Origin of the sequence: Desulfosarcina variabilis str. Montpellier, assembly GCF_048565275.1 — a bacterium.
GTDB classification, from domain to species: Bacteria; Desulfobacterota; Desulfobacteria; order Desulfobacterales; family Desulfosarcinaceae; genus Desulfosarcina; species Desulfosarcina variabilis.
Map to the genome: position 1 here is coordinate 288,162 of NZ_CP159846.1, position 230,686 is coordinate 518,847.

The following is a 230,686-nucleotide window of genomic DNA, read 5'->3' on the forward strand; positions in this document are numbered from 1 at the left end:
CTGTTGTATTTCTCGGAAAAGGATAATACATACGGGAGCAGCTTCGATGAATTTTCCGTTAAATCCACCGGGAATAGGATCTTATGGATCTCTATCGTTGTTTTTTCCATTGGTTGCCTCCTGTTTGTCGGCGTGGGTGAATTAAAATGGGTTTCGCCTGCAGGCACCCGTTACGGATGATAAAAACAGTTTAATACCATTATGGGAATTAAGCAAAAAAAAACGCCAACCGAATGATTAAGGTTGATTGGGTCGGCGTTGTCGCGGTTGCCAGGTGCCTTTAAAGCTGTAACACCGTCCCCGCACCACCGGCTAAATATTTTTCAGGAAAGCGCTGTTTGATTTCTGTAATGTGTTGCGTGCAATGGGTTGGACAAACGCCATCCAGGGTCTCGATCAGGGGAAAATCGTTGAATCCGTGCAGCCCGCCAACCAGCGTGTTCACCCGTCCAAAGCCCGAGGCGGCTTCCAAAATACGACCGACCCCCGGATGAGAACAGCCGACAACCACGACCATGCGATCATCCTGCCGAATGACCAGTGATTGTTCGAAATCGTCGAGCGCACCGGTGGAGTATAAGCCATCACCAATTTGCATCGGTTGGTTGATGCCGATAACGTCCGTGGCGGTGGGGGGAACCCTACAGCCTGCCGGTGCCACGACTTTTGTTGGCTGAACGGACAAAAAATCCTGAAGCCCGCCGGTATGATCAAAGTGGTCGTGGGACAAAAAGACCATATCGATAGCGTGGGGCGAGATGCCAAGGGTTTTCATGTTGTTCAGCAACAGCCGCCCCCTAGCGCCGGTGTCGAAAAGCAGTGTGTGATTGCCTGTTTCCACCAGACAGGCAAATCCCCAGTCTGGTATCAGGTCCGGATGACAAACCGTATTGTCGTAGATGATGGTGATTTTCATATGCGAATGATTTCAGGCGTTGCCCATAAGGGATGTTAATCGTCGATGGGGGGTACCGGTATGGCGGTCCAATGCGCTTGGATTGGCTTCCCGTCAATCGGGTGCTCGTCAGGCCGGTACCCCTTCCGCTGCTATTCGGATGCGTCCTTTTCAAGTTCTGCGATCCGGTTCTGGATGGATTCCAGAGAGGCTTGCATGGCATTGGCCTCGGCTTTGAGCATTGCCATTTCATCGGCACTGCTGACTGGATAGGCAGGACCAAAGGCGGGTGGTGCTGGATATCCGCCATAGGCGGGGTATCCGAACCCACGGCCTCGTCCATAGCCACGCCTGAAGCCCATACCCATGCCTCTGCCGCCACCGTAGCCGTAGCCATAACCATAGCCCATGGTACCGGGCCTATTGTAGTTGCCGCCACACAGTCCTCGGCGGCCGCCGGTCATGGGGCCGGCTCCCATTGGTCCACTTCTGTCAAATCCTGGCATGATATTACCTCCTTGTTTATGGGTTGAGTGATCGTTTATCGTTGCCTTATGCAACGCTTTTGGTTGGTGGTGTTAACGGTTCTGACCGCGTCCTGCACCACCGCCACTGCGACCTTGGCCCTGGCCCTGTCCGCGACCCCCGCCGCGGCCTTTACCCTGGCCACGCCCGCCGCGTTTTCCACCTTGTCCCTGCACCGGGCGGTTCTGTCCGCAAGGACCTTGTCCGCGTCCGGATTGTTGGCCCTTACCGTCTGGGCCGGTTCCATCTCTTTGAGGCATCGCACTCACCTCCTTTCTTCGTGTACTTTTTTAATCAATGGCTGTCATGTTTCCTGTTGATTATTCATCCATTCTGCCCCGCCGGCGACGGCAGCGTCTGCCGCCACCCCGCATGGCATAATTTCCACCGGCAACCTTAAGGGCCTTGCCGGTAACCAATGCCTCACCAACGATATGGCGCGCCGAGGCCAGAATTCTGCCATAAGTCTGCCGGGACACCTGCATGAGGTTGGCTGCCGATTCCTGGTCCAAGCGCTCGAAATCGCTCAATCGGATTGCCTCCAGTTCTTCGACGGACAGCATCACTTCGCCGGAAATCGGTATGCCCTGGGGGACAAATGCGGCGATGCTCGGATAGCTGGAAACAAACCTGGGTTTTTTCGGTCTCGGCACGATTGGGCCTCCTATAATGATCGTTTGACTATAATATAATCGTCGGTATTATAGTTGTCAATGAAAATAAAGGTCGTTTGACCAAAAAAATAATCCCCGGTTTGGCCGGGGATTATCTTTTTGGTTTGGCGGATCAATAGATGGGGTGCGAAATGGAAAACCGTGCTGAAAAATGCCGATTGGCGTCAGTGTTACATTGTGAAACTTTTTGTTAGGTAACGTTATGGTAACATCTATGCCTTGCCCTGCCGATTTATTTTTCAACGATGAGCGAAGCCATTTGTGGATGAGTGATAGTTCGTGTCCGTCCAGAAATAGGCAAATTTGGTCGAGATCAAGGCGCCCGACCAATCTTATCTCGGGTTTAACCACAGGTATATATTTGATATTCCGAGGATTAAATTTTTCGGGCAACGCCGATATCGGGCAAATTGGTCATTTCTGGATTAACATTAGGTAACAATGAAGGGCGTTTTGGGCGCCTCACCGGAAAGGGTCTGATTGATCGCGTTTTCCAGCGCATTCTGGGAGACCAGACCGGTAATCGTATTCACCACACCGCCGTCTTTAAAGACCATTAAGGTCGGAATTGCCTTGATGCCCAAACGATTGGCAACATCTTGATTTTCATCCACATTGCATTTGGCAAAAATCATTTTGGACCCATAGGTTTCGGCCAGGGACACAAACAATGGCGTCATGGCTTTACATGGACCGCACCAGGGTGCCCAGAAATCAATGATCACTGGTTTTTCCTGCTGAAGGACTTGCTGCTCGAACTGATCCTGTGAAATCTCCTGAACTAAATCGGACATGGAACGATCCCTCCCTGTCGGTTCCCGCCGGATGATTCGCCCGCGGGATGGTTAAAGAGTGTCTGAAACATAAATTGTTTCAGGTTCGTTTAAACAGCATAACAACATTTATGCCAAAAGGAGAGGTCCCGGCTTGGGGAGCAAGCATACCACCAAACCGGGACCCTTAGGAAGTGAGAGTAAGGTTGAGTGAATCAAAATGGAGGTATTGATGTCTTACTCACCTGTCCTATAAGCGAATATTATGCCATTTAAAGCAGTGTCGCGGCTTTTTCCACAAGCAATGATTTGAAACGGTCAAGGGTGACGGCATGCGGTGTGATCGGAATCCCCATCCAGTCCGCGTAGTCAAGATAGTCTTCTGGATGTTCGGCCATGTAAGTGTCCATATAGCCCACACCATCCAAAACAATGGCACCACCGCTGTGTCGGGGAAAGTTTTCGTTGGCCAGGCCCTTGTCCCATCCTTTGAACACCTTGTGGCGAAATTTGATCCAGCCCGGCGTCATCCACCAGACTTTTTCACCACCGGCCAGCTCGGCGGCAATTTGCTGCCTTTCGTCTTCGCTGACGATCATGTCCATGCAGTGGGTGGCGTCGATGCGAGCCACGCCGGCGCCCTGTTCCGATATAATGGTTTGCATGGTGCGGGTGGGCTCATCGGCATTGACGTAACAAAACTTGCCGCCATAAACGACCAATACCTTGTCCGTTTTTTCCCGGGCCTTGGCAATTCGGTCGAGGAGCTGTCGCTCCAGTTCATGAATGTCTTCATGAAGTCCCGGCGTGGTGAAAAACAGATGCGGTGTATCCAAAAACCCTTGTGCGCGCAGATGGTTTAATTCCAGGGACAGGGTACCGCAGGAAACAATGGCGATATTGGCAAACGATACCGATTGATCCATGAGAGCCTCCTTCAATATTTTAATGCCAGTTCATAACCGGCATGAACCGCTGTATAGATGTCCATGACCTGATTGGCGTCGCCGATCACCTCGATGGTTGCCACCGATTTTTCGATTTCTGGATCGGGACCGGGGGCCGAAAGCATGCCCGACGCCAGGATGACCGTGTCAAAGGGATCGAGATAAAGGGTTTCCCCGTCTTTTTCCACCACGACCCGGTCGGATTCAAAGGCCTTGACCGCGGTGTGGGGCATCAGGGTCACGTTTTGCATCTGGTCGATGCGCATCAGCGTCAGCTTTTTGGTAATCATTTCCATCATGCTGCCGATGGGATCGGTGCGTTTGGTGGCGGTCACATCAAGACCCTGGACCCCCAGGCGTTCGGCAATCTCTATACCGGTGCGGCCGGCGCCGATCACCAGTACCCGGGGGCCGTTGACCGATTTTTTTTCACTAAAATAGTCCACCGCGGTCATGCTGGATTGGCTGTCCAGTCCCTGGATCTCGGGAATATTTTGTTTGGCGCCCGTGGCCCATACCAACAGATCCGGTTTATTCTCGGCGACCCGTGCGGCATCCACGGCCTGATCGGTCAGTACGGCTGCCGAGCTGGCCTTCACCGCTTTCGTCAGATGATTCAAGCCGGCCCGCATCTTTTCTTTTCCAGGTGCTTGCCATGCCAGGTTGAACTGCCCGCCCAACTGATCGTCTTTTTCAGCCAGTGTCACTCGGTGGCCGCGACGGGACAGGTAAAGGGCGGCACTCATACCTGCCGGTCCACCACCAGCCACCAGCACAGTCAGGGGCTGATCCGTTTTTTCGAGTGGCGGCCGGCCAATTTCCGGATTGACATTGCAACCGATAGGCTGACCGTTTTTCACCCGGTGCAGGCAGCCCTGCAGACAGTAAGCGCATTGATTCACCTGATCGACGGTTCCCGAGCGCCACTTGTCGATTAGATCTGGGTCGGCAATCAGCGGCCGGCCCAGGGCAATAAAATCGGCCAATTGTTCACCTATCAGCTGAATGGCCCGGTTCCCATGACCCATGCGCCCGGCCGCGATCAACGGCAAATCGGTTTGTTTGCGTACCCAGGCCAGGGCATCCATTTGCGGTTTCTCGGGAAGGCTGGCGTGATGAAAATACCAGGGCGGGCTGAAGCATGCCGATCCCATGCCCACGTGAACGGCATGGATACCCAACTCACCGGCTGTCTTTAATAAAGGTGCTAAGTCATCCGGTGCGATGCCGAACTCGGGAGACATCTCACTTCCGGAGATGCGCATGATCAGCGTCAACTGCGGTGCGCCCGCTTTGACCGCCTCGATGACCCGTTGGGCGAACAGCAGCCGGTTTTGTCCGTATGCGTCCGATCGCTGGTTGATTTTCCCATTGAGGAACTGTGATACCAGGTAGCCGTGTCCACACTGAATTTCGATGGCATCAAAACCAGCATAAACGGCCTTTCCGGCGGCGGATCGATATCCTTCCACGATGGCATCGATTTCCGGCTCGGTCAGCGGTTCGGATGATGCGCCGGTGGTCGGGCAGGTGATGGCCGCCGGCGCTTTGGGGGGACCGCCCGTTGCTTTGGGGTTGGCTGCCGCCCCGGCATGGTTGAGATGCAAACAGGCCAGCCGGTCCTGGGAGTGAATCACGGTGGTGATTTTTTTCAACTCATCAGCACTTTCAGGTAGATGGACGCACACCTGTTTGGGATGTTCCTTGCCCTGTGCCGTAACCGATACCGGCTCAATGATCAACAAGCCCGGCCCGTTTTGGGCTATCTGTCGGTAAAAGGTCAAGTGCTGTTCGGTCACATCGCCTTTAGGGGTACCGTAGGCGGTTTTGATCGGCGGAAAGACAAGCCGGTTGGCCGGGGTCAACTTACCCAGCGGCTGGGGGGCAAACAATCGTTGCATCGAGATCTCCTTTGGTTGGCGATTGATAGCGTCTCAAGGATGCTGACGGATGGTTTTTGGGGAGGGGTGCGCTTTGAACGATTTTTCCATCTGCCAAAAAAACTTGAAACAGGAAATGGGCTTACCCACTGGAGAGTCAATTCTCATGCCAGATATGCTGGTGGCCGATAATCGCCCCGCAAACGGGTGCTGAACCGCCGGAATTCATGGATTGGGTTGGCAATCGGAAGATTTGGACAAGTCGTCGATGGTGTTACTTAAACAATTAAGTAACAGATGGAAACGTTACTATAACATGGCGAGGTCGTCCAGCAAAGGCGTTTTGGCTTCATCCGGCATTGTCGGGTGGGATACGGATCGGAAAATGGCTGAGTCATCCTGGATGACGACGGTGCCATCCAGGATGAATAATGATTGGCTAATTGTTGAGAAGATCCTTGATATAGGGGATCAGCCGTTCACGCAGGTCCGGGCGCTCCAGGGAAAAGGCCAGATTGGCCATTTGAAAACCAGCCTTGTTTCCACAGTCAAAGCGGGTGCCGGTGTATCGGTAGCCATAAATATCCTGGGTCTTGAGCAGTCGGGCCATGGCATCGGTAATCTGGATTTCTCCACCGGCGCCCACCTCCTTGCCCTCCAGGATCTCGAAGATTTCCGGTGTCAGAATATAGCGGCCGATAATGGCCAGATTGGAAGGCGCGTTTTCGGGGGCGGGTTTTTCCACCAACCCACGGATCTTGGTGACACCGTCGACCAATGCATCCGCATCCAGGATACCGTATTTGCTGGTGTCCGCTTTTGGCACCTCAACCACCGAGACAATGGATGCGTTAAGGGCTTCGAACTTTTCGATCATCTGTTTGAGCACCGGTTTTTCAGCCTTTATCAGGTCGTCGGCCAAAAGTACGGCAAAGGGTTCATTGCCCACGATATTGCGGGCGCACCAGATGGCATGACCCAGTCCCAGCGGTTGGTTCTGGCGGGTGTAGATGATCGATCCCGATGTTGGTATCAGATCGTGAAGTTCCTTCAGCTGCGCATCTTTGCCCCTGGCCATGAGGGTCTGTTCCAGTTCGCAGGAATGATCGAAATGATTTTCAATGGCACTTTTGCCGGCGCCGGTAACGAAAATGATCTGCTTGATACCCGAGGCATAGGCCTCTTCAACGGCATACTGGATTAACGGCTTGTCCACTACGGGAAGCATTTCTTTGGCCATGGCCTTGGTTGCCGGTAAAAACCGTGTGCCCAAACCGGCAACCGGAAAGACCGCTTTTCTGACTTTCATGAATCCTCCGTATTAATGAATTTAAAGCTTTTCTATCCAGCCTTGGGGACCATCGATGATGCCGTATTGAATATCCTGGATGGCTTGAAAGAATTTATGGGCCAGGGGACCGACCTTGCCGTCTCCGACGGTGATGACCGTATCGCCGTATTTCAATTCGCCCACCGGTGAGATGACGGCGGCCGTACCGGAACCGAAAATTTCTTTCAAATGGCCGGATTGGTGAGCATCAATCACTGCGTCGATGCTGATTTTACGTTCTGACACCTTGAGTCCCCAGGATTTGCCCAGAGCCAGCACCGAATCCCGGGTAATGCCGGGAAGGATGCTGCCGGAAAGCATGGGGGTAATGATTTCGTCATCGATCACGAAAAAAATGTTCATCGAGCCGACTTCTTCCACATACTTCAGTTCGACCGCATCAAGCCATAAAACCTGGGTGTAGCCGGCCTTGTGGGCCTGTTCACCGGCCAACAGGCTGGCCGCGTAGTTGCCCATGGTTTTGGTGTCGCCCACACCACCGCGGACGGCCCTTACATGATCTTTGGAGACCATGATTTTGACCGGATTGAATCCTTCTGCATAATAGGCGCCCACCGGACTGAGAATGATGAAAAAGCGATAGGTGTGCGATGCCCTCACGCCAAGGAAAGGATCGGTGGCAATGATGGTCGGGCGGATGTACAATGAGGTTCCCGGTTCACTGGGCACCCAGTCTTTTTCAACATTCAGCAGTTGTTTTAGCGCATCCAGGCAAAAGGCCTCGTCGATTTCAGGGATACAAAGCTTGCGGTTGGATGCATTGATTCGTTTAAAATTCTCCTGGGGGCGAAACAACTGAATCCCCCCTTGCTGGTTACGGTAGGCTTTCATGCCTTCGAAAACGCCCTGGCCGTAATGCAGAACCATGGTTGAAGGATCCATCGTCAAGGGAGCGTAGGGCTCGATGCGCGGGTTATGCCACCCTTTTTCCACGCTGTAGTCCATGTTAAACATGTGATCTGTAAAAATCGTACCGAACCCTAGTTTGGTTTCATCTGGCTTGGTTTTCAGCTGTTCGGCGTTGTTGATTGTAACGTTCATTATGGATCCTCCTGGATGAGTGCTGCGCTATGGTATCGGTGACCGGATATAAAATGATTGCAATCAGTTCAGTAAAATTAAATAAAAATAGAATAACCTGTTACCAGTACACCGTTTTTATCTTTGAATCAAGACTGACAATATAATCATCATTTACTTTACGCCCCATCCTTTAGGATTCGCAAGTCTTGAAATGGACTTTTTTTGCCTATTGACCCTTGGCGCATCCGAAACCATCGCCTGAAAATGAATCAAAAATTCCTTGACTCGTTGGTGACTGGCAATTAAATTATCTCGGTTCCAGCCTAAAAATTTTTTCTCCTTTTTTTCAGCGTGCCAAAATTGAGCGGAGAATTTAACCATGATGGAAAGCGTATGTTTTTGATGGTTACGGCAACGCCAGCAATATTTTTTACCAATCAGATAATCGCCGGACCGATTGCAATCCATATTGTACCTCAAGCGGGTGATGGGGACGACCGTTTTTTTACGGGCAACCATCCGCTTTCCATCCAGATCGGTCCCAACATTGGAGCAGACCATGCCAGGCTATAAAGAACATATCCTCGGCAGTATGGTTGCTGGCGGCGCGGCCATCACGGCGACGATTTTCTCGGGCTATTATCAGCTTGACACCAGCCCTCTGGGATTGGCCAAATTGCTCGGCGTCTGTTTTCTCGGAGGATTATTTCCGGATGTGGACACCGATTCCAAAGGACAGAATATTTTATACACCCTGCTGATCATCGCGGATGGGGTGTTGATTTACCATCACCATTATCACTGGGCAGCCTGGGTGGGGTGGTTTGCCATGCTACCGGCGCTTGGCCATCATCGGGGATGGACCCATACCTGGTGGGCAATGCTCATTGTGGGGGCGCCCATCATTATCATTCCCGTCTCCATTCTTGGAAAAGATGTGTGGTATTCTTTTCTGCCGTTTTATATTGCCTTTACGATCGGATACTTTTCTCATCTTCTGCTTGACCGGAAATTCATTTAGCGCCTGTTTGAGAAGTCTGGGTCAGGTGAGGACCAACAAAGATCGGCATCATTGATCGTTCTGGAGATCTGATCGACTCTTTTCAAAAGGGAGGGGATTCGGTAGGGGCCATGCATGGACACGATAAAGGCTTTTGCCGATGCCAGGGAGATTCCTACGCTGGTCACAAAAAGTGGCGTTTTGCTCTGGCCTCTATATATCTTAACGGCATCGGGTGTTTGAGCAAGTTTACGCTTCGCCACCCCAATGACTGCCGCTTGGCCGTTCAGGGCGTCGAATAAATGTTTGCCCAAGCCTGGCAAGCAGAAACCATCGAGATACACGAACCCGTCAACAACAATCGTATCCGGTGCGAGTTTGTGCGCATTAAGAAGATGGAGAATGCAGGGCAGCTCCCGGCGATAAAATTGGCCTGGAACATAATCCTCGATCACTTGAAGCGTGCTTTGGTAAGCGGCGTCTTCCTGCTCGGCGGTCCAGTCGGAAAAGGTCACCCCGCCTATTGTTGCAAGGCCGTTGTGATAGTAAACATCGACAGCAAGAATCATCTCAGATTTTTCATGGCACGATCAATGTTCAATCTTGCCTGATTTTCATACTTTTCGTAAAAATATTCCGTCAATTAATTGGGCTTTTTTTTCTGGTGTTACCCCTTCATTTGTTATTTTGATATTCACGAATGGCATTTTTTTACCTTTCTGGGATTAGCTGCGTTTCTTGTTTCAGGATCATATCAACAATACGATCATTTTACATGCGATTACCCTGGCCTATTCCTTGGCTGCCAGCCCAGATCGTTGACGATTTCCTGTAGAGCGTCCTCGCGGCAGGCCAGAAAAACACATTTCCCGGTTTCACCGGGGGGGCAATAGTCGAGCGGTGTGAACAACTCAAAAGCATCCTTTGACATGCACATAATTTTTTCTAAATTCACTCCGCAAGCCTTTTAAAAAAAGGTCAAGAGCAAACTTGACCTTATTTTATTGACAGTTCCACGATGAAAAAAAACAGCGCCATCAGCAAGCTTAAGGTTTGATTTTTCACCAGACCCCATGAGCAAAGGCCGATATTTCTTGATAACTGCCTTAACTTCGTGAATTTTTCCTGGAGCAATGCGTTGTCAACTTTTATTTCACTGCGAGATAAAGCAAACTGATCATAGGACCTGAAGACGATCCATAAACTTTTGATGTTTTCCAATATAGTATTGGTTGAAAGGTCTTCATCATTGATGGCCACGCTATTTTTAAGCGCTTGTTTTCTTGTGAGCAGAATATTGGATGTGATCCTCAAGTCATAGAGTCTTGAAACAGCCTGAAAAAGTCCTGTGGCGATTGAATATGAAAGTAAAATGATTCCGATATTGAAAAAAACATTTCCCAAATCCGCAGACAGACTGGCATCGGCACTCAACTCGATAAAAATGCCATTACGTTCTTTCCAAAAGAATCCCAATATTGATATGCCAATGATAAGAAAAATATTGTTTTGAAATGAGAGCTGAGAAATTTTCTTATCAGTCCAGAAATGATATCTTTGCTGGTATTCGTTTAGTTTCTCTTTTTGTTTCTGCTCGTCGTGTTCCTGTTTGTCGTGTTTCTGTTCGTCAGTCATAGCCTTCCTTTTTGCCGTTACCGTATTGCATGCGTGATCAGATATATTATCAGTTCAGGGGGCGTGTTTAGCCTGGACCAGATTTTTTTTCATAAAGAACCGGGAAAATCCAACCGGGTAGTCGGATAATTCTCCAAAACATTCATAGCCCATGCGCTCATAGAACCCCCGGGCTTGAAACTCAAATGTATTCAGCCAGGCACTGTGACAACCGCGCAAGCGCGCTTCCTTTTCCGCCTGCATGATCAGGGATCTGCCGATTCCCCGGCCGCGCAGCGGTTCTGGCACAAACAACAATTCCGTATACAACCAATTGAATGCGGTACGGCCCAACAAGCCGCCGATGACGGCCCCGGCTTCATCGTTGACCAGTATCGCCAGCGGGCGATGGTCGCTATGCCCGGTTTTTGAGTTGTTATAAGCGACAAGTCGCTTAAGGATGGCCTGTCTTGCTTCAGGAGCGTCGGTTTCGATTTGATGGGTATTGAAATTCATTGTTGACTCGCCAATCAACGGTGATGAAACAGATTATTGAGGTAGGATTGGGAGCTTTTGAGCAGACGCACTATAGTTGATTTTTATCGATGGTTCAAGTGGCTATAAGGCGAATTTATGGATCTGCATAGAAAATCAACGGTTTGAATGCGGAAATCAGAAGTCCTGCGCCATTGCCGCCATGCATCTTCTTCATAGTTGCGCGATCAATACCGCCTAATTCAATTCCAAAAGGCATCTGATACTTTCGGCCATTCGCCGTTCCATGACCGGTTTTGTCAGATATTTTCGAATACCGATTGCTTTTGCCTTTTCTTCATCCAGATTGTCGCTGAAGCCTGTACAGATGATGATGGGCAACTCCGGGTAAAGCGCAAGGACTTGCCGGGACAATTCATCGCCACATATCCTCGGCATGTTCATATCAGTAACCAGCAGATCCACAGGATCAGCCCCGTCTTTGAGAAAGGAAAGCGCAGCTTCGCTCGAGGTAAACGGCGTCACGCGATAACCAATCCCCGTCAGAAATTCCGCCATCATTGCCGCAATGGGTTGTTCGTCGTCGACAACCACGATATGTTCAGTTCCACCGACGATCGGTGCGTCGTTTTCGGGGGCGTCGGTGGCACATAAGGATGCGGAGCAGGGCAGAAAGATATGAAAAGCGGTTCCGTGACCCGGCATACTGTTGACGGCAATCTGGCCGAGGTGTTTTTTGATGATGCCGTGTACCACGGCCAGTCCCAAACCGGTTCCTTCGCCTCTTTTTTTGGTTGAAAAATAAGGGTCGAAAATCTTGTCGAGGGTTTGCCTGTCCATGCCCTGGCCCGTATCTTTGAACTCCAGGTGGACATGGGCGCCGGGGCTGGCGTCAAACCCCGCCTGAATATCATCCGTCCCTAAGTTGACCTCCGCCATGTTGACCGTGATTTTTCCGCCGGCTGCACCAATGGCGTGATAAGCGTTCGTGCACAGATTCATCACGACCTGATGAATTTGGACAGGATTGGCCAGTACGGCGCCACATACAGGCGCAAGGTTATAGGTTATCTCGATGTTGGCCGGGATCGATGCCCGTAGCAATTTGATGGATTCCTTGACAATGGGGCCGATCTGGATCGGTTTAAGCGTCTCTTCCGACTCCCTGCTGAAAGCAAGAATGTTCATCACCAGATCCCGCGCCCGCATGCCGCCCTGCAACACGATTTCGAGTTTTTGGGCTGTCTGGCTGTCCGGGGGGAGTTCGTGAAGGGACAGTTCGGTAAACCCGATTATTGAGCTCAAGATATTGTTGAAATCGTGGGCAATGCCGCCCGCCAGGGTCCCGATTGCCTCCAATTTTTGAGCCTGAAGGAGTCTGTGTTCTGTTTTTTCTTTTTCGATTTCGGCCAGTTTGAGTAGCGTGACATCCTGGCTGGTTCCAATCAGCCGAACAGGCTTGTCATTGATCCCATATTCAGCGTGGGCCATTGTCTGAATGTATTTTTCACGCCCATCCGGGAACTGTAACCGGTGGACAAAGCTGACTTTAAAGCCATTTTTCATTGCACCCTTGATTTTTGAATTCACCGCTACCCGATCATCGGGATGGATTCTCTTATAGTACACATCCGGTGATCCTTCGGATTTGTCCTTATCGACTTCAAGGATTCTGTACATTTCCTCGGAAAATACCAGATCCCGGCTGTCTGCAAAGATTTGCCAGTGTCCCAGTTTGGCGATGCGCTGCGCCTGTCTGTGGAGCTGTTCTCGTTCCTGCAAGGCCAATTCGGCTTTCTTACGCGCCGTAATATCTTCAATGGTGCACTCAATCTCTATGGGGGTTCCATCATCACTACGAATCAGACGCATGGTCATGGAAAAGAACACCTTTGTTCCATCACGCTTTTTGCTATTCACCTCCAGACAGTTTATCCGTTCATCTTTGATCAGTCTGTCAAGCAAGCGGTTTCGGTCTTCGGGATGGTTGTATAGTGTTACAACCGTCGATTCCATCAAGTGCTCGGCGGATTCATATCCCAACATTTTGGCCATGGCTGTATTAGCTACGATAAATCGTCCGCCATCTTCAATGGTTGTCCGGCATAGCCCCATCGGCTGATTTTCAATAAACTGACAGTGACGCAGTTCTCTTTGCTTCAGATCAGACTTCCGCTTCTCCTGCTGGATGCCGTAAAACGCAAATCCCCAGAAGACGGGGAGCAGGACAGATACAAAATCCTCTGTTTTTGAGAAAATCGATTGTCGGCATAGACCTTCCATCGCCAACGACAAATAGAAGAGCATCGATGCAAGGAGCAAAACGAGTATAAGAAACGCTTTGTGTCCCAGCGATTGACGTCTCCACATTATTTTGATGCCAAAAACAACGATGGCCCCGAATACTGCAAGAAAGGCCGCTATATCGATTAAGGCAACGGTGTTCATTTTTCCGATCCTTCAGGAGGAGATGGTAGCCTCAGAATCCATACAAGAAGGCATAGTGCACTGAAAAAATATAAAATATGCTCTAAACAATTGATATATGATTCCCAAAAAAAGGCCTCAAGGATGCTCAACACCCATGCCGAAAAAAGCAGACAGAATGCCGGTACGAGCAGCCCGATCGAGGGGTTATCTTTCAATTCTGTGTACGTTATAATGATAAAATGAAGGACACCTGCACCCAAAATAGCAGATAGGATTTCATTTTCCTGAATCATCAGAACTTTCACTCCTTTGGATCCATAGAATGAAGTGGCTTGCGATCAGAACGAAAACATATTGTTACCCAAGGAGAGCGGTTGGTTTTTGGCAATTCGTTATTCGCCCATATCTGTTGGGCATTGATCAATAATCCATCAATTCGATGGACACGGATTGGGTTGAAAGTAAAAGCTTTAGCAATGCTGTGAAATCATGCTGCTACCAGCTATCGGCTAACAGACCAATATAGTTAAGACTTTTACAGTAGACAGATCTCGAATCGGTCAGAATTGATAGTGTGTAAACCATACGCAACAGTGTCATCCGCTGACCAACACGAGTGATCCAATGCGATGTCTGGCATTCATATGTAAAGGCAGGAGGAAACAGCCCGCTTCGATCATAAGGTCGGCTATTTGCAGAACGTCAGGCCAAGTCAGACATTCACACCAAATATAACTTTTCTCATTTTTTTTTAAAAAATGCAATATAATCTTCTGGTTTAATAACAACGTGTTCTCAACGGTCACTGTCTTTTAAATCCTGGCCTCGGTTGATCCAGCACCGCCAATCAGGTGTTGATTGATTTCATTGAATTCTAAATGCTGGTAAGGTATTTTAGACCGATGAATATCGACAATTTGCCAACACCTTTGTATATTGCTCATCGAGGGCTCAGTGCCCGCTTTCCGGAAAACACCCTGGCCGCATTTGCAGGCGCCGCCGATGCCGGTGCCCAGATGATCGAGTTGGATGTTACGCTGACTAATGATCGCAAGCTGGTGGTTATTCACGATGATACCGTTGATCGCACCACCAACGGCAGTGGGGCGGTGAGGGGGCTGACCATGAAAACGCTTGGCCAACTGGATGCCGGCAGCTGGTTTGATCCGCGGTTCAAAACACAGCGATTGCCCACCCTGACCCAGGTGCTGGACATGGCCAAGGGCCGTCTTTTGGTCAATATCGAGATCAAACCTGAGGCCGTTGACCCCCACAGCCCGGATGATGCCGTCGAGCGGCAAATACTGGCATTGGTTCGCGAGAAAAAAATGGTCGAGGATGTGCTGGTGTCGAGTTTTGACTGGCGGGTTCTTAAAAAATTGCGCCGGTTGGATCCGACTATCGCCATCGGATTGCTTGCCGATGTTCCTGCTGATGATCGTCTGTTCGACTGGATCGAGCAGGTGACGGCCTTTTCCTGGCATCCGGATTACCGGGTGCTGACCCGCGTGCAGGTGGAAAAAGTGCATGGGGTTGGGGCAAGGGTTTTCCCATATGCGGTGAACGGACAGATCGATACCGGCGGCATGCTGGCCATGGGGGTGGATGGAATGATGGTGGATGATTCAAGACAGATGACAATCCAATAGCGTTCCTTCAGGAAGGGCATCATTCACCTGATTTTTCATAAAAAAATAGCATCGCACCGAAGGAGAAAACCATGGCACCACCTGTGCTTTTGGAAGTAGAGAACCAAATTGCCGTGATTACGCTCAATCGTCCCGAGCGGCGCAACGCCATCAATCAGCACTTGCTTGTGGATCTTTACGGTATGCTGGAAACCGTGGCTGCCAATGATGATGTCCGTGTGGTGATCATTACCGGCAACGGTCCATCTTTTTGCGCCGGCCTTGATCTGGACGCCATTGGCAAGGAGGATCTGTTCGATCCCCGTGGGGACGGGAAGGACCTGCCGGACCTGATGCGGGCCTGCGACAAACCCATCATCGCCGCGGTGAACGGGCATGCCATGACTGGAGGATTTGAACTCGCACTGAATTGCGATTTCATCATTGCCGCGGAGAACGCGCAGTTTTCCGATACCCATGCCCGGGTGGGTATTCATCCGGGGTGGGGCATGACCCAGCTGCTGCAGCAGACTGTAGGCCAGCGGCGGGCCAAGCAGATTTCTTTTGCCTGCCAGCCCATTTATGCCCATACGGCACTGGCCTGGGGCCTGGTTAACGAAGTCCTGCCTCGTGAGCATTTGCTGGATCGCGCCAAAACCATCGCGGCCCAGATTGTGCAGGCCGACCCCCAGCTTCTGGGGACCATAAAGCAGTTGATCGAAAACCGCAACCGCGCTCCGCTGGAAACGGCACTGGACACCGAACGGAACGGCTTCAGGCAGTTTATCCGCGATCAAATCAATAAATTCAAATCATCACCAAAGGAATAAAGATCATGGGACGCTACTTGATGCTGGACATTGGGGCCGGCACACTGGACATGCTCTACTACGACACCGACCACGACCTGCATTATAAAGCCGTTGTGCGTTCACCGGTTCGGGTGCTGGCCGACGAGATTCGCAATATGGGAAACAAAACCAACCTGGTGGTGACCGGGGGAGAAATGGGGGGCGGTCCGGTTTCCCAGGCCCTGATCGATCGCGCCGCCACCGCCCAGGTGATGATGACCGCACCGGCGGCGGCCACCATTCATCACGACCGGGAACGGGTGACCCGCCACGGCATTCGGGTGATAGACCGTGCTGAGGCCGAGCAGAAGAAAAATGATCCCGCGTTCGGGCATGTCAGGGTTGGGGATCTTCAGCCCGACCGGTTGCAACGCATCGTCGAGGGCATGGGCGTTCCCTTTGCGTTTGACGCGGTGGCCATATGCGCTCAGGATCATGGCGTGGCGCCGCCCGGTGTTTCGCATCTGGATTTCCGGCACCAGTTGTTCACGGCGGCCTTGGAGCGCGACCCGGTTCCCCAGGCCCTGATGTACCGGTCCGATGAAGTACCCGAATCCATGAACCGTCTGCTGACCATCGCCCATGATGCGCTTCATCTGCCGACCGATCGGGTCTATGTGATGGACTCGGGCATGGCCGCCATTCTCGGTGCATCAATGGATCGATTGGCGGCTGACAAAGAGACGATTCTCGTTCTTGACATCGCCACCTCGCATACCGTGGGCGCTGCCATGCAAAATGGGCAGTTATACGGGTTTTTCGAGTATCATACCAAAGATATCACCGTGGAGCGCCTGGACCAACTTCTCAAGGCCTTGCCCGAAGGCCGGCTGTCCCATCGCCAGATTCTTGATAAGGGCGGGCATGGGGCATACAGCCGCAAGGCCGTGGGATTTGCCGATGTACAGCTGATTTTGTCTACCGGTCCCCGGCGTGGCCTGATCGCCACCTCCACCCTGCCGATCACGCTCGGCGCGCCGTGGGGCGACAACATGATGACCGGCACGGTGGGGCTTTTGGAGGCGTTGCGCCAGCGTGAGGGGCTGGCACCGATTCCTTATCTATAAGCGTCTTTTTTTTTTAATCCAGTTCTCCGGAAAGCTCCAGCGGACAACTGTTCCAGTATAGTAGCATGCTTTAACTGGTCTATGGGCCAGTGTTAAGTGTTAAGTTTAAAGTGTTAAGAAAAGGTATCCTATCGATTCCGATATAAAATTAGATCCGATCCTCCTCTTAACACTTTTCCGAAACAACCTTGTCGGGAGCTTTTCGTCTCCAACTTGAGCTTTCTGGAGAACCGCGTTTTTTAATTCCTGCCAGGAGAAAAAGCGATGACCGAGCAAAGCAGGGAAGCAGCCATCAATGCCCATATTCAAAACGATGCCTTTGCGCGGCTGTTGGGCGCCGAGGTGACCATTGTCGCGCCTGGACACAGCCGGGTCTGCCTGACGGTTACCGACCAGATGACCAATTTTCACGGCATGACCCACGGCGGCGTTATCTTCGCCCTGGGTGACCTGGCCTTTGCCGCGGCCGGCAATTCACGCGGACAGACAGCCGTCGCCCTCAACGTCAGCATCTTTTTTCTCAACCCATCCAAGGTCGGCGACCGCCTGGTGGCCGAAGCCAAGGAGTGTCATCTGGGGGGCCGGACCGGATTATACGAAATCACCGTCACCGAAGAGACCAGCGGCACCATCATTGCTCGCAGTCAGGATCTGGTGTATCGCAAAAAATCGTGGTTTGTGCCGCAGGCGCGCTAAGCGATAAACCCACCATTGGCGCATATATTCTGGCCCGAAATCCAACCGGCTTTTTCTTCCACCAACAGGGCAACGGCGTTGGCGATGTCCTCCGGTGTGCCGATGCGGCCCAGGGCGGTATCCTGGGCAAATCCATCGATTTGTTCGCGGGTTTTGCCTTTCCTGAACAGCTCCGTATCCGTCGGACCCGGTGAAACGGCGTTGACCGTGATCCCCCGCGGACCCAGTTCCTTGGCCAACACGCGGGTAATCTGATCAACGGCACCTTTGGTGGCGGCATAGCCACCATAGTTGGGAAGCAACACACGCGTTACCGAAGAAGATATGTTGATGATCCGACCGTTGTCGGCCATTTTTTTAGCCGCCAGTTGGCAGGCAAAAAAGACGCCTTTAACATTGGTGGCGAAGATTCGGTCGAACTCCGCCTCGGTGATGTCGGCGATGGGTTTGAAAAGCCGGACCCCGGCATTGTTGACAAGAATGTCCACCTTGCCGAAAGCGGTGATGGTCTGATCAAACAAATTTGTTATCTCTTCCACCCGGCCCATATCCGCCTGAATGGCAATGGCCCTGCCGCCGGCTTTTTCCACCCGTTTGACGGTCTGTTCAGCCGCTGTTGCATCGTTGATATAATTGACGGCTACCGACGCTTTAAGGGCGCCCAGCCTGGCAGCGATGGCCCTGCCGATACCGCGGGACGCACCAGTGACGATGGCCGTTTTTCCGTTTAATTCAATGCTCACGGTAAGCTCCTTTTTTTGCTGTTGTATCGTTTAGAATAACGATAAAATTTTATTGAAACAAAAGATTAGAAGAAAGGGCGCATTCGCCGTCTCTCATCCCATATTTGCGTGAACGTCTATTGGGTATTGCAACGACTTTAGGGTGCAGGCAAAAAATAAGATTCCGTTTTTGGATATCAATGCTTTTTAACCGATTACGAGCACATGCACGAAAAACGCCAATGCCCGTCGTGCTCGTGCTTAAGCTATGCGGTGCTCATAATCGGAATCGGAATGTTCGAAATGGCATAATTACAATTGCTGGATGGCAATAAATAGGGTGGACAGTGACATGCCGAAAAGGGTATAATAAAGTAAAGATAATGATCCAAAGTCGTTTGTGGATTAGTTCCGTCCTATAGCAAGCCTCTCGTTGAAAATGATCAATTTGTGATTGTCCCATGTAAAATATTGATGCAGCCTTTCTAAATTCTACACAGCAATACGATAGTGCTTTTCACAACATCAGATGTACGTTGGTCCATCTTTAATGTCAGCCCCTAAAACAAAGGAGGTCACAATGAAAGAGCACGAAATGTATTATGAAAAACTCATTGAATTAACGGGTGCAATTTCCCAGTGCAAGGATCCGGAAGAGGTCGCGCTTTTAACTGCGGCAAGTGTAAAAAACGCCTTTAATGTTAAAGGTTGCTCCGTGTTTCTAATTGAAAAAGGGACCCGTGATTTGGGTTTGGCTGCCTCTTTCGGGCTAAGCGATGAGTATTTGAAAAAAGGGCCGGTCAAATATATGCAAGAAATAACGGAAGCAAAGGACCAGGTGCCGATTGCGATTTACGACGTACAAGATGACCCGCGGATTCAATATCCTGAAGCAGCGAAAAAAGAAGGCATTTCATCTTTGTTGGGTGTCCCCATTATTGCCGGCAACAATGTCGTTGGTGCACTGCGTGTGTATACGTCCGAACCCTGGGAATTTTCAATCCAAGACATTACCATACTGCAGGCAGTCGCTCAGATATGTGGGATGGCGATGGACATGTGCCGTATGCACAAAGGATATAAAACAAGCATTGAAGTTCTTAAAAATCTTAGAGGCAAAGAGTACTACGAATCACGAGGGTGGACTCCCTATGAAGGCGTTCCCAAAAGCTTCGCCAAGGCAGGTTGAAATTCTACCGGGAAGAAAGCGTAATTAAGAACATTGAAATTAGGTACGTTTAGGATGCAAAACGATTCAGAATAGCGGCATCCGGGCGGATGCCGCTATTTCGTGCCCATCCAGAAATGACCCATTGGCCTATTTCTGGACGAATGCTACTTATCATTTCAGTATGTCTCCTTGCAGATTTTGCGGTCATTCAAATATGCCAGGGTGGATATCCCTGAGACGTTGATCCTCAACGTGGAGGATATAAACAAGGAAACGTTTTTCCCATTAGCGGTCAGCACTGGACGATTTAATTAAATCGGAGATGAATGGTTTGACAACCAGCTTTCCCCCGTGCTGCGGGTACCCAGTGTGGTTATACCGATAAAATACAACTACGTGATCAACCCCTCCCATCCGGATTACCCTCAATTGAAAATTGGCGAATCGCAAAGCCTTGGATTCGACAAGCGTCTGTATTAAAATGTTTTGGAGGAACAATGAAAATTGTAAAACTGGGTCAACAAGGACTGAAGGTTCCTGCTGTTGGCCTCGGCTGCATGGGGATGTCGGAATTTTACGGCCAATCCGATGATACAAAAAGCCTGAAACTACTCGATGAAGCCTTGGAAATCGGCTGTAAATTCTGGGATACCGCCGACATGTACGGCCCATTTACCAACGAAGCATTAATTGGTAAAGTGCTGGCGGATCACCGTCAAAAAGTCATTCTGGCCACGAAGTTTGGCGTAAAACGCGGACAAGATGGTGCCTGGCTTGGTATTAGCGGCGCACCAGAATATGTTAAAGCCTGCTGCGATGCTTCGCTGAAGCGCCTGAACACCGATTATATTGACCTTTACTACCAGCATCGACCCGACCCGGAAGTCCCCATTGAAGAAACCGTCGGCGCGATGGCAGAGCTGGTCAAACAAGGTAAGATTCGTTACATTGGCCTATCAGAAGCCAGTGCCCAAGACCTGGAAAAAGCACACCATACCCACCCCATTTCCGCGCTGCAGACGGAGTTTTCACTCTGGACCCGAGACGTTGAAGAGCGTATTTTGCCAAAAGCGCGTGAACTTGGAATCGGCTTTGTCGCCTACAGCCCGCTGGGTCGCGGTTTTTTAACCGGCGCCATTAAACATCGCGATGATCTTGAACAAAACGACTGGCGATTAAGCAACCCTCGTTTCAGTGAAGAAGCGATTGCCAATAACCAGAAACTTGTCGAAAAAGTCAAAGCAATCGCGGCTGAAAAAGACGTTACCCCTTCACAGGTGGCATTGGCATGGGTGCTTGCAAACGGTGATGATATCGCTGCTATACCGGGGACACGCCACTCGAAATACTTGGATTTAAATTGGGCGACTCAGGTAATTGTTTTGAGTGAAAAGGAGAAAGCGGAGTTAGACGATTTTTCTCAGACTTTTAAAGTCGTGGGTGAGCGCTATTGAAAATTAAAAAACTCGCCAAATTAACGGTGACGTTTTTCGTTCTATAGGAAAATGTGTTGATAACAAGCGGATCATTTCCCATTGAAACGAGCCGCTCTGGAAATCTCATTGCGTTTCCAGTCGTTTTTTCTTGCGGTTTCAGCATTTGAGGAATATATATTTACAAGTCTTGATTTCGGCTTCTTTTTGAAATTGAGTGAATTGGTGTTTGCAAAATTTTCAACCCATTTTAATTCAATTATATTCAAAATAATCTAATTTTTTGCGTATCTCTTCTTAGCGCTTATTGAAACCGGGCGACCTACCTGTACCTGCTCCTGTGGCTGACATCGAAAACTGAGGGAAAACTTGATGGAGATCACGATATCCTAATATTCAATGTATTATCATGTTTTAACCATCATCAATTCGAGGGGGTTAGACATAGTGGATACTCCTGTATTGTATATCGTTTTCAATCGGCCTTCTTGTGTCCGAAAGGTTTTAAGAAAAATAAAAGAGGCAAAGCCAACTGAACTATTTGTTGCTGCAGATGGACCGAGAAATGCAGTCCCTAAAGATGATGAAAATTGTGAAAAAGTCAGGGATTTGGTGTCAACTGTCGACTGGAAATGCCATACTGAAAAATTATTCAGGAATGAAAATGTAGGCTGTGCAGAAGCCATTGGGGGTGCCATCAGTTGGTTTTTCGAAAATGTAGACCAAGGTATTATCATTGAAGAAGATTGTTTGCCTGATACAAGCTTTTTTAAATACTCAGAATTTTTGCTAAAAAAGTATCGAAAAAATGAAAGGATTATGCATATTGCCGGAACCAATTTACTACCATTCCCGAATGCGCAGCATAGCTATTCTTTTTCAAGAGTAGTTCAGGTTGGTGCCTCTGCGACATGGAAAAGAGCTTGGTCTTGCTATGATAAAACTTTATGCAATTGGCCTACGGTAAAGACCCGTTTGGATCAGGACATTTACGGAAGATATACGCAACGATTTTTCCGCGCAATTGAAGTCGCCTATTCGAACCCAGGACGTGCTTATGGCCCAATTTGGGCATATTCGTGTTTGGCCAACAACGGACTCAGTATTGTTCCCAAAGTCAACCTGATCAAAAATATCGGTTTCGGCAAAGGCGCGACGCATACGAAAAATAAAAAAGACATCCAAGCGAAAATTAAAGCTATGCATCTTTCTTTGCCATTGGAAAGTCCTTCAATAATAGAAGCCGATAAAAAGTATGATGAAGATTATATCGATGTCATCTATTCGCAGAATTTAAGGAAAAGGAGAAATACTTCATTTCATATCAAAGAGACCCTTTTTAAAATTAAAACAAAAATAGAGGCCATCAGGTTAAACAAGGGACAGACTGAAGGCGCCGAGATAAACCGGCATCGGAGAATGGGGGGGAACCATCCTTAATATCTTTACCCGTTGGGGTAAAAAAGAGGCCTCCAATCGTTATAACGATTGAAGGCCGAAAGTTGAAAAGAAAACAGCATTACAAACGGGATTGATTCAATTAGAACGGAATATCATCTTCCTGGTCATTGGGATAGGGCGGGGGGGGATAGCCCTGATCCTGGTAACCACCGCCGCCGCCGCCACCACCAGTAGCAGCAGCATTGTTGCCGGCGTACGATCCTGAGGGCCTGGCCGGACCGTTATCTCGGGTGCCGAGCATTTGCATCGTCCCGCGGATGTCGACGACGACCTCGGTCGTATACCGGTCCTGTCCGTCCTGCCCCTGCCATTTACGGGTCTGCAGCTTTCCTTCGATGTACACCTGACGCCCCTTGGATAGATATTCGCCGCAGATTTCCGCCAGTTTTCCGAATACCACCACCCGGTGCCACTCGGTTTTTTCCCGACGCTCGCCGCTGTTTTTATCTCTCCAGGTTTCCGACGTGGCAATTGAAAAATTGGCGATCGGTCTGCCGTCGGCGGTATAGCGGATTTCGGGATCCTGGCCCAAATTCCCCACCAAAATAACTTTATTGATACCTCCTGCCATAAGCTTACCTTCCTTTCATTCATGGTTGCCGTCTGGCAACCCATTGTTTTATATCAGTGTACGTTGCGCAGCCACTCGATCACCCGCCCAGCCAATGGCTTGCTGGCCCGAATGGCGGCATGCGGGCAAATTTCCAGGCAGCAGTAGCAACGGATGCAGGTATCGGTGTTAAACGTGATGCCGCGATCCGTATAGGTGATGGCCTGGACCGGGCAATATTTCCAACACTCGCCGCATAGTTTGCAGGCTTCATTATCCACTCTGGGTTGTTGAATGACAAACCGTCGCATAAAGCGGCCCAGGATGTCAGGCCCCATGGTGAGCGTGCCCAGCTCAGGAAATTGAAAGTCATCTAATATGTTCAGCGCCCCGTTGATATGCACTGTACCATCGTACACACCCATTTCCCGGGCGTTCAGATGTGTTTCCAGCCGTTCCAGGTCCAGGCCCACCAGAAGACAGGTGGCATGATCCACGGCGTGGGCATTGGCACCGCCGATCAAAAGCCCCAGCTCCCGCGGTGTGCCGCTTTTTCCCGGACCCTGCCCCTGCATGGCCAGGATGCCGTCCACGATGGTATAGGCCGGTTTGATGGCCTCGTAAATACTGACGATCAGGTGCCCGAACATGTGCCGGTCAACACCGGCGCGCATGTGCCATTCAGGCTTTTTAAGCACCACGATACAGCCAAAAAGATTCTTCACCCCCAGGGTCAACATCATCTGGGTATGGGTTTTGAGTTTGGCCAGATTGATCACCACATCGGCGTCCATGGCGTCCTTGGCCACATCGATGGTGCCAAAGGGGTCTCCCACATCCACAGCCGTGGTGGCTTCAAAGGGTTTGAGGGTCACGTCAAGGTCGCTCAGGGTTTCCGTGTAGCCCCCTTTTTTTAGAAGGGTTGAAAAGCTGCCGGTAGCCGGGCTGTCGGAAATCTGAACCTGCGCGCCTTTTTCCAGGGCAAATTCAGCCACGGCCTTGATGATCAGTGGATGGGTTGTTATGGCTTTCTCGGGCGCGGCCGGACTGAGAAAATTGGGTTTGATCAGCACCCGGGTGCCGATGTCGATCACCGGGCCTTCATCAGATGACAGCATTTCGAAAACAATTGAGCGAATCGCCGGGTAGGTGTAATCTGCTTGTCGAATGAAAACAGTGGACATGATTATGGGGATATTCCGCTTAAACTTCGGTTCCGGTTTGCCGTGGACCCTCTATTACCATTGGTAATTGCTGATTGATCGTTTACAGATGCGGAGGGGGACTGATAAAATGTGTTTTTTCAATGACTATTTGGTGCCTCTCCATAAAATAGGCCAATTAGGCATTTATAAATAGACACTAGGGCAACTTATTATCGATTTGAATCTTAATCAAGTCCTTTCCCGTCCATTGAATGACGAATCCAATGACCAACCAGGTTCCTGAAACCACCAGTCAACCCACATCTGCCGATCGCGCATTGGACAAACGCCTGCGCCGCCATGTCATCGGTCGCATCCGTGACTATTATGTGGTCACGGTCCCCGGCTTTGAAGCGCTTTGCCGCCGGGAACTGGTCGACCTCGGCCTGTCCGAGGCAGACATGCGTCTTGAGCGCGGTGGTGTTGGCTTTCGCGCACGCTTCGTGGATTGCCAGCGGGCCAACCTGAACCTGCATACGGCCACGCGGGTGCTCATGCGTGTGGAAACATTTCCGGCCACCAATTTACGCCGCCTGGCAAAAAACGCCGATCGTATTGCCTGGGAACTTTTTTTCTCTACGGCCAAGGGGCTCAGCGTCAAGGTGAAAAGCCACCGATCCCGGCTTTATCATACCGGGGCGATCGCCCAGACCCTTGAATCCAGCATCGCCCGCCGACTGACCCAGGCAGACCGCGCTGAACAGCCTGTTACTGTGCCGCAAACCCTGTATGTCCGGGTGGTGGACGATCAGGTTGCCCTTTCCGTGGACAGCAGCGGAGAGTCGCTTTACAAACGCGGGTTCAAATCCGGCCCGGCGCATGCCCCCATCCGTGAGACACTGGCCGCGGTCATTCTTTTAAGCGCCGGCTATGATGGCCTGATGCCGTTGGTGGATCCCATGTGCGGCTCAGGAACCTTTTCCCTGGAAGCGGCCATGCTAGCCAAACAGATGGCACCTGGAATCGGTCGTGCGTTTGCCTTCATGGGGTGGCCGGCCTATACCGAAAAAAAGTGGGCGTTTTTAAAGCGCGAAGCGCAGTCCCGAATTGACGTATTGGATCGCCCGCGGATCTTTGCTTCAGATGTGGATCCGGCGACCTGCGCGCGCCTTTCGGCGACCATTGGCCAACATGGGGTGACCGATGCCGTCATGGTGGAGCAAAAGGACTTTTTCCATAGCCGGGGCGACCACTATGGCCGCACACCCGGCCTGGTGACCATCAATCCTCCCTATGGCATCCGACTGGGGTCACAGCGGCAGGCCGACGACCTGTTCAGGGCCATTTGCCGTCACCTGAAGGCGTATTATCGTGGATGGCGCATCGCCCTGGTCACCCCCAACCGGGAACTGGCCCGCCGCGTGCCTTTTCCGGCCAGGCAGATGCCGCTTTTCCACGGCGGGTTGACACTGTCGCTGGTGATCGGCACTATTTAGTGCCCATCCAGAAATGGCCAATTTGGCCGATATCGGCGTTGTCCGAAAAATTTTATCCTCGAAATATCAGCCATATGCCTGTGGTAAAATTTTTAGGACGCCTTGATCTCGACCAAATTCTCCTATTTCTGGACGGACACTATTTAGTTTGGACGGCCATATTCGTGAAGGGTGAAACCGCATCAACCCTTTTTCTGCAGCTTGGCCCAGGCATCGCGCAGGGTCACGGTGCGGTTGAACACCAGGGCGCCGGGGGCGGAGTCCTTGCTATCCACGCAAAAGTATCCCAACCGTTCAAACTGGCAGAAGTAACCGGGACCCACATCGGCCAGGCAAGGTTCCAGCTTGCAGCCTGTGCGAATCTCCAGCGCGCCCGGATTCATAAAATCCTTGAACGTCTTGCCTTCTTCCTTTTCGTCTGGATTGGGCTTGTTGAACAAACGGTCGTAAAGCCGTACTTCCGCTTCCACGGCATGGGCCGCCGATACCCAGTGCAAGGTGGCTTTCACCTTGCGGCCATCCGGGGCGTCTCCCCCGCGAGTGGCTGGATCGTAGGTGCAGCGCAGTTCAACGATCTCTCCGCTGGTTTCATCCTTGATCACATCTGTGCAGGTGACAAAGAAGGCATAGCGCAGGCGCACCTCCCGCCCCGGGCCCAGCCGGAAGAATTTTTTGGGCGGGTTTTCCATGAAGTCGTCCCGTTCGATGTAGATTTCACGGGAAAATGGCACCTTGCGGACACCGGCGCTGGGATCCTCGGGGTTGTTGACCGCTTCCAGTTCGTCCACCTGGCCTTCGGGATAATTCTCGATGACCACCTTCAGCGGGTTGAGCACGCCCATGACCCGCGGGGCACGCTTGTTCAGGTCCTCTCGGATACTGTATTCCAAAAGCGCCACATCCACCACACTGTCACGCTTGGCCAAACCGATGCGGTCACAGAAATTACGGATCGATTCAGGGGTGTAACCGCGGCGCCGCAGGCCGCAAATGGTGGGCATGCGCGGATCGTCCCATGCGCTTACGTACCCTTCTTCGACCAGCTGAATCAGCTTGCGCTTGCTCAGTACGGTAAAGGTCAGATTCAGCCGGGCAAATTCGATCTGCTGGGGGTGGCAGGGGGGCGTGACATTGTCCAGCACCCAGTCGTACAGGGGACGGTTGTTTTCAAACTCCAGGGTGCACAGGCTATGGGTGATGCCTTCCAGGCTATCTGACAGACAGTGGGTGAAATCATACATGGGGTAGATGCACCAGGCATCACCGGTGCGGTGATGACTGGTCTTGCGGATCCGGTACAAGGTGGGATCACGCATGATCAGGTTGGGATGGGCCATGTCGATCTTGGCCCTCAGCACCCGGGAGCCGTCGGCGAATTCACCGGCCCGCATGCGCTTGAACAGATCGAGATTTTCTTCGGCGCTGCGGTTGCGAAAGGGGCTGTCCACGCCGGCTTCCGTAAGCGTGCCGCGATTTTCCCGGATCTGATCCGCGGTCTGATCATCCACATAGGCTTTGCCGGCGTTGATCAATTCAACTGCAAATTCATAGAGCCGTTCAAAGTAATCCGATGCATAGTAGAGTCGATCCTGCCAATCGAACCCCAACCAGTGCACATCTTCCATGATGGCATCCACATATTCCACGTCTTCCTTGGTGGGATTGGTGTCGTCAAAACGCAGGTTGCAGGTTCCGTTGTAAGTTTGGGCAATTCCGAAATTCAGGCAGATGGATTTGGCATGGCCGATGTGCAGATAGCCGTTGGGCTCCGGAGGAAAGCGGGTGGCCACTTTTCCGTCGTTTTTATTGGCGGCAAGGTCTTCCTCGATAATCGCTTTGATAAAATGGGTTGTAGACGCGGTTTCGTTTTCGGTCATGGTATTGTCCTTTTGGCAATAATCGGATTGCCTGAAATGGTTTTCTTTTATTAACGGTGCTGAACGCCAGCGCCGAGCGGACCTTTATATGGCAAAAACCAAATGGCGTGTCAAACCGATACAATCAAAGGAAATATCAGATTCATGAATCAATACTAAATATTGATTTTTTCCGCTGATGGGCTACGCTGTCAAGTCGAAAAGACAAGATGAAACGTGTGCTTTTCATGGGGACCACATAACTCAGAACGGAAACATAAACCTTTTTTATGATTGCTATGTAAAAACGTTAAGATTTAAGTCTACGGATCGTTTACAATCTCTGTAGAAATCGACAAATACCTTCACTTAACACTTAACACTTAACACTGGCCCGTTGACCAGTTACACATGCAGAAATAGCTTATAACTACCGCTTTCCAAAGGGCGGGTGATTTACCATTGAATATTTTTAACCATACCCACGATGAATTTGTCGATGCGTTTCAGCGTCGATATGGAAAAAGCGCTTATTACAGCTCGCCCATCTACCGGCAGGTGATGAAACAGGGAACGCTGGCGCTTGATCAGTGCGGTGCGTTTGACCGATTGCCGGCGCTGAAAAGACAATTGGAAACCGAGCTGGTGCTTGCGTCAGGCCGGTTGGTCAAAAAAGAGATCGATGATGGGGTGATCAAGTTCGTTACCGGCCTTGCCGACGACCTGACGGTTGAATCCGTAGTGATCCCCATGTACAGGCGCCACACGGTGTGTGTATCCAGTCAGGTGGGCTGCCGCATGGGCTGTCGGTTCTGTCGAACCGGTAAAATCGGGTTGATCCGCAACCTGACCGCCTCGGAAATCGTTGAGCAGGTTTTTGTTGCGCGCCACCTTTTAGGGGCCAACATCCGCAATGTGGTGTTCATGGGCATGGGGGAGCCGCTTGACAACCTGGATCATGTGATTCAGGCCGTGCGGGTGCTGGGAGACCAACGGGGGCTGGACATTGCCCGGCGATATATCACCATTTCCACGGTTGGCCTGATTGACGGGATTGACCGGTTGGCCCGGATAGATGGCGGTCCGCTGAATCTGGCGGTTTCCCTGAACGCGCCTACGGACACCATCCGATCAAGACTCATGCCGATCAATCGAACCCACCCCATGGCGGCTTTGAAAGACGCCCTGCAACGCTACCCACTGCCCAAAAAATCGTCCATATTCGTGGAGTATGTCCTGATCCGGGGGGTGAATGACCAACCCGCACACGCCCGGGCCTTGTCCCGATACCTGAGTCCACTGCGGGTGAAGCTGAATTTGATTCCCTACAACCCCGCCCCTGGATCTGAATTTGCGCCGCCATCGAACGAGGAATTCCAATATTTTCGCAGTCTGTTGGAGGATGAAAATATTTTTGTCAGAAAAAGGCATAGAAAAGGCGAGCGTATCATGGCTGCTTGCGGTCAATTGGGTGGCCGGTCAACGGCCTCACGATGACTTTGCGCATTGACGTTTTCGTAACCGATCAAGGCTCAGGGCGAAAGATTTTGTGCCACCCGAATGATATCGAAACACAAAAAATGTACCTCCATTGCGCAATTATTTTCACAATTTTCCAATGGCTGTGAAAAGATAACCACATTTTTCGGCAGGCTCCGTCAATGGGATAAATGGCAGCAACCCTTGGCCGTTTTTATTAAAATGAGCTCATCTATATGATATCTAAGATTTATCGTTCGACCTCAATCCACCATTCACTTCACATCTGGCCAGTTGGCACTTCCATTGCACAGCAACGCTATATGCACTGGTAGTACTCAGTTAGGAAAAAAAATACTTAAATATATAGTCTGGAGTGGGACAGTGAAAAAAACGGCTGCGATGATTTCGTTAATTCTTCTTTTAGTGATTTTTCCTTTTCTTGGTTCAGGAGCCTTTGCCGATCTTCTAGACAAAGGCTCTTTCACGATAGATTCACTATTGGATCCCGTCAATCTTTTCCTTTTGGGGATTGGCTTGACATTCGTTGGATCCAGAGCCTGACAAAAGCAAACCATCAGGCTGCTTAGCAGGGACGGCGTTTTCATTGGTCCGACAAAAAAGCAGCCTAAAAAAAGGACGGCATGAATCAACGATCATGCCGTCCTTTTTTTATTGGTTCCAATAGGTTGGCTAATCTAATGCCTTTTGAAAAGGCGTTAGCCCCACCCGATCGATCATTTTTCCCAGCCGTTCCCCTTTTTTTGCATTGTCTGAATAGCATTGGATGGTTTTTTCGATCGCCTCCAGGACCTGTTTGTCATCCAGTCCTTTGACCAGTTCCTGAGCGATACGGGGCTCGGCTCCCACATTACCGCCGATAACCAACTGCCAGCCATCTTTTTGACCGATCAGACCAATATCACGGACCCAGGATTCGGCGCAGGCCAGGTGGCAGCCGGATACCGCCATCTTGAATTTTCCCGGCAACTGCATGCTATGATATTTTTTATCCAGGGTCATGCCCATCCCCAGTGCATCCTGTTTGCCCAAACGGCAAAAGGTGGTTCCCGGACAGGCCCGCACGCTGCGTACACACAGGCCGACGGCGGCCCCTTTATCCAGCTGTAAATCATTCCAGGCCGCATCAACGTCTTCCTCTTTTATTCCGACAATGGCCATCCGTGTCGCGCCCGTGAGCTTGATTGCCTGGGCTTCGTATTTTTCTGCAACATCGGCAATCGTGCGCAGCAGCGCCGGTGTGACCACACCACAGGGGATGTGGGGCGCAATGGCATAGGTCTGTTTGTCGCGTTGTAAAATTGCACCTTTTTCTCCCAATTTTAACATTCTCAACCTCCTGATTTAATTTTCCTATTTCTGGATGGGCACTATTTATTATCAACGGGTACCAACAAAACACTTATCCATACGGCAAAGCGCAACTGAATGCAAATCGATTGGTGGGCAATTCGTGATTTTCAAAGCAATAATTGGACCACATGACCGTTCATGGATCCGCGTGGCCAACGTTGATGAACTGGCAAAAAAAGCCGGATTCGTCCTGCCGGGCTTGATCCGGAAGCCAGGAAACAGTGAGACGATTGGATTCCGGCCTGTGCCGGAATGATGCTGAAGCGGTTATCACGGTCGTAATCGAAAAACAAAATAGCCGATTAAGGCGATTGGCGGAAAAGAATGTCCCCATATTGCGCAGGATTTTTTTTCGTCTTCAAGGCGGCGTCAAGGTTGCATGCTTTACGTATTCGGCCTTGGCGCCAACGCAGAAGACGGGAAAAAAGACAAGCAAGATGGGATATTCTTTGACAGAAATCGCCTAAAACAACGATTCGCTGATGCAGTGAGCCATTGTCTTGCCGGGGATAGGTTCCCTTTGTTGTCAGGCCTGTTTTGCCCGGCGGCGGTGTTGGATAAACCCGGCCTAACGCACGGAATACAGCAGCGGCGATTCTGTCATCTGCTGGTGATCTGCGGCCGATGTATCCAGGGTGCGGTGCTCGATGCCACCCCCACTAAAAAGAAAACACATTAAAATAATAAGAAAAACTGCTGTCAGTAGCCCGTTCGGCGAAAAAAAACGCAGAACTTTGTCTTCCAGCCTGCCGGCGACTGGCGTATTATTGGTGCCCATTGCCCACCCCCTGTTAGTGACGATTGAACTTTAATCGGTCCGACTTGTAACCCATATCGTGTGAAAAACACGGTCTTTGCCCTACCACCATGGTTGGCGCTGTGATGACATTGCCCGGGAGATTTTTCACATGGCCCCGATATAAGATTACTGATGGTTGTTTTAATCCGATCTGATTTTACTATAGATCATGACAGGAAATATTGAAATAATATTTTTTGAATTACATTTATCAATTTATATATCGTATGATTATAGTCCTTTATGTTGATGTTGAGCAGGGAGGGAGTTTTCTGGATGGGCAACCGTTGACGAATCCGTCAACGGTTAATTGGTAGAAAAAGAAAAAACCGGCAGCCACGTTACCCCACGTGCTGCCGGTCAATGAAAAAAATCTTTTTGTATCAGTCCGTTGATGTGCGTTCCTGGGCCTGTCGAATCAGGTCCACCAGGCTTGCCACCTTGTTCGGTGGCGGGCGACGGGCGGACAGTTTTTCAAACGCTTCAGGCGACAGGCGCGCCTTCATGTAAGCAACCACGTCAAAACGCTCCCACCAGCAGTCAAGCACCTTGAAACACGGGCGCTTGTCCGCCTCGCATGTGCAGCAATAGGCAAACGACACATCTCCGCCCAATCGGGGGCATCGTCTTTCCAGGCGTTCGGGCTTCATCAGACACTCTTGATGTTTTCGGGTTTGGGATAATTTTCAAGGATTTTGGTCGACTCTTCGATATCGGCATCCGCCAGCGAAAAGTCGGAAAGCTCACCGGCAAAATACTTCTCATACGCGCCCAGGTCCAGAAGACCGTGGCCACTGAAAGTGAACACAATGGTTTTTTCTTTTCCTTCTTGCTTGGCTTTCTCGGCTTCCGCCACAACCTGGGCCAGGGCATTGTTGGTTTCCGGAGCCGGGATAAAGCCTTCTGTGCGCGCCCAGAGAACCCCGGCTTTGTAAGACTCCATCTGTCCCACGGATTTGGGCGAGATCAAGCCTTCGTTGATCAATTGGCTGACCGTGGGGGCCATGCCGTGATATCGCAGGCCGCCGGCATGGATAGGCGCCGGTACAAAATTGTGCCCCAGGCTGTGCATGGGTAACAGCGGTGTATAGCCGGCCGTGTCTCCATGATCATAGGCAAACGGTGCGCGGGTCATGGACGGACAGGCCTTGGGCTCTACCGGATAAATGTCGATGGCCTTGCCATTGATCTTGTCCAGGACAAACGGAAATGCCAGGCCGGCAAAGTTGCTGCCACCACCTGCGCAGCCGATCACAATATCCGGATATTCACCGGCGATTTCAAGCTGCCGTTTGGCTTCCAGACCGATGATGGTCTGGTGCAGCATGACATGGTTCAGCACGCTACCCAGGGAATAGCGCGTTTTGCCCGAGGTGTCGCCCACAGCCGCTTCCACGGCTTCGGAAATGGCGATTCCCAGGCTTCCCGGGGTGTTCGGGTCCCTGGCCAGCGCATCCCGACCCGCCTTGGTTTCATTGCTGGGGCTGGCGATGCATTTACCTCCCCAGGCCTGCATCATGGACTTGCGGTACGGTTTTTGGTCGAAACTGATGCGCACCATGAATACCTTACAGGTCAAGCCATATTGGGAACAGGCAAAGGACAGGGCGCTGCCCCATTGGCCGGCACCCGTTTCCGTGGTGATGTTTTCGATGCCGAACACTTTGTTGTAATAGGCCTGGGGCACGGCGGTGTTGGGCTTATGGCTTCCCGGAGGGCTCATGCCCTCATTTTTGTAGTAGATTTTGGCCGGTGTCCCCAGTGCTTTTTCAAATGCCGTGGCACGGGTAAGCGGTGCCGGGCGCCATATGGACAGAACGTCCAGGACGGGGTCGGGAATCTCAATCCAGCGCTCACTGCTCACCTCTTGTTCGATCAGGTTCATGGGAAAGACCGGTGCCAGCATGTCCGGGCTGACCGGGTTGCCATCTGGCCCCAAGGGCGGATTCATTTTGATGTCAGCCAAAATATTATACCATTTTCTGGGGATTTCGTCCTTGGGCAGAATGATGCTTTTAGGTTTCATTTACGTGCCTCCTAAAAAAAAGTGGTAATAGCGTTGGAGCGGCAGATTGAGAACCGAAACAATATGGAACCATGCCACGTATCTTCAACGAATCGGTTGTAGGACGGAGCCCGTGTTTCTGTCAATAGAAATGCGAGTGTGTTGTGGTTCGCAATGCCATTACGCGGTTCTCCAGAAGGCTCAAGTTGGAGACGAAAAGCTCCCGACAAGGTTGTTTTGTAAAAGTGTTAAGTTCCAAGTGTTAAGTGTTAAGTGGCAGATCGGATCTTATTTTATACAGAAATCGATAGGATGCCTTTCCTTAACCCTTTAAACTTAACACTTAACACTGGCCCATCGATCAGTTAAAGTCATGCTACTATATTGGAACAGATATCAGCTGGAGCTTTCCGGATAACCGAATGCCAAAAATACAAACCCGTGGCGCTGAAAATGCCATTGACCGTTCGTTTAATCCCCTGATAAGGTCACAAAAACCATGTTGACAAGAAGGAGGACGCGATGAATCGACGGGGCTTTTTAAAACGCCTGATGTCCGGCATTGTGGGAGCCGGCTCACTGCTTTTCGTTAACAGTTGTATGGCGCCGCTGATCAGCGCCACGGCACGGGACAAAAACGCCGGGGATCCATGGCAATGCATGAACTGCGGGCATTTAACCCGCTCCAAGGAAGATCTCGCGGGTACGCGCTGTCCGCGCTGTACCCAACGCATGCTCAAAAAGATCACCGAGGCGGAAATGGCCGAGGCACTCAAGAAACTGGGAACCTGAGATCTTTTTGTCTGTAAAATACCATGCGTAAATCCAGCCCGATGATAACGATGGGCACCTTGCATCCACCGCTGCTGCTCAGGCCGGCCGGTGTTCAGACCATGCTGGCCAGTGCCGGGTTGCGGGCGTGGGGCAGTAACCCAATGGCCGGTGCCGCCCGGGAAACGATTCTCACCACCCGGGAAGGGATCCGGCTGCTGGGGTACCACAGCAGCCAGCCGCGGCCCCATTCCAAGGGACTTGTAATCTTGCTGCATGGGTGGGAGGGAAGCTCGGATTCCACCTATATCCGCACCACGGGCAGGTACCTTTATCAAAGCGGGTTTGATGTTTTCCGTCTCAATTTTCGCGACCATGGCCCCAGCCACCATTTGAATACGGGGATCTTTTACGCCGTATTGCTGGACGAAGTCTTCGATGCTGTCAGCCAGATCTGCGCGGCGGCATCTCCGGCGCCTTGCTTTTTGGTTGGTTTTTCCCTGGGGGGGAATTTTGCCTTGCGCATTGCCCGCAAGTGCGCCGGCCAGCCGATTGCCGGCTTGCGTCAGGTGGTTGCCATCAGCCCGGTACTGGATCCGGACAAGGCCACCGACCGCATCGACAACAGCTCGTTTATCCTGAAATACTTTTTAAAAAAGTGGCGGCGGTCGCTGTCCATCAAACAGACGCTTTACCCTGAGCATTATGATTTTTCCAGTCTGCTCACAATCGACAATATCCGAGAAATGACCGAGTGCCTCCTGGACCGTTACAGTTCCTATGACGGTGCCCAGGCCTATTTCCAAAAGTATACGCTTGTCGACGGCCAATTAAGTGGCATCACCATTCCCACGACCATTATCACGGCCCAGGATGATCCGATCATTCCCGTGGAAGATTTTTATGGACTGCACACCAGCCCAAGTACCCGCCTGATCATCCAACCGTATGGGGGACACAATGGTTTTCTGGAAAGTTGGCGGCTCAATGGATGGTATGAGCATATGGTCCGTGACCTGTTTACCCAAGGCACGGTTTGAGAAGACCGGCTGCTGTGAATACGAAAAGAAACGGTCTTTTTAGGAGAGTCTCAACCGTTTGATGATAAAAAAAAGCCAACACGGATTCCCCAATCCGTACCGGCTTTTTCCATAAATTGGCGATTAGCCTTTAGCGGTTAGCGATTAGTAAATCAATTACAACAGAGAAGGGCTAACGGCTAATTGCTAAAGGCTAATCGCTTACATTGGGTTATTGATAAATTCCTGAGCCAACGAAGTAGGGCGTGTTGGGAACGCGAAGAATGTAGGCGCTTTTGGGCGCTGGTTGATCCCGACCCGGCTTGGGCCACATATAGTTTACCCAGCCTTTGCCAGAGCCGATCGCCACTTTAATGAACGCAACTGTTATTTTTTTGCCGTTTGTATCGGCCACCTGGAGAATGTTGTCTTCTTTGACCATTTCGGGGCTCATGGGGTGGGCGATCATTTTGCCGTCAATGTCCATAAGAAATACATAGGCGTCCTTCCAGACAAAGGGGCCGGATTTATCACCAATCACTCCAGCCGCATTATCCACTCCTACTTCTTGGATCAGTCTGACGGCGGCTTCACATTTGATCGTAACTTCTTTCTTTGTTGCCGATTCAGCCCATGTGACAGCCGTAAAGCAAGTGAAAAACATTGAAATGACAACTACCGAACAAATTAACCGCTTCATCTATTCTCCTCACTAATGATCGTTTTGTGGTGCTTGGTAAAAACTAGTTGGTGCAAGGCCGCTATCACAGAGATACATCAACTACGAGAGTAAAAAGCCTGATGAAAAACGACACCAACTGAAGGACAAATGAGAAATTAAGCACCTTGCTTAACTGGAACAAAAACGGTAAGTCCCTTTTTACGGGGACTAAAATCAAGTATACAAGCAATTATCCTGCTTGCTTGATAACTAATTAAATTCTTGAAGTATTCACGTTATCTCTCATTTGTCTGGTGCGTATCCGTTACAAAAATTGCTCACCGCACTGATCATCCGGTCATTTTCTTAACACTTAAGGTGCAGATAAATGGTGCTACTGTACTGGAACAGATGCGAGCGGGCGTTTTCTGGAGAATTGTTTGTCTGGCAGGTCGGTCTTTGATAGAAAAGCAAAGGGGTCATCGTTTTAAACGACAGCCCCTTTATGTTGTTCTCACTTAGGCCAAAATCTGGATGGCTTTTTATGGCGCCAGGCAGGTTTATTTTTTGGTTGCAGTTTTTGTTGATCCGGTATTTTTATCCGCGGGTTTATTGTTTTTTGACATATCCCTGGCATCGGCATTTTTTTTCTTGACCGTCGCAGCGCTCTTGTTCTTCCCTGGTTTGGCGCGGCAATAGCCATTCACGGTTTTTCCTGTTTTCGTTTTGTAACTCTTTACCCAGGAGCATTCCGGACTGCCGTCACACTTTCCTTTGGACAATCCCTTACAGTCAATGGCAAAGGCTAACGGCGAGAACGTCAAGGCCAGGCCGACAACAACTACGAATGTGATCAAGAGAATGTTCCTTTTCATCTCTCCTCCTCTTTTTTTTATTGTTTGGGACGGGGGTAATCAGGCTACGTGCAAATGCCTTGATGGGGGTTGTAGTCGCTAATTAAGCTTTTCCGGAGCCGACTATAGCGGGTTCGTATTTGAGTGTCAATGTCTTCGTTGGGACGGCCTACTGCTGAAAAATGGTATGCCCAATGTGTTTTCCTCTCCGCTTTTTGCAACATTGGGGGAATAAAAGCGAACGGGCGGTTCTCAGGGAACCGCCCGTTCTTCCGGTAGCTAAAAATAAGCATTCAGGTTTGCCAGATGCTTATTTGAAGGTTTCTGCACACACATCACCAAGATACGCTAAGTTCTCACATACATTGATGCCGTTGGCTTTCATGGCCGCCACTTTGCTCTGACCGGTGCCGCTGCTGCCGCTGATGATGGCGCCGGCGTGGCCCATGCGTCGTCCTGGAGGGGCTGTTAGGCCGGCGATGAAGCCGACCACCGGCTTGTTGACTTTCTCTTTGATGAACTCGGCGGCTTTCTCTTCCGCATCACCGCCGATTTCACCGATCATGACGATGCCTTCGGTGGCGTCGTCGGCCTGAAAGCGTTCCAGGCAGTCGATGAAGTTGGTGCCGTTGACCGGGTCGCCACCAATGCCGATGCAGGTGGTCTGGCCCAGGCCGGTCAGGGTCAGGGCATGCACAGCCTCATAGGTCAGGGTGCCGGAGCGGGAGACCACACCGATTTTGCCGGGCACGTGGATCGGGCCGGGCATAATGCCGATCTTGCACTCACCGGGCGTAATAATGCCGGGGCAGTTGGGGCCGATCAAGCGCACGGGTTTGTCCTTGATATAGTTTTTGACCCGCATCATGTCCATCACTGGAATGCCTTCGGTGATGCAGACGATCAGGGGCACGCCGGCATCCGTGGCTTCCATGATGGCATCCGCGGCAAAGGGCGGGGGCACGAAAATCATGCTGGCCGTGGCACCGGTGGTCTGGGCGGCATCGGCAACCGTATTGAAAACAGGGATGTCATCCATTTTCTGGCCACCCTTGCCGGGGGTCACGCCGGCCACGACCTGGGTGCCGTATTCAACGCATGCGCGGGCATGGAACTGGCCTTCTTTACCAGTAATACCCTGCACCAACAGTTTGGTTTCTTTATTGACTATTATGCTCAATTTTAAATCCTCGCTTGTTTGTGAGAGTTACTGGATGGCGGATTTAAGTTTTTCGGCCGCGTCCTTGAGATCCTTGGCGTTGACCAATTCCAGGCCTGATTCCGCCAGAATCTTGCGCCCCGCTTCCAGGTTGGTGCCTTCCATACGGATAATCACCGGGACACGCATCCCCACTTTCTGGGCGGCCTGGACAACACCCTTGGCCAGGCGGTCACAGCGCAGGATGCCGCCGAAGATATTGATCAGGATCGCTTTCACATTCTCATCACTTTGCAGGATGCGGAAGCCGTTCTCAATCTGTTCGGCACTGGCACCGCCACCCACATCGAGGAAATTGACCGGCTTGCCGCCGGCGTACTTGATACAGTCCATCGTGGCCATGGCCAGACCGGCGCCATTGACCATGTTGCCCACGTTACCGCCTTCACCCAGGTGGATGTAGTTCAGGCCAAATCCGCCGGCCTCTACTTCGGTGGGATCTTCTTCGTCCAGATCGCGGTATTCTTTTACATCCGGATGACGGTACAAGGCGTTATCATCAAAATCCATTTTGGCGTCCAGGGCAATGACATCGTCTTCGGCGGTGATGATCAGCGGATTGATTTCCACCAGTGAGCAGTCATAGCCAACGGCCAGGTTGAACAGGTTTTTCAACAGTGCCGTAAAGGGTTTCATGCAGGCGCTGGGCATATTGAGTCCGAACGCCGCAGCCCGCAAGTGGTAGGGCTGGATGCCAACATTGGGGTCCACGTAGACCTTGATAATCTTCTCGGGTGTTTTCTCAGCCACATCTTCTATGTCCATGCCGCCGGCTTCGGATGCCATGATGATCATTTTGGCGGTGGCGCGGTCCGGCAGAATGCTTAAGTATAGCTCCTTGGCGATATTCAGGCCCTGCTCGATGAGCAGTTTCTTGACCAGTTTGCCGCCAGGGCCGGTCTGTTTGGTCACCAGATTCATCCCCAGAATACTGTTTGCATAGGTGTCGAATTCTTCGGCTGTCTTGGCAACTTTCACACCGCCGCCCAGGCCACGGCCACCGGCGTGGATTTGTGCTTTGACCACCACCGGGTACGCACCCAGTTTATCGGCGACTGCCTTGGCTTCGTCGACGCTAAACGCCACACTGCCGTCGGGTACGGCGACGCCGTTTTTACGAAACAGCTCTTTTGCCTGGTATTCATGGATCTTCATGATACCGATCTCCTTTGTGTTTGTGGAATCAGCCGGTTGGAACCTGGTTGTCTGATTCCGATGGTCAACATCGAGGTGTAATGCCTAAAGGTGAGAAGAGGGGGAGCACCGCCCCTGTGGTTATCGTGCCGTGCTCCCCATAGGTGGATCAAATATTATTGTTGAAGGGAAAACAGACCTTATCCGATTACGCAGAGAACATCTCCCTTGGCCACGGAGTCACCGGATCCGAAGTTGATGGATTTGATCGTACCGTTGGTCGGTGCGGCAAGGGCGTTTTCCATTTTCATGGCTTCCAGGATGACAACGGTTTCACCTTCATTCACCGCATCACCCACGTTTTTCTCGTATTTAACGATCATGCCGGGCATGGGCGCGGACAGCGGGGTGCCGTCGGCAGCCGCCGGAGCCGGGGCCGCTTCTTCCTTGGGTGCCGGTGCGGGAGCAGCAGCTGGAGCCGGTGCAGCCGGAGCGGCCGGAGCAGCAGCTGGGGCGGCCGGGGCCGGTGCGGCGGCAGGCGCCGGTGCCGGCGCAGCGGCGGGAGCGGCTGCCGGAAATCCACCGGTCAGCTGAATCTGCTGGGCCAGGCGGATCATCGGGCTGCCGCCGACTTCGTCCACGGCCACTTCAAAGTACTCGTTGTCCACGAAGACGTTGAAGGTACGCGAATTTTCACCCTTGGCCGGGGCGTCCGTCTTCTTCTCGATCAGTTCGCCGGCCAGCGCTTTCTTGACCAGTGCTTCACGTTTCTTGACTTCGTCCATGGTAATCGGTTTGACTGAATCGGGTGCCTCTTCCTTGCCGTATTTCCACTGCAAAAACTTCTTGCCGGTAACCGGGTAGATGGCGTAGAGCACCAGATCGTCCATATCCACGGCCAGGTCGCCGATTTCGGCCTTGGCTTTTTCCAGCTCGGGCTCGAGGACTTCGGCTGGCCGGCAGGTGATGGGCTCCTCACCACGCTCGTAACCCTTGAGGGCTTTTTTCTGAACTTCCGCGTCGATGGGCACGGCGGTCTTGCCGTACAGGCCGTAACACAGATCCTTGACCTGGGCGGTGATCATCTTGTAGCGTTCATCCGGCGTATCGAAGAGCACGTTGTTGACGGTCTGAATACCCACGATCTGGCTGGTGGGGGTGACCAGCGGAATCTGACCCAGTTCTTTGCGGACCCGCGGCAGTTCCTTGTAGACTTCGCCGATTTTGTCCAGGGCGTCCATTTCGCGCAGCTGATTGACCAGGTTGGACAGCATGCCGCCCGGGGTCTGGTGCAAGAGCACGTTGATGTCGATGACGGACATCTTGGAATCGTCGAGCAGATGCTTGTATTTGGGCATGACCTCTTTTTCGAAGATCTCATTGATCTCGGCCAGCAGCTTGATGTTGAAACCGGTGTCGCGGTTGGTGCCCAGAAGCGCCATGACCAGGGGCTCTACGGCGGCGTGAGAGGTCCGGTAGGCGTAGGGGCTCATGCAGGTGTCGATGATATCCACGCCGGCTTCGATGGCCTTGAGGTGGCTCATGGGGCTCATGCCCGAGGTGAAGTGGCTGTGCAGGTGGATGGGGGGCTTGACGGCGGCCTTGAGGGCCTTGACGATGTCATAGGCGTCATAGGGGGCGATCAGGCCGGCCATGTCCTTGATGCAGATACTGTCGGCACCCATGGCCTCTAGGTCTTTGGCCTTGTTGACATAGTAATCCAGGTTGTAGACCTCACCGCCCAGGCGGGGTTCGGTCATGGAGTAGCAGATGCAGCCCTGAAAGTGCTTGCCGTACTCCTTGATCTTGGGCACGACGGTCTGGAAGTTACGGTAGTCGTTGAGGGCATCGAACGTACGGAAGACGTCCATGCCGTTTTCGCAGGCGCGATCCATGAATGCGTTGGCCACGTCGTCGGCGTAGTTGCGGTAGCCGACCAGGTTCTGGGCGCGCAGCAGCATGGAGAAGGGGGTTTTCTTGAAATAGCGTTTCAGGGTCCGGATACGTTCCCAGGGATCTTCATTGAGAAAGCGGTGCATGGTGTCAAAGGTTGCCCCGCCCCAGGTCTCAACGGCCCAGTAACCCACCTGGTCCATCAGTTCGGCCACCGGGATCATATCCTCGGTGCGGCCGCGGGTGGCAAACAGGCTCTGGTGGCCGTCACGGAGGCTCAAATCCATGATCTTTACCGGATTCTCCGCTGCCGGCCGGTCCACATCGTAATTCATGGCTGTCATTTTGACTTGATCGTGATCACTCATCGTATGGGTCTCCTCATAAAAAAATTTGGATGTTTATTGGCGTTTATGCTTGCCGCCATGGGTTCCGGCACTAGCGGAGGCGGTTAAAAGTTTTCATTTGCATGAGACCTCGCATCTGCATCATGCCCTGTCTGCCGGACAGGCTCCACAGGTTGCCCTGATCAAAACGGCGCGGTGCGGGCCGTTTGGGGGGCGGGGAGAGCAGTGCTTCCTCTTCGGTCTGAATATAGGCCGTTACCGCGGCAAGCGCAGCAGCCAGTCTTTTTTCATTTGCTTCCATTGATCAACCCTTTATCGGTTTGGTTAATGGTCAGGACCCGATTAGGTCGGGATGTTGCCATGTTTTTTGGGTGGCCGCAGTTCACGCTTGCTGCACATGATCTCCAGGGCTTCGATGAGTCTCGGCCGGGTCTCGGCCGGTTCGATAACCGCATCGATGTAGCCGCGTTCGGCAGCACAATAGGGATTGGAGAAGAGATCTTCGTATTCAGCGATCTTCTCAGCCCGTTTGGCCTTGGGATCGGCGGCCCCTTTGATTTCCTTACGATGGATGATGTTGGCTGCACCGGAGGCGCCCATGACGGCGATTTCAGCTGTGGGCCAGGCCATGGCATAGTCTGCGCCCAGGTCCTTGGAGCACATGGCCAGATAAGATCCGCCGTAATCCTTGCGGGTGACCAGCAGCATTTTGGGCACCGTGGCTTCGCTGTAGCACCACAGCAGCTTGGCGCCGTGACGGATGATGCCGCCCCATTCCTGCTGGCTGCCGGGCAGGTAGCCGGGCACGTCGGCGATGGTGAGCAAAGGAATGTTGAATGCGTCGCAGAAGCGGATGAAACGCGTGGCCTTGTCCGATGCATTGATATCCAGGCATCCGGCCATGACCGTGGGCTGGTTGGCGATGATGCCGATGCTGCGACCGTTCAGCCGGGCAAAGATGGTCAGGATGTTGGTGGCGAAATGCTTGTGCGGTTCGAAGAATTCGCCGTTGTCCACGATCGAGGTGATGACCTCGCGCATGTCGTAGGACTGGTTGGGGCTGTCCGGGATAATCTTGTTGAGGGCATCGTCGATGCGCAAGGGATCATCGCCCGTGTCCACCACCGGCGGCTCTTCCATGTTGTTGGCCGGCAGAAAGGAGAGCAGAATCTTGATCTGCTCGATGGCATCCGCATCGTTCTCGCAGGCGAACTGGGCCACACCGCTTTTTTCGTTGTGGGCCATGGCGCCGCCCAGGCTTTCGAAATCGATCTCCTCGCCGGTGACCGATTTGATCACCTCGGGGCCGGTGATGAACATGTAGCTGGTGTTTTTGACCATGAAGATAAAATCGGTCATGGCCGGAGAATAGACCGCACCGCCGGCCGTGGGGCCCATAATGGCCGAAATCTGCGGGATCACACCCGAGGCCACCGAATTGCGGAAAAAAATCTGCCCGTAGCCGGACAATGCGTCCACACCTTCCTGAATCCGGGCACCGCCCGAGTCATTGAGGCCCACAAACGGAACGCCGGCTTTAAGGGCCATGTCCATGACCTTGCAGATTTTTTTGGCCTGCATTTCTCCCAGACTGCCTGCCCGCGAGGTAAAGTCCTGGGCATAGGCGAATGCCGGGCGGCCGTCCACCAGGCCGTGGCCGGTGATGACGCCGTCAGAGGGGATGTCCACATCGTCCATGCCGAAGTTCACACAGCGATGCTTGACGAACATGTCGATCTCCCGGAAGGTTCCCTCGTCGAACAGCGTATCCAACCGTTCCCGGGCGGTGAGCTTGCCTTTTTCCTTATGTTTGGCGACCAGCTTTTTCCCGCCCATCTCAAGCATGCGCGCTTCACGTGCCTTGAGATCCTTGATTTTTTCCTCCACAATACCCATGTCACATTCCTTTCACCATAAAGTGCAGAACTTTTTGACTAACTGCCCAGAAGGAAAAATAAGCCATCGGCCAGCAGTCTGTAAATTGAATTTAGTTTATGATAACGATTTGTTGAGCGCCTTTGTGGTCTGCGCTCGTCAACTTACGAAAGATGTTACCCTTCTAGACTCAACGGTTGTTGTCAAGTAAAAAAAGAAGGGACTCGGCGCCTACAGTGGGAGACAGTTCTCCCCGTTGAACAGAAGCTTCGATATCCCGCAGGCGAGCACTGACCTGCGGATGGCTGTAAAAGCGCTCTCTGAGTCCATCTTCGATCCGGGACCACATCCACGCCAAGGCTTGGCGGCGGCGCTTTTCGTCCAATTCGCCGGTGGCCGACAGACGCTGTCGGTACTCCTTGACCGTCGACCAGATGTGATCGATCCCCACCAGGTTCAGGGCGCTGCAGGTCAGCACCGGTGGTGACCAGGTGGGGGTTGCCGGATTAAGCAGGTGAAGGGCCATTTCGTAAGATCGGCGGGCTTTTTCCGCCTTTTCCACGTTGTCGCCGTCGGCTTTGTTGATGGCCAGCGCATCGGCCAGTTCCAATACCCCTTTTTTAATGCCCTGGAGCTCGTCACCGGCACCGGCCAGCATCAGGACCAGGAAAAAGTCCACCATTGAGGCCACTGTGGTTTCAGATTGGCCCACCCCCACGGTTTCAACGATCACCACGTCGAAGCCGGCGGCTTCACATACCAACATGGTTTCCCGGGTCATACGGCCCACACCGCCTAAGGTACCGCTGGAAGGAGAGGGCCGGATAAAGGCCGCCGGTGCCGTTGCCAGACGTTCCATGCGGGTTTTATCGGCCATGATGCTGCCACCGCTGCGGGTGCTGGATGGGTCGACGGCCAGAACGGCGACGTTATGTCCACGCTCCACCAGCATCATGCCAAAACTTTCGATGAACGTGCTTTTACCGACCCCGGGAACACCGGTGATGCCCAGGCGGACGGCCTTGCCGGCGTCCGGCAGCAGGCTGTCCACCACACTGCGTCCCAGTTGGCGGTGCGTGGGATGGGCACTTTCAATCATGGTAATGGTTTTGGCCAGAATACGGCGGTTGCCGGATCGGACACCGTCGATATAATATTCAGGATCTTGATTAACCATGGATGATTCGCAACTCCCTTGAATGCGTCCAGGATATTATTGGTTAAGTGGTTATCCTCCAATTCCCTCCGGCCTTCATGCCCTTCATCCGCAGGCCGGAAGGATTGGATAGGATTGGATAGAACGTCTATGCTGCCTTGCGGCCCTCCAGTGCGTTGAGCACCTTATTGGCGGAGTCGGTGATTGAGGTTCCGGGGCCAAACACGCCCACGGCACCGGCGTTGTACAAGAAATCATAGTCGCCGGGCGGAATCACGCCACCGACGATGACCATGATGTCGTCGCCACCGATATCCTTCAAGGCCTTGATCAGTTGAGGCACCAGGGCCTTGTGGCCAGCGGCCAGGCTGGAGGCGCCTACCAGATGGACGTCGTTTTCAACAGCCATCTTGGCGGCTTCTTCCGGTGTCTGGAACATGGGGCTGATATCAACGTCAAAGCCCAAGTCGGCAAACGCCGTGGCTACGACTTTAACGCCCCGGTCATGGCCGTCCTGTCCCATCTTGGTCAACAGGATACGTGGCCGGCGGCCTTCCTTGGCCATAAAATCATCGGTGCGTTTACGAATGGCGTCGATCACGGCGCTGTCGGAATATTCGGAGGCGTAGACGCCGGAGATGCACTGGGTGGTGGCCACGAACCGGCCGAACACCTTTTCCATGGCATCAGATACTTCACCCACGGTGGCTCGGGCGCGGATGGCCTCGATGCTGGCGGCCAGCAGGTTGCCGCCTTTTTCAGCTGCTTCGGTGACACCGCCTAGTGCGTTTCTGACCTTGGCGTCGTCACGCTCGGCTTTGATTTTTTTGAGCATCCCAACCTGTTCGTCACGTACCTTTTCGGAGACTTCCAGGACGTCCATGGGCATATCTTGATCGACTTTGTATTTGTTGACACCCACGATCACATCCAGCCCCTGGTCAATGCGGGCCTGCTTGCGGGCTGCCGACTCTTCGATGCGCATCTTGGGCATGCCGGTTTCAATGGCTTTGGCCATGCCGCCCAGCGCTTCGACCTCATTGATGATTTTGCGTGCTTCTTTGATGATGCCGTCGGTGAGCGCCTCAATATAATAGGAGCCTCCCAGCGGATCGACCACATGGCACACCTGGGATTCTTCCTGGATGATGATCTGGGTGTTGCGGGCGATGCGTGCCGAAAAGTCAGTGGGCAGGCCCACGGCTTCGTCAAAGGAGTTGGTGTGCAGGCTCTGGGTACCGCCCAGGGCTGCGGCCAGGGCTTCCAAGGTGGTACGGATAATATTGTTGTACGGATCCTGTTCGGTAAGGCTCCAGCCCGAGGTCTGCACGTGGGTGCGCAGCATGGAAGACTTGGGATTGGTCGGGTTGAACGGTTTGAGCAGGTCGTTCCACAAAAAGCGGGCGGCCCGCAGCATGGCGATTTCCATGAAAAAGTTCATGCCCACACCAAAGAAAAAGGACAGGCGCGGGGCAAAGGCATCGATCTTCAGCCCGGCATTCAATGCCGCCCGCACGTATTCCAGGCCGTCAGCCAGGGTAAAGGCGGTCTGCAGCACGCTGTTGGCCCCGGCTTCCATCATATGGTAGCCGCTGATACTGACAGTGTTGAATTTGGGCATGTTTTCCGAGCAATAGGCGATGATGTCCGAAACAATACGCATGGACGGCTCGGGCGGATAGATATAGGTGTTACGCGTCAAGTACTCTTTGAGAATGTCGTTCTGGATGGTGCCGCTGAGCTGTTCCTGCTTGACCCCTTGCTCTTCGGCGGCCACGATATATCCGGCCATGATGGGCAGTACGGCACCGTTCATGGTCATGGAAACGCTCATTTTATCCAGCGGGATTTGATCGAAGAGGATCTTCATGTCTTCGATGGAGTCGATGGCCACGCCGGCTTTACCCACATCGCCCATGACCCGGGGATGATCCGAATCGTAACCCCGGTGGGTGGCCAGGTCAAAGGCCACGGACAGGCCTTTCTGGCCGGCGGCCAGATTGCGGCGATAAAATGCATTGGACTCTTTAGCGGTGGAGAAGCCCGCATACTGACGAATGGTCCAGGGGCGTCCGGCATACATGGTCGCCATCGGGCCACGGACATAGGGAGCAAAACCGGGCATGGTGTTGACGTGGGGCAAGCCTGCCACATCTTCGGCTGTATAAAGAGGTCTTACCTGAATGCCTTCAGGGGTATCCCAGTCAAGACCCTCCAAGGGTTTTCCCCGGAGTTGCTTGGTGGCCAAATCTTTCCATTTTTGCAGATCGGGATGTTCTGACATGTTGTGCTCCTTTGCTAAAACGATTCATCGATACGCATGGCTTTACCGGCCCCCCGATAAACGCCATTTTTCTTCACGATTTATCCGCCATTGCGGTCCGGCGACCCGCCTTCCTTTGGTTGAGGATTGGTGATGGCGCGCCAGATCATTTCAAAAAGCGTTGTGGCCTGATCGGTCAGGCGTCCTTGTTGCCCTCTAGAAATCCACATGGTAAAGGCCCGCTGTACGGTTCCCAGCATGAAATCAAGCAGCACGCCGGCCCGCACGTTGGGGTTCAGGATGCCCTCTTTCTGGCCGTTGCGCATGACCTCCAGGTACATGTTGATCATCTTTTTTTGCTTGAAGGTCTCGTCGGCCATCCAGGTCTTCATGGGCAGGGTCATGAAAATGATGCGTGCCAACCCCTGGTTACGCTCGTAATAATCCAATTGCAGCCAGAGCACCTTGCGCATTTTTTCTTTGAGATCCTCGATGCCCTGCAGATGGTCGTAGATGCGCTCGGTCAGCTTACCCAGCCAGACATCCACAAACGCAAAAACCAGACGTTCCTTGGAGCCGTAGTGTTTGTAAATAGTTGAAAAGCTGACGCCGGCCCGGTTGGCCACGTCGCGGATGTTGGCTTTATGGAAGTCGGAATGGGAAAATATATCGAGAACGGCTACTTCGAGCCGTTGGTAAACATCTGGTTTAAGCGGTGTAAACATTGTTATGGTTGATCCAATCCGATTGTGTAAACAGTTAACAAATTTATATTACTAACTGTAATTACTGTGTTATTTTAGTTTGGTAGCTTCGGTAGATCTTTTGTTTTGATTCTGTGAATAATGATGTTACTTTTAATGGAGCTATTTATATATCTGAATCTATTAGAATAATTTGTTTGAGCGGGTCATTTTCACATGAAAGAGTAACAATGTTATGGTTTGCTGTAATAAAACGTCCTTTGTTCTTCTGTCAAGCAAAAATTAATGAATTGTGAAAAATCTATGAATTCCATTTTACATGATTTGGCTAAATCCCTGATAACAATGTTACTCTCTTAATGGGCATGTGGTTCTGGGCAGCGGGGCCGCGGCAAAACAGCCTGACGCTTTTAGCAATTAGCGGTTAGCCGTAAAACCAAATTCGTTTTCATGAGGGGTTGAAGGATCACAGGACTTGAACCTTGGCCGGAAGGTGAATATAGTGCCGCAACGATAACCCGGTGTGATTTGGATTTTTCGTCTTTTTACGAGAACGCCAAATGTTGATTTTATTTGAAAACAGAAACCAGTACCATGTACACGCTCGACGATTATGATTATTTATTGCCGGAGGACCTGATTGCCCAGGTGCCCGCGGATGACCGGGATGGGTCCCGACTGCTTCATCTCAGCCGCCGGGAGGGCACACTGTCCCACCGCCGGTTTCCGGACATAGTTGATTTGCTGGCCCCTTCCGACGTGCTGGTGGTCAATGACACCCGTGTCGTGCCCGGGCGCCTGCACGGCCGCAAGGCAACCGGCGGCAAGGCCGAACTGCTGATTCTCGATTATGGCCGGCAGCCCGATGCAGAACAACGTTTCTACCACTGCCTGATCAAGGCTTCCAAACAGGCTGCTCCCGGCACGCGCATTTTCTTTGACCAGGGACTTGTGGCCGTGGTTGATGCGTTTGCCGACGGGATTTACACGGTGCACTTTGAAGGGCCGGTGACCCTTGCCGAGGCCATCGGGCGTATCGGCCAGATGCCCCTGCCGCCTTATATCAAGCGCGATGCCGCCCAGCCGGACCCGGCCGACAAAACCCGCTATCAAACCGTTTATGCCAACCGGCAAGGTGCCATTGCCGCTCCCACCGCCGGCCTGCATTTTACCGATGCGATTTTAGCGCGCATCCGTGAAAAAGGTGTTACGGTTGTCACCATAACCTTGCATGTGGGCTATGGTACCTTTGTGCCCGTGCGGGTGGACGATATCCGCGAGCATCGCATGCATGAGGAGTGGTTTTCCATTGCCGAAGACACCGCCCGGATTGTCAACCAGGCCAAATCCCAAGGTCGGCGGGTGGTCGCCGTGGGGACCACCAGTGTGCGGACCCTTGAATATGCGGCCCGGGACAACGGCATGGTCAGTCCAGGCAGCGGTAATTGCGATCTTTTTATCTACCCCGGATACACGTTCAAACTGGTCGATGCCATGCTGACCAACTTTCATCTGCCGCGCTCCACCCTGCTCATGCTGGTGTCCGCCTTCGCCGGCCGCGAAACAATGTTACAGGCCTATGCCCAGGCAGTGCAGAAGCAGTATCGGTTTTTTAGTTATGGGGATGCGATGTTGATTGAATAGGAAAGTGTTAAGTTTTAAGTGTTAAGTGGTTAAGTTGATGTATTCTATCAATTTTAGGGGGTTGATGTGGCTTATGTGTCATTCGAGGATTTGGAGGTTTGGAAACGGGCTTGTAGACTGGCCGTTGAAATTTGTTCGTTGATGAGGGATTCCAGGGAATACACTTTAAAGGACCAGATGAGTCGATCTGCTATATCCATTGCCAGCAATATCGCCGAGGGTGCAGAACGCGGATCAAACGCCGAGTTTATCCGATTCCTGAATATTGCCAAGGGCTCAGCTGCAGAATTAAGAACACAACTATATATTGCTTCAAAATTAGGTGCCATCATTCCAGAAGATAAGGCTTCGCTGTTGATTTCAGAAGTCAAAGAAATTTCCAACATGCTTCAAGGGTTGATTCGGTCAAAGCAATAATAAATCGATAACCATCCTTTCCTTAACACTTAAAACTTTACACTTAACACTATGGGCATATTTGAACTCCAAAAAAAATGTAATGATTCCTCGGCTCGTTCCGGTACTCTAAATACAGTACATGGCCAAATCCAAACTCCCGTCTTCATGCCCGTCGGCACCCAGGCCACGGTCAAGGCCCTGACCCCGGAAGACCTGGAGGAGGCCGGTGCCCAGATCATCCTGGGCAACACCTATCATCTTTACTTGCGGCCCGGCACGGATATCATCGGCCGGTTTGGTGGGCTGCATCGTTTCATGCACTGGGATCATCCGATTCTGACCGACAGCGGCGGGTTTCAGGTGTTTTCCCTGGCCAAGCTGCGCAAACTGACCGAGGAGGGATACCGGTTTCAGTCCCACATCGATGGCTCACGGCATATGCTGTCCCCGGAAAAATCCATCGAGGTGCAGATCCACCTTAATTCGGACATTATCATGTGCCTCGACCAGTGCCTCGAACACCCGGCGACCCATGAACAGGCCGTTGATGCGCTTGAACTGACCACCCGGTGGGCGAAGCGCTGCAAAACCTTCTGGGAAGAGCGCACCGAGCAGCAAAACAGTCTGTTCGGCATTGTCCAGGGCGGCATGTTCAAGGATCTGCGCCAGCGTTCGGCAGAAGAAATCACCAATCTTGATTTTCCCGGCTACGCCATCGGCGGATTGAGCGTGGGTGAGCCCAAGGAACTGATGATGGAGATGGCTGCCCATACCCTGCCGCTGCTGCCCACGAATCGGCCGCGTTACATCATGGGGGTGGGCACCCCCGAGGATCTGGTGGAACTGGTGGGGCTGGGCGCCGATATGTTCGACTGCGTCATGCCTACACGCAATGCCCGCAACGGCCAGCTTTTTACCGCCCAGGGCACGATCAATATCTGCAATGCCCGCTTCCGGGAAGATGAGGGACCGGTGGATCCCACATGTGACTGCTACACCTGTCGCCATTATAGCCTGGCCTACTTGCGCCATTTATATACGGCCCGCGAAATTCTGGCCTACCGGCTCAATACCATCCACAACGTTTACTACTATGTGAACCTGGTCAAGGCCATGCGCAAGGCGATTGTTGCCGGAACGTTTGATGCGTTCAAAAAAGAATTTTATGCCAAGCGTCAGGTGAATTTTGATGAAAATATCTGAAATTGCAGAAAAAATGTGTAGTTCGGAATTGGCTGCCGCCGATATCAAAGCGATCTGTAATTCAAGGGGCTTTTCCCTTTCCGATACGCGGTCGCCCGCGCTTTTTGAAAGTCTGCTGCTTTCCGATATGGGGCTGCAATCGGCTTTTGCCAGCCTTAATCGCAAGGCGCTCATCATGCTCCATTTTTTGAAATGCTGGAAAAAGCCGGTGGGGATCGACATGTTCGATCGGCTGAGAGCCAAGCGCGCCAGCCGTTACGACACCTTCAACCAAAAATACGGCGATCTGTTCAAACAGGTTAAAATGCAGTTGGTCCGCAAAGGCATTTTGGTCTTTTCCACCGATCCATCCCGTCTGGATATGAAGACCAAACTGGAGCGCCAGGTATTTGGCTTTCCGACCCCATTTCACGCATCGTTGCCGCCTCTTTTTTCAAAGCCTGCAGTATTGCCCGGGGATGGTGAGTTCAATGCGCCGTTCATTCGGGCCAAGCTCAATCAATTGACCCAATTGCTTGTCACGGATGATACCGATCCGTTCGCCTGGAGCCTGAAAAACGGTGTACTTATGCTGGGGGGGGCTGAATTTAAAACCGACACTTTGCGAATCTGGAAACGCCAGGCATGGGGCGCTTGTTGTGTGCCGAACCTGCTTACTGAAACGCATGCCAAAGATGGTTTTTATACTCCCATGGCTGCCATGGATTATGCCTTTTCCACGCTTGGGCCGGATGAATGGATCGAGCCCGAGGAGATGCAACCGATTTTTCAGGTCTTCTGCCGGCAGCGTCAGAAATTAAAAGCACAGCCCATTTTCCAACATGGCTGGAAAAAGGCCTGCCTTGTTCGGCAGAAAAAAGACGGCAAAACCTGTTATCGGCCCGCCCCACCGCTTAACGGCAGGGTGGACGCAGCCAATTACCAAGATTTTTTATCCGCCGATGGCGCCGGCGGCATTCAAGTCAATCTTGAAACCATCCCTTTGCATGGCCTGGAGGCGATATCCCGAATTTCACAATTTCGGATCACGGACGGCGTGTTGACCGCGTCTCCGGATATCGTTCGCATGGGGCGACGGTTCAATGAATTCCGGGAAGACTGCCTGACAAAATGGCTGGCCCAATCATCCGATGCCTTCTCGGATGCGTTTTCTACCGTTTCCGAGCGATGGGGCCAACACCTCATGCACCGCAATGTATTGATTGCCAAGGTGAAGAACATCGGCCTGAAAGTCAGCCTGGAAAAGACCTTCAAGGATGGACGGGTCATCTTCTTGCCCGGCGATTTCATCGCCTTCCCGGAATCGGTCCGACACCAGGTGGAGGCCCTTGTGATCCAAAATGGATTTGCCGTGAAAACCGTTGATCACTCCTGCTGAAAGGCTGAAGCCATGCCTAAAATAAAGAATTTGTCCAAGGCGTTGAAACCGACCGATGTCGGATCATGGGACATATATGGCTGTGAATTCGACGTGCGCAAGGATCTGCACGTCTATCTCGATTACATCCAAAGCCGCGAGATCAAACGTTAATACCCAAAGCAGATGCCAGGCGCATTGCCAAGCAGCTTTCCGATACCGAGGCCCTGAAGGATATCGATGAACAGGGCGAATCGGATTGGCTGGATTTTATCGAGGAACTGGCTTTGGGATTGGGGTTTACCCGTTATGACACCCAGGGTGAGTACCTGGGCTATACCAGCAGTTCGCCTTCTTTTGTCGATAATTATATCGAATTCAATGAAAAGGCCTACCAAAAATTTTTGTCCTCATCCATGCAGCAGCAGGAGCAACGTATTTTCGATTATCTTGTGGGCAACTACTCGGTCGACAATAACGAATGGTTCGCGCGATCGATTTGTGGACGGCTGAATCCTTTTTATTCATGGGGATGCGCCACCGGGGTTGTACCCGGTCTTAAATTCGACAAAGCCAGAACATTTCTTTTCGATTGTCTGGCCGCCTGCCAGCCGGGGGTTTGGTACGACACCGCATCCTTGATTGATTTTCTCAAAAAAAAGCATCCCTATTTTCTGATTCCCCTGGCTCCCAAATTCACTTACCGATCAGAAAGACGGCGCGGCCGCTACTGTAATTTTGAGGAAACCAAACAGGATTCGTATAAACGCATAGATATTCCGGAAAAAAAACGGGATGCGTTCGAACGGGTGGAAGGCCGGTTCGTGGAACGCTTTTTAGAGAATATCCCCCTGACTCTGGGGTATGTCGACCTGGCCTATGGGACATCCACCCAGCCCGGAATAAAGCCTTCCTTGGGAAGCATCAAAGCCTTTAAAATCAATGACTATTTTTTGCAATTCAGGAGCGGCTTAATCCCCGAACCGCGCGTCACGGTGCATCCCAATCATGAAATCCACGTGGAATCGCCAAGTTATCCGGCCGGCATGATCGCCAGGCTCGATCCGTTTGCGGATCTCATTTCCACGGACAAAATTTGTATTTTCAAATTAAACCGGTTGAAAGCCGTCCATTACATGGCGGACGATCAAGCCACGGATGTAAAAACCGTCCTCGAAGGGTTGTCCGCGCTTGCCTTGCCGGCCAATATCGCCACGGAACTGGATGAATGGGCCGGCCATAGTGAAACGTTTGTCTTGTATGAGGGCTGCGGGCTGATCGAGGGCAAAAAACTTCCCGCCTTTACAAAGGATTATGAATTGGAAAGCCTGGCGGCCGATCTTCGCCTGGTCCGATCGCCCGATGACTTGTTTGCCGAGCTTGAAGCGGCCCAGCACATTCCTGTCCTGATCACCCATCAAGCAAAGGCATTGCAGGCGCCTCCCCAAGGGGTGAAATCGGTATTCACCCAAAAGATAAAGAAAGCAAGGCAAACGACCCAAAAAGAGCTGATCAAAATTACCCAAAAAAATTTCATTACCCTGTTTTTCCAGGATAAAGCGTCCTTGGATGTTTTTGCCAAGGCGCTTTTAAAGGATAGATGCATTGTTGAAATCGATAAGCAGCGCAAAACCGTTACCTATACTGCCGAGCAAAAAAAACAGGTGGACAGCGTGATGAAGACGTTGAAGAAAACCTATCGCATTAAAATTTCAAAGGATCAGGGATGACGCAAGCTGCCTTGGGCACCGGCCCGTTGATTGTTCAGAGCGATCACACGTTCATGCTTGAAACCGCCCACCCCCAATATGCCGAATGCCGGGATTTTTTAGCCTTGTTTGCTGAGCTGGTAAAATCGCCTGAATTCATTCATACCTACCGGGTGACGCCGTTGTCCCTGTGGAATGCCGCCGCGCTGGATATCTCCTTTGCCGACATCGCGGACGGCATCCACCGCTTTTCCCGGTATGAACCGCCGGCCAATGTGTTTGCGGATATCAAGGAGTGGCATGGCCTTTACGGCCGGCTGATTCTTGAAAAGGCGTCAAAATCTCATCTGCGCCTGCGTGTACTGGACAAAACGGTATTGCGGCGGATCGGACAGGATCCCACCGTTGAAGACTATTTTGTAATATCAACCGATGACGGATGGCTGATCGAAAGCAGCCAGCGGGGCAATCTGAAACAGGCCCTGATCAAGGCCGGCTATCCGGTCAAGGATATTTGCGGCTATGTGTCCGGGGAGGCCCTGGATATTGCGCTTCGGGATGTCGATCTGGACGGCACTGCCTTTGCGCTGCGTGATTATCAGCAGGACGCCGTCGACACCTTTTACCAGGGCGGCCGATCCACGGGGGGCAGCGGTATCATCGTACTTCCATGCGGGTCCGGCAAAACGATTATCGGCATCGGGACCGCGGCCAGGATTTCCGGCCACACCCTAACCATCACCACCAATAACGTGTCGGTCCATCAATGGCGCGACGAATTGTTGTCCAAAACGAGCCTGACCGAAGATTTGATCGGCGAATATACCGGCCTGCAAAAGACGATCAAACCCGACACCATAACAACGTATCAGATGCTGACCCATCGCCGAAACAAAACCGCGCCCATGCAAAACCTGGGAATCTTCAATCACAACAACTGGGGCCTGATCATTTACGACGAGGTGCATATGCTGCCGGCGCCCGTTTTTCGTGCCACGACCGGGATCCAGGCCAAGCGGCGCATGGGCCTGACCGCCACACTGGTACGCGAGGATGGTAAGGAAGATGATGTGTTTGCTCTGATCGGCCCCAAGCGCTACGATGTGCCCTGGAAAACCCTCGAAAACCGGGGATTCATCGCCGAAGCCATCTGTACCGAGTATCGCATACCACTTTCCCGCAAGGAAGAAATCCGCTATGCCCGGGCCTCCAAACGGCAGCGTTTTCGTGTTGCGGCGGAAAACCCGATGAAAATCGAGCTCACCCGGGAACTGATCGACAACCACGCCGATGACAATATCTTGATCATCGGGCAGTATATTTCTCAATTGGAAGCGATTTCAAAGGCGTTGGGCTATCCCCTGATCACCGGCAAAACCAAACACGAGAAGAGAGAACAGCTCTACGACGAATTCAAATCCGGCGCCCTTCGTATTCTGATCGTTTCCAAGGTCGCTAATTTCGCCATCGACCTGCCCGATGCCAACGTGATGATCCAAATGTCCGGTACATACGGATCTCGTCAGGAAGAGGCCCAGCGGCTGGGGCGAATCCTCAGGCCGCATGAGCGGCGATCCTGTTTTTATACACTGGTCTCAAAAGGCACCGACGAGCAGACCTTTGGCTTGAACCGGCAGCTTTTTTTGGTGGAACAAGGGTATAATTCAAGATCAAAAAAAGAGATCGTTAAAGAACTTGCCTTAAAAATGGATGCTAATGAAGAGACAGCAAGCCGTTGGTTAGATGGAGTAACTGATACTCTTTATGAAACCTTTAAATCAGGATATGGTGCCTCACTAACCGGGTTTGGCAGTTTTTACTTGGATCGTAGGCGAAGCTCTTCGGATCGTTGGGATTCTATGTTTTTGAGCGAAAGATTGTTTAGTAAGCGAGCATTTCGGCATTTCCACCGATAACATCCTGAACACAAGAAACGCATAATTTCATCACCGTCCCGGCTATTACGGCTATTACACTTATTTTTTATGATCCAGATCAACAGCGATATATATCTGGAAAAGGTCGTGGTTGAAGATACTGGTATGTAATCAAAGAATTTGACAGCTCCAAATTTCTTGGGGTACTCTCAAATTATCTGTAATCTGATCTTCCGCTTTAAAATAAGCCGTAAATAGGTAGAAATTGACTACTTTATATTCCTCCGGGCTTTTTATTGAAAAGACTGTATTATAGGACTACAACAAAAAATTCTATGTAATTTCAATATAACAATTGTAGCTTACAATGGTAAAATAACGTGAATCTGAATGAAATTATTAGTTACATAAATTCTTCCGATTTATTAAAGATTGTAATCGATAAAGCAGTAATTGGGGTTTTATTACTCGCTATAGGATTATGGATTAATCGTAAGATCACACAATTCAAAATTGGCTTAGAAGAGGGTGTGAGTACACGTGTAAGAATCGCGGAGGCGAGAGTACCCTCTTACAAGAAGCTATGGAATCTTACAAAACCGTTCAACTCTCATAATGAAGAGACCTTTTTTAATATAGAAAAATCCGCTCGAATTCGTCAATTAAAAGAGTGGTATTATGAAGATGGACAAGGTCGATATATCTGTTATAGGTCGATCTTACGAAAAGCGGGCAAATCATCGCCCGCTCACTCCACAAATTTCACAATATTAAAAGCAATCTATTCCATCTTCTTCAACGAAATCCCTGATTTGGTCTTTCTAACTGAAAATTTGTCACCTTCAGTAAATCCCATCTCTTCAATCAAAATTTTTGAAATGACAACACTACCACGCTTGCTGACGAAAGCTTCCTTTGCAGGTTCTGTGTTCTTTGATGCTCTTCCAGTTGTAATTGCCGGAGCAACACCGGAGTCCATCAGTGCATCAAGATAATGAGTTTTAAATTGTGCTGATGTGGCAAATTTGAACTCTTTCATTATTTCAGATTGGGGTTTACCACTTTTTACAGATTCAAGGAGCTTTTTGTGGTTCACTTTCTTTTTCGCTGGCATTCAACTATTCCTTTCATAATAATGTTGAAGATGACAAGATTTATTTTTTGTATATATGGTCAACATTATTATAGAAAATCAAGTATTATTTTTAATTAATAAATTTTGTTAGAGGATCTCAAATTAGAATAATTTTTCGGTTAATCTGAATCATTTTTTGCCGAACGCAAATAAATCGGTTAAATGGATATGCCTTTAAAAATTATTGTATTTTAAACATTCCATTTTAAATTCTAATTCAGAAAAATTTTGATCAATTTGATTTAATTAAAGATATAATAAATGGTTTGTCTGAATAAATTTTAAGGGCCAGTGGATCAAGGTATGTGTGTTTTTAGCGGCCAATAATTGATCTGACAGAATCAACTTTGCGCCATACAAGTTATGGATATTTCCCTTTTAATGCGTCAGCCAAGCAATCGCAAAATTTATATCCAAGAGCCGTTGGATAACCAAGTTGCTCATTTCCAGGTTTTCTAAGTCTAGATGATAATTCAATGTGATATGCCAACCACCTTGGATCAGTAATCGTTAACGTCTTTGTTGCTTTAAAATATATGTCAGAAAACCGACCGCATACAGATATATCGAATAGATCTGGGTTTCTTTTGGTTATTCGATTGACTATTGCGGCCAATTCTTCTGAATAAACTGATTGTTCCGCTGACCCGCAGGAAATCTCAACATCATATTTTGATCTGACTTTACCGTGTCCATGTATCTCAACAAGAATATTTGGATTCCATTCAATTATTTGCTTTGAATAATCACTATCCAAATGCTTATTTACATCAATTGTTGAATTACAAGCGATTATACTACAACTGTCCAGCCTCTCTGCAAGATGTCGTCCAATAATTCCAGTATTTTCGTCAGAATCACTATGTTCAGGACATGGTAGAGTTGGGGTTCCTGCAGGAGCATGGTGCGGTACACCAATTACAAGATCCAACCTTTTCCGCTTCTCTGCAATTAGCAATGACCGTTCAGTAGATTCTAATTTTTTTAAAACATCCATAGTGTTATCACACCATAACTGATTAATTTCTTGACAGAATTTTGATTTGCGGATTCCATTCCAAAAAGTCCCTTCCTTTTCTTTCCAATCATACCGAATTACATGGGTGTAAAACAATGAACAAGATGGAACTTGACCAGCTTCAACTCTGGGAAGGAACTGAGGGAAAGGGTTGATCAGTTGATAATATTTACCTTGATGACAATCATTTACATAAAATGGTTAAGAAACAGAAAAGAAAGCCAGGTTTGAAGCAATCTATTGCTGCGGCCGCATACAAAAAGGGTATGGATCTTTATTTCGCAAAAGGTGATCCAGATACCGCACTTAAATATCTCATGAAAGCCGCAAAAAATGGATATGCCAAAGCATATGGAGAAATTGGGATAATCCTTAATCGGGAAAAAAATAGACCAGATGAAGCAGAGGAATGGTTCATTAAAGCTGAAAGGTCTGATTCCCTTTTTCCAGCAGCACGATATGAATATGGAATGTTGCATTATCTGGAAAAAGACGACTGGGAAACAGGGCTGAAATATTTACTTGAATCTGCCCACCAGGGATATGAACTGGCCTACGGCGATATCGGAAGCATCATTTATATGTATAGAGAAAATATTGATGAAGCTTGTTGTCTTGATGCTCCACAGGCACATGACTATGGAATGCTGTTAATTGAGGAGAGAGGCGAAATAGAAAGAGGTAAGAAATATTTAAAAATGGCTGAAGAAGGCGGGTTCAATATGCGCTAATTTTTTGCCGGGTTTCAATGCTCCATCAAGGGTAATTACCCTTTGTGAACCGCCTTATCCTTCAATACCAAAAGGTAAAGGCAATTGCACCCAACCATCGGTATTCTTTTGAACCCCCAGAAAATTAGAAACAGATATCCCCAGCAACCGCACTTTCTTGTCTCCAGCTTCTGTATTGGCCAGCAAAATTTTTAAATTTTCCATGATCAATTTCAAGTCGCTAATTGGCTCTGGAAAAGTGACACTCCGGGTGACCGATTGGAAATCATAGTATTTCAATTTTAACGTCAAGGTCAGGCCCTGGCGATCCTCACGGCGCAACCCTTCAATAACTTTCCTGGCTATTTCGCCGAGGATGTCCAACATCTGATTCGTATCATCAATATCGGTGTTGAGCGTGGTTTCCTTTCCGTAAGATTTTCGCTCGCGATTGGGTTGCACTGGCCGGCTATCCCTTCCGTGAGCAATGTTGTAGTAGTAGCTTCCGGTTTTGCCAAAATAGTGAATCAGATTCTCCAAACTAACCTTTTTTAGATCTGCACCGTTTTTGATTCCAAGATTAAGCATGCGCTCTTCGGTGACTTTGCCTACTCCGAAAAATTTGCGAATGGGGAGTTGATCAATAAAGAACGGTGCTTGGCCCGGGGTGATGACAGTGATACCGTTGGGTTTGTTGACATCCGAAGCCACCTTGGCCAGAAATTTATTGAACGAAACACCAGCCGAAGCAGTCAGGCCTTCTGTTTTTTTAAAAATCTCACGTCTGATTTGTTGCGCAATCTGTGTGGCCGAGGAAATTCCTTTATTGTTGATAGTGACATCCAGGAAGGCTTCATCCAAAGATAGCGGTTCCACAAGATCGGTATAATCCAAAAAGATTTCCCTGATCAGAAGAGAAACAGCCTTGTACACATCAAACCTGGGACGAATGAAAGCAGCATGGGGACAGCGTTTATAGGCTGTGGCACAGGGCATTGCCGAATGGATACCAAATTTGCGTGCCTCATAGGAACAGGCGGCTACGACACCCCTGCTCTGCGGATCACCACCGACAATAACCGGCTTGCCCTTTAGCTCATGGTTGTCCCGTTGCTCAACAGATGCGTAAAAGGCGTCCATGTCGATGTGAATTATCTTTCGAATATCGTGCATACAGTTGAAATACTTATACTAAGGACGAGAGCGGTTCAAAACATTTTTTATATGTAGCCAGAACATAAATTCACAAATTAATTGAACCTCGCAGCACTTGGATGGAGCGTATCTTTATCAAAGGCTGCTAGTGGATATGAATTGTAATTAATATGAATAAAATATAATTTCATGATACTCTCATGATTCATTTCATCGATTGATAACAGCTCCTATCGAAAACCGTTTATTAAATTCTCGATAATATCAAGACTTTAATTAATTCTGAGTGATTGCCTTTTCGCCTGGAAAGTAAAATAGACGTCAATATATCCACCCAATATGGGATGTAAAATAGACACTTCCCGTGAAATATGAAAACCTGTCAAAATGGCTGAATATGCTTTAATGTATAGTAATTATGTGGTATTTTGCATGATTTGAGTGGAATTTGAATGTTGTGGAGTTTTCTACGGCTCGACTAAACGACAAAAATCGGGACGTAAAATAGACGTCTATAGAATAATAATGTTATGTCGCTATGAATCTGCTCACTAAAGGAGAAAAGTATGCAACCAGAAGTCTTAATTCGTACCTTCATTGATGAAGCATTCAACAAGGGGAATCTTTCGATACTCGAGGATGTCATTCATACTGAGTACCAATATTTGAGTCCTGACAACAGCCAACTAAAAGGTATAGGTCAATTGACAGAATTTATTCAGGCGTTCCGCAAAGCCTTTCCTGATCTTAACCTTCAGATAGATGATCTGTTTGCGTCAAATGACCGCTCGTGTACTGCCTTTACACTTAGAGGCACTCACGAGGACGATTTCATGGGGATTCCGGCAACTAAAAAGTCAGTGGAAGTCCGAGGAATGGTAATGAGCCGATTTAAAGAAAACAAGATCTTTGAGGATTGGGAGATTCTCGATAACTTGAGCTTTTTTCAACAGCTTGGGGTTGTTCCTGAACTCTCCTAACGCATTATCTAACCGTTAGAAAAGAGAAATAACAATCCGCTGCGGCCGACCCGGGGGGCTATCGGTGTTGATTGTCAAATTGTTTGGAATCGTATCTTCTCTTTAAATTGAACACCCTTTTTTAGTATAGCCTGAATATACGAGGCTATAAAGGTCAAGCACACGTGTGCTCCGCTTCACTTCGCAACCTTCACAGCCTCGTATATTCAGGCTGTCACGGAAGTACAGGGTATTTGCCGTTTCAGCAACCCACTGAAAACGTGCGATTATCATTAGCTATATTGCCAACGGTACGAATTCCCCAGGACAAAAAAAAGCACCAATATGTTCGACCGAATCAACACCGCACTCAAGAAATCCAAATTCCGCTCCCGCTTCAAATTAACGGATAAGGATTGCCAATACATCCACACCAAAGGCACAGACACCATCCGCTCCCACGCCGTTGATTTCATCACGACCAGATAAGCAATCGCACCGGCGTTCCCGAAAAATGATGGGAAACAGACGCCGATGAAATGGCATCCGCTATTTATCGCACAGCATGCGATCGCTATCTGCTGCCGGGGATGTCTTTGGAAATGGAACCGGATTGAAAAAGGACGGCCGCTGACTGAGGATGAGGTTCGGATTGTGGTGGAGTTGGTGATGGGGTGGATTGACGAGCAAACTCGAAAGCTACATTCAAATAACCGCCTGCCTTCCTTAAAAAAGTATCCAGCGTCTCAATAACCACGCCTGTGACTGTATTGCCGTTATCGCGTGCATATTTTTAACACGCTCTACCAAGCGAGAAGGTAATTGGATAGTTTTCTGTTGAGTACTATTTTCGCAATTGACAACCTCAAAATGGTCGGTCTAAGGCCTATGTATCGTAGTTTAAATTGTATTTATTGCATAAAAATCTTTGAAATATAATGACAGTACCTGTAAGATTCATCCAACTGAAAAAATTCATACCAGCGATTTGACATAATTTAATGATTGACACTCCAAACTTGCACCCTGCCAAATCCCAGTTAGACCATTTGGACTGGTCGCGAATTTTAGACGCAGTAACAGATGGACTGATCATTACCGATCGGCACTTCAAAGTGCTATTTGTCAATCGCGCTTTTTTGTCTTTATCGGGTTTAGATGCATCCAAACTAATCGGGCAAAAATGCCACGATGTCTTTTCAAGTGAACTTTGCTTCACCCCCAACTGCCCGTTGACGAAACTAACGTCAATAAGCGGGCAATTGATATTCGATGATGAACCCTACTGCAAAAATGGCAATTATGAGCCATGGGTTGTAACCATAACTGCCTATCCAGACGCAAACGGGGACATAGCTGGGTATGTTGAACGTTTCACGGACGCCAGCGCGTTCCGGCGAGTGAAGCAGGCATTGAGTCGAAGCCATGATCGTCTGCGCAGGAACATGGGCGCAATCATCCAGGCAATATCAACCACTATTGAGAAACGCGATCCTTATACAGCCGGCCACCAGCGACGGGTAACCAAACTGTGTCGTGCCATTGCTACCCAAATGGGCTTCAGTTGGGAACGCATTCAGGGCCTGCGCATGGCTGCCGCCATTCACGATTTGGGCAAGATCCACGTTCCGTCCGCCATTTTAAATAAACCCGGACCGATTTCAAAACACGAGTTGGCCATCATCCAGATGCACCCGCGAACCGCCTACGACATCCTTAAGGATATTCAGTTCCCCTGGCCGTTAGCCGAAACTATTTACCAACACCACGAGCGACTCGACGGCAGCGGATACCCTCGTCAGTTGAAAGGGGACCAAATTTTGCTGGAAGCGCGGATATTGGCGGTGGCAGACGTGGTGGAGTCCATGGCTTCCTTTCGCCCGTACCGACCTGAATTAGGGCTTGAGGCCGCGCTCGCTGAGATAGAATCAAATAAAGGAGTGTTGTATGACGCGTCGGTAGTCGAAGTTTGCACGTCGTTAATCATCCGGCAAGGGTTTGATTTCGAAACTAAGTCTTGGCAGCGCTACACCTGATTTGAGAGGGAAGCTTTGGGACCGAAGTAGGCTATTTCTAAAACAGGTGGCTCAAATCCAAAAAAGAATCCGCTCTCCTATACAGTGACAGACTAAGGTACATGTTTTTATCATTTTGAATCTGGTCCCTTACTGGTCCCTCATTTTTAAATAATCGTTGTATAGAGACTATGCTGCCCGGCACTCCGAATCAGCAGAGTTCCGGGCTCCAATCCAGGTTTTCCTGCCCCCCCCACCGTGCCATCCCGAGGGGTTGAGGACGGAGATCAATGCCTATCTGAAACGGGCAGCAAAATACCGGAAGGAACTTAAAGAAAAGGACCTGATGAGCTTTGAAATTGACGAGCTGGTCTATAATTTCGTATCACCGGCGGACATACCGAGCAGGGATGCACCGGATCCGGTTGTCTATGAGCAGATCATGGATTGGGCGAAGGAGGTATCATAACTCAAATGACAACCCTTCGCCTGGCAAATTCTTGTAGATAGACAAGGTTCTTTGCCGGAGTTTGCCCAATTTTATTTCTGGCTTCCACCAGCGCCGCTCGTCATTTAGCTTAAAAGGGTTCTAACTCCCGGCAAAGGCAAATAAGATCGTTGAGATAGCCAGATGAAATATGGCCGTAGGTCAAACTTGAGAGTTGGTATTGTTATCAAAGGTTTTGGAATGCCTAAAATATAAAGACAAGTTGGAGATATCTGTATCACCCGACCTACCGATTTGACTGAGGCTACTTAATCATGGGGAATTCGAAACATAATAGAAAATTTATAAAGAGACTGAATCTGTTCGAATTATTGTTGGGTAGCCTCATACCCGTATTTTTTCAAGATTTGATGATATTGCCTGTTTTTTTTCATATCGTCGAGGCCTTTCCGCCATGAAGTGACTATTTCATCGGGCACACTCAAGGACCCGGCAATGTACATTTCGACATCAATATCCTTAAATGCGATTTTTACTTTGTCCGACTTGATACCTTCTGATTGAAGGGTGTGATTAAGGATTAATTCAGGTACGTACCAAGCATCAATTCTGTTTGCATACACCAGTTTAAAAGCATTCTGTTTCTCTAAATTGACTAACTGCAATCTTTTAAAACCCAATTCTTTTAAACGATATGCAGTTGGAGTGCTATAAACGGCACCAATCGAAAGATCCCTGAAATCTTCAATGCTGTTGAAATTTCTTTTTTCATTGCTATTAACTCCAAACACAAATTTATCAATCATTATTGGACCAACCCATTTGAACTGTTTCTCTCGGTAAGGCTGTCTAGTATAAGGAAATAGAAAAACATTCTTATTTTTGGCGTTATATAGCGCTCGTTTCCAAGGCAGGGTTACTATTTGGTCAGAAGAACCAGTCAGGTTTGAAAGTTGTTTTACGATATCAATAGCTATTCCGGAAAACTCGCCACTTCTAATTATCGTGTAAGGGGGGAATTCGTTGGTAACTAAAAGCAAATCTTGAGGTACCTTGCAACAACCTTCTCTTGCATTGAAGCAAATAATGATCAAAAGGAATGTAATAATTTTTATCCTGAATCCCATCCTTCCCCCCTATTAATAATTGGAATCCGGTTGTGATTGTGTTTATTCAAATAAGATATTGTAGACATGAAGAAATGGTGAAATTTATACAAAAATATTTATTTAAATTAAAATGAACTGTTTTTAACGGAAAGACCAGTAATGTTAATCATGATATTCAAAATTTACTTATGATTTTAGTAAGTTGATATGTCTCAAGCCAGTCTGATCGATTTTTTTGCAACGTATTTAATGTTAAGATTTTAAAAAATAATGGCTTCAATCCCAAGTAACATGAAATTTCATGGCCACATTATTTAAAAAGGGGACAATTCCAACAGATAGTCCATTCACATTTTGTTGTTTTCAACCGGTTAATAAAAATATGTTTAACTGAGTCAGACTGTCTCGGTCGTTTGGTCTCCGTCAAGTGGAGGAAAAGTTCCTTGGCTCTTTTGCCAACAATTAGAAAAATAGCATTCGCCATTAAAAAGGTAGTAACCGTTTGTTACCATATGACCGTCATCATTCTGATAACATAAACGTTTATCGCATGTCTTGCACACTAATTCATCAATCTCTACTCTATCCATAACTTTTAAAATAGACATCACTAAACAGAGCGTTCAAGACTTATCCTCTAAGATCGTCCGCAGACATGGGCAAGATAAATGAAGGAGGAGGCGACGAATCCTAAAAACTAAGGCTTTAGGCTCAATTTCAGGTCTAAACCCCCTATTGGGGTGAGCGAATATAGTGGTTTAATATTTGAATAGCAATGGTTTAAAAGCTTCAACGATGGTAGTTGATTGGTAGGTATGTATTCATTTCTGAAAATGCGTTGCTAATGATGAAAGGCCAAATAACAGATTGCTGGGATTTATCACACCAATGGCATAGCTTGTGATTTATACAGTTAGTAGTAATAATTCAGAATTACAGAAAATTTGAGATTTTCAATCGCTACATCCACCGGTCTGCCCTATCATCTTTTCAAGTTACGAATTTACAGGGATTACGTTGTTTAATGTGAAAGGCGAAATTCCAGATACATAGATTAATCACACGAATCGCCAGACCTGCAATTTGTACAGGGTATTTGTCGTCTGGTGGCGCTCAAAAAACATGTGTTTTTATTTACTTATAAATTCGTGAGTTTTTTACGATAGCCAGGGCAAACCTGTCGTTTTGAGCTATCCTTATCCTTATGGGTTTGCTATACATTGTTAATGAAGCTCTTGACTGTATGCGCCATCACCCTCTGCTTATGCCTTCACTCTGGCATAATCTTTTCCGCGGATGTGCAGAACACGTTCGTCATCGGCGTATGGCATATAGCTGAAAACAAATATGATATGCCAGAAATAGAGGCCATTCTCGTCGAGGCCTACAGGCGTATCGGCGCAACCGTCACTTTCAAATGCCTACCCCCTAAGCGTGACCTTGTTTGGGCTAACAATGATGAGATCGACGCCTGCGCCATACGTGCAAAGGTGGTCTTACGGAATTACCCCAACCTTGTAGAAGTCCCGGTTCCGTTGTTACATTACAGCCTATGCGCCTTCACCGCCAATCCGGGCATTACCATACACAACGGCAACGACCTTCGAGGGCATAGTGTCGGTGTTACAATTGGCAAAATCTCTGATGAAGTCCTGCTCCAGCGGTATGGAGTGAACTACCAGACCTTCGTTTCCCCGATCTCTGCTGTCCCGTTACTACTCAATGGACGCTTAGATGTGTTCGTACATGATTGCCTGTCGTGTAAATCTTACTTGCAACAGCTGCAATTAGAGAATATTGCCTCCCACCCCCTTTACACTGGCTACGCTTACCATATCATCAATCGTAAGCACGAGAACATCATCCCCAAACTTTCTGATGCCTTCACCAGTATGATTCAAGACGGTACAATGAAGCGCTTGGCTGGCCGACTCGTGGAGTACCTTCCAGACCGGACCTTAAGCCCAAGGCTTGGGCAATCATAACATTAGGGTAGCGTGGAACCCGCCTTCGGCAATGGTGTCCGCAGCTCGAAATTCCCATTAGTCAGGTTCGATTGGCTTTAGTAGTAACTCTCTTCTATTTTTTGAATTACTCCTTCCTTTTTCATCTCACGAATTGTTTCATCAAATAGTGGTATAATTTTTAAGTATGCAGATTTTTTTCCTATATGCAGCAAAAAATGTTGAGTGGGAATAGGTATATTGATGGGAATTTCAACAATCGCATCTTTTGCATCAGCACGCTTGATAACATACCTTCCAACATGAGCTAACTCTGGCCATATCGCTCCCCTTCCTGCAATAAGAAAAAAAGGAATGTTGTATCTATTATTCAACCATTCGACTTTCATGCCTTTCAATTTTTCTTCCCAAAGTCCATTACCGCGATTTGAGATAAATCGAAATCCATCTAATTCTTCAAACGATTGAGCATGACGTAATTGGTTAACTTTTTGAAAGTCCTTAACCACAAAAAAGCTTAACGATATTGTGATGATAGGCTCAGAGTTGGTCATGGTGTAAGTTTTGCGTTTTTCTGAGGCCACCGTTATAAAAGCATCAGCTGTTCCATCTTGAACCATTTGTTGAGCCCTTACCCATGGAACGGCCATATAGCGAACTTTGAGCTTTAATCGTTTAATAAGAGCTTCATTAACAACGTCAATTATTATTCCCATGTTCTGTTTGTTTTCTATCCAGGAAAATGGAGGAAAGTGATCTGAATAAGAAAAGACTAATGGTTCACCTGCATAAAGAGGTGACGCCGACATTAAAATGAAAACAATAAAAAATATTTTTAGGTTTTCATTGAGGAATCGAGTCCATAATATGACAAGCTGCTTTTTCACCGTTTTCCTTTTATTTTGCGATTGAGTTCGTATTTTCTATGATAAGCACACATTTTCAGAGAGAGTCAACAATATTGACTGGTTGTCGTGTTAATTCGGTGTGCAAACCGTAGAAAAGAAATCCACAGAGAGATCCATAAGGAAACAAATCCAGATGGATTTACAGATATATTGGATTTCAATTTGAAAATCGAGATTCGGAGCTGTACGGATTTGTACAGGAAACTTTCCGTATGAAATGCGGGAAAAAGCTTGTATTTCCATATATCTACAAAATTGTCAGATTGTGTAGATTATTCGATTGTATCGTTGCCAACGGGTGACGGTGGATTTGATTACGAAACCCTTTTTTGTCATAAAATCAAATTGTGTTTTTTTTTGTATTCCTTTCCAGATCGTCGCCAACAGTTTTTCAATTCTGCTCTCGGCTGATATGACCCGCTTGCCTTTACTTCTGGATGGGCACCTTGCCTTTTTTTGAAAAAGCGACATCCTTTTGTCCGATATTGGGCACCTGGAACTGGAAATTACCGGATACTTCATACTCCGAAGACGCGTTGAGAAGCAATTGATAGGCGGCCTGTCCCAATTGCAAAAGGTTTAGATTCACAGGAAGCTCGATCACGGATTTGCCATTTTCCTTTATCGTCCCAACGGATATTGTCTTCCCGTTCGTCAGTTCACTATTCCCAAGTGTTACCTTGTAATCAAGACTGTCCATACCAACTTTAAAATCATTTTTATTTACCAGATCCAAAACCACGACCAGCGATGCCTTGGCAAAGGACAGGTCTTTGATGTCAATGCGGTTCAATGATACCTGGGGCAGTTTTGGAACCGGGATCGTTCCCTTCTTGTGAAATGGCACTTGCACACCGAATTTCCCCATACTTCCGGATAAATCATATGTAACCTCATCTTTTTTGAAAAATTCTGCAATGGAATTAAAAAAGTCCATATATTGAACATCAACCGGTATCTCGACGTTCGTCTTGCCATTGCCCGGGATGCTGATGGTTTTATCCAAATGGCCTTTTGCTATGTTTTTTTCATTGATCTTCACCTGATAATCAATTTGGTCCAATGATAGGCCAATGGGATTGGAATTTGATACTGCATAATCAAACACCAGTGTACTTTGAAAAAGCGAGGTGTCTTTCATGGTCAACCCTTGAAATTCAAGGGTCGGTTTTTTGATGATTTCCTGGAGACTGGCACACCCTCCCAGGAAAACCGATATAAATAGGACAATCATCATTACGACTGATTTGTTCATTGTGCCTCCGTTTATAGTAAATTATTCAGCATCTAACCCGAAGTGATTTAATTTCCAGGTGATAACCCTGCAAGCGCTTAAAAATAGAATAACTGTAAGGAGTCTCTTTATATGCCCTGCGAAAAGAGAATAAATATCAACATCTGAAATCTGAAACGTTGGAATTCTGTCACCAGCTAATTGCTTAAATATTTTTTACTTATTTTATCAAATATTTCTGGAACGTCTTATTTTCATATGTTTTTCGGCTGTTCCGAAAAAAAACAACGTGTGGGGGCAAAAATCACATTGTTTTCCGTCAATAGAATTATAGGCCGGTTTGCAGAAACGAAAAAAGATGGGTATCTGGCTGCAAACGAATTAGAAGGGGGCTATCATGCGGCGGACAACAACGCTTATCAAAATTTGGCTGCAAGGAAATACCTGTCCGTTCACCGCCTGGAAACACTGGTGGCTGTTTATTGGGTTTATAATCATGATGGTTTCTGGATGTGCCGGTAGATCTTTGATTCAAGAAAAATTAGATACAACCAATTATGATTTCGTATTAATGGAACAAAAGCTGAGAGCAGAGGTGGGAGTGTGGACGGGGACACCTCACCAAATGGGAGGAACGACTATGCAGGGCGTTGACTGCTCCGCTTTTGTTCAGCGGTTGTATCAGGATGTTTTTAACCAGCAGATTCCAAGAACAACATATCTTCAAGTGAAATCGGGACAATTTGTTGAAAAGGATCTACTCCGAACGGGAGACTTGGTCTTTTTTAAGTACCCGTTTAAGGGGCGACATGTTGGGATTTATTTAGATCAGGGAGAATTTGCCCATGCATCCACCAGTAAGGGGGTGACAATCTCAAGGCTTCAAAATAATTATTGGCGCCAGTTTTATTGGACGGCTCGCAGGTATTTGTAAACTCCATGATAAATACCGGAATACTATCCGGCCGGAATGGTTACTAATGGCAAACCTTCTTTTCCGCCGGTTTCTGTTAATGAAAAAAGGATCATTAAAAACGCGAAGGTCCGTTTGGATTGAAAATTGTTTTTTTCAATCCAGAACCAGTGGTCTTCGTATTTGACAGCGGTGAAAGCGTTTTCCGGTTTGTCAGGCCCGCACCGAACTCGAATGAGCTGTTTCAGCATTGTCTCTTCGCCAGCAGGTGTGGGTAACGAGGGAATCGTAAGGCCATTGGACACGTGTTCAGATGGTACATCGATCTGAGTTGCCAGATTGACCATGATCTGCAGAATCGAGCGGGTCAGCATGGCGATTTCGTTTTCGCCTTGCGCGATGAGCCCGTAAGTCACATTGACTTCTTGCCTATCCGGATCCAAACCCAGCAATTGATTGAGTTCCATGCGGGCTTTTGTGATTTCACTCGCGATATTTTCCCGGTGAAAAAACAGAACCGTGGTATTCTTGCTGTCTGTTTCTTTGACGATGCGCATACCCACTGCACCGGATTGCTGTATTTTGCGCAACAAGGTTACCACATCGTAATATTCCGGATCGCCCAGACGCTGATCGGATGCGGAGGCCTGCCGGCTGCGAAGCCCATTGATAGATTCCACGACGATGGGGAATATGACGTCAACCCGCCATCCTGATTGCATCAAAAACAAAACCGCGCTGGGTGGAATGGGGGTCATAAAATTTTCATTGAACTTGGCGCCGGTAATCGGGGCGTAGGTAATCGTGGGACGGTCGGTATATTTGCCGGCCGTACCCAAAGCAAGAAAATCACCCTGAACTGCCGCTTCGGAAGAAACGGTGCCGCCGAGAGTCACCGACCCCTCCAGGGTATAACCGCTCACCACAGATGCCACCTCCACGAAAAGCGGCATGTCGGCATACCGCAGCTTGACGATATTGAGCAGGGTTTGCGCCTTCCAGGAATCAGCAATTGCCGTGTTGTAATCGAATCGATCGCGCGGCACGGTTTGAGGCCCCAAATGCGTACATCCGACCAGAACCATCAGCAAGCACAATATGGAAAATATCACACGACCATTCATCATAACGTCCCTCCTTGAAAGACGTAAAACGACGAACCACCCCTTGCCGGCCGGAACCCGGTACAAGTATCTGCCGCTAATCCACCAACTCGGGATCGCTTGGCTTCCAAGTTTTGTCGTAAAACGGTTGCAGCGGACCGTAGAGGCGGAAAATGGTGTTCCACGCCTTGCCGGGAACGGTCTGAATCCAGTTATATTCCATCCCCTCGGGTGCCTTCGGGCCGAAATAGATGTCATAGGAACCATCAACATTCGCTTTCACCTTGCCGAGGCTGTCCACAGCCGGGAATCGCTGGTCCGTCTGCAGCATGGAGCGCGTTTGGTTGTCATAGAGGGTGAAGGACCAGAAGTCTTTGGCCGGCACGTTCGGTGGCAGGTGAATCTTGTAGGTCTTGCCGCCGTCCAGGGCATTGCCGTCCTTGTCGAGATAGGCGATCAGATACTGAGAGCCCACGCCGACATTCTTGATTGCCATAGCGGGGGTGATTCCGGTGGCGTAGAAATGCATGTAGATGCGGGAGTCGAGTAGCGTAGCACCATTCATGAGGAAATCGTAGCGCCCTTCGATGAACGGATTGGTCCAGACGCGCTCACCGGGATACTGGTAAAAACGATCATCCCGCGGACGGGCGGTGAGGGCCTGGGCGGTCACCGAGCCCACCTTGGTGGCCTCGGTGAGGATCTTCTTCATCCGCGCATCGGGCTTGAATGGCTTGCCCTTTTCGATGCCGATCGACGCCAGCAGACCGCGGATCTCGGGATCAATCCCGGTGGTCGGCTCGGTCTGAATGGTCTCGTTGACTTCCTCCCAGTAACCGAAATCCATGCGGTGAATGGTGTTGTGCTCGGTTCCCGAAACATTGATGAAATTCATCTTCGGCGGATTGTTCTTCTGCGACAGTGGATAGATGCGGAACAGCTTTTTCGTGGCCTCGACGGCAGGCTTGGTCGAGCCATTCACCTGAAAGCCACGCCACACGACCCAGTTGCCATAGGTCTGGGTCCTGGCCACATGGTAGCCTTCGGGCACCTCACCGTTGTATCCGGGCGGAACGAGAAGGAACCGGCCTCCTTTCCCTTTGTCGGGGCCGGCATTGCCGAAATCGGCCACATACTGGAACCAGGCGTCGTCAATGATACCAAGGACCTTGGGGGGCGTCTCGATCACCATTGGTTCCTGGCCGAGTTCGACCCAGGCAACCTGATAGATGGAGACGGTGTTGGGCGTCAGCCAGAGGGACTTGGAATCCATCAGATCCTCGAAGAGAAGCGCCGTCGTGTTGGCCGGACCGAAGGTGCGCAACCCTTTTTCCATCGCGGACATGGAGGCGACCGGCAATGTAGCGAGGAAGGCCTCGGTGGCCCGCCGCAGATCGAGATCGTCATAGATCTTCCGGGTGGTTTCCTTGTCGGGAACGCCGTCGAAGCTAGTCAGGGTGCCCAAATGCGTCTTGAGCTTGTCGGGCGTCGCGATTCCTTCCGGAATGGGGGTCGTCATTTTCATTTTCGGTGATTGGCCCGGTGAATTGGTTGCACCGATTGCCATCCCAACGATCAATATGGCTGTGATTCGAAATATTTTTTTGATCGTACTCCTCCTTTTTAATGGAAGATGAAAACGGCTGATAAATTTGAATCAAAATGACCGTGCAGGCAAGCCATGCCCGTATTGCATGCTGACTAAAAAAACATGGAAATCTAACCGGCGGGTTCATCAACTCATGGTTTCAACGCCTTGCGCAGGTTCTCAAAGATCGGACGGATATTTTTTTCGACTTCCCGGTAGCCAATGGTCTTGGCGATGGTTTTGCCGATGCTCATGTTCACCTTTTCGGTAAATGTCTGGTTTAGCAAGACCACCAGCGTGTTATCGCCGTGGGGCAGGCAGCCGATAACCACCTGCAGGTCGTTTAACGAATGGCTCAGGTAAAACCGCCTTTCCGTAATCAGCGCGTAGTCGGGCTGGATATCCAGAATCCAGTGTTTGAGTAGAAATAGGGGACGATCCGACTCCCTCTGCTTGGCCCAATAGAATCCATGCACATATCCGGCGTCGCTTTTTTCCGGGTAGTATCGCAAGCATTGATAATATCGGGGGTATCGTTTTTGCACGATCCGCATGGCCTCTGTTGCGGCAATCAACTCCGCCGACGGGGTAACCTGCTTGGACGGGCCAAACTGGTATGGGGCCAGACCGGCGGGACCCTTTTTCCGGTACGACAGATAACGGCCTTTCAGCACATCGCGCATGGCACTGGACATGGCGTCGATCGCGGCCTTGCCGTGTTTTTCTTTCCCTTTGAGTTTGTCGGCGCGTTTTCTGATCAGCGCGATTTCCTCGGTACTGAAGTTGAAGGCGTCATCCGGTTCTATCTCCATCAATCGCTCGACCTCTTCTTTTTCTCCGGGTTCAAACCCGACCTTGGTAAAAGCCTGGTCCAGTTCGGCAGGTTTCATTCCCTTAATCTCACCGACGGCAAGAATTCCAGGCCCGCTGTCGTCCGTGGATTGCCGGTTGAGTGTATCCACCGTTTTTTGCAGGGGGGCGGGGATCAACACTGCCATGATCATATTCAGCTCGTTGCTGCTTTCCGTTTCCTGACGGTTCAAAGCAACAATCTCGCCATTTTGGAGTTCCTCCACATGGGCCTTGAGGGCCGTGCTTTCAACCAGTTCCTTGGCGGTCAGGGGGGCAGACTGTGAATAAACGCTGGCTATTGGAGAAAACTGGACAACGATTATTGCCGCGGCGATCAACAGGAAGGTTCGCGGGGCTGTGCCAAGACATCTTTGATCATTAACTTTTCCTTTAATTTTCATTTTCGCTCCCCGTTCTGTTCTAAAGGTAATGGATTGCAAAACAGGATGACTATTTCTTCTGATTCAGCATTTGAATCAGTTCCTGCTCAAGCTCACCGACGAGTTCAGCATATTCATCTCGGCGGGTTGGGGCCTCATCGGCGCGGCTTTGGGTCCAAAATTGATGTGCCTTGTGATAGGTCAGATAATCGTCGTAAATATCCCTGAACGTGTCGTCGCCTTCATAGTACGTTTCGATATAAGCACGTAATGGGGACAGTTTGTCAGGAATTTTCAGGGCCATATGCAAGCACTCCACACAAAGATTGAAAGATTGATCGATGTGGTTGTGATCAGTGCTGACGCTATCCGACAGCGATCCTTGGATCGGCACAATCCTGCCGGGATGACACTTTGTCGAACTTATTTCGATATTGATTTATCCTGAATCCACAGTAACCGTCGCCGGTACCCGGGTAAACCAACGTTAGATTAGTTTAGGCCTACATTATATTGCCTAACTATTTGGAAGTGTAGTGTTTACATGTTTATGCGGTAAGCATCCGACGTTAACATCTTAACTCTTGAGTGAGCGATTATGAACGGTAACACCGTTTCAGATCCAAAAGCCATCCAGTCGCAACTCGATCGAATCATAGCCAGTCCTGAATTCAACGCAACATCACGCCAGAAAAAATTCCTCCGGTTTGTCGTCGAAAAAGTCCTCAACGGCCGAGCCGATGAAATCAAGGGATATACCGTTGCCACCGATGTTTTCGGCCGTAATAAGAATTTTGACCCCAAATCAGACCCCATCGTCAGCGTCGAAGCCAAACGGCTGCGCCGGGCCCTGGAGCGCTATTATCTGGTAGCCGGAACGCACGACATGGTGCGGATAGATATCCCGGTCGGAAGCTATGTGCCGACATTTTATCTGCAAAAGGTTACGAGCCCCGCATGTTCGCTGCCGGAAACCGAACAATATTCCACCGACGGTGTTGAATCATGGCCGACGGTGCTTATCAGACCGTTCAAAAATTTTTCTGAGGGCACAGGGCCTAACTTTATTGCCGAAGGATGCACCACCGAACTGGCCATCGAACTGTCCCGCTATCAGGACTTGCGGATTCTTATGAAGCCGCCGGGAGTGGGAGGAGACGCTGTCGCGGAGCCCGCTGCACGATTTCTGATTGACGGCAATGTCAGTTGTGGCCCAAATGATTTCAAACTGGCGGTCCAACTGTTCGACCAGAAAACACACCGACAGATCTGGGGCGATGTGTATCCGTGTGATATGAGCACTGACAGCTTGAGGGCCTTTCAACGCCGAGTTCCTCAACTCATTGCCGCCAAGATCGCTCAGGATCAGGGATTCATCACGCAAACACTCTCCCTTGAATCCCAAAGCAAGCCGCCGGCCGAAATGGCGACCTATGAAGCCATTTTAAAGTTTTACAAACACGATGTTACGTTTACCGCCGAGACGCTCGAAGCGGCGCTGGGCGCACTGGAAGCGGCGGTGGTCAAAGAACCTGAATGCCCGCAGGTTTGGACGTTTTTGGGACGATTATATGCTGAAAATTTCGCGATGGAAACGATTGATCGTCCAACTCCCATTAAAAAAGCCATCGAATATGCTGAAAAAGGGGTTCAACTGGACTCCCAGAATCAGAGGGCGCGGACTATTTTGGCGATGGCGTATTTACTTACCGATCAACTGCCGGAAGGCCTTATAGAGGCTCAAAAAGCCATTGCGTTAAACCCGACTTCACTGATTTTTATGGATGTTATCGGTCACGTGCTTGCCCTTTTAGGCGAATGGGATGCGGGTACGGAATTGGTTCGCAAAGCGATTAAGCTCAATCCGTATCATCGTCCCTATGTCTATCATGTGCTTTGTGCGGACTGGCTCCGGAAAGATATGAGAAAGCCTATCTGGAAACACTGAACTTCAGGGCGCCGTCGATTTTCTGGGAACCGTTGCTGCGCGCTTCGACACTGGGACTTTTGGGAAGGGTAGAGGACGCGGATCGATTTGTTCAACTCCTTTTTTCGCTCAAGCCTGATTTTCCATCCCGTGGCCGCGCATTGATCAAATTCTGGGCAAAACCGGAAGAATTGGTTGCGCGCATCATTCGCGGTTTGAAAAAAGCAGGCATGGATTTAGGGTAACATTCCGATCTCGGCAGGCCGCTCATGCAGTTCGCCATCCGCCGGCGGACCGGACCAGCCCGTATACGCAAATCCGGCTTCGGGCCCCTCCGGTAAAATTCATCAGATGGGGTTTCAAATCCGAACCGTGCCCGGTAGCGCTATTGTCTTTTACTTCTAATATCCTCAGCGATTGTGCCCGAAAGTTCTATAAATCTTGAAAATTGGGTCTATTGAGCCTGGGGATAGAGTACGGCGTGGTTTTTCTCCATCCGTTTACGATCAGCCCGAAGATTTGCTTTGTGGGCGTGTCGTTTACGCTTTTTTATCATTTTCTTCTATACGTTTTTGACGACATGGGGAACTCCTTTGCGAAGTGGGATGTCCTGAATGGAAATCGGTTTGATTGCCGCCGTTTTCGGGTTACTCTGTTTTAAAAAAAATATTATTTTCCAATTATTAGCACGGTGCCATGTCGAAAACAAACACGGGCGATGGTAGATTAATGGTAGCCTTGTACCCCTGCAGGATCAAACATTGCTAAGCGACATCAGGCGGACAGCAAAGCTTATCAACATTTGGCTGCAAGGAAATACCTATTCGTTCACAGCCTGAAAACATTGGTGGCTGTTTATTGGGTTTACAATCGTGATGGTTTTCGGATGTGCCGGTAGATCCTTAATTCAGGGAAAATTAGATCCAACCCATTATGATTTCGTATTAATGGAAAAAAAGCTGAGAGCAGAGGTGGGAATCTGGAAGGGGACACCTCACCAAATGGGAGGGGCGACAATGCAGGGCGTTGACTGCTCCGCTTTTGTTCAGCAGTTGTATCAGGATGTGTTTAATCAGCGGATCCCAAGAACAACCTATCTTCAAGTACGATCGGGGCAATCCGTTGAAAAGGATCTACTCCGTGCGGGGGACTTGGTTTTTTTTAATACCCGTCCAAGGGGCGACATGTTGGGATTTATTTAGACCAGGGAGAATTTGCCCATGCATCCACCAGTAAGGGCGTGACAATCTCAAGTCTTGAAAATAATTATTGGCGCCAGTTCTATTGGACGGCTCGCAGGTATTTGTAAACTCCAAAATGCATATAACATAGGAATTGCTATAAGGCGATATCAGAATCTGATCGTATCCTTGCCGGCTCGTTTTGCCTCGCGGGTTTTACTGCTCGCGCGCTGGATAAAATCGATCATCCCATTATCCATATTCAATTGCGCCAGGCCGATGCTCACCGTCAGCGTCAACCGTCGGCCGTCGTAGGCGGTGACTTCGCCAGCCTTGATGTGCCGGCGGATCCGTTCGGCCACAATCGTCGCTTCTTCAAGCGGGGTTACCGGCATGACCACACAGAACTCCTCACCCCCGTAGCGTGCCGTCCAGTCGACGGATCTCACCGACTCGTTCATTACGCCTACCACATACCTGAGGGCCTCGTCCCCGGTTGGATACCCATACTGGCGGTTGACTTCGCCAAAGTTATCCACATCAAGGAATAATAAACTCAGCGGGCGCCCATCCTTCTTGGCGTTATCGATTTCACGGTTGATGCGCCGTTCAAAATAGCGATGATTGAACAGGCCGGTCAAACCATCCCGGTTAGCCTCTTCACGGTAGTACTCAGCCAGGCGCCGGCCCCGGATGGTCAGATATTCAACCAGGCGGTCTGCGGTAACGCGAATGCGATTCTCGAAATCGCGGATGATCTGATCATCGTGCTGGCCTTCCGATGTTGTGTTCGCGTCATCGATAACCGAGCCGACTACCGTGTCACGCCCGGCTCTTTTTGCCTGATACAGATTCGCATCCGCCTGCTCGATGGCCTTTCTGAAGTCGGTATTTCCAAATGTTGTCGCCACGCCGAAACTGGCTGTAATCTGCAGATCGGATGACACCGGTTTGTCCGCCGAAGAAAGGTCGATGGTCTTGATTTCTTTCCTTAAAAAATTGCAGAAATCCAGTGCCTCCTTGTGATCCGCCTTGAGCAGGATCAAAAACTCCTCTCCGCCCCAGCGACTGCAATAGATCCGCTCACCGGTATGGCGGTTAAGCATTTCGCCGATGCCCGCCAACATCTGATCGCCGAGGGTATGCCCCATTTCGTCATTGAATTTCTTGAAGTGATCCAGATCCAGAAGGATCGTTGTCAGGGGGTGGGTGACATCGGCGCCGCTCAGCCATTGATCAAAGATGGGTGAAGCGTTTTTCCTGAGTGGCAGGCCCGTCATCGGATCGGTCGATCCCATGGCCGTTGGCAGATTACAGGTCCCCAGCTGTTTTTTCTTTATCAGCCGTTCTAAATGATAGACGGCCGCTGATGGGAAATCATCTATATAGCAGATCTCATCGAACTCGTCGGCCTGCTGCAATACCACCATCATTTCTTCTTGAGTGCCGACAACGATCAAGGATGGCAGGTGGCTGGAACGATAGGTCTTCATCAGGTGATCGATATCGCTGAACGCACGCACATCCATCACCCGGATGTCCGGTTGGTCCCGAACCACTTCCAGTGGGCGGTCGATACTTGCATGCTTGCATACAGCATCGATGTCCAGTGGGCTTTCCCAGTGCACACGCAGGGATTGATGGGGGGAAACGGTCATCGTCACCTTCCTTTGGATTTCGTTGAGTGTTTCCCTTTTTTATAGTGACATCAGGCGGCTTTAGGCAATCATTTTATTGTTCGAAAAGAGGGCGCCGCATGAGCCAATGGTTGCCAGAATGGCTCAAGGGCTGTGTTGTGAGGGCAAACGATCTATTCACTTCATCACACGCCGCCGTCGATTAATACCCAGCTTTTTCATTCTAAAAAAAAGTGTCGTGGGTTTGAGGCCGAGCAATTCGGCTGCCCCATCTGGTCCGCCAACTTTCCATCGTGTTGCCTGAAGTGCTTTAAGAATGTGCGCTTTTTCAATTTCCGACAACGTCTGGATAGACTGATTCTCTTCTTCAATTGAACTGTATGATAGCGCGTTAAACACATCAATGTTAACTCTATCTCCCTTAGAGACGATCACCGCCCGTTCAATGATGTGCTCTAATTCCCTGACGTTTCCTGGCCATGAATACGATATTAATTTTTTCATTTCCGCTTTCGGGATATAATTGAATGGTTTACCGCTTTCTTTGCTGAATTTGTTTAAAAAATGTTGAGATAAAAGGGGGATGTCCATTTTGCGATCGCGCAGCGGCGGAATATGAATCGGGAAGACGTTCAGACGAAAATAAAGATCCTGGCGGAAATCACCCTTTTTAATCGCTGCTAACAGGTCCTTGTTCGTGGCCGCAATTACCCGGAAGTTCGACTGGATGATCTGTGAGCTGCCCAAGCGTTGAAACGTTCCTTCCTGTAAGACGCGAAGCAGTTTTACCTGGATGTTCGCCGGTAGGTCACCGATTTCATCTAAAAATATGGTGCCTTTGTCAGCCAGTTCAAATCGCCCCTTGTACCCTTCGTTGGCGCCGGTGAATGCGCCTTTTGCGTGACCAAAAAGTTCACTGGCCACAAGTTCCTGTGGCAATGCAGCCAGGTTGACCGGGATGAACGAACCGTTTTTGCGGTCGCTGAGATTGTGAATGGCCTTGGCCACAAGCTCCTTGCCAACGCCGGTTTCTCCTTCGATCAAAACCGAACTGTCACTTCCGGCAACCTGCTGGATCTGATCCAGCACGGCGGAAATTTTTTTGGATTTGCCGATGATGGTTTCAAGAGGGGATGCCACGCCCATTTCACGCTTGTAAAAGATTGCTTCATCTTTCAGGCGATCTTTCTTTTCTTTCACCTCATCCAGAATTTTAATATTGAACAAGCCCACTGCAATCTGACTGCAAAGCAGTCTCATGTATAATAAATGCTGCTCGGGGAACGCTTTCCCTCCAATATGGTTGTCGATGTATAAAAATCCATAGGTTTTCTCACCCAGCATCGCGGCCATACATATAAAAGAGAAAATTCCGGCCGCTTCAAACGGCTTCCGGTATGCTTTGATTTCTCCTTCCGGGCTTGGATAAACCAATTCTTTCCCTTTACCCGCCACGTCTGAAATGACCTGTCGAATCAGATCGGGCGCTTCGGTTTTTAATATCAGGGGATCAAGGTTTCTGCTGGCCAAAGCAGTGGGTTGACCATCGGGTTCATTTGAAAAAAATGCCCCTCGCATCGCGCCGGTAAATTCCATGGCAACGGCAAGAGACCGTTCAATGAAAGGCGAGGCGTCATGAACAGTACCCAAGAGTTGATTAATGTCGACCATTCTATCGATCATCACCTTTATTTTTTGTTCCTGCGGCATAATGAACAAGAGATCTGGTGGAAACAACTCTTTGTCCACCTTCGGTAAGCATGCCCAGGCATTTTCAAGGTGCGTTTTTCCCTGTTTCGTTGCTCCCCGGTTAATCAGATAATTTCCCAGACAGATCTGAGTGCGTGCCAGTTCAAAAACGGCACCGGCCTCTTTCAGATAGATTTCACTATTATTCAGATCGGAAAGAATGCTATCCTTTTTTTGATTTCCGGCAATCTTTCGCAGGGCTCTGTAGCGATAGGCGATCCCTTTTGTATAGATGTCATCCCAGGATAACATCCGCTTGATTTCATTATCATAGTTCAGCTCCGGGTCGATGAAGCCCTTTGATTCCAGGATGTCAAGACAATCGAAGTTCCATGCACCATTTTGGTGAATCCAGCCGATCGATCGTGAGTGCTCAACTGCCCTTTTCAGGCATTCAAACGCTTCCTGGTATTTCTTTTCTTGACATAGAAGATATGCTTTACAGGATTCTATGGGCCAAAGCACATAGTGACCGGTAACTTCTTCCGGCAAAGCGCTGATGCGGTCAATGTATACTTTGACTTCGGATAGTTTCCGAATTTCAAAAAGCGCCATGATTGCCATAAGATCCGCAAAGATGGAAATGTGCTGAAAATTAAGGCGCATCGCTTTTGCACGGGCAGTCTCTATCATTCCCAGTCCGCGGGCAATTCTACCGCAACGGACAAAGCACAGTCCGATTCTGGCGGTCGCTTTTAGAATGGCGCCGTCATTGCTGAATTCCTCAAGGTCTTCGACAACTTCTTCATAGCGGCGAACGGCCTCTTTGAATTTTCCTTTCCAGTGGGTGTAATCACTGGTCAAAAGGGTGGCCATTTTGAGCATGTGTGGGTCACCAATATGTGCGGCCAGTTTCCAGAAATCCTCCATATGTTGATATGCTTTTTCATGCTGCCCTGCTCCCTGAAGCAGCTTCCCCAATTCCAGTTCGATGCTGGTAAGATACTTCCATTTCTGGAAATCCTTGGCGATTTTTTCCGCTTGATTCAGCAGTGAGAGTTGTTTCTGAATGGGAATGAGATGCGTTGTTGCTTTGAACTTTCCGAAGAGCCCATCCAGAATGATATTCACATTGGTATCAGTCAGGGTCTCGCCGCCAAGGTGTTCGATCAAATAATCAAAGTAAATGACCGCTTTTTCTCTCTGGTTGTCGCTAAGAAGGAGTTTGGCCGCTTTCCTGATTACCTCATAGCTTTTTTTGTGAGGGCCAAATTTATGATAAAGCGATGCAATTTTAAGCGTTTTTTGATTTCCGGGTTTCAGGTTTCGATCATAAAAATCGATGGCCTTTACGATGATGGGTTGTAAATTTTCCGCTGAGACATGATTGAGCAGAAATGACTCGATATCCGTGCCATTTACAAAATAATTTCCTCTGGGCAGATCTTTGTTTTCATATACCAATTTCTTTTTTTTCAGAAGATCGGTGACGTTTAAGATACTGACTGCCGAAGCTCCGGATAGAACACCCAGTGTATCGATGCTGACAGGATGGCTGGCGAAAGCGATGGCGATGATAATATTTGCCTCCTCCTCGCTAAGCGATTGCCAGATTCGTTCCAGCACATTAGAAGATTGTGTCTCGCTTTTCATCACGCCCCTTTTTTTTCATTGGAACTTTGTTTTTAAATCTCTGAGCCGACTACAGCGTTAGGGGAAAGCCAGTAATTCAATCCGCGACATTGTCTATCATACAAACTTGGCAGGATATTTTTTTTGGAAGCAATTGTCAATTGATATCGGCAATATATTGCCGAACCAGCAATATGTTGCAGAAGTTTTGATCCTTCTGATTCTCCAATTTTATTATTTTCAATAAAAATATTTTAATATCAGCAGGTAATGGATGCATCAAATAATGGCATTAAATTTGACTGTGTTGGGAATTTTGGCTGTGTCGGAACGCGTAAAGGCTGGATCGACCATTTTTTAAGCCCGGCATGCCCTTTTATGGGAAATCCCTGAAATTTATCAACGTTTGAGGTTTAAATGATTGTGATTGGCGAAAAGATCAACGGTACTCGCAAAGCAGTCTGGGCTGCGATCCGAGACCGGGATGCTGCGTTTATCAAAGCTTTGGCGACAAGCCAGGTCGATGTGGGGTGTGACTATCTGGATGTCAATGCCGGGACGTCCCCCGAACGCGAGCCCGACGATCTGGCATGGTTGATCGAAACCGTCCAGTCCGTGACCGATGTGCCATTGTGCCTGGATAGTGCCAATCCCAACGCACTGAAGGCCGGCTTGGCGCAGGTGGATAAAACGCCGATTATCAATTCGGTCAGCGGGGAAAAGAAGCGGATTGAAGGGGTGCTCCCCCTGGCCCTGGAATATAAAACCAGCCTGATTCTCCTGGCACTTGACGACACGCATGGCATTCCCGATGATAGCATGCGTGAGGTGAGTGGTGCTTATCCGGAAGCACATATCACTTGCGGGTTGAGCAATATATCCTTTGGCATGCCGCTGCGTTCGCTGATCAACCAAACTTTTATATGTATGTGTATTCAAATGGGACTGGACAGTGCGATTATCGATCCAAATGATCGTAGTCTGATGGGGGTGATGCTGGCGGCGGAGATGCTGGTGGGAAAGGACAGGTACTGTCAGCGGTTTACCCGGGCATTCCGCTCGAATCGTATCGGAACGACAGACTGCATAAACACATGATGGGATTTTTTCCTGTGCCCTTTTTATTATCTGCGGGAGTTCTGACGGCTGTTCAACCTTGATTTCTATCACACTAATTGCATTTACCTGGGAGCAATCAACAAGACGAGAAGGAGGAGGAGAGGTGTTTATGATCACTAAAAAATTGAATTGGTATTACATTTGTCTGTTGGTTTTCGGTTTGCTGTTTGTTGTCATACCGACACTATCACTGGCCGAAACCATCGAACTGACGTTCGCCCACCCCTATACGGCTGTGCATGCCCAGCATACGGGTGTGCTCGTTCCCTGGGCTAGGAAGGTTGAAGCGGCCTGCAATGGCGCCCTTAAAATCAAATTCATTCCCGGGGGCGCATTGGCAAAACCGGGGCAGACATATTCCATGGTCGAGGAAAATGCTGCCAATATCGGATGGGATATCTGCGATTACAGCCCTGGACGATTCCCGCTGACTACGGTTATCGAGTTGCCCTTTATGATCAACAGTGCTGAGAAGGCATCCGTGGCGCTCTGGAAAACCTACGAGCAATTTCTCGAATTTCAGAAAGAATACGAGAGTACCAAACTGTTGATGTTAAGCTGCCATGCACCGGGCGTGTTCGCAGCGGTGAAAAAACCGGTAAAAACCTTGGCGGATCTCAGGGGCATGAAAATCAAAACCGCTAGTAGTATTACCTCAGCGGCGCTCCAGATGTTTAGTGCGCTTCCAGTCACACAACCGGTAACCGAAACCTACACCTCACTTGAACAGGGCATGTTGGACGGGGTGGTGATGCCGTATGATGGTATGGCCATTTTCAAAGTGCATGAACTGCTCAAATATTATACGCCGGCAGATTTTTACTCCATGGTCTTCTGGGTGGCGATGAACAAAGATAAGTTCAATTCCTTGCCGGAGGACATTAAACAGGTCATTGAGGCAAACAGCGGTTTGCCGTTTTCCAGAGCGTCTGGAAAGTTTTTTGACGAAACCAACACAGCAATGAAACAGAAATGCATTAACGCCGGAATGCAGGAAGTCAACTTTCCAAAGATCGAAAAACAAAAGCTTCTCGGTTTGACGTATCCGCTTAAACAGCAATGGGTAATGAATATGGAAGCCCAGGGCCTGTCTGGTGGAGCTGTTCTGCAGGCTGTCACCGGCTTTCTTAACGAGTAGGGTAACATCCGAGCCCGTCCGACTTGTGCAAAATTCAGGTAATCAATAGGGCCTGAGGCCCGCCACCATGGAACCCTCGAAGGAGAACCATCTTCACGAGCAAGCCATTCGTGTGCATGGGGCGCCTCAGGCTATTGCACAACTGCAGGGATTACACCTGTTTGAATCGAAATGAAGGATTGCATGATGACAAATTTTTTATTTATAAACAGGGAACACGCTGGCTTCTCCATAGTCCTTGATTTGTTCCATGTTTTTTAACTGTTCCATATCCGCTTCAGAGATCACAAAATCCACGTCCGCATTGTCTCTCATATGGTCCGGGTTCGCGGTTTTTGGCAAGGGAAGCAGATCAAGCTGCAATGTATAACGAATACATAATCGTGGCACGGAAACGCCGATTCTTTTCGCCATTTCCGCTAATTCCTGGTTTTTCAGCAGCTCTCCGTGTCCAACAGGAGAATACGCCTCCACAAGCATGCCTTTATCTTTGGAATATTGAATCAGCGCTTTTGGCGTATTGCTTACATGTGCCAGAATCTGATTGACCATTGGTGTAACGGAGCAGGATCCAAGAATGTTATCGATGTCTGGCCTTTGAAAATTGGAAAGACCGATGGCCCGCAGCTTTCCCGCTTTATACGCTTCTTCAAGCGCTCTCCACGCTTCGCGGTTTCCCTCGAAGAACCGTTCTTCCTCACCAAATTTCGCCCATGGTTGCGGGCTATGAATAATCATCAGGTCGGCGTAATCCAGGCCCATTTTTTGAAGAGACGCATCGATCGATGAAACAGCGGCATCGTATGACTTTACCTCCGCAGCCAGCTTTGTGGTTACGAAGATATCCTCTCTTTTCACGCCACACGCTCTGACGCCGTCTCCAACACCTTTTTCGTTGCCATATGCCTGCGCGGTGTCAATGTGTCGATAACCGATTGCAACAGCATCTTTTACTGCCTGCCCAGCGTTTTCATCATCTATGAACCATGTACCAAGACCCAGTTTCGGAATCTCAACCCCATTGGATAGCGTAAAATTTTCTTCTAAGATCATCATTCATATCTCCTTTGTAATTATTTTTTCATTTGCGCTAAGGCACATTGCCTTTCTCGACCCGTATCGCCCCCGACATATCTTTTATATACTCGCTTCCCGATACAGCATGTCCCAGTTCATACAACCCCGTAGCGGCGCCGAAATCTTTGTAGAACATGACGACGTCACCCCATGGTGCGTAGTAGGCCAGGGTTCCCGCCTTGGCATCCGCTTGCGGAGTGTCAGTGGTGTTCAGTTTTTCCGGCGGATAGAATATCTTTTCATCGTGACTATAGTTTTCGACCTTGATGCTTAAAGGCAGTTGGGCATACAACTGTCTTGCGGCATCACTATGGTTGAGTTGGAACACGGTGGTTTTACCGTTTGTTGTAACATTGATCACCATGGCGGTCTGGTTTTTGGATACCTTGGTCTCCTTTTTTTCAATGATTGCATTGCCTGACATGTGGGCGATCTCCTCGATTCCGGCTAAATTGATACCCAGGCGGTGCATTTCGTCGCCTGCATAGAAATCCTTGTAGAGCATGAATACGTCTCCCCAGGGCGCGTAGTAGCTGAGTTCACCCTTTTTCCCGTCATGGTATGCCTCTTGCGCAGTTACACTCAGCTTTTCGGGTGGATAGAACATCCACTGGGCATCACGGAAATTGCTCAGATCCAGCTTGAGCGGCAGCTGATCGTAGAACTCTTTTGCGGCCATGGTGTCATACAGGCGGAAGGTTGCCGTGTGACCCCTGGATGTGATCTTGACCTGCATATCCGATAAGGTCAGCCCATATGCCTGGGTGGCGACGAATGCCCCCATGATAAATCCGGCAAATAGAATAGTTAAAATCCGATTCATCAAGCTTCTCCAACGTGTGATTGATGTGTTTTCATTCAACCATTTAAGAGACAATGCCCTCCGGCTTCAAGTAGAGGCCGTCATATCTGCGTCAATCCGATTGCCACGGGGGCATTTTTATTAATCGCGCTTTTTATTTAACGGCCAACTTGAGAATCTTAGCAATCCGCTCCTTGGGGTATGTTTGTTCCATTCCCCAGAGTTTTGCATTACCAAATGCATTCTCGGCAATGGGATCGACGGCATCTTCGAGAAGGCCTGCTTCCGCAAGCGTAACCGGAGCACTGATAGATCTGAACCATTCCTTTATATACTGTCCGATATTGCCTTCTTTGCCCTCGCCGAATTCAATTCTCGTGGGGTTGTAAAAAGTAAAATCTTTCATGGCGTCTCCTTATAAAGGGTTTGATGCATTTTCGTAGGATTCCCCCAAACTATGATTGAAAGGTGTTTTATTATCGAACTTATCGTTTATATAGCGGAATTGGTCAAACAGGTGGTAGCCCGATGGTGTTTAATTATTGCCTGAATGTCCAACGCTCCGGAATTATCTAATATCCGTCCACCAACTGTAAAATTGTGAAAAGGTGTCGCCCTGCATCACCGGTTCCCCGATTTTGGGTGTCAGGAGTTGGTACGATTTGTCCTGGCTTGCCTCTGTCAGGCGTTTAAAGGGCTCGTCCCAAGGATGATTGGCGATGGTGAACCGGCCCACATGAGCGGGAATCAGCGCTCGGGCACCGAGATCCCGGGCCGCCTGGGCGGCTTCCTCCGGCGTCATGTGGATATAGGACCAGCGCGGGTCGTACTGACCGCAGTCCAGGAGCGCCAGGTCAAACCCGCCAAATGCTTCTCCGATTTCGAAAAAATGCGGCCCATACCCACTGTCTCCGCTGAAAAAGATACGCTGGGCAGCGGTTTCCAGGGCAAACCCCGCCCAAAGGGTTTTGTTTTTTGACAGCAGCCGCTCCGAATAATGACGCGCCGGCAGGACATGGACAATGACATCTTTTTCTAATGCTATGCGCTCAAACCAGTCCCCTTCAAGGATTTTCTGCTTTGGATAGCCCCAGTACTCAAAATATGCACCGACCCCCAGCGGACAAAAGTATAAAAACCGTCCCAGATTACTGAAAAGAGGCTGACGTCCTGAGAAAACTGCGGTGTTGGTATCGGATATTGAAATTCCCCGTCTTTGTAATTGGGCGATTGCGTGATGATCTCAAGCCGATCCCCTTTTGGACGTTTGCCGAATCTGGGTTGGTTGAAAACGGCACAGGCACCCAGTGCAAGACAAACGGACACAATCAGAAGACAACACAATGCGGTATTCAATCGTTTCCCCATATCCTACCTGTCCAAGGCAATGGTGACCTCGATGGTGCTCCCCAGATCCCGGACGGCCTGTATGTCAGTGCTGATTTGGCCAATGATGACCAGGTCTGGAACCCCTGAAGCGGTCTTTTTCGTTTCAGTGAAAATTACAAAATCCCGGCCGGGAATCCAATAGGCCAAATCGCCACTGTGATACCCTGCCTGCACATCTTCTTTTTCATAGTGGATTGGCGCAATTCCGCCGCAATAATCAACTGGACCACGGTTGAGGGAAACGGTCACCGGCAGCATCGACACAAGATCCTTGGCCGGGTTGGTGTTATGCAAAATGGCCGGAATCACGATGTCTCCGATGGTCAGTGTAATCCTGGTGCCGTTTTCATGAGAAGTCTTCGAACCGGCATTCGAGGCTTGCACCGTGCCGCAAATGGAAAATGAAAGCAACATCAGCATCATTGCAGAAAAAGAGAGAATCTGTTTCATCGTTATCTCCTAAATAGTCAGGCGTTCAGCCCCATCGAATACGCCTGTCCGAACGCGGGACTACTCTTGGCAGCACCCTCGTCCCATGCTCCGGTAACGGACATGACGCCCTTCTCTTTAACGCCGCTGAAACTCCTGGTGAGCGCCCTCAGGCTTTCAATGGCGCTTTCCAGTTGTGGGAGTCCCCACCGGCGCAGGAAACAGCAAAATAGACGTCTTTGTCGCGAATCATGCTGTAAATGGGGCAAACCCTGTCGATGAAGACCTTCATCTGGCCGTTCATGACGTGAAAATAGACCGGGGTAGCCAGGACCATGACGTCGGCAGCGAGCATTTTTTTGTGAATTTCGGCCATGTCGTCCTGCTGGACGCAAGAACCTGGATCATGGATGCAAGCCAAACATCCGGTGCAGTAGTTGATATCTTTCTCCGACAGCCGGATTTTCTCCACATGGTGACCGGACGCCTGCGCTCCACGCATGAACTCATCACAAATCGCATCGGAGTTGCTGTTTTCTCTGGGGCTTGCCGAAATGATAAGTATTTTTTTGCATGGGGTGTTGTTTTTTGCAGCCTGTGCCTTTGATGGCAGGACTGTGGATGCCATTCCTGCAATAAACGGGGCTGCAGCCATGGCAACACCGGCTTTGAGAAAAACTCGACGTTCATGTGAAACAGTCGTCCGTATGTTACCCGTGTGCTTGTTTCTAACCGCCATGGAATACCTTCCTTCAAGCGTAAATATTATTTTCTGTTATTCATCACCTCGATAAGGATCCTGCGGGCACTTTCGGCCTGGGCTTTGCCGGTCGTGGTTCCAAGCACGGAAATAAAATCCTCCATCTGGGCCTGAGTCAGCCCTGTATTCATCGCCGCCCCAAGATGGAAACCAAGCTGCCCCTCGGTGCCGGTCATGTTGGCAAGGGCGGCGATGGTGGCCAGTTCCCTGTCCTGGTGGCTGATCACATCGCGAACAAAGATATCGGCAAAGAGGTGTTCTTTCAGGAACGTATCCATGGTGGGTGAGAAAATCTGCCATTTAGCGCCTGAGATATCCTTTTCCAGGCCGGCAAGCTTGGCCCTCACTTTTGCCCCGTATGCGTCCCGATCCAGATTGGACGGAACGGGGCTGGCCGCTTTGCCCACAGTATCCTTGATGCCCTTTGCCTTCCGTTCGTCCAGCACTCCTGTCTTTGTTCATGGTTTTATCGTGCTTCCACCGCAGCAATGTCTCTGCTCACATGCTTTCAGCAGGATTTCCCCATCGCGTAGGCCTGTGCAATGGACGGGGTGCCGTTGACGCCGCCTGCGTCCCAGACGCCGGTGATGGAGATGACCCCCTTTTCTCTGATGTCGTAAAGGCAGTTGGTGAAAACCTTTAAACTCTGGACGGCTCTATCCACGGGTAATTCACCGCCCGCTGCAGACACGATATAGTACATGTCTTTGTTCTGGATTCCTATTTGATGATGCCATGCTTCAGCCTCCTTTATCTCAGCGCCTTGGTGAAAAATGCGGTCAGCTTGTCAAAGGGAATCATGTCCGTCCTGTCGTACAGATCAATGTGTCTCGCGCCCGGAACGATATAGAGTTCTTTGGGCTCGTAAGCCATTTTATAAGCATCTTCAGTGAAATATCTTGAGTGAGCCTTCTCCCCCATGATGAACAGAATCGGTCTTGGCGAAATGGTCTCGATGTAGTTCATCAACGGAAAATTCATGAAGGCCATATTGCTTGTTTGCGTGAACGGGCCGTGCGACCTTGGATGGTGGCCACGCGCCATTGCGTAGTATTCAAAAAACTCACTGGTAATCGGGTCCAATCCTTCCGGAATTGAAGCCGCCGGTTCACTCGGGAATCCTTGCGGTAACAACGGGCTGCCATTTTCAAAATCCTTCCAGCGCTGCTCTCCAAGCTGGTCAAGGGTTTTGTTGCGCTGCTCGGCAGACATCGTGTCTTTCCAACCGCTTCTTATGACACGACTCATATCGTACATGCTTGCCGTGGCAACGGCTTTAATACGATGGTCAACCTGGGCCGCGGTAATGGAAAATGCCCCGCTACCGCAAATACCGATAACACCGATTTTATTTCTGTCTACAAACGGACGCGTTCCTAAAAAATCCACGCCTGCACTGAAATCTTCAACGAAGATGTCGGGTGATGAAACATGCCTGGGATTGCCGCTGCTTTCCCCATTGAACGATTCATCGAACGCAATGGCAACAAATCCCCGCTCCGCCATGGTCTGCGCGTAAATGTCGGCGCCCTGCTCTTTCACCCCCCCCCCCCCCCATAGGGCGTACCAACCAGAATGGCTGCATATTTTTTTGATTTATCTATGTTTTGGGGCAGATACAAATCTGCTGCAATGGTGATTCCGTATCTGTTGGGGTAGAACACTTTTTCGTGAATGACCTTATCGCTTTTGGGAAAGGTCTTGTCCCATCCCTTTGTGTCTGCGGCCGCTGAAACACCGGTAATGGACAAAAGTGAAATCAAAATCGCCAGGAGTGTGTGGATACAATGCTTAATTTTTACTTTCTTTTTCATGGTTTAAAACCTTTCACTTTTAATGATCCGTTGTTTATTTGACATTCTCTGCCGTATTGCTCATCGGTGACATGCTGCAGCCAGTCGACAGTTTTGCCACGGTTTTGCCGATCGCTGACTTGATTTATCCACGAGGTCGTCAAACAATAGATAGCCAGATCGTCTGTGATAATTGCCTGATTGTCCAAAAGTCTGGCAATTATATTGACCCTCACCGTGAAACGTGTTGTAAAATCAACTTGAAATTTGAATTGGATGTGCATTTAAATGGCTGAATCACTAAGAAAAAAAGGTGATTTGAGGGTTCGATGCGTTGCGGTGGTCGATCGGCACTGGAACGTGCGCGTTGTCTAATGTTGAGCAATGATTGCCCGATCATGCACCATTTTGAATCATATCTGTTGTAAAGCGACCCCTGCTTTTGCTATCATCAACAAAATCAAGAACAAGGAGGCCTTCAATGGAAGGGAAAAACGAGGTTCCGGTGGAAACACCCGAAGAACTATCGGCTGCAGCCCGGGTACTGGCAAAAAGTATCGCCAGATGGGCCGGAAATGAAAACCAGATGGATACGGCAATCCCGGGCCTCGTACTCCACCGGTGGGAATCACCCACAGAACCGACCAGCTATACGCTGAACGCCAGCATCTGCCTGATTGCCCAAGGGGCCAAACGCGTGCTGTTGGGAGAGGAGGACTATGTTTATGATGCGACCCGCTTTCTGATTTCATCTGTGGATTTGCCTGTTGTGGCAAACATCATCGAAGCGACCCGGGAAAAACCTTATCTGGGCTTGATCTTGGAGCTTGATCTGCGGGAGATATCCCAACTGATCGTAGACAGCGGTCTCCCACTGAACCGTTCCCGGCAGGTTCAAAAAGGAATGGCCGTGGGAACACTTTCGCTTCCCCTGCTCAACACTTTCCAGCGCCTGATGGATTTGCTTGACGAGAATGAAAACATCAATATTCTCGCGCCACTGATCAAGCGGGAAATCTTCTTCCGCCTGCTGACAACGAATCAGGGGCCGCGCCTTCAACAGATTGTGGCTTCTGGCAGTCACAGTCATCAGATCTCAAGGGCGATCGACTGGTTGAAAAATAACTATACCCGTCCCCTTCGCATCAATGATCTGGCCGCTCACGCGGGCATGAGCAAGTCGGCATTTCACAACCAGTTCAAGACAATGACATCCATGACACCGCTGCAATTCCAGAAACGATTGCGCTTGAATGAGGCCAGAAGATTGATGCTGACAGAAAATCTGGATGCGTTGGCGGCCACATTCGAGGTCGGTTATGAAAGTCCTTCACAGTTCAGTCGTGAATACAGCCGCTTGTTTGGTGCCCCGCCATTGCGGGACATTAAAAGCTTGCGTCAGACGGCCTCTGCTTAAAATACTTTTTATTATCTACGACGCTTGAATTATACTGCGGGTTAATAATGAGATATCCTGAAGTGAGAAAAAGAATAGGGGCCTGTGAAAAGCACGGCCCCTATCCATGTAACGATGGCAATCTGGTAGACTGACTGATTTTAGAAGCACGCTTTTAAGATTTCCAATACCTCCTCAGTCGTCAGCTTTTTATATCCATTTTCCAGAATAAAGGTGGACTCGGCAATTTTCGGCAGCATCTCCTCTGTTGCGCCAAGCGCTTTGATCGATGTCACGATTCCACATTCTTCACAGAACGCCTCAAGCGCATCGATACCCGCTTTGGCAAGTGTTTCTTTTGATTTCTCTCCAGCGGAAATTCCCCACACTTGGGTTGCAAAACGCGCGAATTTATCAACGCCATATGAAGATATGTGCCGGTAGTAAGGCAGCGAAATCGCAGCCAGCCCCATACCGTGCGCACAGTCCGTGTATGCGCCGAGCTGGTGCTCAATCATGTGAACTTTTTGTTATTTCAGCTGATCGCATTCCTCGTCCGAAACCGGTTCCAGCCATTCGTTGGACCCGCCTTCAGAAGGCACTTCCACGGCCACATGGGCGAACCAGCTGTCCTTGGCGGCCCCGTGCCAGTGTTTGGTTTCCGGCGGAATGTTGACCACATCGCCGGCACGGAGTTCCCTGGCCGGTTTTCCAGCTTCCTGATACCAGCCGCGCCCAGCGGTCACCAAAAGGATTTGTCCACCTTTGTGGTGGATATGCCAGAAGTTGCGGCAGCCCGGCTCGAAGGTGACGTTGCCGATGATCACACCTTCCATGGAAAGCATGGTCAAATAGCTTGTCCCCGTAAAATAGCAGGCGTACGCTTCATTCTTTTCTCCTTTGGGGAAAATACCTTCTCCGGTAAATGGGGTGTCCGCCTGAGTATTTGTTGTGTTTGCCATATCGGACTTTTTGTTTGATGAGCTCATACTGCCTCCTGAAGTCTATTGTTATTTTTTGAAAAGGAATAATAGGCAATCAGAATGTCGTTTTTCATCGTCGCTTTTTCCTTATCATTGATGATCGTTGTATTTACTACCCGCGGGAACCCAAAACCTGTTCAAGGACACTTTTGGCGTTATGCGTGACTTCAGGGCCGCACCAGACTTCTATGACGGTCAAGAAGTCGCGGAGCTGTTCCGGGGTAATGCCATTGTTCAGGCTGATGGCATAGTGTGCCTGGAGCTGGCTGTCGACCCCCTCGATGTTTGCCAGCGCCGCAATAGTCGCCAACTCGCGTTCACTCCAATCGAGTACGTCGCGCTGAAAAATGTCACCGAAGAGATGGGCCTTGAGAAACTGGTCAATGGCTGGGGCAAAATCAAACAACAGACCTTTGACTGCTTGCCCCACCAGTCTCGTTTGATTTTCCGTGCCGATTTCAAGGCTGCTTTTTCCGGCCGGCATGGGGCCGGCTTCTTTTCCCGTTTCGTCCTTCAAGCCCTTGTCCTTGCGAGCGTCCATGACAGCCATGAACGTGCCGATGGCATTCAAGCTTCGGGGAAAGCCGTCATAGGCATACATCTGTACGAGAATTTCCTTGATTTCATTCACGGTCAGACCGGCATCAAGCCCCTTTTCCAGGCTCGTTTTCAATTTGTCCAGGTCCCCGTTGGCGGTAAAAGCGGCGATGGGGATAATCGCCCGCTGTTTCGTATTTAATTTTGTTTGCATCATTTGTGTCTCCAAATCGAAAAAAGTAACGCCACGCTCGACAGTTTTGCGAATGAGGCGAATCATTAGTCCCATTAATACACCAGAACAACAAAGGGCAGGTAGCCTGATCGTTTTCAATAATTGCCTTATTGTCCAAATCCATAAGATGGCTATATTGAATACAGCATAAGTTCCGTAAGACCCGCTTTGATTTTTTTAAACACCATTTTTATCGGGTGGGTTCAAATATACTGATATTTATTTTAATTTGGTCTTGTCGGGGGTGGTTTTGGGGACCGGTACGCGGGTGGTCGGGAATTTGTAGAATAATTGTCTGATAATGCATGACTGGTGACGAATTTGTTGAGGATAAAAAAGGCTGCCAACGGGTTGAAAAATAGCTATACCCCCTTCGCATCAATAATCTGGCGGCTCACGCGGGGGGGAGCAAGTCGGCATTTGAATGCGTATGTTTCCGGTACGGAGCCCCCTGCACCCTAAGAGCCTGTTTGATAAATCCGTCTAAGGCCCGCTAACGGCGTTGGAAAGCGTCTCAAAATGCTCACATATTACATATATGCTCCGTTTTTGAGCCACTTTCCGCCTTGTTATCGGGCCTGATCCAGACTTCTCAAACAGGCTCTAAGATCCGGGGCGTCGGGGGCATGTACATTTCAATCTGCTGCCCGAATCAGTTGAAAGGCAGCCGGACTTTGATTACTGTCCGTTTTCCTTTTCAATCTTGCACAGCAAAGCAGAGTGGGGCCAGCTTCCGATTTCCGGGCTGCAGACCTCGGGGTCGTCCGGGCAGAGCAGATTGGCGTTGGACTCAAACACCCGGAAAAGCCCCGGCAGTTTCTCTTCACTTTCCGGGAACCACCATCCGTGCTGCAGGTCGACCATGTCCTCTCGGATGGAATCCGAAATCCGGACCTTCTGGCGTATCTTCCCGGTAGGTGTGGATATAACAACCCAGTCGCCGGCAGCAAGGCCTAATTTCTCTGCAGTGGACGGATGGATCGTGACGACGGGGTCGGGATGCTTCTTGCGGGCTTTTTCGATCTGCCTTTGCTCGGAATGGTACATGGGCATAAAGCGGCTGCCTGTGATGAGAACAAAGGGATACGCCCGAGCCAGGTCGGGACTTCCCACAGGACTTAAAACCGGTTCGCGGTACACCGGAAGGGGCGGCAGGTTCAGTTCCTCAAAAATCGAAGATTTAAGCTCCACCTTGCCCGAAGGCGTTCCAAACCCGTATTTTTCGTACCGGCGGAATTCCCGCTCGCCGAAGATGCCGTACTGATCGGAAAACGCTTTGAACGTCAGTCCTAAGGGCGCCAGGCAATAATCGTAGGCCTGTTCCACCGTTTCCCAGGGCCAGTGTGCTTCCTGGCCGAGACGGATGCCAAGGCCGCGGTAGAAGTCGTAGCTGTTGCGGCGCTCGTAAAGGGGATCGATTCCCTGGGGACAGGGCATACAGAAATCCCGGGTCAGCCAGAGTTCCGGCTGCTCCACGGTGGAAGATGCCGGAAACACGTAATCGGCCAGGGCCGCCGAAGGGGTCAGGTAGTATTCCATGACCACATAGAGCTCAAGGGATTTTAACGCCTCAAATACCTTCCTTGTATTGGGAAAGGAGAGCAGTGGATTGCTTGCAAGGGATATGGCGGCTTTCACGGGATAGGGTTTGCCGGTGATCATGGCGTTCACCACCTCCCTGGCATGGGCCAGGTTGGAGTGCCAGGCCTCCGGGGCGGCCAGGTAGCCTTCGGGCAGTTTTTTGTTGGCCGCCTGGTTTTTCTCCCATCCGGGAAACCCGAAAAAAGGATACATATCGGCCCCAAGCTGCTTTTCCCGTTGACTCGGGGGGATGGCCGCGTTCATCTCAAGGGCTTCCCAGTCGATGATTTTACCGATGTCCCCGGCCATACTGAGGATTTCCCCGCCCGGAATCTCCAGGTTGCCGGTGATGGCCCGTAAGATGGCCCGTGCCCGGGCGCACTGGGTGGCATTGATGCCCTGTTTGTCCAGACCGTAGCCCCAGGGAATGATTGCGGGCTTGGCAGTGGCATACATGCGGGCCGCTTTTACCACAAGATCTTCAGGGATGCCGGTGATCTGGGCCACCTTTTCAGGTGCATAGTCCGCCGCGGCGGCTTTCAGATCTTCAAACCCGATGGTCCAGTTGTCCACGAACGCTTTGTCGTACAGGCCCTCCTCGATAATCAGGCGGATCCAGCCCAGCATGAGGGCCACATCCGTACCCGGCCGGATCTGGAGCCAGAGGTCCGCCATCTCAGCCTCTTTGGTGCGCCGGGGTTCAACCACGATCAGTTGGGCACCCTGCTTTTTGGCACGGACCAGCTTGGGATAGAGACCCACGGGATCGGAATTGACCGGGTTGGCGCCCCACAGGACAATGCAGGACGCCTCGATGAACCCGGGCATGATCATGCCGCCGTACGTGGCGTATTCGGTGGCATAGCTCGGGCACATGCAGACGTTGTTCACCCCGCAGGCGTTGGGGGAGCCGAACAGATTGAAGAACCGGCGGCAGTCCCAATGGTAGGTCCGCTTAGTGCCGTGGGTGAAGGCCAGGGTTTCGGCACCGTAACGGCCTTTTAGCCCGGACAGTTTTTCCGCCACCTCGTCCAGGGCCTGTTCCCATGTCAGCCGCTGCCATTGTCCGCCACCTTTTTCACCCTTCCGTTTCAAGGGATAGTTCAGGCGCTGGGGATGATGGACATGGTCCGGCATCAGCCGGCCCCGCTCGCAGATGACGCCCCGGGTGACCGGATGGTCCGGATCTCCGCTTACTTTAACAATTCTACCGTCTTCAATGTGCAGCAAGGTGCCGCATCGGGGATAGCAAAGGCCGCAATAGCTTCTGCGGATTTCACTCATTTTTCGCCTCCTGTTTTTTCGTCACCAGGATAATTACGCGTCGTGATACGCCCGCGGGGCGTTTTGCAGTCCGCTCACTGTAATATTGCATCCTGATAAATGAATATTTCAATCTTTTGAAGCTTATGATAAAAATCGACTGAAGGTCAATATTAAATCGACTGTCGGTCGAAAATTTCATTCGTATACACACATGGTATTGCACGGCATAACCGGATAGGGAGAAAAAGATGAAACAGGCCGCTTCCGTTTCAAAACGATCGAACCGCAAAGCCACCCGTCGAATCGGTGCGCCGTCAGGTCCCCGGAAGGCAGATCTAAGACGCGCAACGTTGATTGAAGCTGCGGGCAAGCTCTTCGTGGAAAGAGGTTACGAGGCCACGACGATGGATGAGATCGCTGCTGCTGCCAATTTCGCTAAAGGCACGCTTTACCATTACTTCACCAACAAAGCCGAGCTGCTTCAGGTTTTACGGGAAGATTTCGAAAAAGAGATCATGAAGCGTATCCGGTCAGGCGTGGAAAATTGTCCTGCCGATGATTGGCGCGGCCGCCTCAAGGCCTGGATCAACGCGGCGGTCAAAGCCTACTACGAACTGATTGAACTCCATGACGTCGTGATCTATGCCTCAGGTATGCCGTTTCGGCATGCAATGGCCGATGCCGAAATCACCCGATATCTGACAACCTTGATCCGTGATGGCGCCAAGGCCGGCGCCTGGCAGGTCGATGATGCGCATTGGACGGCGGTGGTCATGTTTTACGGCTTTCGCGGCGGTTGCGACGAGGCTGTTATGGGGACACAGCACCCTGAGGACGTGCCCAGAAAACTCAACGATTTGTTTCTGCGCATTCTGGGGGTGCATCACTGAAGGAACGTAAGCGTTCACAGGGTACCGCATCTGCTTTGTTCCCGGGCACTTGAAGTATGACCAATACGTCGGCGTGCGCGGCGCCTCACACCTGCGGCACCCTGTAAGCGCTTACTGATCCGACAGTCACATCACATTGGGCATTTCAACCCCGTGAACGCTTATGAAGGAACAGGCACAGATGTAACAGATCGCCGATCATGGCCGGAAATGATTTGACATCGTTTCAGCAAATTTAGAAAAACTTGCAATCTGAACGGGATATCGGCCAATATAGTTGTGTGTACAACATAAAAATTGAAATGCCCAGTTGTTGTTAACAAAGGAGGAAAATACCATGACCATGAAATCGGTGCTCGAAGAAACCCATACATTTTTAGGCCACCTCGGTTTGAACGAAGAACCGTTCGGCGTGTATTACGATGACGCCAAACCCGAAAATGCGTTCGGTCCAAAACCCGGCATCCCCATCTCGCGTGAGTTGGAAGACCAGGGGAATATCGATCTGCAAGAGATGTTTAAATGCTTTTCCTGCGTCATCGGCAATATCTGGCTGGCGCGGAAAAAGCGTCGGGCCGCCTTTATTTCCACGGAAGAATATGGATGTCCGGGGGGCGTGTTTTACTGCTCCATGATGAAACCCAACCTCAGATTCATAGAGCATTATGTCACTACAGGCTTTGACGGAACACCCGTGCATGGCGAGCGGTATTTGCCATCGCCCGAGGCCATGCGGACATTTCTTGCCAAGGTCGATCCGCGTAAAGCGCCAGCCAAATACTGCATTTTTAAACCGCTTTCCTTGTTTGCCGACAACGAGGAGCCGGAGTTCGTCATCTTTTTCGCAAGGCCCGAAGTGCTGACCGGTCTTTTCATCCAGACAACGTTCACCACTGGTGATGTGGATTGTGTGGCATCTCCCTTTGGGGCAGGGTGCACGAACATCATCGCCTGGCCACTGTATTATAAGGAACAGGGGATAGAGAAGGCGGTGCTGGGCGGATTTGACCCGTCGGCCAGGAAATATCTGAAAACCGACGAGCTGACCTTTACGGTGCCCTGGTCTCTTTATAAAAAAATGTTAGCGGCCTTGCCGGAATCCATGTTCAATGTGGATGGAGAATGGACATCCGTGCGCAAAAAGGTAACCCGCAGCGCAAAGGCCTGGGGAGAAGACAGTTAACAACGATGGGAAGATCATAAAAAAAATAGAAATCAAGTTGTCTCTGTTGCGACCCGCTCACCCGCCAAGGGGTGAGCGGGGTGCGTGCTGTTTGCATTATCCCCAACGTTTTAGGCCCCTATAAAACCGTTTCATTCTTATTTCATCAGCAACAAGCTTACTGCCATTACTACCATTCCTGCGACCAATCCATACAGGCTGTCATGCCCTTTCCCATACGCTCTACTGGTTGGTAATAGCTCATCCAGGCTGATATAAACCATGATGCCGGCCACGCCTCCGAACAGTATTCCCATGACTTGGGGAGGAATCACGCCCGTGTCGGCCCCTAAGAAAAGACGGATCGCAAAATACGCAATGATCGCTCCGATTGGCTCAGCCAGCCCACTCAGCACGGAGTAAGAGAACGCTTTCCTGCGGTTTCCGGTTGCGTAATAGATCGGGACGGACACACTAATCCCTTCGGGTATGTTGTGTAGTGCAATCGCAATGGCGATGGCTACCCCCAGGCTCGGATCCTGAAGCGCGGCAAGGAAGGTGGCGAGTCCCTCAGGAAAGTTGTGAATACCGATAGCTAGGGCAGTGAACAGCCCCATCCGCATCAATTTTTGATGATGGGCGCCATCGTCAAGCTTTCCCTCGCTTTGCCTTGCAAAGCACTCTGCAGGAGCGGTGTCGGGGATTGGCGCGGAAGGATCGTGTAATGGTTTTGTTTCTTCCTCCGGATGAACCTCGTGTGGGTTTTCTGCGGATGGGATGAAGTTGTCAATCAAACCAATGAGCAACATACCTCCAAAAAAAGAGGCCGTGTTGATCCAGTGTCCCCAGTAATCACCGTAGCGTACCACGAGAGATTCAACGCCTTTGAAAAATATTTCAACGAAGGACACATAGAGCATCACCCCAGCTGAAAATCCCGTTGCCACTGAGAGGAAACGGTAATTGGTTCTTTGAGCTGTGAAAGCGATGGCGCTACCGATCCCTGTTGCCAGCCCTGCGAAAACTGTCAAGCCTAACGCGATCAATACACTGTTCATTACGAACTCCTATTGTTTGCCGCTTGGCATGAGGTGATATCTGATTCCTCTTTTTATAATGACATCAGCCCGCTTTAGGCAATACTTGGGATCGGAAATTTTATAAATTGATCAAAAATGTTTGTTCCTGCGTCCTAAATCGGCGCGTGCCCCCATTTTTTAATTGTGGGTCATGGTAAACGGCGCAAAAGCCATAGCGCGTGTAATCAACAACCGGTCGATGTGTCGCGCGGGATGCCGTTGGATGCTCAAATCGACCCCTACACCGGACAAGGTGATGAAGATGGGTGCCGCCAAGCCACCCAGGGCACCGGTAGCCAGGGTTACGAACTTGGCATGCAACGCACAAAACCAATAGCACACATGCTGGGTGATCATTTTTTGGAAGTCTGGATCAGGTCCGATAACAAGGCGAATAGTGGCTCAAAAGCGGAGCATATATGTAATATGGGAGCATTTTGCCTCTTTTTTCCACGCTCTGCGTGGGAACGAGAGGATAACGGAATATCATAATAAATCAAATTCTGATTGGAATTTAGGATCTTTAAATGTCGTGAGTATTTGTTTCTTTAAATCTTCCAACATGGTATTGATCCCATCATCAAACGGCCCGTAACCGACTGTCCACACAACACCTGTCGTTGATTCAACCGTTTGTTCCCACCGCGGAACTGAGTTCCCGTTTTTTTTCAACGCCATATGAAGATCATTCCCACCTTCTTCGGGTGGACGCTGGTCATCAACGACAACAACAATGCTACCCCGATTCATTATTTCGGCAGGCGGTTTTGTGTACTGCAGGCTCATTGTTGTTGTACATCCACCAGCAAAGATCACTAACATTGACAATAGTAATAACCGGTTAATTAATTTGAAAAGTTTATTCATAATAGTCATCTCCTTACAATGCTTTATTCCCTCGCACTTCAACACGTTGCCATATTTTGTAGCATCATTGTATTGATCATAATATCTATTGGTTATGGATAGTGTTGCCGATATGGTGCTTCATTTTAAAGCAAATTTATTGTTTTTATCGTCTTGATCACCATTCGTAGAATTCTATCTTATTGTAATTATATATTAATCAACCAGTGGTGCATATTTTGCTTCCTTATATTTTATAAGGCCGCCTCATTTTCTGGGAACCTTTAAAACAGGCATTGACCGGAAAAATTACCAGACGGCTCACGTTCCCCCGATACTGCATTTAGCGGATTTCACGGAGAAACATTGAAACAAAGGAGACCGTAAAAATGCTTATTAAATTAATTAACGGAGTGTTAGCATGGTTAATTATTTTTCTCTTTGCTGGTACTCTTTTCGCTCAGAATAAAAGCCCATATACCTTGGCGGCCCTTAACATGAACGCGCTATCGAGCCCCGAAGCTGAGCCGGTAAGTAAAAAAGAAAGTCGATCGGCCTGCCAAGGACCGTATATTGATATCCGCTACCCGGCGGTAATAACAAGTGATGGAAGGAAAATCATCGAAATCCAGTCACCGATGCGATTGGACATTGCGTTTGTAAAGCGGGAGGCCGGTGATTCGGTCAACATGAATTCCCTGGAAGTGACGGGCAAAAAAGGTTGGTTCAGCAAGCGGTATACCGATCGAATCAGGCCCTATGTTGACGGTAACATGATCAATGTTTCAGGCGTTAGCATCCCATCAGGAACATTTTATCTTCAGGTAAGCATCGCTGATGTGGCTGGTGTCAGAACTACTGAAGAATACATTCTAGTTGTCAGGTAGGCTGGCTGAGAACCAGCCTGTGTATGAGAAGAGGTCTGCCCTTGACTCAACCTTTCGAACCTGATCCACTGTTGCGGATCGTTCATGCGCGTGCCCGTGTTTTCCTCTTTGTCATCCACCCCGTCATTGTCCGAACTCATCCAGATTTCCGGCTCATCGCTCGGGACATTGGGAGCAGAAATCGGTCCGATCCAATACTCATTTTTTATCAACCAATAACTGGCGCATGACCGTAGCGATTTCTCTGGTTGTCAATGGTTTGGTGATGATCTTGTCAACCCGCGCAGATTTCAACTGTTCGGGCGTAGTCTGGGTGGTTAAGCCGGTGATCATGATAATCGGTATATTGGGTCGAACCGCTCTGATTTTACGGGCCAATTCATCCCCCTTCATCTGGGGCATGGTCAGGTCCGTGACAATCAGATCAAACCGCTCAGAATCTTGGCTGAATTTTTCATAAGCCTCAGGACCTGAAGTACTTATCTCCACTGTGTAACCTAATTCTTCCAAGATCCCTTTGCCTGCTTCTGCCAACTTAACTTCGTCATCCACAAACAATACCGTTTCATTCCCTCTGGGCAGGGGGATGGACTGATTCATTGCTTTTAGGGTCTGTACATCCATTATCGGCAAATAAACATGAAAAACGGTACCCTGATTCGGTTCGCTGTAAACGCTGATGCTGCCGTTGCAGCTTTCCACGATTCCATGAACGACCGATAATCCCATGCCGGTGCCCTCACCTATCTCTTTGGTGGTAAAAAACGGATCGAAAATGCGATCAAGGATTTCAGGTGGGATCCCGATCCCGGTGTCACTTACAGAGAGTTTGACATATCGTCCGGGTTCCAAGTGGGGATGAAACTTGGCGGAATGTTCATCCAGGTCTTCATTGTTCAAGGTGATCGTTAAAATACCCCCTTTGTCTTTCATGGCGTGGCCGGCGTTAGCGCATAAATTCATCATCACCTGATGAATTTGGGTGGGATCGGCCAATACCAGGGAGTTGGATTCAATTTTGGTTTCAATCGCAATGGTGGTCGGCAGCGAAGCCCGCATAAACTTGGTCACTTCCTTGATGATAAGGCCGATTTGGACTGGATAAAATTCCTGTTTACCCTGGCGACAGAAGGTCAGGATCTGTTTAACCAGATCCGTAGCCCTTTGCCCGGCTTCCAGAATTGTCTCGAAGCTTTTATGAAGATCGGATTCTTTTTGGGTTTGATTGATGGCAAGTTCGGCATGCCATAAGATTACCGTCAAAATATTGTTGAAGTCATGGGCGATACCGGCTGCCAGGGTCCCTATAGCCTCCATTTTATAGGCCTGATGTAGCTTCTTTTCAATGCGTTTTCGATAGGTAATGTCGTGTCCGGTGGGTACCAGAAAAATGATCTCTCCTTGTTTGTTGGATATCGGGCTTAATGTAAAATCAATGATATGGGGTTTACCGTCCTGGCCAGGATGAGTGACTTCGGAATGAACAACCTCACCTGCGGCGGCGCGTTGGACGGCCTTTTGCAGCCAACGCTGTAATTCTGTCGAATGGCTCCACCAAGGCCCTTCCCAGAATGGCTTTCCCAATACATCGACTTTTTTTACCCCCGCCAATTCAAGGGCTGCCCGATTTGAATCGATCACGATGCCGTCCAAAGACAAGATTCCGAAGAGCTGAAATGTTTGTTCAATAATGGCCCGATATTTTCGATGGCTTTCGCGAAGTGAGCTTTCACTCACTAACCGTTCGATTCCCAATGCAATCGCATCGGCAATAGATGCCATTGCTTTGCAGGCGGTGTCTGAAAAACCATGGCGAAAGAACAAGACCATTACGCCAATGACCGTTTCCTCTATTGCGAGCGGAAAACCGGCAAAGGCAATAATGCCTTCTTTTTTGATCCAGTCCTTATCCCTTATTATCGGATCATCCAATGCGGTATTTGTTGTATAGGCTGTCCTTTTCAACGCGATCAGGCCGATCTGGTGACGTTCATCAAGCCGTAGGCGACCCAATTGCGAATATTTGGGGGCTCGTACGCCGGAGCTGGACTTCAGCTCCAGCAAACCTTCATTTTGATCGAGAAACCAAATTTGAGCCGAAACGGCATCCATACAGGTGATCAATAATTCCAAACAGCGGTCAAGCATTTTGGAAAGATCACTGCTTTTTGTCAGGACCCTTCCAATATCTGAATTTAGAATTACAAATTTTAACTGTTCGGACAACCCATGCTCTTTATGATTGAGTTTGGTAGGTTTTTTTTTCAGTTGGTTGGCTCTGTTAAGAAACGCCGATTTCAGATTGCCTCCGCTTTTCCTTGTCAAAAGGATTACGGTAAGGAGAACAACAAGCCCCATAATGATGATCATAAGACCCATAATAACGATCAGTGAGGGCGTCATGGAAACCATTGCAATCTATATTTTAGGGTTTAATGTATCGCGTTTCGACTTGACTGCTTTAGATATGTCGCTTGGATCGATTCGACGAACAATTCAACTTTTGGGCGAGCGGTTAAGTTCCGGATATGATCAGTTGCGCAAACCTTTTTCATTAATATAGTGCAAAAGGGCGCTCCGGGCAATAATGCCCTGCATAAAAGAATGCAGCTATTGGGACATTGTGTTTGTAAAGCGAAAGACCGGGATTCGGTCAACATGAAATCCCTATAAGTGAAGGGCAAAAAAGCTCAGATCGGCTGACAGATAAATGACCGCCTCCGTATTATCAACCAGAGGCTGCCGCACACAGCGCCAACAACCATCTGCATCAAACCGAGACTTGGGATAAGGTTTTTTGTTTCCAGCGATATGAGAAACATGCCGATGCTGCCCATGAACAATCCCATGAATACTCTTTAAATTCTTAGATTTCAATCTTGCCGGACTGAATTTCTTTTTTAAAGATCCTGTTCAGGGCGACCATCACGGTGTGCTATTTTTCAAACGTTGCTATTCCCATCCGGTCCACCAGGGTTTCAACCCATCGGGGTATTTCCGGAAAATAACAAACGGCAGCCCGCGCAAGTGCAGGCTGCCGTTCTTGGGAGGACCGAATGTCGTTGGGAGGACCCGGTCACTGTGTTTGATTGAGATTAGATGTCGTAGTACAGCTGGAATTCGTGCGGATGCGGACGCAGCTTCACGGGGTTGACTTCGTTTTCGGTCTTGTATTCTACCCACATATCGATGACGTCCTTGGTGAACACGTCGCCCTTGAGCAGGAATTCGTTGTCTTCTTCCAGCGCGGCCAGAGACTCGTCCAGCGCGCCCGGTGCGGACGGAATTTCGCTCAGTTCTTCGGGCGGCAGGTCATACAGGTTCTTGTCCAGTGGATCACCCGGATCGATCTTGTTCTGGATACCGTCGAGCACAGCCATCAGCATGGCCGAAAAGGCCAGGTAGCCGTTGCAGGACGGGTCAGGCGTACGGAACTCAATACGTTTGGCCTTGGGTGAAGACGAGTACATGGGGATACGGATGGCGGCACTGCGGTTCCGGCTGGAGTAAGCCAGGTTCACCGGTGCTTCGAAGCCCGGCACTAGACGCTTGTAGGAGTTGGTGGTCGGGTTGGTGAAGGCACACAGGGCTTTGCAGTGTTTCAGGATGCCGCCGATGGCGTACAGGGCGTCCTGGGAAACGCCGGCATACTTGTCACCGGCAAATAGGGGTTTGTTCTCTTTCCAGATACTGATGTGGGTGTGCATGCCGGTACCGTTGTCTTCGAACAGGGGTTTGGGCATGAAGGTCACGGTGTGACCGGCCTTGTAGGCTACGTTTTTCAGAACGTATTTGAACCACATGAGCTGGTCGGCCATCTGCAGCAGGGGCTTGAAGCGCATGTCGATCTCGGCCTGTCCGGAGGTGGCCACTTCGTGGTGCTGGCATTCTACATCAATGCCCAGGGCTTCGAGGGTCAGCATCATGTCGGAGCGCAGGTCCTGGAACTTGTCGGTCGGCGGTACGGGGAAGTAGCCTTCTTTGTGACGCGGTTTGTAACCCAGGTTGGGCTCTTCGCAGCGGCCGGAGTTCCAGATGCCCTCAATGGAGTCGATGGCGTAGAAGGCGCCGTTGCGCTGGCTTTCATAACGGATGTCGTCAAAGATGAAAAATTCGGCTTCCGGACCGATAAAGGCGGTGTCGCCGATGCCGGTGCTTTTCAGATACGCTTCGGCTTTTTTGGCGATATTTCTGGGGTCTCGGGAATAAGCCTCCAGGGTGATCGGGTCGACGATGTCGCCGATCAGTACCAGGGTGGGAGCCTTGAAGAAAGGATCGATCTTGGCGGTGGTCGCATCGGGGACTACCAGCATGTCACTGGCGTTGATGGGCTGCCAGCCACGGATACTGGAACCGTCAAAGCCAAAGCCTTCTTCGAAGCTGCTTTCGCTCAGTTCACTGATCGGCACACTGAAGTGCTGCCACATTCCCGGAAAGTCCATAAAGCGGATGTCGACAACCTTAACGCCCTTTTCTTTTACCATAGCCAATACTTGTTCTGGTGTCATAATTTCCTCCAAATTATAAGGTTGTTAGGTGTTTAGACAGAAGGCTGAAGGGTTGTGGATGGATCGATGGTGAGCATCCTTATAATTTTCTTCAGCCTAAACACCTTTAGTCTAAAAAGCTTTATTAAATGGCATCCTTGCCTTTCTCGCCGGTACGTACGCGGATGACTTCTTCAATGGAGAAGACAAAAATCTTACCATCACCGATTTTACCGGTATTGGCGGCTTTTTGAATCGCATCCACTACTTTGTCGGCCCGATCCGTGTCGACGATGATTTCAATTTTTACCTTGGGGATAAAATCGACCACATACTCCGCGCCGCGGTAAATTTCCTTGTGCCCCTTCTGGCGTCCATACCCCTTGACCTCGGAAATGGTCATCCCCTGGATGCCGATTTCGTTCAGGGCCTCCTTGACATCGTCCAGCTTGAACGGTTTGACGATGGCTTCAATTTTCTTCATGGTTTACCTCCTGTTGTGATTGGCCGAGGGAGCGACGTTAGCGCCTCCCCAAAATTAAGCTTACATAATTTCAAACCCGCGTTCGCCATGCAGGGCGTTGTCCAGGCCTTGAATTTCCTCATCGCGTTCGACCCGCAGTCCGCCGGTCAATGCCTTGGTAATAAAAATGATGATCAGGGTTCCCACAGCGGTGAATACGGCCGTGGCAAAGATGGAGACAATCTGGGTCCACAGCTGTCCGGGGTTGCCGTAAAACAGTCCGGCGGCACCCTCGGTAATACTCGGATTGGCGAACAGGCCGGTAGCCAGGGCGCCCCATACGCCGCAAATGCCATGCACGCCGAAGGCATCCAGGCTGTCATCATATCCGATTTTATGTTTGACCACGGCAACAAAGAAATAACCCAATGCGCCGGATACCAGACCGATAATCAGTGCGGCCGGCAGATTGACAAATCCGGCGGCCGGTGTGATGGCAACCAGCCCGGCGACCACGCCCGAAGCGATGCCCAGAATTGTGGGCTTGCCGGTGACGATCCATTCCAGGAACATCCACACCAGGGCCGCCGTGGCAGCAGACGTGTTGGTAACCAGAAAGGCCGATGCGGCCACGCCGTCAGCGGCCAGCTGACTGCCGGCATTGAATCCGAACCAGCCGAACCACAACAGGGCCGCGCCCAAGGCTGTCAGCGCGATGCTGGAGGGGAACATGGCTTCCTTGCCGTAGCCGATCCGTTTGCCCAGCATCAGCGAGAGCACCAACCCGGCCACACCGGCATTGATATGCACCACGTTGCCGCCGGCAAAGTCAAGCGCTCCCATTTCTCCCATCCATCCGCCGCCCCAGACCCAGTGGGCAATGGGGCAGTAAATGAACGTGATCCACAAGATGGAAAAAACGATCCACGCGGAGAATTTCATGCGATCGACAATGGACCCCAGCACCAGCGCAACGGTAATACCGGCAAAGGTCATCTGAAAAAGGGCAAATACTAATGTGGGAATGGTACCGGACAGGCTGTCTACACCGATGCCGGCCATGAAGAAATGATCAAAGCCACCGATGATGCCGCCCTTGCTCGATCCGAAGGCCAGGGTATAGCCCCACATCATCCAGATCACGCTGGCCAGGCAGTAGGACACAAAGGTCATGGCCAGGGTGTTGAGCAGATTTTTATAGCGCGCCATACCGCCGTAGAAAAGGGCCAGCCCCGCCGGGGTCATCATCATTACCAATGCTGTGGAGACGATCATCCAGGCCGTGTCTCCCGTGTTGAGTACATCTTCTGCAAAAGCCGGGGTCGCTGACAATAGGAACATCAATGTCAGCCAAACGGGTTTAATTTTCATGGTTGCATTTTCCTCATCGCTTGTTGGTGTTGGTCATCGGTCCACTTTGATCAAGGGACGGTTCCAGTCATGGCAAGGATTTCCCCCGGGAGAACATCCCTGATGGCTGCCTTAATGGCCTCGACCTGCTGCGGTGCGTCCACCTTCTGGCCGTCGAAATCTCTTACGTAAAATACGTCAACCACCTGGTCCACCTTGGTGGCGATTTTAGCGACCCAGATATCCAGGCCGCATTTGAACAGAGCATCGGTCACGCGAAACAATAGACCGGGAAAATCAAACGTGAATACTTCGACAACGGTAAAAAAACTGGATGTCTCGTTGTCCACTACGATTTCGGTCGGCCGCGCGGCCGTGTACGGTTGGATCGGTGCGGTATCGTTTTTCTTGCGAATCAGTTCCTGGCTCAGATTGAGCCGGTCTGCCAGTGCTTCCTCCAGATTGCGGGCGGCCCGGTCCCAGCGCTCGTTTTCGAAAATGGGGTCCGGTGGCGGTGTGACCTCAAAAACGTCCAAGGCGATGTTATTGCGCCAAGTAAACACCTGGACGTCGAGGATGTCAATCCCGTTGAGCGTAAACACGCCGGCCATCCGTGAAATCAAGCCGGGTCGGTCCTTGGCGCAGACGGTAACAGTGCGCGTATCGCCATCCAGCGACTTTTCAATGCGCCATACAAAGGGCTTTTCACCCAACGCTTTATAGAGTTCGAGGTGCATGGGGATAACACTGACCGGCGTGTAAAGCATGTATCGGGGCGACATGAAATTGATCAGACGTTCCAATTGATCGCCGGGCATGACGTCCGTCAGGCTGTCGGTGAGCGCCTGCCGTTTTTTCTCGACTGTTTTTACGGCGCGGCCGCTGGTCAACTCGCCGTGCTGGAGCACGTTGAGCACTTTGAAAAACAGGTTTTTCAACAGGGACGAGGTCCATTCATTCCAGGCCTTGGGGCCGGTGGCCATGGAGTCGGCAACCGACAGCAGGTAGAGCATTTTTAAGAGCTCCACTTTTTGGACCGTGCGGGCCATGGTCAACGCGGTCTCTTCATCGTTGATGTCCCGCCGTGTGGCCGTTTGAATGAGGAGCAGGTGATGCTCGACCAGAAAGGCCACCGTTTTCGCATCCGCCGGCGTGGCGCCTTTTTCCAGGATAATTTTTTCCGCCTGAAGGGCGCCGCGCGATGAATGACCACTGGCTGGATTGCCCTTGCCGATGTCATGCAAAAGGGCCGCCCAGAGCAGCAGCTTTTTCTTCTTCAGTTCCTTGAACAGGTTGATGGCCAGGGGTTCGTTGGGCGCCGGCGCATCCGTGTCGAATCCTTTGAGGATCTTGATCGTAAACAGCAGGTGACGGGCCACCGGATACAGGTGGTATTGATCGAATTGGATGCGATTGACCACGGCTTTGAAATCCGGGATGAAGCGCACTAGAAAACCGGTATGGAGCATTTGGTTGAGGACATCGAAGGCCTGGTTGGATCGGATCAGAATACGTTCGAATTGTTTGACCACCTCTGGATCACTTCGGAAGCGGTCATCCACCAGGTGGCCGAAGTCCTGCACCAGTCGTTTGGCCTCGCTGTTCAGCGGCGCCTTCTGAGCCGCACTTTCGACAAAAATGTCAATCAATAGCCGCGGATTGTTGAGGATTTTTTCCGGCGAAACAAAATTGAGCATGCCGCGGTTGAATTTCAGTCCTTTGACAGCGGTGGTTTTCAGGCCTTTGTTTTTTCTTTTGAGCCGCTTTTGCTGCTCCATTTCAAAAAGGAACATCTCGTGCTGCTGCTTTACGTACTCCATGTGACCGTGCAGCTGGCCCAGCAGATGTTCCACCGGCAGGTGCCCGTTGACCGGGGGAACGCCCATGACCTCGGCCAGGTTGCGTTGTTGTTCCAGATGAATCTGATCGGCCTTACGGTTCATGATCAGGTGAAAACGGTTGCGAACGTTCCAGATGAAGGCCAGCGCTTCGGAAAGGCGCTCGTAATCGTCATGGGAGAAGTAGCCGTAGTATTCCAGATCCCGGCGCGTCTTGATGCCGGACTTGATCTTGGCGATCCACAACATGGTGTGATAGTCACGTAAGCCGCCCTGGCCTTCCTTGAAATTAGGTTCCAGAAGGTAGGAGGAGTCGCCGAAGCGCCGATGGCGTTCACGGTTGGTTTCCACCAGCCAGGAAATGATTTTATCCGGCTTGAGATTGATGAACTTGGATCGAATCTGATCCATCAGCTTCATGAAAAGCGGTGACATGCCGCAGATAAAGCGTGCGTCCAGGATGGAGGTCAGAACTTCGAAATCCTTGCGCGCCATGGTGATGCATTCCTTGATGGAACGGGTGGCATGGCCCACATCCAAGCCCATGTCCCAGAGCGGATAGATAATTTCACGCACCAGATCCTCGGCGGCACGGGGAACTTTTTTTTCAAACAGAAACAAAAGATCCACATCCGAATACACACATTGTTCCGCCCTTCCATATCCCCCCAGGGCGATCACCGCATATGGATTTTTGGCGATATCCATCTTTGGCCCCACGACACTTTTTTCGTAGCTCTGACGAAAATAGTCGTCGATCAAATGGGCATTGTCATCGAGAAACCGTGGCGCTTTACCGGCCAGAAGATCATCAATGAGTGCCGCCCGTCCTTCTTTCAGTGCAAAGGAGGTGTCGGCGTATAGATTGGTGGGGGAGGTTTCTTTCACAATAATTATCCTTTGTGTAACTTCTTATGCGTATAGAGCAACCCGCATGCCAGTTAATGAAAATCAGTATTTAAATATAAAATACAAATGCTTGTGGACGTTTGAGCGGTTTGTCGGTTTAAGGATAAAAATCCAAAATTGTAATTAATAAAAGAATAAAAATACAAAATTGAAATTATTGCAACAAAAATAAAAAACTACACCCCGGAGCGGCGGGACCGGGCCACTCCAGGGTGTAGGGGGAGGAGGAACAACGTTTGGTTGAGTTACACCGCAACCGGGCGATACGATTTAAGACTGTGTCGCCGGTTTCGGGGAGGCTGCATAACCCGGTGCGCCTGAAGATGATCCAGAGCTGGCCGGGATGCTGCCGTGGGTGGAGACACCGAAGTCCGGATAGGCGATACCACCATGCTCGGCATAGTCCAGGCCTTCCAGCTCTTCTTCCGGAGAAACGCGCAGGCCGATGGTTTTGTCAATCACTTTGAACAAGATGAAGGCCATGGGGAACGTCCACAGGAAGCAGGCGGCGATACCCAGCAGCTGGACGCCGATGATCGTTGCCGACGTTCCGCCCATATTGAAGATACCGGCTGCCAGCGTACCCCAGGCACCATTCATGCCGTGGACGGAAACCGCACCGACCGGGTCGTCGATTTTGATTTTGTCAAAGAACATGACCGAGAAGACCACGATGACGCCAGCCACCGCACCGATGATGATGGAACTGCCAGGAGACACATTGGCACAGCCAGCGGTAATGGCGACCAGGCCGGCCAGGGCGCCGTTGAGGCTCATGCCCACTTCGGGTTTGCCGAATTTCATCCAGGAAACGATCATAGCCAAACATGCGCCGGCTGCCGCAGCCAGGTTGGTATTGACGAAAATCATGGCGATACTGGTGTCGGCCGTTGTGGTGGAACCGGGATTGAATCCGAACCATCCCAGCCAGAGGATGAATACGCCCAGGGCCGCCAGGGGGATGTTGTGGCCCAGAATGGGTTTGATTTTACCATCTTTGGTGTATTTGCCCAGACGGGGGCCGAGGACGATGGCGCCGGCCAGGGCTGCCCAGCCGCCCACAGAGTGAACCACGGTGGAGCCGGCAAAATCGATGAAACCGAGGCCTTCCAGCCAACCGCTGCCGTTAAACAGGCTGCCCCAGGCCCAGGAGCCGAAGATCGGATAGATCAGGCCGGAGACAAACACGCTGTAAGCGATATAACCGGTGAATTTGGTCCGTTCGGCCATGGCGCCGGAAACGATGGTGGCGGCAGTGGCAGCGAAAACCACCTGGAACATCCAGAAGGCCAACACCCACGGATCGCCGTCCGGTGTGAAATCACTGAGGAAAAAGCCCGACGTGCCGAACCAGCCGGTGGCGGAGGCGCCGAACATGAGTCCGAATCCGATGGCCCAGAAAGCGATGGAGCCGATGGAAAAATCCATGAGGTTCTTCATCATAATATTAATGGAGTTCTTGGCCCGGGTAAAACCCGCTTCGACCATGGCAAAACCGGCCTGCATAAAGAAAACCAGTGCGGCGGCAACCAGCGTCCATAGATAGTTGGCATGGGTCTGCACCAATTCGATGGCCTCTTTGTTGGAAAGCGCGGTGGGAGCGGGTTCCGGGTCGGCTGCCAGGGCCATGGGGACACTCATCATTACAACCAGCATGAGTAGGGCAAATACTTTCAGTTTCATTTTTCTCTCCTTTGTTAATTTGGATCTTAATCGAAATATCTATATGCTAATTTTTAAATGGCATCGTTTCCGGATTCACCGGTGCGGATACGATAGGCGTCTTCAATGGCCATCACAAAAATTTTGCCGTCGCCCACACTGCCGGTGTTGGCAATTTCAGAAATGGTGGAAATCACCTTGTCCGCCAGGTCGGATTCAACAACCAGGTCAATTTTTACTTTGGGGACGAAGTCGGTTTGATATTCGGCGCCACGATAAATCTCCTTGTGACCCCGCTGACGGCCGAAACCTTTGACTTCACTGACGGTCATACCTGCTACACCGATGCGATTCAGTGCATCTTTCACGTCATCCAGTTTGAAGGGTTTAATAATCGCTTCGATCTTTTTCATTTGAACTATCTCCTGTTTCTATTGAGATTCATAGAGCAATCCCGGGTATTGGCTGCTTTTGACATGACTATCCAGCAACCGCTGTGCCATTTTGTGGTATAAATTGTTAAATACCTAAAAATATTGCAAAAAAATATTTTTTTTGCTATGATTTAAGCTTATTTTTTTCTTACATTGATGTAGTTTATGGAAGGATAAAAATACATTTTTAGTAATTTTTAGATAAATAAATACAAAAATGTATTTTTATTTGTCGATGGGGTGCCGGCGGGGTCAATGATAATCGGTATGCTGTGCACGAACCCAATAATATCAATACGCTTGATAAAATCGGCCATCGGATGCAAGCCATTCGTGTCGTGCTTATTTTATAAAAATAGAACAGCCTATTTCGAGAGCCGGTCAACCGACAAGGGGGGAAACATACCGAATTTTAAAGAATTGGATTTTGACTTACAAAATTGTCGGTTTTTGGCCCTTCAATGGAGGTTGCGGCGGGGATTCATCAATAAGCGCGCACAACGATTACATGTTGAGAACAAATTATCGCTTGCCTTTTAGATTGGTTCTCCATAAGTTGATAAACTCGTTCGCGTCCATCCAGAAATAATCAAAGGAGATACCACCAATGACGGTTGCCAAAAAAATCAGCCAGATTATGGACCAATCTTCATGGATCAGAAAAATGTTTGAAGAGGGTGCCAGGCTCAAGGCCGAGCATGGTGCCGACAAGGTCTTCGATTTCAGTTTGGGAAACCCCAACCTGCCGCCTCCGGAGAAATTCAACGAAATCCTACGGGATACAGTGGATTCATGCGGGCTTGGTGACCATTGTTACATGCCCCAGGCGGGCTACCCCCAGGTGTGCGAATCCATTGCCGAGTATCTGCAAGATGAGCAGGGAGTGAGTATCTCCAGTGATGAGATCATTATGACCTGCGGCGCGGCCGGTGCCCTCAATGTCATTTTCAAGGCCCTGCTCGATCCGGGCGATGAGGTGCTGACCCCGACGCCGTGTTTTGTGGAATACCGGTTTTATGCCGACAACCACGGCGGTGTTCTTAAAATGGTGGGCACCCGGCCGGATTTTACCCTGGATCTGGACGCCATCGCCGCTGCCATTACCGAAAAAACCAAGGTCATGCTGATCAATTCACCCAACAACCCCACCGGCCAGATCTATAGTAAGCAAAGCCTGGATGCGTTGGGTGAACTGCTGGCTCAAAAAAGCAGCCAGTACGGCCGCACCATTTACCTGGTGTCTGACGAGCCTTACCGCAAAATCGTTTTCGGCGATGCCACAGTGCCGTCTATTTTCCAGTGTTATCAGGAGAGCATCATTGCCACATCCTATTCCAAGGATATTTCCATTCCCGGTGAGCGCATCGGCTTTGCCGCGGTTAATCCCGCGGCCGCCCACAAGCACACCTTGATGGGCGGCATGTCCCTGGCCAACCGTATTCTGGGGTTTGTCAACGCCCCGGCCCTGATGCAGCGCGTGGTTGCCTGTATGCAGGGAATGAGCGTGGATATTGGCGAGTACCAGCGCAAGCGGGATCTGTTTTGTGACGGGCTGGCCGATGCCGGATATGATTTTACCACACCGCTCGGCGCGTTTTATTTGTTTCCGCGCACCCCCATCGATGACGATGTGGCGTTCGTCAGGGCCCTGCAGGAAGAATTGATTCTGGTGGTCCCGGGCAGCGGGTTCGCCGGTCCCGGTCATTTTCGAATTGCTTTTTGCGTGGACGATCAGACGATCGTCAATTCGCTGCCGGGGTTTAAGAAGGTAATGCAAAAATACAAATAAGTTCGGTTATTTCAACACATAGAAGAAAGGGAGGAATTTCTATGAAAATCTTGAAGATCGATCATTTGGGCATTGCGGTAAATAGCATTGATGAGGGCAAATCCTTCTGGTCCGATATTTTGGGGCTGAATTTTGAAGGGGCGGAGACGGTCGCTGAGCAAAAAGTCACCACGGCGTTTTTCCCGGTGGGGGAAAGTGAAGTGGAACTGCTCGAATCCACTGCCCCGGACGGCCCGGTCGCCAAGTACATCGAGAAGAAAGGCCAGGGCATCCAGCATGTCGCTTTTAGAGTGGAGAATATCGAAGACGCACTGGCCGAATTGAAAGAAAAAGGCATTGCCCTCATCGATCAGCAGCCCCGCATCGGTGCCGGTGGTGCCAAAATCGCTTTCTTGCATCCCAAAGCCACCAAGGGGGTGCTGGTGGAGTTGTGCCAGCGCGACTGATAGCGTTCCATCATTGATATACGAAAGAAGCGGCTTCCAGCATCTTTTTAATGGTGTTGGGGGCCGTTTTTTTTCTTCTGCAGTCTCCATCACCCTTATCCGCGTTTTACAGTGCCTGGCCATGAATGTCTCATGAATTGTACAACCCTGGCACCTGTGTTACACTTCTTGTCAATCTATACGATTCCCCGATGACCTCTTATTGACTTTTGCGGCATTTTTCTTGCTACGCTTCGTGTTGGCCGCGCAACGGATGTTGTCTTCTCCAAGGCCCGCGTTTGATCCTACGAATCGACTGCTTCAACCACTTTGACCAATTAGGAGTATCGCCAATGGAAACAAAATCCACTGTAACACCATCTGCCCATCCCATGTTGTCCGGCCTGACACCGGACAGAGCCAAAAAAGGAAAGATCGTTTCCGCAGAGGAAGCGGTACGCATCATCCGGGATGGCGATACGGTGGCCACCGGCGGCTTTGTGGGTACCGGTTTTCCCGAGCAGATCGCCGTGGCCCTGGAAGCCTATTTTCTGGAAAATCGGCGTCCACGGGATCTGACCCTGGTCTATGCCGCCGGGCAAGGGGATGGGAAGGACCGCGGTTTGAATCATCTGGGCCACCAGGGATTAGTCAAACGCGTGGTCGGCGGTCACTGGGGACTGGTGCCCAAGCTGCAGAAACTCGCTCTGGAAAATCAGATCGAGGGCTACAACCTGCCCCAGGGAGTTATTTCCCATATGTATCGGGACATTGCCGCCCATAAACCGCGTACGATCACCACCGTGGGCCTCGGTACCTTCGTCGACCCGGTCAACGGCGGCGGAAAAATCAACGATATCACCACCGAGGAACTGGTAGAGCGGATTCAATTCGATGGTAACGATTACCTGGCCTACAAAACCTTTCCCATCAATGTGGCCTTGCTCAGGGGAACCACCGCCGACACCGACGGAAACATCACCATGGAAAAGGAAGCCCTGACCCTGGAATCCCTGGCCATCGCCACGGCAGCACGCAACTCCGGTGGATTTGTCATCGTTCAGGTTGAACGGGTGGCTGATCGCGGCACGCTCAAGGCCCGTGATGTCAAAATTCCGGGAATCATGGTCGATTGTGTTGTGATCGCCCAGCCGGAGCACCACTGGCAGACCTTTGGCACGACCTATAACCCGTCATTCAGCGGCGAGATCAAAGTGCCGGTCCAGTCCCTGCCCCCCATGGATATGGGAGATCGCAAGATTATTGCTCGCCGCGCAGCCTTCGAGCTGATTCCCAACAGCGTGGTCAATCTCGGTATCGGTATGCCCGAGGGGATTTCCAACGTGGCCAACGAGGAGAAGATCATCGACTACCTGACCCTGACGGCGGAACCCGGGGTGATCGGTGGCTTGCCGGCCGGGGGGCTCGATTTTGGTGCCGCGGTTAATACCGAGGCCCTCATCGATCAACCTTCCCAGTTTGATTTTTATGATGGCGGTGGGTTGGATTTAACATTCCTGGGCCTGGCCCAGGCGGATGCGGCCGGCAATCTGAACGTCAGTAAGTTCGGTCCCCGGTTGGCCGGAGCGGGCGGATTCATCAACATCAGCCAGAATGCCAAGAAGGTGGTTTTCGTGGGCACCTTTACTGCCGGCGGATTGAAAATTTCGATTCAAGACGGCAAGTTATGCATCGATCAGGAAGGTAAGGCCAAAAAATTTGTCAAGACCGTCGAACATGTCACTTTTTCAGGGGACTATGCCGCCGCTAAAGGCCAATCTGTGCTTTATGTTACCGAACGTTGTGTGTTTTCACTCACAGCAAGCGGCATGGCGTTGATCGAGGTGGCACCGGGTATAGACATCGAACGGCATATCCTCGAGCAGATGGATTTCAAACCGGTGATCAACGGCATGCCTGAGATCATGGATCCGCGCATTTTTAGCGATGGAATCATGGGGCTCAAGGAAGACTTGTTTGCCGTGGCGCTGGAAAAAAGACTGGCCTTCGATTCCCGTGAAAACCTGTTTTTCGTCAACTTCGAAGCCTACGCGATTCGAACACCGGAAGATATCCAGGCCGTCAAGGATGCGGTCAGCAAGGTTTTGGATCCGGTGGGCCACCGGGTTTACGCCGTCGTCAACTATGACAATTTCAGCATTGTGCCCGAACTTGTCGGCCCGTACTCCGACATGGTCAAGGGATTGGTGGATCGGTATTACACCGGCGTGACCCGCTATACGACCAGTGCCTTCCTGCGGATGAAAATTGGTGATGCGCTCAAGGAACGCAAGATGGCACCGCACATTTACGAAACGCGAGAAGAAGCAGAGAAGGTGTTGAAGGGCAAAACGGTGTAGCAGGAATGATACATCTATCCATTTCCAGACAGACCAATACCGTGTTTTTTCATTTTTTTATAAAGCAGGGTGCGGTGAATGCCCAGCAGTGATGCGGCTTTTGCCTTGTTGTTGGCGGTTTGTTCAAGGGCGGCCAGAATGGTCGATCGCTCGGCTTCGGCCTGAGCTTCGCGAATTGTTGAAATACCGGTAGATACGCTGGATGCTGGCTTTTTTTGAAACATGAAGGGGAGATCGGCAAGTTCAATAACATCTTTGTTCATTGTTGACAGGGCACGGTCCAGCACGTTGGAGAGCTCCCGGACATTGCCCGGCCAGGGATGATTGACAAGGGCATTGATCGCTTCCTGACTGAGCCTGATTTCATCGGAATTGGTGCCTTGGGTTGACTGGCGCAGCAGGTGACGGGCAATGGGGATAATATCATCAATGCGCATCTTCAAGGGGGGGATCGCAAGGGACATGACGTTGATCCGATAATACAGGTCCCTGCGGAAACGTCCCTGTTCAATCAGCTGTTCCAGATTCTGGTTGGTGGCGGCGATAAGGCGGAAATCGGATTGGATGACATTGTTACCGCCCACCCGTTCAAACACTTTTTCTTCCAGGATGCGTAAAAGCTTGGGCTGCATCTCCAGGGGAAGGTCGCCAATTTCATCCAGAAAAATCGTACCCTGATGGGCCAGTTCGAATTTGCCCGGTTTGCCTGCCGATCGGGCGCCGGTGAAGGCCCCGCGATCATAGCCAAAAAGTTCGGTCTCCAGAAGATCCTTGGGAATCGCGGCACAATTGATTTGCACAAAGGGATGGGTCCCCCGGGAACTGGCATGGTGGATACTTTGGGCGAAAAGTTCTTTGCCGGTCCCGCTTTCGCCAACAATCAAGACCGGATAATTATTGGCAGCGGCAACAAGGGCCTCCTGTTTCAGATCGGCAATGGCCTGGCTGCTGCCAATGATGCTGTCCAGGGTGTAGCGAGTCGAGCAGCGGCTCATCAATTCCTTTTTGTAGCGTTTGACCTGGGATTCCAGACTGCGCAGCTTTTTTGCCAACTTGACCACTTCGCTGACATCCTGAAACATCACCAGTCCCAGGACGGCAATGACTTTGTCTTCCTTTCTCAAGGGAATCCGATGAACAACAATGTTCTGCCCGCGAATCATCTGGGTCTGGTTGATTTCCGGCCGACCGGTGCGGGCGACGATATGCATGCGGCTGTTCTCTACCACGTCGGTACAATGGCGTCCGATGCTTTCACTGACGTCACACTCCAAAAATCGGGCATAGGGTTTGTTCAGGTGGGTTACCCTGCCATTGGCATCGGTTACCATGGCGCCGTTGTGAATACTGTCGAAGATCAGCAGAAACAGGTCCAATTGATCTTGTATGGATCTGAATTGATCCTTTTTTCGAACGGTCATGACATGGCCTCGCCGGGTTGTTCTCCCCAAACGAGAAACAAAGAGGAGAAGTTGTATTAAATTTGGTTCATGTATCTCTATTGATACATATATTTTGGGGGCGCGTCTATCTCTATTATCCCGCTGCCTCCTCCATTTTGCGCTAACTATTTGAAATTAGATCGATAAAAATATATCTCAGACAGCACCTGGATTGGTCTTTGATTTGCATGGTTGGGTGGCATTTCGGTATGCTTATCTATTGGTCCGGCCATTTGGAAATGGCTCCTAACCACAACCGCTGACAGGTGATGAATTTTTTCCTGATCATCGATTCCATTGTTGCAACCGTTCCGATTGGATGACTGGCCTCACTCGGATTGATCCGGGGCACTGACCGGATGTCATGGCCGCATGATTCCGGAAAAGGTCCTGCTGGAAGCGTTGCTATTGAAATTTATAATAATTTTTAAGATCTTGCCGTTGACGAACGGCACTGAAAGATAGATATAATGGAAAAATGAATCATGTTCAAATTGTTTGCCGTATTTTTATTGTTGACAGCGTATGGATTCTATAATAGTTCAACCTATTATTGGTACGACCAATAAGTCTTTGAACATAGGACCACTATATAATAATTAGTTTTTTTAATCGTGAAAGGAGGTGAGGGGTAAGCCTGCCAGCAGCAGCCGGTTCAACGGTTTAATTCGATCTTTTAATATTTTCCGTTTAGCAGGGAGGAGTTCAACATGAAGAAAGCGTTAATTACATTTTTTTGCATCGCTCTGGCTCTTTGTTTTCTCACCAGCACATCTTACGCCAAGCGTGAAAAGTTTGGCAGCGACCCCCGCCACGATGTGGCCAAACGCGTGAAATTCAAGGCCTCCGATGACAAAGTGCGCTGGAAAATGGTCATGCCATGGTCCAAGGGACTGCTGTTCTACGACATTGCCGCCCATTTTTGTGACACGGTGCGTCTGGCGACCGGTGGTCAATTCGACATCAAGCCGTTCTCGGCCGGTGAGTTGGTGCCCGCCATGCAGAGTTTCGATGCGGTGAGCAAGGGCTCCGCCCAGGCAGGACATGACTGGCCCGGCTACTGGAAAGGCAAAAACGAGGCTTTCGTGGCCTTTGCCTCGGTGCCTTTTGGCCTGGATGCCGAAGGCTACAACATCTGGCTGTACGAAAAAGGCGGCGCAGACATGATGAACGAGCTTTACGGCAAGTTTAACCTCGTTGCCCTGCCTGGCGGTCAGTGCGGACAGGAGATGGGTCTGTTTTCCAACAAACGCGCCACCAAAATGCAGGATTTCAAGGGTATGCGCGTGCGGACCCCCGGCTGGTACATGGACATTATGAACAATCTGGGCGCTTCGGTCAGCCCCCTGCCCGGCGGCGAGGTGTACCTGGCCCTGGAGCGCGGCGTCATCGATGCGGCCGAGTTCTCTTCTCCGGCCATCAACTATCCCATGGGATTCGATGAAATTACCAAGTTTGCCATCCAGCCCGGCGTTCATCAGCCTGGCATCCAGTGCGGCCTGTTTTTTAACAAGGACGCCTATGACAAGCTCCCCGAGCATTACCAATGGATACTGGACATTGCCGCCAAGGAAACCCAGCTGTGGTCCTACAACTGGATCAATGCCCTCAACGCCGAAGCCATCCGTCGGTTCAAGGAAAAAGTGGAAATCGTGAAAATGGACAAGGAAACCATCATCGCTTTCCGCAAGACCACCAAAGCTTACATCGATGACCTCAAAACCAAACACCCCTTCGTGAAGAAAGTGATGGATTCCCAGGAGGCCTTCCTCGAATCCTTTGCCGACTGGCGTGATGCCCGCAGCGGGGTGACCCCCTGGCCCTATGAAACCTTCATCGGCGGACGGACCACCGAGTAGCCGACGGTTTAATCGAAAATCCAATCATGGGAGAAACCCGGACGGGTTTTGCTTGCCAGGGTTTCTCCCCCGATTCAACACCAACACTAGGAGTAGAAGGAAATGCTGAATGCAATTACCAAGGGCATTGATTTCCTGATCGAAAAACAGGGACAGCTCACATCGTTTCTGATCGTGCCCCTGCTTTTTATCGTCCTTTACGAAGTGCTCATGCGTTATGCGTTTAACGCCCCCACTGTATGGGGATTCGAGGCCACGGCCTTTGCCTACGGCATGCATTATATGCTGGGGTTGTCCTTCATGGAAAATGCCCAGGGACATGTCCGGGTGGATATCGTTACCGGTCGCCTGCCCAAACGGGTCCAGGCCGTGGTGATGATCGTCGGTTATCTGATCATTTTTCTGCCGGTTTACGGATTGATGACCTGGGGCGCGTTCAAATTTGCCCATACGGCCACGATAACCAATGAGCTGAACTCAACCAGTTGGGCTCCGCGTATCTGGCCTTATAAAATCGCCATGGCGGTAAGCTTTTTGTTCCTGCTCCTCCAGGGACTGTCCACTATGCTGAAACAGGTACAATTCCTCACCGGGAAATCGGAGAGTTAGACGAGTGCCCATCCATAAATGGCCAATTTGCCCAATATCGGCGTTGCCCAAAAAAATTTATCCTCGGAATATCATCCATATGCCTGTGGTAAAATTTTTCGTGCGCCTTGATCTTGACCAAATTTGCCTATTTCTGGAAGGACACTACACGAAGGCTGAAAAGGACGTATCTTATGAGTTACGAATTTATGACTGTCGCCATGTTTGTGGTGCTGATCCTTACCATTGTCACGGGACTGCCGTTGGCCTACTGCCTGGCCGGTGTCGCCACCCTGTTTGGTTTGATTGACAATGGCTGGGACGTTTCTGGCCTGTTCGACATGTTTGCCAACAACTGCTGGGGCCTGATGAACAACTATGTGCTGGTGGCCATCCCCCTGTTCATTCTCATGGCTCAGCTGCTGGACCGGTCCAAAGTGGCCGAGAAGCTTTTTGATGCATTGTATATTGTATTGGGGGGACTCAAAGGCGGACTGGGCCTGGCCGTCGTTTTAGTGTGCACGGTTTTTGCGGCCACCACGGGTATCATCGGCGCATCGGTGGTGGCCATGGGGCTGCTTGCCACACCGGCCCTTTTAAACAAGGGCTACCAGAAGGAAATGACCAGCGGGATCATCTGCTCGGCCGGAACACTGGGCATTCTCATTCCGCCCTCCATCATGATGGTCGTCTACGGCGGCCTGACTGGTTTGAAGGAGACCTCGGTTGGTAACCTTTTCGCCGGTGCGATTTTTCCGGGGCTTATCCTTGCCGGGCTGTATTTCCTGTACATTCTGATTCGCTGCCACATCAATCCCGAGCTCGGGCCGCCCATCTCCAAAGCGGAGGCCAGAAGCTGGAGCGCAGCCCAGAAATGGGGCATGACCCTGAAATCCCTCGTTCCCCCGCTGGCGTTGATCCTGGCGGTCATGGGCACCATCCTGGCCGGCATTGCTACCCCTACGGAAGCCGCGGGACTGGGGGCGGCCGGCGCGGCGCTTCTGGCCATCTTCAACAGAAAGATGAACTGGCAGGTGATTCGGGATTCGGCCTATTCCACCATGAAGACCACTGCCATGGTGATGATGCTTTTCATCGGCGGTAAATTCTTCAGCACCGTGTTCCTGAGCATGGGCGGCGGTGACGTGGTGGCCGATCTGATGATCGGATCCGGGCTCAACCGCTGGGTGGTGTTGGCCATTATGATGGTTATTGTTTTCCTCATGGGGATGTTTATCGACTGGGCCGCCATTTTGCTGATCACGGTGCCCATTTTCATGCCCATCGTGCTTGAACTGGAGTTCAATCCGCTGTGGTTCTCTTTGCTCATGTGCGTGAACCTGCAAACCTCGTTCGTGACGCCGCCCTTCGGCTATGCCCTGTTCTACTTCGCCGGTGTGGCGCCCAAAGGCTACACGATGATGCATATTTACAAAGGCATCATGCCGTTTGTTTTTCTTCAGCTCATCGGCCTGGCGATTCTGGTGATGTTTCCCGGATTGATCACCTGGCTGCCCGCGCTGTTTTTTGGCGCTTCATAATGGCGTTCAGCGTTAAATAAATGAAAGGCGCAGCATGGTAAAAAAGGTGGCTAACGGCCAAACCCAAAAGGTCTATTTTTTCGGTACCTGTTTGATGGATGCCATTTATCCCGATGCCGGGATGGCGGCCATCCGTTTGCTCGAGTCCCAGGGCCTCGATGTGGTGTTCCCTGAGGGCCAATCCTGTTGTGGCCAGCCGGCCTACAATTCCGGGTTTCCCAAGGAGGCCCGGGCCGTGGCCCGCCAGCAGATCGAGGTGTTTTCCAAGCCCTATCCGGTGGTGGTGCCGTCCGGCTCCTGCGCGGGCATGATGAAGCATCACTATCCGGAGTTGTTTGTCGGCAGGCCGGAAGAAGCCGCGGCAAAAGCGTTTGCTGCCAGGGTTTATGAATGGTCGGAATACCTGGTCGATGTCCTGGCGGTGAACCTTGAGGATAAGGGCCAACCGACGACCATCACCTGGCACAGCTCCTGCCATGCGACGCGCGAAATGGGTATCATCCGGCATTCCAAGGCCCTGATCCGCCAACTGAAAAACGTGAAGCTGGTAGAACTTCAGCGCGAATCGGAGTGTTGCGGATTCGGCGGCACCTTTGCCGTCAAGCAGCCCGCCATTTCCGCTGCCATGGTGATGGATAAGGTGGCGGATATTGTCAACACCGGCGCATCGGCCGTGGTGTCCGGTGATTGCGGGTGCCTGATGAACATCTCCGGTGCCATGGCCCATCTGGGGGTTTCCGTCGCCGGTCAACACCTGGCTGAATTCATCTGGGAGAGAACGCATGGATAATGAGACTCGCTTTGATTTTTCCAGCAATATCGAGTGCGCTCTGAAAGACAAGCAACTGCGCCGTAACCTGCGAAATGCAATGGACATTCTGGTGGAAAAGCGGCGTGCGGTGTTTCCGGACGCCGCCGAACTGGAACAATTGCGCAACGCTGGCAATGCCATCAAACGGCGAGCCTTGAAAAAGCTCCCCCAGTTGTTGGAAAAACTTGAGACCAACTGCACAAAAAACGGCATCACCGTCCATTGGGCCGAGGACACGGATCAGGCCAACGGGATCGTGCTGGATATTCTACGTCGCCACGATGCAAAGGAAGTGGTCAAGGGCAAGTCCATGGTATCTGAGGAAATGCATCTTAATCATTTTCTCGAGGAGCAGGGGATCGAGGCCCTGGAAACAGACCTGGGCGAGTTTATCATCCAGCTCAACCATGAAACCCCGTCGCACATCATCGTCCCGGCGATTCATAAAAACAAGGATGAGGTGGCCACCATCTTCCACGAGAAAATCCCGGCCACACCCTATACGGAAAACGTGGAGGAACTGACCGCCATTGCCCGGCGGGTGCTGAGAAAGCGTTTTGCCCGGGCCAAGGTCGGGATCAGCGGCGTTAACTTCGCCATTGCCGAAACCGGGACCCTGCTGCTGGTAGAAAACGAGGGCAACGGTCGTATGTGTACCACGGCACCCGATGTCCACATCGCCGTCATGGGGCTGGAAAAGGTGGTTGAAAAGCTTTCCGATGTCACCCCGCTTCTGCGACTGCTGACCGGCTCGGCCACCGGTCAGACCATCACCACTTACGTCAATATGATTTCTTCTCCCCGGCGGGAGGGTGAAAAAGACGGACCCAAGGAAGTCCACCTGGTCATCCTGGACAACGGCCGGTCCAGTATACTGGCCGATCCCGAGCTACGCCAGACCCTGCTGTGTATCCGCTGCGGGACCTGCCTCAACCATTGCCCCGTTTATGTGCGTATCGGCGGTCATGCCTATGGTCATGTCTATCCGGGACCCATCGGAAAAATTCTCACCCCCCAGATGGAGGGGCTGGGCCGGGCGGGTGTGCTGGTCAGTGCGTCCAGTCTGTGCGGTGCCTGCGGCGAGGTGTGCCCGGTTCGCATACCGATTCCCGATCTGATTCGACGGTTGCGCAACGAGTGTATTGATGAGGACCACAATGGCACGGTTGCCGGGGCAGGCCATAAGCGAACCCTTGCCGAAAGCATGGTCTGGAAAGGCTGGGAACTGGCCAATCGCTCGCCGGCCCTCAATCGCATGGGGACCCGGCTGGCAGCGGCAATGGGTGAGCATTTACCAAAGGTGGGACCGCTCAAACAGTGGACACGGGTCCGCAACGCACCGGTGGTGGCCCGCTGCAGCCTTCACGACCGGGTTCGCAAAGAAGGGGTGAAAAATGAATAGCCAGACTGCCCGCAAGCACATTTTTGCGCGCCTTAACGCATCGGGTACCGAGCAGACGGACGTTCCTGACGTCGACATGCCCCAGGTCCTGTCCCTTGGTCAGGAAGAGAAGATCTCCCGGCTGGTCTCCATGATGGAGGCCATGCGCACCGAGGTGCACGTCGTGGATGCCGACCGGTGGACGGAAACGCTTAAGGATCTCGCACGCCAAAAAGGCTGGAAACGGCTGCTCTACGGACCGGGGTCGACCATCGGGCCGGCCATTGAAACGGCGTGGGACGACGATGGCGGCATGCTGCCCGAACTGATGGCGTACAAAGAACCCGTTGAGACGTTCAAGGAAGAACTGTTCACGCTGGATGCCGGAATTACCAGTGTCCGTGGCGGTGTGGCCGATACCGGGGCCATCGTCCTGTGGCCCGATCGGCACGAACCCAGGCTCCTGTCCCTGGTTCCGCCGGTACACGTGGCCATACTGGATGCCGATACGATTACCGGCTCCCTGTCTGAGATGATGGTTGCGGAAATGTGGGTCGACGGTATGCCCACCAATGCGCTGCTGATCTCCGGACCGTCCAAGACTGCAGATATCGAGTTCACCCTGGTCTTCGGGGTGCATGGGCCCAAGGAGCTGGTGGTGTTGATCCGGCAATAGGACGTCTATCCACAAACGGCATCTTTAGGCCCAGGCCGGCGTTCTCGCTCGGCTGAAGTCCTCAACGATGTGATCATCATGGCGACATATTTTTCGCCCCTGCGCGGCTTACAGGCAATCTCTCTCCATGCCGAATGAATGAATTTGATCGTTGGGTGGTGTGCCTCAACCCAACATAATCTTGAAAGACAACAAGGACCCAAACCATGCTCAACGATTCCATCATCCAAGAATTTAAACGGATTGTCGGTGAACAGAATGCCTGGAACGACGCCACCGACCTGCATACCTATTCCTATGACGCTGCCGTGGTGGATCCGGTTCAGCCTGGCCTGATCGTGCGTCCCACCACAATCGAAACCCTTGGGCAGACTGTGCGCCTTTGCAACGCCAACGGCCTGCCGCTGACAGTCCGGGGCGCCGGCACCAATCTTTCCGGCGGCACCGTGCCCCTGCCCGATGGGATCGTCATTGTCACCAACGGGATGAAATCAATCCTGGAAATCAACGAGGCCGACATGTACGCCGTGGTGCAACCCGGCGTGGTTACCGCACAGCTCGCCGCCGCCGTGGAAGCCAAGGGCCTTTTTTACCCGCCCGATCCCGGCAGCCAGGCCGTGTCCACCATTGGCGGGAATGTGGCCGAGAACGCCGGCGGCCTGCGCGGCCTGAAATACGGGGTGACCCGGGATTATGTCATGGGGGTGAGCTTTTTCGATGTGGACGGCAACCTGGTCAAATCCGGTTCCCGTACCGTCAAGTGCGCCACCGGTTACAATCTCACCGGCCTGATGGTCGGCTCCGAAGGCACCCTGGGCGTGTTTGCCGAAATTATTCTTAAACTGATTCCCTTGCCGGCCCATCGAAAAGCCATGATGGCGGTGTTCGAGTCCATGGAAAAAGCGTCGGAAACCGTGGCCGCGATCATTGCCAACCGGATTGTTCCGGCCACCCTGGAATTCCTGGACAATTTCACCATTCGTGCCGTAGAAGACTTCAGCAAGGCCGGTTTGCCCACGGATGCCGCGGCCATGCTGCTGGTGGAACTGGACGGCCATGCCGCCCAGGTGGAAGAAGATGCGAGTCGTGTGGAAGCGCTGTGCAAATCCATGGGGGCCTCATCCATACGGGTGGCCCAGGACGCGGCCGAGCGGGATCGGGTGTGGGCCGCGCGTCGGGCGGCTCTGTCGGCCCTGGCCCAACTGAAACCCACCCTGGTGCTGGAAGACGCCACCGTGCCGCGCAGCCGCATCCCGGCCATGGTGGCTGCCATCCAGACCATCGCCAAGCGCTATGACCTGACCATTGGCACGTTTGGGCACGCCGGCGACGGTAACCTGCATCCCACGATTTTGACCGACAAACGCGACACCGCCGAGTGGGAGCGGGTGGAGCGGGCCATCGACGACATTTTTGACGAGGCCCTGAAGATGGGCGGGACCCTTTCCGGCGAGCACGGGACAGGCCTGGCCAAGAGTCGTTATCTGGAAAAGGAGACCAGTGCCGGGACGATTCTCTTCTCGTCCCGGCTCAAGCGGGCCCTGGATCCGAAAAATATTCTCAACCCTGGAAAAATATTCAGTGCAAAGGTGTAATCGATTATGGCCTCTATGGAAGCACTTGCCCGCCTCATGCGGGAACTGGAAGATCAATTGATTGTTTGTATGCGCTGCGGTATGTGTCAGTCGGTTTGCCCGGTTTTTGACCAGACCGGCCGTGAAGCCGACGTGGCCCGGGGGAAACTGGCCCTTTTAAGCGGGCTGATGGAACAGATGTTCGATGATCCCGAAGGCGTTTACGAGCGGCTCAGCCGCTGCCTGTTGTGCGGTTCCTGTTCTGCCAACTGTCCCAGCGGCGTAAAGGTCCAGGAAATATTTCTCAAGGCTCGCGCCATCTTAAGCGGGTACATGGGGCTCCCGCCGGCCAAACGGCTGATACTTCGGGGCATGCTGGCCAGGCCGGCGCTTTTTGACCGGTTGACCGAATGGGGGGCACGGTTTCAGACCATTTTTACCCGGCCGGTCAATGACATCATCGGCACCTCCTGTGCGCGGGTGATGTCGCCGCTGCTCGAAGGCCGTCATTTCCGCACCTTGGCAAAGGTTCCGTTCCACCGGCAGGTTCCCGGCATGGACCGGCCGGCCGGAAAATCAGGGCTTAAGGTGGCCCTTTTTACCGGTTGCCTCATCGACAAGATGTTTCCCAACATCGCTCACAGCACCCTCCGGGTGCTCGATCATCTGGGCGTGGGGCTTTTCTTGCCGGAAAACCAGGGCTGCTGCGGAATCCCGGCGCTTTCCAGCGGTGACCTGGACACCTTTGGCAAGCTGCTGGGCCACAACCTGGCGCGTTTTGCAGAAAGCGATTTTGATGTGCTGGTGACCGCCTGTGCCACCTGCACCTCAACCATTCACGAGATCTGGCCCACCATGGCTGAGGAGCGCCATCGTGAAGCCGCCAAACGGCTGGCGGAAAAGACCATGGACATCAACCAGTTTTTGGTCAATAAGGTTGGGCTCAAGCCACCCGCCGGCAGGGCCGGCAGCAAGCACGTGGTGACCTATCATGATCCGTGTCACCTGAAAAAGGCCCTCAAGGTGTTCGATGAACCCAGGGCTGTCATCCAGGCTGCACCGGGATACCAGTTGAAGGAAATGGCCCAGCCGGACTGGTGCTGTGGCATGGGGGGGAGTTTCAATCTTCAGTATTATGATATATCAAAAGGGATCGGCGAGAAAAAGGCGGCCCAAATTATGGCAACCGGTGCCGATACCCTGGCAACGGGATGCCCGGCATGCATGATCCAGATTTCGGACATGCTCTCCCGCGCAGGTGCGGGCATTGCCGTGAGGCATCCCATCGAACTTCTAGCAGAGGGGCTGGATGAGCATTCGACTTAAACCGATCAATCGCCAGCGGATTTCCGACCAGGTGCTTGACCAGCTGCGCAGGCTGATCCTCAATGGGGAACTCAAACCGGGCCAGAAAGTGATGACCGAACGGGATTTGGCCGACGCCCTGAACGTCAGCCGCAATTCGATTCGCGAAGCCATCAACAAGCTGGTCGCCATGGGGTTCATGGAACAGCGCCAGGGGCAGGGAACGTTTGTCTGCTCGGTCGACGATGCGGTTAAAATTCCGCTGGGCACGGTCATGGAAGCCCAGGAGGCCAGCCTAGTGGATCTGCTTGAGATGCGTATGGGAATCGAATGCAATTCCGCCGCCATGGCCGCCAGACGGGCCAATGCCCAAGACCTTGCGGCCATGGAAGCGGCCCTTGCGGAAATGGCCGCCGACATCACCGGCGGTGGGTTGGGTACCGGCGGAGACCTTGCCTTTCACATGGCCATTGCCGGGGCCACCCAGAATCCCATGCAGATCTACATCATGAAGAATGTGATCGACTATCTGCATATGGGGATCAGCGAGAACCTGTTTCACCTGTATGAAGATCCCCAAAACATCTCCACCATCCTCAAACAGCACCAGGCTATTTATGAGGCGATCCGTAGCGGCAATGCCGATGATGCATTCCAGGCCATGAAAAATCACATCGACTTTGTGATCGAGTTTTTCGAGGCCTGGGAATAGGCGGATGGTCGATTCTTAAACAAAGGTCGGCTTAAGTTTGTAAATCTGTACTTGTAAGGGAAGTACGGCCTATGGGTTATTTTCTTTTTTTGTAAAGGTCTGGTAAACTTCCTTTAATTTATTCAAGGTACCGGAGCCGATCCATTTATCCGCTTTCTGCAATACGGATTGAATCGTGCCCAAAACATCCTGATCCCCGGGCCACAACTCACTTACAACCAGCCGGTTCGCCTCCTCCTTCTGATTGAGATAGAGATTGAGCACGTAACAGGCCAGAACCAGGTCGTCCAGGTATCCTAAAGGGCCGAAGAATGCTTCCGGCAGAAAATCGATGGGGCTGAAAATGTAGGCCAACGTCCCGGCAAATTTAGCTTTGTCGATCGCCGGGACACGATCATCCAGGGTGAGCTTGACCAGGAGATAAAAAAAGTCCGGAATCAGCAGGATATAGTCAGCATATTCCGGTTTCTTATCTATTTTTTTATCATACCATGCGGTGACTTTCTCTCGTAGCTTGACATAAAAGTCCTTCTGTTTTTGTTCGCTTTCCTCAGGCAGTTGATTTTGACTCATTTGGTTTTTCCTTTCCTTGTTTGTACAATATTACAATTTGGCTGATAACCGGTCAAGAAATGCGGTCACGATTTATGTCAGTTAAACGCTTCAACAAAATCGTGCTTGCAAATTCACATCTGTCGCGTTTTATCTTCGTTGTCGTCGGTTTTTCCGACCTACGATATCTACCATCAGTTATTGGACCGTTACGAGCACTATAGGCAGGACACAATATCGGTTTTGGAAAAATCATCACCTTTGAACAACAGAGACACATTCCGGCTCTTCGCCAGCGCGTATGAAAAGAGGTCTCCATAATTGAGTTTTGCCGGATGCCTTCCCTTGCCGAAGCGTTCATATGCCTGGTTGGCGATCGTCATTTGTTGATGATCCACAGGCACGATTTCAAAAAGGGGTTGGGCCAATAAATGATTGAAACGCAAAATGCCTTCCGCACCCAGTCTTGCAGTAACGACGATGTGCAGTTCCACTGCCGTGGCGGCACTCACCAGAACCTTTTCAGCTTCCAGCAGTGCTTGGCGATAAATGCCGGCATCCTGTTCTTTTTGTAAGATCGCAACGAATGCGGATGTGTCGGCAACGATTGTCATGGTAGACCGTTTTCATCGTAGCCTATGATTTCGTCCGGTTTCCGATGATCCAGAACGGGAAGTGCCGCCAGTTCATCAAGCAAACGGGCCGTTTCCTGGCGGGATGCGCTATCTTTTTTCTTACCGCCGTGATGTTCTAAATAGTAATCGAGCGCAATTTCAACTGCTGCAGTCTTGTTGACGCCTAAAATGCGGCTGGCTTGAATCGCTTTTTCCTCGACGTTTCGATTTGCAATGTTAAGTGCCATGGTTTTATATTCGATATATTGTTGTATGTATATCGTGTATGTATGTATTTTGGGCGGCATCTGTCAAGGAAATCTATTTCTCGCTATACAATATCCTGTAGCGGTATGGATATTGACACACCATTGTCGCTTCGATATATTTTTTTAACGTTAACACAAATTCCTCATTTTAAGTATACAAATTGCTGGGATAATCTGCCTCATATCGCTACCGCTGAAGACAGTACGTTTCACAGAAAACGGTATAGACAACAGAGTATATGCTCGCGTGCCGACTATCCCGATATGCGATAAGGCAACCTTTTATAATTGCTGGATAGCAAAATAAACAGGATAGAAGCATGCAAGCATCAGAATCCGTAATGGGCGGCTTGAAAAAAGGCCTGCCACTATTTTTCAACAGGATGACTGTCAGTCTTTTAATCATTTGTTTGGCTGCAATGGGCTGCGCCCTGATTAAATTAAAGAAAATGAATGCCGAAGTCCTGGCCTCCACGGTCCTGGTCGGGCAGGTTTCCACCGCTTTTCCGGGCAAAGGGCCCATTATTGTGGCTGCCTACACCATGAATCAGAGCAAAAGAGAGGTGGTTCATTTTACGGTTCTGCATGATTTGGGTGAGTATGAACTCATGGTTGCCAAGGGAACGTATTACGTTTTTGCGTATTGGGATAAAAACAGCAACCTGATTTATGACGATGGCGAGCCGGCCGGGCAGTATGGCGACCCGAAAAAGGTTATCGCACCGGCTGGCGGCGTAGTTGGGGAGATCAATATCGCTATTCCGGAAAAAGCGCAAAAAATTGATGTGCCCTCTCGATCAGCTATATATTTCGGCGCACAGCATGGGGGGACTAGTTGCCCGGTCCTTTATTGTGGATCACAGCGCCCTTTTTCCCTATGTAAAACTTTTTGTCTCACTATCTACTCCGTGGGGGGGCGCCGGGATGGCCGAGTACGGTGTCAAGCAATCGCCCGCAGTCGTGCCGTGCTGGGTCGATATGCAACCGGAAAGTGCGTTTATCCAATCACTATACCGATCAAAAATGCCGGAGACAGTCAGCTTTTACATGTTTTACGGTCACCGGGGAAGCCGCAACCCCTTTCGATCGAATAACGACAGAACGATTGCCTTTTCCAGCCTTTTGGACCGCCGAGCGCAGTCAGAGGCGAAAATGAATTATGCCTTCAGTGAGGACCATGAAAGTATTCTATATAGCAAGGCTGTACTGGAACAGTTCAATACGATTATCAACAACATTGACGCAAAAACAGGCGGATACCTCAAGATCCACTTTTCATATGACCACACCTTCAAGGGTGAAAGGCCTGACCTGGGACTGATACTACAGCCCATTGGTAAAAAGGGTGCGGAAATGGCAATCAGATTAAGCGCCAATGATAATGGCAGAAGACTTGGCCCTTTCCCTGCCGGTGACTATTTGGCAACCGTTGGCGCTTTAACTGCCATCGGTAATAGACTACCTGTCACTATTGAGGACAAGGCAACAAGTGCGCTCAAATATGTGTTGACCCCTGACCATGTAATTTACGGGACGCTGATATCCGCTTTGCAATCGAAAGACTGGTCAGCCGGGATGCCGTATCATGAGAATTTCACGATACAATCAATTACATTAAGCGGCTCCGGTATTCATCGAAAACTCGATCTGCTTGACGGTGAAGATGTCAATATATTGGACTATTTAATTCCACGTACGGATTCCTACTACAAAGGAAATTTCGTTTTCTATGGATTGCCCGTTGGTGAATTCGAGCTCATTATCCGTGCGCAAGGCTATAAACCCTTCGTAAAAAAGTGTTTTATCAAAACGGGCAAACAATCAGATCCGATAATTGCTGAATTAACGCCGGAATGATGGGTGTGAGTCCGTTTACCCTTTTGCCTTTCGTTTTCACGCAAAAGGGAAACGGCTGAACCAAATCGTTCGATTTAATTCTTGACCAAAATCGTAGGGTAACTCCCATGGTTGCATCTTTCGGCAAACGGCGAATTAAAGGGATAATATGCTTTCATAAGTGAGATCTAACATGCAAACTGAAAAGGCTGATATTCAGCGTCAAATGGTGAGAAGCCGATACGCCCAGACGGTGACGGGAAAGGGTTGCGGATGCACATCCAATACGATTGGCGGGTGTTGCGGGTCCAGCTCCGATCCAACTGTGTTATCAACCTTTCACCGGAAAAGCGTCAGGTATTCAAGCCCAAAAATGAGCATCGCTTTTCCACAAAAACAGGTGCTGGAATGACCGATAGACTGAATATTTTTTGATGCTCGCGGCCGTCTAAATTATCCCCTTAGTCTGGAGTGCGTTTACAATCATAAACAGAGCGGCAAGCCAGTTTGTATATGCAAAAAGCGTTTTGAGGTGTTTCGGTTTCGTGCGCAATGCCAGCTTTCCACCGAGGATTCCTCCGACAATGGTAATAATCGCCAGGGGAATGGCCCATGCAGGATTAAAATCCCCTTGGACCGCATGGCCTGCAAACCCCATGAAAGCGGTCGCCGCGATCAAGGTTGATGCCGTTCCAACGGCTGTATGCATGGGAACTCCACAGGCTAAAACCATCAGGGGAACCAGAAAAGAGCCTCCTGAAACACCCACCATCCCTGAACCAAAGCCCGTTAAGATTGTTACCGGCAGCGCGATACACAAGTTCACGCCATATATTTGCGAGCCGGATCGAATCCGGATAACACCGAAATGGTTATCCGCAGGTGACGGTTGACGATCAGAGACAGGCATGAGCATGACGATGCCGGCGATCAGCAGCATAACAGAGAATATCAGTTTTAAAGAAAAACCACTGAACAAATGTGAAAAATACCCGCCGCCAAGCGCCGATAATGCGGTGAACGAACCCACTAAAACAGCCAACAGCCATGATACCGATTTATTCTTTTGGAAAACGAACATCGCGGCGACAGAGGCTGAAAAAAGCATAAACTGACCGGTTGTCGCCGCTTCATGCATGGGAACACCGGCGATTGCCAAAATCACGACATAAAAATTACCGCCCCCCTTGCCGACCATGGTCATGGCAACGGCGACAATGAAGATGAGGAAGCTGGTGATCATCAAACTGCTCATTTAAGAATTCCTCGAATCCAGCAAAAAACCATTTTCCATTCCGAAAAATGTATGGGGTGCTATTTTGTGTTTCCCCTTACCAAAAAAATCCAATGTTAGCTTTCTAAGCACTTGTTCCATCTCTTCTCCAATTCTTGTTTGAATTTCGCAAAACCCCATTTCCATATCATTTCAATACGGATTCTTCCAGATCGCAGAACAATTTCGTCAGGGTAATCGCATTTATAATAATCCATGCCGACTCAAATGATAGTAAAAATAGGATAAAAATTCGGATGATTATAATGATTTGAAATGATTAAAAATATGCGGCCACCCGGGTCGTAGGGGCAGGCCCCTGTGCCTGCCCTGGTTTGGAAGTCGGGCCAAAATCTTGTTGTGTGGATCGGCTGACAAAATCAAGGGGAGGGTTAAAGGGCAACCACTGGGGGTTGCCCCTACGGTGGCCGTGATAACCACAATGCCGTGAATGGGCTTCAACCAGGTATCACCATGTCATCAAAGAAAAAGCAGGGCTAACGGCTGATTGCTAAAAGCTGACCGCTCGGCTTGGGTTTCTTAAACCGCCCTTTTCAATGACGCTAAAAATAAAGATCCACAATCCCGTGCATCCGCCCGCGCGGCGCAAAGAAAAAAAGATTTTTAACGATGAGATTTTCAAGGATCTGTCCAAGTATAAAGCAACCATGGTATTTTACATGTCCTTGCGCAATCTTAAGGAATTGACTGCCAAAAGTCAGCTTGCAGCAATCAAGATCGAAAGGGAACGTTTAACTGATTTATTCGCCGGGTCAATATCAATGTTTTGCTGTAGTACTATCCGCATCATTTATACTTGCGATTGCCCTGTTTTGCCTGGCGGTGATGCTTTATTTTTTTCCGGAAAATCGCTATAGTCCCGCCGACTTTTGATTGACGATGCTGATACTCTTTTTCTCTGAATGACGGGGTTGGTAACGATGGCGGTGACCGCAGAAGATAAAAAACGATTTTTCAGGCGGATCAGTCTGCTCTTTGAGGATCAGCTGCCCTTTGACCGCGTGCTGGGTATGCGTGTGGCTTCGGTGGCGGAGGACAAGGCGTCGGTTACCTTTGACCGGCGCGACGATCTGATCGGCAACGTATTTCACCAGACCCTGCATGGCGGCGTGATTTCGTCAGTGCTGGACGCTGTGGGCGGTTTGACGGCCTTGGCCAGCTTGGTGGAACGTGCTGCCGGCCTGCCCGAGGAAAAGTTGGTGGCTATTTTTTCGCAGGTGGGAACCATCGATATCCGGGTGGACTACCTGCGGCCTGGTAGGGGCGACCGATTCACCGGCAGTGCCTGGATCATGCGATCCGGTCGCAAAGTGGCCGTGACCCGCATGGAACTGCATGCCGACAGCGGTTTGCTGGTTGCCGTGGGAACTGGTACTTACATGGTCGGCTAAGATCCGGCCTCCACATGTGGCCCAGCGGATCGATGCCGGTGGCTCGCCCCCACTATTTGGTGACCTGAGGTCTCTTTTTTTTTTTGATAAATCAATTTTTTTCGTAAAATGTGTTTGGTTCATAACGCCATCCTCGGGCGAGCTGCCTCTCTTCCTTCAATAATCGCAGGTAGGCGTACAGGCCGATCGCAGGTGCTACAAGCCGGGTTTTCCAACCAAATTCCCGATAGATATCCGATAGGAGCCGTTTCATCTTTCTAACCATGGAAGGCGTTTTACGATAGTACCGTTTCATCGCCCAAACCGCTCCGGCATAGGTTGATCGCAAGGGGTGTACTTCCCTATTATAACGCTTTCTAATACGTTTATCAGGATTGTTTTGGTAACGCTGCCAGCCGGTCAATAGGGTGCGGATTAAACGTGCCAGGCTGGGACCGTTCTCTTGAAAATCCTGCTCAAAGGCTCGTAGCAGAAAGCCCTCCTCCTGGCCCGGATCAATGTTCCCATGTCGGTAGTTGAATCGGTATTGGCCGTGGGCATCTGCAAAAGGGAATTCGTCTTCGCCTAACAGTGACCCGTCTTTTTGGTGAGCCTCATAAAGCGACGTTCCCGGAACAGCCGTATACAGCATGAATTGGTGAAAATCCGTTTTGTGGCGAACAGCATCGGAAATGATCTGATTGATAGTTTCAGGTTTATGATGGGGCAGTCCAATAATGGAAGAACCGAGAACACGAATTCCATGCGATTGAAGGCGTCTCACTAATTGATAAGTGTCTACACCCGCCAATTTTGAATATTGACTGTCTTTTCCTTCAATGCCCATCCAAACCCATCCGACACCTAATTCGACGAGTTGATCAATCGTATAGGAGCGAAGGACACGGGCGGAACTAAAAACATTCAGCATCCAACTCTTTTGGTGGGCTTTCATCAGATCCAGAAGGCGAAGCGCACGCTGGCGGTGTAGAAGAAAATTTTCATCGAGAACGAAAAATGAATTTACTGCCAAGGTATCTTCCAATCGACACATGACCTCGAAAAGTTCGTCGCCGGTTTCATAGAAATTTACAAATTTCCCTTTTCCACCGAAAAGGGCGGATGTGGAACAGAAATTACAGCCCACGGGGCAACCCACTGATGGAATAAGGATAGCCGCTGTATCACCGGGTTTGTCCGGCAGATTAATACCCATTATACGGGTTCCAAAGGCCGAAATCATTGCCGGATGTTTCACTGGAAGATCCTGTGGCTGACCAAGAAATTGGCGGAACCAGGCAATACCGTCACCCCGGACGATGTGGTCGGCGTCGACTGCCTGATCAAGGCCAAGGTAGTTGGTAATGTGGCCTCCCACCACAATAATCACGTTGGGCTGATACCGGCGGATCAATCGGCACATGTCTTTCACTTTTTCAATGTTGGGAAGTATGGCGCTGATCCCGATGATATCATATGATTGGTCACACAACTCCTGAATAAACCGTTTACGTGTTGCAAAGTCTAACACCGTGCAAGGCGCATCTATATTCGCCTGGAGCATGAGCAGGCCGAACGAACGATGGAACATTCGCAGGGAAAAGCCTCCCTGCACTCTTGTGACCTGGTTTTGATAAAGTTCCATAGGATTGATGGTTCTGCTTCCATATTGATCGTCACAGGCATAAGGCCCAAAAACACTCGCCAACAGCACGCGTGCACGAGTGCCCTTTGGGTGTGGTTTTATTGCGAATTGCATATTTATCTCCTGTTTCGGCCTGAAAATTTATTCTTTTAGCATAGTTCGTTGCCGATGCCGTTGATATAGAAAAGCGGTGTTTTACAAAAGGTTTACATTCGATGATAGATGAGGGCTGAATTGCTATCTTTCCGAAAAATAATGGTGGCGGGGAACCGTTTCTCTGTGAGTTCAAACAATGAGAAAATAGTTGCTTCCCCTTGTCAACTACGTTACCCTGCACATTAAAAAAAAAGAAATTTCCTTTTATGATGGGCTGGCATGAGGAAGTGTAAGTAATATGGAGAAAAAGTGAATGTGAAACCATCGAATAAATCATTTCATTCTAATTAGTTAACTATTAATTCAATTAAGTGGTGCTATCTGGCCGATGTCTCAAAATATATCATGTATAACGTGTGCTGAATGCTGTAAAAATTACCCATATATCAGTTTGTCGCAAAGTGAAGTAATTTTGATAGCTAAGTGCACAACACTCAATGTCGATCAGTTTGCGGAATCGAAAGAAAAAGAGGCGGGAAGTTATTTTTTAAAATTTAATAAAAATGGAGACTGTTACTTCTTGGAATACGATAATGGCACCTATTGTTGTCAAATATACGAGATAAGGCCGTATATTTGCCGAAATTATCCAGATACAACTATTCAGAAGGAATATTGTAAGGGAAAAATTAAATAATGCCTTGATCAATTCTCAAATTATTTTTAGTAAGACGACTTTATATCCTAACGCTTCGGATTTGTATGTTTAAAAGTCTTTTGTAGGGATAATATTTATTTTGTAAACAAATATTTAACTTGCTTTGTTCGAAAAATAGGTTAATATATAAACTATTCAATCAAGTCCTGCTATCTTCATTTTCACCTCAGGACAGTTTCTCTCTGCAGGTTAACACCATTTGCCCAAATGGCACCCTCCAGTTAGCGACATTGAAAATCGTATAAGAAAGGAGATTGTTATTATGGCCAATGGGACAGTTAAGTGGTTCAATGACCGTAAAGGGTTCGGGTTCATTGAGCAGGAAGACGGAACAGACGTTTTTGTTCATCACTCAGCAATCAATGCGACTGGTTTCAAATCCCTCAACGAAGGTGACCGAGTATCCTTTGACGTAGAACAAGGACCGAAGGGCCCTTCTGCAAAAAATGTGACCGTAGCATAGAACATTACTGTTAGCCAAGAGGCATCCGTTTGTGTCTCGAAGGATGCCTCGGCTTCCATATTTCTGCACAATCGACGTCTTTAATGGCCTATCCGTTGGTTGCAGTCTCACCGTCAATTTTCTTATTAAGCAGAAAACACCCGCCATGTTAAGGCCGACGAAAAAGCCGGAATCGAGGTATACCATGAGAAAGGTGATTAAAAAATTAAGGGATGAAAAGACCATTTTCGAAATGAAGAAATCTGAAATGCAGGAGCGGCAATCGGAAGAGATAGAAGAAGCATATAGAACAGGAATACGGATTGCTGCGAAATGGATCCGAGGAGCGTCTTACCAGGAACTAAAGGATGTCATCAAACGTCCGAACGCTAAACATGACGCTAACTATTTTTCATTAATGAGAAGCGTCTACTACACATCGCTAGAAAAGATTTGTCCCGAAGAGTCAAAACGATTCAAATGGGTCTACAATGACGCGTTCCTGAACGGTTGGCGTGAAGGAGTCAACAACATCTGGGAGTCAATAAAGGATGAGGTCAATCGATAACGATCTTTGAGAGGGGGTCAAAACGGACATCTCTCTACTTGTTTCAACTCACAAGAAAACAACAATCCGACAGAATTCTTCCCCAATTATCCGCACGCTGATTATGGCTCATCCTGCTGAAGTATACTTTGTTTCGCTGGTCGTCTTGATAGTCCGTAAATAGTCGGGAAACGTACATCGCGATGTCTTTTGTCTTGGGCCGGTCGGCCAACGACTTGAAAAAGCCCTATTTATCACTGGGATCTGACAAATGACTTCAATAGCAAAGACCCTTATCAGGCTCGGCCGGTTAAATCATCATTTGGCAGCGGAAGTGATGAAAATCCCAGAGGTTAGAAAGTTCAGAACCTGCTCGTCCCGGTTGGCCCTTAGCAACATGCTTAAAATATATCAGTTTGCACCACGCGGATTTGATCGAATGTTTGAAGCCATGGATGAGATAGGCATTCCGGAACACAGGAAATATTGCGCCCCCCTGCAGGCACTGTTCTGGCTGATCCAAGACCAAAAAATGCGTGTTTCAGGCATGCTTTTAGGCCTCAACGTTAATAAGCGAACTGACGAAAAGGGAAATTGTAGACCCCATTTACAATCAAAAATGGAATCTACAAATGAACAGAACGATTCGACCGGACACAATCAGGATTACACTCTTGAGAAAATTCTTAATGTGGCATGGAATGATGAGAGTCTATTGATTCAGCGCTCAAACATTCACCAAATCATTAACAGAATCCAAACCCAATCCGAGGCGGAAGAATATGCACTTCTTGTAAAACGGCATGAAGACCTTGACCTTCAGCGTTACATCATGGATGATTTTTTGATAAAGCGAGAAATTTTCGACATCAATGATTGGCAACAGATAGAAACCGCCATCGATCAATCCCGCTGGAAGACATTTCATACCGTTGCCGACCGGTTAAACTCTCCGGAGCTTGTCAGCTATTACATTAACAGGAAACTTTCTTTTCGCAAAACCCCAGCCAGCGGCGTCTACTTTACTTTCTTCGATAAAAAAGCACAGTGCACAGACGCTGCATATTTTGCCCAGTTCATGCTCAGGCGTGCGGGCTACAAAACCTTTATGAGGAGCGTAAAATGGGACGATGACCCCTGGGATGGACTCCATACCGGCGCAGGTATCATTCTCGAAGATGGACGCTACCTGCTGGTTTCCAATTATACTGGGGTCAATTCGATCTCAGGTCCCTTCTCAAACCTGGAAAGCCTGGACCAGAAGCTTTCATGCGGCAGGAAAATTATCAACAGGAAATGGGGAGCGTACTATCCACCACGATACTATTAAGAATTATTGGGGGCTACGGAAATATTAACGATTTTTTTCTGCTGACTTGTTTTGACGCGGTTTTTTATTTTGTCGCGAATAATAAGCAAAATTGTGCGGTGTTTTACCGTAATTAAACGTGGGTAATGTCCGCTGCTCAATGTTTGAACCAACCGCTCGACTGATCGCGCTGACCATTTTTGTATCTTCACCAGTAATAAATGTATACGCTTCACCACTGCGAGTTGCGCGGCCTGTTCGTCCTATCCGGTGAATATATGTGTCCGGTGTGGAGGGAATGTCATAGTTAATAACATGCGAAATACGAGTAACATCAATACCGCGAGCTGCGATATCGGTAGCTACCAAAATCTTATATTTCCCGTCGCGGAATCCATCAAGAGAAGCCTGTCTGCGCGACTGTGAAAGATTTCCTTGCAGTGATGCTGCTTGATAACCTGCTGTCATCAGTTTTTTACCCAGGCTCTTAGCGCGATGTTTAGTGCGTGTAAAAACCAGAACCGACTCAGCATTCGTATTCTCCAAGAGATTTAACAGCAACGCCGTTTTTAAATGATGGGCTACCGGATAAAATGCATGGCTGACTGTATCGGCAGTAGCAGTGTTGCCAATTTTAATAGTGACGGGATCATTAAGAAACGTTTTGGTCAATTGTCGAATTTCATGTGGCATGGTTGCTGAGAAGACCAGTGTCTGCCGATTCACCGGAAGATGTTTGAGAATCTGTTTGACATCCGGAATAAATCCCATATCCAGCATATGATCGGCTTCATCCAAAACCAATATTTCAAGCTGGGTAAGGTCGATATTATGGCGACGAATATGGTCAAGAAGACGGCCGGGACAGGCAACAACGATATCGGCCCGCTTCAATTTCTGAATCTGCTGATGGATTCCCACACCACCGTAAATAGCAACGCATCTGACGCCTGACGGACGTCCAAGGATTTCAATTGATTGATGTATCTGCTCAGCCAATTCGCGAGTCGGTGCGATTATAAGGGATCGAATGTGTCCTTGATTACCCGCTGCTAATCGCTGAAGTATCGGCAGAACAAACGCTGCCGTCTTGCCCGTACCTGTTTGAGCCAGCCCCATCACATCGCAACCTTTTACTACATGTGGAATAACGCCTACCTGGATTGGGGTTGGTTTTTCATAACCTGCTGTGGCAATCCCTTTGGCCACCAAGGGGTGAAAGTTAAAATTTCCAAAGTTCAATAAACACCTTCTTTCTGTGCTCCAAATAAAAAGCCCCGGATAAATTCCGGGGCTTACGTGATTTTTAGCTACAACCAGGAACACTGTTAATTAATCACATAACATACAGGCTGCAAAAAGCGCTGTCAAGTGATTTCCATTTAATTCACCTTAAGAAAAGAATTTAAAAATCGAGGGGGTTGGATGTCTGAGAATCACATTCGTTTAATTTGCTTTGTGTATAGATATGGACTATATAGTTTTAAACATGCACTGCCTTTATTTATAATCGTAACCACCAAGAGGAGACAATTTGGCAAGATCAAATTATTCATTTCAAAAACGTCAGAAGGAAATTGCGAGGAAGAAAAAAAAAGAAGAGAAGAAACAACGCAAGCTGGAGAAAAACAAGGCTGAACAGGAAGAATCCCTAAGCCAGAGTGATGATGAAGAGAAATACTTCTAAGCACGAGACACCTTTAACGCTGAGGTAATGAATGCGCCAAAAATATTTAATTTCCCGAAATTTAGAAAGAAAAGAACTGAGTATCATGGAATACGCAGTCCTTAACAAAAATTTGAATAAAGTGGCTCCGGAAAATTTACGTGGGGATAATTTCTCATTGGTTGGCGAAGAAATATATGAAAGTGAATTGATTAAAGCGTCCATTTCCCTTGGAAACCATGCGCTGGTCGAAATACTGCGTACTCGTAATATATTTCCAATTGGCCAATATGCCTGTAGAATAGCTGAAACGATAAAAGAACTATATCGCCTGTCCGAAGATGGTGCGATGGAATTGTTTTTTGATGATATGGATTTAATTTCTGTTGAATAAATCTGGAGCGCTGGGTGCTTTCTTAGTAATACTATCCCGACGGCCAGCAAACCACGGACAGGCCTGTTTCGGACACTCCTTGTTCAAATGCATCTGGCGGCAGCGGGTGTCGCCATCGGCTTTAAGCGGGATGGGCAGGATATCCCCGGAGATCTCGGCCACCTTTTTCAGTACCGTCCATATTTCCCGCTGGCAGCAGCGGGCGGCCTCGATGCTGTTGATGCTGCCGATCAGGGTGCCGGTCAGCTGCTGGACGATTTTGCGCTCGGCGGGGGTGATCGGCGTGCTTTTCAGAATTACCCCAAAGGCGATGCCCGCGCCCAACGGTGCGCCGCAACCCCCCCAGAATCCGCAGGTGCCGCCAGGTACGCCCTTGCCGCGATCGATAGCGGTGGTGATGTCCGCATCAGTGACATCTCCGCCCAGATTGCGATAGGTGGCCACGATGGCTCCGGCGATGGCAAAATGGTGCTCCGGTCCGTGCAGGGGAACCGCCGGGTGACTGCGGATGGTGTTGATCAGGGTGATCATGTCGGTTTCGGTCGAGGTCAGGCAGATGCGCCGGATTATTGCATCGGCATCTTGGCTGTGGCAGCGGTCGCAGACAAAATGGCCGTTTTCGCACACGGCATTGGCCAGTGATGTCTCACCGCAGAAACAGCAGGCCATGGGCTGATCCTGGGTCAGGTAGGTCAGGGGACTGCCGCAGCGCATACAGCCTGTGGAAAGTTTTAAAAAAGGTGTGCCGGTGGATTTCTCAGGGTTTATAGGGGGGGCATGTTTTTCTACCGGCTGCGCTTCCGGCGGGGTGTAACAGGCGCAGGTATTCTCCCCCTGGGGACCCAGGGCCGAGCCGTATTCATCCAGGAACAGCAGGGCGCCGTTCTCTTCATCGGTATCATCCCAGGGGATTTCGGTCTTTTCACCGCGCAATATCACCTGGCCGCTGTCGGTCACCACCGCAGCAAAGGGGCCGGGATAGACCACCGTCCGGGTGGTTGCGGCCCCGGGACGATAAGCGGTGAAGGTCAACGAGTAAAACCGGTGTCCCTGGACCTCGCGGTAAAAAAAGCGCTTGAGTATTTGAATGCGCTCGAAGCCGATGGATTCGAGCAGGCTGATCAGACGGGTTTGCAGCATCGCGCCGGAGATGCATTCACCGCGCAGTTTGGCGTCGTTTAAAATGGCCGCCGGCGGCAGGCTGTCGGTGGTGACGTCCGAGATCACCAACCGCCCGCCAGGTTTGAGAATGCGAAGAATTTCCGAGAAGGTGCGCTGTTTGTCCTCGGAAAGATTGACCACGCAGTTGGAGATGACCGCATCGGCAATGGCGTCATTAAGGGGCAGGGTTTCCAGGTAACCTTTTTTAAAGGTGACATTGGTGTACCCCAAATTTTTGGCCACACTGTCGATCGCCCCGCCTGCCAGAGCCAGCATGTCGTCGGTCATGTCGATGCCGATCGCAGCGCCATTGCGGCCGACTTTTCGGGCGGCGATAAAACATTCCACACCGGCGCCCGATCCCAGATCCACCAGGGTCTCGCCGGGCTTCAGGTCGGCATCCATCACCGGGCTGCCGCAGCCGTAGGAGCGGATCCGGGCGGACTCGGGGATGTGGGTGATATCTTTTTCATCGTAGCAGACCGGGTTGATGATGTCGGTGTTGGGGGTGACGGCCGCATCGGCGTAAAATGCGCCGACCACTTCCCGGGCCTTGGCAACCGAGAGCACGCAGTTGCTGTGGGTCAGGCTTACCCCGTGGCCGCCGTTGTCGCAGGAAAGCAGGCGGTCTCCCATTTTAAAGCGAATTTGCGGCAGGGTCTCGTCGATGGCTGGTCCGGCCGTATCGGTGATCAGCCAGCGGGCGATTTCTTGATAAAGCGGCCGGTAGGGATCGCCGCCGGAAAACCGACCGGCGGCATAGTAGCTGTGATCCATGTCGCTGCCGCCGATCAGAAAGCGCAACGGGTCGCCAGCCTCATCAGGGTCGGTGGCTACCGAGAGTTGGCGCAGGGTGTTGAAAAAGAGGCTGTCGCGCCAGACGGTGTCGAGCCCGTCTTTGATATGCCCGCCGCAGGCCGGGGCCTGACCGATCAGGGCCGGGGTGGGGTAGACGTGACCGTCCGGTCCCACAGCCAAAGATGTCCACCCGCCGCCGCCCAGATCGTGCCGGGTGCCCGGCGGAGAGAAAACGCGGGCGGCAATGGCGCTGATATTGTCGATTTCGATACCGGCGTTGACGGCCCGTTCATGGGCGATCATCAGGGCTTTGAAGATATCGTCGGGTTCGACAAAACTCTCCGGCCGGGCATTGCCGGTGACCAGCAGCCACAGATAGTGTAAGCCGGTGATGCCATGGGCCTGGGCCAGTTCCACCGGATGGGCCATCAAATCCAGGTTGGACCGGTCCACGGCCATGGCCAGGTTGGTGTCAATGCCGCTTTGGCCGACCCGGGCCAGGGCCCGGATTAGGCGGTCATAGCTGCCCTGGCCGCGCATCTGATCGTGGACAGTCCGATCGCCATCCACGCTGATCTGCAGATGCAGCCGGGAAAGGGGCAGGTCGGCAATATCGTTCCAGCGCTGCTCCAAAAGCAGGCCGTTGGTCAGCACCACCAGATGATTCTGCGCTGAATGACCCAGCACGATGTTGCAAATTTCGATAAAATCCGGATGCATCAGGGGCTCGCCGCCGGTGAGAAAAAAAAGACGCGCGCCCAGATCAAAGCTTTGCAGGAAGGCCTGTTTGAAGTCCGCCAGGGAAAGGGTCGTGCGCGAATGCGGCGAACAGGCGAACAGACAATGCCGGCAGGCCAGATTGCAATGGTCGGTGATATGAAACCAGCACTCTTCCAGCCGGTCCAGGGAAAGCAGGCCGGCACGTCCGGGGTAGGGCGATGGTTGGGGCACGGCCAACTGGGCCAGCAACTGCCGGGCGCGGGTCATGCCCAGGGGATTAAAACCGTTTTTCATCGATCCCCCCTGTTGAACCTGTTGGATCAGTTCGTCACCGGCCCGCGTAGGGACCATCCACAACGGGGTTTCCGGTTGCAGGTAAATGGGGGTGTCATTGTACAACAAGCGCTGCCATGGGCTGAGATCTGGTAGTTTCATGAGACTATTTTCACAATTTGGGATAATTTTTATTGCAATATCCAGTGTTGCTGCAAATAGTTGGTTTTGTTATGAGCTTAAGATCATAAGCACGGTTTGGCGTCAAGTAAAATAGCATTTTTCGATAACAATCAGTTGGCTAATCGCTTATATCGATTTGATTTGCCCAATGAATGAAATTATTGTCCGTTATTAAGCGTAAAAGGAGGGGAGATGACAGAAAACGAGCCACTTTGCATTGAACCGCAAATGACGGTATTGGATATTGTGCATCGTTATCGTGAAACCGAAGCGATTTTCAAACAGTGGGACAGCGTGGCGGGGGAGTGTATCTGCTGTCAGGCCCTTTTCGATACCGTGCAGCAGGTTGTCGACCGTTACGGGCTGGATCTGGAGCAATTGATGGCCGAGCTGAATGCGGTGATCCGCAAAGCGGATCTTTAGAGCTCATCCACAAATAGTTACAAGCCGTCCTTAAAGGGGACGGTTGGGAGTGATCAACATGACTGAAAATAAAACATCTCCAGCTCCTTTGCGTTTGACTGAAACGGTCAAAGGGGCAGGCTGAGCCTCCAAATTGCCTCCAGGGGACCTGGACCGGGCGTTATGCGGGTTGGACTTTCCAACCGATCCCAATGTGCTTGTGGGGCTATCCCGAGCCGATGATGCAGGGGTGTATAAAGTCTCCGAGGATTTGGCTTTGATTCAAACGGTGGATTTTTTCACGCCGGTGGTGGATGATCCCTACTGGTTCGGCCAGATTGCTGCCACCAACGCCCTGAGTGACGTTTACGCCATGGGCGGGGAGCCCAAAACGGCCATGAATCTGGTGGGGTTCCCTTTGAAAACCATGGATCTTTCCGTCCTGCGACAGGTGATTCAGGGCGGCATCGACAAGGTCAGGGAGGCCGGCGCGGTGCTTCTGGGCGGCCACAGCGTAGAGGATGATGAACTCAAATACGGGCTTTCGGTGACCGGATTCATCCATCCCCAACAGATTCTCCCCAAGCAGGGACTGAAGGCCGGGGATTGCCTGGTATTGACCAAACCACTGGGGACGGGAATCATCAACACGGCCATCAAGGGCAACCTGGCATCGGAAGCGATTACGCAAACGGTGACCGTCCTCATGGCCATGCTCAACCACACGGCCGCCATGGTGATGCGCCAATATCCGGTTCACGGGTGCACCGACATCACCGGATTCGGATTGATCGGCCATTTGGCCGAGATGATGCAAGGCACGGACCTGGGAATAAAACTCTTCGCCCAGCATTTGCCGGTGATCGATACCGCGCTGGATTTCGCCGCCATGGGACTGGTACCGGGTGGTGCGCACAAAAACCGGAGTTTTCGCGAGTCCATGGTCAACATGGACCCTGCCGTAGACCCGGCCATGCAGGATATCCTTTACGATCCCCAGACGTCCGGGGGCCTTTGCATTGCCGTTGATCCAGCATCTGCGGATGCCTTGGTAACGCATCTGCAGGACGAAGGGGTGGACCATGCGGTGGTCATCGGAGAGGTGGTAGAGACGCCGGCTGGTATTATCCAGGTGACGGCTTCCTGAAAAATAAAAATTGTATTGAAATTCAATGGTATAAGAGGAATCTAACGTGGAAAAAATCGACGCCAGAGGATTGTCCTGTCCGGCTCCGGTTCTGGAGACCAAAGCTGCCGTGGAGCAGCACCATCCCCAGCAAATCGAAGTGATCGTAGATAATGAACCGGCCAAACAGAATGTCAGCCGCTTTTTGAACTCGCAAGGATATCAGACCGAAGTCAAGCAGGAAGACGATTTGTTCATGGTCGTCGGTACCGGCGATGGCGAACCGGTTCCGGCACAAGCACCGGCAGCAAAAGCACCGCAAACCGATGCAGTCAAAATCGTGGTCATGGTGGCCGCCGATCGTATGGGTAGCGGTGATGATGAACTGGGCGGCAAATTGATGATTAACTTTATCAAGACCCTCAAGGAGATGGGCGACGAGTTGTGGCGGCTGGTGTTAGTCAACAGCGGCGTCAAGCTGACCATCGATGGTGCGGCGACCCTTGACGACCTCAAGGAACTGGAGGACGGCGGCCTGACCATCCTGGTCTGCGGCACCTGTCTGGACCACTTCAACTTGCTCGAGCAAAAAAAGGTCGGCCAGACCACCAACATGCTTGATGTTGTTACCTCCATGCAGCTTGCTGATAAGGTGATCAACATTTAGGATGCCAGGGGCGACCGGCGGGTCGCCCCTACCGTTCATATCATTTCCAATCCCCGCAGCCGATTGACGGCAAAGGCCAGCTCGATTCCCCGAAACCGTGCGAAATGGCCGGAAATACGGCGGCTGATCACATCCAGTCCGCTCTCCTCAATGTCCGTGATGACCCGTTTGACAATTTCCGGCAGCGGAGTGTTGCCGTCCATGTAGACCTTCGCATATTCCATGGCCATGCCGATGGCCTTGGTCTGGGAAAGCTCCATGAGTTGTTCCAGATCGGTGAGATCGATCTCTTGACGGCCATAGGTCAGACGATGAACATCCCGGGCAATGATTCTCACCTTGCCATACTCGTTCAAGGGATCGAGGCTGTCGGCCACTGGAATGCGTGTCTGGATTTTAAAGGGATAAGGGGTGCCTTCGTTACGGCGCTTGCCCGGAAACTGATCGGCAATGGCGTGCGCCTTATCCGTCACATCCATGGGTTGATAGTTTTTAACCTGAATCACATGATCGGCCACATCAAAATAATCTCCCACACCCCCCAGCACCAGCACCGTGGAAATGTTTTTCTCATCAAACAGGTTGCGTACCCGGTCGATAAACGGGGTGATCGGCTCGTCGTCCTTTTTCACCAACTGCTGCATTTTCTGGTCACGGACGATGAAATTCGCCGCGCAGGTGTCCTCATCCATGAACAGGGCCTCGGCCCCCGACTCGATGGCCTCCATAATCGTCGCTGCCTGGGAAGTACTGCCGCTGGCGTTGGTGCTGTAAAAGGATGTAGTGTCTTTTTGCAGAGGCAGGTTTTGGATAAACGCAGAAATATCGGTGCCTGTCACCGGCCGGCCACTGTAAGCACGGACTTTTACGGACATTGCATTGGACACGCAGCGCTCCCGGCCGTCACCGGGAATGTGATTGTAGATGCCGGTTTCAATCGCGCTAAGCAGTGTTGACTTGCCATGGTAACCACCACCGGTAATCAGGGTGATGCCCTTGGGAATGCCCATGCCGTTGATCGCTCCGGCATGGGGCAGGGTGAGTTCGTGGGTGAGGCTGGACGGCGCCAGAAAGGGAACCGCGGCTGCTGCATCCATGGGTTTGTCGCTGGTACCGCTTTCGCGCGGAAGAATCGAGTCGTTGGCAATAAAGGCGACCAAACCGAGTGCGTCCAGGCTGCTGCGCAAAAACTCGGCATCTTCGGCCGCCGCAACGTGCCGGTGCAGGGCCTGGTAATCGGCCTGCCGGTCAAGCAGTGTTTGGCCTGCGATTTCCGGGAGTGCCTGCAGCAGCATGTGCGTGGCGATGTCCGCCAGAATGCGTCTGCCGTCGGCGGGAAGGCCCACGAAGCAGCGAATTTCCGCCATCTCATCGGTGATGACGACACTGCTTCGCTCAAGAATGGCCTGGCCCGGTTCATCGATGGTGATGATCCCGCCAAAACCGGTGCCCTGACGTTTGCCGCAAATCCGTCGGCTGGCATCGAAAAAGCGCCGGGCCAGGTAATCGGCGCAGGCGATGCGCTGGGTCTTGGAGTCGGTGGGAAGCTTAATAATGCGGCGATCATCGCGACGGGCCTGAACGCGGTAGATCCCGGTGTGCGGCGGGGCGTACGGGTCCTTTGGGATCTGCTGAATTTTAAGGCTGAAGCACTCAAAATCATAATGGCCCAGGATGCGCTGGTAGTTGCCGTAATCCCGGCCGTCTAAGGATGTCAGTGTTTTTTGAAGATCGTTTGCCGGTGGCATATTGCGTTTCCTGAAAAATTGTCGTTTGGTGGGAACGATTCTATAGTATTTAAGATAATGTTTTCGGCAAGGCCAGAGAGAGGAGGCTGTATAACCAATACCGCGACGACCGATAAAGCAGCCCAAAAACATTATTTTGAATGCTATAAAAAAATTATTGTAAACCATCTCACCGATGTCTTCCAGCCCAATATTTTTTGCGGAGAATCAACTGACATGGCGGCTGAAGCTTGGGCGAGCGAACGCAGTTGTCGATTTTTCGCTTGCGTTTTGCCGGCGTATTGCTGATATTTTTTTGATTGCCGGATACCAACCCATTCAAGCACGGAGAGATCATGAGAGTTCTTATCTACGTTGTGTTTCTTACCGTACTGGCAGCACAAGCACTATTTGCCGGGCCGGCCGAACAGCTGGGCGACGAACTCCAGCAGTGCGGCGTCCAGAATCCCAACACCGTGCCGGACAACTGGGTTTCCGTTGGTGTCCTGACCGGCCGGCACCAAGCGTGTTTTACCTACATTCCCCCGTCTTTTCGGTATGTTCCCTTGGGGGAGGCGTCAAATCTATATGTTGAGGATGATTACACCAGTGCCTCGATCATCGGCGGCGTGTTGCCTGCGGGATATTCATGTGACCTGAATGGAGTAACAAACTGGTATGGTAATATCGTTTCCCAGACCGGCTGCATGAACCCGAAGCTTGAGTGGTACGATGTCAATGCATCCAGCTTCGTGTACTCGTGTACCAAGAACAACGTTGCGCTGATCGGTGGGGTAAAGGCGATTATCGACGGTTCAAACACAATGTTCTGCAGCGTAACGGTCATGGGGTATGCAATGCCCCAGAGTAACATCAAGAAAGCATGTCAGTTGTCCCAGATTTTGCATGGTGTAAAATGCACCAATCCGCAGTTCGGCGGTAAGGTCTGCCACAAACCGATCTGCAGCAACAACTGCAAAGCGTCTGGATATATGGGCGGTTACTGCAATTCCCTTGAGGAATGTGTATGTACCAAATAAAACATCAACAAAGGATAGTCAATGCATCAACCCAGAGACACCCATTCAAAAACAATCGGTTACATCCTGTGGATTTTCGGTTTCATGGGCGCGCACCGGTTTTATTACGGCAAACCCGTCAGCGGAACCATTTGGTTTTTCACATTGGGGCTTTTGTTTGTCGGCTGGATCATCGACTTGTTTCTCATTCCGGGCATGGACCTAGAGGCGGATTTCAAATACCGCGAAGGCAAGCTTGATTACACCGTGGCCTGGATTCTGCTCACCTTTCTGGGGCTTTTGGGGATTCATCGATTCTACATGGGAAAATGGCTTTCCGGGTTCATTTACCTGATTTCCGGCGGCATTTTCGGTATTGGCGTGTTGTATGATTTCTGGACGCTCAACGGTCAGGTCTCGGAAGTCAATCGGGCAACCTAAGTCCAGCAATTGTAATTTTGGAGGTGTTCAGCGGGAATTTCATCGATCCATAGTAAAAAATGATGATCGATTACGATTACGCGCACGAGCACGAAAGACGCCAATGCCCGTCGTGCTCGTGCTCAGCGAAGCGGTGCTTGTAATCGGAAAGTTTGACATAGCATAATTACAATTGCTGCAATCCCGCGCTTCAGATTGATCCCCTAATGGACAGGTATCCATGAAAAACACCATTGCAAAAAACATGCAGATGTTTCAACGGGTGCCGGAAGCGCCCACCAATCCGAAGCAACCGCAGAAAACGAAAAACCGTTTCGATATCGGCGACCTGTACGACGATGGGGTTGGGGCAGGAGAAACCACCCAAACCGGGCTGGACGAAAAGCTGCGCCAGGCCTATTTCTGGATTACCAATACGGCCATCATCAGCCCCTTTTACGACATTGAATACAACGATCAGGCACCGAGCTCATTCACCTTTGGTGACAGCAATGCCCGGGTGACCCTTCCCACCGGACAGAGTTATTCCAGTTTTGTGCTGCTGCCGCTTTTGAATCTGGCCGTGCGCCGGCGCTGCCTGATTGTCGGCGGGCCGGGCCGGGGCAAAACCGCCACGGCCATTTTGATGGGGCTGATCGCCGGCTACGACCTGACCGACGTCAAGCGGGCCATCCAGCACGGACAGCCCCAGATGACCATTGCCGATCTATTGGGCCATCCGCTGCCGGCGGACATGGTCAAGGCCGAAAGCACGCGCGACATCCGCATCGCCTGGCGGCGCTGGCTGGAGATGCGGGTCAAGATCATCGACGAGTACAACCGCATCCCCACGCGCACCCAGTCTGCGCTGTTGACCGTGCTGGCGGACAACTACGCGGAAATTCTGGACCAGGTTTACGAATGTCCGGAATCGGCCTGGTTTCTCACGGCCAACGACGATGGCGGGGGCGGTACCTATCAGGTAATCGAGGCCCTGCGCGATCGCATCGACATCGTCATCCGGGCCCTGCATTTCAACACCCGTTTTCTGGGCGACCTTCAGCGCCGCATCGAGCATCGCTTTCGTCCGGAACGCATGGTGCCCGAAGAGATTATCTTTACGGATGAGGAGATCAGCGCCGTCCAGCGCCGCATCCTCGATATCGAACTGCCCCGGCCGGTGAGAAGCCGGCTGGAATTTTTCTGCCGCCATTTCGAATTTTTCGAGCCAGCCTCCACCACCCTCGAGTACATGACCAAGGACACGGCCAAACTGTCCGGCCTGGATTTCAGAAACCTGGCCCGCCAGGAAACCGGCAAGGACCGGGTGCGCGATCTGGGCACCCAGACTCGAAACGGCCTGTCGGTCCGCAAGCTCATGACGGTGCTGGTTTTCTCCAAAGCCCTGGCCTATTTCAGAGGTGCGCCGTTGGTAGAGCTGGAAGACGTGCGTCAGATTCTGCCCTTTGTGCTTCACGACACCCTGTCGCCCCACCTGGAATCGGAGTTTTTCGACCAGCCCGGCTGCGGGGCCTTTCGGGTGGACCGCATTTCGTGGCTGCGCCATCTGTTCGATCTTTCCTGCGGAGAGTATGAACGGCTCAATCTGGATGAAGCCGATCCCCTGGCGCCCTTTGATAGCGATTTCGAAAAAGGTCTGGATGGGCTTGCCGCCGGTGAGGTAGAGCAGAAAATGGTGCGCATTGAAGCGATTCTGAACGAATGGGCCGGAAGCGGCAAACTCTACGGCCACATGGCCGATGATATTCTCAAACTCAAATACTACCACCAGCGCTACGCCAACTACCACCGGTGGCTGTTATGGAAAAGCTGACATTTGAGCCGCTGATCGGTCTGCTGGCCCGCAAACGCGAGGCCTGCAACCGTCTTTTTGCCGCCTATTCGATCCGCTACCCGGCCTTGGATGGCGAGGTGGTCAAAACATGGGTGGTCAAAACCATACAGCCGGTGATGCAATCCCTTGGCAATGACGATGCATCGCTGGCCGAGCGAACCTTCGACGACCTGTATGAGACGATTCTGGATCTGGCCGGCGCCCACCGGCTGCAGACATGGGGGTGGTATTACCATCCGGTGCTGACCATGGCTGCCCTTGCCGGCCGATCGACCGGCGACCGGCCGGAAACCATCATCCGCGCCATGGCCAAGGCTATGACCACCATTCTGGCCGATGATCCTGAGGCGGCCGGCCGCTGGCTGGAAGCCATGCAAACAGCCCTTCCGCTTTGCACCACCGCCGATCAACTGCTCAATGCCGGGCGTCTGTGCGCCTGGAAAGCCGGTCTGGCCTATCTCAGGCGCAGGGCCTTGTCCGCGCTGGAAGCACTTCCCCCGGCGGTGATCCGGAACGTATTGAGGGTGGCATCATCGGAAGAATTGGTCAAGGCTTTGGCAAGCCATCCCTGGCAGCTTCCCGGACAACAAAAAGCGGTGGGTGCGCCGGTGTTGCGATACCGGGCCGGCGGCTTCAGAGGATTCGGGGGACCGTTTTTCAGGCCACCGACCGTGGCGCGTGTGGATGAGCACTTTGTTGCCACGGACGGCCTGAGCTGCTGCGTCGTATTCGCCGATGCTTTTGGCGTTTCGGTTCGCCGGCAGGCTGCGGTCCAGCCGTTGGATATCAGCCGGCAGGCCGCCTGCGACCATCGGGCCATGCGGCGGGAGATATCGGACAGCGGACTTTTGCTGCCCGGCTTTATGGATGATATCCACTCTGTTGCCGCCGGCAACCATACCCTGATGCTGACCCGGGCATCGTCTCATTTTTTGTATGTGTACCAGTGCCCATGAAATCCGGAGTTCTCATGCAACAACGCACCACCAAAACGCTGCATTCCGACTGGCGATCTGCCTGGCCCCAGGCGCTGGAGCTCTGGAACACCTACATCAAGCTGCGGGAACCCATCTGGTGCCAGACGGAAGATGCGGCCCGAAAAGAAGGGCTTTCGGGATCCTTTGCCATGATCCGGCTGACCGATCATCTGGTGGTCATTGATCTGTCCCAGGTGGATCAAAACCAGGTCAACGCGTTCGGTCTCCAGATTCTGGCCCATGAAATCGGTCACCACGTGTATATTCCGGCCAATCTGCATGACAATGCCCGCCTGCTGGCAAGGATGCGCTGGGGCCTGGCCGGCATCGAAGACCGGGCTCCGCTGGTCGCCAATCTTTATGCCGATCAACTCATCAACCATCATCTGCACCAGGACAAGGGGCTGGACATGGCCGCCGTATTCAAAAAACTCGGCAGCGGCATCACGCCATCACCGGTCTGGACCTGGATGCTGCGCTGCTATGAGCATCTCTGGCGTCTGGAAAAAGGTTGGCTGATTGGCAAGGCCAATTGCAGTGAGGAAATGGATGCCGATGCGTCCCTGGGCGCTTCCCTGATCCGCAGTTACGCAAGGCACTGGCTTGACGGGGCCGGGCGCTATGCTGCCTTGCTCTACCCCTATCTGCTGGAGGATGCTGATTTCACCGCCGCCCGTCAATCGATTGTTCTGCTGGCGGACGCCACAGAATGCGGTGCGGGCGGGGCAGGGATCTCCGGGCTGGCGCGCATGGATGAGGCCGAACTGGGGGAAATCGTGGACCCGCGGCTCGAAGCCCTGGGAAAAGCCGGCTTGCAGGACAAAAAAGCCGGCAAGGCAGCAGCGGCAAACCGGCTTCCCGATGCAAATGGCGATGTCGAAGTCAAACAGCGCTACCGCAATCCGGGTGTCTACATCGATCTGATGCAGCAGGTCGATCCCCTGGCCGATGCAAAAACGTTGATCATCCTTTATTACCGGGAACTGGCCCTGCCGCACCTGGTGCCTTTTCCCACCGATGATCATCGGCCTTTTGCAGAACTGCTTCCTGAAGGCACGGACAGCTGGGAAAACGGTGATCCCATGGAGGAATTGGATTACCTGGAATCGGCCCTGGTCTCGCCCCAGATCATTCCCGGCTACACCACCCGCAAACGGGTGTACGGCACCGCCGATGATTCCAGCGATGATCCCACCCCGCTGGATTTGTATGTGGGCATCGACTGTTCGGGCTCCATGGTCAACCCGGCGCAGCATCTATCATGGCCGGTGCTGGCCGGCGCCGTGGTGGGCTTGTCGGCATTGCGGGCCGGCGCCTCGGTCAAGGCCGTGCTTTCCGGTGAACCGGGAAGCTACATGGAGACAAACGGCTTCGTCAATACGGAAAACGAGGTTCTCGCGGTGCTGACCGATTACCTGGGGACGGGGTACGCCTTTGGCATTTCCCGGCTTGAGACCGACTTTACGGACGAGCGGGAGAAAAAAACGCATATCATGATCATTACCGATGATGACATCTTTTCGATGCTCGGTGCGAATGCCGAAGACGGTCGCCTGGGATGGGATATCGCCGAACAGGCGTTGACCCATGCCCGTGGGGGCGGAACGATCGCGCTGCACTCACAGTCTGACTGGCGTGAGAAAGAGCGTAAACAACTGCAAGACATGGGGTGGCGAACCCACTGTGTGGCCGACGAGGAAGAACTCCTGGCCTTTGCCGCGGCCTTTGCGAAGAGCCATTATGGTATCGAGGATCAACGGCCATGAAAAACACCGACAGCCCGGATCTGACGGATTTGATGCACCACCTGGGTGCGTGCCCCTTCGAGTTTCAGATGATGCCGCGCATGGGAGAAACAGGTGAGATCGATACTGCGGCCCTTTGCCGGGATGCCCTGCGCATGGTGGGCCATGAACCGCTTTCAGGTGCTGCTGAAAAACAGGTCCATTTTACCTTGCCGCCCAACCCGGACCATCTTCTGGCCGCTCAAATAGGATGCTGGTTTTTCTCGCATGCTTGGTTCCGCGGCAGAAAAAACCTGATTCCAAAAATCGTCTATTTTTTAAGTGAGGTGTTGGAGAGCATCAGTGAGCATGTTCAACCCGCGCTCTGGGTGCGCGACATGGAACGGCGCGAGGAGTTCTGTCGCCTGGCCCTGGCCGCCTGCAAGCTGGTGCCTTTGGGAGAGACTAAAAAACAGGCAGCCGAACGCTTTGAGTCGGTCAGCACCCTGAAACGGAACAAGGTGCTTTCGAAAACTGCCGCTGCCTACCATCGCATGAAAGAAATCCGTCGACAAATGAAGGAAAAAGCGGCCCGTGAAGCCGCCAATGTCTACGGGAGGGAATAAGTGAAACCCGCAGCCGTGCTGTCCGACGTGCGTCGCTTTCCGGCCATCCAGGACCTGGCGTATCTGAACGCCTTGCGCCAGCATGACTTTGCACCGATCTTCAATTTCAAAAGCGGCGACCGGCTGACAAAAGATGACGTCCAGGCCGTGCGCCGCTATCATGGGGCCATCACCAGCCGGCCCAAAGCCTGGCCGCCCGGTGAAACGCCACATTGGTTGGCCGCCTACCTGGCCCGCTGTGCAGAAGCGGTTCCGGCCTTTCGTGGTCGATCGGACCGGATCACGGAAAACCCTTCCATAGGGCGTGAGGATCTGAGGATCGCACCGTGGAATTATGTGGCCGATGACTGCCCGGCCGAGGATCTTCTGGTCTACAGCACTTCCGGTACCACAGGGCCGCCCCTGGATGTTCTCTTCGACCGTATTACTCAGGCCTGCTATCTGCCTCAGCTTGAATGGGTGTTGCACCAGTTTGGCGTGACCCTTGAGCGTGGCGCAGATCAGGCGGCCATTGCCCTGATCTGCGCCCAGCAAGAGACCCTGACCTATGCCTCGCTGTCGGCCTACCTGGACGGCGCGGGAATCCTCAAGCTGAACCTGAATCCGGCCGACTGGCGGGATCCTTCCCACCGGAATCGATTCCTCGAGGCGGTAAACCCGCAGATTCTCACCGGCGATCCTTTTGCCTTCCAGAAGCTGTTGGCCCTGAAACCGGCCATCTCCCCAAAGGCCCTGGTCTCATCGGCCATTGCCCTATCAACAGGGCTCAAATGCGAACTGGAAGCCTGTTTTGCCTGCCCGGTCGTCGATGTCTACTCGCTGACCGAATGCCGGATGATCGCCTTTGCCACCCCTGCCGGTCACCAGTTGATCCGCCACGACCTGTTCCTCGAAGTGCTGGCGCCCGATCGAGATGTTCCGGTTGCCCCGGGTGAGCCAGGGGAGCTGACCCTGACCGGCGGCAACAATCCGTTTCTCCATCTGATCCGTTATCGTACCGGAGATACCTGCCGGCTCGTCCATGACGGCGAGCGCATGCTGTTAAAAGATCTTGAAGGCCGCCGGCCGGTGATTTTCAGGGACGAGAACGGGCGCTTCATCAACAGCGTCGATATTTCCCGGGCCCTGGCCGAATTCAGCCTGGCCGCTTTCACGCTTCATCAGCACCGTGACGGCAGCCTGAGTCTTTGCCTGTATGGAAGAGCGCAGAAGACCGCTGAAATAAAAGAACAACTGAAAAAACGGTTCGGCGCATCGCTTCCATTGACGGTCAGCCAAAAACTCAGCCTTCCCCAAGGCGTCTGTAAACCGACGACCTATTCCAGTGACCTGAAGGGGCCAAGGTGAGAAAAACCGGGCTCACGCTTGGCAAATACGCACCGTTTCATAAAGGGCACCAGCACGTGATCGAAACCGCCCTGGCCGAAATGGACGCGGTGGTCGTCATTGTTTACAATGCCAGTGATGTGACTGACGTTCCGCTTGCCACCCGGGCCGGGTGGATTCGCTCGATCTACCCCGGTGTACGCGTGATCGAAGCGCCGGACGGCCCCCAGGTGGTGGGGGATACACCGGCCATCCGGGCCCTGCATGAGGATTATCTGCTGAGCCGCCTGAAGATCTCCGGCATCACCCATTTTTACTCCAGCGAGTTCTACGGCGGGCACATCAGCCGGGCCCTTGGCGCCGTTGACCGGCAGGTCGACCCGCAGCGCCGGACGGTTCCGGTGTCCGGTACCCTGATCAGAGAGTCACCCTACCAGTATCGCCATTTTCTCGATCCGCTGGTTTACCGGGATCTGATCAAAAACATTGTGTTCCTTGGGGCGCCGTGCACCGGCAAGACCACTCTGGCAGAGGCCCTTGCCCAATGCTACGATACCGTGTGGATGCCGGAATACGGGCGCGAGTACTGGGAAAAGCATCAACACAAGCGGCGTCTTTCCCAGGCGCAACTGCTGACGCTGGCCCGGACCCACCTTGATCTTGAAAACCGGAAACTGCTGGAGGCCAACTGCTTTTTGTTTACCGACACCAATGTCCTGGCCACAGTAATGTTTGCCCGTTACTACCATGGATCGGCCGACGAGCCTTTGGAAGCCCTGGCCCGGCAGGCGGCTCACCGTTACCACACCGTTTTTCTCTGTGATACGGACATCGCCTATGAGGATACCTGGGATCGCTAGGGCGATGGGCAGCGCAAGGCCTTCCAACAGGCGATTATTGACGATCTGAAACAGCGGGAGATTCCCTTTTACGTATTATCCGGCAGCCTGGAGGAGAGAATCCTGCGGGTGCGGAAGGTGATTGGTGACTGACTTGACCCTGATGGAAATTCTGCGCGCCTTTGTGGACACCGACACGATCGCTGTTACTTTTCCCGGCTATCCCATGAGCTGGATCGAACTGATCGGAACGTTGTTTTATCTGCTGTCCGTCTGGCTGATCGCCAAAAGGAACATGCTCACCTGGCCTTCGGGCATCGTCTCGGTGGTGTTGTTTTTCTTTTTGTTCTACCAGATCCGGCTCTACGCCGATGCTCTGGAGCAGATCTACTATCTTGGGGCCTGCATTTACGGCTGGTGGTTCTGGAAGCGGGAAGAGAAAATAGGGGCGGAAAAAGTCGTCTCCGTCGGTTTCAGCAGCCCCGGCACCATGGCGGGGTGGGCCGCCGGTACGCTGATCGCCTCCACCGCCGGCGGTTTGTTCATGGAAAAGGTGCACCTTTATTTTCCGGCGGTTTTTCCGGAAGCGGCCGCCTATCCGTTTATCGATACCCTGACCACCCTGATGAGCTTTACGGCCATGTTTCTCATGGCCCGAAAGAAAACCGAAAGCTGGATTTACTGGATCATCGTCGATCTGATCGGCATTTGGCTTTACTATATGAAAAACGTCCGGTTCATCTCAGTCTTGTACGTGCTTCTTTTGGGACTGGCCATCAAGGGCTTGTGGCACTGGAAAACACAGCCGCGCATGGGTTGTCCCCAAACGATTATCCCCCAATCTTCCGCTTCAGATTGATTCCGTATTTGCGCATGCGGTTCCAGACCGTCACCCGGTTGATGCCCAACAGGCGGGCGGCCTGGCTCTGGTTGCCGCCGGTGGCCCGCAGGGCGTCGATGAGCTGCCGGCGCTGGTCATTGCCTGTTATGGCAATGGTCGGCGGATCAACGGCGATGGCCGGTGATCGATCCGACTGCAGCATGTGCGGGGGCAGGTGATCGATGTCGATGGCATCCTTGTCAGCCACGGTAAATGCGTATTCCAGGGCGCTTTTCATCTCCCGCACGTTTCCGGGCCAGTGGTATTTCATGAAACGGTTCAATGCCTGGCGGGTCAATCCCCGGATCGACTTGCCCGTGCGCAGTTCCAGGCGGTCGATAAATGTATTGACCAAAAGCGGAATATCTTCCTTACGCTCACGCACCGGCGGCAGATGGATGGGGATCACGTTGATGCGAAAGTACAGATCCTCGCGAAAGCGCTTCTGGTCGATCAGTTCCAGCAGGTTGCGGTTGGTGGCCGTGATGATGCGCACATCCACCGAGATGGGGGTGTTTTCTCCAACGCGCTCGAACTGACGGGTCTCCAGGACCCGCAGCAGCTTGATCTGGATGGAAAGGGGGATGTCGCCGATTTCATCCAGAAAAAGATCGCCGCCGTTGGCGGCTTCGAAGCGTCCGGTGCGGTCCCGGAAGGCGCCGGTAAACGACCCACGCACGTGGCCGAACAATTCGCTTTCCAAAAGGGATTCATTCAAGGCCGCACAGTTGAGCTGCACATAAGGGGCGGATTGCCGCTTGCCTCTTTCGTGAATGGCCCGGGCCACCAGCTCCTTGCCGGTGCCGCTTTCACCAAATATAATGATCGGGGCGTCACTGTGAGCCGCCTTATCGATGATGGCATAGACCATTTTCATGGCGTCACTGCCGCCGACAAGCCCGCCGAAACCGCTGTTTTCGTCCAATTGCCGGGAGAGGATTTCCACTTTGCGGTCCAGGCGGTCCACCTCGCTCAAATCGGTCAGCGTTTCCACTGCTCCCAGCACGGTGCCGTCATCGTCCCGCAACACCGAGGCGTTTTTCAGGGCCGGTAGAAAGGTGCCGTCCTTTTTTTTGATGCTGCAGCGGCAGCGGCGCATCTCCGGCTGGTCGGGCTCGAACAGTTTGCACCATCCGCCGCTATCATTATTGATGGCCATTTCACAGGCTTCGCATTCCATCAGCGTGCACGGCCTGCCGAATACCTCATCGGCAGTATATCCGGTCATCTCTTCAAAAGAATGGTTGACAGATAGAATGCGGCCTTCTTTACTGATAATCAGCAGTGCCTCACTCATGGTGTTGATCACCCGTTCCCAGTGTCGATTGATGTCTTTGATTTGCATGAACCACTTCCTTTTGTCCATTTTATAACAGTGCCAAGGGGTGCTGGGTTCTGTTTAAACAGATGATAATATTTTTAACATATGTTTAAACACTATTTAAACACTGCTTTTATCAAATTACACGTAAAATTTAAAAAATAAATACAAAACCATATGGTTATTGACCGTTGTGATTTCTATGGGGGGTGGCATGGTTTTTGTTGATCTTTTATCAGGGAAAACAGGTCCGCGCCTCATGTAAAGAATACTCCCAAAGGATCGGACCGGAACCAATCGACCGGAGGTAAAGGGGCACCGTGGGCCGGCGTCGTCACATCAACCTCGAGGATATACCGTGGCCGATTAGTATCCTTAAATTTAACCAAGCCGTTTGTGAAATGAAACCCGGCGATCGCATCATTGCTTTTCTAAAAGATGCGGATGTGATGACCAATTTACTGCAGCTTTTACATCATCGGACGGACGTGGGAGTGACCACCCGGGCGTCCGGTGATGATCTGTGTATTGAAGTAAAAAAAGAAAGATGCGCGAGCGGAAGTGAAGCAATCGACGATCCAAAATAATGCCCGTCTGGAAATAAGCCGTTAGCCTGTTTTCGGATTAACGCGAACCAAAACTGAGCGTTTCAAAGTACCTCTCGGCAAGCTCGATAATCGCTCAGATCAGGGTGAAATAATATGAAGTACGGATGAGCCGTTAATTTTATTTGAGGAGGGCCGTATGGGGCTAAACAGACGTGATTTTTTCAAAACGCTGACTGCCGCCGGGGCTGCCGTGGCGGGATCCGGTCGATCCGCCCATGCCTGGCAGTCCAGGGCACCGTCCGATTCCGTGGGCTGCCTGGTGGATCTGACCCGCTGCATTGGTTGCCGTAAGTGCGAGGAGGCCTGCAACCGGGTCAATGCTTTGCCGGAACCTGTAACCAGCTTCGAAGACTACACCGTGCTGGATCGCAAGCGTCGTCCTGACGAGCGAACCTACACCGTGATCAATCGTTACATATCCGGGTTGATCGACGAGCGCGACCAGCTGGTGCCCACCTTTGTCAAGCTGCAGTGCATGCACTGCCAGGATCCGGCCTGCGCATCGGCTTGTATCGTGGGTGCCCTGACCAAAAAGGAAAACGGTGCGGTGCATTACGATGTGACCAAATGCATCGGCTGCCGGTACTGTATGGTAGCTTGCCCGTTCGAAATTCCGGCCTACGAGTATCATGATCCCATTACTCCGCGGGTGATGAAGTGCACCTTCTGCTACGAGCGCGTGCAGTCGGAAAACAAACTGCCCGGGTGCGCGGAAATCTGCCCGGTGGAAGCCATCACCTTTGGCCGGCGCAGCGATATTCTGGCCGAGGCCCACCGGCGCATCGAGAAGAATCCCGGCCGTTACATCGATCATGTGTACGGCGAAAAAGAAGTCGGCGGCACCAGCTGGATGTATATTTCCAGTGTTCCTTTCGAAAAACTGGGCTTCAATAAATTGCCGGAAACGCCCATGCCCCGGCTGGCGGAAACCATTCAGCACAGCCTGTTCAGTTATCTGTGGTCGCCCATCGTGCTCTTCGGCATGCTCGGCGGGGTGATGTGGGCGTCCAAGGATAAGGGCGATCGCGCCGATAACGGCAAGCAAGGAGGTGAGCGATGAGCCATCAGGCAGCGCCTGTCAAGATAAAATTCTGGACTCCCGGCGTCGTTGTTCTGGCCGTTCTCATGGCGGCTGGTGCAGCGGCGATCATTGCCCGGTTCATCGGCGGTATTGGCTATGTTTCCAATCTGACCACCGCGAGGCCCTGGGGACTGTGGATCGGTGTGGATGTCGCCTCCGGTGTGGCCCTGGCCGCCGGCGGGTTTACCACCGCTTTTCTGGCCCACATCATCGGTCGCCACTATTACGAGGCCGTTGTCCGGCCGGCCCTTTTGACCGCCATGCTGGGATACACCTTTGTGGTCCTGGGGCTGCTTGTGGATATCGGCCGCAGCTGGGCCATCTGGAAACCCATGCTCCACTGGAATCCCACGTCGGTGCTGTTCGAGGTAGCCATGTGTGTGATGTTTTACCTCAATGTGCTGTACATCGAGTTTTTACCCATTGTGGTGGAGCGCTTCAAGGGACGCGTCAATCTGCCCGGTTTCCTGGGTGGGTTGAACGCGCCGGTGGAGGGCCTGCTGCGCCTGGCCGATGCGGTGCTACCCAAAATCATGTGGCTTTTCATTATTGCCGGCGTGGTGCTCTCGTGCATGCACCAGTCCAGCCTGGGCTCTTTGATGCTTATTGCGCCCACCAAACTGCATCCGCTCTGGTACACGCCCATCCTGCCGCTATTGTTCCTCACCTCGGCCATTGCCGTGGGCTATCCCATGGTGGTATTCGAAGCCACCCTGGCCACCACATCGCTGAAACTTGATTCGGAGATGACGGTGCTGACACCACTAACACGCATCACCATTTTCCTCTTGGGGCTCTATCTGGCCCTCAAGGTTGGGGATATGGTGGTTCGCGGCACCTACGTTTACCTTTTCGATGGCACCGCCCAGACCAACGCGTTTCTCGTCGAATTGCTGCTGGGGGTGATCGTACCCTGGCTGATGCTGCTTTCACCCAAGGTGCGCAGCTCACGGCGCTGGCTGTTCATCGCCTGTACGATGATTGTCATTGGCGTGCTGATCAATCGCCTGAATGTGTTTGTTGTCGGGTATCGTCCGCCGATCAGCGAGGCCAACTACTTTCCGGCCATCGGTGAGATATTGGTCACTGTGGGGCTGATCGCCGCGCTGATGTTTATTTACCGATTTCTCGTCACCCATTTACCCGTGTTAAACAAACCGGAACAGGAGGTGCGTGCATGAGCGTAAGAGGACCGGTTCATCGACTATTGTTTATTGCCGTTCTGGCCGGGCTTTGTTGCAGCCTTCCGGCCGGGGCTGCTGCACCGCCTGAGGAAAAACCGCAACCGGAAGCAGCGACCCAGTGGATCGCCCCGGATCAGGAAGCGGCCAAGAAACGGGCCGCCGAGGTGGTGCCTTTTGTTGAAGCCGTGCGTGATGAATGCCGGCTGTGCCGGCAGCAGCGGCTTCGGGATCAGGGCCTTAGCGTAAAGGACCAATCGGAAAGCTACTTTTTGCTGGACAGCCCGATTATCCAAAAGACCGAGGACCATTACGGCCCGGTGCGTTTCATGCACGCCAAACATGCCGTGGTGATCAAGGACTGCGCCCTGTGTCACCACTACCGCCCCCTGGACGAGGCGGCATCCGAAACCGTGCGCTGCTCGGCCTGCCATCAACAGCCTTTTCAGAAGGATCATCCCGAACGGCTGGGGCTCAAGGCCGCCTATCACCAGCAGTGCATGGGCTGCCATCGGGGCATGGACAAAGGCCCCATCGACTGTGCGGGATGCCACAGGAAAAACGTTCCCGATCACAAGGACAATATCAAGCTGGCGGGCAAACCCGAGCCATCCCAGGTGACGGCCGAATGCCTGCGCTGTCATCAGGCCGCCGGCGAAGACATGCTCAAGTCCGCCCATTGGCTTTGGAAGGGACCGTCGCCGTACACCCTGGATCACAGAAAGGCGGTCAATCTCGGTAAAGCCACCATTGCCACCAACAACTTCTGAATCAGCATCACCAGCAACGAGGCTCGTTGCACAAGTTGCCACGCCGGCTATGGATGGAAAGACGATACCTTTGATTTTACCGATATGACCAAAATCGACTGTTTGGTGTGCCATGATACCACCGGCACCTATAAAAAAACGCCCACGGCGGCCGGCATGCCCGATCCGTCCGTGGACCTGGTGGCTGTGGCCAAGAGCGTTGGCTCCACCTCCCGCAAGAGTTGCGGGGACTGTCACTTCAACGGGGGTGGGGGCGAGGCGGTCAAACACGCTGATCTCTCCCGCCAACTGCTCAAACCCGAGCGTAATTGCGACGTGCACATGGGCGGGTACGATTTCCAGTGCAGTGAGTGCCATCGGACGCGCAACCACAAGATTGCCGGGCGCAGTTCCTCGGTTCCCGTGGTGGAGGGCGACATGTCCTGTACGGGCTGCCATTCGGATACGCCTCACTATGGGGATGATCTGTTGGACCATCACCTGAACAAACACAGCAACAACATCGCCTGTACCACTTGCCATGCGCCGGTCTACGCCAAGTGCAAACCCACCAAAGTGTTCTGGGACTGGTCCAAGGCCGGGGATAAAAACCGCAAGCCCCAAAAAGACAAGTACGGCATGGGCGACTACAACTGGAAGAAAGGCGAGTTCATCTGGAAAGAGTCGGCCAAACCCGTGTATGCCTGGTACGGCGGATTCATGAAACGGATCCTGCTCGGTGATACGCTGGACCGCACCCAGGCCGAAATCAATATCACCGAACCGGTGGGGTCCATTAACGATCCCAATTCCAAGATATCGCCCTTCAAGATCATGAAGGGGGTGCAGGCCGTGGATGCCAGCTATGATTATCTGCTGGTGCCCCATCTGTTTCCCAAAAACAAGGAAGATAAAACCGCCTATTGGAAGCATCGCGACTGGCAGAAATCCTTTTCCGCCGGCATGCAGGCCAAAGGCATGAAATACTCGGGTCAGTATGAGTGGATCACCACCAACATGTACTGGGGGGTCGAGCATGAGGTCATGCCGGCCGACATGGCCCTTTCCTGCGTGCAGTGCCACGAAAGCCTCAAAGGTGAGCGTACCTGCAACCGTTGCCATCAGGACAACCGCGATGTGGATTTCAAGTCCATTGCCCACAAGGGAACCGATTTTTCCTACATGGCATCCAAAGGCCGCGATGTGAGCCATCTGGTCGGCACCACGGACTACATCGACTTCAAGGCCTTGGGATACAAGGGCGATCCCATTATTTACGGGGGGCGCTTCAAAAAGCTGCCCATGGGGTACAAGGCTCACAAATAAACAATTGAATTTGGCCACAGCGTCCCGGTCCACCCATTTTCCCCGTGTAGCGGAATAATGGGTGGCCGGGGGTGCTATTCAGTCGATTCACGCATTCATCGCCAGCTTGCGTAAACAGTATTGATGAGATCTATCCAGATCGTTTTTTTAATGTAAAAATATAATTATCGGTTTGACAGATAGCTTTCATTTGCTTAAATTAAAATAAGTTATCCACTATCTTGAAACCGACCCAAGGTGACGGTGTTACACGTAAAACAATGCGTTGGAAGGGGATTTGTCCCTTCTTATGGAAAATCAATTTCCGCAGATAACAGATATTTCCTTTTTGCCTATGTGAAAACATCGGCTTTTCAAACCATCAACGAAAGGAGCGTGTCATGGCTGAAGAAGTAGAGGTCGGGTGTGCCCGGCCCACCGGCGGACCCGTCGGTGAAGAAGTACCAGAAACCCCTGAAAAAGCAACCATTGCACCCGTCAAGGAGGAAATGAGCATGATTCATGTCGGCGAAAAAGCCCCGGACTTTGTGGCCCCGGGTTACCAAAAAGGCAAATTTATCAACGTCAAGCTTTCGGAATATCTGGGGAAATGGGTGGTGCTATGCTTTTATCCCGGTGATTTCACCTTTGTCTGAGCCACTGAAATTTCGGCGGTCGCCGAAAAATATTCTGAGTTCCAGAAACTGGGGGTGGAAGTTCTCTCCATGAGTATTGACAGCATGTTTGTTCACAAAATGTGGGATGATCATGAGCTTTCCAAAATGGTTGATGGTGGCGTGCCTTTCCCCATGCTGTCCGATGCCGGTGGCAAGGTCGGCAGATTGTTTGGTGTCTTCAACGAGGCTGCCGGCGTGGAAAACCGGGGGCGCTTTCTCATTGATCCGGATGGTGTGGTGCAGGGGTTCGAGGTACTGACACCGCCGGTGGGACGTAATGTCAACGAGACCCTGCGGCAGATCCAGGCCTTCCAGCTGATCCGCAAGACCAAAGGGGCCGAGGCCACGCCGTCCGGGTGGCGGCCCGGCAAAAAGACCCTCAAGCCGGGGCCGGATCTGGTGGGTAACGTCTGGAAGGAGTGGAAGACAAGTATGGCCTTCGACTAAGAGCCTGTTTGATAAATCCGTCTAAGGCCCGCTAACGGCGTTGGAACGTGTCTCAAAATGCTCACATATTACATATATGCGCAGCAATTGAGCCACTTTCCGCCTTGTTATCGGACCTGATCCAGACTTCTCAAACAGGCTCTAACCGAATTTCACTTTGGACCCCAACCTTTTTTTGCATCAATGGGGGTAAATTGAGCGATTGTCGGGCTTGCCGCAAGATGCAGGATGGCTTTTTCACCAGGGTCACCCGAGTGACCCCAAGGGTATGCAACATTGGGGGTGAAAAAGCCATCTCAACGCCACGGGTGCGGTAAGACCGGCAATTCCAAAGGGTCACTTTTTTTTTGACAATTAAAAATTACGTAACATTTTTTCTGTATTCCGCTCTTCATTACCATCAACAATCAAAATGCTCAATTTAGTCGGGGCTCACGGATTTCCTGGCCAAGAATATCAATTGCGCTGGTCGGGGGCCATAGCCTTCTCACCCATGTTTGTAAAAAAGGAGATGAATATGTATTTCAATCAAATCGCCGTTCCCGGTTTAGGCTGTCTCTCGTATGCCATTGGCTGTCCGCGGGCCAAGGCCATGGCCGTAATTGATCCCAAGCGTGATGTCCAGGACTATCTGGAGATTGCCCGTGAGGAGGGCATGCAGATCACCCATATCATCAACACCCACGTGCATGCCGATCATGTGAGCGGTGACCAGGAACTGCGGTTGGCCACGGGTGCAGACATCTATATCCACGAAAGCGCGCCGGTGGAATACAAGCACAAGGATCTCAAGGAAGGCGATGTTTTCGAACTCGGCGCCGCCAAAATCGAAGTTCTGCACACGCCGGGTCACACCCCCAACTCCATCTCCCTGCTGGTGACCGACAAGGCGCGCTCGGAAGAGCCCGAGATGCTGCTAACCGGTGATCTGCTTTTTGTCGGTGACATCGGACGTCCCGACCTGCCGGGGGCGGAGATTCTGGATGAACAGGTGAAGAATCTGTACAAAAGTCTATATGTCAAGCTGGCCGACTACCCGGATCATCTGGAAGTATTTCCGGCGCACGGGGAGGGCTCGCTTTGCGGGCGGGGAATGAGTGCCAAAAAAAGCTCCACCCTTGGCTATGAGCGGCGGGCCAACCCCATGCTGCGATTTGAATCGTTCGAGGCTTTTAAGAAGGATGTGATGTCGGCGTTTCCCGTGCGGCCCAAGAGTTTTTCTCACATCATTCAAACCAATATCAAGGGGGCGGCCACCCTGGATGCCTGTCCCATGGATAAAAGCCTGACCCCCAAGCAGTTTGAAGAGATGATGAACGACGGCGCCATCGTCATCGATGCCCGCGATTCAGCGGCCTTCGGCGGCTTTCATATCCCGGGCAGCATCAACATCGGGTTTGAAAAACAGCTGGCCAACTGGGTTGGTATGGTGGTGGATCCCAACTCGGAAATTCTTCTGGTGGTGGATGACCGAGAAGATTATGATCGCATGGTCACCGAACTGCATCGCATTGGCTACGACCTGATCTTCGGCTATCTTTCCGGCGGCATCATGGCCTGGCTGATGAGTGGTCGGCCCGTGGATCAACTGGAGCAGATTTCACCCCAGCAATTATCCGAACGGTTGGAGAGCAGCAATCTCCGCGTCATCGATGTGCGCACACCGGCGGAATGGAATGACAGCCGAATCAAATGGGCCGAGCATCTGCCCCTGTCGGATATCCTTGCCGGTAAATTGCCGGAAGCGGAAAAAGACGAAGAAATGGTGCTGCAATGCGGTAGCGGCTACCGTTCCAATATCGGTGCCAGCATCCTGCGCCAGGCCGGGTTCTCGAAGGCCAAATCCTTGGCCGGCGGTATTTTCGCCTGGTCCAACGCTGGGTATCAGTTGGTTGCCGCCTAAAGGTCGTTTAAAAAATCCGCATTAGGCCCAATAACAATGCGGAAAACGGCTCGAATGCGGATCATATACACACTATGTGAGCATTTTGAGCCGTTTTCCAAGGCCGTTTGCGGGGCTATGCGGGTTATTCAAATCCTTTCTTTGAACTTGATTTTCCTCCAAATTTTTCAGGGAGCAGGGGCGGATTTAGCCGCCCTTGCGCCTTGGCATACCATCCTGATTCTTGCTGCGATCCCAATCGAATAAGAGGCCTTCCTTAGGTGTCAGTTTGCGCAGCCACCGTTTTGATTTTGAAATCTTGGGCCAGGGGGTATACAAAGGAAAAATAGAAAACCATAGTCAGCAACGATTTTTCTTGCTTTCCGTTTCCACATTTGGAGCCACCATGGTTGAATTATCTCAACAGTCTGACGCGGTATTTCCCTTATCCGTTGAGGCCGATTACACCCCGTTCATCAATTTCGCGATGCAACAAAACGCGGTTCCACTGCTTCGGGGCCTGGTTGTAAATAACCTTTCCGACAGAAAGGCGACTGACGTGGTTGTCCGTGTGTGGAGCGACCCACCGGTCGTTGCCGAAAAGATTTTGAGGGTGGATGTGATCGCACCCGGTGCCGGCTACACATTCTCGCCCGTTGCGCTCACACTCCAGCGCGGTCTTTTGCGTAAACAGTCCGAACGCGAGGAGGGGCACCTGTGGATTGAGCTCGCTGCCGGTGGAGTTGCGCCGTTACGCAAGCCACTTCCCCTGTCTGTGCTTGCCTACAACGAGTGGATCGGCGTTTCCCTGCAGCCGGAGATCATTGCCGCGTACGTGCTTCCCAACGACCTTGCTGTGGAGCGTATCCTTGCCCAAGCCTCGGCGCTGCTGCTGGAAAAGACACAGGACGGATCCTTGTCGGGATACCAGAGCGGGGACCCCCGTCGCGCATATTCGCAAGCTGCTGCGATCTATTTCGCGGCGGCTCGCCAGAAGATCGGTTATATCAATCCTCCGGCGAGCTTCGAGGAAACCGGTCAGAAGATCAGGACCCCGGAGCACATCCTTGATCGAAAACTGGCCAGCTGCCTGGACACGACGACGCTGCTTGCCGCGTGTTTTGAGCAGGCCGGGTTGCGACCGGTAATCGTGCTGGTAGCGGGGCACGCATTTCCCGGCGTGTGGCTTGTGGACAAATCTTTTGACGATACTGTGACCCACCATGCATCGATTCTTTCGAACCGGATCGATCTGGGCGAGTTCCTTGTCATGGAATCGACGGGTATCACCAAGACGCCGCCATTGAGCTTTAAGATTGCATTGGAGCAGGCAACGGCTCACCTTCATACCCGGACACACGTTTTTATAGCGGTGGACGTAAAGGCTACACGCAACGCTGGTATCCGTCCGCTGTCACTGACTGAAGAGATTGGTGGCTTGGCGGATGAGGACATCAGCCCTGGTGGAGAAAACCTCTCAACCGGCGAGGACCTGAGTGTTCCGCAACCGGTTGCCGAGGCGGGTATGTTGAAATCGACCTACCCACCCCGCGATCAGGAGCGTGCCGCCGATCGTCTTTCACGGTGGAAGACCAGCCTGCTCGATCTCAGTCTCCGCAACCGGTTGCTCAACTTTAAGGACACCAAGAAAACGATCCCGCTGCTTTGCCCTGACATCGCGGGGCTGGAGGACGCGCTGGCCGCCAGCCAAGCGTTTCGCGTGCGGCCCAAGCCGGATGCCTGGGGACCATCCGACCCCCGTGATGCAGCGTTGCACCAGGCACAGACGGGTACGGACGCCTTGTTCGACTACCTGCGTGAGGAAATGGTGCAGCAACGTCTGCACGCAGCGATTAGCGAGCATGAGCTGGCTAACCGTCTCACTCAGATCGAGCGCGCGACCCGTTTAGGTCTTGAAGAGGGCGGCGCAAACATGTTGTTTCTCGCTCTCGGCTGCCTGGTTTGGAAAGAGGACGAGAAAAGTGCTATCGAACGCCGCGCGCCGATTCTGCTGATTCCCATGCGTATCGAGCGCAAGTCCGTGCGCGAAGGATTCCGTATCCAGCGCATCGATGAGGAACCGCGGATCAACATCACGCTGCTCCAGAAACTCAAGTTTGATTTCAACATCCGTGTCGACGGTTTAGACCCTTTGCCCGAAGGCGAGTCCGGTCTGGATGTACCGAAAATCCTGCGCACGATTCGTCAGGCGATCAAACGTGAGACGAGCTGGAAGGTGGATGAATGCGCCAATCTCGCTATTCTCACTTTTTCCCGCTTCCTGATGTGGTTGGACCTTGAGGCGAACGCGGCTGAACTCAAGAAAAATCCAGTCGTCAACCATTTGGTTGAGTCCTCGAACGGGTTGTTCGACCCTGGTGCCATGTTTCCCGAACTGGAAACCCTGGACGAGCAGTATCCGCCATCGGCCACCTTCTGCCCGCTCAATGCCGACTCATCCCAGCTTCGCGCCATCTATGCAGCGGCACAAGGGGGGACGTTCGTGTTGCAAGGGCCTCCGGGGACCGGCAAGTCACAAACGATCACGAACCTGATCGCCCACTGCCTGACCATCGGCAAGCGGGTGTTGTTCGTCGCCCAGAAGCGGGCAGCACTCGATGTGGTGTACAAGCGCCTTTCCGATGTCGGCCTGGGGCCCTTTTGCCTGGAACTGCATTCGAACAAGACGACCAAGGAATCCTTCCGCGCGCAGCTGCGCGAGGCGCTCAGTGTCGCCGGGACCGGGGCTGTCGGGCACTGGGAGAAGGAGACAACGCGCCTTGCCGCGCAGCGAGGCGCGCTGAACCAATATGTGCGTGATCTTCACGCGCCCCGGGCGTTCGGTAAGAGCGCCTATTGGATTATCTCCCGGCTGATTGGCTTCGGTGACGAACCCAAGGTCGCACTGGATCTTGTCGATCCCGGCGAACAGACCAGCGAGGCGTTCGAGGGAATGCGGGCCGCTGTGCGAGAAATGGCCGAGGTGGTGCGTGTATCCGGCAATCCTGCCGGACATCCGCTGGCCGCGGTTCGGCTGTCCGCTTGGGCCTATGGTATCGAGGACGACGTAAACACTGCGATTCAGGCCGCCGAGGATGTTCACCAAAGCCTGAAAGCCGCGGCTTTGCTCACTCTGCCGGACCTGGGGCTTGAGGTTGACGAGGCGTCGCTCTCCGACTTCCGGGTTGCCGGCCGGCTGACGGCCCTATTGGAAACTGCGCCTAATGGTCTCACCCGGGCGATTTTCTCGGCGCCTGACTGGCAGCACACCAAATCCCAGCTAACCCAGTGGATAGGGCTGGGGCGGGAGTGCTCAACGGTGCGCTCAAAACTGTTGGCGTCTTACACCGACGGGCTTTTCACCCTCGATCTGCCTGCGTTGATCGAAACGCTGCAGGCGAGGAAAGACGCCTGGTTCTGGAAGAAGTGGCGCATGGGTGTTTTCGTCCGCAAAACCGTGCGGACGGTGCGTAAGGACGGCAAGGCCCCCAGCGATTTGGCGGCCTTTACGGAAGAACTGGAGCAGGCGCTGACCCTGGCCGAGGAGCAGGCCAGGCTTGAATCCGAAAATGAGGTCCTTTCCCGGCTCTTCGGCTCTTGTTGGCAAGGGCTTAACTCTCGGTGGGACGTGCTGGAGCAGACCCTGGCGTGGGCAGACAGGTACCGTGCGATCATCGACCATGCGCCGGGTAAGGACCTTGCGGCGAAACAAGAGAACAGGGCGCGGTGGATTCGTCTGGCAACTGAAAGCGGGGTAATGTTTGCCGCCGGAGCGCCGGCCGCACAGCAGGCGAGCGCATTCCGGGCGGCGCTGCAGGATATGGAGGTGCAGAAGGCGCACCTGACCCGTCTGCTGCAACTGGACGTCCCAGCGGCCTGGGGCGGCGAGGCGGAGGCGAGGATGCTCGAGAAGGCCGAGGCAACCATGCAAAACATCGCCGCGAACCTGTCGCGCTTGCGCGAGTGGTCACTTTACCAAGCCTCGCGCGCGATGGTAATCGAGCTTGGCCTTACTGCACTCGCCGAGGCCCTCGAACAGGGGGAGATCGGCGCTCAGCAACTGGAATCTGCATTCGAGCACTCCTTTGCCGACTGGTGGGCAAGGACCGTTCTGAAGTCGATCCCCTCCCTTACCGGGTTCATTGGGGAGCGGCACAACCTTAAGATTCAGGAATTTCGGGAGCAAGAAGCCAGGATCATTGAACTGACCAAAAAGGAGAGCTTCGCCCGGATCGCCAAAAGGATACCGCGGGCAGCGGCGGTCGGTCAGCGCACGCCGTCCAGTTCCGAGGCCGGGCAGTTGCAGCGCTTCGCTCAAGGCGGACGCAAAACGATCCGGCGCATCTTCAAGGAGTGCCCCAACGCGCTGGCCAGGTACAAGCCCTGCGTCCTCATGAGTCCGCTTTCGGTGGCCCAGTTCATTGGCGCGGACTTCCCCAAGTTTGACATCGTTGTGTTCGACGAGGCGTCGCAGATGCCGACCTACGATGCGATTGGTGCGATTGCGCGCGGCAACCAACTTCTCGTTGTCGGTGACTCCCGCCAACTCCCGCCCACGACCTTCTTTGAACGACAAAAGGGTAATGAAGACTACGACGAGGACGATTTGCCGGAGGAACTGGAGAGCATCCTCGAGGAGTCGGAGGTGGCGGGGATAAAGCCCCTGCGCCTGGAATGGCATTACCGCAGCCGCCACGAGAGCCTGATTGCTTTCAGCAACCGTCAATACTACGAAAACCGGCTCCACACCTTTCCGGCGGCATTTACCCGGCACCATCGGCTCGGGGTGCATTGGTGTGAGGTTCCGGACGGCGTGTATGATTACGGAAAGTCGCGTACGAATCGCAAGGAAGCGGAAGCGGTCGTCGACGAGATCGTCAGGAGACTGCGTGATCCCAAAGCGCAAAGCGACTCTCTCGGCGTAGTGACGTTCAGCCAGGCACAGCAAAGCCTTGTCGAGGATCTGATGGACGCTGCGCGGGATGCGTACCCCGAGATCGAGCCGTACTTCACCACGGTCAACGAACCGGTTTTTGTAAAAAACCTTGAGACGGTCCAGGGGGATGAGCGGGACGTAATCCTGTTCTCGATCTGCTACGGGCCGGACGCCGCCGGGATCACCCGCATGAATTTCGGCCCGCTTAACAATAAGGGCGGCGAGCGCCGGCTCAATGTGGCCATCACCCGGGCGCGCAAGCAGTTGCTGGTTTTTTCAAGACTGGGATCTGAGCAGATCGACCGGTCCCGAACTCAGGCGACTGGTGTGCACCACCTGCGGGCATTTCTGGATTATGCGAAGCGCGGACCGATAGCATTTGCGGAAGACATTTCCCGCACGACCGGGGCCGTGGAAACCTTTTTCGAGCAGTCGGTGCTGGATGAATTAACCAAGCGAGGCTGGCGTGTGGACGTGCAGGTGGGGTGTTCGGGGTATCGGATCGACCTGGCCGTCCATGATCCCGATGTTCCCGGTCGGTACCTTTTAGGCGTGGAGTGCGACGGTGCGAACTACCATCGTGCCAAGTCGGCGCGGGACCGCGACCGGCTTCGCCAGACCGTGCTGGAAGGCCTTGGCTGGCGGCTATATCGCATCTGGTCGACCGACTGGTGGCTCCAGCGCACCAAGGAGATCGCAAAACTCGAAAAGGCCCTGACACAGGCGAGAACGACCTCGGCAGCGACCGACACCGTTGACCTGAGCCCCCCGGAAAACCTCCCTGCGACCTACGAACCGACCGATAGCCCCGGCAAAGCGGACGTGAACCGGCGGTTTGCTAAAGACACGGCCCGTGTTGCACCCAATCCGATCCAGTCCATGCCGGTCGCCGGCGAACTTGCCGGACAATCGACATACCGGCGTTACAAGCCAAGTATTCATATCGTTTCGGGTGCGCTTCACGCTTCCACCAACGCCGGCAGAGTGCGCGACCTGGTCCGATTTATTGTCGATACCGAGGCGCCCTTGCTGTTCGGTTCCCTTTGCTCCGAGGTTACGTCCGTCTGGGGAATAAAAAGAATCGGAAGCCGCATCCGTGCCGTGGTAAAGGACGCGGTAAAGCAGAACAACTTTGTGATTCGCCGATCGGGAAAGCGCGAGTTCGTCTGGACCAAGGCGTTAGCCGAGGAGCCCTACAAGATTTTCCGCATCCCCAGCGAGAAGGACCCGAAGTTGCGCAAGGCGGCGGAAATCTGCCCGGAGGAAGTCGCCAACGCGGCTTGCCAGGTGCTCAACATGCATATCAGCATGAGCAAGGATGATCTTACGCGAGAAACCGCCACCCTGTTCGGCATCAGGCGACTCGGGGACAGGATGCGGTTGTTCTTCGATGAAGGCATCGAGCTGATGCAGAAAAACGGCTGGTGCCAAGTGGAGGGAGATAACCGTGTCATACCCTGAGCCAGGGAAGCAGGCCATTTAATATCTCCTCAACATGGTTTGCATGAAAACAATGGTGATTGATCGGTTCCAGTGGGTGTGCTACATACTCGTGTACAATGAACGGCGTACAGAAAATGACAGATCGTCGAATTGGGTCGATGATTTAAAAAATATATAAATAATACAATTTTTTATATCTATATGGTGGCACCTGTGATGGCTAATGAATCAGCGCTTATTGAAGTGGGATACGGACGCTCAAGCCATGATCAAGCCTACACGGCGGGTGAAAATGCGGCCCGTCAGGCATTCCAAGGAACCAGCAGATATCCACTGACGGTCGTTTTTGTCTTTACGTCAGTGTGTTACGACATTTCCTCTTTGCTTTCCGGCATTGCCCATATTGTGGGTGATGTCCCCATTCTTGGGACCACCACCGCTGGAGAGATTTGCAACACGGCAAGCACAAACAGCGTATTGGTGATTGCTCTGGCTTCACCCTATCTGCATCTTCGCTCCGGTGTGGGTCGGCATGTATCGGCCGACTGGCAACGGGCAGCCGCTCAAGCGCTTGAAACGGATGATCTCACCCCCTATTTTTCAGGATATGATAATCCGATCTGGTCTGAGTTGACAAGACGAGGCAAATCGGTTTTTGGTCTTGTTTTCACCCCCGGTAATACCCGTCATGCCGATTCACGCAGCTTTGAAATTCTCGAAATGCTCAAGCAGCGGTCCGTGGCCCGTGTCCCATTTTTTGGCGGTGCGTCTGCCGATGACTGGAATATGGAAGCCAATGCGGTCATTTTTGGAAAAAAGGCTTATCCCGACAGTCTGCTGGTTGCGATTTTTGAGACCAGCCTGCGGGTTGGCATTTCCATTGGTCATGGTTTCACGCCATCGGATAAACAGACGGTGGCCACGGTTGTTGAGGGGCATGAAGTGGTAGAGCTGGATGCCCAACCGGCAGCAGACCGATACGCACAGCTTTTGGGGTACGACCGCGAAGCGCTGACCGGCAAGCATTTGACCTTGAGTACAGGCCGGCCGGTCGGAATAAGGGACAGGCTGGGCCAGCATTACATCAATGTGGCTAGCTTTTTTTCTGATCAGGGAGGGGTAAGGTTTTCCCAGCCGGTCGTCCAAGGCAGCCGTCTGACACTGATGGAATCGTCTTCCGATCGCCTCATCCAGGCTGGCCGGGAAACCCTGCGCAGGGCATTATTGCGCGGTGGGATTGATCATCCAGCAGTAGTATTTGTCTTCTCATGTGCTCTACGCTCACACTTCATGCAGGAACGATACCCGGAAGAGATATCGGCAATGCAAGACCTATTGCCTCATTCGCCGATATTGGGTTTTTACTCATTCGGCGAACAGGGGGTTTCCGACGCGGGTGTCAGTATTCACGGCAACGGGATGATCGCTGCTTTGGTGATTGGAGATGAACTGAGTGTTGCCGCCGAAGTTGCCGAAGCGAACGCACGCCTTCTCGAACAGCAGCAGGCTGCTGAAAAACAACTGCACCTTCAGGCCACCATACTATCCGCCATAAAAGATACGATTATCGTCATTTCTCCGCAAATGCAGACGCTGTGGTGTAATCAGACGGCGAGGGAGTTTTTTGGTGACCGCGAGGAGATGTTCAGCGACCCTTGCTATTGGTTTTACAAACATCGTAGCGAACCCTGCAACGACTGTCCGGCGATCAAGGCTATGACCACCGGTCATACCCATCAGGCCATTAGCCAGTCATATGATAAAAACGACCGGCCGGTCTGGCGGTTGAACCGGGCCTATCCTTACTATGATGAAAACGGACAAATCGCCGGTGCAATAGAAGTTGTCTCTGATTACAGTGAGCAAAAAAGGATTCAGGATGCCCTTCAGAATAGCGAATTGACCCTGAAAAGAGCCCAGACCGTGGCCGGCGTGGGAAGCTGGCTTCTGGATGCCGTCAACAATGTGCTCAATTGGAGCGATGAAACCTACCGACTGTTTGGTGTTGAGAAAAGCACGCCCCTGACCATTGGGACGTTTATCCGGTGCGTCCATCCCGATGATCGCAAGGCCGTCACCAATGCCTGGCAGGCCGCATTGAAAGGCGCTCCCTATGATATCGAACACCGGATCATGGCCGGCGACCAGGAACGCTGGGTGCATGAAAAGGCCAAAATCACCTTTGATGGCGATGGCGAGCCGCTGGAAGCGATCGGTACGATTCAGGATATTACTGCCCGAAAAAATGCGGAAATCGCGCTTGCCGAAGAGCGGCGAATGTTCATCGGCGGGCCGACCATGGTTTTCAAATGGCTGAACACGCCAGGTTGGCCGGTGGCCTATGCATCTCCCAATGTGCAGCAAATTTTAGGTTATTCGCCGGAGATGTTGATCGCCGGCCAACCGGCTTATGAAACATTGGTGCACCCGCAGGACCTGAATCGGGCAATGGCCGACATGACGACCCACATCGAGGCGGGCGATGATTATTTTGAGCACCGTCCCTACCGGTTGCGCAAACGTGACGGCAGCTGTGTTTGGGTTGCCGATTTCACCACCATTGTTAAAAGCAGCTCCGGCGCCATCCAGTATTTTTTAGGCTATCTGGTGGATATCACCGCCTTGAAACATTACGAGGCCTTGATTCAGGCCGAGCGTGATCTGGGGGCGGCATGGAGCGGCGCCCGTACGTTTCACGATCGGCTGAAATGCTGTCTCGAGGTTGCCATCCGGGTGTCGTCAATGGATTGCGGCGGTATCTACCTGGTCGACGAAAATGACGGCAGCCTTATTCTTAGCGAGCATCAGGGGTTGCCCGATGATTATATTAGGCGTGTGACATATTTTGCAACTGATTCGGAAAATGCGCGATTGATAAAAAAGGGACGTCCGGTCTATTCGTCCCACAGGGATTTAATCGCAAAGTATCTCAAGCGCCCAGTCGTGGAAGTGTTTGGGGCTATCGGAATGATCCCCGTGCTTTTCGACAACCGCGTGGTTGCCTGCCTGAACGTTGCCTCAACCACCCTGGAACAAATTCCCGGACACAGCCGTGAGGCGTTGGAGCGGATTGCCCGTTATGCCGGTGCCTTTATTGCCAGAGAAATCCAGGAAGAGAAAAACCGCCAGAGCCGCCGGGACCTGGACATGCTTTTCAACACCGTCGAGGATATGATTTTTATCCTCGACCGAAACGGCTGCATTATCCAGTGCAATCGAATTGTCCTCGATAAGTTGGGTTATTCAAACGAGGACTTGATTGGCAGGCCGATTCACATTGTCCACCCGCCTGATCGACATAGGGAGGTAAGAGAGGTGATTGCGGCAATGCTGTCAGGAGATATCGATACCTGCTCGATCCCATTGAAAACCCAAGACGGACGTCAGATATCCGTGGAAACCAAGGTCAAGGTCGGCTTATGGAACGGACAGGATGCCATTTATGAAATCAGCCGGGACATCACAGAGCGGATACGGGTGGAAGAGCAACGGCAGCAAATGGTGAAGGCCGAAAGTCTCGCGTGTATGGCCGGTGCGATCGCCCACCATTTTAATAACGCCCTAACCGCTGTAATCGGCAACCTGGACCTGGCCAGGGATGCATTACTACCGTATGCCAAAGTGGAAAAGAAATTGATCGAGGCCGAGAAAGCGGCTCATCGGGCAGCTGAAATGAGCCGACGCATGCTGACCTTTTTAGGACAGATACATTCACGTCCGGAGACTGTCGATCTTGCCGGAATATGCCACAAACATCTGGCCCAAACCAAACATCGTCTGCCGACAGGCGTTGTCATGAACGTTGATCTACCTGCCAAGGGACCATTGATCACGGGCGACCCTTTGCTGTTGAACCAGGTGTTGGACATCCTGCTGGTCAACGCAATCGAAGTGCTAAGCGGTGAAAAAGGTATGGTGTCGGTGGCCGTCAATGCCATTGACGCTAACGCGATTCAGGATCATAACCGCTTCCCCGTGCAGTGGCAGCCGTCGATGGATAGATATGCATGTCTGATGGTCAGGGATAATGGCAAGGGGATGAAAAAGAATAAGATCGGCCGTATTTTCGATCCGTTTTATTCCGATAAATTCCCTGGCCGGGGCATGGGGCTCGCTGTAGCATTGGGAATTGTCAAGTCACTGGACGGGTGTATTCAGGTAACAAGCGCGCCTTATCAGGGAAGTGAATTCCGGATCTTTTTGCCTTTGATGGAAGCATCCGACACACCAACGAATTGAATGTTACTGCCATTTCCTTTTTAGTTGATTATTTTCCGATTTATGCCTAAAATCCAAGTTGTTATTAGGAAAGAGCAGTTGCGCACGTACGAATGGGCATTTTACTTTAATACCGCAAGTGCATCTTGAAACGGTCCATGCACCCGAAAAAAATAGAAATCAATCCAAATACAGTTGCCCTGTCCCTGCCACCTTTGCCATTTGAATACCAACTGCCCCCGTAGAGAAAATTTTTTGAATTGTGACACGGATCACATAACTTTTTTTTCGCAACGCTTAGGGTAAATTATAAAAGCCGAGGTATTATAATCCCGGCCCTGTTGGTTTGTTTATACAAAAAAGCAGAACCTTGTCCGGAATGATCCAGTCCAGGAATTTGCTGGTCACCTGTTGAGTTGCTCAATTATCCCAAAAAAATCAGGATGGGGATGGTGTTCCGCCCTGCTCCCATGCTCTGCCTGGAATCACGAATTGGCATTAAAAAGACCTGAAATGATTTCCCACGAAAGGAGCGTTGGAGAAAGGCAACATAAAGATATGAGGAGAGGGAGAAAATGTTAAAAGGTATTAGAATGATTGGAGTACAGGAATGGTTCGTCCATAAAGTAAAATCTAAAATTATAATTGGTCTCCTAAAAATTGGACTGTTACTTCTTTGTTGCTCTTTATCTATCGTCATCTCGCCAAATGGTGTTCAAAGTGCTGAAGAAGAAGTCGTCCCACCAAAGCTTGCCGCACCTACCGGACTTCGGGTTGTAAGTGTGACTGATGCCGTTCCTGACGTAGTTGAATCAGAAAATAATGAAGAAAATAAAACGCCGACAGATGACTCAGAAGACGCAGAAGCCAGTTACCAACAAATAGAGCCGCCAAAAAATGTAAGAATTGTGATTGAATACTAGTAGTGGGCAAAATCGACCTGCTCGGCTCCTAGTGGATGCAAGGCATCTTTCCGTACGGGATTCTTGTCATGATTGCCGGGCTGTCAATCGTACATTCAGCATCCCAACGGACACCTATTTGACTAATTTTTATGTTCTTTAGGGGGCGGTAAACACGTCTGCAGTGACGCCCAGCGCCTTCAAATACTCCAGCTGGAATGATTTTAAAGGTTTTGCCAACTGCCTGTGGTTGCCGATGGTGATGACCATGATGGAAGTAAACTTGGTAGTCATCATGAAAGCGGTCGGTTTTCGGGTTTTCCGGCGAACCCAGCCGGGCAGTTCACAATCGTTGGTTTCGACATATTGGCGCATGGAACGCTCCATCAAGCGCCAAATCAAAAGAGAGATCAACAACACCAGACCCAATACTTCGATCCTACGGGCCTTCTTCAAAAAGATACTGTTTACGATGGCAGGATCTTTCAGAAAGCTGAAGTTTTGCTCAATACCAATTTGGCTTTTGTACAACGAAAGCAGCGCTTCGGCGGGCCAAGCCTCCTGCTGATCCAAAAGGTTGGTCAACAGGACAAAACAACCGGCTTCTTCCCTGATAGGGGCGACCTTGTCCGGGGCTTCGGTAACGGTTGTTGTCACACAATATTCATAGCGCAAGACCTTTCTGGGTTTGTCGAGGGCAGGCCGGCCGCGACCATATTTGGGCATTTCTTGAACATCCGCCTGAAGGTGGTGGTAACTGGCGTCGGATTGCCGGATCAGTCTGTCTGCCGCGGCCTGAGCATCTGCTCGGCAATAGTACACGGTATCCGTGACTTTCTTGCAGTCGGTGTCGAGTTTTTTGCGGTCCTGCTTAAGCATGCGGTCGATACGTTTGTGACGCCTTTTGTCATGAGCGCTGGAATGGACGACGATTGCCCGGTAGGGTTTCCCATAAAGCTCCACGGTACCGTCATAGGCCCGGTAGTGAGCAACGGGTCGATTGGGACGATCGTGTTCTTCAGCCAGAGGACCGATATCGATCCAGTCATCTTCGAGCACGGCTTCACGAATGATTCGGCTGCATTCGTTGTAGGTCGCCGGCAACCGGGATAAAAACCAAGTCTGGTCACTGCATTTGGCAAGATTGTTCTCGGTGACGAAGGCTGAATCGGCCACATAAACATAGGCTCCCGGCTCAAGCCCATGCTTGGCCATGTATTTCGAGATGTTGGTCAATAGTTCATTGTTCAAGGTCTTGTCCGAGGCGTTGCCGTGGGTGGTGGTACCCAAAATAGGGATGTTGCGGTCGACACACAGCATCGACACTAAAAACTGTTTGAGATCTGGACGTTTATCCTTGCTATAACCGTAGGTAATGTCAAAGGGCGGACCCGCCAGAACGAAATCACCGTAAACACTAACGGAAGTGGTGTCGAAGTGAAGCCGACGAGGATCGACGGCAAAGACGGTTAGGGCATTCTGTGCAATCTGAGAAAAGATCTTCTGGGTGCCGGTCTCGAAAATTTGATCCATGGATCGCCCAAGATTGTAATCGCAGAACCGTTCCGGTTCGATGTCACTGCCCAGGAGCAATGCCGTGTCTTTTTCTTCGAAGAACTCTGTCAATCGGTAAAGCGGGGTACGACCAGACAGCGTGTCGAGGACCATGGCGAATACCGCCATGCCTGGGCTCAATTCCATCTGTGAGTCGACCATTTGATCGATGGTTTCAACCAAACCGATTTTCTGAGCATATGCTTTGACGATGGGCAAATGCCTGGCATCGGTGATGGTCATATTTTCGGTATCGAACGGTGGCATCTGCCCCTCCTTTTTGAGCGCGATGGTAAAGGTTCGGGCAGTGTAGCAGCAACTACTTGAAATGTCTAGATATTTTTTATTTCATGTAAATACAATACGTTATATTTGATATGGTGTTGTTTTTGCTGAGTAATAAATTGTTTAAAACCTATGCGTAATGGGTGCGGAATGTAAGGTCAATGACCCGCCGAGAAGCAAATCCATACACACAACGCCTGCTGGCCAGACCGGTTTTTCTCTTCCTCGGCAAAATTTCCTTGGCTTTGTATCTAATCCACGAGCCCATCATTCAATACGTCGCCTGGGTTGCTCGACCTGCCAAGGCGTGGAGCTTAAACATGCCCATGCCCCCATGGGGGATCGCCATCGTGCTGCCCGTAAGCCTGGTACTTGCCACGCTGCTTGAACGAACCGTTGAAACCCCGGCACGAATTTTCACAAGGGAGCGACTGCGTGGTTTCAGACATGTGCCTCGCTAAAGTTTTGTCAATATTGACCAGGCGATCCTTCCCGTGAACCGTCATCGAACCTCGGCATCAATTAGTCATGCGCGCCGGCCAAACCAGCACGATGCCGCCCGATCTTGAAACCAGCATCGTCTGCAAGGATGGAGGTGTGCGCCGCGTGCTGATCCAACTCGCATCGGTCGGCGGAAAACTGCTCAGCACCTTCAGCGACATGACCGCCTACTGGCAGAGTGAACAGCGCAACCGTGATCACAATGCCATGTTGGAGATGGTGGCTAAAGGTGAACCGCTATTCGATATCCTGCACGCCATGGTGCTGGCCATTGAATCGGAAACCCCGGCAACAAGGTGCAGCGTGCGGCTGATGGACAAGGGCGGAAAGCATCTGTCCACCTGTATCGCGCCGAACCTGCCCGCCTTTTTCAACGACGCCCTGAACGCCCTGGAAATCGGCAAGGAGGCCGGCTCTTGTGGTACGGCAGCCCGTCGCGGCGAACGCGTCATCGTCCCGGATATCATGGCGAACGAATGCTGGCGCCCGATTCGCGAGCTGGCCCAGCGTGTCGGATTGGCGGCATGCTGGTCGGAGCCGATCATTTTTTCCAGCGGCAAGGTACTGGGAACCTTCGCCATCTACCATGCTGAACCGACCATGCCGAGCCCGGCGGATCTCGATCGCCTCTGTTTTGCGGCTAACCTGGCGGCGATTGCCATAGAAAACAGGAATACCCGTGATCAACTGGTCAAGCGGGAGCGGGCCTTCCGCACCCTGGCTGAAAACGCGCCTGACAATATCACCCGTCATGACAGGAATGGCCGCATGATCTATCACAATCCCCAGCTCGAAAGTACTCTGGGAATCCCCTCCGGGAAAATGCTGGGCAAGCGCGTCAGTGAACTAATCGACGATAGATCGTTCTCCCTCTATGACGAGAAGATTTTTCATGTAATAGAGACAGGAGAGGAGACCATGCTCGAGATTTCCGTGTCCACCGCCATGGGGATGACTTATCACGCGATCCATATGGTAGCCGAACGGGATGAATCGGGGAGGATTACAGGCGTTCTTTCTATCGGGCGAGATATTACCGAATATAAGCGCATGGAGGAAGAACTGGAACGTCAGGCGCACTCCGATCCCTTGACAGGCCTTGCCAACCGGCGCCATTTTATCCAGCAGGCCCACAGCGAACTGAGTCGTATCAACCGCTATGGCGGCGCGCTTTCTCTGCTCATGTTCGATGTCGATCATTTCAAGTGCATCAACGATACCCACGGGCACAACATTGGCGATCTCGCCTTGCAGAAAATCGCCGCCGCCAGTCGTGCCACGATGCGTGAAGTTGACATTATCGGGCGCATCGATGGCGAGGAGTTTGTGGTCCTGTTGCCCCAGACCGGCAGTGTTCAGGCTGTCGACGCCGCCGAGCGACTGCGCATCGCGATCGCCGAAAGCAAGGTGAGGCTTGAAAGTGGTGAATCACTGCACTTCACCGCCTCGTTTGGGGTAACGACCATCTCCGGCAAATCAATGGGAATGGATGAATTGTTGAAGCGATGTGATGCAGCCATGTATCGGGCCAAGGAGAGCGGTCGAAACCAGGTGTGCATCGACTCGACGGATAAATGTTCAACAGATACGGGGTAACATCACTCGAACTCCTCAAGAGAGAAGATTTGCAACGCAAGCAATGAATTGCCGCTGCCGTTTTGACGCGCGCACGCGTCCCAAATGGCTTTTATTATCAAAAAAATCTTGCTAAAGAACAGCTTCAGCATAATGATTCCAATAGATGCGAGCATGTTCTTTGTTCTCTTCTTGTGGAAGAAATCGAGGACTTTTAGGGACTTGGATTGCCAACACTCTTTTTGGTAAAATGTTTAGGTGAGGGTTGCCTGCATTCTTAAATATGAAAGTTTACGTCCATGTTTCGTTTTTCTATTGAGCTGACCGTTAAAGAAGCGCATGTCAATGCCCGCCAGCATGTGTCCTATGACAAGTATCTGGTATTTTTCCAGGAGGCCAGACTTGCTTACCTGGAAATGCTGGGCTACCACTTCGATTTTGGCCCGAAAATTGGAGTGATTGCCACAGAGGCCCACTGCGCCTACAAGAAAGAGCTTCGATTAGGTGATAAGATCACGGTTGGATGCAGAATCCGTGAAATCAGAAAGAAGTCGTTCGTTGCGGAATTTATGATCCTTCAACACGATCAGATCTGTGCTGAGGGGACTGTCACCTTGCTCCATTTTGATTATGAAAACAGGAAAGTCGTTGCTTTTGCGCCCCAATTTATTGAAGATGTCAAGGCATATGAGGGGTTGAACTAAGGCCGGTTTGAACAGTCCACCTTTTGATTTTCAGTTTCTTTTTTGACAATCAACGCCCGGGGCATCCCCTATTTTGGAATCAGGTGGCTGATTTCCTTGACAATAGTATGCCCCTTTAGGTACCAACAAGGATAACACGCTCAAACAATCACTCCCCCCAATCAAGAGGTCCGGATATGAGTTGCCCGTATTGCCAGAAGGCGGCTCTTGCCAATGCCAAATTTTGCCATCAGTGCGGACGCCGATTGACAATCGACTGTCCTGCCTGCGGTGCTTCGAATCCATTCAATAGTAAATTTTGCGGTGAATGCGGCAACGCTTTCGCGGATGGTGCCGTGAGTGATGTTGCCCCATCTGCTTCATCCCGTGACGCTGTAAAAAGACACCCTGTGGCCCAGGGTGAACGTCGCCATTTGACTACCCTGTTCACCGACCTGACCGGTTACTCACGAATGATGGAAAAATTCGACCCTGAAGATGTTCAGGGCCTTATGGAAACCATCACCGCCCGGAGCGTGAAGATCATTAAAGGGTACCATGGCCATATCGAGCGAATTATCGGTGATGAAATATTAGCCGTATTCGGCCTTCCCGTGGCCCATGAAGACGATGCCATCCGGGCCATCAAGGCGGCCCGTGAAATTCATGCGACAGTGGCGGACATCAAACCCAAAAGTATCTTATTGGAAAAGCCGCTGAGCATGCACACCGGTATCAATACCGGGTTGGTGGTCACGGCTCACTCGGCACCTGTCGATGGAACCTTTGATTTATCCGGAGAAGCGGTCAACATTGCCTCGCGCCTTTCCGATGCGGCCGAGCCCAATGAGATCCTGGTGGGGCCGGAAACATACCGCCAGGCCTTTGGATTTTTTGATTTCGATGCCAAGCCGCCCATGACGGTAGAGGGCGCAACGCGCCCGATCTGTATCTACGCCGTAAAGGATGAAAAAGCGCGCCCTGTCGCCGGTCGCCGAAAATTGAGGTTCAACGCCGAACTGATCGGCCGGCAGGCGGAGCTGGATCTTTTACTGCAAAAAATGGAGGCGCTCAAGCAAGGCACGGGGGCCGTCATCTCCATTGTCGGTGAGGCCGGCACGGGAAAAAGCCGGTTGCTGGCGGAGTTTGAAAGAAAGGTCGCCGCTAAGGGGGTCAACTGCAACTGGATCGTTGGTTACGCGTACGCGCACACCCAGCAGGTTCCTTATTATCCTTTGGTGGGGATTGTCCGGCGGTGGTTGGCCCTTGACGGATCGGCCACTGCTGAGGAAATGAGTGCCGGCATTGCCCAGCGGGTCGGCGGACTGCTAGGACCCAGGGCAGAGGAGATCCCTATCATCCAGGGGCTCATCGGGCAGGATGTTGCCGAAACAGAGAGCATGAGCCCTGAACAGTGGCGCGAACGATTGAAAACGGCCATGCTGAATCTATTGTCCGCCATCGCCAGCCAAGCCCCCACCGTGTTTTGCATGGAGGACGTGCATTGGGGCGATGCTGCATCCCTTAAATTGCTCAAAGAAATCATTTTCAATTTCGAGCAGCCGGCAATGGTGATCTGTACAACCCGGCCCCATGCAAGCCTGTTTACCAGCCATGAGACAGAACTGCTCGCACCCATCTACTCGGAAATCCGCATTGGTGAACTGTCGTCATCGGAAACCGAAACCATGATGGCGTCCATGCTCAATACCGATATCCTTCCCGAAGATTTATGCCGCCTGATTCATCAGCGGACCGAGGGGAACCCTTTTTATCTGGAAGAAATCCTCAATGCCCTGGTGGATTCTGACATCCTGGTGTTTGACGATGGCCATTGGCAAATGAACCGGGCCTTCAAAGAGGCGGATATCCCTTCCACCATTCACGGCATCATTGCCTCGCGCATGGACCAGTTGTGCCAACAGGACAGGCGTATCCTGCAGGAAGCCGCCGTGATCGGCCGGGCGTTTCTTTACGATGTATTAAAACGGATTTCGGTTTATGCCGATGCCGTGGACGACGGCCTGTACAAGCTGGAACGGGCCGGCCTGATCCAACCCCGGGCCCTGCAACCGGAGATGGAGTTCATGTTCAAGCACGCGCTGATCCAGGAGGTCGGCTATGGCAGTCTGCTGCGCCGTGAACGGCAGCGGGTACATGAGCGTATCGGACGAACCATAGAACATCTGTACCAGGATCGCCTGTCCGAATTTGATGAAACATTGGCGATCCATTTCCAAAAGAGCATTGCCACGGACAAAGCCACCGATTATCTGATTCGCTCCGGTACCAAGGCGTTGCGGCGATGCGCCCTGGACGAATCGGATCAGTACTTTAAAACCGCCAAATCCATGCTCGAGCAAGAGCAACTGGCCGCCCCGGAAACCAAAAAGCGGCTGCTGGATGTGGTCAACCAGTGGGCCTTCGTTTTCTACTATCGGGGGATGAATCGTAACCTATTAGAACTTCTGGAAAAACAGCGATCATTGGTGGAGGGTCTGGGTGACCCGGTGAGAGAAGGCTTTCATTGGGCTTGGCGCGGCTGCGCACTCTGGCACCGCCATCGTTTCAGGGAATCCTTTGATAGTCTGAAAAAGGCGCTGAAGCTGGGACAGACCGCTGCGCATGCCGATCTGATCGGCTATGCCAGTACCTGGCTGAGCTGGCCCTGCACGGAGTTGGGCCGATTTGACGAAGCCATCCAATACAGCGAGAAAGCCGAGACCCTGTTTGTGGATGGAAGGGTGCAAGACGCTTATTTGTATTTCAACGCCCTATTTGGCAAAGGCTATGTGAATTGGCACAAGGGGGATGCAGAAAACACCCGAAAAATCGGTAAGCAATTATTAAAATTCGGTAAAATGCACGGCAATGTCCGCAGCCTGGTTTCCGGCCATTGTTGTCTGGGCTGGAAGGGACTGATTATCGGAGACATCGACGCTGCCACGGCCAGCTTTAAAACTGCCGTGGGGATGTCGGCTGATCCTTGGTATTCACAGTTTCCCAAGCTGGCCCTATGCTACGGCGCCATCAGTAACGGCAAAATTGAGGAGGCGTTGCCCCTTTTGGATCAGCTGATCGCTTTCAGTGATGATAATGGTGCTGAATTTGTTGGCGAACCGGCTAATTTTTTCAAGGGCCTGACCACCATAATGAATGGTCAGATTCCTAAGGGCCTGGAAATCATGGAGTCGCTGCTATCACGGTGGCAAACCAGCGGCTGTCGCCTGCGCGGCCTCACCTGCGGATACGTCATGGGGCAGGTCTACTTGCTTTTCTATCAGAGTGCCTTGCAGACCGCCGGCCATCCGGTATCATCCCAGGCGGCGCAACTGGCCGAGAAATGCATCCACTGGTTTCAAATCAGTTTGTCGGAAGCGCGGGACATGGGGGCCATTGTCCTGGAAGGGCAGGTATTGTTGGGATTGGGGAAGGCACTGGCCATGATGGATCAAACCGGCCAGGCTGCTGACACATTACAGCAGAGCATGGACGTATTTGCCAAAATACAGGCCACTTTCCATCTCAAGCGGGTCAAGGGCGCGATCGAGGCATTGCCGGCGTCGACATCCGGGATAACGATCTAATGTCTATCCAGAAATGGCTAATTGCTATCAATAGAAAACGATTGAATTCCATATTCAATGTTCGAAGTTGAATGTTCAGTGTTCGATGTTCATTGATCCGTTTCTTAGCCCCCTTCGAGGGGGCTTCATCAAACCACCTGCTATGCAGGCGGCCGGTGATTCGCCCAATTTCGGCGTTGAGCGAAAAATTTTACCACTTAAAAATGTGGAACCGGAGCAAGAGGGGGTGCGAGGGAACTGAGCACGTGGGGGTGTTCAGTTGGACAGCGGTGTGCCCATTGCAGTGCTCCGGTGTAACTATATTATAGTGTTGAATGGGAGGCAGATCAAGTGCTGGATATTACCATGTGGTAATTTTGAGATCAGGTTTTGGTAAGTTTCAGGTGGTAGGCTGTAGGCCAATGATGGGATGAACCCAAAACGATACTTCCTCCTTATTCTTCTTCCCCTATGCCGGGCCACCGTTAAAGTGGCCCGGCCTTCCTTTGTCTATTCGGATTGGAAACTGCGAATAATATACCCGCCGGATTTTTCGTCGGGTTCCAGTTCCATGAGACCGCGGCTGGAGGCTTCATCCAAAAGGTGTTTGAAAGAGCGAAATCCATAATAGGACTCGTTGAATCCCGGCCGGCGGCGCTTGAGGGTTTGTTTGACCATGGATCCCCAGATTTTGTCCTCCGACCCGCGTTCTTCGGCCAGGGCCTCGAGGGTTTCCATGACCAGATCCAGTGCCTCCTGGGTCAGTGTCTCGGCGTCCTCCTTCGATCCAGCCTCATGGGCCTGGGGTTTGAAGCCTTTGGCCGGTGGTTTGCGGGCCGGTTTTTTGGCTTTTTTCTTCTTGCGGACCAGATTATCGTAATAGATGAATTCATCACAATTGGCGATCAACAGATCCGAGCTGGAATTTTTCACACCCACGCCAATGACGTTTTTATTATTTTCGCGCAGTTTACTGACCAGTGGGGAAAAATCCGAATCACCGCTCACGATCACAAAGGTGTCCACGTGGGCTTTGGTGTAACACAGGTCCAGCGCATCCACCACCATGCGGATGTCAGCGGAATTTTTGCCGGATTGACGGACATGGGGAATTTCGATCAGCTCGAAAGCCGCTTCGTGCATGACGGATTTAAATTCTTTGTAGCGTTCCCAGTCACAATACGCCTTTTTAACCACGATACTGCCTTTGAGCAGGAGACGTTCGAGTACCTTGTTGATGTCGAACTGGGCATAGCGCGCGTCACGCACGCCCAGGGCGACGTTTTCAAAATCGCAGAAAACGGCCAGGTTGGCGGTTTCCATCGTTTTGGTCATGATTTCCTTTCCGGACCAATGGGTCATTTCAAGATAGGCACCAAGTCAGATTTACAATTCGTAAACCCATCTTATCTTCAATAGATAACAATGCCAACCGGAAAGGAGACCGCCATGGTCGAACTTCAAGAAATATCCGATGCCTATTCTCTGGAAACCGTAAATCTGGAGGTCAGCGATACTGACCTTGACCTGGCCGCTGCCAGTGCCATTGCCAAGACCAACGCCAGGTCCATCAACAGCAATGCCATGATGCTGTCTTACCACAGCACGAAGACAGGCGAATTCTGGCCCAATTACGAATGCGGCGCTGGCGACGGCCGGCCGCCATGGATCGTTTTTGCCGAATCGCGCGGCTACAACCTGAAAATCGATATCAACAACGGCGAGTTTGAATTTTTTTACGTGCGTCTGTGAACAGTTCTATCGCATCATAGACAACGGCCGCATGATCTAAGGTCCGACCACGGGTAGGGACGGATTGTGGATTCATGCTTTATCTTTTTTTAAGTGGGTAACAAAGTTTACTCGCAGGCCCTATTGCCTGTCAATTGGGCTGTGAAAACAAAGGGAAAACGTGTCGTCGGGACGATGCTGCAATGGCGCTGAACCCGGCTCTATTTTGCATCCGGATGTTGACAGTTGGAATAAACCCCCTCAATATAGTGAATGCACCTCATGATGGGAAACCTGTGTTTCCCATCAATCATTTCTCGATCTAAAAAATAAATTGGAAAATCGATAAGCGGTGCACAGGTCCTGCTTTTTAACCCGTTCCCAGAAAATTAGGAAAGATGCCCATGGTGGCGGTGAAAAAAGTCCGGAAAGCGATGAATATTGATCCTGGTCGGATAAATCCCTCGTTCGTGCAGAAGAAGGAGGTCCCATGGTACAGCCAATCAAGGTTCCGGATATTGGAGAGAAAGTAGAATCGGGAGTAGTTGTCGTTGTCCACATCAAGGTCGGAGATACGGTGGTAGTGGACGACACCGTGATTGAATTGGAAACGGATAAAGCATTGGTAGAGATTCCATCGCCCTTTGCCGGCCGGATTACCGATGTGTTGGCCAAGGTTGGCGCCCATATGAAGGTTGGAGATGCCATCGCCCGTATCGAAATTGAAGCGGCTGACCCATCCACCGGTTTGAAGCCGTCGGTAGTAGACGGTGACGGTCGGATGAATGAACCCGAAGGCGGGGAAGCCGAAGCCGCCTCGGATGCTAAAGATCAACCACAGCCCGACCCATCCGACATCCCGATTACGCGGACGATGGTGCCGGCATCACCGTCTATTCGTCGATTGGCCTGGGAATTGGGGATTGATCTTTATTCGGTCGATGGTAGCGGGCCAGGAGGTAGAATTTCGGAGGCGGATGTCAAGGGCCATGGTCGTCAACAGCAGACGGATGCATCGAAGCCGGCGCAATGCTCTTCCCCTTCCGATGCGAACCATTGGGGAGACGTTGATATTCAGGAAATGGACACGGTCCGCCGTTTAACGGCGCAAAGTACATCGGCCTCCTGGACCACCATTCCCCATGTGACTCAGTTCGATGAAGCAGATATTACTGGAGTGATGTCGTTTATCGAGAAAAAGTCCCATGAATGTCAACAATTGGGTGTCAAACTCAATTTGACCGCGATTATTACCTGGATCTGCGCTCAGGGGCTGAAGCGTTTTCCCCGGTTCAACGCCAGCATTGACGTTTCAAAAAACCGTATCACGCTCAAGCGTTATGTGAATATCGGCATTGCTACGGACACACCGCGCGGCCTGCTCGTGCCGGTGATCCGCGATGCCGATCTGAAAAGTCTACTAACAATTGCCGAATCCATTGATCTACTGTCGGCCAAAGCACGCAATAAAAAAATACGTTCCGACGAAATGGATGGAGGCACCTTTACCATTTCCAACCAGGGGGGAATCGGCGGGACAGGATTTACACCGTTGGTGCTGTGGCCTCAGGTAGCCATTTTAGGGGTGAGCCGATACGGTATAAAACCGGTTTATATCGGGGACCAATTTGAACCACGGACAATTTTACCGCTTTCTCTTTCTTACGATCATCGCAACATTGACGGTGCTGATGCGGCGCGATTTTTGCGCTGGATCTGTGAAGCACTGGAACAGCCACTCAATCTGTTTATTGATTGAATCATTGGTGGCTGACCCGGTGGCCTTTTAAAAACGTGCCTGCGAATCCCGTCTTAAGGCTTGCGAATTCCAAACCATCGGCTGTATAAAGACTTCTTTGCGGTGACAGGTGCGGCGCTTGACACCGACGTCTGATACTTTCCCCCAAATCCATCAAGTATTTGAAAGCGAGTATCATTTATGACAGACAATAACACCCAATTGGCGGTGATCGGTGCTGGTCCGGGCGGGTATACGGCCGCTTTCCTGGCCGCCGACATGGGGATGACGGTTACCCTTATTGATCCAGCTGATTATCCTGGCGGGGTTTGCCTTTACCGGGGGTGTATTCCTTCAAAGGCGCTGCTTCACGTGGCCAGCCTGATCCATGACGTGGCGGCGGCCGAGTCGTGGGGGGTATTTTTTGGCGAGCCTAAAATTGATGTTGAACAAATGGAGCGGTGGAAATCCAAGGTGGTAACGGACCTCACCAGCGGTTTGGGACGTCTGGTCGCTCAGCGTAACATCACCTACCTGCGGGCCACGGCCAGGTTTGTTGACCATCAAACGCTTTCTTTGACCGATCCTGACGGCAAGACAAGTACTTTGAGATTCGAACATGCGATTGTGGCTACCGGCTCCCGGGCTGTAGATCTGGATCTGCTGCCTGCAGACGACGAGTACATCTGGAATTCTCGAAATGCCCTTGACCTTAAAACGGTCCCCAAGTCACTGCTGGTGGTGGGGGGCGGTTATATCGGTCTGGAACTGGGCAGTGTGTATGCGGCGTTGGGGGCGGAGGTTACCGTCGTGGAGATGCTTCCCCATTTGCTGGAAGGTGTGGATCGGGATTTAATCCGATTTCTTACCAAAACACTGACGACGCGTTTCAAGGCAATTTTGACCCATACAACAGTAAAATCGGCCAGTATCCAGAAAAGCGGTGTCGATGTCACGTTGCGCACGAGTGGCGGCGAGACGACCAATCAGTCGTTCCAGCGAGTGCTCGTGGCTGTTGGGCGCCGTCCCTTTACAAAAGGCCTTGGTCTGGAAAAAGCCGGCGTGAACATGGGTGAAAATGGTTTTGTGAAAACAGACCGGCAGTGCCGGACAAGCACGGATACCATTTTTGCCATCGGTGATATTGCCTCCCAGCCCATGCTGGCTCACAAGGCCTCCTACGAGGCGCGCATTGCCGTGGAAGCCATTGCCGGAAAAAATGTCATTGTGGATCCGGCAGCCATCCCGGCCGTGGTGTTCACCGATCCGGAGATCGCCTGGGTCGGTCTTTCCGAAACCGCTGCCAAAGAAAAGGGTATCAACATTGAAGTGACTCGATTCCCCTGGGCCGCCTCGGGACGTGCCATGACGCTGGGGCGCAGTGATGGTCTGACCAAACTGGTGGTTGATCCGGATTCCAAACGTCTTTTGGGAGCGGGTATCGTTGGCCCAGGGGCTGGCGAGTTAATTGCCGAAGCAACACTGGCCCTCGAGATGGCTGCCAACACCACGGATATGGGATTGACCATCCATCCTCATCCAACCCTATCGGAAACATTGAAGGAAGCCGCAGATATGATCGACGGGACGGCAACGCATTACTTTCGCCCAAAGCGGAAGAAAAAAGAAGCTTGATAGCCATATCCACCAAGCCGGTGGATGCGTTTTCCCATAGCTGTTTTGTCCGCTTCGACCGACTTTTTTGAAACGACGGCAATTGGGCGGGAAGAAAGGTATTACCATCCAGGGCCATCGCATTTGTCACGTTTTTGTCGAAAACCTCCATCATTTTCTTGCATTTCTTCAGGTCCGTGATATGGTTTAACTATCATCAGGGTCTGCCAGTGATGACAGACCGGTTTCTTTCTGAGGGATCGATCCATTTGTTAAGAGTGGCGCCTGAAGTCTGAAGCAATGATTCAATTTTTTACCCGTAGGAGGATGTAGGCATGGCAAATGGTATCGTGAAGTGGTTTAATGACAGTAAAGGTTTTGGTTTCATTGAGCAGGAAAACGGCCCGGATGTATTTGTTCATCATACGGCCATTGTTGCCACTGGATTCAGATCTCTCAGCGAAGGTGACCGGGTAACGTTTGACATTGAGGAAGGTCCCAAAGGACTTGCCGCTGCAAATGTAAAAGTCGTTTAACGTTACCTAATCCCGTTTTTAAAGGGAGCATTGCCTAAATGGCAATGCTCCCTTTTTTAGTTATTGTCCTTCCAGAAATGGCTAATTGACCGATTTGAGTAGCGCTTTTCGCTAAGGGGCTCGCGGTCACCGCCCGACATAGAAGATCAATGTACTGGTGGATCTCAAAGTGATAATCCAACGGCGAGATGGGATCGCGATAGTACCATCGGTTGTATAGATTGGCCAACGATCCCATGACGAGATTGCGAAACACACGACTACTGATGTCCCGGCGAAACTCTCCAGATTTTTGGCCTGCCTCCAGTACCTCTACCATTTTATCGTGGTAACCGACAAAAACGGAATGCGCGCTGCTGGTGTAAAATTGGTTGCTGAGTTTGGTGTCCCTTAAAAAAACGGTTACCAGGTCCTTGTCTGCTGAAAAAATAGAAAAGTGGGCCCACATGATGTGCTGTAATCTGGAGATGGCGGTGGAGAAATTGAACGCAGCGTCCAGCTCGGTTTTGTAGAGAGCAAAATATACCCTGGTGATGGAAAGCAGAAGTGCTTTTTTTGTTTTAAAATATTCATATACGGTACCTTCGGCAACACCGGCTTGAGCGGCAATGTCAACAATCGTCGTGGCATCGTAGCCTTTACGGCTGAACACTGTTTTGGCTGCTTCGAGGATAGTAGCGTATTTTCCCTGCTCGGTATGGGCGTTCGCTTTTGGGGGAGGGTCCTCAATCATACCGCGCACAAGGGCCATGATTTGATCAAAGTCTAAACGGGTGTTGGGTGTCTGCTCAGTGCCCAGGCAAATGAGTGCCTCCTCGTCGAGCAGACCAAAAATCATCGTTCGCGTAACGTTGATATTCAAATCCTTCCGGAATAGCCCCGTCTGGATACCGTCTTCCAGGATCTGGTCCAGGATGCCGACATAGCTGAGCAGGGTGTTGAAGCTCTCGTGCTCGAGGAAGCTCGGTTTGCCGCGGGCCTCGAGCAGGATGCTTTTTCGGACCTGGGTGTTCTGATCCGTATCGTTCATATAAAGGTGGTACCAGATCATTTTGCCCAGTCTGGCCACCGGTCCCAACACCCCTTGCAGATGGAACAACAGCTCGTCCAGTGCGGTTTGCTGAAGATAGTCGAAGACCCGATAGATCAGATCCTCTTTGTTTTTGAAATAGTGATAGATGATCGAATCCGCCACCCCGGCTTTTTTTGCCATATCGGTGATCGTGGCCGCCCTCAACCCCTTGGCGGAAATGACCTCAAAGGCGGCTGTTAGGATTTCCAATCGTTTGCCGGTATATTGGTGATGCTTTCTTGAGGCGTTTGCCAAAACGCCGTTTTGACGCCGACCTGCGTTGGCGGGGTCTGGCATTGGGCTGGCTTGCAGATGATTAGGGGTGGATCCATTATTGGACATGGGTGTCTCTCCTTCCAGGCACAATTGTCATCAATGGCAAACTATGAAATACGAACTGAATCATATTCGCCTTCAGTTTTCAACCATTGGCCGCATTCCCGAGCCTCCGGGCAAATCGATACCCGCGTTAAATCATTGAACACCGGACCATCCCGAATGTTCCCGCCTTGATCCAATGGCAGAAGAAATGAAGACCAAACAAAGAAATAATTGAGGCGCATTATACTTGGTTTTGGATGGTATATGCGTCCAATTACCTATTCCCATACCTGTCGAGTATTCAATGTATAGGGCGTGTTTGTGGTTAGAATAATTATTTAACCCAATAAACATTGGATATTATATATATTCTAATGAACTTAATTCATAAACGGTATAAAATTCAAAAAATTTGTTGACAAAGTATTTCATAGCTGTGAAATTGAATTGAATTCAATAAAGATCTATTGCAAAGTTAACTTCGATAATATGAAATTTTATTACTGACCTGACAAATGAGAGCCGTATACCGGTTCTGATTTGACCGGTCGGTTGGGTCGGTTGATTAAATATTCTTTAAATTAAAGTATATTAATATATTTTTAGGATTGTTTGAGGCATGCATAGATTCCCGCCGTCGATAAACGGGCAATGAATTTGTGCAAAATATTGAGTAGAAAATCATTCAAACTTAGTGGGCGGTAACAGGTAAGGTTGTCACATAAATCAACAGGGAGGAAACCATGGCCAACTGTAGCGACTGTGCATCCTTTTTCAAAATTCCGGAAGACGATTTGGATTTTGAAGCAGGAAAAGGGGATTGTGTTATTCAGCATCAGGACCAGAAGGGAACCTTTTGGACTTCAAAACCGGTTTTTGAATCGGATTCGGCGTGTGATCAAATGAAACCGCGGCGGTGATCGATCCAGCGCTATGTATAGTGCCTGTGAACCATCGACGAAGGGACCGCAACAACAACAAAGACATCCAGTGAAAAAGAATAAGGAGGCCGTTGATGCCGATTACTGAAAGAACAAAGCGATTGAAGGAACGCTGTCGGTTTAAACATGTGGCAGGCGGGGAATATGTCGATCCGGCGGTGCGTGCGGGAATTGAACGGGCACGCTATATTACCCAGGCCCATAAAGACCATGTCGGAGAGGCCACCCCCATTTTGAGAGCCCGGCAACTGGAAAATGTAATCACCAACATGGCCATCCACATTCAGGAAGACGAATTGATCGTGGGCGCCAACACCGAGCATCCGGACTATTTCCCCCTATATCCAGAACTGTCGTATTTTGCCACGATTGACATGGTGGAGAGCCCCTATTGCCAGAATAAGGAAGAGATGCGTGAAATTGCCGAGTACTGGCGGCCTTACACCATTCAGACCAAGGGCGAAAAATATTTTAGCGAGGAAGAACTGGACGTTGCCTATTCTGCAACCATCGTTCAGCCGCCCATGTTCGTTACCGCTTTCTCCAGTATCATGCCCAACTATGAGAGCATTCTGGAAGACGGACTGGAAAAGCGTATTGAAGCCGTTGAGGCCAAAATCGAAGAAGCCAATGCCCAGCTGCGCGAAAGTCCCTGGGTGGCCAAGGACAATCTGCCCCTGCTAAATAAAATAGATAAATGGCGGGCCATGGTCATGGCCGATAAAGCCGTCATGGCTTGGGCACAGCGGTATTCGCGGCTGGCCAAGATCATTGCCGAGAATTTCGAGGATGATGACCGGCGATGTGACGAGCTGATGGAAATTTCGGATATCTGCCGTCAGGTTCCTGCCAAGCCGCCGCGAGGATTGCGTGATGCCATGCAATGCAAATGGTTCACCTATTTGATCTGCCATTCCATCGAACGTTACGCCTCCGGTTACGGCCAGAAGGAAGACAAAATACTCTGGCCCTATTACAAAATGAGCGTTATCGAGGGCAGCGGGCAGCCCATGACCCGTGAAGAGGCCCAGGAGTTGTTCGAGTGCGAACGGCTGAAGGTGTCCGAACACGGCAGCACCAAGGGCCGGCAATTGCGGGAGTTTTTTGCCGGTGCCAATGACCTGTTCATTCTGACCATTGGTGGGCTCAACGCCGACGGCAGCGACGGGTGTAACGACTGCACGGATGCCATCCTGGATGCCGCGGCCAGCATGAAGACCACTGAGCCGTCAATCGGTTTCCGCTGGAACGCGAAAGGCCGGACTCAGACCAAACGCAAAGTCTTCGAGTGTATCCGCAAAGGCATGGGTTTCCCTTCCATCAAACACGATGAAAACGGAATTAATCAGCTGATGAACTACTTTAACGTGCCCGAGGAAAAGGCCAACGAGTGGGCGTTGGTGCTGTGCATGTCACCAGGCATCACCGGGCGCCGCGGCACGCAGAAAAGCCGTACCGAGGGCGGAGAGGATATCTACCCCGGCAAGTTGCTTGAACTGGCATTGGCTGACGGATATGATCACTTTTTCACCGACATGCAGCTGGGACCCAAGACCGGTGATGCATCCCGCTTCGAGTCGATCGATGATCTCTGGGAGGCCTTTCAGTTGCAGACGCGCTATTCCATTGATCTTGCCCTGCGGGCCAAGGACATCAGTCGAACCCTGGAGGCCACCTATCTGCCGTGTCCCTTCATATCCAGTTTGGACGACGGTTGTGTCGAAAAAGGTATGAACGACACCGAGATCGCCGAAGTTCCCAATCCGTGGCACAACATGAATACCGGCAGCACCTGTGTGATCGATTCCTTTGCCGCCATTCAGAAGCTCGTTTTTGATGAGAAGAAGTACACCATGGAGCAGCTTGTAAAGGCCCTGCAAGCCAATTGGGAAGGATGTGAAGAAATGCGTCAGGATTTTTGGAACGCACCGAAATTCGGCAATGACGATGATTACGCCGATGAGTGGGGCAAGCGTTACTACAACCTGATGGCCGACGAGTTCTCCCGTGTGCGTACGTATTCCGGTACGTATCCCCTGCCATTGGCTCAATCCGTGGCCGGTTACATTGTCAATGGACCGAAAACAGGCGCCTTGCCCAATGGTCGGCACGGCGGAGAGGCATTGGATGACGGCGGCATTTCCCCCTATATGGGATGTGATGTCAAGGGACCCACGGCGGTATTGAAATCGGTAGCCAAGGCACCGCACAAGCGTTTCAAGGGCATGTTGCTCAACCAGCGCATGGCCCCGGCCATGATGAACGCCGAAGGTGGGTTTGAACTGTGGCATGCCTACATGAAAACCTGGCACGAACTGGGGTGCGATCATGTGCAGTTCAATGTCGTTTCCACGGATGAATTGCGGGCGGCCCAGAAGGAGCCGGAGAAAAATACCGACACCATTGTACGGGTAGCCGGTTACAGTGCCAAGTTCATTGACCTGGCGGCCTTTTCCCAGGAAACAATCATCGCCCGCACGGAGCACGAGCTGGAACGCTGATTCTTGCCATAACGATTCCTTATAGAATACTAAAAAGTGACGCTCGGTGGTAATTGCTGCCTGGCGCCACTTTTTTTTCCTCATGAAAAAGATCCTGATCGTTTTTTGCCGCTATCCGAAACGAAAAAACAATATCGAATGTTTCCCAAAAGGAAAAAATAAGTTTAGCTTAAACAGCCCTGGGCCGATAAGAGCAAGAAGCGAATCCAATTTGTCGTCTGTCGGAGTCTTTCCGAATTGGAAATTACCTGGCATTCATTCCAACTGAAGCCGCGTAGATTTTTGACTTTGACGGGTATCATTACAATCGCATCCCACTTATGTTTGGAGGAACCATGAAATTTCGCAGCAAGTTGCTAGTCTCCCTTGTTCCCATTGTCGTGTTATCCATCGGTTTTGTAGCCTGGACCACCTATCGGCAGGGCGCCAAAGCAGTTTTTGCCGGCCAGGAAGTGATGATGGAAAAGGTGGTTGAAAAAACCACCGGTGAAATGCAGCGATGGTTTACGGACCGCATTCGTGAAGGTGTGCTTATTAGCAAAAACCCAATATTCGTAGATGCAATAACTGGTGGCAGCCGTGAAAAGGCGCAAACGTTGATCAATGATATCAAAACGGCATCACCTGTTTATGAGAATATCTTCATTGCCGAGCAAACTACCACCATAATGGATGCCTTAGGTGGCAAAACCGTTGGTCTCGTTTTAGACAAAATCCCGGCTTTTAGTGAATATATTAATCTCAACAAGACTGGCCAGGTGGCGGTCTCCCATGTTTCGCCATCGCCGGCTTCCGGTAATCCGGTTGTGCTCATTTCTGCTCCGATAATGGGGAAGAACGGTGAATTTATCGGTATCGCGGGAAATCCCATCGAGGTGAATGAATTTTCCGATGACGCCATCAGTACGTTCAAACTGGGCAAAACTGGCTATCTGTTTCTCGTGGATGATCAAGGCACTTACGTGGCTCATCCCAATAAGGAAATGATTTTCAAAGAAAGCATTGCCGAAACCGATTGGGGCCGGCAGATGCTGAAGATGAAGCGCGGTCATTTGTCCTACATCCAGGACGGAACAAAATGGGTGGTTTATTTTGATTCCTATGCGGATCGAAATCTTATCGTGGCCACGACGGTTTCGGCCGATGAATTCATGGGACCGGTCAAGCACATTGGCTGGATTGCCCTGCTGCTGGGTGTTATTGCTGTTGGGGTTGCCGTGGGCGTCATCTTTTTTATTTCCAACCTGATGGTCCGGCCTATCAACCAGGCGGTCGTCAACCTGAAAGATATCGCCCAGGGAGAGGGTGATCTGACCATGCGGCTCGATGTGAACAGCAAGGATGAAGTGGGCGAGATGGCCAAATGGTTCAACACGTTCATCGGCAAACTTCAGGGCATCATCCAAAAGGTCAAGGAAAACACGGAAGATGTGGATACAGCATCAGGTCAACTCAATGAGATTGCACAGCAATTGACATCCAGCGCGGAAAACATGGCCGGCCGGGCCAATAGTGTGGCCTCCGCCACCGAGGAAATGAGTACCAACTTGAACAATGTGGCGGCCGCCATGGAGCAGTCTTCGACCAATACCTCCATGGTCAGTGCCGCCGCCGAGGAGATGAGTGCAACCATCAATGAGATTGCCCAGAATGCCGAACGGGCCAGATCCATCTCCGGTGAGGCCGTGGACCAGTCGAAAAGTGCTTCTGAAAAAATGAATACATTGGGCAATGCCGCCCAAGCCATCGGCAAGGTTACGGAGACCATTACGGAAATTTCCGAGCAGACCAACCTGCTGGCCCTTAACGCCACCATCGAGGCGGCCAGGGCCGGCGAGGCCGGCAAGGGGTTTGCCGTGGTGGCCAATGAGATCAAGGAGCTGGCCAAACAAACGGCCAACGCCACCCTGGATATCAAACGGCAAATCGAAGAGGTTCAATCCACCACATCGGTCACTGTTGACGATATCGATAAGATTTCAGGTATCATCAATAACATCAACGACATCGTGGGTACCATCGCCACTGCCGTAGAGGAGCAATCCGTGACGACCAAAGAGATCGCCGGTAACATTGCTCAGGCTTCTCAGGGACTCCAGGAGGTCAACGAGAATGTCAATCAAAGCTCTAGTGTGGCTGGTGAAATTACCCAGGACATCAGCCAGGTCAATAGCGAAGCCGGCGGCATCTCAAATGCCAGTGGGCAGGTCACCATCAGTGCGGAGCAATTAAAGGACATGGCGGTTCAGTTGAAAGCGATTGTCAACCAGTTCAAAATATAGTCCGGTTGGGTTCGAGGCTGTTATCCGTCCACCCGACTCAGCATGGCTTTGGCGTGCTGTGGAAATGTACGCTTGGTGAGTATCTGTAGCAAACAATAACGGATGACCGGCGGTTTTTGCCGCCGGTCATCCGTTTCGATTGGGTCACAATGATTACAAATGAATGAGACGGATACTAATTATGGACGGATACTAAATGGTGTAATTAGATTTTGCTTGACTCGACTATGGGCGTCTCTATAGACTCGGGCGGGCAAAGCAGGCATATTTCAATTTGTTAATGTTCCACAACGGGCACATGGCGGATTCAACAAGATTCCAAGCACATCCCTGCCACCGGATTGAACTTTTAGAAAGGAGATTGGAAAATGGCGAAAGATAACAAAAAGAGACCGCTTTGGTTGGCGATGGAGGAAAAAATCCTTGATCTTGGTTCCCAGGACGTATCAGACAGCAGCCTGGAAGCGACGATTCAACGGATAGCCGGTGATCTTGACGGCGAGGGGTACAATGTTTCGTGTCACGGTGGTAATTTGATGCAATTGAGATGGGCTGTCGATAAAATGCGCAGCGCCGGAAAATCCATGTTGGGGGACCTGAATGCCGTCATCGCCGGGTTCACGCTGGATGATGTCGCTGATCCTTATGCGGTAACCACCTCGCTTCTTGATGATATCGGCACCACATGGCCAGAACTCAGAGATCCTGCGCGCAGGCCAGAAGTGATCAAGGCTGTCGAGCAGGCCAAGCTTGGTCTGTTGATCGCCAAGGCCAAGGGGATGGACGGTGACCTGGGAATTCGACTGCTGATTGGCGAAGGCGTCGATGGGGCAACCATCACCAGCTCAATGGAAATTACCGATGAGAAACTTGCCGAGGTCAAAGAGACGATCAAGAAAGAGCTGGCGGAAAGGGCCAGAGTGACCGGTCTGCTCGAAAAAGTCGCCGACAAGTCCGAAGAAGAAAAAATCCGGTTCCTTTTTGACAATGAAGTGACCGAAGCGTTGATCATCGAAATGATGCAGGTGGACCAGGGTGCGATCGATGGCGTCAAAAAGGCCATGGAAGAAGAGCTGAAAGAGAAACAGCGACTGGCCGAAGAAGAAGCCGAGCGCAAGAGAAAAGAAGCCGAAGGTCCTTCTCTCGAAGATATCTCGGCCGATGATATGACATTTTACATCGACTCCATCCGTGAAATCATGGAATTCAGCGATGTAGAACAAGAGATCCGCACGATGTGCGAGCAGAGTTCCATTCCCAAGGCCCTGGTTGATATTGCGGTTTCGGATTCGGACAAACTGGATGAGCTCGAAAAGAACGCCCAAGGCTAAATCTTTCGTCAATCACAAAAAGAACGGCGGTTCGGGGGCGCGTCATCCCCCGGACCGCCGTCGTTTTATCATCAGCGATACCGCTGCTATCGTTTGTTTGCGTGCCGAATATCTATCACCTCAACTTGAGGTAGAAAAATCGGGATTTCTGTTTTCGGTAAAGGCTGCGAACGCTTCGGCGGCTTCAGGCCCCATCATCAGCTCGAAAAACATTTTTCCGTCGGTTTCAATGGCCTTGCGAAGGTCATTCGCCCAACTGGCCTTCATTAACTTTTTGGTTTCCATCAGCGCCCTCGGTGGCTTTTGGGCCAACCGGCCGGCAATGGTCATCACTTCCTCCATCAACGTTTCATCCGGGAAGATTTGATTGACAAGACCTACCGAACGGGCATGGTCGGCGGTGAATGGTTCGCCGAGCAGAAAGAGTTCCGCCGCTTGCTGATGGCCTGCCAGGCGCGGTAGCATCATGGACGATCCAAATTCCGGACATAACCCTAAGTTGACGAACGGCAGGCTGAAGGTGGCGTTCTGGCTTGCATAAACCAAATCACAGTGCAGCAGCATGGTTGTGCCGATACCAATGGCATAACCCTGCACTGCGGCGATAAGGGGTTTGCGAAGTTCCAGGACGCCTTTAAAAAAAGCGTCGGCGGCGAATGGCTGATCCGCCTTCTGGGTGGCCGAATGGGCCTGAAAATCCCTGATATCGTTTCCCGAGGTGAACAGGTTTTGCGATCCGCACAGCACCGCGACCCGTATCGCATCATCTTTGTCTGCCATCTGCAGCGCCTCGGCCATTTTGCGGTACATGTTTTGAGTGATAGCGTTTTTCTTCTCAGGTCGGTTCATTTGAATGATGCAGATACCGTCTGACGAGCGGGTGACAATTTCTTCGGTCATAGTAAGTCCATTTCCCATCCAAAAAAAGAATTATTAGTCGATACTCATCGTTCGTTGTAATTAACCCTACGAAAGGCTTTCCACATGATATCGATTTCTGAACATATATCATAATCCAATGCAGATTACCTGGCATGTCAAAATGAAAGTTATAAAATGCCCAAAGTGTAATCAAACCCAATCGATAATCAATGCTTTTGCATGCTTGAAACTATGGTTCGACCTAAAACCAGTCGTCTGGAAATGTCCTGTCTGCAATAGCACTTTATCATTTACTGTTAAGGGCATTCTTCTTTTTTGGCTCGTTTGCTTCCCTGTTGCGATGGGGATTGTCTATCTGATTTTCTGGGAGGCAATCAAAAACTTCCCGCCATTGATCTCGCTGGCTTTGATGGCAATATTATTATTAACGTTTTCAGTCAGTTTTATTTTCAAAAACCAAATTTATAAAATCGAGATCGGTGGTGAAAAAGGAGCCAAATGAATATCTGGAATCAAGAGAAATATATAAAAGCATGGAATTTCGCGTGCACTGCCCATAACGGTCAGCATGTACCGGGCACGGATTTGCCGTATGTCAACCATTTCGGCCTGGTTGCCATGGAAGCGATGGCGGCCATTGCCAGCCAAATCGCGAAAATCGAATCACCTGATCTTCTGGTTTTGTGCGCACTATTGCATGACACCATTGAAGATACGCCTGTCACTGACGATAACCTAAAAAAGGAATTCGGCCCTGATGTGGCCAGTGGGGTGCGGGCGTTAACCAAAGATAAAAGCCTTTTGACCAAAGCAGAGCAGATGGACGACAGCCTGAAAAGGATTAAAAAAGAACCCAAAGAAATATGGATGGTAAAACTGGCTGATAGAATAACGAATCTTCAGCCGCCTCCGAATGATTGGGACACTGAGAAAATCAGGAAATACAGGAACGAAGCATCGACTATACTCGAGGCGCTGCGAGAGGCAAACACCTGGCTTGCCGAGCGGCTGAAACGAAAGATCGATCAATACCGGCGATATGAATGGATGTAATTGCCGACAACTTCACACACCATCCTACCCGGACGGTGTCCTGCCATGCCTGTAATCAGGGTGTTCCAGAACAGCGGACTTCAGATTTGTCTAATCTTTCCTTAATAATTCACTCGGCCATTTTTCAAGTACGCCTTCCTTTCCATTATAAATCTCCTGTGCCCTTAGACCCGTTGGTTTGTTTTTCCCATGGAAGGTCTTCAGGAGATGCATCACGCCATTCTTTAACCAATCTTTTTGCTTCATTAAAATCTGCCTCAGAAACACGAATCAGGCCCCAACCATATTGCGACTGGAATAGGCCATCATATGCAGTATCATGAAACGATTGTATTTTTGCATGTATTCCATGTTCCTCTAAAACGGATTTGATTACATTTGCTTCTGCTTCGTTTTCAGGCTTCATTAAGGTTTTCAACGCTTAATTCCCCCTTCCTTCAGATCTTCCGTCAGAAAATACCTCCCAGTAAATATTTACCAGATCACCGGGATGGATCTCAAAAACCATCGCATTCGCCTTGGGATCATGAGAGGATTTTGTCGCCGTTGCCGGCGATATTTCCCTTGAATGGGAAATAGAATCATTCGTGACCCAAGAGACAAGCAACCATGAACCATACGATAGATGGATATGGCCATTTTTTGTTTAAAATTTGATTTTGAATTTTGCTCATAGTGTATTTAACTCGAGAAGATTGCGTCCCTCTTCCCCCCGGCCCGCAACCGAGATCAACCAGCGTTGCACCCTTGCTGAATCCAGCTCGGGAGATGAACCGTTGATTCTCTTTAGCCCAGACATGATGCTGGTACCTTAGCCGCTCAATTTCCTCACACGTATAACCAAAGCGGTATTCGTCAGTTTCGTTGGTAGATGTGAGTGCATCTATTTTTGTTTTATCAACCATCGTACTGCCTTTTTGGGAAGCTAACGTTTGATTTAGCGTTTGTACCGAGGCGAGGAAAATTGTTCAAAATCGATAAATGACCGGAGATTTTGAATTACGAGTCAGAATGATCTTCTGAAAAAAGCCATGGCCTGCCCAGTCCAGTGCAAAAGCTGTTGATCGCTTTATCGATATACATCTTTTCGATGACCAATTTTTACTACCCAGACTGTCAGTGCTTTGTCTTGAATCGAATATACAATGCGATATTCGCCCTGGCGCACTCGATATCGATCTTGGCCGGTGAGCTTTTCACACCCAGCCGGACGAGGATCAATCGATAATCCTTTAATCTTTTTTAAGATGGTTCGTAGATCCTTTTTCTGGATTTTTTTCAAGTCCTTCCACACGGACTCACGAAAGTAAACCTCATATCCGGCCATCTTTTTTCAGCCTTTTTATCATTTCAGCATAGGAAATTAGGGATTCGTCGGCTCTTTCATCAAATGCTTCAAGGTCCTCTGCATCTTCAGCTAAAGATTCTCTGATGGCTGTGTTAACAAGGTCAGAAATTGATCTGGAAGTTTCAACTGACTTTAATTTCAATGCTTTATGAAGAATCGGATCTAAATAGATTGTTGCTCTTTTTGCGGGTGTAGCCATAATGCCACCTCCTTTATTGTGACATTATAACGTCATAACGTTAAAGCGTCAATGATTGATATGTTTGAAGCGAACGGGGGGGCAGGGGCGGCGGTTTGCGTGTCGCGGCGCTCCAAAATATTTATAAACTGGGCGCGAAGCACTATACTCAAAACGCAAAGTTGCCCGCCGTCCCTTGGAACGATTTGTTATCTTTTTCCATTCGGCTGTTCTAAAAGGACGTTAATTAATGAATAATCCGTCGTAATTGAGTATATCTTTAAAGCCATCTGGATTATTTTTCACATCCTCAAGATACTCATTTATTGCTTGTTGGTATAATTGGGGAGCCATATTTTCTCCACCTTTTTTAGAATCATATACCATATAACTGTATTTCTTCATTGCACTCTCAGCAGCTTCTCGAGTCATTGGATAAAATCCGGCTGATCTGGCACGCCATACTCCCATAGCAACGCCTTGACCAAGGAAATAAGTTTTACCTGCTTTGAAATCAAAATGTGCAACACCTGTATTTTCCGTAGCTATAACGACATAATGTGGTCCAGGTGTCACCGGTGTTATAAAATAACTTTCTCATACAGTCTCCTTTTTACAAGTGGTTATTTTTAGTACGTTGCGGCCACGCCATCGACAAGATGAGGGGCCGGGCGATTATAGCCCGAGACCTCATTTAAAATTTTTTATTTTGTTAAACCACATTCTTTCAAAAAGCCGCGTAGTAAGCCCGGCCCCTCTCAAGCGTTTGGTTCTGTGCTGTTCTCTTCGTTTGGCCCATAGTGAAGTTTCTCTCCGAGCCAGTCAACTATACGCCAAGATAGTTTTTTTGCGGAGATCCAAGTATCATTATCTCGTATAGGTGAATCTGGCGACCAATCATCTTCAGGTGACCAATAGATAATGCCGTCTCGAACTACAAGTGTAGCATCGTATATTATTGAGTCGTAATTATCCGGTGTGGGTACCAGATTGAATCTTGTGACCTCATCAAATAATAATTCGATGGCAGATGGGTTATGAAATTGTCGTTGAATAAGGAACCGTATACGATTATCAAGGTGGCCAGGGCATGACATTGAAAGATCTGATGCTACCCAATGATCTGTCCAGAGATGTGCTTCACGGACACATACATCATGAAATCCTCCGAAGAGGTCCATTAGTACGTCAGCATCCGTTTGTGTCTCTATTTGATTCCATTTCATGTTATTCACCGGTTGCTTCACGCGCGGCGGCTTTTTGCCGTCGCTGTGGAAGCATTGGTTCGATTCTTTCCTATCGCCCCAGTCGGACGACGGTATGAGGCGATTGTTCAATTAGGTTGCTAAGGTGTCGGTGAATATCTCTGGGCGCGAATAGATCGGGAGAGTTGCGAATCTCTTCCACCGACCACCACTTGAAACCGATGAAGCCTTGTCTCTCAATCCCTTCGTCCAAGAGAATCGGTACCGGTTCAAAGTCATTGACTCTGCACAAATAATAATTCTCTGATTGGCGAAACAACTGTCCATCGATCCGGAAAACGTCAACTCGTTTCCAGACCCTCGGACCAATATCGACTAAATCGAAATCAGTTTCTTCACGAATCTCCCGCCGAAGTGCCGCGTTTTCTGATTCGCCATACTTCAGTCCCTCACCAGGCGTGATCCAGATCTCCCCGTCTGGGCCTTCTACGCGAACTTTCATCATAAGAATCTTCCCATCCGGCGATAGAAGGACCGCCCGCACCGACTGCCTTTCTGTGATCATTTCCTTCATTTCCAATCGAACGCCGCTTTTCATCAGGCGCGGCTTTTTGCGCTCCGCTGCAAAAGCCTTTTTCGATTTTTTCATCCGTAGTGAAAGTGGGAACATCTCACTCGTCCGAAATGATCGAAGACAAAGCCCTCTTTGCTCAATAGGGATCGCTTCATGCCCAGTCCTCCTTGATAGCCGCCGAGACCACAGTCAGAACGGATAGCGCGGTGGCACGGCACGATAAGCGGAAACGGATTGTTTGCCAAGGCATTGCCTACCGCTCGGGCTCCACCAGGTACGCCCAGATGTTCGGCAATGAGCTTATAAGTACTGACGCGCCCTCTCGGTATTGCGTGCTCCGCGCGAAGAACCCGTTGCTGGAATTCTCCGCATACACTCAGGTCTACAACATCAAGACTGAAGTCGATGGGTTCTCCGTCAAGGAACCTACAGATAGCTGATGACACGGAATCGATCTCCTCGCAGGAGGACTCATGTGCGTCAGGGTAAAGCGCAGACACCCTCTTCGTTGCTGAAGCGGCAGGGCTTGACAGCAGCACTCTGACAATCTTGGCACTACTCTCGGAGACACTCCAAATGATGACCGCTGGACCATACGGCGTAAATTGGATTGTCCTTTTGTTCATGCCGCTTATTCTCCTCTGTTATCGGATCGAACGGTCCGAGTCGAGCGGCTGGCACAGGCTTGCGTGCAAGACGTGCCAGTCCGCTCCAACGACTTGGTGGCGACCGCGAATCAGCGCGCAAGCCATCCTATGCAAAAGCCTTGTTGTACGTTTTATAAACTTGGATTCAGTCTTGCTAAAAAACCACCGTCTTCAGTCTCGATGAGTTTCTCTGTGGACCAACCACATTCTAAAGCATGAGAAGTCAATGTTTTAAAATCTACGTGAAGCCAACGCATCCAGGGACCGACGTTTCTTTCATATGACAGACGGAATTCCAATTCCCCTGGATAGCCTTTTTGTCTTGGGGAATTAGCAACTTCAGGCTCTTTGACAGAGTTGACCAGCAACTGGCCGCCGGGACGAAGAAGCCTTTCGCATCGGCGAAGCAATCCTTTAATTCCATTTAGAGATTCGCACATGCCAATATTATGTCCAAGCATAAAAATTGTATCAAACCGTTTGCTGTTGAAATGTAAAAAATCCTGCTGCCTGGCATCTTTGATTCCGCGCTCTTTCATTATCTGGACTGCTTGAGGACAGATATCAATAGCTGTAACATCATAACCTTGTTTTTCTAGCTCAAGAGCATGAACCCCTGTTCCAGCACCAACAACAAGAATATGGCCACGACAATATTCAACAGCATTATCTGTTGTTAAGAATCCTTCATGAGAACGAAAAAAAACTGAAACTGGTAGTGGTTTCTTTTGGCCGTTTTTGAACTCATGTATGAGTTCAGCAGATTTCTTGCCTCGCCAGTAGGCGAGAAGTGCTTGGCCAAAGGGCTCAAGTGCTGGATTATTTGAATCTCTCATTTTTTTAATTTCGCACAACCGCTTCAGTTCACCAGGGCGCAGTGTGGAAAGAAAAAACCGCCAAAAAATTAGAAAAGGATGCCGCACTTCAGAAATGGCACGTTCCCTGCGCACTGGTGGAACTGCATGTTATAATTGTTTCATTGATTATATTTTAATCGTCCGGTATCTTCGGAAGATCATTTAAGGCCTTTACGAACCTTATATGGTCATAAGGTTTTTGATTTTTCATCACATCAAAGATTTCAGAAGTAACAACGCAGGCAATCAGTTCCATTGCATCTTCTTCAGAGTATCCCTCGGACATCAAACGATCTAAGGTTTTTCTTGTTTCAGGGGGATCATCAGCCTCAAGTTGATTTTCAACAATTTCTAAAATAGCATATTTTAAATATTTATTGTCTTCCATAATTTCCTTTATTCACCATTATAAGCCGCTAATCAGCTGCGCGGTTTTTTGCGTCGGCTGCATTGCTTGGTTCGGTAAAACATTCTATTGCTACCATACTTGCGGAATAACAAATAGTTAGCTTGTACGCCTTTTTATTATTTGAATTATTTCTCTATTAAAGGCGCATTCACAGAATGCATCACAGCGATTAAGCTGTTTTTTATCAAGACAATATCCGGGGCATCCTTCCTCACCGGTTCTTCGTTCTGAGTATTTTCTACCAGAATACAAGCTTAAAAATTTCTCTGCCTTGATTGCCATCGTTGAGAAGCAACCTTCTTTCTTGTGTGTAAAATAGAAAAGGCTCTTTTCAAGTGCCCTAAAATCTGCTCCATATCCATTTATTTCAAGAGAATCATCGCTAAGGAAATCTTCACGAGTTTCCCATACGGTAGAACACATTGGGCATTTTTTGAATGGCTTTTTTTCTATCATAATTGAACGCTTTTGATACATTTAGTTATTGATAGTAGTAGATTCATCGGGCTGCGGTAATCCGCCGCCCGATGGCGTGGCGCGAAGCGCCACGCCATCGTCATTTTCAGCGGCCGGGCGCAAATAGCAAAAGCGGACACTGAAAGAAATAATTTGATTTTTCTTAAACCTTCAAAAAGCGGCGCCGTAAGCCCGGCCCACTGCAAAAATTTGTTCGGCAAAGCCGATTATTGTATAAATTTAATAACATTTTTGTGAACACATTATGATGTCACCCTGTTGATCTATGTCTTTTAAGGTTTTATCAATTAGTTCTTCATCTAACGTTGCAGCTACAACAATCATATGCGGAGCACCATAATGAAATCTAATTTTAGTTCCGTCTATCCAATTGCCGCAGTTTGTTAAAGCCTTTGGAGTCATGAAAAAACACCATCTTTGCTCACCACTATCAAGGTAAAGAATAACCTCGATTGCTCCGGTATCTTGCAATGAAAGGTCATCTTCAATTTCATATGATTTAAGTATGTTTTTCATCATTTTAAGTTGCCGAACGGGCAATCCGCAGCCCGATGGCGTGGCGCGAAGCGCCACGCCATCATGTATTAGACGACCGAACAGTCGTCTTATAATACGACATTATTTTTTACGAAATTTTGCTAGGCGACTAATTTGCAGCCTATCAGTCATATTTTACCTTGCTAGACGACTAATTCGTCAAATAAAAAAATGACAGTTCGTAAACTGATCGGTTAAAATGAACAAATGTTAATGTTACGTATTTTTTAGACCAGGCTATAAAGTAATAATTCATAAATAGCCGCAATTGATTGCAGTGTCAATGTAAATGGTTGGTATAACAAGTTTAAATCGATATTTGGAGAAGCACCATGACTAAACCAACCCCTCTTGATTTTGAGCATCCTTCCAATTCATCACCATCTGTGGAGGCAGAGAATGTTACGAAGCCTCGCCTACTGGAACAGGTCCGAAGTTGTATTCGCCGCATGCATTACAGCATTCGTACGGAACAGACTTACATTAGCTGGATCAAGAGGTATATATATTTTCATGACAAGCGTCACCCCAACGAACTTGATGAAAACCATATAACCGAATTCCTGAACTTTTTGGCCGTTCAAAGAAGGGTCGCCAGCTCCACGCAAAACCAAGCCATGTGCGCGCTGGTGTTTCTCTATCGTCATGTCCTGAAAAAAGATCTTGCCCAATTCGAAAACATGGTGTTTGCGAAAAGGCCTTCAAAATTACCCGTCGTTTTCACGCGGGAAGAAGTCCGAAACATTCTTTTGCAGCTTGAAGGTGTCACATGGATTATGGGGCAACTGCTGTACAACAATGATTTACACTCATGTCCTCAACAAAGGTGGTAAAGGCGTACAGAGCCCAAGTGACATGCTTTTCAAGAATTGACGGTGTCGTAAAAATTGCGGTATCGACTGTAACTATGCCCTTCTGGATACCGGATCGAATCTGGCATGACGGATCTTGCGGCTTCAGGCAAATTTATAAAAATTATTATGGAAGGGTTCCATGACATCCGATCTGACCCCCAGGCAAAAAAGCGTTCTGGAATATATCATTTCGTTTCAACAGGAAAACCGCATGGCACCCACGGTGAGGGAAATCTGCGCCCACCTGGGCCTGAGCGGCCCGGCCGGTATACACCGCATCCTGAACATTTTAAAAGACAAGGGATATATCCTGGCCGAGCCGGGTAAGAAACGCGCCTGGCGGTTCAGCAGGGAGGTCACCGGCGCCGGCATCCCGCTGGTCGGCACCATTGCCGCCGGCCTGCCCGTGGAAGCCGTCGAGAACCTGGAAGGAGAACTGGCCATATCGCCGGCGCTGTTCGGCGCCAAACGCTGCTTTGGGTTGCGGGTCAGGGGCGACTCCATGATCGACGCCCACATTCTGGACGGGGATCTGGCGATCATTAGGCCCCAAAGGCGGGTGGAGAGCGGTGAAATCGCCGCCGTCATGGTGCATGATCTATTGTCCGAGGCCACGCTTAAAATCGTGCGGCGCACGCGCAGCGCCCTAACCCTGGAGCCGGCCAACCCGGCCTGTTCGCCGCTGGTGTTTAAAGGCCCTCAGCGCAAGCAGGTGGTTATTCTGGGCAAGTATATGGGGCTGCTTCGCATCGTCTGATATCAATGGTGGGCAATGCCCTACTTTATTCCCTGAGATTGTAGTCGAGCAGTGAAATCATCTGCGTCGTAGGCCTTATCCGCGAGAAGGTTATCAGCTCATATGAACATGCTTGCCAATGCTCATGCATATCAAAATTTGAATCGCCCCGTTTAGTTAAACAAAACCGGGAAAAAAGCCGATAAGCGTTAACATGCCGGACGTTGCTTGTGTTAAAAATAAGAAAGAGGCATTTCAATGCGTTTCCGATCAATACTGCTTGTTATCATGGTCCTGCTGATACTGCCGGTGGCAGGTTTGGCAAAGATCTACAAGTATCAGAAAGACGGCAAATGGTATTTCACCGACACCCCGCCTGAGGACATGCCCAAAGACCGTGAAGAGATGGTGGAGATCGGCAAATCAGCCATCCCTTCCAGCCAGGGCAAGGGGGTGCTGCTTCAAAACTACCCGGCCCGCAACCCCATTGAAAAAGCGGCCACGGCAACGGTGGCCATCAAAACCACCATTGGTTACGGCAGCGGGTTTTTTATTTCAAGCGCCGGGCACATCATTACCAACAAGCACGTAATCCGATTGCCCAACCAGCAGGCCCGGCAGATCGATGACTATTTCAGTCAGGTGGACCAGAAGGCCGAGACCATGCAGAGGCAATTGGGCACCGAACAGCAACGCATTAACGACTATCAGGATCGGTTGGACGGGCTGCAGGAAGCGGCTGAAAATGAAGTCAATCCGGCAGCCAAAAAATCCTACCAGGATGAGTACCGGCTGCGCAAACAGGAACTGGATCGATGGAAATCCAATTTTAAGAAACGAAAGCAAACCTTTCAGGCCCAGCTAAATCAATACGAATCCAGAAGAGGGGATTTTGAATACGACCGCAGTATCGCGGCACTTGCCCAGACATTCACCGTGATTCTGGTGGATGATACACAGCTCTATGCCCATCTGGTGGTGGTGAGTGAGAATCACGACCTGGCCCTTCTAAAAGTGGATGTACATCGAACGCCCATGCTGCAGCCGGGCTCAGCCTACGATCTGGTCCAGGGCAATCCGGTTTATGCCATCGGCAATCCGGCCCAACTGAGAAATACGGTCACATCAGGAATCTTTTCCGGCTACGAAGGCGGTTACATCCAGACCAATGCCCAGATCAGTCCGGGAAACAGCGGCGGGCCGCTGATCGATCCCCAGGGCAAGGTCCTGGGCATCAACACCAAAAAGAAATACGGCGGTGCATTCGAAGGCCTGGGGTTTGCCATTCCCATTCAGGTTGCCCTCAGGGAATTCGGCTCGCATCTGCCCTGAGGGTGCAGAAAAAACAATCCGGTTATCTGGAAAGCTCAAGTTAGAAAGGAAAAGCTCCCGACACGGTTGTGTTGTAAAAGTGTTAAGTTTCAAGTGTTAAGTGTTAAGTGGTGGATCGGATCTATTTTTATTTTGTAATCGGCAGGATGCCTTTCCTGCGCTCTTAGGTGATCATCATCCCGGTCTTTATTGACTGGTGTCCAATGCGGACTACTTGGCAACGGCCGGGTGAGTTGATATCATGCCTATTACTATATGGGTGCCCAAGGAGAGCGGTTTGCCATTCGCCCTTATCTGCATAGCATCTATCAGTAATGCAATGTTCACCTGTTGGGTTAAGTAATAAAATGAAACCAGCCAACCAAAAAAAGGTAATTCAATCATCCATTGGTATTCTGGTTGCGGTGTTGCTGTTCTTCACAGCAGGGATCAAACTGCCGCTGCTGGACACCATGACGGACACGTATTTTCAGAAGGCGATCACCAAGGCCGGATTGGCCTATGCCACCTGTCGAACCGTCAATGCCGCGGTTTCCATCGTTCAGGAATCGACACTGCAGCTGGAGCCTGCAGGCGTTGGCTTGTCTCTGGCCGTGGGACAGGCCCTTGATCCCATCAACGATATGACCGAGCGGCTTTCCGATGTGCTGGTTACGGCCATCACATCATTAGGGGTACAGAAACTGGCTTATGAGATGGGCATCTCTTTCGTTCCGCCTGTGCTGGCCATTTTTTTGTTCCTTCTGTCCATTTTGATCTGGTTTGATAATTTGCGGCTAAACGCTCTGCAGAAAACACTCTGGCAGATACTGCTGCTGGTTGCCGTTTTTCGGTTTTGTCTTCCGGTTTCATCCATGGCCAATGAATTTGTCTATCATCATTTTTTCGATGAGCAGATCAATGCGGCCAGAAGCGAACTGGCGCTGGGGTCTGCGGAGCTCGACAAGCTCAAAGATCTGTCCATGCCGGAGATCGATGGGGTCATGGGAACCATTGAGAACAGCGCATTCTTCTTAAAAAAGAAATCATTTGAATTTAAAAATGCGCTCGTCTATACAGTCAGCAATATGGGAAACATCATCGAAAACCTCATGACGCTGACTTTTCTTTATGTGGGTATATTTCTCATCCAGGTGATTGTGTTGCCCTTGTTGTCATTCTGGCTGATGGTCAAAATGGCCGGCTCATTGTTTCCAGCGAGAGTTGCTGGAACAGGGGTGATATTGCATCCACATGGCAACAGGAACAAGCAGCCGGTTGATGAGGCGCGGTGAAGGCTGGTAAACAGGATGGGGCCGTCTGCTCCCATTGCCGCGCCTTCACGTTCTTCAGCACTGGCAACGACGATCGTACTTCTGGTCGTTGGCGTACTGACGGTGGCCATGGCTGCGCCTCCTTCCATCGAATCATGGATGATTTCCGCACTGGCCATGGTGTTGGTTTTATCCCTTTTCATCAAAGTCCTTTGGATGAAAAGACAATCGCTTTGTCGTCGGCAAAGTTGACCATAATGTAACGATCGTCATCGCCCCATGTGCAGCTTTTGATGCCCATGATGCCATTACACGCATCGGCTTTGCCCAATAGTGCGGTGACTTCATCGTACTGCATGCCCGCTTTGATCTTGTCGTAATTGTCGCTGTTTACCTTGCTGCAACCGGTGGCCAGGGCCAATAAACCAGCCAAAAACCCAACTCCCATTGCGCTAATGATCTTTTTTTTCAACATGATGGTCTCATTCTTTCAACTTTTGAATTCGCTTTTGTCAATGGTTGCCTTTTTTGAGCCCGCCCCAAGCCCTTCCATGCTGTTGTCAAAAGAAAACCACGCTTGATCACCACCGCATCCCATTAGCATACAAACCAGGGCGATTAGAACAAATTTTTTCAATGTCGCAGCCTCCTCGCCAATTATTGGTAATTTGGCGAAAAGAAAGCAACGTGAATACCAAGAGGGGATTGAAAAAACAAAAATATGATTATCATTGGTTATGCAAGGCATCGTCAGGCGACGAAAATGGTGAATGCCGAAATTTGTCAACGAATATGCCAAAAATTGGAAAATAGTGCTTATTATTTACCCAAAAGACCACGGCAGCCAAAACAGCGCAGCCCGGTCAAAAAAGAATGTGTGGCACCGAATCAATTTCAGGGGGCATCTTGTGGCATCGGCCAAAGTATGATAGCTATCTTTAAGTATATCTATTTGTTGTTAACAACGAACCGTTGAACCCTGAAGCTGATTAGAATACTGACTGTAAATTCGACCGCTGGACGCTATTGCAATGATAGACGATAGACCCTACATAATCGTTGACAACCAGAGGATTCAGCCCATCAGCCGGTCCCCCCGGCCCGATTCAGTTGGTGATGAGACCCGCCAGAAGCAGGAACAGAATTTTGGTGTTGTCGATCGCGTCACGATCTCCAAGGAAGGCCTGGAAAAATCCAGGCAGCATGAGAATGAGGACATGCAGCCGCTTATTGAAAAGCAATCCGAACAGATAACCTATCGCCGCCCGCCCATGTTGACCTATTCACCCAAAGGTAAACCCTAACCGCTATTTGTGGCAGAAAAAATGTAGGTTGAATGGATCATTCGGAATTTCCATTACCGACACCGCACTGAATCCCGCCTTAAGCAGCATCTCTTCAGCCAGTTGGCGCCCCCACATCATTCCCAGTCCGGCACCATTGTCCACCAAGCCGACCGGCATGCAATGCATCAAACTGACCGTGTATAAAAACGCGCCCATGGGGTGATTGCGGTTGCCGTCGATGTCGGTTTCAGCGGCAATGTCAATCATGGAAAACGTGCCGTCGTCTTTTAACATTTCATGAATTCCCTGGAGCGCCTCCATAGGACGGGTTTGATCATGAATGGCATCGAATGCAGTGATGTAGTCAAAGGCTTCTGACAGATCACCAGGATGGCGAAGCTGGGCCGCATCCCGCTCCAAAAAACAGATGTTGGTCAGATTTTTCCGGCCGGCCTCGGCACGAGCGGTTTCAAGGGCGTCTGCGCTGATGTCAAGACCGGTGAAACGACTTTTGGGGAACGCTTCAGCCATCAAAATGGTGGCCACGCCCTGGGCACATCCCAAATCGCAAACATTGATGCCCTGCCGCAGGGCTTCAACCAGACGGCCCTCATCCACCGATGGTAAAAATACGTCCACCAGTACCTGGCGGTGTTTGGCATCGCCCAATTCGGCCATAAAACCATGAAAATCAGGATAATTTTCGTAGGACACGCCCCTGCCGGTAAGAAACCCCTGGTGGACATGGGCCATGGCACAATCCGTCAGCAGGGGGATTTCCTGGGTATAGACGCCCAGGTTGTTGTTGCCGGCCCGACGGGTGAGCAGATCGCCATGGTCTTTGGGAAGTAAAAAACGGGGTTCTCCGTCGTCATCCCGGATCAGATCCACGATTCCGCCACAGACCATGACTCCCAGCCACTCTTTCACATAACGGGGGTTTAGGGTTGCGTCCCGGCAGATTTCATCGATCGTGCATGGCCGCCCGGCGGCATCCATGACATCGAAAAGACCCATGCGGTATCCGATGCCCATGGCCAGATTCAAGGAACCATAGTTGAGAATATCCACCATTTTTTCCGAAAACGGTTTGTTGTCCGTTGGCATATTTTCTCCCATATTATCGATCTTTCACGATATCTTGATCATTTTCCAACAGCCGCTGCATCGCATCCGGCAGTCCATCAGACACAAAGATGGTGGGTGCCTCATCCCGGGAAAGGCGAATCTGAAGCCGATGAGCGTGCAGAGCCAACCGATCGAACTGACAGTGCGTCGTCAGATAGGTCAGCGCACGCATTGACCCATAGCGCCGATCCCCCACAACAGGGTGGCCGGTCAGTTTGGCGTGGCGGCGAATCTGGTGCTTGCGACCGGTCAGCGGCATACATTGCACCAAGCTGTAATGGCGACTGTGGGCCAGCAATTGCCAACGGGTGGTGCAGGGCACACGCTTGCCCTTGCCCATGGGATGCTTACGGCCGGCTGCCCCAGCGGTCAATGGCCAGTCCCACTGGCCACGGTCTGACGCATCCGGATCTCCAATCAGTTGGCCGTGAACGATGGCCAAATAATCCTTGCGTACCGCTCTTTCAGAAAATTGCTTGCTAAAAAACGCACGGGTTGGCGAGTCCCCGGCAAGCAGCACGATTCCGCTGGTATCCCGGTCAAGGCGATGGACGGCATGAACCGCTGTCACATCAGTTCGTATCGCGGGCAGTTTGCCAGCCTCAAGGGCCGCCAATACCACTGCGCACACATCATTTCCCGGATCATTATGAATGCTGACACCGCAGGGCTTGTCGACAACCCACCAGGTCGGGCCACAGGCCAGCAGCGTCATTTTCAACGGCCCGCTACCGATTATCATTCGTTGGTCTGGCGTGGTGTCGTTCATGTTACCAGCATGCCGAATCAGTGGTCAGATAAAGCTTCCCGGAGAACCGGAAAAGGCAAGTCCACCCCATACCTCACCCGGCCTGGCAAGTCAAACCCATGATTTTAGCAGCGATTTGTGCAGTGCAAAAAACTATCTGGTTTTCCAGAAAGCTCTCAACAAGGTCGTTTTCTAAAAGTGTTAAGTTTCAAGTGTTAAGTGTTAAGTCGTGGATTGGATCTGATTTTATATGGGAATCGACAGGATGCCTTTCCTTAACACTTTAAACTTAACACTTAACACTGGCCCATTGATCAGTTCAATTCATGCTACTATGCTGGAACAGATGTCAGCTGGAGCTTTCCGGATAACTGGAAAAAACTATTTATCTGATGGGGCGGTCTTGGCGGCCGGTTTTTTTTTGCTGGTTTTGGCGGAGGCACTAGTTTTTGATTGGTCTTGGGGTGGGGCCTCCTTGGATTGAGACGCCTTGGATTGGGGTGGTTTATATCCGAACATCTCCATCATGCTGTCCATGGAAGATGCGCTGCCCATCATGTCCGGCAGTTGGCGGGACATCTGCAGGCCCATGTCCAGCCATTGCCCGAACTGCTGCTCAAAGGCATTTTTGGCCTCAATGTAGTTTTGGATGGTTTTCTGAAAATATTTGTCGAAAAAGTCGTTTAGTGCGTTGTCCCCGTATCGAATAATCAAGTGTAGTACCGGTGCCGGCAGAAGAATATTATTGCGTTTGGCCGCTTCCATGACAATCTGGGTCAGGATGAATGCGGTTACATCTTCACCACTGGTGGCATCCTGAATTTGTACCTGCTGGCCCTCGCGAATCATATTGGCCACGTCGTCAAGCGTGACATAACAACTGTTGTGGGTGTCATAAAGACGTCGATTACTGTATTTTTTCAAAACCAGGGGATCGGACATGGATGTTGGTTCCTTATTATGAGTTGGCGCAATTGCAGCATCATCGGTTCGCACCCTGACACCACCGATCGGATTCAATAAAAAATCAGTATAACCGATTGCCTATGAATTGCAATGGTTCAGAAAATTATTGTGCGCTGCAGCATTTTTATCATTGACAGCCGCTTCATGGAATTTATACTGCCATTAGCCATTAGCCATTAGCCATTAGCCATTAGCCATTAGCCATTAGCCATTAGCCATTAGCCATTAGCCATTAGCCATTAGCCATTAGCCATTAGCCATTAGCCATTAGCCATTAGCCATTAGCCATTAGCCATTAGCCATTAGCCACCAACAAAGGACACACAATGATTGGAAAAACCTATAGTGAAATCAATCTTGGTGATTCAGCGCGCTTTTCCAAAACCGTTACCGAAGCAGACGTGATCCTGTTTGCGGGTGTAACCGGCGACCTGAATCCGGCACACATTGATGAAGCTTACGCCCAAGGCACTTTTTTTAAAACCCGCATTGCCCATGGGATGCTGTCCGCCGGTTTTATTTCAGCCGTGATTGGGACGCGTCTGCCGGGCCCGGGTACCATCTACATGCACCAATCGCTTAATTTTCTTGCACCGGTAGCCATTGGCGATACGGTTACGGCTGTTGTTGAAGTAGTTGAAAAAATAGAAGAAAAAGGACGAATACGGTTGAAAACGACCTGCGTTAATCAAAAAGGCACCACCATCTTGGACGGCGAGGCATTGGTCAGTCCTCCCCGGCCCCCCAAGTAAGATGAATTCGTAAAAAGCGGCTTCCAGGGAAAGCCGCTTTTTACAAATCCGTTATTATTTTGATTCGGGCCGCCAGCACCAGTTTTCGTAATAGTCCCAACCGACCATGGAATTGAGTTGCTTGAGCTCTTCGTCTTTTTCTTGAATAGATGCCTTCATTACGTCACCTGAGGAGAGCATCCCGATAATATTGCCGTTTTTTTCGATGATCAGGTGACGTAGTCGCAGACCCAGAAATTTATCCATCAGATTGTAGACGGTATCCGTGGATGGCGCGGTGACAATGCGCGGGGTCATGACCTGATCGACAGGTGTCGTGCCAGGATCGAACCCATCCTCAAGTGTGTTGCGCAACAGGTCCCGCTCGGTCCATATGCCCACGGGCTTGTCGTTTTGTGTCACCAGGATGGCCCCCACCTTGTTTTCGTTCATTTTTTTCAATGCATCCATAATTGTGGCACCTACCGGTACACTCAGAATGTCACCACCCTTTTTCTGGAGTATATCATTGGCTGTCTTCATTCTTTACCGCCTTTCAAAGGGGGTTGAGAAAAAAAGGCCGCAACAGATGGACCCCATATTGACGAACCCGGTTGCGGCTATTGATAACACCGAATTTTGATTTCTTAAATTATTAAAATAGCTTTCCCATGGGGGGCTGTCAACGGTGATGAAAGTGGATTGCTGATATCCGGTCATGCCTGACTACTTTAGTATCGTGTACTGGGTGCCGATCTTTAAATAGTTAAAGTCATCAATTCGTCACATCTTTCAGTGAGCGATGTAGTCATGCAGCATGCCCCAAACAAATTGTTTTCCGGAATCCGGCGTTTTTTCCACCGCCGGCCGCCGGATGATATGCAGCTGGGGGAGCTGCTGGTTGCCCAAGGCATCCTTACTGACGCGCAACTGGCGGACGCGCTGGCAGCCCAGCGTCAGCGGCTGATCGAAGATGGCCAGGCGGTTCGCCTGGGCCATATCATTACCGAGCTCGGCATGGCCTCCGAAGCGGCGGTTGTTACCGCCATCAATGAGAACTTCAGAATTTCGGTCGCCTCCTTGTCGGACAACATCCGCGAGCTCATTGCCCGCCAACGGGGCACCCTGGCTGAGCGGCTGCCGGCACCGGTTCTGCCGATTTGGCTAAAGCTGTGCATCGGCGCGTTGCTGATTGTCATGGTCACCATGCTCTCGTTCAGTTACTTCATTATCAACAAACAAAAGACCCGGCTTTTCGATCAGACCGTTACCTTGGGAACGGTCAGCCTCAACTATTTCGTCAACAATGCCCGCATCCCATTGATCAATGACGACATTCTCAGCCTCAATACCCTGATCAAGGAGGCCACCGCGACAGAAGGCCTGCGTTATGCCGTGGTTACCGATTTTTACGGCCTGATCCGCGCCCACACCAACGTGGATCGGATTGGTACACAGCTGTCTTTGCCCGCGCCCCTGGCGCCGCCAGTCACCCGGTCGGACCTATCCTATTTTTCTTATGATTCCCCTTCCGGCGAGCAGATTCTCAACCTGAGCCGGGATGTCCTGTTTCAGGACAAGCATGTGGGAACGGTTCATGTGGGGGTATCGTTGGATTTTATCGGTCAGCTGGTCGATAAAGAAAAACGTTCCATTGTACTGATGACCCTGGGCGTGATGGTGGTGGGGCTTGGGATCGCCCTTTATCTGGGATTGCGTTTTTCAAAGCCCATCAAACGACTGGTGGAGGCAACGGAAGCCATCGGAAAAGGGGATTATCAGCACCGGGTGGACCTCAACCGCAAGGATGAACTGGGCAACCTGGCCGCGGCTTTCAATCACATGGGGGAAGAACTGCAGCGGCATAAGTTGGCCCGCGAGTCGTTTGGCAAATATGTCGGGGAAGAAGTTCTGGAGATGATCGTGGCCGACTCGGAACAATCGTGGCTCAAGGGCCACGAAAACGAAGCCACCATCTTTTTTGCCGATATCAGGGGCTTTACCGCCTATGCCGAGAACCGGAATCCCAAAACCGTGGTGGCCATGCTCAATACTTACTTTGAAATCGCCACCCGCGCCATCCTGGATTACGGCGGGTATGTGGATAAATTCATCGGCGATTGTGTTCTGGGTGTGTTTGGGGTGCCGGTTTTACGCAAAGACCATGTGGAACGGGCTGTGCGAGCCGCCATGGATCTTGTGCAGCAGTTGCAACAAAACGGCAGGCATGATAATCCCTTATTGTCATCTGTAGGCATTGGTATTCATACAGGGCGCATTGTTTCAGGCAATCTCGGATCCCAGTCAAAAATGGAATACACGGTTATCGGTGATACGGTGAACCTGGCGTCACGGCTCAGTGGGCTGGCTGGTCCGGGAGAAGTTCTCGTTACAGATACGGTTTATCAAGCGCTGGGAAACATGATTGTCGCGGCACCGGCGGGCACCCGCAACATCAAGGGCAAAACCGCGCCGGTAAAAACCTATCGCATCACATCTATCCAACAGAGGCCCCATGTCAGATCTGACAATTGAGCAGCCCTTCAACCCGCATCGACATGCCTTTGTTCTCATCCTTTGCCGTATCATTTCCCTCTTGTTTGTCATCTTCTGGGGCGGCCTGTTGTCATCCGTGTTCCATGTTGTTCATGCTGAACAGAATCGTGAAGCGCAAGGGCGCTCATTGCCATTGCTGGTGCGGGCTCGCCAGGGGGATACGCCGGCCAGCCTTGCCAGCCGCTATTTGAACGATGCCGCCAAAGCGTGGATGATCGTCGACTATAACGGTATGGTTACATTTGACGACGGTCAGGCGGTGCTGATTCCAACGGCGCCATTTCGGTTGGGCGGCCTGACCCCTTCAGGCTACCAGAGTGTTCCCGTATTGGCCTATGCGGATATCGATGAGCCTTCAAATTCCACGGCACAGCTTTCCACCGCCGCATTCGACGAACAAATGAGCTGGCTTAAAAACAGCGGCTATACAACGATCACGCCTGCACAGCTGTTGGCGTTCATGGCGTTTTCCGGCCAGCTTCCCAAGCATGCGGTGCTGATTACGGCCGATACCGAGTCCTCGGCCTTTTTCGATCAGGCCGTGCCTGTGCTCAAATCATTCGGTTTTACGGCGACCCTTTTTGTGGCCACGGCGCGGGTCGGTAAAGCGGGCAACATGACTTGGGAGCAACTGCAAAAGCTTAACCATGCGGGGTTTGCCATTGGTTGCCGCGGGCAAGATGGTCGATCATTGACCCCCGGTCTTGGTCGCCGGTCCCTTGAAGCCAATTTCGCCAAAATTGAAACTGAATTGCGGCAGGCCAAAAAAGCGGTGGAAGATCATTTGGAAGATACCTGCACGGTGCTCGCGTATCCGCAAGGTCACACCAATGATCTGCTTTCCGCCATGGCTGCCAAAATCGGTTTTTCCCTGGCATTTGTTCAGTCTGAGGGCGAAAATCCTTTTTTTGCCAATCGGTTTGCCATCCATCGGCTGGTAATCGACCGGCGGTTGGACCCCGATGAATTCACACAGATGCTTACCACCAGGGTAGCGGTGGATCTTCAGTGATGAGACGATGGATGCCCATAGCCGCCCTTATGGCCATGGTTACCCTTTGCAGCTGTGCCGGCTCGGAATTCTGGCACGCTGGTTCCTGGTGGCGGGCCGCGCAGACCGATGCGATCAGTCAGCGGGCCAGGCAACTGGAAGCAGCGGGCGATCTTGCCATGGCCCTGGATCACTGGCGATTGATCGAAGATATCGCCATTGATGATCCTCACACAGGGGAAGAAATTCGCCGTTTGGAAAATAAAATCGCAGAGGCGGTACAAGCCCACCATCAACAGGGCCTTGAGAAAATGCAAGCCGGCCAGCGGACAGCGGCCCGCAATCACTTTCTGGCCGCCCTGCGGCTCAATCCTTCGTTTGAACCGGCCCGGCAACAAATCAAGGCCGGCTTCTCACCCTTTCCATTGATGGGGTATCATACCGTACCGGAGGATCGTCTGGACACCATTGCCAAAACGGTTTTCGGCAATGCGGACAAGGCGTTTCTGGTTCGCTGGTTCAATGATCTACCCCAAGATGAACCGCTTGCTCCTAATACGCTTCTGATTTTACCCAAACTAAAAAAGGAATCGGTCAAAAAAGCACCTGAAAAACGACCCATGACGCTTCTGGACAAGGCTCATGCGCGGCTGTCCGATGGTGATATCGAGGGGGCCCTGGCATTGGCCGGACAGCTTGGTGCAAAAGATCCGGCGGTTCAATCCCTAATGCATAAGATCCATCTGAAAAAGGCAACAGTCCAGATCGCCGCCGGCCTGCTCGATGAAGCCGGACAATCCCTTGCCCAGGTGCCTGACGTGGTTCCGGGCAAAGCGGCTGCCCTGGAAACATTCCAGGGCGCCTTGACGCAGCGACAGATTGCGCTGGACATGGAAAAAGCTCAGCAACTTTACGATGAGAACGATTTCCAGGGCAGTCTCGATCTGACAACCACTGTGCTGGCCCGGATGCCGGAAAATGTCGATGCCCGTTTTTTGGTCGATGAAGCACGCTACCGTTTGGCCCTGGATTTTTTTAACCGGCAGCAGCTCATCAAAGCCCGCACGCTGCTGGAGCAGGCCGGCGATGATCACGCCCCAAGCGTCGCGCTCAAGGAAGCGGTGACGGTGAGGCTCAAAACAGTGGCCCAGACCCACTACCGAAATGGTGTCAAACACTTTATCAACGAAGATCTGAAGGCGGCCGTCGACGAATGGGAAAAGGCACTTGAGTGCAACCCGGATCTTGAAAAAGTACGTGAAAATATCGACAAGGCCAATCGAATTTTGAAAAAAATTGAAGAGATGCCATGAGATAGGTGGATAGGTGGATAGGCTGAAGGCTGAAGGCTGAAGGCTGAAGGTGGAAGGTGGAAGGTGGAAGGTGGAAGGTGGAAGGTGGAAGGTGGTTTGGGGGGATTTTGTCTTTTTGGCCATGAAAATGAGAAAGAAAATGCCAAAGGCCAAGTGACAATTGAAGGATCGCATCGATTAAAAACAGCTATTATACCATCTTTACTCATCTATAATTTCTATCACCAACGCTGTAATCATCCAGTTTCTCGATTAGACATAACTATAATGGGATGATAACCTTCAATAATTATAACTTATTCCGGTGGGTTAGTAATTTAACGGATAGTGAATGGATGCTCAAAACAATTGAAGGAGAGGACGCATGAAAAAAAGCCAGATGGGATTTCGATGGGTGATGGCGGCGGCTGTGCTGGTTCTGATTGCTGGGGGCATGGCGCCGGTTCAGGCCGATGACCTGGCTGCGTTTGACGGGATGCAGGGTACCGTTAGAATTTCCGGTGGCACCGCCCACATTCCGGTGATGAAGGAAGCGGCCAAACGGATCATGCAGCGCTATGCGGGCATTCAGATCACCGTTGCCGGCGGGGGCTCGGGCGTGGGCATCAAACAAGTGGGCGAAGGGCTGGTGGACGTTGGCAATTCCGGCCGTAAACCCACGGACGAGGAGATCGCCAAGTACGATTTAAAACTATTCAAATGGGCGGTGGACGGTGTGGGCGTGGTGGTCAATCCCAAAAATTCCGTCCACAGCCTCAGCTCGGAGCAGGTCAAGGCCGTGTTTGCCGGAACGATCGGCAACTGGAAAGCGCTGGGCGGTCCGGACAAGGCCATCAACCTCTACACGCGCGACGAGGCCAGTGGCACCCGGGCGGTTTTCTGGAAAAAGGCCATCGGCAAGGGGCCGATCAGTGCCAAAGCCAATGTGGTGGTTTCCAACGGGGCCATGAAATCCGCTGTGGCCGGTGATCCCTACGGTATCGGATATGTGTCCGTGGGACATATCGATAAAAGCGTCACCCCCGTGACCCTGGATGGGGTGACCCCGACCCTGGAAACGGTAAAAAGCGGCGTATACCCTGTGGCCCGGGGTCTGTTCAGCAATACCAAGGGCGATCCCACTGGCCTGACCAAGGTTTTTGTCGACTTTCTTTTCAGCCCCACCGGCCAGGCCATTGCCGCTGAAAAGGGGTTCGTGGCCGTCAATTAGGCATGTTTCGCGATCAATTGGTCAAAGTGCTTTTCGGGGGGGCGGCTGCCTTCAGCGTGGCCGTCACCCTGCTGATATTCGGGTTTATGATCGTGCTCGGCGCCCCGTTGATCAAGGACGGCGCGTTCCTGGCACTTTTTACCGATTCCTGGCTGCCCGGTCAGGGTCAGGTCGGGATCGCCCCCATGATTGTGGGCACCCTGGTCATCGCCGGTCTGGCACTGGCTTTCAGTTTCCCGGTCAGTCTGGGGTGCGCGGCGCTGATCAGCGGCCTGGGACGGGGACCCTTGCCTGCTCTGCTTCACCGCCTTGTGCGTTTCATGACCGGCATCCCGACGGTGGTTTACGGTTTTGCCGGTATTTTTTTGCTGGTGCCCATCATCCGTGAATGGGCCGGCCGCGGATCTGGCCTGTGTGTGTTGTCCGCGGCCCTGCTTTTGGGCGTGCTCATCGCCCCGACCATGATTCTTTTTTTTGTGGACGCGTTTGCCGCTGTTCCACGCTCCTACCTGGTGGCGGCCAAAGCCCTGGGGGCCACCGCCGTCCAGTGCTTCGTGCATATAATGATTCCAGGCGCATGGCGCGGTCTGACCAGTGGCGTGGTCCTGGCTTCGGGCAGGGCCGTGGGTGATACCCTGATTGCCCTGATGATTGCCGGCAATGCGGCCGTGCTGCCCGAGTCGCTGATGGACCCGGCGCGCACGCTTACGGCCCATATCGCCCTGGTGGTGGCGGCTGATTTTGACAGTCTGGAATTTCGCACCCTGTTTGCCTGTGGCATCGTCCTTTACCTTTGCACCACCGCCATGGTGATGTTGACGCGCCGGATCGGCAGCGCTTCGGAGAAACGGCAATGGCCGGCACCCTGACCGAAAAAAGTGTTGTTCTGTGGGCCTGGCTGTCGGGGGCGGTGCTGACCATCGCTGTCGGAGGACTGGTGGGATATGTGGTCGTCAAGGGCGCGGGCAGTCTGTCCTTGCATCTGGTTTTTGGCGATACCGCGCCCCTGGATGCCATGTTGTTGCGGCGGCAGGTGTTTGACGGCATTTTCCCGGCTATGTTGGGCACCCTGGCCCTGGTCGGTCTTTCCATTACCATTTCCGTGCCCATCGGCGTTGCCGCGGGAATTTACATGGCTGAATTCGCCGCCCCGCGCATCAAGGCCGTCTTCGGGCTGTTCTTCGATATTCTGGCCGGCATCCCCTCGATCCTGGTGGGGCTTTTTGGCTTCAGTGTCGCGGTGTTTCTGCACCACCGGGTATCGGACCGGATCATGCCCTGCCTGTTGATTTCAGCCCTGTCGCTGGCTTTTCTGGTGCTGCCCTATCTGATTCGTACCACCCAGGTGGCCCTTGAAAGCCTGCCCCGGCAGGTGCGTATCACCGCGCCGGCATTGGGCGCAACGCGGTTGCAGACCCTTTTCTGGGTGCTGTTGCCCCAATCCCTTTCCGGCATTGTCAGTGGAGTGATTCTTTCCATCGGCCGCTGTGCCGAGGATACGGCGGTGATCATGCTCACCGGCGTGGTGGCCACCGCCGGCGTGCCCACATCCGTTTTAGCCAACTACGAGGCCCTGCCTTTTTTTATCTACACGATTTCGGCCCAGTATGCCGATCAGGCGGAACTGATGCGTGGATACGGTGCAGCGATTGTTCTCTTGGCCATTTGCGCGCTGTTGTTTATCCTGGCCACGCTGATCAGACATCGATTGGCGGATCATCTGCTTTACGGTGCACGCTAAAATGGAGCGTTACATGCCCCCACCCGGCGATGTGAAAATAAAAGTCCGCAACCTGTCTTTTGCCTACAAAGAAAATACGGTCCTGAAGGATCTCACGCTGGACATTGCGGCCCTGGCCGTCACCGCCGTGGTGGGACCCTCGGGGCAGGGCAAATCCACATTGCTCTCTATTTTCAACCGCCTTTGGGAAGACATTCCCGGCGCGCACCTGCGCGGCAGGGTGCACATTCATTTGAATGGAGACTATCAGGATATTTACCATCGTTCGTGCTCCCTGCCGGCCTTGCGTCGTCAGGTGGGCATGGTGTTTCAGATTCCCAACCCGCTGCCCATGAGCATCTATAAAAATGTGGCCTTTCCCCTTAAGTTGTCCGGGGAATCAAACAAACGCCAAAAAAGGCTTGCCGTGGAGCGCGCCCTGAAGCAGGCTTTTTTATGGGATGAGGTGCAGGATCGGCTGCACGAAGACGCCCGCCATCTATCCGGCGGCCAGCAGCAGCGGCTTTGTATTGCCAGAGCCCTGGTCTTGAAACCGGAAGTTCTTCTCCTGGACGAACCCACATCCTCCCTTGATGCCGCTGCCACAGAGATTGTCGAGCAGTTGATCATGCGTCTGAAAGAAAACTGCACGATCGTCATGGTGTCACATGATATGGCCCAGGTTGAACGGGTTGCTGATTATGGGTTGACGCTGTTGGGGGGAAGGGTTGTTAACAAATAGCGCTCAAAGTACGCCTCGACCAGGTCATCGATCGTGCCTTGATCGCGAAGATCGGCAATCTCCCGGTTGATATCGGGTAAAAGATCAATATGAGGCGATTTTTTTGAAAATGCAAAGTAGACGTCTGTAACCGCCAGTTCTTTCTGGGCCACCGCAATTTGATCCTGTAAGCCCATCTGGCTGGCAGCCACGCGTCCCGCGTAATACCCGAAGATCATATAATCCACTTTTTCGCTTAATAGGAGATCGAACATCTCTTCAGAGGAATACACCCGAACCATGCGCAAATAATCCTCAATGAAGCGGTCCAGCGAATCACCGAAACTGTCGCCGAACAGGGTCACACCGCGCAGTCCGATCAGGTCCTGATGGTCTGAAATGGCAAGGGGGTTATCCTTTCTAACGAAAACAGATGTGAGATCTTCACAGATTGGCGTTGAATAAACCAGATAGGCTTCCCGTTCGCGGTTGTGATAGATGCCGGCGATCAGATCCACCGTGCCCTGACGGGTCAGAGCCAGAACCCGCTTCCACGGCCCCACGAAACGCTTCTGGTAATCAATTTCCAGTTTGAAAAAGATAATTTCGGCAAGTTCCGGGAAGAGTCCGACGATCTGTTCGTTATCCTGATAGGCTAGCGGCGGTCGATCCGGATGACTGGTGATAATCACAGGCGCCGCGGCAGTGGCTTCCTGAGCATTGATCCCGTTTGGCGGTTGAATTAGTGCAATCAATAAAACCACAATGATTATTCGCATGTAGACTGTCCATTGAGTATGGTGCATCCGCGTTGATAGTGCAATTGATACTGATCACATGGCCAAGAACTTGAAGTGGTAGCATTTCTCTATGATTGCTTTTTTGGTTTCTACTGTCTCATTAAAAAAGGGATACTGCAAGTTTATTATCCATTTGCGTTTCGATCGTATAGCAGGTCGACAATCACCCCCCTTACGTGATCGCGCAGTACTTCCGGTGTCATGCCCGAGACGGTGGCGTAGGGAATTGCCGGACCAATGGTCACATGCACCGGTTTGGGATTCAGTTGAAGCGACCCTTTGCGATTGTATTCATACAGGCCGCTGATGGCAAAGGGCAGGATGTCCGCACCGGCCTGGCGGGCCAGGTGAAAAGGACCTTTTTTGAACGGCCCCAAATGGCCGGTCAGGGTGCGATGGCCCTCGGGCAGAATGATAATGGAGGCGCCCGAGCGCAGCCGCTTTCGAGCGATGTCCAGGCTTTGCTTTGCTTTTTCCAGATTGCGGCGGTGGATGGGAATACACCCCCAGCGGGTTACCAGGCTGCCCCACAAGGGGACCTGAAAGTGGTAGGCTGCTTCAACAGCCACATAGGTCAAGGGGATGGCTGCCGGGATGACGAACAGATCAAACAGGCTCTGGTGATTGCCCATGATCAGGTAGGTTTGCCGAGGATCGATATGCTCAAGGCCCGTAACCGTCAGGCGAATGCCCATGATCCGTGTCTGGATACGAAAAAGAAACCGGGCCAGAGCAAACATCCGCTTGCGCGAAAGCATAAATAGCCCGATGGATAATATTGTAAAAGAAGAGACGAAAAAGAGTGTTCCCGCCGTCCACAAGAGCGCTGATCGCAACATGTTCATTCAACGTACCTCAAAATCCGGGGGACAAATGGTAATTGGAGTCAGTCAGATTTCAACTTGTAGCGGCTGATTCGCTTTTCGATCAGAGCATCGACAACGCCTTGGTCTCGCAGCTCGCGGATTTGACGGTCGATGTCGGGGAGCAGATGCACATGGGCTGATTTTTTGGATAGCGCCAGGTAAACATTTTCAACCACCAGATCTTTTTTGGCCACAATGATTTCATTTTCAAGCCCCATCCGAATGGTCGCCACCCGGCCGGCGAAATGTCCGAAAATCATATAATCCGCTTTCTCAGTCAGAATCAAGTCCAACATTTCCTGAATGGAATAGGCACGGATCATACGCAGTTGGTTGTTCATGAAGCGATCCATCTGTTCGCCGAAACTGTCGCCGAACAGGGTGACGCCCCGCCGGCCCACCAGGTCCTTGCGGGTGGAAATGGCAAAGGCCTTTTCTTTTTTGACAAATACCGATGTGGGATCCTCCATGAACGGTATGGTAAAAGCCAGGTAGGTCTCCCGTTCACTGTTGCGGTAAAGTCCGGCGATCAGATCCACCTTGCCCTGGCGGGCCAATTCCTGGACCCGCTTCCAGGGCCCCATGAAACGGCTTTCATAGGCAACGCCCAATCTGGAGAGAACCATGCCGGCAAACTCCGGTCCCAACCCCACGATCTGATCGCCGTCGCGATAAATGAACGGCGGTCGACCCGGATGACCGGTGATAGTCACAGGCGCTTTGGCCGAGCCTTCATCGGCGTTGATCCAATTCGGCATTTGCGGGAACATCAACAAAAGCACCAGAATGATTTTTTGCATATGGGTACACCATCAAATAATTAAGCTTGACAGATAATTTGAATATACACTTAAACGGCCCATTATCCAAATTTTTCGACATTGCAACGTGAATAGACATGACTGACCCAAAAAAAATTCGGTTTTCCATCGATCGCGGTGGCACCTTTACCGACATTTACGCCGAAGTTCCCGGTCAGCCGGGATTTCGGGTGGTCAAGCTGCTTTCCGAAGACCCTCAGAATTATGACGATGCGCCCCGGGAGGGGATCAGGCGCGTATTGGCCGAGATCACCAGCATGGATATCCCCAAAAACAGCGTGCCGGCCGAAATGATCGAATGGATCCGCATGGGCACGACCGTGGCTACCAACGCCTTATTGGAGCGTAAAGGGGCCCGCTGCGCGCTGCTGGTCACTCGGGGGTTCAGGGACATCCTGCAGATCGGCAATCAGGACCGGCCCGATATTTTCGATCTCAAGATCCGTAAACCGGACCTTTTATACGAGGCGGTGGTCGAGGTGGATGAACGCCTGCGCATGCTGCGGGCGGATGAGAAAACGCCCGAGGGACGGGTGATCGAGGGGATCACCGGCGAGCGGCTGGTGGTGCGCAAATCCCTGGATGTGGAGGCCTTGCGAGCCCGGCTACAGAAAATTCTGAACAAAGGCATCCGCAGCCTGGCCGTGGTTTTCATGCACGCCTATGCCTGGCCGGCCCACGAAGAGGCGGTGGGCCGCCTGGCACGGGAGATGGGGTTCACCCAGATTTCCCTTTCTTCCCGGGTGATGCCCATGGTCAAGCTGGTGGCCCGGGGTGACACCACCATGACCGATGCTTACCTCAATCCCCATATCAAAAGCTACCTGAACAGCTTCCGCGATGGCTTTGCCGGCAGCCTCAAGGACACGGACCTTCTTTTCATGCAGTCGGACGGCGGTCTGGCACGGGCCGATGATTTTACCGGCAGCCGGGCGATTCTATCGGGACCGGCCGGCGGAGTGGTCGGTTATGCCATGACTACTTTCAGTGATGATGCCCGCCAGCCGGTGATCGGTTTTGACATGGGCGGCACCTCCACGGATGTGTCGCGCTTTGGCGGAGCCTATGAGCGGGTGTTCGAGACCGAAACCGCCGGGGTGCGCATCCAGGCGCCCCAACTGCACATCAAGACCGTTGCCGCGGGTGGTGGCAGCCGGCTGTTTTTCGACAGCGGCATGGTCATGGTCGGTCCTGAATCGGCCGGAGCTCACCCCGGACCGGTGTGCTACCGCAAAAACGGGCATCTATCGGTCACCGACGCCAACCTGATCCTGGGCCGGCTCCAGCCCGATTATTTCCCCAAGATTTTCGGTCCCACCGAGGATCAGCCCCTGGATCTGGAGGCCGCCCGGTCGGCTATGGAAGAGTTGGCCCGATCCATCAATGCCTATTACGACCGCAAGGGACGGGAGGCCATGACCGTGGAGGAGGTGGCCATGGGATTCATCCGGGTGGCCAACGAAACCATGGTGCGGCCCATCCGGGAGATTTCGGTTATGCGCGGGTTCGACGTCAAGGATCACGTGCTGGCCACCTTCGGCGGTGCCGGAGCCCAGCATGCCTGTGCCATTGCGCGCAGTCTGGGGATTTCGAAAATTTTTATCCATCGTTTTTCCGGCATTTTGTCGGCCTACGGGATTGGTATGGCCAATGTGGTGGCCGAGCGTCAGCAGCCCGCCGCCGTGATTTACAGCGATGAAAAAGAACAGGGCTTGCAGGATCGGTTGGCCGTGTTGCAGGACGATGCCCGTCAGGAACTGATGGCCCAGGGATTTGATCCGGGCCGGATCAAGGCGACCTGCTATCTGAACATGCGCTACTACGGCACGGACACGGCGTTGATGATCGCCGAGCCCGTCGACGGTGATTTCGCCGCTGCCTTCAAGGCCACCTACCGCCGGGAATTCGGGTTTGATCTGACCGACCGCGACATTCATGTGGACGATCTTCGGGTCCGCGCCGAGGGGCAGGTGGCCGGCTTGCGTAAAGTTCCCATTGCCGCCGCCGATGGGCCGGCCGTACCAGTGGATTGCAAACCCTGCTACTTCGAGGACGGATGGCGGGAAGCCGCCGT

The 230,686-nt window shown here is 51.2% G+C and carries 211 protein-coding genes and 2 pseudogenes (2 of these 213 only partly in view); 108 read left to right on the forward strand and 105 right to left on the reverse strand.

Annotation, left to right across the window (positions count from 1 at the left end; genetic code table 11):
- From Dvar_RS01300 to Dvar_RS01350, 11 genes are all read right to left on the reverse strand, one after another.
- Positions 1 to 110, reverse strand: the 5' end (the start) of a protein-coding gene (locus tag Dvar_RS01300) for a universal stress protein (RefSeq protein ID WP_419659920.1). Its footprint begins 355 nt before the window's first position; 110 of the gene's 465 nt are visible here — the first part of the coding sequence; its start codon is at positions 108 to 110; the stop codon falls past the left edge of the window.
- Between the two features lie 170 nt (positions 111 to 280).
- A complete protein-coding gene (locus Dvar_RS01305; RefSeq protein WP_419659921.1) occupies positions 281 to 916 on the reverse strand; it encodes an MBL fold metallo-hydrolase in 636 nt (211 codons plus the stop codon).
- A gap of 131 nt (positions 917 to 1,047) precedes the next feature.
- Entirely contained in the window at positions 1,048 to 1,401 is a 354-nt protein-coding gene (locus tag Dvar_RS01310) for a DUF5320 domain-containing protein (protein WP_419659922.1), read from the reverse strand.
- A 35-nt stretch (positions 1,402 to 1,436) separates the two neighbouring features.
- A complete protein-coding gene (locus Dvar_RS01315; protein ID WP_419659923.1) occupies positions 1,437 to 1,685 on the reverse strand; it encodes a hypothetical protein in 249 nt (82 codons plus the stop codon).
- 55 nt (positions 1,686 to 1,740) lie between these two features.
- A complete protein-coding gene (locus tag Dvar_RS01320; protein WP_419659924.1) occupies positions 1,741 to 2,073 on the reverse strand; it encodes a DUF134 domain-containing protein in 333 nt (110 codons plus the stop codon).
- Between the two features lie 452 nt (positions 2,074 to 2,525).
- Positions 2,526 to 2,888, reverse strand: a complete 363-nt coding sequence (gene trxA / locus Dvar_RS01325; RefSeq protein WP_419659925.1) for a thioredoxin — start codon at positions 2,886 to 2,888, stop codon at positions 2,526 to 2,528.
- A 251-nt stretch (positions 2,889 to 3,139) separates the two neighbouring features.
- Entirely contained in the window at positions 3,140 to 3,793 is a 654-nt protein-coding gene (locus tag Dvar_RS01330; protein WP_419659926.1) for a DUF1638 domain-containing protein, read from the reverse strand.
- A gap of 11 nt (positions 3,794 to 3,804) precedes the next feature.
- On the reverse strand, positions 3,805 to 5,715 hold the full coding sequence (locus Dvar_RS01335; protein WP_419659927.1) for an FAD-dependent oxidoreductase: 1,911 nt from the start codon (positions 5,713 to 5,715) through the stop codon (positions 3,805 to 3,807).
- Between the two features lie 418 nt (positions 5,716 to 6,133).
- Positions 6,134 to 7,003 (reverse strand): UTP--glucose-1-phosphate uridylyltransferase GalU, encoded by an 870-nt coding sequence (gene galU, locus Dvar_RS01340; RefSeq protein ID WP_419659928.1) that lies wholly within the window; start codon positions 7,001 to 7,003, stop codon positions 6,134 to 6,136.
- Positions 7,004 to 7,024: 21 nt separating this feature from the next.
- Positions 7,025 to 8,086, reverse strand: coding sequence for a branched-chain amino acid aminotransferase (locus Dvar_RS01345; RefSeq protein ID WP_419659929.1), 1,062 nt, complete (start codon positions 8,084 to 8,086; stop codon positions 7,025 to 7,027).
- A gap of 153 nt (positions 8,087 to 8,239) precedes the next feature.
- Entirely contained in the window at positions 8,240 to 8,587 is a 348-nt protein-coding gene (locus Dvar_RS01350) for a hypothetical protein (RefSeq protein WP_419659930.1), read from the reverse strand.
- 40 nt (positions 8,588 to 8,627) lie between these two features.
- On the opposite strand from Dvar_RS01350, the gene Dvar_RS01355 reads away from it, so the two are divergent.
- Positions 8,628 to 9,089: a metal-dependent hydrolase gene (locus Dvar_RS01355; protein WP_419659931.1), complete on the forward strand. Its 462-nt coding sequence runs from the start codon at positions 8,628 to 8,630 to the stop codon at positions 9,087 to 9,089.
- On the opposite strand, the gene Dvar_RS01360 is transcribed toward Dvar_RS01355, so the two are convergent.
- The 5 genes from Dvar_RS01360 to Dvar_RS01380 all read right to left on the reverse strand — a co-directional run bounded on the left by Dvar_RS01360 (position 9,086) and on the right by Dvar_RS01380 (position 13,625).
- Positions 9,086 to 9,637: an endonuclease V gene (locus tag Dvar_RS01360; protein ID WP_419659932.1), complete on the reverse strand. Its 552-nt coding sequence runs from the start codon at positions 9,635 to 9,637 to the stop codon at positions 9,086 to 9,088. The genes Dvar_RS01355 and Dvar_RS01360 overlap by 4 nt on opposite strands.
- A gap of 45 nt (positions 9,638 to 9,682) precedes the next feature.
- On the reverse strand, positions 9,683 to 9,775 hold the full coding sequence (locus tag Dvar_RS01365) for a tautomerase family protein (protein WP_419659933.1): 93 nt from the start codon (positions 9,773 to 9,775) through the stop codon (positions 9,683 to 9,685).
- A 289-nt stretch (positions 9,776 to 10,064) separates the two neighbouring features.
- Positions 10,065 to 10,703, reverse strand: coding sequence for a hypothetical protein (locus Dvar_RS01370; RefSeq protein ID WP_419659934.1), 639 nt, complete (start codon positions 10,701 to 10,703; stop codon positions 10,065 to 10,067).
- Positions 10,704 to 10,757: 54 nt separating this feature from the next.
- Complete coding sequence (locus tag Dvar_RS01375) at positions 10,758 to 11,198, reverse strand: GNAT family N-acetyltransferase (RefSeq protein WP_419659935.1); 441 nt, start codon at positions 11,196 to 11,198, stop codon at positions 10,758 to 10,760.
- Positions 11,199 to 11,414: 216 nt separating this feature from the next.
- Positions 11,415 to 13,625 carry an ATP-binding protein gene (locus Dvar_RS01380; RefSeq protein ID WP_419659936.1) on the reverse strand — a complete coding sequence of 737 codons (2,211 nt, stop codon included), beginning with the start codon at positions 13,623 to 13,625 and terminating at the stop codon, positions 11,415 to 11,417.
- An 884-nt stretch (positions 13,626 to 14,509) separates the two neighbouring features.
- On the opposite strand from Dvar_RS01380, the gene Dvar_RS01385 reads away from it, so the two are divergent.
- The 4 genes from Dvar_RS01385 (at position 14,510) to Dvar_RS01400 (ending at position 17,849) form a co-directional block, all read left to right on the forward strand.
- Entirely contained in the window at positions 14,510 to 15,256 is a 747-nt protein-coding gene (locus tag Dvar_RS01385; RefSeq protein WP_419659937.1) for a glycerophosphodiester phosphodiesterase, read from the forward strand.
- 71 nt (positions 15,257 to 15,327) lie between these two features.
- The gene (locus Dvar_RS01390) at positions 15,328 to 16,065 is read left to right on the forward strand and encodes an enoyl-CoA hydratase (RefSeq protein WP_419659938.1); all 738 of its coding nucleotides are present in this window, start codon (positions 15,328 to 15,330) and stop codon (positions 16,063 to 16,065) included.
- 5 nt (positions 16,066 to 16,070) lie between these two features.
- Entirely contained in the window at positions 16,071 to 17,153 is a 1,083-nt protein-coding gene (locus Dvar_RS01395; protein ID WP_419659939.1) for a DUF1786 family protein, read from the forward strand.
- 264 nt (positions 17,154 to 17,417) lie between these two features.
- A complete protein-coding gene (locus Dvar_RS01400; RefSeq protein ID WP_419659940.1) occupies positions 17,418 to 17,849 on the forward strand; it encodes a hotdog fold thioesterase in 432 nt (143 codons plus the stop codon).
- Here Dvar_RS01400 and Dvar_RS01405 read toward each other — a convergent pair.
- Positions 17,846 to 18,592 (reverse strand): SDR family oxidoreductase, encoded by a 747-nt coding sequence (locus tag Dvar_RS01405; RefSeq protein WP_419659941.1) that lies wholly within the window; start codon positions 18,590 to 18,592, stop codon positions 17,846 to 17,848. The genes Dvar_RS01400 and Dvar_RS01405 overlap by 4 nt on opposite strands.
- Before the next feature lie 559 nt (positions 18,593 to 19,151).
- Here Dvar_RS01405 and Dvar_RS01410 point away from each other — a divergent pair.
- The 4 genes from Dvar_RS01410 to Dvar_RS01425 all read left to right on the forward strand — a co-directional run bounded on the left by Dvar_RS01410 (position 19,152) and on the right by Dvar_RS01425 (position 22,615).
- Positions 19,152 to 19,760, forward strand: a complete 609-nt coding sequence (locus Dvar_RS01410; RefSeq protein WP_419659942.1) for a GAF domain-containing protein — start codon at positions 19,152 to 19,154, stop codon at positions 19,758 to 19,760.
- A 297-nt stretch (positions 19,761 to 20,057) separates the two neighbouring features.
- Complete coding sequence (locus Dvar_RS01415) at positions 20,058 to 20,222, forward strand: RES family NAD+ phosphorylase (RefSeq protein ID WP_419664055.1); 165 nt, start codon at positions 20,058 to 20,060, stop codon at positions 20,220 to 20,222.
- 17 nt (positions 20,223 to 20,239) lie between these two features.
- The gene (locus tag Dvar_RS01420; RefSeq protein WP_419659943.1) at positions 20,240 to 21,196 is read left to right on the forward strand and encodes an aldo/keto reductase; all 957 of its coding nucleotides are present in this window, start codon (positions 20,240 to 20,242) and stop codon (positions 21,194 to 21,196) included.
- Between the two features lie 426 nt (positions 21,197 to 21,622).
- Positions 21,623 to 22,615, forward strand: a complete 993-nt coding sequence (locus Dvar_RS01425) for a hypothetical protein (protein WP_419659944.1) — start codon at positions 21,623 to 21,625, stop codon at positions 22,613 to 22,615.
- A gap of 100 nt (positions 22,616 to 22,715) precedes the next feature.
- Here Dvar_RS01425 and ssb read toward each other — a convergent pair whose 3' ends face one another.
- Both ssb and Dvar_RS01435 read right to left on the reverse strand, forming a co-directional pair.
- A complete protein-coding gene (gene ssb, locus Dvar_RS01430) occupies positions 22,716 to 23,207 on the reverse strand; it encodes a single-stranded DNA-binding protein (protein WP_419659945.1) in 492 nt (163 codons plus the stop codon).
- Positions 23,208 to 23,260: 53 nt separating this feature from the next.
- Positions 23,261 to 24,370 carry a DUF362 domain-containing protein gene (locus tag Dvar_RS01435; RefSeq protein ID WP_419659946.1) on the reverse strand — a complete coding sequence of 370 codons (1,110 nt, stop codon included), beginning with the start codon at positions 24,368 to 24,370 and terminating at the stop codon, positions 23,261 to 23,263.
- A 245-nt stretch (positions 24,371 to 24,615) separates the two neighbouring features.
- On the opposite strand from Dvar_RS01435, the gene Dvar_RS01440 reads away from it, so the two are divergent.
- The gene (locus tag Dvar_RS01440; protein ID WP_419659947.1) at positions 24,616 to 25,827 is read left to right on the forward strand and encodes a THUMP domain-containing class I SAM-dependent RNA methyltransferase; all 1,212 of its coding nucleotides are present in this window, start codon (positions 24,616 to 24,618) and stop codon (positions 25,825 to 25,827) included.
- A gap of 182 nt (positions 25,828 to 26,009) precedes the next feature.
- On the opposite strand, the gene Dvar_RS01445 is transcribed toward Dvar_RS01440, so the two are convergent.
- The gene (locus tag Dvar_RS01445; protein WP_419659948.1) at positions 26,010 to 27,704 is read right to left on the reverse strand and encodes a glutamine--tRNA ligase/YqeY domain fusion protein; all 1,695 of its coding nucleotides are present in this window, start codon (positions 27,702 to 27,704) and stop codon (positions 26,010 to 26,012) included.
- Positions 27,705 to 28,145: 441 nt separating this feature from the next.
- Here Dvar_RS01445 and rlmN point away from each other — a divergent pair, with 441 nt between their 5' ends.
- Complete coding sequence (rlmN, locus tag Dvar_RS01450; RefSeq protein WP_419659949.1) at positions 28,146 to 29,180, forward strand: 23S rRNA (adenine(2503)-C(2))-methyltransferase RlmN; 1,035 nt, start codon at positions 28,146 to 28,148, stop codon at positions 29,178 to 29,180.
- 366 nt (positions 29,181 to 29,546) lie between these two features.
- Positions 29,547 to 29,726 (forward strand): hypothetical protein, encoded by a 180-nt coding sequence (locus Dvar_RS01455; RefSeq protein ID WP_419659950.1) that lies wholly within the window; start codon positions 29,547 to 29,549, stop codon positions 29,724 to 29,726.
- A gap of 129 nt (positions 29,727 to 29,855) precedes the next feature.
- Here the strand turns inward: Dvar_RS01455 and Dvar_RS01460 are convergent, their stop codons facing one another.
- The 4 genes from Dvar_RS01460 to Dvar_RS01475 form a co-directional block, all read right to left on the reverse strand.
- Positions 29,856 to 30,512, reverse strand: a complete 657-nt coding sequence (locus tag Dvar_RS01460) for an NAD(P)/FAD-dependent oxidoreductase (RefSeq protein ID WP_419659951.1) — start codon at positions 30,510 to 30,512, stop codon at positions 29,856 to 29,858.
- Positions 30,513 to 31,104: 592 nt separating this feature from the next.
- A complete protein-coding gene (locus tag Dvar_RS01465; RefSeq protein WP_419659952.1) occupies positions 31,105 to 31,314 on the reverse strand; it encodes a hypothetical protein in 210 nt (69 codons plus the stop codon).
- A 404-nt stretch (positions 31,315 to 31,718) separates the two neighbouring features.
- On the reverse strand, positions 31,719 to 31,985 hold the full coding sequence (locus Dvar_RS01470; protein ID WP_419659953.1) for a hypothetical protein: 267 nt from the start codon (positions 31,983 to 31,985) through the stop codon (positions 31,719 to 31,721).
- Positions 31,985 to 33,361 carry a TrpB-like pyridoxal phosphate-dependent enzyme gene (locus tag Dvar_RS01475; RefSeq protein WP_419659954.1) on the reverse strand — a complete coding sequence of 459 codons (1,377 nt, stop codon included), beginning with the start codon at positions 33,359 to 33,361 and terminating at the stop codon, positions 31,985 to 31,987. Before Dvar_RS01475 ends, Dvar_RS01470 begins: the two co-directional genes overlap by 1 nt.
- 501 nt (positions 33,362 to 33,862) lie before the next feature.
- On the opposite strand from Dvar_RS01475, the gene Dvar_RS01480 reads away from it, so the two are divergent.
- Both Dvar_RS01480 and Dvar_RS01485 read left to right on the forward strand, forming a co-directional pair.
- Positions 33,863 to 34,132, forward strand: a complete 270-nt coding sequence (locus Dvar_RS01480; RefSeq protein WP_419659955.1) for a hypothetical protein — start codon at positions 33,863 to 33,865, stop codon at positions 34,130 to 34,132.
- A 23-nt stretch (positions 34,133 to 34,155) separates the two neighbouring features.
- Entirely contained in the window at positions 34,156 to 35,151 is a 996-nt protein-coding gene (locus Dvar_RS01485) for a YheT family hydrolase (RefSeq protein ID WP_419659956.1), read from the forward strand.
- Between the two features lie 211 nt (positions 35,152 to 35,362).
- Here Dvar_RS01485 and Dvar_RS01490 read toward each other — a convergent pair whose 3' ends face one another.
- The 10 genes from Dvar_RS01490 to Dvar_RS01535 all read right to left on the reverse strand — a co-directional run bounded on the left by Dvar_RS01490 (position 35,363) and on the right by Dvar_RS01535 (position 47,257).
- Positions 35,363 to 35,830, reverse strand: coding sequence for a cache domain-containing protein (locus Dvar_RS01490; protein ID WP_419659957.1), 468 nt, complete (start codon positions 35,828 to 35,830; stop codon positions 35,363 to 35,365).
- A gap of 521 nt (positions 35,831 to 36,351) precedes the next feature.
- Positions 36,352 to 36,666 carry a hypothetical protein gene (locus tag Dvar_RS01495; RefSeq protein ID WP_419659958.1) on the reverse strand — a complete coding sequence of 105 codons (315 nt, stop codon included), beginning with the start codon at positions 36,664 to 36,666 and terminating at the stop codon, positions 36,352 to 36,354.
- A gap of 289 nt (positions 36,667 to 36,955) precedes the next feature.
- A complete protein-coding gene (sucD, locus tag Dvar_RS01500) occupies positions 36,956 to 37,825 on the reverse strand; it encodes a succinate--CoA ligase subunit alpha (RefSeq protein WP_419659959.1) in 870 nt (289 codons plus the stop codon).
- A 27-nt stretch (positions 37,826 to 37,852) separates the two neighbouring features.
- Positions 37,853 to 39,019 (reverse strand): ADP-forming succinate--CoA ligase subunit beta, encoded by a 1,167-nt coding sequence (gene sucC, locus Dvar_RS01505; RefSeq protein ID WP_419659960.1) that lies wholly within the window; start codon positions 39,017 to 39,019, stop codon positions 37,853 to 37,855.
- Positions 39,020 to 39,198: 179 nt separating this feature from the next.
- Positions 39,199 to 41,259, reverse strand: a complete 2,061-nt coding sequence (locus Dvar_RS01510) for a pyruvate carboxylase subunit B (RefSeq protein ID WP_419659961.1) — start codon at positions 41,257 to 41,259, stop codon at positions 39,199 to 39,201.
- 70 nt (positions 41,260 to 41,329) lie between these two features.
- A complete protein-coding gene (locus tag Dvar_RS01515) occupies positions 41,330 to 41,539 on the reverse strand; it encodes a hypothetical protein (protein WP_419659962.1) in 210 nt (69 codons plus the stop codon).
- Positions 41,540 to 41,580: 41 nt separating this feature from the next.
- Positions 41,581 to 43,134 carry an acyl-CoA carboxylase subunit beta gene (locus tag Dvar_RS01520; RefSeq protein ID WP_419659963.1) on the reverse strand — a complete coding sequence of 518 codons (1,554 nt, stop codon included), beginning with the start codon at positions 43,132 to 43,134 and terminating at the stop codon, positions 41,581 to 41,583.
- Between the two features lie 169 nt (positions 43,135 to 43,303).
- A complete protein-coding gene (gene meaB / locus Dvar_RS01525; RefSeq protein ID WP_419659964.1) occupies positions 43,304 to 44,290 on the reverse strand; it encodes a methylmalonyl Co-A mutase-associated GTPase MeaB in 987 nt (328 codons plus the stop codon).
- Between the two features lie 127 nt (positions 44,291 to 44,417).
- Complete coding sequence (gene scpA, locus Dvar_RS01530; RefSeq protein ID WP_419659965.1) at positions 44,418 to 46,553, reverse strand: methylmalonyl-CoA mutase; 2,136 nt, start codon at positions 46,551 to 46,553, stop codon at positions 44,418 to 44,420.
- Positions 46,554 to 46,633: 80 nt separating this feature from the next.
- On the reverse strand, positions 46,634 to 47,257 hold the full coding sequence (locus Dvar_RS01535) for a TetR/AcrR family transcriptional regulator (protein WP_419659966.1): 624 nt from the start codon (positions 47,255 to 47,257) through the stop codon (positions 46,634 to 46,636).
- Positions 47,258 to 47,809: 552 nt separating this feature from the next.
- Between Dvar_RS01535 and queA the strand changes: the two genes are divergently transcribed.
- From queA to Dvar_RS01570, 7 genes are all read left to right on the forward strand, one after another.
- A complete protein-coding gene (gene queA, locus Dvar_RS01540) occupies positions 47,810 to 48,880 on the forward strand; it encodes a tRNA preQ1(34) S-adenosylmethionine ribosyltransferase-isomerase QueA (protein ID WP_419659967.1) in 1,071 nt (356 codons plus the stop codon).
- A gap of 66 nt (positions 48,881 to 48,946) precedes the next feature.
- A complete protein-coding gene (locus tag Dvar_RS01545; RefSeq protein ID WP_419659968.1) occupies positions 48,947 to 49,297 on the forward strand; it encodes a four helix bundle protein in 351 nt (116 codons plus the stop codon).
- A gap of 51 nt (positions 49,298 to 49,348) precedes the next feature.
- Entirely contained in the window at positions 49,349 to 50,482 is a 1,134-nt protein-coding gene (tgt, locus tag Dvar_RS01550) for a tRNA guanosine(34) transglycosylase Tgt (protein ID WP_419659969.1), read from the forward strand.
- A complete protein-coding gene (locus Dvar_RS01555; protein ID WP_419659970.1) occupies positions 50,469 to 51,860 on the forward strand; it encodes a hypothetical protein in 1,392 nt (463 codons plus the stop codon). The genes tgt and Dvar_RS01555 overlap by 14 nt, the downstream gene beginning before the upstream one ends.
- A 12-nt stretch (positions 51,861 to 51,872) precedes the next feature.
- Entirely contained in the window at positions 51,873 to 52,013 is a 141-nt protein-coding gene (locus Dvar_RS01560; protein WP_419659971.1) for a hypothetical protein, read from the forward strand.
- Between the two features lie 113 nt (positions 52,014 to 52,126).
- Positions 52,127 to 53,569: a hypothetical protein gene (locus tag Dvar_RS01565; RefSeq protein WP_419659972.1), complete on the forward strand. Its 1,443-nt coding sequence runs from the start codon at positions 52,127 to 52,129 to the stop codon at positions 53,567 to 53,569.
- Positions 53,566 to 55,464 (forward strand): DNA repair helicase XPB, encoded by a 1,899-nt coding sequence (locus Dvar_RS01570; protein WP_419659973.1) that lies wholly within the window; start codon positions 53,566 to 53,568, stop codon positions 55,462 to 55,464. The genes Dvar_RS01565 and Dvar_RS01570 overlap by 4 nt, the downstream gene beginning before the upstream one ends.
- Before the next feature lie 742 nt (positions 55,465 to 56,206).
- On the opposite strand, the gene Dvar_RS01575 is transcribed toward Dvar_RS01570, so the two are convergent.
- Positions 56,207 to 56,539, reverse strand: coding sequence for a hypothetical protein (locus Dvar_RS01575; protein WP_419659974.1), 333 nt, complete (start codon positions 56,537 to 56,539; stop codon positions 56,207 to 56,209).
- 382 nt (positions 56,540 to 56,921) lie between these two features.
- Positions 56,922 to 57,557: a hypothetical protein gene (locus Dvar_RS01580; RefSeq protein ID WP_419659975.1), complete on the reverse strand. Its 636-nt coding sequence runs from the start codon at positions 57,555 to 57,557 to the stop codon at positions 56,922 to 56,924.
- A gap of 218 nt (positions 57,558 to 57,775) precedes the next feature.
- On the opposite strand from Dvar_RS01580, the gene Dvar_RS01585 reads away from it, so the two are divergent.
- Positions 57,776 to 58,309, forward strand: a complete 534-nt coding sequence (locus Dvar_RS01585; protein WP_419659976.1) for a hypothetical protein — start codon at positions 57,776 to 57,778, stop codon at positions 58,307 to 58,309.
- Positions 58,310 to 58,363: 54 nt separating this feature from the next.
- Here Dvar_RS01585 and dinB read toward each other — a convergent pair whose 3' ends face one another.
- Positions 58,364 to 59,461: a DNA polymerase IV gene (gene dinB, locus Dvar_RS01590; protein ID WP_419659977.1), complete on the reverse strand. Its 1,098-nt coding sequence runs from the start codon at positions 59,459 to 59,461 to the stop codon at positions 58,364 to 58,366.
- Between the two features lie 548 nt (positions 59,462 to 60,009).
- Between dinB and Dvar_RS01595 the strand changes: the two genes are divergently transcribed.
- From Dvar_RS01595 to Dvar_RS01610, 4 genes and pseudogenes are all read left to right on the forward strand, one after another.
- On the forward strand, positions 60,010 to 60,423 hold the full coding sequence (locus Dvar_RS01595) for an ester cyclase (protein ID WP_419659978.1): 414 nt from the start codon (positions 60,010 to 60,012) through the stop codon (positions 60,421 to 60,423).
- A gap of 324 nt (positions 60,424 to 60,747) precedes the next feature.
- A pseudogene (locus tag Dvar_RS01600) lies at positions 60,748 to 61,155 on the forward strand (DUF4186 domain-containing protein).
- 248 nt (positions 61,156 to 61,403) lie between these two features.
- Positions 61,404 to 62,438: an HD domain-containing phosphohydrolase gene (locus Dvar_RS01605; protein WP_419659979.1), complete on the forward strand. Its 1,035-nt coding sequence runs from the start codon at positions 61,404 to 61,406 to the stop codon at positions 62,436 to 62,438.
- Between the two features lie 253 nt (positions 62,439 to 62,691).
- Complete coding sequence (locus tag Dvar_RS01610) at positions 62,692 to 62,886, forward strand: hypothetical protein (RefSeq protein WP_419659980.1); 195 nt, start codon at positions 62,692 to 62,694, stop codon at positions 62,884 to 62,886.
- A 347-nt stretch (positions 62,887 to 63,233) separates the two neighbouring features.
- Here the strand turns inward: Dvar_RS01610 and Dvar_RS01615 are convergent, their stop codons facing one another.
- Positions 63,234 to 63,992, reverse strand: coding sequence for a substrate-binding periplasmic protein (locus tag Dvar_RS01615; RefSeq protein ID WP_419659981.1), 759 nt, complete (start codon positions 63,990 to 63,992; stop codon positions 63,234 to 63,236).
- Positions 63,993 to 65,194: 1,202 nt separating this feature from the next.
- Between Dvar_RS01615 and Dvar_RS01620 the strand changes: the two genes are divergently transcribed.
- Complete coding sequence (locus tag Dvar_RS01620; protein WP_419659982.1) at positions 65,195 to 65,959, forward strand: substrate-binding periplasmic protein; 765 nt, start codon at positions 65,195 to 65,197, stop codon at positions 65,957 to 65,959.
- Positions 65,960 to 66,036: 77 nt separating this feature from the next.
- On the opposite strand, the gene Dvar_RS01625 is transcribed toward Dvar_RS01620, so the two are convergent.
- Both Dvar_RS01625 and Dvar_RS01630 read right to left on the reverse strand, forming a co-directional pair.
- The gene (locus Dvar_RS01625; RefSeq protein ID WP_419659983.1) at positions 66,037 to 66,825 is read right to left on the reverse strand and encodes a substrate-binding periplasmic protein; all 789 of its coding nucleotides are present in this window, start codon (positions 66,823 to 66,825) and stop codon (positions 66,037 to 66,039) included.
- A gap of 448 nt (positions 66,826 to 67,273) precedes the next feature.
- The gene (locus Dvar_RS01630) at positions 67,274 to 68,101 is read right to left on the reverse strand and encodes an LEA type 2 family protein (protein WP_419659984.1); all 828 of its coding nucleotides are present in this window, start codon (positions 68,099 to 68,101) and stop codon (positions 67,274 to 67,276) included.
- A gap of 376 nt (positions 68,102 to 68,477) precedes the next feature.
- On the opposite strand from Dvar_RS01630, the gene Dvar_RS01635 reads away from it, so the two are divergent.
- Complete coding sequence (locus Dvar_RS01635; RefSeq protein ID WP_419659985.1) at positions 68,478 to 69,014, forward strand: NlpC/P60 family protein; 537 nt, start codon at positions 68,478 to 68,480, stop codon at positions 69,012 to 69,014.
- 23 nt (positions 69,015 to 69,037) lie between these two features.
- On the opposite strand, the gene Dvar_RS01640 is transcribed toward Dvar_RS01635, so the two are convergent.
- From Dvar_RS01640 to Dvar_RS01655, 4 genes are all read right to left on the reverse strand, one after another.
- Positions 69,038 to 70,120 carry a hypothetical protein gene (locus tag Dvar_RS01640; RefSeq protein ID WP_419659986.1) on the reverse strand — a complete coding sequence of 361 codons (1,083 nt, stop codon included), beginning with the start codon at positions 70,118 to 70,120 and terminating at the stop codon, positions 69,038 to 69,040.
- A gap of 73 nt (positions 70,121 to 70,193) precedes the next feature.
- Entirely contained in the window at positions 70,194 to 71,663 is a 1,470-nt protein-coding gene (locus Dvar_RS01645) for a DUF1254 domain-containing protein (RefSeq protein ID WP_419659987.1), read from the reverse strand.
- A 173-nt stretch (positions 71,664 to 71,836) separates the two neighbouring features.
- Positions 71,837 to 72,937: a hypothetical protein gene (locus tag Dvar_RS01650; protein ID WP_419659988.1), complete on the reverse strand. Its 1,101-nt coding sequence runs from the start codon at positions 72,935 to 72,937 to the stop codon at positions 71,837 to 71,839.
- A gap of 49 nt (positions 72,938 to 72,986) precedes the next feature.
- Positions 72,987 to 73,220, reverse strand: coding sequence for a hypothetical protein (locus tag Dvar_RS01655; RefSeq protein ID WP_419659989.1), 234 nt, complete (start codon positions 73,218 to 73,220; stop codon positions 72,987 to 72,989).
- A gap of 294 nt (positions 73,221 to 73,514) precedes the next feature.
- Between Dvar_RS01655 and Dvar_RS01660 the strand changes: the two genes are divergently transcribed.
- The 3 genes and pseudogenes from Dvar_RS01660 to Dvar_RS01670 all read left to right on the forward strand — a co-directional run.
- Positions 73,515 to 74,864: a hypothetical protein gene (locus Dvar_RS01660; protein ID WP_419659990.1), complete on the forward strand. Its 1,350-nt coding sequence runs from the start codon at positions 73,515 to 73,517 to the stop codon at positions 74,862 to 74,864.
- Between the two features lie 926 nt (positions 74,865 to 75,790).
- Positions 75,791 to 76,045: a C40 family peptidase gene (locus tag Dvar_RS01665; RefSeq protein ID WP_419659991.1), complete on the forward strand. Its 255-nt coding sequence runs from the start codon at positions 75,791 to 75,793 to the stop codon at positions 76,043 to 76,045.
- Positions 76,030 to 76,152, forward strand: a pseudogene (locus tag Dvar_RS01670) (NlpC/P60 family protein); the annotation flags it as partial. The gene Dvar_RS01665 and the pseudogene Dvar_RS01670, both read left to right, overlap by 16 nt.
- A 42-nt stretch (positions 76,153 to 76,194) precedes the next feature.
- On the opposite strand, the gene Dvar_RS01675 reads toward Dvar_RS01670, so the two are convergent.
- Both Dvar_RS01675 and Dvar_RS01680 read right to left on the reverse strand, forming a co-directional pair.
- Complete coding sequence (locus Dvar_RS01675) at positions 76,195 to 77,682, reverse strand: diguanylate cyclase (RefSeq protein ID WP_419659992.1); 1,488 nt, start codon at positions 77,680 to 77,682, stop codon at positions 76,195 to 76,197.
- A 156-nt stretch (positions 77,683 to 77,838) separates the two neighbouring features.
- Positions 77,839 to 81,003 carry a sigma 54-interacting transcriptional regulator gene (locus tag Dvar_RS01680; RefSeq protein ID WP_419659993.1) on the reverse strand — a complete coding sequence of 1,055 codons (3,165 nt, stop codon included), beginning with the start codon at positions 81,001 to 81,003 and terminating at the stop codon, positions 77,839 to 77,841.
- A gap of 396 nt (positions 81,004 to 81,399) precedes the next feature.
- On the opposite strand from Dvar_RS01680, the gene Dvar_RS01685 reads away from it, so the two are divergent.
- Together Dvar_RS01685 and Dvar_RS01690 are read left to right on the forward strand one after the other, a co-directional pair.
- Positions 81,400 to 82,080, forward strand: a complete 681-nt coding sequence (locus tag Dvar_RS01685; protein ID WP_419659994.1) for a dihydropteroate synthase — start codon at positions 81,400 to 81,402, stop codon at positions 82,078 to 82,080.
- Positions 82,081 to 82,210: 130 nt separating this feature from the next.
- Entirely contained in the window at positions 82,211 to 83,239 is a 1,029-nt protein-coding gene (locus Dvar_RS01690; RefSeq protein WP_419659995.1) for a TRAP transporter substrate-binding protein, read from the forward strand.
- A gap of 198 nt (positions 83,240 to 83,437) precedes the next feature.
- Here Dvar_RS01690 and Dvar_RS01695 read toward each other — a convergent pair whose 3' ends face one another.
- From Dvar_RS01695 to Dvar_RS01740, 10 genes are all read right to left on the reverse strand, one after another.
- A complete protein-coding gene (locus tag Dvar_RS01695) occupies positions 83,438 to 84,295 on the reverse strand; it encodes an aldo/keto reductase (RefSeq protein WP_419659996.1) in 858 nt (285 codons plus the stop codon).
- A gap of 34 nt (positions 84,296 to 84,329) precedes the next feature.
- Positions 84,330 to 85,139 (reverse strand): cyclophilin-like fold protein, encoded by an 810-nt coding sequence (locus Dvar_RS01700; protein ID WP_419659997.1) that lies wholly within the window; start codon positions 85,137 to 85,139, stop codon positions 84,330 to 84,332.
- A gap of 133 nt (positions 85,140 to 85,272) precedes the next feature.
- Complete coding sequence (locus Dvar_RS01705; RefSeq protein ID WP_419659998.1) at positions 85,273 to 85,524, reverse strand: hypothetical protein; 252 nt, start codon at positions 85,522 to 85,524, stop codon at positions 85,273 to 85,275.
- Positions 85,525 to 85,686: 162 nt separating this feature from the next.
- Positions 85,687 to 86,349, reverse strand: coding sequence for an MBL fold metallo-hydrolase (locus Dvar_RS01710; protein WP_419664056.1), 663 nt, complete (start codon positions 86,347 to 86,349; stop codon positions 85,687 to 85,689).
- Between the two features lie 140 nt (positions 86,350 to 86,489).
- Complete coding sequence (locus tag Dvar_RS01715) at positions 86,490 to 86,957, reverse strand: cyclophilin-like fold protein (protein ID WP_419659999.1); 468 nt, start codon at positions 86,955 to 86,957, stop codon at positions 86,490 to 86,492.
- A 148-nt stretch (positions 86,958 to 87,105) separates the two neighbouring features.
- The gene (locus Dvar_RS01720) at positions 87,106 to 87,675 is read right to left on the reverse strand and encodes a flavodoxin family protein (protein WP_419660000.1); all 570 of its coding nucleotides are present in this window, start codon (positions 87,673 to 87,675) and stop codon (positions 87,106 to 87,108) included.
- A 26-nt stretch (positions 87,676 to 87,701) separates the two neighbouring features.
- Positions 87,702 to 88,142, reverse strand: a complete 441-nt coding sequence (locus tag Dvar_RS01725; protein WP_419660001.1) for a carboxymuconolactone decarboxylase family protein — start codon at positions 88,140 to 88,142, stop codon at positions 87,702 to 87,704.
- A gap of 62 nt (positions 88,143 to 88,204) precedes the next feature.
- A complete protein-coding gene (locus Dvar_RS01730) occupies positions 88,205 to 88,399 on the reverse strand; it encodes a hypothetical protein (protein WP_419660002.1) in 195 nt (64 codons plus the stop codon).
- Positions 88,400 to 88,446: 47 nt separating this feature from the next.
- On the reverse strand, positions 88,447 to 89,238 hold the full coding sequence (locus Dvar_RS01735; RefSeq protein ID WP_419660003.1) for an alpha/beta hydrolase: 792 nt from the start codon (positions 89,236 to 89,238) through the stop codon (positions 88,447 to 88,449).
- Positions 89,235 to 89,510 carry a hypothetical protein gene (locus Dvar_RS01740; protein ID WP_419660004.1) on the reverse strand — a complete coding sequence of 92 codons (276 nt, stop codon included), beginning with the start codon at positions 89,508 to 89,510 and terminating at the stop codon, positions 89,235 to 89,237. Before Dvar_RS01740 ends, Dvar_RS01735 begins: the two co-directional genes overlap by 4 nt.
- A 460-nt stretch (positions 89,511 to 89,970) precedes the next feature.
- Here Dvar_RS01740 and Dvar_RS01745 point away from each other — a divergent pair, with 460 nt between their 5' ends.
- Entirely contained in the window at positions 89,971 to 90,906 is a 936-nt protein-coding gene (locus tag Dvar_RS01745; RefSeq protein ID WP_419660005.1) for an AraC family transcriptional regulator N-terminal domain-containing protein, read from the forward strand.
- 140 nt (positions 90,907 to 91,046) lie between these two features.
- On the opposite strand, the gene Dvar_RS01750 is transcribed toward Dvar_RS01745, so the two are convergent.
- From Dvar_RS01750 to Dvar_RS01765, 4 genes are all read right to left on the reverse strand, one after another.
- On the reverse strand, positions 91,047 to 91,403 hold the full coding sequence (locus Dvar_RS01750) for a hypothetical protein (protein ID WP_419660006.1): 357 nt from the start codon (positions 91,401 to 91,403) through the stop codon (positions 91,047 to 91,049).
- Positions 91,404 to 91,415: 12 nt separating this feature from the next.
- Positions 91,416 to 91,874, reverse strand: a complete 459-nt coding sequence (locus tag Dvar_RS01755) for a cupin domain-containing protein (protein ID WP_419660007.1) — start codon at positions 91,872 to 91,874, stop codon at positions 91,416 to 91,418.
- Positions 91,875 to 91,980: 106 nt separating this feature from the next.
- On the reverse strand, positions 91,981 to 92,694 hold the full coding sequence (locus tag Dvar_RS01760; RefSeq protein WP_419660008.1) for a carboxymuconolactone decarboxylase family protein: 714 nt from the start codon (positions 92,692 to 92,694) through the stop codon (positions 91,981 to 91,983).
- Between the two features lie 624 nt (positions 92,695 to 93,318).
- A complete protein-coding gene (locus Dvar_RS01765; RefSeq protein WP_419660009.1) occupies positions 93,319 to 95,505 on the reverse strand; it encodes a molybdopterin-containing oxidoreductase family protein in 2,187 nt (728 codons plus the stop codon).
- Positions 95,506 to 95,735: 230 nt separating this feature from the next.
- On the opposite strand from Dvar_RS01765, the gene Dvar_RS01770 reads away from it, so the two are divergent.
- Both Dvar_RS01770 and Dvar_RS01775 read left to right on the forward strand, forming a co-directional pair.
- A complete protein-coding gene (locus Dvar_RS01770) occupies positions 95,736 to 96,377 on the forward strand; it encodes a TetR/AcrR family transcriptional regulator (RefSeq protein ID WP_419660010.1) in 642 nt (213 codons plus the stop codon).
- A gap of 337 nt (positions 96,378 to 96,714) precedes the next feature.
- Entirely contained in the window at positions 96,715 to 97,560 is an 846-nt protein-coding gene (locus Dvar_RS01775; RefSeq protein WP_419660011.1) for a DUF169 domain-containing protein, read from the forward strand.
- A gap of 137 nt (positions 97,561 to 97,697) precedes the next feature.
- Here the strand turns inward: Dvar_RS01775 and zupT are convergent, their stop codons facing one another.
- From zupT to Dvar_RS01790, 3 genes are all read right to left on the reverse strand, one after another.
- A complete protein-coding gene (zupT, locus tag Dvar_RS01780) occupies positions 97,698 to 98,597 on the reverse strand; it encodes a zinc transporter ZupT (protein WP_419660012.1) in 900 nt (299 codons plus the stop codon).
- A 159-nt stretch (positions 98,598 to 98,756) separates the two neighbouring features.
- Positions 98,757 to 98,975: a hypothetical protein gene (locus Dvar_RS01785; RefSeq protein WP_419660013.1), complete on the reverse strand. Its 219-nt coding sequence runs from the start codon at positions 98,973 to 98,975 to the stop codon at positions 98,757 to 98,759.
- A 129-nt stretch (positions 98,976 to 99,104) separates the two neighbouring features.
- On the reverse strand, positions 99,105 to 99,485 hold the full coding sequence (locus tag Dvar_RS01790) for a hypothetical protein (RefSeq protein WP_419660014.1): 381 nt from the start codon (positions 99,483 to 99,485) through the stop codon (positions 99,105 to 99,107).
- Positions 99,486 to 99,853: 368 nt separating this feature from the next.
- Between Dvar_RS01790 and Dvar_RS01795 the strand changes: the two genes are divergently transcribed.
- On the forward strand, positions 99,854 to 100,351 hold the full coding sequence (locus Dvar_RS01795; RefSeq protein ID WP_419660015.1) for a hypothetical protein: 498 nt from the start codon (positions 99,854 to 99,856) through the stop codon (positions 100,349 to 100,351).
- A 198-nt stretch (positions 100,352 to 100,549) separates the two neighbouring features.
- On the opposite strand, the gene Dvar_RS01800 is transcribed toward Dvar_RS01795, so the two are convergent.
- Positions 100,550 to 102,763, reverse strand: a complete 2,214-nt coding sequence (locus Dvar_RS01800) for an ATP-binding protein (protein ID WP_419660016.1) — start codon at positions 102,761 to 102,763, stop codon at positions 100,550 to 100,552.
- On the opposite strand from Dvar_RS01800, the gene Dvar_RS01805 reads away from it, so the two are divergent.
- Entirely contained in the window at positions 102,753 to 102,914 is a 162-nt protein-coding gene (locus Dvar_RS01805) for a hypothetical protein (RefSeq protein ID WP_419664254.1), read from the forward strand. The genes Dvar_RS01800 and Dvar_RS01805 overlap by 11 nt on opposite strands.
- 532 nt (positions 102,915 to 103,446) lie before the next feature.
- Here the strand turns inward: Dvar_RS01805 and glnA are convergent.
- From glnA to Dvar_RS01835, 6 genes are all read right to left on the reverse strand, one after another.
- Positions 103,447 to 104,859: a type I glutamate--ammonia ligase gene (glnA, locus tag Dvar_RS01810; protein ID WP_419660017.1), complete on the reverse strand. Its 1,413-nt coding sequence runs from the start codon at positions 104,857 to 104,859 to the stop codon at positions 103,447 to 103,449.
- A gap of 124 nt (positions 104,860 to 104,983) precedes the next feature.
- A complete protein-coding gene (locus tag Dvar_RS01815) occupies positions 104,984 to 105,322 on the reverse strand; it encodes a P-II family nitrogen regulator (protein ID WP_419660018.1) in 339 nt (112 codons plus the stop codon).
- Between the two features lie 60 nt (positions 105,323 to 105,382).
- Positions 105,383 to 106,672: an ammonium transporter gene (locus Dvar_RS01820; RefSeq protein ID WP_419660019.1), complete on the reverse strand. Its 1,290-nt coding sequence runs from the start codon at positions 106,670 to 106,672 to the stop codon at positions 105,383 to 105,385.
- Between the two features lie 50 nt (positions 106,673 to 106,722).
- The gene (gene glnD, locus Dvar_RS01825; RefSeq protein WP_419660020.1) at positions 106,723 to 109,377 is read right to left on the reverse strand and encodes a [protein-PII] uridylyltransferase; all 2,655 of its coding nucleotides are present in this window, start codon (positions 109,375 to 109,377) and stop codon (positions 106,723 to 106,725) included.
- A 291-nt stretch (positions 109,378 to 109,668) separates the two neighbouring features.
- A complete protein-coding gene (locus Dvar_RS01830) occupies positions 109,669 to 111,042 on the reverse strand; it encodes an ammonium transporter (RefSeq protein ID WP_419664057.1) in 1,374 nt (457 codons plus the stop codon).
- A 92-nt stretch (positions 111,043 to 111,134) separates the two neighbouring features.
- Positions 111,135 to 111,473 carry a P-II family nitrogen regulator gene (locus Dvar_RS01835; RefSeq protein WP_419660021.1) on the reverse strand — a complete coding sequence of 113 codons (339 nt, stop codon included), beginning with the start codon at positions 111,471 to 111,473 and terminating at the stop codon, positions 111,135 to 111,137.
- A 628-nt stretch (positions 111,474 to 112,101) separates the two neighbouring features.
- On the opposite strand from Dvar_RS01835, the gene Dvar_RS01840 reads away from it, so the two are divergent.
- The 3 genes from Dvar_RS01840 (at position 112,102) to Dvar_RS01850 (ending at position 116,068) form a co-directional block, all read left to right on the forward strand.
- Positions 112,102 to 113,283: a pyridoxal phosphate-dependent aminotransferase gene (locus Dvar_RS01840; protein ID WP_419660022.1), complete on the forward strand. Its 1,182-nt coding sequence runs from the start codon at positions 112,102 to 112,104 to the stop codon at positions 113,281 to 113,283.
- 41 nt (positions 113,284 to 113,324) lie between these two features.
- Complete coding sequence (gene mce, locus Dvar_RS01845) at positions 113,325 to 113,729, forward strand: methylmalonyl-CoA epimerase (RefSeq protein WP_419660023.1); 405 nt, start codon at positions 113,325 to 113,327, stop codon at positions 113,727 to 113,729.
- A gap of 332 nt (positions 113,730 to 114,061) precedes the next feature.
- Entirely contained in the window at positions 114,062 to 116,068 is a 2,007-nt protein-coding gene (locus Dvar_RS01850; protein ID WP_419660024.1) for an acyl CoA:acetate/3-ketoacid CoA transferase, read from the forward strand.
- A 14-nt stretch (positions 116,069 to 116,082) separates the two neighbouring features.
- On the opposite strand, the gene Dvar_RS01855 is transcribed toward Dvar_RS01850, so the two are convergent.
- The gene (locus Dvar_RS01855) at positions 116,083 to 117,489 is read right to left on the reverse strand and encodes a sigma-54 interaction domain-containing protein (protein WP_419660025.1); all 1,407 of its coding nucleotides are present in this window, start codon (positions 117,487 to 117,489) and stop codon (positions 116,083 to 116,085) included.
- 731 nt (positions 117,490 to 118,220) lie between these two features.
- On the opposite strand from Dvar_RS01855, the gene Dvar_RS01860 reads away from it, so the two are divergent.
- The 9 genes from Dvar_RS01860 (at position 118,221) to Dvar_RS01900 (ending at position 127,957) form a co-directional block, all read left to right on the forward strand.
- On the forward strand, positions 118,221 to 119,369 hold the full coding sequence (locus tag Dvar_RS01860) for a TRAP transporter substrate-binding protein (RefSeq protein ID WP_419660026.1): 1,149 nt from the start codon (positions 118,221 to 118,223) through the stop codon (positions 119,367 to 119,369).
- Positions 119,370 to 119,471: 102 nt separating this feature from the next.
- Positions 119,472 to 119,978: a TRAP transporter small permease subunit gene (locus Dvar_RS01865; protein WP_419660027.1), complete on the forward strand. Its 507-nt coding sequence runs from the start codon at positions 119,472 to 119,474 to the stop codon at positions 119,976 to 119,978.
- 173 nt (positions 119,979 to 120,151) lie between these two features.
- Positions 120,152 to 121,498, forward strand: a complete 1,347-nt coding sequence (locus Dvar_RS01870) for a TRAP transporter large permease (protein WP_419660028.1) — start codon at positions 120,152 to 120,154, stop codon at positions 121,496 to 121,498.
- Between the two features lie 34 nt (positions 121,499 to 121,532).
- Positions 121,533 to 122,288 (forward strand): (Fe-S)-binding protein, encoded by a 756-nt coding sequence (locus Dvar_RS01875; protein ID WP_419660029.1) that lies wholly within the window; start codon positions 121,533 to 121,535, stop codon positions 122,286 to 122,288.
- Positions 122,281 to 123,711, forward strand: coding sequence for a LutB/LldF family L-lactate oxidation iron-sulfur protein (locus Dvar_RS01880; RefSeq protein WP_419660030.1), 1,431 nt, complete (start codon positions 122,281 to 122,283; stop codon positions 123,709 to 123,711). Before Dvar_RS01875 ends, Dvar_RS01880 begins: the two co-directional genes overlap by 8 nt.
- Complete coding sequence (locus Dvar_RS01885; RefSeq protein WP_419660031.1) at positions 123,704 to 124,366, forward strand: LutC/YkgG family protein; 663 nt, start codon at positions 123,704 to 123,706, stop codon at positions 124,364 to 124,366. Before Dvar_RS01880 ends, Dvar_RS01885 begins: the two co-directional genes overlap by 8 nt.
- Before the next feature lie 206 nt (positions 124,367 to 124,572).
- Entirely contained in the window at positions 124,573 to 125,961 is a 1,389-nt protein-coding gene (locus Dvar_RS01890; RefSeq protein WP_419660032.1) for an FAD-binding oxidoreductase, read from the forward strand.
- A gap of 6 nt (positions 125,962 to 125,967) precedes the next feature.
- Positions 125,968 to 127,266: a (Fe-S)-binding protein gene (locus Dvar_RS01895; RefSeq protein WP_419660033.1), complete on the forward strand. Its 1,299-nt coding sequence runs from the start codon at positions 125,968 to 125,970 to the stop codon at positions 127,264 to 127,266.
- The gene (locus Dvar_RS01900) at positions 127,250 to 127,957 is read left to right on the forward strand and encodes a FadR/GntR family transcriptional regulator (protein ID WP_419660034.1); all 708 of its coding nucleotides are present in this window, start codon (positions 127,250 to 127,252) and stop codon (positions 127,955 to 127,957) included. Before Dvar_RS01895 ends, Dvar_RS01900 begins: the two co-directional genes overlap by 17 nt.
- 69 nt (positions 127,958 to 128,026) lie before the next feature.
- Here Dvar_RS01900 and Dvar_RS01905 read toward each other — a convergent pair whose 3' ends face one another.
- The 3 genes from Dvar_RS01905 to Dvar_RS01915 form a co-directional block, all read right to left on the reverse strand.
- Positions 128,027 to 128,530 (reverse strand): YkvA family protein, encoded by a 504-nt coding sequence (locus Dvar_RS01905; protein WP_419660035.1) that lies wholly within the window; start codon positions 128,528 to 128,530, stop codon positions 128,027 to 128,029.
- Positions 128,531 to 128,727: 197 nt separating this feature from the next.
- Positions 128,728 to 129,123: a type II toxin-antitoxin system VapC family toxin gene (locus tag Dvar_RS01910; protein WP_419660036.1), complete on the reverse strand. Its 396-nt coding sequence runs from the start codon at positions 129,121 to 129,123 to the stop codon at positions 128,728 to 128,730.
- Positions 129,120 to 129,371 (reverse strand): type II toxin-antitoxin system VapB family antitoxin, encoded by a 252-nt coding sequence (locus tag Dvar_RS01915; protein ID WP_419660037.1) that lies wholly within the window; start codon positions 129,369 to 129,371, stop codon positions 129,120 to 129,122. Before Dvar_RS01915 ends, Dvar_RS01910 begins: the two co-directional genes overlap by 4 nt.
- A 341-nt stretch (positions 129,372 to 129,712) precedes the next feature.
- Here Dvar_RS01915 and Dvar_RS01920 point away from each other — a divergent pair, with 341 nt between their 5' ends.
- A complete protein-coding gene (locus Dvar_RS01920; RefSeq protein WP_419660038.1) occupies positions 129,713 to 130,486 on the forward strand; it encodes a hypothetical protein in 774 nt (257 codons plus the stop codon).
- A gap of 58 nt (positions 130,487 to 130,544) precedes the next feature.
- Positions 130,545 to 131,249 (forward strand): carboxypeptidase-like regulatory domain-containing protein, encoded by a 705-nt coding sequence (locus Dvar_RS01925; protein WP_419660039.1) that lies wholly within the window; start codon positions 130,545 to 130,547, stop codon positions 131,247 to 131,249.
- 427 nt (positions 131,250 to 131,676) lie between these two features.
- Here the strand turns inward: Dvar_RS01925 and Dvar_RS01930 are convergent, their stop codons facing one another.
- Positions 131,677 to 132,483, reverse strand: coding sequence for a sulfite exporter TauE/SafE family protein (locus Dvar_RS01930; RefSeq protein ID WP_419660040.1), 807 nt, complete (start codon positions 132,481 to 132,483; stop codon positions 131,677 to 131,679).
- Positions 132,484 to 133,442: 959 nt separating this feature from the next.
- On the opposite strand from Dvar_RS01930, the gene Dvar_RS01935 reads away from it, so the two are divergent.
- On the forward strand, positions 133,443 to 133,913 hold the full coding sequence (locus tag Dvar_RS01935) for a thioesterase family protein (protein WP_419660041.1): 471 nt from the start codon (positions 133,443 to 133,445) through the stop codon (positions 133,911 to 133,913).
- Positions 133,914 to 134,004: 91 nt separating this feature from the next.
- Here the strand turns inward: Dvar_RS01935 and Dvar_RS01940 are convergent, their stop codons facing one another.
- Positions 134,005 to 135,651, reverse strand: a complete 1,647-nt coding sequence (locus Dvar_RS01940; protein ID WP_419660042.1) for a B12-binding domain-containing radical SAM protein — start codon at positions 135,649 to 135,651, stop codon at positions 134,005 to 134,007.
- Positions 135,652 to 136,021: 370 nt separating this feature from the next.
- Between Dvar_RS01940 and Dvar_RS01945 the strand changes: the two genes are divergently transcribed.
- The 4 genes from Dvar_RS01945 (at position 136,022) to Dvar_RS01960 (ending at position 138,670) form a co-directional block, all read left to right on the forward strand.
- Positions 136,022 to 136,330: a YkgJ family cysteine cluster protein gene (locus Dvar_RS01945; protein ID WP_419660043.1), complete on the forward strand. Its 309-nt coding sequence runs from the start codon at positions 136,022 to 136,024 to the stop codon at positions 136,328 to 136,330.
- A gap of 283 nt (positions 136,331 to 136,613) precedes the next feature.
- Entirely contained in the window at positions 136,614 to 136,814 is a 201-nt protein-coding gene (locus tag Dvar_RS01950; protein ID WP_419660044.1) for a cold-shock protein, read from the forward strand.
- Positions 136,815 to 136,998: 184 nt separating this feature from the next.
- On the forward strand, positions 136,999 to 137,361 hold the full coding sequence (locus Dvar_RS01955) for a hypothetical protein (protein WP_419660045.1): 363 nt from the start codon (positions 136,999 to 137,001) through the stop codon (positions 137,359 to 137,361).
- A gap of 250 nt (positions 137,362 to 137,611) precedes the next feature.
- Positions 137,612 to 138,670: a hypothetical protein gene (locus Dvar_RS01960; RefSeq protein WP_419660046.1), complete on the forward strand. Its 1,059-nt coding sequence runs from the start codon at positions 137,612 to 137,614 to the stop codon at positions 138,668 to 138,670.
- A gap of 24 nt (positions 138,671 to 138,694) precedes the next feature.
- On the opposite strand, the gene Dvar_RS01965 is transcribed toward Dvar_RS01960, so the two are convergent.
- Positions 138,695 to 139,891 carry a DEAD/DEAH box helicase gene (locus tag Dvar_RS01965; RefSeq protein WP_419660047.1) on the reverse strand — a complete coding sequence of 399 codons (1,197 nt, stop codon included), beginning with the start codon at positions 139,889 to 139,891 and terminating at the stop codon, positions 138,695 to 138,697.
- 292 nt (positions 139,892 to 140,183) lie between these two features.
- On the opposite strand from Dvar_RS01965, the gene Dvar_RS01970 reads away from it, so the two are divergent.
- Together Dvar_RS01970 and Dvar_RS01975 are read left to right on the forward strand one after the other, a co-directional pair.
- A complete protein-coding gene (locus tag Dvar_RS01970) occupies positions 140,184 to 140,336 on the forward strand; it encodes a hypothetical protein (RefSeq protein ID WP_419660048.1) in 153 nt (50 codons plus the stop codon).
- 31 nt (positions 140,337 to 140,367) lie between these two features.
- Positions 140,368 to 140,709 (forward strand): hypothetical protein, encoded by a 342-nt coding sequence (locus Dvar_RS01975; protein WP_419660049.1) that lies wholly within the window; start codon positions 140,368 to 140,370, stop codon positions 140,707 to 140,709.
- Here the strand turns inward: Dvar_RS01975 and Dvar_RS01980 are convergent.
- Positions 140,692 to 143,823 (reverse strand): DUF5714 domain-containing protein, encoded by a 3,132-nt coding sequence (locus Dvar_RS01980; RefSeq protein ID WP_419660050.1) that lies wholly within the window; start codon positions 143,821 to 143,823, stop codon positions 140,692 to 140,694. The genes Dvar_RS01975 and Dvar_RS01980 overlap by 18 nt on opposite strands.
- Before the next feature lie 213 nt (positions 143,824 to 144,036).
- Here Dvar_RS01980 and Dvar_RS01985 point away from each other — a divergent pair, with 213 nt between their 5' ends.
- Genes Dvar_RS01985 through yedF form a run of 3 tightly spaced genes read left to right on the forward strand, consistent with a single transcriptional unit; the run spans position 144,037 to position 146,039 of the window.
- Entirely contained in the window at positions 144,037 to 144,267 is a 231-nt protein-coding gene (locus tag Dvar_RS01985; RefSeq protein WP_419660051.1) for a hypothetical protein, read from the forward strand.
- Between the two features lie 58 nt (positions 144,268 to 144,325).
- Positions 144,326 to 145,393 (forward strand): selenide, water dikinase SelD, encoded by a 1,068-nt coding sequence (gene selD, locus Dvar_RS01990; RefSeq protein WP_419660052.1) that lies wholly within the window; start codon positions 144,326 to 144,328, stop codon positions 145,391 to 145,393.
- Between the two features lie 46 nt (positions 145,394 to 145,439).
- Positions 145,440 to 146,039: a sulfurtransferase-like selenium metabolism protein YedF gene (gene yedF / locus Dvar_RS01995; protein WP_419660053.1), complete on the forward strand. Its 600-nt coding sequence runs from the start codon at positions 145,440 to 145,442 to the stop codon at positions 146,037 to 146,039.
- 35 nt (positions 146,040 to 146,074) lie between these two features.
- Here yedF and Dvar_RS02000 read toward each other — a convergent pair whose 3' ends face one another.
- On the reverse strand, positions 146,075 to 147,787 hold the full coding sequence (locus Dvar_RS02000) for an ABC-ATPase domain-containing protein (protein WP_419660054.1): 1,713 nt from the start codon (positions 147,785 to 147,787) through the stop codon (positions 146,075 to 146,077).
- 335 nt (positions 147,788 to 148,122) lie between these two features.
- Here Dvar_RS02000 and Dvar_RS02005 point away from each other — a divergent pair, with 335 nt between their 5' ends.
- The 9 genes from Dvar_RS02005 (at position 148,123) to pnuC (ending at position 157,411) form a co-directional block, all read left to right on the forward strand.
- Positions 148,123 to 148,806 carry a hypothetical protein gene (locus Dvar_RS02005; RefSeq protein WP_419660055.1) on the forward strand — a complete coding sequence of 228 codons (684 nt, stop codon included), beginning with the start codon at positions 148,123 to 148,125 and terminating at the stop codon, positions 148,804 to 148,806.
- 21 nt (positions 148,807 to 148,827) lie between these two features.
- On the forward strand, positions 148,828 to 149,226 hold the full coding sequence (locus Dvar_RS02010; protein WP_419660056.1) for an NINE protein: 399 nt from the start codon (positions 148,828 to 148,830) through the stop codon (positions 149,224 to 149,226).
- A gap of 220 nt (positions 149,227 to 149,446) precedes the next feature.
- Entirely contained in the window at positions 149,447 to 151,039 is a 1,593-nt protein-coding gene (locus tag Dvar_RS02015) for an AAA family ATPase (RefSeq protein ID WP_419660057.1), read from the forward strand.
- Positions 151,027 to 152,016, forward strand: a complete 990-nt coding sequence (locus Dvar_RS02020; RefSeq protein WP_419660058.1) for a hypothetical protein — start codon at positions 151,027 to 151,029, stop codon at positions 152,014 to 152,016. The genes Dvar_RS02015 and Dvar_RS02020 overlap by 13 nt, the downstream gene beginning before the upstream one ends.
- Before the next feature lie 14 nt (positions 152,017 to 152,030).
- On the forward strand, positions 152,031 to 153,803 hold the full coding sequence (locus Dvar_RS02025; protein ID WP_419660059.1) for a hypothetical protein: 1,773 nt from the start codon (positions 152,031 to 152,033) through the stop codon (positions 153,801 to 153,803).
- Complete coding sequence (locus Dvar_RS02030; RefSeq protein ID WP_419660060.1) at positions 153,800 to 154,387, forward strand: hypothetical protein; 588 nt, start codon at positions 153,800 to 153,802, stop codon at positions 154,385 to 154,387. Before Dvar_RS02025 ends, Dvar_RS02030 begins: the two co-directional genes overlap by 4 nt.
- Positions 154,388 to 155,734, forward strand: coding sequence for an AMP-binding protein (locus tag Dvar_RS02035; RefSeq protein ID WP_419660061.1), 1,347 nt, complete (start codon positions 154,388 to 154,390; stop codon positions 155,732 to 155,734).
- Positions 155,731 to 156,573, forward strand: coding sequence for an AAA family ATPase (locus Dvar_RS02040; RefSeq protein WP_419660062.1), 843 nt, complete (start codon positions 155,731 to 155,733; stop codon positions 156,571 to 156,573). The genes Dvar_RS02035 and Dvar_RS02040 overlap by 4 nt, the downstream gene beginning before the upstream one ends.
- Before the next feature lie 124 nt (positions 156,574 to 156,697).
- Positions 156,698 to 157,411, forward strand: coding sequence for a nicotinamide riboside transporter PnuC (gene pnuC / locus Dvar_RS02045; RefSeq protein WP_419660063.1), 714 nt, complete (start codon positions 156,698 to 156,700; stop codon positions 157,409 to 157,411).
- Here the strand turns inward: pnuC and Dvar_RS02050 are convergent.
- Entirely contained in the window at positions 157,383 to 158,777 is a 1,395-nt protein-coding gene (locus Dvar_RS02050) for a sigma-54 interaction domain-containing protein (RefSeq protein WP_419660064.1), read from the reverse strand. The genes pnuC and Dvar_RS02050 overlap by 29 nt on opposite strands.
- A 377-nt stretch (positions 158,778 to 159,154) precedes the next feature.
- Between Dvar_RS02050 and Dvar_RS02055 the strand changes: the two genes are divergently transcribed.
- The 9 genes from Dvar_RS02055 to Dvar_RS02095 all read left to right on the forward strand — a co-directional run bounded on the left by Dvar_RS02055 (position 159,155) and on the right by Dvar_RS02095 (position 178,203).
- Positions 159,155 to 159,340, forward strand: a complete 186-nt coding sequence (locus Dvar_RS02055; protein WP_419660065.1) for a hypothetical protein — start codon at positions 159,155 to 159,157, stop codon at positions 159,338 to 159,340.
- Between the two features lie 157 nt (positions 159,341 to 159,497).
- A complete protein-coding gene (gene hybA, locus Dvar_RS02060) occupies positions 159,498 to 160,421 on the forward strand; it encodes a hydrogenase 2 operon protein HybA (RefSeq protein WP_419660066.1) in 924 nt (307 codons plus the stop codon).
- On the forward strand, positions 160,418 to 161,623 hold the full coding sequence (gene nrfD, locus Dvar_RS02065; protein WP_419660067.1) for an NrfD/PsrC family molybdoenzyme membrane anchor subunit: 1,206 nt from the start codon (positions 160,418 to 160,420) through the stop codon (positions 161,621 to 161,623). Before hybA ends, nrfD begins: the two co-directional genes overlap by 4 nt.
- Positions 161,620 to 163,698, forward strand: coding sequence for a tetrathionate reductase family octaheme c-type cytochrome (locus tag Dvar_RS02070; protein WP_419660068.1), 2,079 nt, complete (start codon positions 161,620 to 161,622; stop codon positions 163,696 to 163,698). Before nrfD ends, Dvar_RS02070 begins: the two co-directional genes overlap by 4 nt.
- A 380-nt stretch (positions 163,699 to 164,078) precedes the next feature.
- Complete coding sequence (gene prxU / locus Dvar_RS02075) at positions 164,079 to 164,801, forward strand: thioredoxin-dependent peroxiredoxin (protein WP_419660069.1); 723 nt, start codon at positions 164,079 to 164,081, stop codon at positions 164,799 to 164,801.
- Between the two features lie 517 nt (positions 164,802 to 165,318).
- On the forward strand, positions 165,319 to 166,704 hold the full coding sequence (locus Dvar_RS02080) for an MBL fold metallo-hydrolase (RefSeq protein ID WP_419660070.1): 1,386 nt from the start codon (positions 165,319 to 165,321) through the stop codon (positions 166,702 to 166,704).
- Positions 166,705 to 166,972: 268 nt separating this feature from the next.
- Positions 166,973 to 173,080 (forward strand): DUF3320 domain-containing protein, encoded by a 6,108-nt coding sequence (locus Dvar_RS02085; protein ID WP_419660071.1) that lies wholly within the window; start codon positions 166,973 to 166,975, stop codon positions 173,078 to 173,080.
- A 198-nt stretch (positions 173,081 to 173,278) separates the two neighbouring features.
- On the forward strand, positions 173,279 to 177,301 hold the full coding sequence (locus Dvar_RS02090; RefSeq protein ID WP_419660072.1) for a PAS domain S-box protein: 4,023 nt from the start codon (positions 173,279 to 173,281) through the stop codon (positions 177,299 to 177,301).
- A gap of 554 nt (positions 177,302 to 177,855) precedes the next feature.
- Positions 177,856 to 178,203, forward strand: coding sequence for a hypothetical protein (locus Dvar_RS02095; protein ID WP_419660073.1), 348 nt, complete (start codon positions 177,856 to 177,858; stop codon positions 178,201 to 178,203).
- A gap of 138 nt (positions 178,204 to 178,341) precedes the next feature.
- Here the strand turns inward: Dvar_RS02095 and Dvar_RS02100 are convergent, their stop codons facing one another.
- Positions 178,342 to 180,003, reverse strand: coding sequence for an IS1634 family transposase (locus tag Dvar_RS02100; protein WP_419660074.1), 1,662 nt, complete (start codon positions 180,001 to 180,003; stop codon positions 178,342 to 178,344).
- A 179-nt stretch (positions 180,004 to 180,182) separates the two neighbouring features.
- Here Dvar_RS02100 and Dvar_RS02105 point away from each other — a divergent pair, with 179 nt between their 5' ends.
- The 4 genes from Dvar_RS02105 to Dvar_RS02120 all read left to right on the forward strand — a co-directional run bounded on the left by Dvar_RS02105 (position 180,183) and on the right by Dvar_RS02120 (position 186,367).
- Complete coding sequence (locus tag Dvar_RS02105) at positions 180,183 to 180,482, forward strand: acyltransferase family protein (RefSeq protein ID WP_419660075.1); 300 nt, start codon at positions 180,183 to 180,185, stop codon at positions 180,480 to 180,482.
- Between the two features lie 67 nt (positions 180,483 to 180,549).
- Positions 180,550 to 182,118, forward strand: a complete 1,569-nt coding sequence (locus Dvar_RS02110; RefSeq protein ID WP_419660076.1) for a diguanylate cyclase — start codon at positions 180,550 to 180,552, stop codon at positions 182,116 to 182,118.
- A 278-nt stretch (positions 182,119 to 182,396) separates the two neighbouring features.
- The gene (locus tag Dvar_RS02115) at positions 182,397 to 182,801 is read left to right on the forward strand and encodes an acyl-CoA thioesterase (RefSeq protein ID WP_419660077.1); all 405 of its coding nucleotides are present in this window, start codon (positions 182,397 to 182,399) and stop codon (positions 182,799 to 182,801) included.
- A 176-nt stretch (positions 182,802 to 182,977) separates the two neighbouring features.
- A complete protein-coding gene (locus Dvar_RS02120; protein ID WP_419660078.1) occupies positions 182,978 to 186,367 on the forward strand; it encodes an AAA family ATPase in 3,390 nt (1,129 codons plus the stop codon).
- 489 nt (positions 186,368 to 186,856) lie between these two features.
- On the opposite strand, the gene Dvar_RS02125 is transcribed toward Dvar_RS02120, so the two are convergent.
- Entirely contained in the window at positions 186,857 to 187,681 is an 825-nt protein-coding gene (locus Dvar_RS02125) for an NYN domain-containing protein (protein ID WP_419660079.1), read from the reverse strand.
- A gap of 114 nt (positions 187,682 to 187,795) precedes the next feature.
- Here Dvar_RS02125 and Dvar_RS02130 point away from each other — a divergent pair, with 114 nt between their 5' ends.
- The 4 genes from Dvar_RS02130 to Dvar_RS02145 all read left to right on the forward strand — a co-directional run bounded on the left by Dvar_RS02130 (position 187,796) and on the right by Dvar_RS02145 (position 191,965).
- Positions 187,796 to 188,098 carry an AF1514 family protein gene (locus Dvar_RS02130; RefSeq protein WP_419660080.1) on the forward strand — a complete coding sequence of 101 codons (303 nt, stop codon included), beginning with the start codon at positions 187,796 to 187,798 and terminating at the stop codon, positions 188,096 to 188,098.
- Positions 188,099 to 188,567: 469 nt separating this feature from the next.
- Positions 188,568 to 189,836, forward strand: a complete 1,269-nt coding sequence (locus Dvar_RS02135; protein ID WP_419660081.1) for a 2-oxo acid dehydrogenase subunit E2 — start codon at positions 188,568 to 188,570, stop codon at positions 189,834 to 189,836.
- Positions 189,837 to 190,016: 180 nt separating this feature from the next.
- On the forward strand, positions 190,017 to 191,450 hold the full coding sequence (gene lpdA / locus Dvar_RS02140) for a dihydrolipoyl dehydrogenase (protein ID WP_419660082.1): 1,434 nt from the start codon (positions 190,017 to 190,019) through the stop codon (positions 191,448 to 191,450).
- A gap of 314 nt (positions 191,451 to 191,764) precedes the next feature.
- A complete protein-coding gene (locus Dvar_RS02145) occupies positions 191,765 to 191,965 on the forward strand; it encodes a cold-shock protein (protein ID WP_419660083.1) in 201 nt (66 codons plus the stop codon).
- Positions 191,966 to 191,999: 34 nt separating this feature from the next.
- On the opposite strand, the gene Dvar_RS02150 is transcribed toward Dvar_RS02145, so the two are convergent.
- Positions 192,000 to 193,379, reverse strand: coding sequence for a TetR/AcrR family transcriptional regulator (locus Dvar_RS02150; RefSeq protein WP_419660084.1), 1,380 nt, complete (start codon positions 193,377 to 193,379; stop codon positions 192,000 to 192,002).
- Positions 193,380 to 194,101: 722 nt separating this feature from the next.
- On the opposite strand from Dvar_RS02150, the gene Dvar_RS02155 reads away from it, so the two are divergent.
- The 4 genes from Dvar_RS02155 (at position 194,102) to Dvar_RS02170 (ending at position 200,413) form a co-directional block, all read left to right on the forward strand.
- Positions 194,102 to 194,278, forward strand: a complete 177-nt coding sequence (locus Dvar_RS02155; RefSeq protein ID WP_419660085.1) for a benzylsuccinate synthase gamma subunit family protein — start codon at positions 194,102 to 194,104, stop codon at positions 194,276 to 194,278.
- A gap of 95 nt (positions 194,279 to 194,373) precedes the next feature.
- On the forward strand, positions 194,374 to 196,800 hold the full coding sequence (locus tag Dvar_RS02160; RefSeq protein WP_419660086.1) for a glycyl radical protein: 2,427 nt from the start codon (positions 194,374 to 194,376) through the stop codon (positions 196,798 to 196,800).
- Between the two features lie 335 nt (positions 196,801 to 197,135).
- Positions 197,136 to 199,082: a methyl-accepting chemotaxis protein gene (locus tag Dvar_RS02165; RefSeq protein WP_419660087.1), complete on the forward strand. Its 1,947-nt coding sequence runs from the start codon at positions 197,136 to 197,138 to the stop codon at positions 199,080 to 199,082.
- A 368-nt stretch (positions 199,083 to 199,450) separates the two neighbouring features.
- The gene (locus Dvar_RS02170) at positions 199,451 to 200,413 is read left to right on the forward strand and encodes a hypothetical protein (RefSeq protein ID WP_419660088.1); all 963 of its coding nucleotides are present in this window, start codon (positions 199,451 to 199,453) and stop codon (positions 200,411 to 200,413) included.
- A 120-nt stretch (positions 200,414 to 200,533) separates the two neighbouring features.
- Here the strand turns inward: Dvar_RS02170 and Dvar_RS02175 are convergent, their stop codons facing one another.
- Positions 200,534 to 201,313, reverse strand: a complete 780-nt coding sequence (locus tag Dvar_RS02175) for an enoyl-CoA hydratase (protein WP_419660089.1) — start codon at positions 201,311 to 201,313, stop codon at positions 200,534 to 200,536.
- Between the two features lie 142 nt (positions 201,314 to 201,455).
- Between Dvar_RS02175 and Dvar_RS02180 the strand changes: the two genes are divergently transcribed.
- Positions 201,456 to 201,797, forward strand: coding sequence for a hypothetical protein (locus tag Dvar_RS02180; protein WP_419660090.1), 342 nt, complete (start codon positions 201,456 to 201,458; stop codon positions 201,795 to 201,797).
- Complete coding sequence (locus Dvar_RS02185; RefSeq protein WP_419660091.1) at positions 201,794 to 202,348, forward strand: HD domain-containing protein; 555 nt, start codon at positions 201,794 to 201,796, stop codon at positions 202,346 to 202,348. Before Dvar_RS02180 ends, Dvar_RS02185 begins: the two co-directional genes overlap by 4 nt.
- Positions 202,349 to 202,493: 145 nt before the next feature.
- On the opposite strand, the gene Dvar_RS02190 is transcribed toward Dvar_RS02185, so the two are convergent.
- The 12 genes from Dvar_RS02190 to Dvar_RS02245 form a co-directional block, all read right to left on the reverse strand.
- Positions 202,494 to 202,766 carry a DUF2007 domain-containing protein gene (locus tag Dvar_RS02190; RefSeq protein WP_419660092.1) on the reverse strand — a complete coding sequence of 91 codons (273 nt, stop codon included), beginning with the start codon at positions 202,764 to 202,766 and terminating at the stop codon, positions 202,494 to 202,496.
- Positions 202,767 to 202,929: 163 nt separating this feature from the next.
- Positions 202,930 to 203,253, reverse strand: a complete 324-nt coding sequence (locus Dvar_RS02195) for a hypothetical protein (protein ID WP_419660093.1) — start codon at positions 203,251 to 203,253, stop codon at positions 202,930 to 202,932.
- A 164-nt stretch (positions 203,254 to 203,417) separates the two neighbouring features.
- On the reverse strand, positions 203,418 to 203,675 hold the full coding sequence (locus Dvar_RS02200; RefSeq protein WP_419660094.1) for a type II toxin-antitoxin system RelE family toxin: 258 nt from the start codon (positions 203,673 to 203,675) through the stop codon (positions 203,418 to 203,420).
- Positions 203,662 to 203,895 (reverse strand): CopG family transcriptional regulator, encoded by a 234-nt coding sequence (locus Dvar_RS02205; protein ID WP_419660095.1) that lies wholly within the window; start codon positions 203,893 to 203,895, stop codon positions 203,662 to 203,664. Before Dvar_RS02205 ends, Dvar_RS02200 begins: the two co-directional genes overlap by 14 nt.
- Before the next feature lie 222 nt (positions 203,896 to 204,117).
- Positions 204,118 to 204,450 (reverse strand): hypothetical protein, encoded by a 333-nt coding sequence (locus Dvar_RS02210; RefSeq protein ID WP_419660096.1) that lies wholly within the window; start codon positions 204,448 to 204,450, stop codon positions 204,118 to 204,120.
- Between the two features lie 182 nt (positions 204,451 to 204,632).
- Entirely contained in the window at positions 204,633 to 205,100 is a 468-nt protein-coding gene (locus Dvar_RS02215; protein ID WP_419660097.1) for a hypothetical protein, read from the reverse strand.
- A 70-nt stretch (positions 205,101 to 205,170) separates the two neighbouring features.
- Positions 205,171 to 205,749, reverse strand: coding sequence for an NUDIX hydrolase (locus Dvar_RS02220; protein WP_419660098.1), 579 nt, complete (start codon positions 205,747 to 205,749; stop codon positions 205,171 to 205,173).
- Entirely contained in the window at positions 205,725 to 206,279 is a 555-nt protein-coding gene (locus Dvar_RS02225) for a methylated-DNA--[protein]-cysteine S-methyltransferase (protein WP_419660099.1), read from the reverse strand. The genes Dvar_RS02220 and Dvar_RS02225 overlap by 25 nt, the downstream gene beginning before the upstream one ends.
- Before the next feature lie 152 nt (positions 206,280 to 206,431).
- Positions 206,432 to 207,250: a class I SAM-dependent methyltransferase gene (locus tag Dvar_RS02230; RefSeq protein ID WP_419660100.1), complete on the reverse strand. Its 819-nt coding sequence runs from the start codon at positions 207,248 to 207,250 to the stop codon at positions 206,432 to 206,434.
- Between the two features lie 40 nt (positions 207,251 to 207,290).
- Entirely contained in the window at positions 207,291 to 207,545 is a 255-nt protein-coding gene (locus Dvar_RS02235; RefSeq protein ID WP_419660101.1) for a hypothetical protein, read from the reverse strand.
- A gap of 117 nt (positions 207,546 to 207,662) precedes the next feature.
- Positions 207,663 to 208,022 (reverse strand): hypothetical protein, encoded by a 360-nt coding sequence (locus tag Dvar_RS02240; RefSeq protein WP_419660102.1) that lies wholly within the window; start codon positions 208,020 to 208,022, stop codon positions 207,663 to 207,665.
- Positions 208,023 to 208,262: 240 nt separating this feature from the next.
- Complete coding sequence (locus Dvar_RS02245) at positions 208,263 to 208,562, reverse strand: hypothetical protein (protein ID WP_419660103.1); 300 nt, start codon at positions 208,560 to 208,562, stop codon at positions 208,263 to 208,265.
- Positions 208,563 to 208,912: 350 nt separating this feature from the next.
- On the opposite strand from Dvar_RS02245, the gene Dvar_RS02250 reads away from it, so the two are divergent.
- The 4 genes from Dvar_RS02250 (at position 208,913) to Dvar_RS02265 (ending at position 212,776) form a co-directional block, all read left to right on the forward strand.
- Positions 208,913 to 209,413, forward strand: coding sequence for a phage integrase N-terminal SAM-like domain-containing protein (locus Dvar_RS02250; RefSeq protein ID WP_419660104.1), 501 nt, complete (start codon positions 208,913 to 208,915; stop codon positions 209,411 to 209,413).
- A 160-nt stretch (positions 209,414 to 209,573) separates the two neighbouring features.
- The gene (lexA, locus tag Dvar_RS02255; RefSeq protein WP_419660105.1) at positions 209,574 to 210,191 is read left to right on the forward strand and encodes a transcriptional repressor LexA; all 618 of its coding nucleotides are present in this window, start codon (positions 209,574 to 209,576) and stop codon (positions 210,189 to 210,191) included.
- 237 nt (positions 210,192 to 210,428) lie between these two features.
- Complete coding sequence (locus tag Dvar_RS02260) at positions 210,429 to 211,502, forward strand: trypsin-like peptidase domain-containing protein (RefSeq protein ID WP_419660106.1); 1,074 nt, start codon at positions 210,429 to 210,431, stop codon at positions 211,500 to 211,502.
- Between the two features lie 347 nt (positions 211,503 to 211,849).
- The gene (locus Dvar_RS02265; RefSeq protein ID WP_419660107.1) at positions 211,850 to 212,776 is read left to right on the forward strand and encodes a hypothetical protein; all 927 of its coding nucleotides are present in this window, start codon (positions 211,850 to 211,852) and stop codon (positions 212,774 to 212,776) included.
- 181 nt (positions 212,777 to 212,957) lie between these two features.
- On the opposite strand, the gene Dvar_RS02270 is transcribed toward Dvar_RS02265, so the two are convergent.
- Positions 212,958 to 213,230, reverse strand: coding sequence for a hypothetical protein (locus Dvar_RS02270; protein WP_419660108.1), 273 nt, complete (start codon positions 213,228 to 213,230; stop codon positions 212,958 to 212,960).
- 15 nt (positions 213,231 to 213,245) lie between these two features.
- Entirely contained in the window at positions 213,246 to 213,542 is a 297-nt protein-coding gene (locus Dvar_RS02275; protein WP_419660109.1) for a hypothetical protein, read from the reverse strand.
- Between the two features lie 244 nt (positions 213,543 to 213,786).
- Between Dvar_RS02275 and Dvar_RS02280 the strand changes: the two genes are divergently transcribed.
- A complete protein-coding gene (locus tag Dvar_RS02280) occupies positions 213,787 to 214,059 on the forward strand; it encodes a hypothetical protein (RefSeq protein ID WP_419660110.1) in 273 nt (90 codons plus the stop codon).
- A 3-nt stretch (positions 214,060 to 214,062) separates the two neighbouring features.
- On the opposite strand, the gene Dvar_RS02285 is transcribed toward Dvar_RS02280, so the two are convergent.
- From Dvar_RS02285 to Dvar_RS02295, 3 genes are all read right to left on the reverse strand, one after another.
- Entirely contained in the window at positions 214,063 to 215,148 is a 1,086-nt protein-coding gene (locus Dvar_RS02285) for a class I SAM-dependent methyltransferase (protein WP_419660111.1), read from the reverse strand.
- A 13-nt stretch (positions 215,149 to 215,161) separates the two neighbouring features.
- On the reverse strand, positions 215,162 to 215,938 hold the full coding sequence (locus Dvar_RS02290; protein ID WP_419660112.1) for an RluA family pseudouridine synthase: 777 nt from the start codon (positions 215,936 to 215,938) through the stop codon (positions 215,162 to 215,164).
- 360 nt (positions 215,939 to 216,298) lie between these two features.
- Positions 216,299 to 216,859: a polyhydroxyalkanoate synthesis regulator DNA-binding domain-containing protein gene (locus Dvar_RS02295; RefSeq protein ID WP_419660113.1), complete on the reverse strand. Its 561-nt coding sequence runs from the start codon at positions 216,857 to 216,859 to the stop codon at positions 216,299 to 216,301.
- A gap of 350 nt (positions 216,860 to 217,209) precedes the next feature.
- On the opposite strand from Dvar_RS02295, the gene Dvar_RS02300 reads away from it, so the two are divergent.
- Positions 217,210 to 217,635: a MaoC family dehydratase gene (locus Dvar_RS02300; RefSeq protein ID WP_419660114.1), complete on the forward strand. Its 426-nt coding sequence runs from the start codon at positions 217,210 to 217,212 to the stop codon at positions 217,633 to 217,635.
- A gap of 54 nt (positions 217,636 to 217,689) precedes the next feature.
- On the opposite strand, the gene Dvar_RS02305 is transcribed toward Dvar_RS02300, so the two are convergent.
- On the reverse strand, positions 217,690 to 218,157 hold the full coding sequence (locus tag Dvar_RS02305) for a cyclic nucleotide-binding/CBS domain-containing protein (RefSeq protein WP_419660115.1): 468 nt from the start codon (positions 218,155 to 218,157) through the stop codon (positions 217,690 to 217,692).
- 267 nt (positions 218,158 to 218,424) lie between these two features.
- On the opposite strand from Dvar_RS02305, the gene Dvar_RS02310 reads away from it, so the two are divergent.
- From Dvar_RS02310 to Dvar_RS02340, 7 genes are all read left to right on the forward strand, one after another.
- Positions 218,425 to 220,149 (forward strand): adenylate/guanylate cyclase domain-containing protein, encoded by a 1,725-nt coding sequence (locus tag Dvar_RS02310; RefSeq protein WP_419660116.1) that lies wholly within the window; start codon positions 218,425 to 218,427, stop codon positions 220,147 to 220,149.
- Entirely contained in the window at positions 220,130 to 221,182 is a 1,053-nt protein-coding gene (locus tag Dvar_RS02315; RefSeq protein WP_419660117.1) for a polysaccharide deacetylase family protein, read from the forward strand. Before Dvar_RS02310 ends, Dvar_RS02315 begins: the two co-directional genes overlap by 20 nt.
- Positions 221,183 to 221,193: 11 nt before the next feature.
- Positions 221,194 to 222,474 carry a hypothetical protein gene (locus Dvar_RS02320; protein WP_419660118.1) on the forward strand — a complete coding sequence of 427 codons (1,281 nt, stop codon included), beginning with the start codon at positions 221,194 to 221,196 and terminating at the stop codon, positions 222,472 to 222,474.
- Between the two features lie 364 nt (positions 222,475 to 222,838).
- The gene (locus Dvar_RS02325; protein ID WP_419660119.1) at positions 222,839 to 223,684 is read left to right on the forward strand and encodes a phosphate ABC transporter substrate-binding protein; all 846 of its coding nucleotides are present in this window, start codon (positions 222,839 to 222,841) and stop codon (positions 223,682 to 223,684) included.
- Positions 223,685 to 223,686: 2 nt separating this feature from the next.
- The gene (locus tag Dvar_RS02330) at positions 223,687 to 224,553 is read left to right on the forward strand and encodes a PstC family ABC transporter permease (RefSeq protein WP_419660120.1); all 867 of its coding nucleotides are present in this window, start codon (positions 223,687 to 223,689) and stop codon (positions 224,551 to 224,553) included.
- Positions 224,538 to 225,425, forward strand: coding sequence for a PstA family ABC transporter permease (locus Dvar_RS02335; RefSeq protein WP_419660121.1), 888 nt, complete (start codon positions 224,538 to 224,540; stop codon positions 225,423 to 225,425). Before Dvar_RS02330 ends, Dvar_RS02335 begins: the two co-directional genes overlap by 16 nt.
- A 13-nt stretch (positions 225,426 to 225,438) precedes the next feature.
- Positions 225,439 to 226,146, forward strand: a complete 708-nt coding sequence (locus tag Dvar_RS02340) for a phosphate ABC transporter ATP-binding protein (RefSeq protein WP_419660122.1) — start codon at positions 225,439 to 225,441, stop codon at positions 226,144 to 226,146.
- Here Dvar_RS02340 and Dvar_RS02345 read toward each other — a convergent pair.
- The 3 genes from Dvar_RS02345 to Dvar_RS02355 all read right to left on the reverse strand — a co-directional run bounded on the left by Dvar_RS02345 (position 226,104) and on the right by Dvar_RS02355 (position 228,591).
- A complete protein-coding gene (locus Dvar_RS02345; RefSeq protein ID WP_419660123.1) occupies positions 226,104 to 226,904 on the reverse strand; it encodes a substrate-binding periplasmic protein in 801 nt (266 codons plus the stop codon). The two genes, Dvar_RS02340 and Dvar_RS02345, sit on opposite strands and share 43 nt — an antisense overlap.
- A 146-nt stretch (positions 226,905 to 227,050) precedes the next feature.
- Complete coding sequence (locus Dvar_RS02350) at positions 227,051 to 227,770, reverse strand: lysophospholipid acyltransferase family protein (protein WP_419660124.1); 720 nt, start codon at positions 227,768 to 227,770, stop codon at positions 227,051 to 227,053.
- A 41-nt stretch (positions 227,771 to 227,811) separates the two neighbouring features.
- Positions 227,812 to 228,591 (reverse strand): substrate-binding periplasmic protein, encoded by a 780-nt coding sequence (locus Dvar_RS02355; RefSeq protein ID WP_419660125.1) that lies wholly within the window; start codon positions 228,589 to 228,591, stop codon positions 227,812 to 227,814.
- A 98-nt stretch (positions 228,592 to 228,689) separates the two neighbouring features.
- On the opposite strand from Dvar_RS02355, the gene Dvar_RS02360 reads away from it, so the two are divergent.
- Positions 228,690 to 230,686: the 5' portion of a hydantoinase B/oxoprolinase family protein gene (locus tag Dvar_RS02360; RefSeq protein WP_419660126.1), read on the forward strand. 1,759 nt of this gene lie beyond the right edge of the window; 1,997 of the gene's 3,756 nt are visible here — the first part of the coding sequence; it begins with the start codon at positions 228,690 to 228,692; its stop codon lies beyond the right edge, outside the window.

Bases quoted from the DNA above. Each gene is read 5' to 3' on its own strand.
- Dvar_RS01305 (WP_419659921.1), bottom strand. From the start codon at position 916: ATGAAAATCACCATCATCTACGACAATACGGTTTGTCATCCGGACCTG.
- Dvar_RS01310 (WP_419659922.1), bottom strand. From the start codon at position 1,401: ATGCCAGGATTTGACAGAAGTGGACCAATGGGAGCCGGCCCCATGACC.
- trxA (WP_419659925.1), bottom strand. From the start codon at position 2,888: ATGTCCGATTTAGTTCAGGAGATTTCACAGGATCAGTTCGAGCAGCAA.
- Dvar_RS01330 (WP_419659926.1), bottom strand. From the start codon at position 3,793: ATGGATCAATCGGTATCGTTTGCCAATATCGCCATTGTTTCCTGCGGT.
- Dvar_RS01335 (WP_419659927.1), bottom strand. From the start codon at position 5,715: ATGCAACGATTGTTTGCCCCCCAGCCGCTGGGTAAGTTGACCCCGGCC.
- galU (WP_419659928.1), bottom strand. From the start codon at position 7,003: ATGAAAGTCAGAAAAGCGGTCTTTCCGGTTGCCGGTTTGGGCACACGG.
- Dvar_RS01345 (WP_419659929.1), bottom strand. From the start codon at position 8,086: ATGAACGTTACAATCAACAACGCCGAACAGCTGAAAACCAAGCCAGAT.
- Dvar_RS01350 (WP_419659930.1), bottom strand. From the start codon at position 8,587: ATGGTTGCCCGTAAAAAAACGGTCGTCCCCATCACCCGCTTGAGGTAC.
- Dvar_RS01355 (WP_419659931.1), top strand. From the start codon at position 8,628: ATGCCAGGCTATAAAGAACATATCCTCGGCAGTATGGTTGCTGGCGGC.
- Dvar_RS01360 (WP_419659932.1), bottom strand. From the start codon at position 9,637: ATGATTCTTGCTGTCGATGTTTACTATCACAACGGCCTTGCAACAATA.
- Dvar_RS01365 (WP_419659933.1), bottom strand. From the start codon at position 9,775: ATGCCATTCGTGAATATCAAAATAACAAATGAAGGGGTAACACCAGAA.
- Dvar_RS01370 (WP_419659934.1), bottom strand. From the start codon at position 10,703: ATGACTGACGAACAGAAACACGACAAACAGGAACACGACGAGCAGAAA.
- Dvar_RS01375 (WP_419659935.1), bottom strand. From the start codon at position 11,198: ATGAATTTCAATACCCATCAAATCGAAACCGACGCTCCTGAAGCAAGA.
- Dvar_RS01380 (WP_419659936.1), bottom strand. From the start codon at position 13,625: ATGAACACCGTTGCCTTAATCGATATAGCGGCCTTTCTTGCAGTATTC.
- Dvar_RS01385 (WP_419659937.1), top strand. From the start codon at position 14,510: ATGAATATCGACAATTTGCCAACACCTTTGTATATTGCTCATCGAGGG.
- Dvar_RS01390 (WP_419659938.1), top strand. From the start codon at position 15,328: ATGGCACCACCTGTGCTTTTGGAAGTAGAGAACCAAATTGCCGTGATT.
- Dvar_RS01395 (WP_419659939.1), top strand. From the start codon at position 16,071: ATGGGACGCTACTTGATGCTGGACATTGGGGCCGGCACACTGGACATG.
- Dvar_RS01400 (WP_419659940.1), top strand. From the start codon at position 17,418: ATGACCGAGCAAAGCAGGGAAGCAGCCATCAATGCCCATATTCAAAAC.
- Dvar_RS01410 (WP_419659942.1), top strand. From the start codon at position 19,152: ATGAAAGAGCACGAAATGTATTATGAAAAACTCATTGAATTAACGGGT.
- Dvar_RS01420 (WP_419659943.1), top strand. From the start codon at position 20,240: ATGAAAATTGTAAAACTGGGTCAACAAGGACTGAAGGTTCCTGCTGTT.
- ssb (WP_419659945.1), bottom strand. From the start codon at position 23,207: ATGGCAGGAGGTATCAATAAAGTTATTTTGGTGGGGAATTTGGGCCAG.
- Dvar_RS01435 (WP_419659946.1), bottom strand. From the start codon at position 24,370: ATGTCCACTGTTTTCATTCGACAAGCAGATTACACCTACCCGGCGATT.
- Dvar_RS01440 (WP_419659947.1), top strand. From the start codon at position 24,616: ATGACCAACCAGGTTCCTGAAACCACCAGTCAACCCACATCTGCCGAT.
- Dvar_RS01445 (WP_419659948.1), bottom strand. From the start codon at position 27,704: ATGACCGAAAACGAAACCGCGTCTACAACCCATTTTATCAAAGCGATT.
- Dvar_RS01460 (WP_419659951.1), bottom strand. From the start codon at position 30,512: ATGTTAAAATTGGGAGAAAAAGGTGCAATTTTACAACGCGACAAACAG.
- Dvar_RS01465 (WP_419659952.1), bottom strand. From the start codon at position 31,314: ATGGGCACCAATAATACGCCAGTCGCCGGCAGGCTGGAAGACAAAGTT.
- Dvar_RS01470 (WP_419659953.1), bottom strand. From the start codon at position 31,985: ATGAAGCCCGAACGCCTGGAAAGACGATGCCCCCGATTGGGCGGAGAT.
- Dvar_RS01475 (WP_419659954.1), bottom strand. From the start codon at position 33,361: ATGAAACCTAAAAGCATCATTCTGCCCAAGGACGAAATCCCCAGAAAA.
- Dvar_RS01480 (WP_419659955.1), top strand. From the start codon at position 33,863: ATGAATCGACGGGGCTTTTTAAAACGCCTGATGTCCGGCATTGTGGGA.
- Dvar_RS01485 (WP_419659956.1), top strand. From the start codon at position 34,156: ATGCGTAAATCCAGCCCGATGATAACGATGGGCACCTTGCATCCACCG.
- Dvar_RS01490 (WP_419659957.1), bottom strand. From the start codon at position 35,830: ATGAAGCGGTTAATTTGTTCGGTAGTTGTCATTTCAATGTTTTTCACT.
- Dvar_RS01495 (WP_419659958.1), bottom strand. From the start codon at position 36,666: ATGAAAAGGAACATTCTCTTGATCACATTCGTAGTTGTTGTCGGCCTG.
- sucC (WP_419659960.1), bottom strand. From the start codon at position 39,019: ATGAAGATCCATGAATACCAGGCAAAAGAGCTGTTTCGTAAAAACGGC.
- Dvar_RS01510 (WP_419659961.1), bottom strand. From the start codon at position 41,259: ATGAGTGATCACGATCAAGTCAAAATGACAGCCATGAATTACGATGTG.
- Dvar_RS01515 (WP_419659962.1), bottom strand. From the start codon at position 41,539: ATGGAAGCAAATGAAAAAAGACTGGCTGCTGCGCTTGCCGCGGTAACG.
- Dvar_RS01520 (WP_419659963.1), bottom strand. From the start codon at position 43,134: ATGGGTATTGTGGAGGAAAAAATCAAGGATCTCAAGGCACGTGAAGCG.
- meaB (WP_419659964.1), bottom strand. From the start codon at position 44,290: ATGGTTAATCAAGATCCTGAATATTATATCGACGGTGTCCGATCCGGC.
- scpA (WP_419659965.1), bottom strand. From the start codon at position 46,553: ATGTCAGAACATCCCGATCTGCAAAAATGGAAAGATTTGGCCACCAAG.
- Dvar_RS01535 (WP_419659966.1), bottom strand. From the start codon at position 47,257: ATGTTTACACCGCTTAAACCAGATGTTTACCAACGGCTCGAAGTAGCC.
- tgt (WP_419659969.1), top strand. From the start codon at position 49,349: ATGGGCATATTTGAACTCCAAAAAAAATGTAATGATTCCTCGGCTCGT.
- Dvar_RS01555 (WP_419659970.1), top strand. From the start codon at position 50,469: ATGAAAATATCTGAAATTGCAGAAAAAATGTGTAGTTCGGAATTGGCT.
- Dvar_RS01560 (WP_419659971.1), top strand. From the start codon at position 51,873: ATGCCTAAAATAAAGAATTTGTCCAAGGCGTTGAAACCGACCGATGTC.
- Dvar_RS01570 (WP_419659973.1), top strand. From the start codon at position 53,566: ATGACGCAAGCTGCCTTGGGCACCGGCCCGTTGATTGTTCAGAGCGAT.
- Dvar_RS01575 (WP_419659974.1), bottom strand. From the start codon at position 56,539: ATGCCAGCGAAAAAGAAAGTGAACCACAAAAAGCTCCTTGAATCTGTA.
- Dvar_RS01580 (WP_419659975.1), bottom strand. From the start codon at position 57,557: ATGGATGTTTTAAAAAAATTAGAATCTACTGAACGGTCATTGCTAATT.
- Dvar_RS01585 (WP_419659976.1), top strand. From the start codon at position 57,776: ATGGTTAAGAAACAGAAAAGAAAGCCAGGTTTGAAGCAATCTATTGCT.
- dinB (WP_419659977.1), bottom strand. From the start codon at position 59,461: ATGCACGATATTCGAAAGATAATTCACATCGACATGGACGCCTTTTAC.
- Dvar_RS01595 (WP_419659978.1), top strand. From the start codon at position 60,010: ATGCAACCAGAAGTCTTAATTCGTACCTTCATTGATGAAGCATTCAAC.
- Dvar_RS01605 (WP_419659979.1), top strand. From the start codon at position 61,404: ATGATTGACACTCCAAACTTGCACCCTGCCAAATCCCAGTTAGACCAT.
- Dvar_RS01615 (WP_419659981.1), bottom strand. From the start codon at position 63,992: ATGGGATTCAGGATAAAAATTATTACATTCCTTTTGATCATTATTTGC.
- Dvar_RS01630 (WP_419659984.1), bottom strand. From the start codon at position 68,101: ATGAACAAATCAGTCGTAATGATGATTGTCCTATTTATATCGGTTTTC.
- Dvar_RS01635 (WP_419659985.1), top strand. From the start codon at position 68,478: ATGCGGCGGACAACAACGCTTATCAAAATTTGGCTGCAAGGAAATACC.
- Dvar_RS01640 (WP_419659986.1), bottom strand. From the start codon at position 70,120: ATGATGAATGGTCGTGTGATATTTTCCATATTGTGCTTGCTGATGGTT.
- Dvar_RS01645 (WP_419659987.1), bottom strand. From the start codon at position 71,663: ATGGCAATCGGTGCAACCAATTCACCGGGCCAATCACCGAAAATGAAA.
- Dvar_RS01650 (WP_419659988.1), bottom strand. From the start codon at position 72,937: ATGAAAATTAAAGGAAAAGTTAATGATCAAAGATGTCTTGGCACAGCC.
- Dvar_RS01655 (WP_419659989.1), bottom strand. From the start codon at position 73,220: ATGGCCCTGAAAATTCCTGACAAACTGTCCCCATTACGTGCTTATATC.
- Dvar_RS01660 (WP_419659990.1), top strand. From the start codon at position 73,515: ATGAACGGTAACACCGTTTCAGATCCAAAAGCCATCCAGTCGCAACTC.
- Dvar_RS01665 (WP_419659991.1), top strand. From the start codon at position 75,791: ATGGAAAAAAAGCTGAGAGCAGAGGTGGGAATCTGGAAGGGGACACCT.
- Dvar_RS01675 (WP_419659992.1), bottom strand. From the start codon at position 77,682: ATGACCGTTTCCCCCCATCAATCCCTGCGTGTGCACTGGGAAAGCCCA.
- Dvar_RS01680 (WP_419659993.1), bottom strand. From the start codon at position 81,003: ATGAAAAGCGAGACACAATCTTCTAATGTGCTGGAACGAATCTGGCAA.
- Dvar_RS01685 (WP_419659994.1), top strand. From the start codon at position 81,400: ATGATTGTGATTGGCGAAAAGATCAACGGTACTCGCAAAGCAGTCTGG.
- Dvar_RS01690 (WP_419659995.1), top strand. From the start codon at position 82,211: ATGATCACTAAAAAATTGAATTGGTATTACATTTGTCTGTTGGTTTTC.
- Dvar_RS01695 (WP_419659996.1), bottom strand. From the start codon at position 84,295: ATGATGATCTTAGAAGAAAATTTTACGCTATCCAATGGGGTTGAGATT.
- Dvar_RS01700 (WP_419659997.1), bottom strand. From the start codon at position 85,139: ATGAATCGGATTTTAACTATTCTATTTGCCGGATTTATCATGGGGGCA.
- Dvar_RS01705 (WP_419659998.1), bottom strand. From the start codon at position 85,524: ATGAAAGATTTTACTTTTTACAACCCCACGAGAATTGAATTCGGCGAG.
- Dvar_RS01715 (WP_419659999.1), bottom strand. From the start codon at position 86,957: ATGAAACAGATTCTCTCTTTTTCTGCAATGATGCTGATGTTGCTTTCA.
- Dvar_RS01720 (WP_419660000.1), bottom strand. From the start codon at position 87,675: ATGGCGGTTAGAAACAAGCACACGGGTAACATACGGACGACTGTTTCA.
- Dvar_RS01730 (WP_419660002.1), bottom strand. From the start codon at position 88,399: ATGTACTATATCGTGTCTGCAGCGGGCGGTGAATTACCCGTGGATAGA.
- Dvar_RS01740 (WP_419660004.1), bottom strand. From the start codon at position 89,510: ATGAAAAAGAAAGTAAAAATTAAGCATTGTATCCACACACTCCTGGCG.
- Dvar_RS01745 (WP_419660005.1), top strand. From the start codon at position 89,971: ATGGAAGGGAAAAACGAGGTTCCGGTGGAAACACCCGAAGAACTATCG.
- Dvar_RS01750 (WP_419660006.1), bottom strand. From the start codon at position 91,403: ATGATTGAGCACCAGCTCGGCGCATACACGGACTGTGCGCACGGTATG.
- Dvar_RS01755 (WP_419660007.1), bottom strand. From the start codon at position 91,874: ATGAGCTCATCAAACAAAAAGTCCGATATGGCAAACACAACAAATACT.
- Dvar_RS01760 (WP_419660008.1), bottom strand. From the start codon at position 92,694: ATGGGACTAATGATTCGCCTCATTCGCAAAACTGTCGAGCGTGGCGTT.
- Dvar_RS01765 (WP_419660009.1), bottom strand. From the start codon at position 95,505: ATGAGTGAAATCCGCAGAAGCTATTGCGGCCTTTGCTATCCCCGATGC.
- Dvar_RS01770 (WP_419660010.1), top strand. From the start codon at position 95,736: ATGAAACAGGCCGCTTCCGTTTCAAAACGATCGAACCGCAAAGCCACC.
- Dvar_RS01775 (WP_419660011.1), top strand. From the start codon at position 96,715: ATGACCATGAAATCGGTGCTCGAAGAAACCCATACATTTTTAGGCCAC.
- zupT (WP_419660012.1), bottom strand. From the start codon at position 98,597: ATGAACAGTGTATTGATCGCGTTAGGCTTGACAGTTTTCGCAGGGCTG.
- Dvar_RS01785 (WP_419660013.1), bottom strand. From the start codon at position 98,975: ATGATCACCCAGCATGTGTGCTATTGGTTTTGTGCGTTGCATGCCAAG.
- Dvar_RS01790 (WP_419660014.1), bottom strand. From the start codon at position 99,485: ATGAATAAACTTTTCAAATTAATTAACCGGTTATTACTATTGTCAATG.
- Dvar_RS01795 (WP_419660015.1), top strand. From the start codon at position 99,854: ATGCTTATTAAATTAATTAACGGAGTGTTAGCATGGTTAATTATTTTT.
- Dvar_RS01805 (WP_419664254.1), top strand. From the start codon at position 102,753: ATGGAAACCATTGCAATCTATATTTTAGGGTTTAATGTATCGCGTTTC.
- Dvar_RS01800 (WP_419660016.1), bottom strand. From the start codon at position 102,763: ATGGTTTCCATGACGCCCTCACTGATCGTTATTATGGGTCTTATGATC.
- glnA (WP_419660017.1), bottom strand. From the start codon at position 104,859: ATGACACCAGAACAAGTATTGGCTATGGTAAAAGAAAAGGGCGTTAAG.
- Dvar_RS01815 (WP_419660018.1), bottom strand. From the start codon at position 105,322: ATGAAGAAAATTGAAGCCATCGTCAAACCGTTCAAGCTGGACGATGTC.
- Dvar_RS01820 (WP_419660019.1), bottom strand. From the start codon at position 106,672: ATGAAAATTAAACCCGTTTGGCTGACATTGATGTTCCTATTGTCAGCG.
- Dvar_RS01830 (WP_419664057.1), bottom strand. From the start codon at position 111,042: ATGATGAGTGTCCCCATGGCCCTGGCAGCCGACCCGGAACCCGCTCCC.
- Dvar_RS01835 (WP_419660021.1), bottom strand. From the start codon at position 111,473: ATGAAAAAGATCGAAGCGATTATTAAACCCTTCAAACTGGATGACGTG.
- Dvar_RS01840 (WP_419660022.1), top strand. From the start codon at position 112,102: ATGACGGTTGCCAAAAAAATCAGCCAGATTATGGACCAATCTTCATGG.
- mce (WP_419660023.1), top strand. From the start codon at position 113,325: ATGAAAATCTTGAAGATCGATCATTTGGGCATTGCGGTAAATAGCATT.
- Dvar_RS01850 (WP_419660024.1), top strand. From the start codon at position 114,062: ATGGAAACAAAATCCACTGTAACACCATCTGCCCATCCCATGTTGTCC.
- Dvar_RS01855 (WP_419660025.1), bottom strand. From the start codon at position 117,489: ATGACCGTTCGAAAAAAGGATCAATTCAGATCCATACAAGATCAATTG.
- Dvar_RS01860 (WP_419660026.1), top strand. From the start codon at position 118,221: ATGAAGAAAGCGTTAATTACATTTTTTTGCATCGCTCTGGCTCTTTGT.
- Dvar_RS01865 (WP_419660027.1), top strand. From the start codon at position 119,472: ATGCTGAATGCAATTACCAAGGGCATTGATTTCCTGATCGAAAAACAG.
- Dvar_RS01870 (WP_419660028.1), top strand. From the start codon at position 120,152: ATGAGTTACGAATTTATGACTGTCGCCATGTTTGTGGTGCTGATCCTT.
- Dvar_RS01875 (WP_419660029.1), top strand. From the start codon at position 121,533: ATGGTAAAAAAGGTGGCTAACGGCCAAACCCAAAAGGTCTATTTTTTC.
- Dvar_RS01880 (WP_419660030.1), top strand. From the start codon at position 122,281: ATGGATAATGAGACTCGCTTTGATTTTTCCAGCAATATCGAGTGCGCT.
- Dvar_RS01885 (WP_419660031.1), top strand. From the start codon at position 123,704: ATGAATAGCCAGACTGCCCGCAAGCACATTTTTGCGCGCCTTAACGCA.
- Dvar_RS01890 (WP_419660032.1), top strand. From the start codon at position 124,573: ATGCTCAACGATTCCATCATCCAAGAATTTAAACGGATTGTCGGTGAA.
- Dvar_RS01895 (WP_419660033.1), top strand. From the start codon at position 125,968: ATGGCCTCTATGGAAGCACTTGCCCGCCTCATGCGGGAACTGGAAGAT.
- Dvar_RS01900 (WP_419660034.1), top strand. From the start codon at position 127,250: ATGAGCATTCGACTTAAACCGATCAATCGCCAGCGGATTTCCGACCAG.
- Dvar_RS01905 (WP_419660035.1), bottom strand. From the start codon at position 128,530: ATGAGTCAAAATCAACTGCCTGAGGAAAGCGAACAAAAACAGAAGGAC.
- Dvar_RS01910 (WP_419660036.1), bottom strand. From the start codon at position 129,123: ATGACAATCGTTGCCGACACATCCGCATTCGTTGCGATCTTACAAAAA.
- Dvar_RS01915 (WP_419660037.1), bottom strand. From the start codon at position 129,371: ATGGCACTTAACATTGCAAATCGAAACGTCGAGGAAAAAGCGATTCAA.
- Dvar_RS01920 (WP_419660038.1), top strand. From the start codon at position 129,713: ATGCAAGCATCAGAATCCGTAATGGGCGGCTTGAAAAAAGGCCTGCCA.
- Dvar_RS01925 (WP_419660039.1), top strand. From the start codon at position 130,545: ATGAATTATGCCTTCAGTGAGGACCATGAAAGTATTCTATATAGCAAG.
- Dvar_RS01930 (WP_419660040.1), bottom strand. From the start codon at position 132,483: ATGAGCAGTTTGATGATCACCAGCTTCCTCATCTTCATTGTCGCCGTT.
- Dvar_RS01935 (WP_419660041.1), top strand. From the start codon at position 133,443: ATGGCGGTGACCGCAGAAGATAAAAAACGATTTTTCAGGCGGATCAGT.
- Dvar_RS01940 (WP_419660042.1), bottom strand. From the start codon at position 135,651: ATGCAATTCGCAATAAAACCACACCCAAAGGGCACTCGTGCACGCGTG.
- Dvar_RS01945 (WP_419660043.1), top strand. From the start codon at position 136,022: ATGTCTCAAAATATATCATGTATAACGTGTGCTGAATGCTGTAAAAAT.
- Dvar_RS01950 (WP_419660044.1), top strand. From the start codon at position 136,614: ATGGCCAATGGGACAGTTAAGTGGTTCAATGACCGTAAAGGGTTCGGG.
- Dvar_RS01955 (WP_419660045.1), top strand. From the start codon at position 136,999: ATGAGAAAGGTGATTAAAAAATTAAGGGATGAAAAGACCATTTTCGAA.
- Dvar_RS01960 (WP_419660046.1), top strand. From the start codon at position 137,612: ATGACTTCAATAGCAAAGACCCTTATCAGGCTCGGCCGGTTAAATCAT.
- Dvar_RS01975 (WP_419660049.1), top strand. From the start codon at position 140,368: ATGCGCCAAAAATATTTAATTTCCCGAAATTTAGAAAGAAAAGAACTG.
- Dvar_RS01980 (WP_419660050.1), bottom strand. From the start codon at position 143,823: ATGAAACTACCAGATCTCAGCCCATGGCAGCGCTTGTTGTACAATGAC.
- Dvar_RS01985 (WP_419660051.1), top strand. From the start codon at position 144,037: ATGACAGAAAACGAGCCACTTTGCATTGAACCGCAAATGACGGTATTG.
- Dvar_RS02000 (WP_419660054.1), bottom strand. From the start codon at position 147,787: ATGCCACCGGCAAACGATCTTCAAAAAACACTGACATCCTTAGACGGC.
- Dvar_RS02005 (WP_419660055.1), top strand. From the start codon at position 148,123: ATGAGAGTTCTTATCTACGTTGTGTTTCTTACCGTACTGGCAGCACAA.
- Dvar_RS02010 (WP_419660056.1), top strand. From the start codon at position 148,828: ATGCATCAACCCAGAGACACCCATTCAAAAACAATCGGTTACATCCTG.
- Dvar_RS02015 (WP_419660057.1), top strand. From the start codon at position 149,447: ATGAAAAACACCATTGCAAAAAACATGCAGATGTTTCAACGGGTGCCG.
- Dvar_RS02020 (WP_419660058.1), top strand. From the start codon at position 151,027: ATGGAAAAGCTGACATTTGAGCCGCTGATCGGTCTGCTGGCCCGCAAA.
- Dvar_RS02025 (WP_419660059.1), top strand. From the start codon at position 152,031: ATGCAACAACGCACCACCAAAACGCTGCATTCCGACTGGCGATCTGCC.
- Dvar_RS02030 (WP_419660060.1), top strand. From the start codon at position 153,800: ATGAAAAACACCGACAGCCCGGATCTGACGGATTTGATGCACCACCTG.
- Dvar_RS02050 (WP_419660064.1), bottom strand. From the start codon at position 158,777: ATGCAAATCAAAGACATCAATCGACACTGGGAACGGGTGATCAACACC.
- Dvar_RS02055 (WP_419660065.1), top strand. From the start codon at position 159,155: ATGAAACCCGGCGATCGCATCATTGCTTTTCTAAAAGATGCGGATGTG.
- hybA (WP_419660066.1), top strand. From the start codon at position 159,498: ATGGGGCTAAACAGACGTGATTTTTTCAAAACGCTGACTGCCGCCGGG.
- nrfD (WP_419660067.1), top strand. From the start codon at position 160,418: ATGAGCCATCAGGCAGCGCCTGTCAAGATAAAATTCTGGACTCCCGGC.
- Dvar_RS02080 (WP_419660070.1), top strand. From the start codon at position 165,319: ATGTATTTCAATCAAATCGCCGTTCCCGGTTTAGGCTGTCTCTCGTAT.
- Dvar_RS02090 (WP_419660072.1), top strand. From the start codon at position 173,279: ATGGCTAATGAATCAGCGCTTATTGAAGTGGGATACGGACGCTCAAGC.
- Dvar_RS02095 (WP_419660073.1), top strand. From the start codon at position 177,856: ATGTTAAAAGGTATTAGAATGATTGGAGTACAGGAATGGTTCGTCCAT.
- Dvar_RS02100 (WP_419660074.1), bottom strand. From the start codon at position 180,003: ATGCCACCGTTCGATACCGAAAATATGACCATCACCGATGCCAGGCAT.
- Dvar_RS02105 (WP_419660075.1), top strand. From the start codon at position 180,183: ATGACCCGCCGAGAAGCAAATCCATACACACAACGCCTGCTGGCCAGA.
- Dvar_RS02110 (WP_419660076.1), top strand. From the start codon at position 180,550: ATGCGCGCCGGCCAAACCAGCACGATGCCGCCCGATCTTGAAACCAGC.
- Dvar_RS02115 (WP_419660077.1), top strand. From the start codon at position 182,397: ATGTTTCGTTTTTCTATTGAGCTGACCGTTAAAGAAGCGCATGTCAAT.
- Dvar_RS02120 (WP_419660078.1), top strand. From the start codon at position 182,978: ATGAGTTGCCCGTATTGCCAGAAGGCGGCTCTTGCCAATGCCAAATTT.
- Dvar_RS02125 (WP_419660079.1), bottom strand. From the start codon at position 187,681: ATGACCAAAACGATGGAAACCGCCAACCTGGCCGTTTTCTGCGATTTT.
- Dvar_RS02130 (WP_419660080.1), top strand. From the start codon at position 187,796: ATGGTCGAACTTCAAGAAATATCCGATGCCTATTCTCTGGAAACCGTA.
- Dvar_RS02135 (WP_419660081.1), top strand. From the start codon at position 188,568: ATGGTACAGCCAATCAAGGTTCCGGATATTGGAGAGAAAGTAGAATCG.
- lpdA (WP_419660082.1), top strand. From the start codon at position 190,017: ATGACAGACAATAACACCCAATTGGCGGTGATCGGTGCTGGTCCGGGC.
- Dvar_RS02145 (WP_419660083.1), top strand. From the start codon at position 191,765: ATGGCAAATGGTATCGTGAAGTGGTTTAATGACAGTAAAGGTTTTGGT.
- Dvar_RS02150 (WP_419660084.1), bottom strand. From the start codon at position 193,379: ATGTCCAATAATGGATCCACCCCTAATCATCTGCAAGCCAGCCCAATG.
- Dvar_RS02155 (WP_419660085.1), top strand. From the start codon at position 194,102: ATGGCCAACTGTAGCGACTGTGCATCCTTTTTCAAAATTCCGGAAGAC.
- Dvar_RS02160 (WP_419660086.1), top strand. From the start codon at position 194,374: ATGCCGATTACTGAAAGAACAAAGCGATTGAAGGAACGCTGTCGGTTT.
- Dvar_RS02165 (WP_419660087.1), top strand. From the start codon at position 197,136: ATGAAATTTCGCAGCAAGTTGCTAGTCTCCCTTGTTCCCATTGTCGTG.
- Dvar_RS02170 (WP_419660088.1), top strand. From the start codon at position 199,451: ATGGCGAAAGATAACAAAAAGAGACCGCTTTGGTTGGCGATGGAGGAA.
- Dvar_RS02175 (WP_419660089.1), bottom strand. From the start codon at position 201,313: ATGACCGAAGAAATTGTCACCCGCTCGTCAGACGGTATCTGCATCATT.
- Dvar_RS02180 (WP_419660090.1), top strand. From the start codon at position 201,456: ATGAAAGTTATAAAATGCCCAAAGTGTAATCAAACCCAATCGATAATC.
- Dvar_RS02185 (WP_419660091.1), top strand. From the start codon at position 201,794: ATGAATATCTGGAATCAAGAGAAATATATAAAAGCATGGAATTTCGCG.
- Dvar_RS02195 (WP_419660093.1), bottom strand. From the start codon at position 203,253: ATGGTTGATAAAACAAAAATAGATGCACTCACATCTACCAACGAAACT.
- Dvar_RS02200 (WP_419660094.1), bottom strand. From the start codon at position 203,675: ATGGCCGGATATGAGGTTTACTTTCGTGAGTCCGTGTGGAAGGACTTG.
- Dvar_RS02205 (WP_419660095.1), bottom strand. From the start codon at position 203,895: ATGGCTACACCCGCAAAAAGAGCAACAATCTATTTAGATCCGATTCTT.
- Dvar_RS02215 (WP_419660097.1), bottom strand. From the start codon at position 205,100: ATGAAATGGAATCAAATAGAGACACAAACGGATGCTGACGTACTAATG.
- Dvar_RS02220 (WP_419660098.1), bottom strand. From the start codon at position 205,749: ATGTTCCCACTTTCACTACGGATGAAAAAATCGAAAAAGGCTTTTGCA.
- Dvar_RS02225 (WP_419660099.1), bottom strand. From the start codon at position 206,279: ATGAACAAAAGGACAATCCAATTTACGCCGTATGGTCCAGCGGTCATC.
- Dvar_RS02235 (WP_419660101.1), bottom strand. From the start codon at position 207,545: ATGGAAGACAATAAATATTTAAAATATGCTATTTTAGAAATTGTTGAA.
- Dvar_RS02240 (WP_419660102.1), bottom strand. From the start codon at position 208,022: ATGATAGAAAAAAAGCCATTCAAAAAATGCCCAATGTGTTCTACCGTA.
- Dvar_RS02245 (WP_419660103.1), bottom strand. From the start codon at position 208,562: ATGATGAAAAACATACTTAAATCATATGAAATTGAAGATGACCTTTCA.
- Dvar_RS02250 (WP_419660104.1), top strand. From the start codon at position 208,913: ATGACTAAACCAACCCCTCTTGATTTTGAGCATCCTTCCAATTCATCA.
- lexA (WP_419660105.1), top strand. From the start codon at position 209,574: ATGACATCCGATCTGACCCCCAGGCAAAAAAGCGTTCTGGAATATATC.
- Dvar_RS02260 (WP_419660106.1), top strand. From the start codon at position 210,429: ATGCGTTTCCGATCAATACTGCTTGTTATCATGGTCCTGCTGATACTG.
- Dvar_RS02265 (WP_419660107.1), top strand. From the start codon at position 211,850: ATGAAACCAGCCAACCAAAAAAAGGTAATTCAATCATCCATTGGTATT.
- Dvar_RS02270 (WP_419660108.1), bottom strand. From the start codon at position 213,230: ATGTTGAAAAAAAAGATCATTAGCGCAATGGGAGTTGGGTTTTTGGCT.
- Dvar_RS02280 (WP_419660110.1), top strand. From the start codon at position 213,787: ATGATAGACGATAGACCCTACATAATCGTTGACAACCAGAGGATTCAG.
- Dvar_RS02285 (WP_419660111.1), bottom strand. From the start codon at position 215,148: ATGCCAACGGACAACAAACCGTTTTCGGAAAAAATGGTGGATATTCTC.
- Dvar_RS02290 (WP_419660112.1), bottom strand. From the start codon at position 215,938: ATGAACGACACCACGCCAGACCAACGAATGATAATCGGTAGCGGGCCG.
- Dvar_RS02295 (WP_419660113.1), bottom strand. From the start codon at position 216,859: ATGTCCGATCCCCTGGTTTTGAAAAAATACAGTAATCGACGTCTTTAT.
- Dvar_RS02300 (WP_419660114.1), top strand. From the start codon at position 217,210: ATGATTGGAAAAACCTATAGTGAAATCAATCTTGGTGATTCAGCGCGC.
- Dvar_RS02305 (WP_419660115.1), bottom strand. From the start codon at position 218,157: ATGAAGACAGCCAATGATATACTCCAGAAAAAGGGTGGTGACATTCTG.
- Dvar_RS02310 (WP_419660116.1), top strand. From the start codon at position 218,425: ATGCAGCATGCCCCAAACAAATTGTTTTCCGGAATCCGGCGTTTTTTC.
- Dvar_RS02315 (WP_419660117.1), top strand. From the start codon at position 220,130: ATGTCAGATCTGACAATTGAGCAGCCCTTCAACCCGCATCGACATGCC.
- Dvar_RS02320 (WP_419660118.1), top strand. From the start codon at position 221,194: ATGCCCATAGCCGCCCTTATGGCCATGGTTACCCTTTGCAGCTGTGCC.
- Dvar_RS02325 (WP_419660119.1), top strand. From the start codon at position 222,839: ATGAAAAAAAGCCAGATGGGATTTCGATGGGTGATGGCGGCGGCTGTG.
- Dvar_RS02330 (WP_419660120.1), top strand. From the start codon at position 223,687: ATGTTTCGCGATCAATTGGTCAAAGTGCTTTTCGGGGGGGCGGCTGCC.
- Dvar_RS02335 (WP_419660121.1), top strand. From the start codon at position 224,538: ATGGCCGGCACCCTGACCGAAAAAAGTGTTGTTCTGTGGGCCTGGCTG.
- Dvar_RS02340 (WP_419660122.1), top strand. From the start codon at position 225,439: ATGCCCCCACCCGGCGATGTGAAAATAAAAGTCCGCAACCTGTCTTTT.
- Dvar_RS02345 (WP_419660123.1), bottom strand. From the start codon at position 226,904: ATGCGAATAATCATTGTGGTTTTATTGATTGCACTAATTCAACCGCCA.
- Dvar_RS02350 (WP_419660124.1), bottom strand. From the start codon at position 227,770: ATGAACATGTTGCGATCAGCGCTCTTGTGGACGGCGGGAACACTCTTT.
- Dvar_RS02355 (WP_419660125.1), bottom strand. From the start codon at position 228,591: ATGCAAAAAATCATTCTGGTGCTTTTGTTGATGTTCCCGCAAATGCCG.